This window comes from Pseudomonas sp. S3_B11, assembly GCF_054667715.1.
Genome location: NZ_CP162749.1, coordinates 3,950,410 through 4,180,217, shown reverse-complemented (window position 1 = coordinate 4,180,217; position 229,808 = coordinate 3,950,410). Strand labels below are relative to the sequence as shown.

The 229,808-nt window shown below is 59.8% G+C and carries 210 protein-coding genes and 3 pseudogenes (2 of these 213 only partly in view); 144 read left to right on the top strand and 69 right to left on the bottom strand.

Annotated features, from left to right (window positions below; genetic code table 11):
- From AB4O22_RS18745 to AB4O22_RS18535, 43 genes are all read left to right on the top strand, one after another.
- A protein-coding gene (locus tag AB4O22_RS18745) for a glycosyltransferase (RefSeq protein WP_223472836.1) crosses the window boundary here: on the top strand, positions 1–3,271 show its 3' portion. The gene continues 311 nt to the left of window position 1, outside the view; the window shows 3,271 of its 3,582 coding nt (coding positions 312–3,582); the start codon falls outside the window, past its left edge; its stop codon occupies positions 3,269–3,271.
- Positions 3,272–3,336: 65 nt separating this feature from the next.
- Positions 3,337–6,231 (top strand): TIGR00180 family glycosyltransferase, encoded by a 2,895-nt coding sequence (locus AB4O22_RS18740; protein WP_032833237.1) that lies wholly within the window; start codon positions 3,337–3,339, stop codon positions 6,229–6,231.
- A gap of 342 nt (positions 6,232–6,573) precedes the next feature.
- Complete coding sequence (locus tag AB4O22_RS18735; RefSeq protein ID WP_027912745.1) at positions 6,574–7,500, top strand: ketoacyl-ACP synthase III; 927 nt, start codon at positions 6,574–6,576, stop codon at positions 7,498–7,500.
- Between the two features lie 279 nt (positions 7,501–7,779).
- Positions 7,780–8,628 (top strand): flagellin domain-containing protein, encoded by an 849-nt coding sequence (locus AB4O22_RS18730; protein WP_027912744.1) that lies wholly within the window; start codon positions 7,780–7,782, stop codon positions 8,626–8,628.
- Between the two features lie 72 nt (positions 8,629–8,700).
- Positions 8,701–9,066, top strand: a complete 366-nt coding sequence (locus tag AB4O22_RS18725; protein ID WP_027912743.1) for a flagellar protein FlaG — start codon at positions 8,701–8,703, stop codon at positions 9,064–9,066.
- 82 nt (positions 9,067–9,148) lie between these two features.
- Entirely contained in the window at positions 9,149–10,579 is a 1,431-nt protein-coding gene (fliD, locus tag AB4O22_RS18720; RefSeq protein WP_027912742.1) for a flagellar filament capping protein FliD, read from the top strand.
- Positions 10,580–10,710: 131 nt separating this feature from the next.
- The gene (gene fliS, locus AB4O22_RS18715; RefSeq protein WP_003199073.1) at positions 10,711–11,106 is read left to right on the top strand and encodes a flagellar export chaperone FliS; all 396 of its coding nucleotides are present in this window, start codon (positions 10,711–10,713) and stop codon (positions 11,104–11,106) included.
- An 11-nt stretch (positions 11,107–11,117) separates the two neighbouring features.
- Positions 11,118–11,414: a hypothetical protein gene (locus AB4O22_RS18710; RefSeq protein ID WP_027912741.1), complete on the top strand. Its 297-nt coding sequence runs from the start codon at positions 11,118–11,120 to the stop codon at positions 11,412–11,414.
- 169 nt (positions 11,415–11,583) lie between these two features.
- Positions 11,584–13,059, top strand: a complete 1,476-nt coding sequence (locus AB4O22_RS18705) for a sigma-54 dependent transcriptional regulator (RefSeq protein ID WP_027912740.1) — start codon at positions 11,584–11,586, stop codon at positions 13,057–13,059.
- A 110-nt stretch (positions 13,060–13,169) separates the two neighbouring features.
- The gene (locus AB4O22_RS18700; RefSeq protein ID WP_411740622.1) at positions 13,170–14,378 is read left to right on the top strand and encodes a sensor histidine kinase; all 1,209 of its coding nucleotides are present in this window, start codon (positions 13,170–13,172) and stop codon (positions 14,376–14,378) included.
- 5 nt (positions 14,379–14,383) lie between these two features.
- On the top strand, positions 14,384–15,778 hold the full coding sequence (locus AB4O22_RS18695; RefSeq protein WP_027912738.1) for a sigma-54-dependent transcriptional regulator: 1,395 nt from the start codon (positions 14,384–14,386) through the stop codon (positions 15,776–15,778).
- Positions 15,779–16,001: 223 nt separating this feature from the next.
- A complete protein-coding gene (fliE, locus tag AB4O22_RS18690; RefSeq protein ID WP_003184044.1) occupies positions 16,002–16,328 on the top strand; it encodes a flagellar hook-basal body complex protein FliE in 327 nt (108 codons plus the stop codon).
- Positions 16,329–16,343: 15 nt separating this feature from the next.
- The gene (gene fliF, locus AB4O22_RS18685) at positions 16,344–18,128 is read left to right on the top strand and encodes a flagellar basal-body MS-ring/collar protein FliF (RefSeq protein WP_003199084.1); all 1,785 of its coding nucleotides are present in this window, start codon (positions 16,344–16,346) and stop codon (positions 18,126–18,128) included.
- Positions 18,121–19,140, top strand: a complete 1,020-nt coding sequence (fliG, locus tag AB4O22_RS18680; RefSeq protein WP_003199086.1) for a flagellar motor switch protein FliG — start codon at positions 18,121–18,123, stop codon at positions 19,138–19,140. The genes fliF and fliG overlap by 8 nt, the downstream gene beginning before the upstream one ends.
- Positions 19,141–19,147: 7 nt before the next feature.
- Positions 19,148–19,993: a flagellar assembly protein FliH gene (gene fliH / locus AB4O22_RS18675; RefSeq protein ID WP_223472838.1), complete on the top strand. Its 846-nt coding sequence runs from the start codon at positions 19,148–19,150 to the stop codon at positions 19,991–19,993.
- The gene (gene fliI / locus AB4O22_RS18670; RefSeq protein ID WP_003199089.1) at positions 19,983–21,341 is read left to right on the top strand and encodes a flagellar protein export ATPase FliI; all 1,359 of its coding nucleotides are present in this window, start codon (positions 19,983–19,985) and stop codon (positions 21,339–21,341) included. Before fliH ends, fliI begins: the two co-directional genes overlap by 11 nt.
- Before the next feature lie 6 nt (positions 21,342–21,347).
- Entirely contained in the window at positions 21,348–21,797 is a 450-nt protein-coding gene (gene fliJ, locus AB4O22_RS18665) for a flagellar export protein FliJ (protein ID WP_003199091.1), read from the top strand.
- 102 nt (positions 21,798–21,899) lie between these two features.
- Positions 21,900–22,205: an STAS domain-containing protein gene (locus AB4O22_RS18660; RefSeq protein WP_003199093.1), complete on the top strand. Its 306-nt coding sequence runs from the start codon at positions 21,900–21,902 to the stop codon at positions 22,203–22,205.
- Between the two features lie 5 nt (positions 22,206–22,210).
- Positions 22,211–23,917, top strand: coding sequence for an ATP-binding SpoIIE family protein phosphatase (locus tag AB4O22_RS18655; protein ID WP_223472839.1), 1,707 nt, complete (start codon positions 22,211–22,213; stop codon positions 23,915–23,917).
- 31 nt (positions 23,918–23,948) lie between these two features.
- Complete coding sequence (locus tag AB4O22_RS18650; protein WP_460096929.1) at positions 23,949–24,293, top strand: Hpt domain-containing protein; 345 nt, start codon at positions 23,949–23,951, stop codon at positions 24,291–24,293.
- Positions 24,294–24,381: 88 nt separating this feature from the next.
- Positions 24,382–25,755: a flagellar hook-length control protein FliK gene (locus AB4O22_RS18645; RefSeq protein ID WP_460096928.1), complete on the top strand. Its 1,374-nt coding sequence runs from the start codon at positions 24,382–24,384 to the stop codon at positions 25,753–25,755.
- A gap of 231 nt (positions 25,756–25,986) precedes the next feature.
- A complete protein-coding gene (gene fliL, locus AB4O22_RS18640) occupies positions 25,987–26,490 on the top strand; it encodes a flagellar basal body-associated protein FliL (RefSeq protein WP_013692537.1) in 504 nt (167 codons plus the stop codon).
- A 9-nt stretch (positions 26,491–26,499) separates the two neighbouring features.
- The gene (gene fliM / locus AB4O22_RS18635; RefSeq protein WP_003199105.1) at positions 26,500–27,468 is read left to right on the top strand and encodes a flagellar motor switch protein FliM; all 969 of its coding nucleotides are present in this window, start codon (positions 26,500–26,502) and stop codon (positions 27,466–27,468) included.
- 71 nt (positions 27,469–27,539) lie between these two features.
- Entirely contained in the window at positions 27,540–27,998 is a 459-nt protein-coding gene (gene fliN, locus AB4O22_RS18630; protein WP_003199107.1) for a flagellar motor switch protein FliN, read from the top strand.
- Positions 27,999–28,436: a flagellar biosynthetic protein FliO gene (gene fliO / locus AB4O22_RS18625; RefSeq protein WP_223472841.1), complete on the top strand. Its 438-nt coding sequence runs from the start codon at positions 27,999–28,001 to the stop codon at positions 28,434–28,436. It abuts the gene before it with no gap.
- Positions 28,436–29,185, top strand: a complete 750-nt coding sequence (fliP, locus tag AB4O22_RS18620; RefSeq protein ID WP_003199111.1) for a flagellar type III secretion system pore protein FliP — start codon at positions 28,436–28,438, stop codon at positions 29,183–29,185. The genes fliO and fliP overlap by 1 nt, the downstream gene beginning before the upstream one ends.
- Before the next feature lie 23 nt (positions 29,186–29,208).
- Positions 29,209–29,478: a flagellar biosynthesis protein FliQ gene (gene fliQ, locus AB4O22_RS18615; RefSeq protein WP_003199113.1), complete on the top strand. Its 270-nt coding sequence runs from the start codon at positions 29,209–29,211 to the stop codon at positions 29,476–29,478.
- A 4-nt stretch (positions 29,479–29,482) separates the two neighbouring features.
- Positions 29,483–30,265 carry a flagellar biosynthetic protein FliR gene (gene fliR / locus AB4O22_RS18610; RefSeq protein WP_003199115.1) on the top strand — a complete coding sequence of 261 codons (783 nt, stop codon included), beginning with the start codon at positions 29,483–29,485 and terminating at the stop codon, positions 30,263–30,265.
- A gap of 3 nt (positions 30,266–30,268) precedes the next feature.
- Complete coding sequence (gene flhB / locus AB4O22_RS18605) at positions 30,269–31,405, top strand: flagellar biosynthesis protein FlhB (RefSeq protein WP_223472842.1); 1,137 nt, start codon at positions 30,269–30,271, stop codon at positions 31,403–31,405.
- Between the two features lie 231 nt (positions 31,406–31,636).
- Positions 31,637–33,766 carry a flagellar biosynthesis protein FlhA gene (gene flhA, locus AB4O22_RS18600; RefSeq protein WP_223472843.1) on the top strand — a complete coding sequence of 710 codons (2,130 nt, stop codon included), beginning with the start codon at positions 31,637–31,639 and terminating at the stop codon, positions 33,764–33,766.
- 11 nt (positions 33,767–33,777) lie between these two features.
- Positions 33,778–35,127: a flagellar biosynthesis protein FlhF gene (gene flhF / locus AB4O22_RS18595; RefSeq protein WP_223472844.1), complete on the top strand. Its 1,350-nt coding sequence runs from the start codon at positions 33,778–33,780 to the stop codon at positions 35,125–35,127.
- Positions 35,128–35,243: 116 nt separating this feature from the next.
- Positions 35,244–36,074: a flagellar synthesis regulator FleN gene (fleN, locus tag AB4O22_RS18590; protein ID WP_003184001.1), complete on the top strand. Its 831-nt coding sequence runs from the start codon at positions 35,244–35,246 to the stop codon at positions 36,072–36,074.
- The gene (gene fliA, locus AB4O22_RS18585; RefSeq protein ID WP_003199123.1) at positions 36,071–36,814 is read left to right on the top strand and encodes an RNA polymerase sigma factor FliA; all 744 of its coding nucleotides are present in this window, start codon (positions 36,071–36,073) and stop codon (positions 36,812–36,814) included. Before fleN ends, fliA begins: the two co-directional genes overlap by 4 nt.
- Before the next feature lie 167 nt (positions 36,815–36,981).
- A complete protein-coding gene (locus AB4O22_RS18580; protein ID WP_003199125.1) occupies positions 36,982–37,353 on the top strand; it encodes a chemotaxis response regulator CheY in 372 nt (123 codons plus the stop codon).
- Between the two features lie 18 nt (positions 37,354–37,371).
- Entirely contained in the window at positions 37,372–38,157 is a 786-nt protein-coding gene (locus tag AB4O22_RS18575) for a protein phosphatase CheZ (protein WP_003199127.1), read from the top strand.
- A 30-nt stretch (positions 38,158–38,187) separates the two neighbouring features.
- Positions 38,188–40,449, top strand: a complete 2,262-nt coding sequence (locus AB4O22_RS18570) for a chemotaxis protein CheA (RefSeq protein WP_223472845.1) — start codon at positions 38,188–38,190, stop codon at positions 40,447–40,449.
- Between the two features lie 48 nt (positions 40,450–40,497).
- Entirely contained in the window at positions 40,498–41,631 is a 1,134-nt protein-coding gene (locus tag AB4O22_RS18565) for a protein-glutamate methylesterase/protein-glutamine glutaminase (RefSeq protein WP_223472846.1), read from the top strand.
- Positions 41,631–42,371: a flagellar motor protein gene (locus tag AB4O22_RS18560; protein WP_003199135.1), complete on the top strand. Its 741-nt coding sequence runs from the start codon at positions 41,631–41,633 to the stop codon at positions 42,369–42,371. The genes AB4O22_RS18565 and AB4O22_RS18560 overlap by 1 nt, the downstream gene beginning before the upstream one ends.
- 15 nt (positions 42,372–42,386) lie before the next feature.
- Entirely contained in the window at positions 42,387–43,271 is an 885-nt protein-coding gene (gene motD / locus AB4O22_RS18555; protein ID WP_003199137.1) for a flagellar motor protein MotD, read from the top strand.
- A 49-nt stretch (positions 43,272–43,320) separates the two neighbouring features.
- Positions 43,321–44,112 carry a ParA family protein gene (locus AB4O22_RS18550; protein ID WP_003199140.1) on the top strand — a complete coding sequence of 264 codons (792 nt, stop codon included), beginning with the start codon at positions 43,321–43,323 and terminating at the stop codon, positions 44,110–44,112.
- Between the two features lie 96 nt (positions 44,113–44,208).
- Positions 44,209–45,084 carry a CheW domain-containing protein gene (locus tag AB4O22_RS18545; RefSeq protein WP_003199142.1) on the top strand — a complete coding sequence of 292 codons (876 nt, stop codon included), beginning with the start codon at positions 44,209–44,211 and terminating at the stop codon, positions 45,082–45,084.
- Between the two features lie 72 nt (positions 45,085–45,156).
- Entirely contained in the window at positions 45,157–45,642 is a 486-nt protein-coding gene (locus AB4O22_RS18540) for a chemotaxis protein CheW (RefSeq protein WP_003199144.1), read from the top strand.
- Position 45,643: 1 nt separating this feature from the next.
- A complete protein-coding gene (locus AB4O22_RS18535; protein WP_003183966.1) occupies positions 45,644–46,039 on the top strand; it encodes a DUF2802 domain-containing protein in 396 nt (131 codons plus the stop codon).
- 165 nt (positions 46,040–46,204) lie between these two features.
- Here AB4O22_RS18535 and AB4O22_RS18530 read toward each other — a convergent pair whose 3' ends face one another.
- Together AB4O22_RS18530 and fliK are read right to left on the bottom strand one after the other, a co-directional pair.
- Positions 46,205–46,534 carry an EscU/YscU/HrcU family type III secretion system export apparatus switch protein gene (locus AB4O22_RS18530; protein WP_003199146.1) on the bottom strand — a complete coding sequence of 110 codons (330 nt, stop codon included), beginning with the start codon at positions 46,532–46,534 and terminating at the stop codon, positions 46,205–46,207.
- Positions 46,531–48,102, bottom strand: a complete 1,572-nt coding sequence (fliK, locus tag AB4O22_RS18525) for a flagellar hook-length control protein FliK (RefSeq protein WP_460096924.1) — start codon at positions 48,100–48,102, stop codon at positions 46,531–46,533. Before fliK ends, AB4O22_RS18530 begins: the two co-directional genes overlap by 4 nt.
- Before the next feature lie 198 nt (positions 48,103–48,300).
- On the opposite strand from fliK, the gene ccmA reads away from it, so the two are divergent.
- From ccmA to AB4O22_RS18470, 11 genes are all read left to right on the top strand, one after another.
- Entirely contained in the window at positions 48,301–48,936 is a 636-nt protein-coding gene (ccmA, locus tag AB4O22_RS18520; protein WP_223472848.1) for a cytochrome c biogenesis heme-transporting ATPase CcmA, read from the top strand.
- Positions 48,933–49,601: a heme exporter protein CcmB gene (gene ccmB / locus AB4O22_RS18515; RefSeq protein ID WP_003199151.1), complete on the top strand. Its 669-nt coding sequence runs from the start codon at positions 48,933–48,935 to the stop codon at positions 49,599–49,601. The genes ccmA and ccmB overlap by 4 nt, the downstream gene beginning before the upstream one ends.
- A gap of 94 nt (positions 49,602–49,695) precedes the next feature.
- Positions 49,696–50,451 (top strand): heme ABC transporter permease, encoded by a 756-nt coding sequence (locus AB4O22_RS18510; RefSeq protein WP_003199153.1) that lies wholly within the window; start codon positions 49,696–49,698, stop codon positions 50,449–50,451.
- The gene (ccmD, locus tag AB4O22_RS18505; protein ID WP_003199159.1) at positions 50,448–50,624 is read left to right on the top strand and encodes a heme exporter protein CcmD; all 177 of its coding nucleotides are present in this window, start codon (positions 50,448–50,450) and stop codon (positions 50,622–50,624) included. Before AB4O22_RS18510 ends, ccmD begins: the two co-directional genes overlap by 4 nt.
- Positions 50,621–51,076: a cytochrome c maturation protein CcmE gene (ccmE, locus tag AB4O22_RS18500; RefSeq protein WP_460096921.1), complete on the top strand. Its 456-nt coding sequence runs from the start codon at positions 50,621–50,623 to the stop codon at positions 51,074–51,076. Before ccmD ends, ccmE begins: the two co-directional genes overlap by 4 nt.
- A gap of 3 nt (positions 51,077–51,079) precedes the next feature.
- Positions 51,080–53,068, top strand: a complete 1,989-nt coding sequence (locus AB4O22_RS18495) for a heme lyase CcmF/NrfE family subunit (protein ID WP_223472849.1) — start codon at positions 51,080–51,082, stop codon at positions 53,066–53,068.
- A complete protein-coding gene (locus AB4O22_RS18490) occupies positions 53,065–53,601 on the top strand; it encodes a DsbE family thiol:disulfide interchange protein (protein ID WP_223472850.1) in 537 nt (178 codons plus the stop codon). Before AB4O22_RS18495 ends, AB4O22_RS18490 begins: the two co-directional genes overlap by 4 nt.
- Positions 53,598–54,071, top strand: coding sequence for a cytochrome c-type biogenesis protein (locus AB4O22_RS18485; RefSeq protein ID WP_223472851.1), 474 nt, complete (start codon positions 53,598–53,600; stop codon positions 54,069–54,071). The genes AB4O22_RS18490 and AB4O22_RS18485 overlap by 4 nt, the downstream gene beginning before the upstream one ends.
- A complete protein-coding gene (ccmI, locus tag AB4O22_RS18480; protein WP_223472852.1) occupies positions 54,064–55,266 on the top strand; it encodes a c-type cytochrome biogenesis protein CcmI in 1,203 nt (400 codons plus the stop codon). Before AB4O22_RS18485 ends, ccmI begins: the two co-directional genes overlap by 8 nt.
- Positions 55,267–55,280: 14 nt before the next feature.
- The gene (locus AB4O22_RS18475; RefSeq protein WP_003199169.1) at positions 55,281–55,688 is read left to right on the top strand and encodes a hypothetical protein; all 408 of its coding nucleotides are present in this window, start codon (positions 55,281–55,283) and stop codon (positions 55,686–55,688) included.
- A gap of 304 nt (positions 55,689–55,992) precedes the next feature.
- Positions 55,993–58,086, top strand: coding sequence for an LTA synthase family protein (locus AB4O22_RS18470; protein WP_223472853.1), 2,094 nt, complete (start codon positions 55,993–55,995; stop codon positions 58,084–58,086).
- A gap of 65 nt (positions 58,087–58,151) precedes the next feature.
- Here the strand turns inward: AB4O22_RS18470 and AB4O22_RS18465 are convergent, their stop codons facing one another.
- Positions 58,152–58,304 (bottom strand): DUF3309 family protein, encoded by a 153-nt coding sequence (locus AB4O22_RS18465; RefSeq protein ID WP_003183939.1) that lies wholly within the window; start codon positions 58,302–58,304, stop codon positions 58,152–58,154.
- A gap of 232 nt (positions 58,305–58,536) precedes the next feature.
- Between AB4O22_RS18465 and AB4O22_RS18460 the strand changes: the two genes are divergently transcribed.
- The 3 genes from AB4O22_RS18460 (at position 58,537) to csrA (ending at position 60,093) form a co-directional block, all read left to right on the top strand.
- Positions 58,537–59,352: an SDR family oxidoreductase gene (locus AB4O22_RS18460; protein WP_003199173.1), complete on the top strand. Its 816-nt coding sequence runs from the start codon at positions 58,537–58,539 to the stop codon at positions 59,350–59,352.
- A 57-nt stretch (positions 59,353–59,409) separates the two neighbouring features.
- Positions 59,410–59,742 (top strand): YnfA family protein, encoded by a 333-nt coding sequence (locus tag AB4O22_RS18455; protein ID WP_003199175.1) that lies wholly within the window; start codon positions 59,410–59,412, stop codon positions 59,740–59,742.
- Between the two features lie 150 nt (positions 59,743–59,892).
- Positions 59,893–60,093: a carbon storage regulator CsrA gene (gene csrA / locus AB4O22_RS18450; protein WP_460096919.1), complete on the top strand. Its 201-nt coding sequence runs from the start codon at positions 59,893–59,895 to the stop codon at positions 60,091–60,093.
- Here the strand turns inward: csrA and AB4O22_RS18445 are convergent.
- The 5 genes from AB4O22_RS18445 to mnmC all read right to left on the bottom strand — a co-directional run bounded on the left by AB4O22_RS18445 (position 60,082) and on the right by mnmC (position 67,573).
- Entirely contained in the window at positions 60,082–60,309 is a 228-nt protein-coding gene (locus AB4O22_RS18445) for a YheU family protein (protein WP_003199186.1), read from the bottom strand. The genes csrA and AB4O22_RS18445 overlap by 12 nt on opposite strands.
- A gap of 176 nt (positions 60,310–60,485) precedes the next feature.
- Positions 60,486–61,676 carry an osmoprotectant NAGGN system M42 family peptidase gene (locus AB4O22_RS18440; protein ID WP_003199188.1) on the bottom strand — a complete coding sequence of 397 codons (1,191 nt, stop codon included), beginning with the start codon at positions 61,674–61,676 and terminating at the stop codon, positions 60,486–60,488.
- A gap of 201 nt (positions 61,677–61,877) precedes the next feature.
- Positions 61,878–63,623 (bottom strand): N-acetylglutaminylglutamine synthetase, encoded by a 1,746-nt coding sequence (ngg, locus tag AB4O22_RS18435; RefSeq protein WP_460096917.1) that lies wholly within the window; start codon positions 63,621–63,623, stop codon positions 61,878–61,880.
- Positions 63,624–63,626: 3 nt separating this feature from the next.
- A complete protein-coding gene (locus tag AB4O22_RS18430; RefSeq protein WP_460096915.1) occupies positions 63,627–65,399 on the bottom strand; it encodes an N-acetylglutaminylglutamine amidotransferase in 1,773 nt (590 codons plus the stop codon).
- Between the two features lie 191 nt (positions 65,400–65,590).
- Positions 65,591–67,573 (bottom strand): bifunctional tRNA (5-methylaminomethyl-2-thiouridine)(34)-methyltransferase MnmC2/FAD-dependent 5-carboxymethylaminomethyl-2-thiouridine(34) oxidoreductase MnmC1, encoded by a 1,983-nt coding sequence (mnmC, locus tag AB4O22_RS18425; protein ID WP_223472911.1) that lies wholly within the window; start codon positions 67,571–67,573, stop codon positions 65,591–65,593.
- Positions 67,574–67,723: 150 nt separating this feature from the next.
- On the opposite strand from mnmC, the gene pap reads away from it, so the two are divergent.
- Complete coding sequence (pap, locus tag AB4O22_RS18420; protein WP_003199196.1) at positions 67,724–69,241, top strand: polyphosphate:AMP phosphotransferase; 1,518 nt, start codon at positions 67,724–67,726, stop codon at positions 69,239–69,241.
- A gap of 103 nt (positions 69,242–69,344) precedes the next feature.
- The gene (locus AB4O22_RS18415) at positions 69,345–70,529 is read left to right on the top strand and encodes a thiolase family protein (protein WP_460096913.1); all 1,185 of its coding nucleotides are present in this window, start codon (positions 69,345–69,347) and stop codon (positions 70,527–70,529) included.
- Between the two features lie 175 nt (positions 70,530–70,704).
- Here AB4O22_RS18415 and AB4O22_RS18410 read toward each other — a convergent pair whose 3' ends face one another.
- Positions 70,705–70,902, bottom strand: coding sequence for a DUF6316 family protein (locus AB4O22_RS18410; protein WP_460096911.1), 198 nt, complete (start codon positions 70,900–70,902; stop codon positions 70,705–70,707).
- 190 nt (positions 70,903–71,092) lie between these two features.
- Between AB4O22_RS18410 and AB4O22_RS18405 the strand changes: the two genes are divergently transcribed.
- Positions 71,093–72,055 carry a DMT family transporter gene (locus AB4O22_RS18405; RefSeq protein ID WP_223472913.1) on the top strand — a complete coding sequence of 321 codons (963 nt, stop codon included), beginning with the start codon at positions 71,093–71,095 and terminating at the stop codon, positions 72,053–72,055.
- Positions 72,056–72,242: 187 nt separating this feature from the next.
- Here the strand turns inward: AB4O22_RS18405 and AB4O22_RS18400 are convergent, their stop codons facing one another.
- The gene (locus tag AB4O22_RS18400) at positions 72,243–73,637 is read right to left on the bottom strand and encodes a class II fumarate hydratase (RefSeq protein WP_223472914.1); all 1,395 of its coding nucleotides are present in this window, start codon (positions 73,635–73,637) and stop codon (positions 72,243–72,245) included.
- 202 nt (positions 73,638–73,839) lie between these two features.
- On the opposite strand from AB4O22_RS18400, the gene AB4O22_RS18395 reads away from it, so the two are divergent.
- The 7 genes from AB4O22_RS18395 (at position 73,840) to AB4O22_RS18365 (ending at position 81,894) form a co-directional block, all read left to right on the top strand.
- A complete protein-coding gene (locus AB4O22_RS18395; RefSeq protein ID WP_003199204.1) occupies positions 73,840–74,367 on the top strand; it encodes a DUF2059 domain-containing protein in 528 nt (175 codons plus the stop codon).
- A 12-nt stretch (positions 74,368–74,379) separates the two neighbouring features.
- A complete protein-coding gene (locus AB4O22_RS18390) occupies positions 74,380–74,679 on the top strand; it encodes a BolA family protein (protein ID WP_003199206.1) in 300 nt (99 codons plus the stop codon).
- Positions 74,680–74,996: 317 nt separating this feature from the next.
- Positions 74,997–75,938 carry an oxygen-dependent tRNA uridine(34) hydroxylase TrhO gene (gene trhO, locus AB4O22_RS18385; protein WP_003199207.1) on the top strand — a complete coding sequence of 314 codons (942 nt, stop codon included), beginning with the start codon at positions 74,997–74,999 and terminating at the stop codon, positions 75,936–75,938.
- A 36-nt stretch (positions 75,939–75,974) separates the two neighbouring features.
- Complete coding sequence (locus AB4O22_RS18380; RefSeq protein WP_172436066.1) at positions 75,975–76,577, top strand: DsbA family protein; 603 nt, start codon at positions 75,975–75,977, stop codon at positions 76,575–76,577.
- Complete coding sequence (locus AB4O22_RS18375; RefSeq protein ID WP_223472915.1) at positions 76,570–78,396, top strand: ABC transporter ATP-binding protein; 1,827 nt, start codon at positions 76,570–76,572, stop codon at positions 78,394–78,396. Before AB4O22_RS18380 ends, AB4O22_RS18375 begins: the two co-directional genes overlap by 8 nt.
- Positions 78,397–78,586: 190 nt before the next feature.
- Positions 78,587–81,046 carry an EAL domain-containing protein gene (locus AB4O22_RS18370; protein WP_460096910.1) on the top strand — a complete coding sequence of 820 codons (2,460 nt, stop codon included), beginning with the start codon at positions 78,587–78,589 and terminating at the stop codon, positions 81,044–81,046.
- 77 nt (positions 81,047–81,123) lie between these two features.
- Positions 81,124–81,894 (top strand): TenA family transcriptional regulator, encoded by a 771-nt coding sequence (locus AB4O22_RS18365; protein ID WP_250886181.1) that lies wholly within the window; start codon positions 81,124–81,126, stop codon positions 81,892–81,894.
- Between the two features lie 125 nt (positions 81,895–82,019).
- Here the strand turns inward: AB4O22_RS18365 and AB4O22_RS18360 are convergent, their stop codons facing one another.
- The 5 genes from AB4O22_RS18360 to AB4O22_RS18340 form a co-directional block, all read right to left on the bottom strand.
- Positions 82,020–82,946, bottom strand: a complete 927-nt coding sequence (locus AB4O22_RS18360) for a GGDEF domain-containing protein (RefSeq protein ID WP_223472918.1) — start codon at positions 82,944–82,946, stop codon at positions 82,020–82,022.
- 356 nt (positions 82,947–83,302) lie between these two features.
- A complete protein-coding gene (locus AB4O22_RS18355; RefSeq protein WP_003199218.1) occupies positions 83,303–84,043 on the bottom strand; it encodes a YciK family oxidoreductase in 741 nt (246 codons plus the stop codon).
- Between the two features lie 191 nt (positions 84,044–84,234).
- Entirely contained in the window at positions 84,235–84,906 is a 672-nt protein-coding gene (mupP, locus tag AB4O22_RS18350) for an N-acetylmuramic acid 6-phosphate phosphatase MupP (RefSeq protein ID WP_003199221.1), read from the bottom strand.
- 4 nt (positions 84,907–84,910) lie between these two features.
- Complete coding sequence (gene ubiG / locus AB4O22_RS18345) at positions 84,911–85,609, bottom strand: bifunctional 2-polyprenyl-6-hydroxyphenol methylase/3-demethylubiquinol 3-O-methyltransferase UbiG (protein WP_003199224.1); 699 nt, start codon at positions 85,607–85,609, stop codon at positions 84,911–84,913.
- A 61-nt stretch (positions 85,610–85,670) separates the two neighbouring features.
- The gene (locus AB4O22_RS18340) at positions 85,671–87,002 is read right to left on the bottom strand and encodes a TRZ/ATZ family hydrolase (RefSeq protein ID WP_223472919.1); all 1,332 of its coding nucleotides are present in this window, start codon (positions 87,000–87,002) and stop codon (positions 85,671–85,673) included.
- A 106-nt stretch (positions 87,003–87,108) separates the two neighbouring features.
- On the opposite strand from AB4O22_RS18340, the gene mtnA reads away from it, so the two are divergent.
- The 17 genes from mtnA to AB4O22_RS18255 all read left to right on the top strand — a co-directional run bounded on the left by mtnA (position 87,109) and on the right by AB4O22_RS18255 (position 111,344).
- Positions 87,109–88,185: an S-methyl-5-thioribose-1-phosphate isomerase gene (gene mtnA, locus AB4O22_RS18335; protein WP_460096908.1), complete on the top strand. Its 1,077-nt coding sequence runs from the start codon at positions 87,109–87,111 to the stop codon at positions 88,183–88,185.
- A gap of 446 nt (positions 88,186–88,631) precedes the next feature.
- Positions 88,632–91,295 (top strand): DNA gyrase subunit A, encoded by a 2,664-nt coding sequence (gene gyrA / locus AB4O22_RS18330; protein WP_223472921.1) that lies wholly within the window; start codon positions 88,632–88,634, stop codon positions 91,293–91,295.
- A 230-nt stretch (positions 91,296–91,525) separates the two neighbouring features.
- A complete protein-coding gene (serC, locus tag AB4O22_RS18325; RefSeq protein ID WP_003199231.1) occupies positions 91,526–92,611 on the top strand; it encodes a 3-phosphoserine/phosphohydroxythreonine transaminase in 1,086 nt (361 codons plus the stop codon).
- The gene (pheA, locus tag AB4O22_RS18320) at positions 92,611–93,705 is read left to right on the top strand and encodes a prephenate dehydratase (RefSeq protein WP_003199233.1); all 1,095 of its coding nucleotides are present in this window, start codon (positions 92,611–92,613) and stop codon (positions 93,703–93,705) included. Before serC ends, pheA begins: the two co-directional genes overlap by 1 nt.
- Positions 93,706–93,718: 13 nt before the next feature.
- Complete coding sequence (gene hisC, locus AB4O22_RS18315) at positions 93,719–94,831, top strand: histidinol-phosphate transaminase (RefSeq protein WP_069971057.1); 1,113 nt, start codon at positions 93,719–93,721, stop codon at positions 94,829–94,831.
- Between the two features lie 28 nt (positions 94,832–94,859).
- A complete protein-coding gene (locus tag AB4O22_RS18310; RefSeq protein WP_460097726.1) occupies positions 94,860–97,067 on the top strand; it encodes a bifunctional prephenate dehydrogenase/3-phosphoshikimate 1-carboxyvinyltransferase in 2,208 nt (735 codons plus the stop codon).
- Positions 97,064–97,753: a (d)CMP kinase gene (cmk, locus tag AB4O22_RS18305; RefSeq protein WP_014337227.1), complete on the top strand. Its 690-nt coding sequence runs from the start codon at positions 97,064–97,066 to the stop codon at positions 97,751–97,753. The genes AB4O22_RS18310 and cmk overlap by 4 nt, the downstream gene beginning before the upstream one ends.
- Before the next feature lie 120 nt (positions 97,754–97,873).
- Positions 97,874–99,565, top strand: coding sequence for a 30S ribosomal protein S1 (rpsA, locus tag AB4O22_RS18300; RefSeq protein WP_058543229.1), 1,692 nt, complete (start codon positions 97,874–97,876; stop codon positions 99,563–99,565).
- Positions 99,566–99,791: 226 nt separating this feature from the next.
- On the top strand, positions 99,792–100,070 hold the full coding sequence (locus tag AB4O22_RS18295; RefSeq protein ID WP_460096906.1) for a hypothetical protein: 279 nt from the start codon (positions 99,792–99,794) through the stop codon (positions 100,068–100,070).
- A gap of 137 nt (positions 100,071–100,207) precedes the next feature.
- Positions 100,208–100,504: an integration host factor subunit beta gene (gene ihfB, locus AB4O22_RS18290; protein ID WP_003218804.1), complete on the top strand. Its 297-nt coding sequence runs from the start codon at positions 100,208–100,210 to the stop codon at positions 100,502–100,504.
- A gap of 24 nt (positions 100,505–100,528) precedes the next feature.
- Complete coding sequence (locus tag AB4O22_RS18285; protein ID WP_223472923.1) at positions 100,529–100,768, top strand: lipopolysaccharide assembly protein LapA domain-containing protein; 240 nt, start codon at positions 100,529–100,531, stop codon at positions 100,766–100,768.
- Positions 100,769–101,489: 721 nt separating this feature from the next.
- The gene (locus AB4O22_RS18280) at positions 101,490–102,932 is read left to right on the top strand and encodes a mannose-1-phosphate guanylyltransferase/mannose-6-phosphate isomerase (protein WP_223472924.1); all 1,443 of its coding nucleotides are present in this window, start codon (positions 101,490–101,492) and stop codon (positions 102,930–102,932) included.
- A 126-nt stretch (positions 102,933–103,058) separates the two neighbouring features.
- Complete coding sequence (locus AB4O22_RS18275) at positions 103,059–104,420, top strand: phosphohexomutase domain-containing protein (RefSeq protein WP_431482031.1); 1,362 nt, start codon at positions 103,059–103,061, stop codon at positions 104,418–104,420.
- A gap of 147 nt (positions 104,421–104,567) precedes the next feature.
- Positions 104,568–105,362, top strand: a complete 795-nt coding sequence (locus AB4O22_RS18270) for an ABC transporter permease (protein ID WP_223472925.1) — start codon at positions 104,568–104,570, stop codon at positions 105,360–105,362.
- Positions 105,359–106,576: an ABC transporter ATP-binding protein gene (locus AB4O22_RS18265; RefSeq protein ID WP_431482033.1), complete on the top strand. Its 1,218-nt coding sequence runs from the start codon at positions 105,359–105,361 to the stop codon at positions 106,574–106,576. Before AB4O22_RS18270 ends, AB4O22_RS18265 begins: the two co-directional genes overlap by 4 nt.
- Complete coding sequence (locus AB4O22_RS18260) at positions 106,573–108,141, top strand: class I SAM-dependent methyltransferase (protein ID WP_223472927.1); 1,569 nt, start codon at positions 106,573–106,575, stop codon at positions 108,139–108,141. Before AB4O22_RS18265 ends, AB4O22_RS18260 begins: the two co-directional genes overlap by 4 nt.
- Positions 108,141–111,344 carry a glycosyltransferase gene (locus AB4O22_RS18255; protein ID WP_460096904.1) on the top strand — a complete coding sequence of 1,068 codons (3,204 nt, stop codon included), beginning with the start codon at positions 108,141–108,143 and terminating at the stop codon, positions 111,342–111,344. The genes AB4O22_RS18260 and AB4O22_RS18255 overlap by 1 nt, the downstream gene beginning before the upstream one ends.
- Positions 111,345–111,369: 25 nt before the next feature.
- Here AB4O22_RS18255 and AB4O22_RS18250 read toward each other — a convergent pair.
- A pseudogene (locus tag AB4O22_RS18250) lies at positions 111,370–111,630 on the bottom strand (transposase domain-containing protein); the annotation flags it as partial.
- Positions 111,631–111,909: 279 nt separating this feature from the next.
- On the bottom strand, positions 111,910–113,397 hold the full coding sequence (locus AB4O22_RS18245) for a hypothetical protein (RefSeq protein WP_460096903.1): 1,488 nt from the start codon (positions 113,395–113,397) through the stop codon (positions 111,910–111,912).
- A gap of 695 nt (positions 113,398–114,092) precedes the next feature.
- Between AB4O22_RS18245 and AB4O22_RS18240 the strand changes: the two genes are divergently transcribed.
- Together AB4O22_RS18240 and cysC are read left to right on the top strand one after the other, a co-directional pair.
- Positions 114,093–115,295, top strand: a complete 1,203-nt coding sequence (locus AB4O22_RS18240) for a sulfotransferase family 2 domain-containing protein (protein ID WP_223472930.1) — start codon at positions 114,093–114,095, stop codon at positions 115,293–115,295.
- A complete protein-coding gene (gene cysC, locus AB4O22_RS18235; protein ID WP_223472931.1) occupies positions 115,292–115,882 on the top strand; it encodes an adenylyl-sulfate kinase in 591 nt (196 codons plus the stop codon). Before AB4O22_RS18240 ends, cysC begins: the two co-directional genes overlap by 4 nt.
- Positions 115,883–116,065: 183 nt before the next feature.
- Here the strand turns inward: cysC and AB4O22_RS18230 are convergent, their stop codons facing one another.
- The 9 genes from AB4O22_RS18230 to AB4O22_RS18190 are packed head-to-tail and all read right to left on the bottom strand — an operon-like array spanning position 116,066 to position 126,553.
- Complete coding sequence (locus AB4O22_RS18230; protein WP_460096899.1) at positions 116,066–118,363, bottom strand: DUF7024 domain-containing protein; 2,298 nt, start codon at positions 118,361–118,363, stop codon at positions 116,066–116,068.
- Between the two features lie 20 nt (positions 118,364–118,383).
- Positions 118,384–119,316, bottom strand: coding sequence for a glycosyltransferase family 2 protein (locus AB4O22_RS18225; RefSeq protein ID WP_223472933.1), 933 nt, complete (start codon positions 119,314–119,316; stop codon positions 118,384–118,386).
- Complete coding sequence (locus AB4O22_RS18220) at positions 119,309–119,713, bottom strand: GtrA family protein (RefSeq protein ID WP_223472934.1); 405 nt, start codon at positions 119,711–119,713, stop codon at positions 119,309–119,311. The genes AB4O22_RS18225 and AB4O22_RS18220 overlap by 8 nt, the downstream gene beginning before the upstream one ends.
- Positions 119,700–120,635, bottom strand: coding sequence for an NAD-dependent epimerase/dehydratase family protein (locus AB4O22_RS18215; RefSeq protein ID WP_223472935.1), 936 nt, complete (start codon positions 120,633–120,635; stop codon positions 119,700–119,702). The genes AB4O22_RS18220 and AB4O22_RS18215 overlap by 14 nt, the downstream gene beginning before the upstream one ends.
- Positions 120,632–122,347: a thiamine pyrophosphate-binding protein gene (locus tag AB4O22_RS18210; protein ID WP_460096898.1), complete on the bottom strand. Its 1,716-nt coding sequence runs from the start codon at positions 122,345–122,347 to the stop codon at positions 120,632–120,634. The genes AB4O22_RS18215 and AB4O22_RS18210 overlap by 4 nt, the downstream gene beginning before the upstream one ends.
- 3 nt (positions 122,348–122,350) lie before the next feature.
- Positions 122,351–123,664: a lipopolysaccharide biosynthesis protein RfbH gene (gene rfbH, locus AB4O22_RS18205; protein WP_223472937.1), complete on the bottom strand. Its 1,314-nt coding sequence runs from the start codon at positions 123,662–123,664 to the stop codon at positions 122,351–122,353.
- Positions 123,665–123,693: 29 nt separating this feature from the next.
- Positions 123,694–124,776, bottom strand: a complete 1,083-nt coding sequence (gene rfbG, locus AB4O22_RS18200; protein WP_223472938.1) for a CDP-glucose 4,6-dehydratase — start codon at positions 124,774–124,776, stop codon at positions 123,694–123,696.
- 1 nt (position 124,777) lies between these two features.
- Positions 124,778–125,551: a glucose-1-phosphate cytidylyltransferase gene (gene rfbF, locus AB4O22_RS18195; RefSeq protein WP_223472939.1), complete on the bottom strand. Its 774-nt coding sequence runs from the start codon at positions 125,549–125,551 to the stop codon at positions 124,778–124,780.
- Positions 125,552–125,563: 12 nt separating this feature from the next.
- A complete protein-coding gene (locus tag AB4O22_RS18190; protein WP_223472940.1) occupies positions 125,564–126,553 on the bottom strand; it encodes an FAD-binding oxidoreductase in 990 nt (329 codons plus the stop codon).
- Between the two features lie 484 nt (positions 126,554–127,037).
- Here AB4O22_RS18190 and AB4O22_RS18185 point away from each other — a divergent pair, with 484 nt between their 5' ends.
- The 11 genes and pseudogenes from AB4O22_RS18185 to AB4O22_RS18135 all read left to right on the top strand — a co-directional run bounded on the left by AB4O22_RS18185 (position 127,038) and on the right by AB4O22_RS18135 (position 137,996).
- A complete protein-coding gene (locus AB4O22_RS18185) occupies positions 127,038–127,202 on the top strand; it encodes a GDP-mannose 4,6-dehydratase (RefSeq protein ID WP_411740623.1) in 165 nt (54 codons plus the stop codon).
- 355 nt (positions 127,203–127,557) lie between these two features.
- Complete coding sequence (gmd, locus tag AB4O22_RS18180; protein WP_223472941.1) at positions 127,558–128,589, top strand: GDP-mannose 4,6-dehydratase; 1,032 nt, start codon at positions 127,558–127,560, stop codon at positions 128,587–128,589.
- On the top strand, positions 128,589–129,485 hold the full coding sequence (locus AB4O22_RS18175) for a GDP-mannose 4,6-dehydratase (protein WP_223472942.1): 897 nt from the start codon (positions 128,589–128,591) through the stop codon (positions 129,483–129,485). The genes gmd and AB4O22_RS18175 overlap by 1 nt, the downstream gene beginning before the upstream one ends.
- Positions 129,486–130,631, top strand: coding sequence for a glycosyltransferase family 4 protein (locus tag AB4O22_RS18170; RefSeq protein WP_460096894.1), 1,146 nt, complete (start codon positions 129,486–129,488; stop codon positions 130,629–130,631).
- Positions 130,628–131,737, top strand: a complete 1,110-nt coding sequence (locus AB4O22_RS18165) for a glycosyltransferase family 4 protein (protein ID WP_263292863.1) — start codon at positions 130,628–130,630, stop codon at positions 131,735–131,737. Before AB4O22_RS18170 ends, AB4O22_RS18165 begins: the two co-directional genes overlap by 4 nt.
- 54 nt (positions 131,738–131,791) lie before the next feature.
- Positions 131,792–132,762 (top strand): annotated as a pseudogene (locus tag AB4O22_RS18160) (UDP-glucose 4-epimerase family protein).
- Positions 132,759–133,787 carry an MraY family glycosyltransferase gene (locus AB4O22_RS18155; protein ID WP_223472945.1) on the top strand — a complete coding sequence of 343 codons (1,029 nt, stop codon included), beginning with the start codon at positions 132,759–132,761 and terminating at the stop codon, positions 133,785–133,787. Before AB4O22_RS18160 ends, AB4O22_RS18155 begins: the two are co-directional and overlap by 4 nt.
- Positions 133,788–133,876: 89 nt before the next feature.
- Positions 133,877–135,871, top strand: coding sequence for a polysaccharide biosynthesis protein (locus tag AB4O22_RS18150; protein ID WP_223472957.1), 1,995 nt, complete (start codon positions 133,877–133,879; stop codon positions 135,869–135,871).
- Positions 135,872–135,985: 114 nt separating this feature from the next.
- On the top strand, positions 135,986–136,321 hold the full coding sequence (locus AB4O22_RS18145; protein ID WP_223472946.1) for a ComEA family DNA-binding protein: 336 nt from the start codon (positions 135,986–135,988) through the stop codon (positions 136,319–136,321).
- 154 nt (positions 136,322–136,475) lie between these two features.
- Positions 136,476–137,129: a GntR family transcriptional regulator gene (locus tag AB4O22_RS18140; protein ID WP_223472947.1), complete on the top strand. Its 654-nt coding sequence runs from the start codon at positions 136,476–136,478 to the stop codon at positions 137,127–137,129.
- 15 nt (positions 137,130–137,144) lie between these two features.
- Complete coding sequence (locus AB4O22_RS18135; protein ID WP_460096892.1) at positions 137,145–137,996, top strand: urea carboxylase-associated family protein; 852 nt, start codon at positions 137,145–137,147, stop codon at positions 137,994–137,996.
- A gap of 66 nt (positions 137,997–138,062) precedes the next feature.
- On the opposite strand, the gene AB4O22_RS18130 is transcribed toward AB4O22_RS18135, so the two are convergent.
- Together AB4O22_RS18130 and eat are read right to left on the bottom strand one after the other, a co-directional pair.
- Positions 138,063–138,230, bottom strand: a complete 168-nt coding sequence (locus AB4O22_RS18130; RefSeq protein WP_003183831.1) for a DUF2897 family protein — start codon at positions 138,228–138,230, stop codon at positions 138,063–138,065.
- Positions 138,231–138,350: 120 nt separating this feature from the next.
- Positions 138,351–139,715 carry an ethanolamine permease gene (eat, locus tag AB4O22_RS18125; RefSeq protein ID WP_013692567.1) on the bottom strand — a complete coding sequence of 455 codons (1,365 nt, stop codon included), beginning with the start codon at positions 139,713–139,715 and terminating at the stop codon, positions 138,351–138,353.
- 395 nt (positions 139,716–140,110) lie between these two features.
- Between eat and kdpF the strand changes: the two genes are divergently transcribed.
- The 6 genes from kdpF (at position 140,111) to AB4O22_RS18095 (ending at position 148,259) form a co-directional block, all read left to right on the top strand.
- Entirely contained in the window at positions 140,111–140,200 is a 90-nt protein-coding gene (kdpF, locus tag AB4O22_RS18120; protein ID WP_032833236.1) for a K(+)-transporting ATPase subunit F, read from the top strand.
- A gap of 8 nt (positions 140,201–140,208) precedes the next feature.
- On the top strand, positions 140,209–141,903 hold the full coding sequence (gene kdpA, locus AB4O22_RS18115) for a potassium-transporting ATPase subunit KdpA (RefSeq protein WP_460096891.1): 1,695 nt from the start codon (positions 140,209–140,211) through the stop codon (positions 141,901–141,903).
- Positions 141,904–141,914: 11 nt separating this feature from the next.
- The gene (kdpB, locus tag AB4O22_RS18110; RefSeq protein WP_460096889.1) at positions 141,915–143,969 is read left to right on the top strand and encodes a potassium-transporting ATPase subunit KdpB; all 2,055 of its coding nucleotides are present in this window, start codon (positions 141,915–141,917) and stop codon (positions 143,967–143,969) included.
- A gap of 93 nt (positions 143,970–144,062) precedes the next feature.
- Positions 144,063–144,608, top strand: a complete 546-nt coding sequence (gene kdpC / locus AB4O22_RS18105) for a potassium-transporting ATPase subunit KdpC (RefSeq protein WP_003199308.1) — start codon at positions 144,063–144,065, stop codon at positions 144,606–144,608.
- 236 nt (positions 144,609–144,844) lie between these two features.
- Positions 144,845–147,496, top strand: coding sequence for a DUF4118 domain-containing protein (locus AB4O22_RS18100; RefSeq protein ID WP_460096888.1), 2,652 nt, complete (start codon positions 144,845–144,847; stop codon positions 147,494–147,496).
- A gap of 64 nt (positions 147,497–147,560) precedes the next feature.
- On the top strand, positions 147,561–148,259 hold the full coding sequence (locus AB4O22_RS18095; RefSeq protein ID WP_013692569.1) for a response regulator: 699 nt from the start codon (positions 147,561–147,563) through the stop codon (positions 148,257–148,259).
- A gap of 117 nt (positions 148,260–148,376) precedes the next feature.
- On the opposite strand, the gene AB4O22_RS18090 is transcribed toward AB4O22_RS18095, so the two are convergent.
- On the bottom strand, positions 148,377–149,414 hold the full coding sequence (locus AB4O22_RS18090) for a patatin-like phospholipase family protein (protein WP_003199314.1): 1,038 nt from the start codon (positions 149,412–149,414) through the stop codon (positions 148,377–148,379).
- A gap of 207 nt (positions 149,415–149,621) precedes the next feature.
- On the opposite strand from AB4O22_RS18090, the gene AB4O22_RS18085 reads away from it, so the two are divergent.
- The 3 genes from AB4O22_RS18085 to AB4O22_RS18075 all read left to right on the top strand — a co-directional run bounded on the left by AB4O22_RS18085 (position 149,622) and on the right by AB4O22_RS18075 (position 151,823).
- Entirely contained in the window at positions 149,622–149,912 is a 291-nt protein-coding gene (locus AB4O22_RS18085; RefSeq protein ID WP_003199317.1) for a hypothetical protein, read from the top strand.
- Between the two features lie 106 nt (positions 149,913–150,018).
- Complete coding sequence (locus AB4O22_RS18080; RefSeq protein WP_003199320.1) at positions 150,019–150,780, top strand: CHAD domain-containing protein; 762 nt, start codon at positions 150,019–150,021, stop codon at positions 150,778–150,780.
- A gap of 245 nt (positions 150,781–151,025) precedes the next feature.
- Positions 151,026–151,823 carry an acyl-CoA thioesterase gene (locus AB4O22_RS18075; protein WP_027912702.1) on the top strand — a complete coding sequence of 266 codons (798 nt, stop codon included), beginning with the start codon at positions 151,026–151,028 and terminating at the stop codon, positions 151,821–151,823.
- Positions 151,824–151,834: 11 nt separating this feature from the next.
- Here AB4O22_RS18075 and AB4O22_RS18070 read toward each other — a convergent pair whose 3' ends face one another.
- The 3 genes from AB4O22_RS18070 to AB4O22_RS18060 all read right to left on the bottom strand — a co-directional run bounded on the left by AB4O22_RS18070 (position 151,835) and on the right by AB4O22_RS18060 (position 154,780).
- Positions 151,835–152,209, bottom strand: coding sequence for a terminase (locus AB4O22_RS18070; protein WP_223473102.1), 375 nt, complete (start codon positions 152,207–152,209; stop codon positions 151,835–151,837).
- Between the two features lie 141 nt (positions 152,210–152,350).
- Positions 152,351–153,832 (bottom strand): methyl-accepting chemotaxis protein, encoded by a 1,482-nt coding sequence (locus AB4O22_RS18065; protein ID WP_460096887.1) that lies wholly within the window; start codon positions 153,830–153,832, stop codon positions 152,351–152,353.
- Between the two features lie 141 nt (positions 153,833–153,973).
- Positions 153,974–154,780 (bottom strand): TatD family hydrolase, encoded by an 807-nt coding sequence (locus AB4O22_RS18060; protein WP_003199328.1) that lies wholly within the window; start codon positions 154,778–154,780, stop codon positions 153,974–153,976.
- Between the two features lie 237 nt (positions 154,781–155,017).
- Here AB4O22_RS18060 and AB4O22_RS18055 point away from each other — a divergent pair, with 237 nt between their 5' ends.
- From AB4O22_RS18055 to AB4O22_RS18045, 3 genes are all read left to right on the top strand, one after another.
- Positions 155,018–156,439 carry an MltF family protein gene (locus AB4O22_RS18055; protein ID WP_223473105.1) on the top strand — a complete coding sequence of 474 codons (1,422 nt, stop codon included), beginning with the start codon at positions 155,018–155,020 and terminating at the stop codon, positions 156,437–156,439.
- A gap of 100 nt (positions 156,440–156,539) precedes the next feature.
- A complete protein-coding gene (locus AB4O22_RS18050; protein ID WP_003199333.1) occupies positions 156,540–156,974 on the top strand; it encodes a DoxX family protein in 435 nt (144 codons plus the stop codon).
- Positions 156,975–157,665: 691 nt separating this feature from the next.
- The gene (locus AB4O22_RS18045; protein WP_024618163.1) at positions 157,666–157,974 is read left to right on the top strand and encodes a hypothetical protein; all 309 of its coding nucleotides are present in this window, start codon (positions 157,666–157,668) and stop codon (positions 157,972–157,974) included.
- Between the two features lie 8 nt (positions 157,975–157,982).
- On the opposite strand, the gene greB is transcribed toward AB4O22_RS18045, so the two are convergent.
- From greB to AB4O22_RS18030, 3 genes are read right to left on the bottom strand one after another with little or no spacing between them, the layout of a single operon-like run.
- Positions 157,983–158,480, bottom strand: coding sequence for a transcription elongation factor GreB (gene greB / locus AB4O22_RS18040; protein WP_003199337.1), 498 nt, complete (start codon positions 158,478–158,480; stop codon positions 157,983–157,985).
- Between the two features lie 34 nt (positions 158,481–158,514).
- Positions 158,515–161,019, bottom strand: a complete 2,505-nt coding sequence (locus AB4O22_RS18035) for an ABC transporter permease (protein ID WP_460096886.1) — start codon at positions 161,017–161,019, stop codon at positions 158,515–158,517.
- Positions 161,019–161,702 carry an ABC transporter ATP-binding protein gene (locus AB4O22_RS18030; RefSeq protein ID WP_003199342.1) on the bottom strand — a complete coding sequence of 228 codons (684 nt, stop codon included), beginning with the start codon at positions 161,700–161,702 and terminating at the stop codon, positions 161,019–161,021. Before AB4O22_RS18030 ends, AB4O22_RS18035 begins: the two co-directional genes overlap by 1 nt.
- Positions 161,703–161,712: 10 nt before the next feature.
- Between AB4O22_RS18030 and AB4O22_RS18025 the strand changes: the two genes are divergently transcribed.
- The 3 genes from AB4O22_RS18025 to AB4O22_RS18015 all read left to right on the top strand — a co-directional run bounded on the left by AB4O22_RS18025 (position 161,713) and on the right by AB4O22_RS18015 (position 163,884).
- On the top strand, positions 161,713–162,318 hold the full coding sequence (locus AB4O22_RS18025) for an arylesterase (protein WP_003199345.1): 606 nt from the start codon (positions 161,713–161,715) through the stop codon (positions 162,316–162,318).
- Positions 162,319–162,374: 56 nt separating this feature from the next.
- Complete coding sequence (locus tag AB4O22_RS18020) at positions 162,375–162,668, top strand: hypothetical protein (RefSeq protein WP_003199347.1); 294 nt, start codon at positions 162,375–162,377, stop codon at positions 162,666–162,668.
- A 244-nt stretch (positions 162,669–162,912) separates the two neighbouring features.
- Positions 162,913–163,884, top strand: coding sequence for a L,D-transpeptidase family protein (locus AB4O22_RS18015; protein ID WP_003199349.1), 972 nt, complete (start codon positions 162,913–162,915; stop codon positions 163,882–163,884).
- A 141-nt stretch (positions 163,885–164,025) separates the two neighbouring features.
- Here the strand turns inward: AB4O22_RS18015 and oprI are convergent, their stop codons facing one another.
- Positions 164,026–164,277 (bottom strand): outer membrane lipoprotei OprI, encoded by a 252-nt coding sequence (gene oprI, locus AB4O22_RS18010; protein ID WP_003199355.1) that lies wholly within the window; start codon positions 164,275–164,277, stop codon positions 164,026–164,028.
- Between the two features lie 635 nt (positions 164,278–164,912).
- Here oprI and AB4O22_RS18005 point away from each other — a divergent pair.
- Entirely contained in the window at positions 164,913–165,194 is a 282-nt protein-coding gene (locus AB4O22_RS18005) for a GNAT family N-acetyltransferase (RefSeq protein ID WP_003199362.1), read from the top strand.
- Between the two features lie 184 nt (positions 165,195–165,378).
- On the opposite strand, the gene AB4O22_RS18000 is transcribed toward AB4O22_RS18005, so the two are convergent.
- Entirely contained in the window at positions 165,379–166,455 is a 1,077-nt protein-coding gene (locus tag AB4O22_RS18000; protein ID WP_003199364.1) for a 3-deoxy-7-phosphoheptulonate synthase, read from the bottom strand.
- 267 nt (positions 166,456–166,722) lie between these two features.
- Between AB4O22_RS18000 and AB4O22_RS17995 the strand changes: the two genes are divergently transcribed.
- The 4 genes from AB4O22_RS17995 (at position 166,723) to cysB (ending at position 170,284) form a co-directional block, all read left to right on the top strand.
- Positions 166,723–167,676, top strand: a complete 954-nt coding sequence (locus AB4O22_RS17995; RefSeq protein ID WP_460096884.1) for a putative 2-dehydropantoate 2-reductase — start codon at positions 166,723–166,725, stop codon at positions 167,674–167,676.
- Between the two features lie 20 nt (positions 167,677–167,696).
- On the top strand, positions 167,697–168,602 hold the full coding sequence (locus tag AB4O22_RS17990; protein ID WP_003199368.1) for a 5'-nucleotidase: 906 nt from the start codon (positions 167,697–167,699) through the stop codon (positions 168,600–168,602).
- A gap of 96 nt (positions 168,603–168,698) precedes the next feature.
- Positions 168,699–169,199, top strand: a complete 501-nt coding sequence (locus tag AB4O22_RS17985; RefSeq protein WP_003199370.1) for a universal stress protein — start codon at positions 168,699–168,701, stop codon at positions 169,197–169,199.
- Positions 169,200–169,309: 110 nt separating this feature from the next.
- Positions 169,310–170,284, top strand: coding sequence for an HTH-type transcriptional regulator CysB (gene cysB, locus AB4O22_RS17980; RefSeq protein WP_003199376.1), 975 nt, complete (start codon positions 169,310–169,312; stop codon positions 170,282–170,284).
- Positions 170,285–170,291: 7 nt separating this feature from the next.
- Here cysB and AB4O22_RS17975 read toward each other — a convergent pair whose 3' ends face one another.
- Both AB4O22_RS17975 and AB4O22_RS17970 read right to left on the bottom strand, forming a co-directional pair.
- Entirely contained in the window at positions 170,292–170,774 is a 483-nt protein-coding gene (locus AB4O22_RS17975) for a GreA/GreB family elongation factor (protein ID WP_003199378.1), read from the bottom strand.
- A 2-nt stretch (positions 170,775–170,776) separates the two neighbouring features.
- The gene (locus AB4O22_RS17970; protein WP_460096883.1) at positions 170,777–171,163 is read right to left on the bottom strand and encodes a hypothetical protein; all 387 of its coding nucleotides are present in this window, start codon (positions 171,161–171,163) and stop codon (positions 170,777–170,779) included.
- 121 nt (positions 171,164–171,284) lie between these two features.
- On the opposite strand from AB4O22_RS17970, the gene earP reads away from it, so the two are divergent.
- Positions 171,285–172,418: an elongation factor P maturation arginine rhamnosyltransferase EarP gene (earP, locus tag AB4O22_RS17965; protein ID WP_460096881.1), complete on the top strand. Its 1,134-nt coding sequence runs from the start codon at positions 171,285–171,287 to the stop codon at positions 172,416–172,418.
- A 48-nt stretch (positions 172,419–172,466) separates the two neighbouring features.
- Positions 172,467–173,036: an elongation factor P gene (locus AB4O22_RS17960; protein WP_003199385.1), complete on the top strand. Its 570-nt coding sequence runs from the start codon at positions 172,467–172,469 to the stop codon at positions 173,034–173,036.
- 136 nt (positions 173,037–173,172) lie between these two features.
- On the opposite strand, the gene AB4O22_RS17955 is transcribed toward AB4O22_RS17960, so the two are convergent.
- The 3 genes from AB4O22_RS17955 to AB4O22_RS17945 all read right to left on the bottom strand — a co-directional run bounded on the left by AB4O22_RS17955 (position 173,173) and on the right by AB4O22_RS17945 (position 175,427).
- Positions 173,173–174,186, bottom strand: a complete 1,014-nt coding sequence (locus tag AB4O22_RS17955) for an alpha/beta hydrolase (RefSeq protein WP_460096879.1) — start codon at positions 174,184–174,186, stop codon at positions 173,173–173,175.
- A gap of 35 nt (positions 174,187–174,221) precedes the next feature.
- Positions 174,222–174,641 carry an organic hydroperoxide resistance protein gene (locus tag AB4O22_RS17950; RefSeq protein WP_223473086.1) on the bottom strand — a complete coding sequence of 140 codons (420 nt, stop codon included), beginning with the start codon at positions 174,639–174,641 and terminating at the stop codon, positions 174,222–174,224.
- A gap of 324 nt (positions 174,642–174,965) precedes the next feature.
- Entirely contained in the window at positions 174,966–175,427 is a 462-nt protein-coding gene (locus AB4O22_RS17945; protein ID WP_460096878.1) for a MarR family winged helix-turn-helix transcriptional regulator, read from the bottom strand.
- 145 nt (positions 175,428–175,572) lie between these two features.
- On the opposite strand from AB4O22_RS17945, the gene AB4O22_RS17940 reads away from it, so the two are divergent.
- Entirely contained in the window at positions 175,573–176,322 is a 750-nt protein-coding gene (locus AB4O22_RS17940) for a sulfite exporter TauE/SafE family protein (RefSeq protein WP_013692579.1), read from the top strand.
- On the opposite strand, the gene AB4O22_RS17935 is transcribed toward AB4O22_RS17940, so the two are convergent.
- Positions 176,312–177,166 (bottom strand): LysR substrate-binding domain-containing protein, encoded by an 855-nt coding sequence (locus tag AB4O22_RS17935; protein ID WP_027912697.1) that lies wholly within the window; start codon positions 177,164–177,166, stop codon positions 176,312–176,314. The two genes, AB4O22_RS17940 and AB4O22_RS17935, sit on opposite strands and share 11 nt — an antisense overlap.
- Before the next feature lie 97 nt (positions 177,167–177,263).
- Between AB4O22_RS17935 and AB4O22_RS17930 the strand changes: the two genes are divergently transcribed.
- Positions 177,264–177,482 (top strand): DUF1127 domain-containing protein, encoded by a 219-nt coding sequence (locus AB4O22_RS17930; protein WP_003199394.1) that lies wholly within the window; start codon positions 177,264–177,266, stop codon positions 177,480–177,482.
- Positions 177,483–177,546: 64 nt separating this feature from the next.
- Positions 177,547–178,776, top strand: a complete 1,230-nt coding sequence (locus tag AB4O22_RS17925; RefSeq protein ID WP_460096876.1) for a winged helix-turn-helix domain-containing protein — start codon at positions 177,547–177,549, stop codon at positions 178,774–178,776.
- Positions 178,777–178,910: 134 nt separating this feature from the next.
- Here AB4O22_RS17925 and AB4O22_RS17920 read toward each other — a convergent pair whose 3' ends face one another.
- Complete coding sequence (locus AB4O22_RS17920; protein ID WP_003199400.1) at positions 178,911–180,257, bottom strand: class II 3-deoxy-7-phosphoheptulonate synthase; 1,347 nt, start codon at positions 180,255–180,257, stop codon at positions 178,911–178,913.
- A gap of 142 nt (positions 180,258–180,399) precedes the next feature.
- On the opposite strand from AB4O22_RS17920, the gene AB4O22_RS17915 reads away from it, so the two are divergent.
- Positions 180,400–181,155, top strand: coding sequence for a spermidine synthase (locus tag AB4O22_RS17915; protein WP_003199402.1), 756 nt, complete (start codon positions 180,400–180,402; stop codon positions 181,153–181,155).
- Between the two features lie 489 nt (positions 181,156–181,644).
- Positions 181,645–183,318 carry a DEAD/DEAH box helicase gene (locus AB4O22_RS17910; protein WP_003199404.1) on the top strand — a complete coding sequence of 558 codons (1,674 nt, stop codon included), beginning with the start codon at positions 181,645–181,647 and terminating at the stop codon, positions 183,316–183,318.
- 191 nt (positions 183,319–183,509) lie between these two features.
- Here the strand turns inward: AB4O22_RS17910 and AB4O22_RS17905 are convergent, their stop codons facing one another.
- On the bottom strand, positions 183,510–184,277 hold the full coding sequence (locus tag AB4O22_RS17905; RefSeq protein WP_460096874.1) for a DODA-type extradiol aromatic ring-opening family dioxygenase: 768 nt from the start codon (positions 184,275–184,277) through the stop codon (positions 183,510–183,512).
- A 104-nt stretch (positions 184,278–184,381) separates the two neighbouring features.
- Here AB4O22_RS17905 and AB4O22_RS17900 point away from each other — a divergent pair, with 104 nt between their 5' ends.
- Entirely contained in the window at positions 184,382–185,035 is a 654-nt protein-coding gene (locus AB4O22_RS17900) for a thiopurine S-methyltransferase (protein WP_223473082.1), read from the top strand.
- Between the two features lie 323 nt (positions 185,036–185,358).
- Here AB4O22_RS17900 and htpX read toward each other — a convergent pair whose 3' ends face one another.
- The gene (gene htpX, locus AB4O22_RS17895) at positions 185,359–186,246 is read right to left on the bottom strand and encodes a protease HtpX (protein WP_003199411.1); all 888 of its coding nucleotides are present in this window, start codon (positions 186,244–186,246) and stop codon (positions 185,359–185,361) included.
- Between the two features lie 301 nt (positions 186,247–186,547).
- Positions 186,548–187,758: pseudogene (locus AB4O22_RS17890) on the bottom strand (pyridoxal phosphate-dependent aminotransferase).
- Between the two features lie 220 nt (positions 187,759–187,978).
- Here AB4O22_RS17890 and msrB point away from each other — a divergent pair.
- From msrB to AB4O22_RS17875, 3 genes are all read left to right on the top strand, one after another.
- Complete coding sequence (gene msrB, locus AB4O22_RS17885; RefSeq protein WP_003199414.1) at positions 187,979–188,374, top strand: peptide-methionine (R)-S-oxide reductase MsrB; 396 nt, start codon at positions 187,979–187,981, stop codon at positions 188,372–188,374.
- A 185-nt stretch (positions 188,375–188,559) separates the two neighbouring features.
- The gene (locus tag AB4O22_RS17880) at positions 188,560–189,045 is read left to right on the top strand and encodes a glutathione peroxidase (protein WP_003199416.1); all 486 of its coding nucleotides are present in this window, start codon (positions 188,560–188,562) and stop codon (positions 189,043–189,045) included.
- Entirely contained in the window at positions 189,042–189,503 is a 462-nt protein-coding gene (locus AB4O22_RS17875; protein WP_460096873.1) for a MarR family winged helix-turn-helix transcriptional regulator, read from the top strand. Before AB4O22_RS17880 ends, AB4O22_RS17875 begins: the two co-directional genes overlap by 4 nt.
- On the opposite strand, the gene AB4O22_RS17870 is transcribed toward AB4O22_RS17875, so the two are convergent.
- Positions 189,487–191,808, bottom strand: coding sequence for a hybrid sensor histidine kinase/response regulator (locus AB4O22_RS17870; protein WP_460096871.1), 2,322 nt, complete (start codon positions 191,806–191,808; stop codon positions 189,487–189,489). The genes AB4O22_RS17875 and AB4O22_RS17870 overlap by 17 nt on opposite strands.
- Positions 191,809–191,971: 163 nt before the next feature.
- On the opposite strand from AB4O22_RS17870, the gene AB4O22_RS17865 reads away from it, so the two are divergent.
- Positions 191,972–192,862, top strand: a complete 891-nt coding sequence (locus AB4O22_RS17865; RefSeq protein WP_003199422.1) for an ATP-binding protein — start codon at positions 191,972–191,974, stop codon at positions 192,860–192,862.
- Positions 192,859–193,341, top strand: a complete 483-nt coding sequence (locus tag AB4O22_RS17860; protein WP_460096869.1) for a GAF domain-containing protein — start codon at positions 192,859–192,861, stop codon at positions 193,339–193,341. Before AB4O22_RS17865 ends, AB4O22_RS17860 begins: the two co-directional genes overlap by 4 nt.
- Here the strand turns inward: AB4O22_RS17860 and AB4O22_RS17855 are convergent, their stop codons facing one another.
- The 3 genes from AB4O22_RS17855 to AB4O22_RS17845 all read right to left on the bottom strand — a co-directional run bounded on the left by AB4O22_RS17855 (position 193,342) and on the right by AB4O22_RS17845 (position 200,663).
- The gene (locus AB4O22_RS17855) at positions 193,342–196,290 is read right to left on the bottom strand and encodes an HD domain-containing phosphohydrolase (RefSeq protein ID WP_460096868.1); all 2,949 of its coding nucleotides are present in this window, start codon (positions 196,288–196,290) and stop codon (positions 193,342–193,344) included.
- Between the two features lie 115 nt (positions 196,291–196,405).
- On the bottom strand, positions 196,406–200,026 hold the full coding sequence (locus tag AB4O22_RS17850; protein WP_460106023.1) for a transporter substrate-binding domain-containing protein: 3,621 nt from the start codon (positions 200,024–200,026) through the stop codon (positions 196,406–196,408).
- A 10-nt stretch (positions 200,027–200,036) separates the two neighbouring features.
- Entirely contained in the window at positions 200,037–200,663 is a 627-nt protein-coding gene (locus tag AB4O22_RS17845) for a response regulator transcription factor (RefSeq protein ID WP_003199430.1), read from the bottom strand.
- 77 nt (positions 200,664–200,740) lie between these two features.
- Here AB4O22_RS17845 and AB4O22_RS17840 point away from each other — a divergent pair, with 77 nt between their 5' ends.
- Positions 200,741–200,869, top strand: a complete 129-nt coding sequence (locus AB4O22_RS17840) for a hypothetical protein (RefSeq protein ID WP_460096866.1) — start codon at positions 200,741–200,743, stop codon at positions 200,867–200,869.
- Positions 200,870–201,123: 254 nt separating this feature from the next.
- Here the strand turns inward: AB4O22_RS17840 and AB4O22_RS17835 are convergent, their stop codons facing one another.
- From AB4O22_RS17835 to AB4O22_RS17820, 4 genes are all read right to left on the bottom strand, one after another.
- On the bottom strand, positions 201,124–202,452 hold the full coding sequence (locus AB4O22_RS17835) for a deoxyguanosinetriphosphate triphosphohydrolase (RefSeq protein WP_223473077.1): 1,329 nt from the start codon (positions 202,450–202,452) through the stop codon (positions 201,124–201,126).
- A 197-nt stretch (positions 202,453–202,649) separates the two neighbouring features.
- Positions 202,650–202,985 (bottom strand): hypothetical protein, encoded by a 336-nt coding sequence (locus AB4O22_RS17830; RefSeq protein ID WP_460096864.1) that lies wholly within the window; start codon positions 202,983–202,985, stop codon positions 202,650–202,652.
- Positions 202,982–203,371 (bottom strand): phage holin family protein, encoded by a 390-nt coding sequence (locus AB4O22_RS17825; RefSeq protein WP_223473076.1) that lies wholly within the window; start codon positions 203,369–203,371, stop codon positions 202,982–202,984. Before AB4O22_RS17825 ends, AB4O22_RS17830 begins: the two co-directional genes overlap by 4 nt.
- A 2-nt stretch (positions 203,372–203,373) precedes the next feature.
- Positions 203,374–203,688, bottom strand: a complete 315-nt coding sequence (locus tag AB4O22_RS17820) for an ElaB/YgaM/YqjD family protein (RefSeq protein WP_003199441.1) — start codon at positions 203,686–203,688, stop codon at positions 203,374–203,376.
- Between the two features lie 338 nt (positions 203,689–204,026).
- Between AB4O22_RS17820 and AB4O22_RS17815 the strand changes: the two genes are divergently transcribed.
- Complete coding sequence (locus AB4O22_RS17815; protein WP_460096862.1) at positions 204,027–205,235, top strand: ammonium transporter; 1,209 nt, start codon at positions 204,027–204,029, stop codon at positions 205,233–205,235.
- 8 nt (positions 205,236–205,243) lie between these two features.
- Here the strand turns inward: AB4O22_RS17815 and AB4O22_RS17810 are convergent, their stop codons facing one another.
- On the bottom strand, positions 205,244–206,956 hold the full coding sequence (locus AB4O22_RS17810; RefSeq protein WP_460096861.1) for a cation:proton antiporter: 1,713 nt from the start codon (positions 206,954–206,956) through the stop codon (positions 205,244–205,246).
- Between the two features lie 188 nt (positions 206,957–207,144).
- On the opposite strand from AB4O22_RS17810, the gene AB4O22_RS17805 reads away from it, so the two are divergent.
- The 3 genes from AB4O22_RS17805 to AB4O22_RS17795 all read left to right on the top strand — a co-directional run bounded on the left by AB4O22_RS17805 (position 207,145) and on the right by AB4O22_RS17795 (position 208,760).
- A complete protein-coding gene (locus tag AB4O22_RS17805; RefSeq protein ID WP_003199449.1) occupies positions 207,145–207,384 on the top strand; it encodes a glutaredoxin family protein in 240 nt (79 codons plus the stop codon).
- Positions 207,385–207,477: 93 nt separating this feature from the next.
- Complete coding sequence (locus tag AB4O22_RS17800; protein WP_003199451.1) at positions 207,478–207,798, top strand: hypothetical protein; 321 nt, start codon at positions 207,478–207,480, stop codon at positions 207,796–207,798.
- A 71-nt stretch (positions 207,799–207,869) separates the two neighbouring features.
- The gene (locus tag AB4O22_RS17795) at positions 207,870–208,760 is read left to right on the top strand and encodes a pseudouridine synthase (RefSeq protein WP_460096860.1); all 891 of its coding nucleotides are present in this window, start codon (positions 207,870–207,872) and stop codon (positions 208,758–208,760) included.
- 138 nt (positions 208,761–208,898) lie between these two features.
- On the opposite strand, the gene AB4O22_RS17790 is transcribed toward AB4O22_RS17795, so the two are convergent.
- Both AB4O22_RS17790 and mobA read right to left on the bottom strand, forming a co-directional pair.
- Entirely contained in the window at positions 208,899–209,120 is a 222-nt protein-coding gene (locus AB4O22_RS17790; RefSeq protein WP_003199454.1) for a YgdI/YgdR family lipoprotein, read from the bottom strand.
- 75 nt (positions 209,121–209,195) lie between these two features.
- Positions 209,196–209,798, bottom strand: a complete 603-nt coding sequence (mobA, locus tag AB4O22_RS17785; RefSeq protein WP_223473075.1) for a molybdenum cofactor guanylyltransferase MobA — start codon at positions 209,796–209,798, stop codon at positions 209,196–209,198.
- A gap of 78 nt (positions 209,799–209,876) precedes the next feature.
- Between mobA and moaB the strand changes: the two genes are divergently transcribed.
- Positions 209,877–210,416 (top strand): molybdenum cofactor biosynthesis protein B, encoded by a 540-nt coding sequence (gene moaB / locus AB4O22_RS17780; protein ID WP_003199458.1) that lies wholly within the window; start codon positions 209,877–209,879, stop codon positions 210,414–210,416.
- 22 nt (positions 210,417–210,438) lie between these two features.
- On the top strand, positions 210,439–211,626 hold the full coding sequence (locus AB4O22_RS17775; protein WP_161796646.1) for a molybdopterin molybdotransferase MoeA: 1,188 nt from the start codon (positions 210,439–210,441) through the stop codon (positions 211,624–211,626).
- Between the two features lie 59 nt (positions 211,627–211,685).
- Here the strand turns inward: AB4O22_RS17775 and AB4O22_RS17770 are convergent, their stop codons facing one another.
- Entirely contained in the window at positions 211,686–211,994 is a 309-nt protein-coding gene (locus tag AB4O22_RS17770) for a hypothetical protein (RefSeq protein WP_223524573.1), read from the bottom strand.
- Positions 211,995–212,341: 347 nt separating this feature from the next.
- Between AB4O22_RS17770 and yegS the strand changes: the two genes are divergently transcribed.
- Positions 212,342–213,259, top strand: coding sequence for a lipid kinase YegS (gene yegS, locus AB4O22_RS17765; protein WP_223473072.1), 918 nt, complete (start codon positions 212,342–212,344; stop codon positions 213,257–213,259).
- Here the strand turns inward: yegS and AB4O22_RS17760 are convergent.
- From AB4O22_RS17760 to AB4O22_RS17750, 3 genes are all read right to left on the bottom strand, one after another.
- Positions 213,243–213,902, bottom strand: a complete 660-nt coding sequence (locus tag AB4O22_RS17760; protein WP_223473071.1) for a response regulator — start codon at positions 213,900–213,902, stop codon at positions 213,243–213,245. The two genes, yegS and AB4O22_RS17760, sit on opposite strands and share 17 nt — an antisense overlap.
- Positions 213,899–214,792, bottom strand: coding sequence for a sensor histidine kinase (locus AB4O22_RS17755; protein WP_223473092.1), 894 nt, complete (start codon positions 214,790–214,792; stop codon positions 213,899–213,901). Before AB4O22_RS17755 ends, AB4O22_RS17760 begins: the two co-directional genes overlap by 4 nt.
- Positions 214,793–215,025: 233 nt before the next feature.
- Positions 215,026–215,496: a hypothetical protein gene (locus tag AB4O22_RS17750; RefSeq protein ID WP_223473070.1), complete on the bottom strand. Its 471-nt coding sequence runs from the start codon at positions 215,494–215,496 to the stop codon at positions 215,026–215,028.
- A 482-nt stretch (positions 215,497–215,978) separates the two neighbouring features.
- Here AB4O22_RS17750 and AB4O22_RS17745 point away from each other — a divergent pair, with 482 nt between their 5' ends.
- Together AB4O22_RS17745 and AB4O22_RS17740 are read left to right on the top strand one after the other, a co-directional pair.
- Positions 215,979–216,902: a chemotaxis protein CheV gene (locus AB4O22_RS17745; RefSeq protein WP_003183670.1), complete on the top strand. Its 924-nt coding sequence runs from the start codon at positions 215,979–215,981 to the stop codon at positions 216,900–216,902.
- Between the two features lie 71 nt (positions 216,903–216,973).
- On the top strand, positions 216,974–217,783 hold the full coding sequence (locus AB4O22_RS17740; protein WP_003199473.1) for an MOSC domain-containing protein: 810 nt from the start codon (positions 216,974–216,976) through the stop codon (positions 217,781–217,783).
- Positions 217,784–217,867: 84 nt separating this feature from the next.
- Here the strand turns inward: AB4O22_RS17740 and ppnP are convergent, their stop codons facing one another.
- From ppnP to AB4O22_RS17710, 6 genes are all read right to left on the bottom strand, one after another.
- Positions 217,868–218,152: a pyrimidine/purine nucleoside phosphorylase gene (gene ppnP, locus AB4O22_RS17735; RefSeq protein ID WP_014337306.1), complete on the bottom strand. Its 285-nt coding sequence runs from the start codon at positions 218,150–218,152 to the stop codon at positions 217,868–217,870.
- Between the two features lie 93 nt (positions 218,153–218,245).
- The gene (locus AB4O22_RS17730) at positions 218,246–218,788 is read right to left on the bottom strand and encodes a 3'-5' exonuclease (RefSeq protein ID WP_057451016.1); all 543 of its coding nucleotides are present in this window, start codon (positions 218,786–218,788) and stop codon (positions 218,246–218,248) included.
- A gap of 62 nt (positions 218,789–218,850) precedes the next feature.
- The gene (locus AB4O22_RS17725; RefSeq protein WP_460096856.1) at positions 218,851–220,821 is read right to left on the bottom strand and encodes an acetyl/propionyl/methylcrotonyl-CoA carboxylase subunit alpha; all 1,971 of its coding nucleotides are present in this window, start codon (positions 220,819–220,821) and stop codon (positions 218,851–218,853) included.
- 134 nt (positions 220,822–220,955) lie between these two features.
- Positions 220,956–222,113, bottom strand: coding sequence for a citronellyl-CoA dehydrogenase (gene atuD, locus AB4O22_RS17720; RefSeq protein WP_460096853.1), 1,158 nt, complete (start codon positions 222,111–222,113; stop codon positions 220,956–220,958).
- Between the two features lie 33 nt (positions 222,114–222,146).
- Positions 222,147–223,763, bottom strand: coding sequence for a geranyl-CoA carboxylase subunit beta (gene atuC, locus AB4O22_RS17715; RefSeq protein WP_223473068.1), 1,617 nt, complete (start codon positions 223,761–223,763; stop codon positions 222,147–222,149).
- 13 nt (positions 223,764–223,776) lie between these two features.
- A complete protein-coding gene (locus AB4O22_RS17710) occupies positions 223,777–225,567 on the bottom strand; it encodes an acyclic terpene utilization AtuA family protein (RefSeq protein ID WP_223473067.1) in 1,791 nt (596 codons plus the stop codon).
- A gap of 180 nt (positions 225,568–225,747) precedes the next feature.
- Here AB4O22_RS17710 and AB4O22_RS17705 point away from each other — a divergent pair, with 180 nt between their 5' ends.
- The 3 genes from AB4O22_RS17705 to AB4O22_RS17695 all read left to right on the top strand — a co-directional run bounded on the left by AB4O22_RS17705 (position 225,748) and on the right by AB4O22_RS17695 (position 228,349).
- Positions 225,748–226,389 (top strand): TetR/AcrR family transcriptional regulator, encoded by a 642-nt coding sequence (locus AB4O22_RS17705; RefSeq protein ID WP_223473066.1) that lies wholly within the window; start codon positions 225,748–225,750, stop codon positions 226,387–226,389.
- A gap of 99 nt (positions 226,390–226,488) precedes the next feature.
- On the top strand, positions 226,489–227,265 hold the full coding sequence (locus AB4O22_RS17700) for a substrate-binding periplasmic protein (RefSeq protein WP_223473091.1): 777 nt from the start codon (positions 226,489–226,491) through the stop codon (positions 227,263–227,265).
- 70 nt (positions 227,266–227,335) lie between these two features.
- A complete protein-coding gene (locus AB4O22_RS17695; protein ID WP_223473065.1) occupies positions 227,336–228,349 on the top strand; it encodes a GNAT family N-acetyltransferase in 1,014 nt (337 codons plus the stop codon).
- Between the two features lie 65 nt (positions 228,350–228,414).
- Here AB4O22_RS17695 and AB4O22_RS17690 read toward each other — a convergent pair whose 3' ends face one another.
- Positions 228,415–228,963, bottom strand: coding sequence for an RNA polymerase factor sigma-70 (locus tag AB4O22_RS17690; RefSeq protein ID WP_003199492.1), 549 nt, complete (start codon positions 228,961–228,963; stop codon positions 228,415–228,417).
- A gap of 283 nt (positions 228,964–229,246) precedes the next feature.
- Between AB4O22_RS17690 and AB4O22_RS17685 the strand changes: the two genes are divergently transcribed.
- On the top strand, positions 229,247–229,808 hold the beginning of the coding sequence (locus AB4O22_RS17685; protein ID WP_460106026.1) for a non-ribosomal peptide synthetase. Its footprint extends 12,425 nt past the window's final position; 562 of the gene's 12,987 nt are visible here — the first part of the coding sequence; its start codon is at positions 229,247–229,249; its stop codon lies beyond the right edge, outside the window.

Genomic DNA, 229,808 nt, shown 5'->3' with positions numbered 1-229,808 from the left:
TCAACAGGCAGCCATCTTGCAGGAGCATGCGCAAGTATCGCTGGTGATCAACAAGCATCATTTGATCGATGCAGACAACTATGCCTTGCCGATCCGCGTTGAAAACACCGGCATCACGCAGTTCGATGCGTTGCTCAACGGCAACGACATGCTGGCGTATTTTGAAAAAACCACCCGTAATATTCTCGGCGGTTTGAGTGGCGCATTGATGCGCCGCACCGATGTCGAGGCCTTGCTGCCAGCGTTGGCCCGGCCCGGTGAAGGCTTCGAGGCTGTCCTCGATTTTGCCTTGTTCATCTGCCTGTTGCGCCGGGGTAATCTGGTCCAGCTTTACGCCGAGGGAAGTGGCCAGCGCTTGCATCCTGAGCGCCTGGCGCGTCAGGCCAAGATGCTTGAAGCGGCCACGGTGGAGCTGACATGGCTCAAGGAAATGCTGGCCCAACGCAGTGGCGAGCCGGCGCCCGCCAGTGGCTGGGTGCGTTACCAGCCACTGGGGCTGCTCAGGGAGCCAGGGGCGCCCGAATGGGAAGAACTCAACGTCTACTCGGTCATTGCGACTCGCCAGGGTGTCATCGGCGCGCAAGTCGGCACGGACATCGAAAGCTACGCAGACCTCTATGCGCAGTGGTTGGCATGCCGACGTTTCAGTCCATCGCGCAAGCAAGTCTTGTCCCGGCAGATCGCCCGCTGGGCTTATCGACCGATGATCGTTCCCGTCATCATCGATGAGCAGGACGATCCTTATGCGTTGGGTATTACCCTGCAGAGTATCGCGTCCCAGGCCTATGCCTGCGAATCGGTGCTGTTGCTGTCCAATGGGCGCCAGGCTGTGGACAACCATGTCCTGCGTCTTGGCCTGCAAGCGGACTGGGCGCAGCAGCTCAACGAACTGTTGCCTCAACTGGATGGCGCCGACTGGTTCTACCTGCTGCGTGCCGGCGATCGCTTGACCGAGTCAGCGCTGCTGATCATGGCCGATCGGATTGTCAGCTCGCCGGGTGCTGCCTGCCTCTACAGCGATGAAGGTGCGCTGGTGGATGACAAGTCGGTGGAGCCGATCTTCAAGCCCGACTTCAATCTCGATCTGATGCGCGGTTATCCCTATGTCGGGCGGACACTGGCTTTCGAGCGTGCCCGATTCCTGGCCTCGGGTGGATTCGATTCGACCCTGGGCGAATTGGCGCCCCATGATCTGGTCTGGCGCCTGGTGGAAACGGATGGTCCGCAAGTCATTGGGCACATTCCGGAAGTCCAGGTCGAGTCGACGTTTTCGTTTGCCCAATGGCTGTCGTTGCCTGAGGTCATCGAGCAAAACGTCCGGCTGATCAGTGCTCATCTGCAGCGTATCGGCGTACAGCATCGACTTCATCCCGGGCCGCTCCTGGCGTTGATCCCACGCATCGAATATCTGTTCGTCGAGCGCCCCCTGGTGTCGATCATCATCAGCGTCAAGGATGATCTGAGCGCGCTGGAACGTTGCGTAAACAGCCTGATCAGTACTACCACGTATCCGCATTACGAAATCATCATTGTCGATAACGCCAGTGAAAATACCGAGTTGCAACATTGGCTGCGGGCGATGGCCGAGCTGGGCAGTGAAAAGTTGCGAATATTCGCGCATCCCGAAAGTGCCAGCGAAGCGGTGATCCGCAACTTCGCCGCGCAACAGGCCCGCGGCGAATACCTGTTGTTGCTCAACCCCAATTGCATCGTGCTTGAAGCCGCCTGGCTGGACGAACTGCTCAATCATGCTCAACGTCCTGAGGTCGGCATCGTCGGCCCTCGTACGCTCAACCTGCAAGGCCGGATCATCGACTCCGGCGTAATCATGGGGTTGGGTGGGTTGGCGGGCAGGGCCTTTGTCAACGAATCGGTGACATTCGGCGGCTACATGCAACGTTTGCAGGTGGTGCAGAACTGGAGCGCCGTCGGTGATCACTGTCTGTTGATATGCAAGCAGGTTCTGGAGGAAGTGGGCGGGTTCGATGAGACCATTACGACACAGGGGATCAACTCGCTGGAGCTATGCCAGCAGGTCGGTAAGAACGGCTACCTGATCGTCACCACGCCTTACAGTGATGTCGTGCTGGCGGCCGGCGTGGAAGCCAGTCGTGATCCTTCGTGGAAGCAGCGGCTGGAGCGCGAACAGGAGGCGTTCTATCAGCGCTGGTTGCCCAGGATCGCCAACGATCCTGCCTACAACCGTAACCTGACCCTGACCGGGAAAAGCTTCAGTCTCGAGCCCGGACCACGCACCGGCTGGAATCCGTTGATCACCCGCAACGTCCCCTCGATCCTGGGGATGGCGGTCAATACCTCGGCGGTGGGGCATTACCGGGTCAGCCAACCGTTGTTCGAACTGGAAGCGGCGGGTCGAGTCGTGGGGCGTGTTGCCTACGATACGCCCTCGATCATCGACATCGAGCGCCAGTCACCGGATGTGATCATCCTTCAGGGTCGCTATAACGTGACTAAGTTCAAGGACATCACTCAAGTCAAGACTTACTCCAACGCCATGCGCATCTACGAATTGGATGACTACATCGCCAGGGTCCCGGAAAAAAACGAACACAGCCGCAACATGCCGGACAACCTCGAGGACTTGCTGCGCCGAGGGATCGGCCTGTGCGATCGGGTCGTGGTGTCCACCCATCCGCTGGCGGACGTCTTGTCGAGCATGCACCATGACATCCGCGTGGTACCGAACATGCTGGCTGCCGGCCTATGGAACCACCTCAGAAGCCAGCGTGCAACTTCCAGCAAACCGCGTATCGGTTGGGGCGGCGGCACCAGCCATCGTGGCGATCTGGAGCTCATCGCCGATGTCGTGCGTGAGCTGGCCGACGAAGTCGAATGGGTTTTCTTCGGCATGTGCCCCGATTTGCTCAAGCCCTATATCCATGAATTTCACCCAGGCGTGAGCCTGGCGGATTATCCGGCGAAGCTGGCCAGCCTGAATCTGGACCTAGCCTTGGCGCCGCTGGAATTTCATATTTTCAACGACTGTAAAAGCAACCTTCGCCTGCTGGAATACGGTGCGTGTGGCTATCCGGTCATTTGTTCGGATACCGAGGCTTACCGGGGGCACCTGCCTTGTACCCGGGTCCTCACCAACAGCACCGAAGAATGGCTGGAGGCCATCCGTATGCACCTGGCGGATCCGATTGCCAGTTACCGGATGGGCGACGAATTACGTGAAGTGGTGCTGCGCGACTTTATCTTGCGCGGCGATAACCTGCAGTACTGGGCCAATGGTTGGCTACCGGATTGATGAGTTTCAACCGCGAAACTCCCGGTGTTGCTGATACGGCGCCACCCACTCGTTAAGGAATGAATATGCAAAGCAATGTCCCAACAGGATCGGCTGCGCCGTTGAGTGAACGGTTTACCCTGGTGCTGCTCGCTCACGACCAGTCGACAGCCCTGCGGCGGGCCTTGCGCCATTACCGCGACAGTTCGTTCGCCGTACTTGTGATCGACTCATCAAGCTTGCTCGACGCTGATATCACGGCAGCATTTCCCGGCGTGCAATACCTGCATGCGCCCACGGCGGGAGGTTTCGGTGACAAGGTTCGCCAGGCCGTCGAGCGAGTTGCCACGCCTTACATGGCGATTGCCGATGCCGAGAGTTTCCTGCTGCCCCTAGCGCTCGAACAAGCGTTGAGTTTCCTCGAGGCACACGCCGAATACGGTGCCTGCCAAGGCTACAGCCTGGCGTTCGAGGCCCATGCCGACCATGTCGACTATTACTTGCTCGATCGCAAGGGCAGTGAAGATTACTCCGGCCCATCGGCCGAGGCCCGGTTGGCCGTGTTTGCCGAGGATTGCCCGTCATTGGTCAGCGCACTCACGCGCACTGAAACCCTGCGGCGCAGTTACGCGTCGTTGCCCGTCGGTTTTGATTCACGGTTGCAGGAGGCCGGCCATTGCTTTGGCTTGGTGTCGGATGCAAAGGTTCGCTTGCTGGACATTGCTTATGGTGTGCACGAGCGCAGTCGCGTAGCGAAGCCACGGAGCCCGGTTGGCATGGCGCCTGGTGCCGAGGACTTGCGAGCAGTCGCTGAACAGGAACGCATGGGCACGATGCTGGCCGACGCCTTTGGCACGGATGCTTCGGCGCGCGAACATGCCCTGGCCATACTCAAGAAGCTGGTCGAGCGCTCGGTGCCGCAGGCAGGGAAACTGTTCGAGTCGACCTGGGATTCGCGGCGTGGCGAACCGGTTCGGCGTTTCGAGCCGACGCAATACGTTGAGTTGCCGTTTTATAACCAGGCTTTTTTCGACGTGCTCACCTCGCTGGAATTCCTGCTTCACGCGGCGCCAAGCGGGCAGGTGCAGTTGAAGGAGCTGGAAGCCGTCATGCTCAAGCAGAAGGAGCTGTCTCGCCCCCAGCGCAACACCAGCGCCGAGCCGCTTGACGTACAGCTGGCGAGGGCTTTCCTGAGCTATGCCTTCAACCAGGATCTGGTGAAGCAATTGCTCGAGGTCATGCAGGCCAAGGGTGACACGCGCTACGTGCAAATGATCCAGGCCTGGGAACAACGGCTCAAGGCAGCGGCGTTTGAAAATACCGCGAGGCTGTTCGACACCACGCGCTCCGGTCAATTGCTGCGCTGGCTCGAGGCGCGTGAACCCAGCGCCAGTGAAGCCCAGAAAGTGTCCAAATACCTGGCTGCTCGCAACGGGGGCCCGACATTTGGCATTTTGCTCCTGGATCTGGACGCTGACGTCTTCAAGATGCAGGCAACCTTCGACAGCGTGATCAATGGCTATTGCCGGGCGTTCAAGATTGTCGTGTTTACTACTGGCGACCTGCCGGCCGAGACCACACCGCAGCATGTCCTGCATTTCGTCAAAGTCAACGAAAGCAATTACGTCGACAAAATCAATCAGGTTGTCAGCCAAAGCGATTGCGATTGGATGGTCATGGCCGAGGCCGGCGATGAATTGACACCGGGCGGCCTGTTCCGCGCGGGGGTGGAATTGCTGGCTGCGCCACAGTGCCAGGCCGTGGCTATGGATGAGTTCCAGCGCCAGCCTGACGGGACGCTGGCCGACGTCTTCCGGCCAGGGTTCAACCTTGACTTGCTGCAAAACGCCCCGGCCTTGATGGCCCGTCATTGGCTGGTACGCCGCGAGACGTTGGTAAGACTCGGCGGTTATTCGCGCGAGTTCAAGAATGCGCTGGAGTTCGACCTGCTGTTACGTTTGATCGAGCAGGGCGGCCTGGAGGGGCTTGCCCACCTGGATGAGCCTCTGTTGACTTGCCAGGCGCTGCCGGTGGAAGACAATGCCGACGAGCGCAAGACATTGCTGCGTCACTTGGCGGTTCGTGGTTATCAGGCTGACGTGAGCGCGGTCGTGCCGGGCACGCACAAAATCGATTACCGCTTTGCCGAGCGCCCTCTGGTGTCGATCATCGTCCATGGCATTGGCGATCTGACGGCGCTACAACGTTGCCTGCTCAGCGTACTGCAGCGCACCCGATATCAGCGTTACGAAGTATTGGTCCCCACCGGGACAGCGAACCATTCCGTGCTGCGCACCTGGCTTGATGGCCAGGGGCACCAGGCCAGTCGCGTTCGGCTGTTGGATATCGAACCGAATGTCGCGACGGGCACCTGGATCAACGCTGCCAGCCAGGAGGCCAAGGGCGAGTATCTGGTTACCCTGGCGGCCGACAGTGAAGTGGTCAACGTCAACTGGATCGAATCGCTGCTCAACCAGGCCTTGCGTCCGGAAGTCGGTGTGGTAGGCGCCAAGCTGGTCGAGCGCGATGGACGTATCACCCAGGCCGGCCTGGTCCTGGGCTTGAATGACGAAGTGGGCTCGGCCTTCGTCGGCGAGCCGAAGACCGCCAGAGGCTACATGAACCGGTTGGTCGTCGAGCAGAATTGTTCGGCGGTGTCTTTTGCCTGCTTGATGATTTCCAAACAGCTGTTCAACGCTGCTGACGGCATAGACAGCGATTTGTTCGACGATGCCTTGGGTGACGTGGACCTGTGCCTCAGAGTCGGCCAGGCCGGGTACCTGACGGTATGGACGCCACACGTGCAGGTAATCCAGTCCGGCGTGCTGGCGAGTACGCCAGAGGCGCGTGCGGCGCTGCGTGAGAAGTGGTCCGAAGCACTCGCCCAGGATCGGTTCTACAACGGCAATCTGTCGCTGGAAGGCGCGGGTTTCGCTCTCGGCCCGGTGCGCAACGTACCCTGGGCCGACTTGCTCAACTGATCTGCCGGATAGCCTCCCTTGCGGGGCTTTCCATCAATGCCGGCAGGTAAAAACCTGCCGGCATCTTCCGCGAATTACGCTGCCATCCCCGAGTTTTCTTTCCGGTGTCCTATGCCATCACGGGAGACGTCGCGGCTTTGTTTGTCATGAAAAAATGCCTTTGCAGAACAAAACGGCGTGACGCATAGGTCATAAAGTGCATCTTCACTGTATTGTATTCCCCGGAGTGGAGGCCTGTTCGTTCGCCGGACAAGGCGTCAGCCCTCGGGAATCAACCATTTTTGAAGCGCCCCTGAGCTTTTGGGGGTGAACCTAGTCGCAGTACATGATCGGGAAGCCATGATGATTGGCATAAAAAGCATAGCGAGTTATGTGCCGACCGCTGGTGTGGATAACTACGCTCAGGGTGCCAAATTCGAGAAGGATGAAGAATTCATCCTTGGCAAGATTGGTTCGGCGTTCCTGCCGCGCAAAGACGCTGACCAGGAAACCTCGGACCTGTGTGTCGAAGCAGTGAATGCATTGTTCGCCAACAACCCGCAGCTTTCGCGTGAATCCATCGACGCATTGATCGTTGTCACCCAGAACGGTGATGAAGAGGGGCTGCCACACACGGCCGCCATCGTGCAGGACAAGCTCGGCCTGCCGACCCATGTGGCGGCGTTCGATATATCGCTGGGTTGCTCGGGCTACGTATACGGAATTTATGCCCTGAAAGGCTTCATGGAGGCCGCAGGGCTGAAGAACGGGTTGCTGGTCACCGCCGATCCGTATTCGAAGATCGTCGACCCTGAAGACCGCAACACCACCATGTTGTTTGGCGATGCCGCCACCGCCACGTGGATGGCCGAGGGCGCCAGCTGGCAGTTGGGCAAGGCGAAGTTCGGCACCGATGGTTCCGGCGCGCCACACCTGAAGGTCAGCGATGGGGTGTTTTTCATGAACGGCCGCCAGGTCTTCAACTTCGCCCTGTTGAAAGTACCCGCTCATTTGCACGAACTGCTGGACGAATCGTCGCTGCAAGCCAGTGACATCGACGCGTTCTGCATCCACCAAGGCAGTGCGGCGATTGTCGATGCCGTGGCGCGGCGTTTCGAGGGTGAACCTGAGAAGTTCATCAAGGACATGGTCGAGACTGGTAATACCGTGTCGTCGAGCATTCCGCTGCTGCTGGAAAAGCACGTCCTGGATGCTGACTGGAAGCGCGTGGCGATAAGCGGTTTCGGTGTCGGCCTGTCGTGGGGATCGGCGATTCTTTATCGCGATTGATCTAATCGCCTTTCTTCCAATAGCGCTTCAGGTTGACCTGTAGCGCTATTTTTTTGCCCGCGACGTCGTTCTGCGGTTTCTTGACGCCATTTTTCGGGCCTTCACCCTCGGCTAAACCCTTGTTTCTCAAGGGGTGGCAGTCTGCTAGCAAATTTTTTGAAAAAAGCCCTCAAGCAAGTTCCTAATCCGACGATAACTATTACGAAGGTTCTCTAGGCCACACCCCCGGCGGTTGCCAAGGGCCGGAAGCCGCAGTACCCAACCAACGAGGAATTCGTCATGGCTTTAACAGTAAACACTAACGTCACATCGCAGAACGTTCAGAAGAACCTCAACCGGGCTTCCGACGCTCTGTCCACTTCGATGACCCGCCTGTCTTCCGGCCTGAAAATCAACAGCGCCAAAGACGACGCCGCCGGCCTGCAGATCGCTACCCGTATGACCTCGCAAATCCGCGGTCAGAACATGGCGATCAAAAACGCCAACGACGGTATCTCCATGGCGCAGACCGCTGAAGGCGCGATGCAAGAGCAAACCAACATTCTGCAACGTATGCGTGAACTGGCCATCCAGTCCCGTAACGACAGCAACAGCGCAGATGACCGTATCGCTCTGAACAAAGAGTTCTCGCAGATGAGCGACGAACTGACCCGTATCGCCAACAGCACCAACCTGAACGGCAAGAACCTGCTTGACGGTACCGCCAGCACCATGACCTTCCAGGTCGGTTCGAACACCGGTACGGACAACCAGATCACCCTGACCCTGAGCGCCAGCTTCGACGCTACAACCCTGGGTGTAGGTTCTGCGACCACCATCGTTGGTTCCGACAGCGCTACTGCTGAAAGCAACTTCTCGGCCGCCATGGACGCGATCACCAGCGCCATCGATACCATCAACGCCGCCCGTGCTGACCTCGGTGCTGCCCAGAACCGTCTGAACAGCACCATCTCCAACCTGCAGAACATCAACGAAAACGCCAGTGCTGCACTGGGTCGCGTACAAGATACCGACTTCGCTGCTGAAACTGCACAACTGACCAAGCAGCAGACTCTGCAGCAAGCGTCTACTTCGGTTCTGGCCCAGGCCAACCAACTGCCATCCGCTGTACTGAAGCTGCTTCAGTAATAGCCGGATGAGTTTTAGCGGGGGAGTGCGCTTGCGTGCTCTCTCGCTTTTTCCGTTCAAGAGGTGATGGACATGGATATGAGCGTGAAGCTGAACTTGTCTTATCCAGCGGCGAAGCCGGCACCTACCGTGGCCGACAAGCCGGTGGAGAAGCCTCAAGCCGAGGTTGCTACCGTGACCCCGGTCAAGGAAGCTCCTAAAGACGCTGCCGCCGAGCAGGACAAACTCAAGAAGGCCGTTCAGGAAATCGAGAAGTTCGTTCAGTCGGTCAAGCGCAACCTGGAGTTCTCTATTGATGAGCCTTCAGGCAAAGTAGTGGTCAAAGTGATTGCCAGTGGTTCCGGTGAAGTGATTCGCCAGATCCCGAACGAAGAGGTTCTGAAACTGGCCAACAGTTTGAATGATGCAAACAGCTTGTTGTTCAGCGCCGAAGCCTGACAACTGGCACGAATTTTGTTGCTATGTTCTTTTGGGCGTTGTAAGGGTCAAAAGGCCGGCGACACACTGAAGGGAGTCCCACATGGCAAGTCCAATTCTACCTGGCTTGGGTCTAGGCTCTGGCCTTGATACCACCGCAATCGTCAAGGCGCTGGTCGATTCCGACAAGGCCGCCAAGCAAGGTCAGATCACCCGAGCGACGACGACGACTACCAACAGTATCTCCGGGGTGGGAACCCTGAAGTCGTTGTTGGCGGCTTTCAATACCGCGATGAAGGACTTGTCCAGCACAACGACCCCGCAATTCTCGGGTTTTGCTGCAACGTCTTCCTCTCCCGGTGTCCTCACCGCTACCGCCAGCAACTCGGCGGTGAATGGCACTTACGCAATCAAAGTCACCAACTTGGCCACTGCGTCCAAAGTCACTTCGGCGGCTTTCGCTGGTGGTACGACCAGTGCCATCCCATCGGGTACGATGACCATCTCGCAGAAGGGGGTCAACTACAACCTCAATGTGCCGGATGGTTCGACCCTGCAATCGGTCCGTGACGCGATCAACGCCGACTCTTCGCTCAAGGCTGCCGGTGTCAGTGCGAACATCATCACCGATTCTTTCGGTTCGCGCCTGGTGTTGGGTTCAACCACTACCGGCGCAGGTTCCGATATCTCGGTGAGCGGCATCGCGGGGCTGGAGATCGATGGCACGAACGTTGTGGGTGCCGGCACTGATCCGCTGACGGCCACTTCGGCGGGTGCCATCGGGGCCCTGGCCATGGACGCTAATTTCACTGTCGATGGCATGAAACTGACGAGCCAGAGCAATACGGTAAGCACGGCGATTTCCGGATTGACGTTGAACTTGCTCGGAGTAGCAGACGGCGGCACTTCAACCGTTACCGTGGCGCCGAACAACGATGGCCTGAAAGCCTCGATCCAGAAATTCGTCGATGCCTATAACGCGATCGCCAATAGCGTCACCGCACTGACCAAGCCGTCGCTCGACGATGATGGGAAGCTGACGGTGTCGGCAAAATTGACCGGTGACGCGTTGCCTCGCTCGCTGCTGGCGGCGATTCGAACGCCCTTGTCTGAAACCGGCGCCGGCGACAAGCTGACGTCGCTGGCTCAGTTGGGTATTACCACCGATCAGAAGACGGGTGCGTTGAACTTCGATAGCGTCAAATTCACCACAGCGATGAACGATAAAAAGCTCAGCGGTGAAGTCCAGACGTTGTTCACGGGCACCAATGGCTTGCTGGAGCGCATGGGCAAGGCTATCGAACCCTATACCCAGACTGGCGGTATCCTCGATCAGCGGACCACAACGCTGAACAGGACCCAGGCCCGGCTGAAGAACGATCAGGAAGCCCTGGATCGCCGGGTTGTGACCCTGACCGCCACGCTGACCAAAAAATACAACGACATGGATACCCTGGTCGGCAAGCTGAAAGCCACCGCCAGTAACATCACCTCCATGTTCGAAGCGATGGCGGCCCAGCAGAAAAACAGCTGATTTTCGAGCGATGCAAAAAGCCCGGCAACGTTTTGACAACGTTCCGGGCTTTCGGCTTTTCGGTCTAAAGTTTTTTGACGCAGCGTCGATACGCTGTTTATACGAACTGAAGTTTTTAGATGAGGTAGAACATGAATCCGATGTTGGCCCTTCGCCAATACCAGAAGATTGGCGCCCAAGCGCAAACCTCCGAAGCGAGTCCCCATCGTCTTGTTCAGATGCTCATGGAAGGCGGGCTGGATCGTATCGCCCAAGCCAAGGGCGCGCTGGAGCGCAAGGATATTGCAAACAGAGGCATTCTGATCAGCAAGGCCATCGGCATCGTCGGTGGTTTGCGTGAAGGCCTGGACCTGGAAAATCGGGCCGAGTCGGTCGCTGAATTGGACGCTCTTTACGCTTACATGATGAAACGTCTGGCCGAAGCCAACGTCAAGGCCGATGCGAAGATCCTCGACGAAGTCGCCGATCTGCTTCACACGGTCAAGGAAGGCTGGGATGCCATTGCCGCGCCTGGTCCGCAATTCTAAGGAGTGCTCTCATGAGTCTTGTCCTGCAGCGAATCGAACAAACCCGTGATGCCTTGGTTGATGCCCTGGCCGAGCGAAACTGGGAGGCCATCGGTCAGTTGGACCTGGCTTGCCGTTCCTGCATGGAAGACGTCCTGGGCGAGTCCCAGGTGGATGAGGCGGCGTTGCGGATCAATCTTGAGGAGTTGCTAGGGGTGTATCGGCAATTGCTGGAGGCGGCGACAGGAGAGCGTCAGGCGATCGTCGACGAGATGCAACAGATCCATCAAGCACAGAGCGCGGCAAAGGTTTACCATCTGTTCGGTTAATGCTCAGTTAATCCGAGCTCGTTGCGCCATAAATTTGACTGTGCGCGGTTTTTTGACTTAACTAGTAACTGTTTACAGATTTAAGGCGTCTACAGGCATGACAAGTCTGCAAGCGTCTAGCTTGCCCCCTAATTTCGGGCATTGGGTTGACTAGGGAAGTTGCTATTGCATGTGGCGTGAAACCAAAATTCTCCTGATCGATGACGACAGCGTCCGCCGCCGCGACTTGGCGGTGATCCTGAATTTTCTTGGAGAAGAAAATTTACCCTGCGGAAGCCATGACTGGCAGCAGGCTGTCGGCTCATTGTCGTCCAGTCGTGAAGTCATCTGTGTCCTTATCGGGACCGTAAATGCTCCCGCAACGCTTTTGGGCTTGCTAAAGACACTCTCAACCTGGGATGAGTTCCTTCCGGTTTTGTTAATGGGCGAAAATTCTTCCCTTGACTTGCCTGAGGACCAGCGCCGCCGAGTACTTTCCACGCTCGAAATGCCGCCCAGCTACAGCAAGCTGCTTGATTCGCTGCATCGCGCGCAGGTTTATCGCGAGATGTACGACCAGGCCCGTGAGCGCGGCAGGCATCGCGAACCCAACCTGTTCCGCAGCCTTGTCGGCACCAGCCGGGCGATCCAGCACGTGCGCCAGATGATGCAGCAGGTCGCCGATACCGACGCCAGCGTGCTGATCCTGGGCGAATCGGGCACCGGCAAGGAAGTGGTTGCGCGCAATCTGCATTACCACTCCAAGCGCCGCGAAGCGCCGTTCGTGCCAGTCAACTGTGGCGCGATCCCGGCCGAGTTGCTGGAGAGCGAGCTGTTTGGTCATGAGAAGGGCGCCTTTACCGGCGCGATCACTAGCCGCGCCGGGCGTTTCGAACTGGCCAATGGCGGTACGCTGTTTCTCGACGAAATCGGCGACATGCCGCTGCCGATGCAGGTCAAGCTGTTGCGGGTCCTGCAGGAGCGCACCTTCGAACGCGTGGGCAGCAACAAGACCCAGAGCGTCGATGTGCGAATCATTGCCGCCACGCACAAGAACCTCGAGAGCATGATCGAGGTTGGCAGTTTCCGCGAAGACCTCTACTACCGCCTCAACGTTTTCCCGATCGAAATGGCGCCACTGCGCGAGCGGGTCGAAGACATTCCGTTGTTGATGAACGAACTGATCTCGCGCATGGAGCACGAAAAGCGCGGTTCGATTCGTTTCAACTCGGCGGCGATCATGTCCCTGTGCCGTCATGGCTGGCCGGGCAACGTCCGTGAACTGGCCAACCTGGTGGAGCGCATGGCGATCATGCACCCGTATGGGGTGATCGGCGTGAACGAGCTGCCGAAGAAATTCCGCTACGTCGACGATGAAGACGAGCAAATGGTCGACAGCCTGCGAAGCGACCTGGAGGAGCGGGTGGCAATCAATGGTCATACGCCGGATTTCACCGCCAATGCCTTGTTGCCGCCCGAAGGCCTGGATCTCAAGGATTACCTGGGAGGCTTGGAACAAGGGCTGATCCAGCAGGCGCTGGACGATGCCAATGGTATCGTGGCCCGCGCCGCAGAACGCCTGCGCATCCGCCGTACCACCCTGGTGGAGAAGATGCGCAAGTACGGCATGAGCCGTCGCGACGGAGATGAACAGGCGGATGATTGACGCCTGTTTTCCAACCGCCTGATTTTCAGGCGGTTTTTTTTCGGCACGGGTATTGCTATAGCCCTCGCAACGTTCCGTTTAACTGACGGTCAGCCAAGCGAGAGAGCACGATGACCCAAGTCGCCCAGATGTCTCCTGTCCCTGAGCCGGGACACATGCCGTCCGCCGAGCAGGCAAGCCGGCTAGGACTTGAGCAGGCATTTTCGCTGTTCAACCAGATGTCCAGCCAACTGACTGATTCCTACAGCCTGCTCGAAGCCCGGGTCACCGAGCTCAAGGGTGAGCTGGCCGTGGTCAGCGCCCAGCGCATGCAGGAGCTGGCGGAAAAGGAACGCCTGGCTAATCGTCTGCAAAATCTCCTCGATCTGTTGCCCGGTGGCGTTATCGTCATCGACGCCCACGGCCGTGTGCGCGAAGCCAACCCCGCGGCCTGCGAGTTGCTCGGCCTGCCGTTGGAAGGCGAGCTGTGGCGGCATGTCATCGCCCGCTGCTTTGCGCCCCGTGAAGACGATGGTCATGAGGTCTCCCTCAAGGACGGTCGGCGCCTGTCCATCTCGACGCGCTCGCTGGATGCCGAGCCGGGGCAGTTGGTGCTGCTCAATGACTTGACTGAAACCCGTCACTTGCAAGACCAGCTGGCTCGCCATGAGCGCCTGTCTTCCCTGGGGCGGATGGTAGCGTCGCTGGCCCATCAGATTCGTACGCCGCTTTCTGCCGCGCTGCTCTATGCCAGTCATCTGACTGAACAGCAATTGCCGATGGAAACTCAGCAACGGTTCGCCGGACGCTTGAAAGAGCGCCTGCACGAACTGGAGCACCAGGTGCGCGACATGCTGGTATTTGCTCGCGGCGAGCTGCCGTTGACCGACCGTGTCACCCCCAAGGCCTTGCTGCAATCCCTGCAGGCCGCGGCGTTGACCCATGTACAGGAGTTGCCGATACGCTGGCAGTGCGACAGCCACGTCGGCGAAGTGTTATGTAACCGCGACACGTTGGTGGGCGCGGTGTTGAACCTTATCGAAAACGCGATCCAGGCCAGCGGCGGCGACGTCCGGCTGAAAGTGCACTTATATACACGTGATCACACCTTGCGCCTGTGTGTCAGCGACAACGGCAGTGGTATCGCGCCGGCCGTGCTGGCGCGCTTGGGCGAGCCATTTTTCACCACCAAGACCACTGGCACCGGCCTGGGCCTGACCGTGGTCAAGGCTGTGGCGCGTGCCCATCAGGGAGAATTGCAACTGCGCTCGCGGCTGGGTCGTGGCACCTGTGCGACGGTGTGCTTACCGCTGTTTTCCAATGCGCCAGGGGTGGAGTGAAAGCAATGGCGATCAAGGTGTTACTGGTTGAGGATGACCGGGCCCTGCGCGAGGCGCTGGCCGATACGCTGGTGCTGGCCGGGCATGACTACGCCGCCGTCGGTTCGGCGGAAGAAGCGCTGCAGGCAGTGGGCCGCGAAGCATTCAGCCTGGTGGTCAGTGACGTCAATATGCCGGGCATGGACGGCCATCAATTGCTCGGCCTGTTGCGCGCCCGTCAGCCGCAACTGCCGGTCTTGCTGATGACTGCCCACGGCGCCGTCGAGCGAGCGGTGGATGCCATGCGCCAGGGCGCCGCGGATTACCTGGTCAAGCCGTTCGAGCCAAAAGCGCTGCTGGACCTGGTCGCGCGTCATGCCTTGGGCAGCCTCGCGGTCGAGGGCGAAGGCCCGGTGGCCATTGAACCAGCCAGTGCGCAACTGCTGGAATTGGCCGCGCGGGTGGCGCGCAGCGACTCAACCGTTTTGATTTCCGGCGAGTCCGGTACGGGCAAGGAAGTGCTGGCGCGCTATATCCATCAACAGTCCCGACGCGCCAGCGAACCGTTCATCGCCATCAATTGCGCGGCGATTCCCGACAACATGCTCGAGGCGACATTGTTCGGCCACGAAAAGGGCTCGTTCACGGGGGCTATCGCGGCCCAGGCCGGTAAATTCGAACAGGCCGACGGCGGCACGATCCTGCTCGATGAAATTTCCGAAATGCCGATGGGCTTGCAGGCCAAGTTGCTGCGGGTATTGCAGGAGCGAGAAGTGGAGCGGGTCGGTGCGCGCAAGCCTATCAGCCTGGATATCCGCGTGGTGGCGACCACCAACCGCGACCTGGCCGGCGAAGTGGCGGCGGGGCGGTTTCGTGAGGACCTCTACTACCGTCTGTCGGTATTCCCGCTGGCCTGGCGTCCGTTGCGCGAGCGCACCGCCGATATCCTGCCGCTGGCTGAGCGTCTTCTGAACAAGCACGTCAATAAAATGAAGCATGCGGCGGCGCGGTTATCAGCGCAGGCTCAGGCCTGCCTGATTGCCTACCCATGGCCGGGAAATGTCCGAGAGCTCGATAACGCCATTCAGCGGGCCTTGATCCTGCAGCAGGGCGGCTTGATCCAGCCGGAGGATTTCTGCCTGGCCGGGCCGGTGGCCTGCGCGCCGTTGCCTGCTCTGTCTCCAGTACCAGCGGCGGCCTTTGCCTCTGCGGTGGAAGTGGAGGGCGAGTCGGCCGGCGCCTTGGGAGACGATCTGCGTCGTCGCGAGTTCCAGATGATCATCGACACCCTGCGCGCCGAACGCGGTCGTCGCAAGGAAGCGGCCGAACGCCTGGGTATCAGCCCGCGTACCCTGCGCTACAAACTGGCGCAAATGCGCGACGCCGGCATGGACGTCGAGGCTTATCTGTTCGCCAGTTGAATAAGCGCCAAAAATCCCTGTGGGAGCGAGCTTGCTCGCGATAGCGGTGGGTCAGTCAAGTCGAGGTCGGATGTGATGGGTTATCGCGAGCAAGCTCGCTCCCACAATGGAGTTGTGCGCGCATTTGTTTTTTGCGGCCATGGAGCTGGCACCCTTGTTGCTAATACCTGAATACCCGCTGAGTAAGTGTCAAAAAAATGCGGGCCGCCAGAGAGAGTAGACCATGAGCCAAGGTATTGAATTTAATCGGTTGATGTTGGACATGCGGTCCATGCAAATGGACGCCATGGCCCAGCCTAAATCGGTCGCGGTCCCCCAGGTGGGTGGCAGCAGCTTTTCCGACATGCTCGGTCAGGCCGTCAATAAAGTGAACGATACCCAGCAGGCATCGAACCAGTTGGCCAGTGCTTTCGAGATTGGCAAAAGTGGCGTCGACCTGACGGACGTAATGATCTCCTCGCAGAAAGCCAGTGTCTCGTTTCAGGCGTTGACCCAGGTTCGTAACAAACTGGTTCAAGCCTACCAAGACATCATGCAGATGCCGGTTTAAGGAAATTATTGAGTCATGGCAGAAGCAGCCGTTGATAACGTTCCGGCCAAGGCCACTCCGGTAGACGGCAAACCGCCGCTATTCGGTCTGTCCTTCCTGGAAAATCTCTCCGAGATGACCATGCTGCGTCAGGTGGGCCTGTTGGTCGGCCTGGCTGCCAGCGTGGCGATTGGTTTTGCCGTGGTGCTGTGGTCCCAGCAGCCGGACTACCGTCCGCTGTATGGCAGCCTGGCGGGCATGGACGCCAAGCAAGTCATGGAAACCCTGGCTTCCGCCGACATTCCTTACACCGTCGAACCCAACTCCGGCGCGTTGCTGGTCAAGGCCGATGACGTTGCCCGGGCGCGCCTCAAGCTCGCTGCGGCTGGCGTGACGCCTACCGATGGCAACATCGGTTTCGAGATCCTCGACAAGGACCAGGGCCTGGGCACCAGCCAATTCATGGAAGCGACCCGTTATCGTCGCGGCCTGGAAGGTGAGCTGGCGCGGACCATTTCCAGCCTGAACAACGTCAAGGGCGCCCGTGTGCACCTGGCGATCCCGAAAAGCTCGGTGTTCGTGCGCGATGAGCGCAAGCCCAGCGCTTCGGTATTGGTCGAGCTGTATTCGGGCCGCTCCCTGGAGCCAGGCCAAGTGCTTGCCATCATCAACCTGGTGGCAACCAGCGTACCTGAGCTGAGCAAATCGCAGATCACTGTGGTCGACCAGAAAGGCAACCTGCTGTCCGATCAGGCGGAAAACTCCGAACTGACCATGGCCGGCAAGCAATTCGATTACAGCCGCCGCATGGAAGGCATGCTGACCCAGCGGGTGCACAACATCCTGCAACCGATCCTGGGTAACGATCGCTACAAAGCCGAAGTGTCGGCTGATGTCGACTTCAGCGCCGTCGAGTCCACTTCCGAGCAGTTCAACCCGGATCAACCGGCGTTGCGCAGCGAACAGTCGGTGAATGAGCAGCGTACCGCCAGCAATGGCCCGCAAGGCGTACCGGGTGCCCTGAGCAACCAGCCGCCGTCGCCGGCCAGCGCGCCGCAGACCACCGGTGGCGCCACGGCGGCCGCCGGCATGGTGCAGCCAGGCCAACCGCTGATCGATGCCAATGGCCAGCAGATCATGGACCCGGCCACCGGCCAGCCGATGCTGGCGCCGTATCCGGCCGACAAGCGTCAGCAGTCGACCAAGAACTTCGAACTCGACCGCTCCATCAGCCACACCAAGCAGCAGCAGGGCCGTTTGACCCGCTTGTCGGTCGCCGTGGTGGTGGACGATCAGGTCAAGGTCAATGCGGCCAACGGCGAAACCAGTCGTGCACCATGGAGTGCCGACGAATTGGCGCGCTTTACTCGCCTGGTGCAGGACGCCGTCGGTTTCGACGCCAGCCGCGGCGACAGCGTCAGCGTGATCAACGTACCGTTCTCCCTGGAACGCGGTGAAGTGGTCGCCGATATTCCGTTTTATTCGCAACCCTGGTTCTGGGATGTGGTCAAGCAAGTACTGGGTGTGCTGTTTATCCTGGTGCTGGTGTTTGGCGTGCTGCGTCCGGTGCTCAACAACATCACCGGTGGCGGCAAGAGCAAGCAGTTGGCAGGTTTTGGTGATGTCGAGCTGGGAGGCATGGGCGGCCTGGATGGCGAATTGGCCAACGATCGCGTCAGCCTCGGCGGGCCGCAGAGCATTCTGCTGCCAAGCCCGAGTGAAGGCTATGACGCTCAGTTGAACGCCATCAAGAGTCTGGTGGCAGAAGATCCGGGTCGTGTGGCCCAGGTCGTGAAAGAGTGGATTAACGCAGATGAGTGATAATCGAGCCGCTGTTGCCAAATTGTCCCGGGTCGACAAAGCCGCGATCCTGCTGCTGTCCCTGGGTTCGACCGACGCTGCCCAGGTGCTGCGCCACATGGGGCCCAAGGAGGTCCAGCGTGTGGGCGTGGCCATGGCACAAATGGGCAACGTGCACCGTGAACAGGTCGAGCAGGTGATGAGTGAGTTCGTCGACATCGTCGGCGATCAGACCAGCCTGGGCGTCGGTTCCGACGACTATGTGCGCAAGATGCTCACCCAGGCACTGGGCGAGGACAAGGCCAACGGCCTGATCGACCGGATCCTGTTGGGCGGCAACACCAGCGGCCTGGACAGCCTCAAGTGGATGGAGCCGCGGGCGGTTGCCGACGTGATCCGGTACGAGCACCCGCAGATCCAGGCGATCGTGGTGGCTTACCTCGATCCGGACCAGGCCGGTGAAGTGCTGGGCAACTTCGACCACAAGGTGCGCCTGGACATCATCCTGCGGGTGTCTTCGCTCAACACCGTGCAGCCGGCGGCCCTGAAAGAATTGAACCAGATTCTCGAGAAGCAGTTCTCGGGCAACTCCAATGCCTCGCGCACCACCCTGGGTGGCATCAAGCGCGCGGCGGACATCATGAACTTCCTCGACAGTTCGATCGAAGGTCAGTTGATGGACTCGATCCGCGAGTTCGACGAAGACCTGTCCGGTCAGATCGAGGACCTCATGTTCGTGTTCAACAACCTGTCCGATGTCGACGATCGTGGCATCCAGGCGCTGTTGCGCGAAGTGTCGTCCGACGTGCTGGTACTGGCCCTCAAGGGGTCGGACGAAGGCGTCAAGGAAAAGATCTTCAAGAACATGTCCAAACGGGCGGCCGAACTGTTGCGCGACGATCTCGAGGCCAAGGGCCCGGTACGCGTCAGCGACGTGGAAACCGCACAGAAGGAAATCCTCACCATCGCCCGCCGCATGGCCGAAGCCGGGGAGATCGTTCTCGGTGGCAAGGGCGGCGAAGAGATGATCTAAGGTCGTTATGTCTGCCAAGAGTGATGAAGCACCCAGCGACCTGATCCGCGCCCGTGACGTCGGTGGTTTCGACGTCTGGTCGCTGCCCAGCTTCGACCCCCATGTTCCCGAGCCTGAGCCGGAACCGGTGGAAGAGCTGCCGGAACCGGAGGAAGTGCCGCTGGAGGAAGTCCAGCCACTGACCCTCGAGGAAGTCGAGAGCATTCGCCAGGAAGCCTACAACGAAGGCTTTGCCGTGGGTGAAAAGGAAGGTTTCCACAGCACGACGCTCAAGGTCCGCCAGGAAGCCGATGTGGCGCTGACGGCCAAGCTCCGTGCCTTGGAATCGCTGATGCTCAACCTGTTCGACCCTATCGCCGAGCAGGACAGCCAGATCGAGAAGTCCCTGGTGGGGCTGGTGCAGCACATCGCCCGGCAAGTGATCCAGCGCGAACTGGCCATCGATTCGACCCAGATCGAACATGTCATGCGCGAAGCGCTCAAGTTGTTGCCATTGGGCGTGGGCAACGTGCGGCTGTACATCAATCCCCAGGACTTCGAGCTGGTCAAGGCCCTGCGTGAACGCCATGAAGAAACCTGGCGCATCGTCGAGGACGCTTCGCTGCTGCCCGGCGGCTGCCGTGTGGAAACCGAACACAGCCGCATCGACGCCACCGTTGAAACGCGCATCAGTCAGATCATGGCCAAATTGTTCGACCAGTTGCACGAACAGGCCCTGCATCCGGCCGCTCCCGATCTGAGCCTGGAGTTGCCGGACGAACCCCTGATCAGCGCTGATGCCGCACCGGCCGATGCCGGGTTGGATGTGCCTGAATTGGACGCTTCTGCACTGGACAGCCGCGATGCGTCTTGAGCGAACCAGTTTCGGCAAGCGCCTGGGCAGCTACGCCGAGGCCAGCGAGCTGGCCGGCCAACCGATCCTGGAAGGCCGCCTGCTGCGCATGGTTGGCCTGACCCTTGAAGCCGAAGGTCTTCGTGCCGCCATGGGCAGCCGTTGCATGGTGATCAACGACGACAGCTATCACCCGGTGCAGGTCGAAGCCGAAGTCATGGGTTTCTCCGGCAGCAAGGTCTTCTTGATGCCGGTAGGCAGCGTTGCTGGCATCGCCCCGGGTGCGCGCGTGGTGCCCCTGGCCGACAACGGCCGCCTGCCCATGGGCATGAGCATGCTCGGGCGCGTGCTGGACGGGGCCGGGCGGGCCTTGGACGGCAAGGGCGGCATGAAGGCTGAAGACTGGGTGCCGATGGATGGCCCGACGATCAACCCCCTCAAGCGTGATCCCATCAGCGTACCGCTGGACGTGGGTATCCGCTGCATCAACGGTTTATTGACGGTCGGTCGCGGCCAGCGCCTGGGCCTGTTCGCCGGTACCGGGGTGGGCAAGAGTGTGCTGCTGGGCATGATGACCCGCTTTACCGAAGCAGACATCATCGTGGTGGGGCTGATCGGCGAGCGGGGTCGTGAGGTCAAGGAATTCATTGAGCACATTCTCGGCGAGGAAGGGCTCAAGCGTTCGGTGGTGGTGGCTTCGCCGGCGGACGATGCGCCATTGATGCGCCTGCGGGCAGCCATGTACTGTACGCGCATTGCCGAGTACTTCCGCGACAAGGGCAAGAATGTCCTGTTGCTGATGGATTCGCTGACCCGTTTCGCCCAGGCCCAGCGGGAAATCGCCCTGGCCATCGGCGAGCCGCCGGCCACCAAGGGTTATCCGCCTTCGGTATTCGCCAAGCTGCCGAAACTGGTGGAGCGCGCCGGTAATGCGGAAAAGGGCGGCGGTTCGATCACCGCGTTCTATACCGTGCTGTCCGAAGGCGACGACCAGCAGGACCCCATCGCCGACTCGGCCCGGGGCGTACTCGACGGGCACATCGTGCTGTCCAGGCGCCTGGCCGAAGAAGGGCATTACCCGGCCATCGACATCGAGGCGTCCATCAGCCGGGTCATGCCGTCGGTGATCAGCGCCGAACACATGAAGCGCGCCCAGCAGTTCAAGCAGTACTGGTCGCGCTACCAGCAAAGCCGCGACCTGATCAGCGTCGGCGCCTATGTCCCCGGTGGTGACCGCGAGACCGACACCGCCATCAGTCTTTACCCGGCCATGGCCGTTTACCTGCGCCAGAGCCTGAACGACAACATCGGCATGGGCGCCAGCGAAGCGCATTTGCAGACTATTTTCGCCCCGGTCTCAGGCACGTAACCGGCCATGGCCACGAGTCGTGCGGCACGCCTGGCGCCAGTGGTGGACATGGCGGAAAAGGCCGAGAAGACTGCCGTCCAGCGACTGGCGTATTTTCAGGGCCAGGTCAAAGTCGCCGAAAGCAAACTGGCAGACCTCGAAAACTTTCGACTCGAGTATCAGGAGCAGTGGATCGCCCGGGGCGCCCACGGGGTTTCCGGGCAGTGGTTGTTGGGTTATCAAGGATTCCTTGCGCAGTTGGGTACCGCTATCGACCAGCAGCGCCAGAGCCTGGTCTGGCACCAGAACAACCTGGAGAAGGCCCGTCAGAGCTGGCAAGAGGCGTTTGCCCGGGTCGAAGGGCTGCGCAAACTGGTGCAGCGCTATATTGATGAGGCACGGCAACTGGAAGACAAGCGCGAACAGAAACTCCTCGATGAGTTGTCCCAGCGCCTGCCACGCCAGAATCCCTATTGATGCGAAACCGCGATTTTGTCGGCTGAATGAGGCAAAACCTTGCTCAGACCTTTACCAGATGCTACACCTTGTACACGTATGTCCATGACAAGGAAGCCGATCATGTCAGTTGTTACCGAAGTATCCCCCGATGGGCATAAGCTGACGATCTCGATCAAAGGTCGATTCGATTTCGGGCGGCATCAGGAATTTCGTGAGTCCTATGAACGGCTCAACAAAAAACCTGACTCCATCGTGGTGGATTTGAAAGACGCCACTTATCTCGACAGTTCCGCCTTGGGCATGCTCCTGCTGTTGCGTGATCATGCCGGTGGCGATGCGTCGGATATCCGCGTTGTCAACAGCAGCAATGACGTCAAGAAAATCCTCGCGATCTCCAATTTCGACAAGCTGTTCGACATCAGTTGATCGCCATGCAATCGTCATCGGAGTCGCTGACGGTCCTGATTGCCGAAGACAGTGCCGCTGATCGACTGCTGTTGTCGACCATCGTCCGCCGCCAGGGGCATCATGTGCTCACTGCGGCCGATGGCGCCGAAGCGGTTAACGTCTATCTGGAGCAGCGTCCTCACCTGGTGTTGATGGACGCGATGATGCCGGTGATGGACGGCTTTGAAGCCGCGCAGAAGATCAAGCAGTTGGCCGGGGACCAGTTGGTCCCGATCATTTTCCTCACCTCGTTGACTGAGGGCGAAGCCCTGGCCCGTTGCGTGGAAGCGGGCGGCGACGATTTCCTGGCCAAACCCTACAACCAAGTGATCCTGGCGGCCAAGATCAAGGCCATGGATCGCTTGCGTCGGTTGCAGGCCACGGTGGTGGAGCAGCGCGACCAGATTGCCCGGCACCATGACTACTTGCTCAACGAGCAACGGGTCGCCAAGGCCGTGTTCGACAAGATCGCCCACTCCGGCTGCCTGAGCGCGCCGAACATCCGTTACTTGCAATCGCCTTATGCCTTGTTCAACGGTGACCTGCTGTTGGCAGCGTTCAATCCGGCCGGCGACATGCACGTCCTGCTGGGGGATTTCACCGGCCACGGTTTGCCCGCGGCGGTCGGCGCGATGCCGCTGGCGGAAGTGTTCTACGGGATGACCGCCAAGGGCTACGGCCTGGCGCAGATCCTGCGTGAGATGAATGCCAAGCTCAAGCGCATCCTGCCCGTCGACATGTTCTGTTGCGCGACGTTGTTATGCCTGAGCTTCCAGCGTTGCACGGTAGAGATCTGGAACGGCGGCATGCCCGATGGATACCTGCATGACAGCCTCAGTGGCGTGCGTACGCCATTGCCGGCGCGGCACCTGCCGTTGGGCGTGCTCACACCTCAGTTATTCGATGACCGCACCGAAGTGCATACCATGTCGCTGGGGGATCGGGTGTTCCTGTTGTCCGACGGCGTAATCGAGACCAGTGATCGCGACGACCAGCCTTTTGGCGTGGAACGGTTGCAGCAGGTGTTTTCAGCCAACCGTGAACCTGACCGTCTTTTTGAGGATATCCAGCAGGCCCTGCAGGATTTTCGTGGTGAGGCCCGTGACGATTTCAGCATGGTCGAGGTGCGACTGGTCGCACCAACGCAACTCAATCCGCCGCCGCCTGTCTATTCCGATAGCGGCCAGTCCAGCCCGCTGGATTGGTCGGTGAGCTTCGAGTTCCGGGCGCAGACGCTAAAACGCTTCAACCCGATGCCCTACTTGCTGCAATTGCTGCTTGAGGTCCATGGGCTCAGGGTGCAGAGTGGCGCCCTTTACAGCGTCATGTCGGAGCTGTATTCCAATGCCCTGGATCATGGGGTGCTGGGGCTCGACTCCAGTCTCAAGCGTGACGCGGCGGGTTTTGCCCGCTATTACAGGGAGCGCAATACGCGCCTGGATGAACTGAGCGACGGCTATGTTCGGGTGCACTTGCATGTCTCGCCAAACGGTGAGGGTGGGTGCCTGGCCATAGAGGTCGAGGACAGTGGCGAGGGCTTTGATGTCTCCAGGGTGCTGGCGCGTCCTGTGGACACTGATCGGTTGTCGGGGCGCGGTGTGAGCCTGGTACGCCAGTTGAGCCACCAAGCCAGTTGGTCAGACGATGGTCGTAGTGCGCGCGTGGAGTTTTTCTGGGAGGCTCCGGCATAATCGGCGCCATTCTTGATCAGGGAGCGAACAAGTGAACGAGATTCATCTGGACCGCGACGTGCTCAGCACGCTGAAGGAAGTCATGGAGGAGGGGTATCTGGAGTTGCTGGATACGTTTCTCAACGACTCGGAGGCTCGCCTGCGCGTGCTGCACGAGGCACGGGACGCTGAAAAACTGAGCGCCACGGCCCACAGCTTCAAGGGCAGCAGCAGCAACATGGGCGCTATCCGCCTGGCCGAGCTGTGTGGCGAACTGGAACAGCGTGCCAAACAGCCGTCATTGAGTGGTATCGAGAAACTGGTCAACGAAATCGACAGTGAATTCGCTCATGTTCGCAAGCTTTGCCGGGAAGAGCGCGAAGGCTTTCACTGCTGAGATTCGACGGCCGGACAGACGTTGGCCCGTGCCTTGCATTGCCTAGTCTCGACTGTACCTATGATTCCAGTGCAGCGGAGACCTTTTTATGCCCGTTACCCCCAATACATTGCTTCAGGCCTCTGTCCAGGCCAAGCCCCAGGTCGCCGTCAATTCACCGGCAGCGGCCCCGGATCTCGGGGATAGAGCCTCCAGCTTCGCTCAAGTCTTCGCCAAGCAGGCGCCTGCCAAGGCAGCGGCGGCCCCTGAGCCACCGGTGAAATCGGCGCGCGACAACACCTCCAGCAACACCGTCAAAAAAGACACCGGCAACCAAACCCCTGCCGCCTCGGAGCCGACGGTTGCCGATAGCGGCAAACCCTTGCCCGCCGACAAACCGGCCAGCGCTGACGACAAGGCCGCCCGCGACGACAACGCTGACTCGGCTGAAACGCCGGTGGTGGATGCTGCACCCGTCGATCCGAGCCTTGATCCAGGATTGCTGCCCGACATGACGGTGCCGGTGGCGACAATCGCACCGGAACCTGCGCCTGTGGTCACGACCGAGGTTCAGGTCACCACGGCCGTCGCGGCACCGCTTGTCCCGCTGGTCACGCCGGCCCAGGCTGCGGTGGTCCCGGAGGTCGATCCAGCCTTTGACCCTGAAGCCGATCCGCTCGATGCGTTGCCAGCGTTGCGCTTGGCGATGGAGCAGGGCGGTCATGTTTCCGCCGCTAGCCAGGCGCAATCCAAGACTACTGCCCCGGCGTCGCTCGACGGTGAGCCGACTTCGGCGCAGACCTTCGCCGCAGGCATGGCGGGCATGCTCACCGTGCAGGCCGATCAGAACAGTACCGAGTCCGGCAGTCAGGGCGGCGACAAGGCATTCGGCGGCTTGATCAGCGAGGGCCTCAAGGACCTCGGCGCCGCTTCCAGTGATACTCGCGTGGACGATTTCGCCAACCGCCTGGCCGCACTGACCCAGGCTGCTACGCCCAAGACTGCCAACGCGGTGCCGGTCAATCAACCTATCGCGATGAATCAGAGCGGTTGGACCGAAGAGGTGGTCAACCGGGTGATGTACCTGTCCAGCGTCAATCTCAAGGCGGCCGACATCCAGCTGCAACCGGCCGAACTCGGGCGCCTGGATATCCGGGTGAACATGGTTCCGGACCAGCAGACCCAGATCACGTTCATGAGCGCCCACTCCGGCGTTCGCGAAGCCCTCGAAGGCCAGTTGCATCGCCTGCGGGACAGTTTTGCCCAGCAGGGCATGGGCCAGGTCGACGTCAGCGTGTCCGATCAATCCCGTGGGTCGCAGAACCAGGGGCAGCAGGCCCAGCAACAAGCCCAGGCCGGGCGCACGACGTCGTCCGGTGGGCGAGTGGACTCGGTGGATGAGCACCTGCCGGCCAGCGTTGCTGAAGTAGCGGCCAGTACCACCAGCGTCATCGGCAGCAGCGCGGTCGACTACTACGCCTGACGCCTCAACACCCTCTGTGGGAGCGAGCTTGCTCGCGATAGCGGACTGTCAGTCACCCTTGTAGTGACAGATCCACTGCTATCGCGAGCAAGCTTCGCTCCCCACATTGCTTTTTGGGCGATCAAAGATTGCACCCGGCCCGCCATCTTCTCTCTTGCCACTTCTGGCATAACACTTGCTCCAGCCTTGCCGTGCAACAGTGAAAACCCCGATTAGTGACGGATTATTGGCATGGCGAAGAGTGAAGCAGCAGCTGTAAAAGACCCTGCAACCAAAGGCAAACTCAAGCTGATCATCATGATCGTGGTGGGTTTGCTCCTGGCGATCGGTGTGTCTGTGGGTGCGACCTGGTATTTCATGCACAGCGCTCAAAGCAAGCCGGCAGTCGCGGTCGAAGCTGCGCCAGTGGGCAAGCAGCCGGCGATTTTCGAACCGATGGCGCCAGCCTTCGTGGCCAACTACACCCAGAACGGTCGTCAACGCTACATGCAGGTGAGCATTACCCTGCTGGGTCGCAACCAGGCTGACCTGGAGGCGCTGCGGGTGCATATGCCACTGATTCGCAATAACCTGGTGATGCTGTTTTCCGGACAGAATTTCGACACCCTGGCCACTCCGGTCGGCCAGGAAATGTTGCGTCAGAAAGCCACGGCCAGCGTGCAGGAAGTCGCTCAGAAAGAGCTTGGCAAAGTGGTGATCGAACAGTTGCTCTTCACTAACTTCGTATTGCAGTAGGAACACGACATGGCCGTGCAAGACCTGCTGTCCCAGGACGAAATCGATGCGCTGTTGCATGGTGTCGACGACGGTCTGGTACAGACCGAAAACGCTGCTGAACCGGGCAGCGTCAAAAGCTACGACCTGACCAGCCAGGATCGCATCGTTCGCGGACGCATGCCGACCCTGGAAATGATCAACGAACGTTTCGCCCGTTACACCCGCATCAGCATGTTCAACATGCTGCGCCGCTCGGCCGACGTGGCCGTCGGTGGTGTGCAGGTGATGAAGTTCGGTGAGTACGTGCACTCGCTGTACGTACCCACCAGCCTCAACCTGGTGAAGATCAAGCCGTTGCGCGGCACCGCGTTGTTCATCCTGGACGCCAAATTGGTGTTCAAGCTGGTGGACAACTTCTTCGGTGGTGACGGCCGTCACGCCAAGATCGAAGGTCGGGAATTCACCCCGACCGAGCTGCGGGTGGTGCGCATGGTGCTGGAGCAGGCCTTCGTCGACTTGAAGGAAGCCTGGCAGGCGATCATGGAAGTGAACTTCGAGTACATCAACTCGGAAGTGAACCCGGCGATGGCCAACATCGTCGGCCCAAGCGAGGCCATTGTGGTCTCGACTTTCCACATCGAGCTCGATGGCGGTGGTGGCGACCTGCACGTGACCATGCCGTACTCGATGATCGAGCCGGTGCGTGAAATGCTCGACGCCGGCTTCCAGTCGGACCTCGACGACCAGGACGAACGCTGGATCAACGCTTTGCGCCAGGACGTGCTGGATGTCGACGTGCCGATCGGCGCTACAGTCGCTCGGCGCCAACTGCGTCTGCGTGACATCCTGCACATGCAGCCGGGGGACATCATCCCCGTCGAGATGCCGGAAGACATGGTCATGCGCGCCAATGGCGTGCCGGCCTTCAAGGTCAAGATGGGCTCTCACAAAGGCAACCTGGCGTTGCAGGTGATCGAGCCGATCGAACGCCGCTGAGCGGTGTCGAACACCTTAAGTTTGTAACGGATTTTTGCTTCTAACTGAATTTTGCCCGCCGAGGACACATGATGGCTGACGATATGAATACCCAGGATGACCAGGCGCTGGCCGATGAATGGGCTGCGGCCCTGGAAGAAACCGGCGATGCCGGGCAAGCCGACATCGACGCCTTGCTGGCGGCCGACACTGGCGCCCATGCGTCCAGCCGCCTGCAGATGGAAGAATTTGGCAGCGTGCCGAAGAGTCATGAGCCGGTGACGCTCGATGGCCCGAACCTGGATGTGATTCTCGATATCCCGGTGTCGATTTCCATGGAAGTGGGCAGCACCGACATCAACATCCGCAACCTGCTGCAGCTCAACCAGGGGTCGGTGATCGAACTGGACCGCCTGGCCGGCGAGCCGCTCGATGTACTGGTCAACGGCACCTTGATCGCCCACGGCGAAGTGGTGGTGGTCAACGAGAAGTTCGGCATTCGCCTGACGGACGTGATCAGCCCGAGCGAACGCATCAAGAAGTTGCGCTAAGTGAAAGGTTTCTTTGCAGCTGCCGCGATGCTGCCATTGAGTGTACTGGCGGCCGAACCGGTTGCCACGGCCGCCGCCGCGCCGGCAGCAGGCAGTGGTGTCGCCGGGCAATTGGCGCAATTGGTGCTCGGCTTGCTGCTGGTGCTGGGCTTGATCTTCTTTCTCGCCTGGCTGTTGCGGCGTGTGCAGCAGGCGGGGCCGGCTGGCAAGGGGCAGGTCATCGACATCGTCGGTTCCCGCGCGCTCGGGCCGCGCGACCGGCTGGTGCTGGTGCAGGTCGGCAATGAGCAGATCCTGCTGGGCCTGAGCCCGGGCACCATCACCGCCTTGCACGTCCTCAAGGAGCCGGTGCAGGTGCCCTCCGCCGAGCAGGCCAGCCCCGAATTTGCCCAGCGCCTCATGGAACTGTTGGGTAAAGACCAGAAGGATAGAAAGTAATGCCGTTGCGCATTCTGTTGGCATTGGCCCTGATGCTGGCCGCACCGTTGGCGTTCGCCGCCGATCCGCTGTCGATCCCGGCGATTACTCTCGGAACCAACGCCGAAGGGGCTCAGGAATACTCGGTCAGCCTGCAGATCCTGCTGATCATGACGGCGCTGAGTTTCATACCGGCGTTCGTCATGCTGATGACCAGCTTCACCCGGATCATCATTGTCTTTTCGATCCTGCGCCAGGCCCTGGGCCTGCAACAGACGCCCTCGAACCAGATCCTCACCGGCATGGCGCTGTTCCTGACCATGTTCATCATGGCGCCGGTGTTCGACCGGGTGAACCAGGATGCGTTGCAACCTTACCTGGCAGAAAAAATCACCGCCCAGGATGCCGTGGCCAAGGCTGAAGTGCCGATCAAGGATTTCATGCTGGCGCAGACTCGCAGCAGCGACCTGGAGCTGTTCATGCGCCTGTCCAAGCGCACCGATATCCCCAGTGCCGATCAGGCGCCGCTGACCATCCTGGTGCCGGCGTTCGTGACGTCCGAGCTCAAGACCGCTTTCCAGATCGGCTTCATGATTTTCATCCCTTTCCTGATCATTGACCTGGTGGTCGCCAGTATCCTGATGGCCATGGGCATGATGATGCTCTCGCCGTTGATCATTTCCCTGCCGTTCAAGATCATGCTGTTTGTGCTGGTGGATGGCTGGGCGCTGATCATCGGTACCCTGGCGGGCAGTTTCGGCGGTGTTTAGGCCTTTTGTGCGGATAGGACGATATGACGCCTGAAGTAGCGGTAGACCTGTTTCGTGAAGCGCTCTGGCTGACGACCACGATGGTCGCCATCCTGGTGATCCCCAGTCTGCTGGTGGGGTTGCTGGTGGCGATGTTCCAGGCCGCGACCCAGATCAACGAGCAGACCTTGAGCTTCCTGCCGCGCCTGCTGGTGATGTTGGTGACGCTGATCGTCGCCGGGCCCTGGCTGGTGCAAACCTTCATGGAATACATCCTGCAGTTGTACGGCAGTATTCCGCAGTTGATCGGCTGACCTCATGTCGATGCTCGCGCTGACGGACACCCAGATCAGTTCCTGGGTGGCATCGTTCGTCCTGCCACTGTTTCGCGTCACCGCGGTGCTCATGAGTATGCCGGTCTTCGGCACGACCCTGGTGCCCCGGCGCGTGCGCTTGTATTTCGCCCTGGCGATCACGGTGGTCATCGCGCCCGGGCTGCCACCGATGCCTTCGGTTCATGCGCTGGACCTCAGCGCACTGATGCTGGTGGCCGAGCAGATCCTCATCGGCACCTTGATGGGGTTCTCGCTGCAGCTGTTCTTCCAGGCGTTCGTGGTGGCCGGGCAAATCATTTCGATCCAGATGGGCATGGCCTTCGCGTCCATGGTCGACCCCACCAATGGCGTGACGACGGCAGTGATCGGTCAGTTCCTGACGATGCTGGTGACCCTGTTGTTCCTCGCCATGAACGGGCATCTGGTGGTGTTCGAAGTCTTGACCGAGAGTTTTACCACCATGCCGGTGGGCAGTGCGTTGCTGGTCAATCATTTCTGGGAAATCGCCGGCAAGCTCGGTTGGGTCCTGGGTGCGGCGATGGTGCTGGTATTGCCCGCGATCACCGCGTTGCTGGTGGTCAACATCGCCTTTGGCGTGATGACCCGGGCGGCGCCGCAGTTGAACATTTTCTCCATCGGTTTCCCGCTGATTCTCACGCTGGGCATGGTGATTTTCTGGATCAGCCTGGGGGATATCCTCAACCAGTATCAGCCGCTGGCCATCCAGGCCTTGCAACTGCTACGCGACATGGCACAGGCACGCTGAACCATGGCCGAGAGCGAGAGTGGCCAGGACAAGACAGAAGACCCCACGGACAAGCGCCGGCGCGAATCCCGGGAAAAGGGTGAGACCGCCCGCTCCAAGGAGCTCAATACCCTGGCGGTGATGCTCGCCGGAGCAGGTGGGTTGCTGATTTATGGTGGCGGGTTGGCCCTGGACCTGCTGGAAATCATGCGGCTGAATTTCTCGCTGCCCCGTGAGGTACTGCTCACGCCGGGCTCCATGGCCCAGTATCTGCTGCACTCAGGCAAAATCGCGATTCTGGCGATACAACCGGTTCTGATCTTCTTGTTGCTGGCCGCTGTTATCGGCCCGATTTCCCTGGGTGGTTGGTTGTTCGCCGCCGGTAGCCTGGCCCCCAAATTCAGTCGGATGAACCCCGCCGCTGGTCTTAAGCGCATGTTTTCCACCACGGCGCTGATGGAGCTGCTCAAGGCTTTCGGGAAATTCCTGCTGGTTCTGTTTGTCGCGCTGACGGTGTTGCAGGCCGACATCGACGATCTGCTGCGCATCGCTCACGAGCCGCTGGAGCAGGCCATCATCCACAGTGTGCAGTTGGTGGGTTGGAGTACGTTGTGGATAGCCTGCGGCCTGATCCTGATCGCTGCCATCGACGTGCCAATCCAGCTGTATCAGAGCAAGCAGAAGCTGATGATGACCAAGCAGGAAGTGCGCGACGAGCACAAGGATTCGGAGGGCAAGCCGGAGGTCAAGCAGCGGATTCGCCAGTTGCAGCGCGAGGTGTCCCAGCGGCGGATGATGGCCGCGATCCCTGACGCCGACGTGGTCATCACCAACCCGACCCATTATGCCGTGGCGCTCAAGTACGATCCCGAGAAAGGCAACGCTCCCGTGTTGCTGGCCAAGGGCAGTGACTTCCTGGCGCTGAAGATCCGTGAGATCGCCGTGGCCAATGAGGTGATGCTGCTCGAGTCCCCGGCGCTGGCACGGTCGATTTACTACTCCACTGAGCTCGACCAGGAAATCCCTGGCGGCCTGTACCTTGCCGTGGCCCAGGTGCTGGCCTACGTCTACCAGATCCGCCAGCACCGCGCCGGCAAGGGCAAGCGCCCCGAACCGCTCAAGGACCTGCCGATCCCGCCGGATTTGCGCCGCGATTCCTGAGTCGGGCTGGCACAAAAGCTGTGGGAGAGAGCTTGCTCGCGATTGCGCGGGTTCAGTCGACTAAGGATGTGACTGACAAATCGCTATCGCGAGCAAGCTCGCTCCCACAGGTCAGCGTCCCTTCAACCCTTCTATTTCAGCCTCCGGCAAAAGTTGGAAGGCTTCTTGCAATACCCCGTCTGCGCCCCCTCCGGGCGTCAAAAGTTTGCTTCACAGGAACGGGGATTATTGGTGGATCGCTCTCAGTTACTCAGCACCGCGCGCAGCAATGTAGCCGACCTCAGCCGGGGCAATCTGGGCGTGCCATTGTTGCTGATGATCATGCTCGCCATGATGATGCTGCCGGTGCCGCCGTTTCTGCTGGACGTGTTCTTCACGTTCAACATCGCCCTGTCGATCGTGGTGCTGCTGGTGTGCGTCTACGCCCTGCGGCCGTTGGACTTTGCGGTGTTCCCGACCATTCTGCTGGTGGCGACGCTCATGCGTCTGGCGCTCAACGTGGCATCCACCCGGGTGGTCATGCTCCATGGCCAGGACGGGCACGCCGCCGCCGGTAAAGTGATCCAGGCCTTTGGTGAGGTGGTGATCGGCGGTAACTACGTGGTCGGTATCGTGGTCTTCGCCATCTTGATGATCATCAACTTCGTTGTGGTGACCAAGGGCGCCGGGCGGATTTCCGAGGTGAGCGCGCGTTTTACCCTCGATGCGATGCCCGGTAAGCAAATGGCGATCGACGCCGACCTCAATGCTGGTCTGATCGATCAGAGCCAGGCCAAGCTGCGTCGCCTGGAAGTGGCCCAGGAAGCCGAGTTCTACGGTTCCATGGACGGTGCCAGCAAATTCGTGCGCGGTGACGCCATCGCCGGCCTGCTGATCCTGTTCATCAACCTGATCGGCGGCATGGCTGTCGGTATCTTCCAGCACAACATGAGTTTTGGCGACGCTGGCAGGGTTTACGCCTTGTTGACCATCGGTGACGGTTTGGTGGCGCAATTGCCATCACTGTTGTTATCCACAGCTGCCGCGATCATGGTGACCCGCGCTTCGGGCTCCGAAGACATGGGCAAGCAGATCGGCCGGCAAATGTTCGCCTCGCCCAAGGCCCTGGCGGTTGCCGCCGGCTTGATGGCAGTCATGGGCCTGGTGCCGGGCATGCCGCACTTTTCCTTCCTGAGCATGGCTGCCCTGGCTGGCGGCGGTGCCTACCTGTTCTGGAAGAAGCAGAACGTGCAGAAAGTCCAGGCCCTGCAAGAGGTCAAGCGCCAGCAGGAGCTGCTGCCGTCGCCGGCCCGTGCCATGGAAACCAAGGAACTGGGCTGGGATGACGTGACGCCAATCGACATGATCGGCCTGGAAGTCGGTTATCGCCTGATTCCATTGGTCGACCGCAACCAGGGTGGTCAGTTGCTGGCGCGGATCAAGGGGGTGCGCAAGAAGCTGTCCCAGGACCTGGGCTTCCTGATGCCGACCGTGCATATCCGCGATAACCTCGACCTGGCGCCGAGCGCCTACCGCCTGACGCTGATGGGGGTGATCCTGGCCGAAGCCGAGATCTACCCCGACCGCGAGCTGGCGATCAACCCCGGGCAGGTCTACGGCTCCCTCAACGGCATCACCGCCAAGGATCCGGCTTTCGGCCTGGAAGCGGTGTGGATCGAAATCAGCCAGCGGGCCCAGGCCCAGTCCCTCGGCTATACCGTGGTGGACGCCAGTACGGTGGTGGCGACCCACTTGAACCAGATCCTGTATAAGCACTCCAGCGAGCTGATTGGCCACGAAGAAGTCCAGCAACTCCTGCAAGTACTGGCCAAAGGCTCGCCGAAGCTGGCCGAAGAGCTGGTGCCGGGTGTGATTTCGTTGTCGCAGTTGCTCAAGGTGCTGCAGGCGCTGTTGGCCGAACAGGTGCCCGTGCGCGACATACGCAGTATTGCCGAGGCTATCGCCAACAACGCCTCCAAGAGTCAAGATACCGCCGCCCTGGTGGCTGCGGTTCGGGTCGGCGTGTCCCGCGCAATCGTCCAAAGCATTGTAGGCACTGAGTCTGAGCTGCCTGTGATCACCTTGGAGCCAAGGTTGGAACAGATATTGCTCAATAGTCTGCAGAAGGCAGGACAAGGCTCGGAAGAGGGTGTTCTGCTGGAGCCAAGCATGGCCGAGAAGCTGCAGCGTTCGCTGATCGAAGCAGCCCAGCGGCAAGAGATGCAAGGCCAACCGGTGATCCTGCTGGTGGCCGGTCCGATTCGCGCGATGCTCTCGCGATTCGGGCGCCTCGCGGTCCCGGGGTTGCATGTGCTGGCGTACCAGGAAATACCGGACAACAAGCAAGTGACCATCGTTGCGACAGTAGGGCCCAACGGCTGAGGTAGTGGTTTATGCAAGTGAAGCGTTTTTTCGCCGCCGACATGCGTCAGGCCATGAAACTGGTTCGTGACGAGCTGGGCGCTGAAGCAGCCATCATTGGCAACCGTCGTATCGCCGGCGGTGTCGAGCTGACGGCGGCCCTGGATTACAAACTGTCTGCGCTGGCCCCGCGGGTTCCGAACATGGAACTCGAAGATGAGCTGCGCAAGACTCAATCGCGCATCGCCAGCGCCCAGGCCGAGCTGAGCCTGCGCAGCAGCGAAGGCGAGGCCGCGGCAGGCACCAATCGTCAATTGTTCGCCGGTCAGCCGCTGACGGCTGGCCTGCCGTTGACCGCTGCCGAACCGCTGATCGAGCAGGCCCAAGCCGAACCGCGTCGTCCTGAGCCGGCGCCCGCAGCGCCTGCCCGGGGTGTCGATCCGCGCGCCCTGGACTCGATGCGCTTTGAACTCAACAGCCTGCGCGAGCTGATGGAAGTCCAGCTCGGCTCCCTGGCCTGGAACCAGCTGCAAGGCAGCCGTCCAGCCCAGGCCAACCTGTGGCGTCGCCTGCAACGCATCGGCCTGTCCGGCCCGTTGTCCCGGGACCTGCTGGCGCTGATCAATGGTATTGAAGAACCTCGCCAGGCCTGGCGCATGTTGCTGGCGCACCTGGCGCGGATGATCGCGACCCCGGAAGTCGAGCCGCTGGAGGAAGGCGGGGTAATTGCCATGGTCGGCCCTGCCGGCATGGGCAAGACCACCACCCTGGCCAAGCTCGCCGCCCGTTATGTACTCAAGTACGGCGCCCAGAGCATTGCCCTGGTGAGCATGGACAGTTTCCGCATCGGTGCCCAGGAGCAACTCAAGACCCTCGGCCGGATCCTCAATGTGTCGGTGACCCATGTGGATCCGGGCCAGTCCCTGGCCCAGGCGCTGGAGCCGCTGCTGCGCAAACGCGTCGTGCTGATCGATACCGCAGGCTTGCAAGCCAGCGATCCAGCCCTGCGCATGCAGCTCGAAAGCCTGGCCGGACGCGGTATCAAGTCAAAAAATTATCTCGTGTTGGCAACCACCAGCCAGAAACAGGTTCTAACCGCCGCATACCACAGCTACAAACGCTGCGGGCTGGCCGGCTGCATCCTGACTAAGCTGGACGAAACGGCAAGCCTGGGCGAGGTGTTGAGCCTGGCGATCGGTCATGAATTACCGGTGGCCTACCTGACCGACGGGCCGCGGATCCCGGATGATTTGCATCTGCCGCGCCGTCATCAACTGGTCAGTCGTGCCGTGAGTGTGCAAATGCAGGAAGAACCCAGCGAAGAAGCCATGGCTGATATGTTCGCTGATATCTACCACAGCCCGACCAAGCAGGTCGGCTGAGGTAATCATGAATATTTTTTGTACCTACATCGATGGTCTGCCATGCATTGTTCCGTATGCGAACGCGCAGCCAGTAATGTGGCCTCCGTCTAAGTAAGACAAGGTAAAGAACGAACATGGGCAGCATGCATCCCGTACAGGTGATCGCGGTGACCGGCGGCAAAGGTGGCGTCGGGAAGACTAACGTGTCAGTGAACTTGTCCCTGGCTCTGGCAGAGCTTGGCCGACGGGTCATGCTGCTGGACGCCGACCTGGGCCTGGCGAACGTCGACGTGTTGTTGGGGCTTACACCCAAACGCACGCTGGCGGACGTGATTGAAGGGCGCTGTGAGCTGCGTGACGTGTTGTTGCAGGGGCCGGGCGGGATTCGCATCGTGCCGGCAGCCTCAGGCACCCAGAGCATGGTTCACCTGACCCCGGCCCAGCACGCGGGCCTGATCCAGGCTTTCAGCGACATCGGCGACAATCTCGATGTGCTGGTGATCGACACCGCAGCCGGTATCGGTGACTCGGTCGTCAGTTTCGTCCGCGCGGCCCAGGAAGTGCTGCTGGTGGTCTGCGACGAACCGACGTCCATCACCGACGCCTATGCCCTGATCAAATTGCTTAACCGCGACTATGGCATGAACCGCTTCCGTGTCCTGGCCAACATGGCCCAGAGCCCGCAGGAAGGGCGCAACCTGTTCGCCAAGTTGACAAAGGTCACGGATCGCTTCCTGGACGTCGCCCTACAATACGTCGGCGCAGTGCCTTACGACGAAAGCGTACGCAAGGCCGTCCAGAAGCAACGTGCCGTTTATGAAGCCTTTCCACGCTCCAAATGCGCGCTGGCGTTCAAGGCCATCGCCCAGAAGGTCGATACCTGGCCACTGCCGGCCAACCCTCGCGGGCATCTGGAATTTTTCGTCGAGCGTCTTGTGCAACAAACAGCAGGGCCCGTGCTATGACAGCCAGCGGTTACAACCATCTCTATAAAAAATCGGCACGGGACGCCCAATACGAATTGATCGAGCGTTACGCGCCACTGGTCAAGCGTATCGCCTATCACTTGCTGGCGCGGTTGCCGGCCAGTGTCCAGGTTGAAGACTTGATCCAGGCGGGCATGATCGGCCTGCTCGAAGTGTCGAACAAATACGACGCGAGCAAGGGCGCGAGTTTCGAGACGTATGCCGGTATTCGCATTCGCGGCGCCATGCTCGATGAAGTCCGCAAGGGCGATTGGGCGCCGCGTTCGGTACACCGCAATACCCGCATGGTCAGTGATGCAATTCGGGCAATTGAAGCTAAAACCGGGCGTGACGCTAAAGATCACGAGGTTGCGGCCGAACTCCAGTTGAGTCTCGACGATTATTACGGGATTTTGAACGATACCTTGGGCAGCCGCCTGTTCAGTTTCGACGACCTGTTGCAGGACGGCGAACATGAAGGGCTGCACGAGGATAACGCGAGTGCTCACATGGAGCCGTCGCGTGACCTGGAAGATGAACGTTTCCAGAGCGCGCTGGCGGAAGCGATTGCCAATTTGCCGGAGCGTGAGCGGCTGGTCTTGGCGCTGTACTACGACGAAGAGCTGAACCTCAAGGAAATCGGTGAGGTCCTGGGGGTCAGCGAATCGCGGGTCAGCCAGTTACACAGCCAGTGCGCGGCCCGTTTGCGGGGGCGTTTGGGGGAGTGGCGAGCGCGTTGACAGGCAGTGTGGGGACACTGCGAACGAGGCTGGCCTGGCAGGTGCTGTGCCAGTCTCCATCCGTGGTGCTCCAGACCGTTGTCGAGTGTTGTGCCGGATTGATTGAAATGGCGCGTCCAGGTGCTGGGCGCGTTTAAGACTGCTTGGAGGTCGAATTGGACAAGAACATGAAAATCCTCATCGTTGATGACTTCTCAACGATGCGGCGGATCATAAAAAACCTGTTGCGTGACCTTGGGTTCACCAACACGGCCGAAGCAGATGACGGGACCACTGCGCTCCCGATGTTGCACAGTGGCAACTTCGATTTTCTGGTCACCGACTGGAACATGCCGGGCATGACCGGTATCGACCTGTTGCGCCAGGTGCGTGCCGACGAAAAACTCAAGCATCTTCCGGTGCTGATGGTCACTGCCGAAGCCAAGCGCGAGCAGATCATCGAAGCGGCCCAGGCCGGTGTAAACGGCTATGTGGTCAAACCCTTCACGGCCCAGGCGTTGAAAGAGAAGATTGAAAAAATCTTCGAACGCATCGGTTAACGGCGCCACGGGGGAGCTATGGATAACGAATCTTCAATGGGTGATTTCGAATCGACCCTGAAAAAACATGCCCGCGAACTGGTCGACAGCCTTGAAAAAGGTCGTTTTGGCGATGCGGTTCAAATGATCCATGAGCTCAACCAGACCCGTGACCGCGGTCTGTATCAGGAGGTGGGCAAGCTCACGCGTGAATTGCACAGCGCGATTGTCAATTTCCAGATCGACCCGAATATGCCGCAGGCCGAGGAAGTCTCGCAGATCACCGACGCCACCGAGCGTCTGGGTTATGTGGTCAAGCTGACCGAGGCCGCGGCCAACCGCACCATGGACCTGGTGGAAAGCGCAACGCCCCTGGTCAACGGCCTGAGCGAAGAAGCCCAGGCCTTGAGCACCGACTGGGGTCGGTTCATGCGGCGCGAAGTCGGCGCCGAAGAGTTTCGGGAGTTGGCCCGTCGGGTCGACGGTTTCCTGGCGCGCAGCAGCACCGAGAACCGCGCGGTGGCAAGCAACCTCAACGATATTCTGCTGGCTCAGGACTATCAGGACCTGACCGGCCAGGTGATCAAGCGTGTGACCCAACTGGTCACCGAAGTGGAAAGTAACCTGCTCAAACTGGTGTTGATGGCCAGCCAGGTAGACCGCTTTGCAGGCATCGAACACGACCGTGAAGCGATGCTTGCTGAAAAAGATCCACAAAAACATCTCTCTCAGGGTGAAGGTCCGCAGATTCATGCCGATAAAAGAGAAGACGTTATGTCCGGTCAGGACGATGTGGACGATTTGCTGTCCAGCCTTGGATTCTGAGTTTTAGCCCTGTTTTAGGAGCAGCCATTAATGAGCTTCGGCGCCGATGAAGAGATCCTTCAGGATTTCCTGGTTGAGGCCGGCGAGATTCTAGAGCAACTGTCCGAACAGCTGGTCGAGCTGGAAAGCCGACCAGATGATGCGGATCTGCTCAATGCAATTTTTCGCGGTTTCCACACTGTAAAAGGAGGCGCCGGCTTCCTCCAGCTCAACGAGCTGGTGGAGTGCTGTCACATTGCCGAAAACGTGTTCGACATCCTGCGCAAGGGTGAGCGTCGCGTTGATTCGGAACTGATGGACGTGGTGCTTGAAGCGCTGGATGCGGTCAACAGCATGTTCAGCGAAGTGCGTGAGCGCTCGCCGATCACCGCTGCCACGCCTGAGTTGCTCGCCGCGCTGGCACGCCTGGCGGAGCCGCAATCGGCTGATGAAGCGGCTCCGGTTGCCGAGGCAGTGGCTGAAGAGCCGGTCGCCGAAGAGTCGGGCGACATCACCGATAACGAATTTGAACAACTGCTGGATTCGCTGAACGCCGTCAAGGCCCAAGCCGAAGCGCCGGCGGCACCTGCTGCGCCGCCCGCCAATGCAACAGCTGACGCCAGTGATGAAATCACCGACGACGAGTTCGAGTCATTGCTCGACCAGCTCCATGGCAAAGGCCAGTTCGCTCCCGATGCGGTCACGCCAGCGGCGACTCCGGCTGCCCCGAAAGCGGCGGGCGACAACTCCGACATCACCGACGACGAATTCGAAGCCTTGCTCGATCAGTTGCACGGCAAGGGCACGTTTGCCGTTGACGCGCTGGATTCGGCCATCGCTTCCGCGCCGGCGCCAGCCAAGCCGGCTGCCGCCGCGGCTGGCAGCGACCTGATCAGCGATCACGAATTCGAATCGCTGCTCGACGAGCTGCACGGCAAAGGCAAGTTTACAGAAGTCGGGAAGGCCGCGGCCGCTCCTGCTGCCGGCACTACCGCCACTGCTGTTCCAGCAGCCAAGGCTGCGCCCAAACCCGCTGCCAAGGCACCGGAACCGAAGGCCGAACCCGCCAAGCCTGCTGCCACTGCGGCCCCGGCACCTGCCCGTGCTGCGGCGGCTGCGCCAGCGGAAAAACCGGCCAGCGAAGCCGAGACTACCGTTCGGGTCGATACCGCACGCCTGGACGAGATCATGAACATGGTCGGCGAACTGGTGCTGGTGCGTAACCGTCTGGTGCGCCTGGGCCTCAATAGCCAGGACGAAGCCATGTCCAAGGCCGTGTCGAACCTCGACGTGGTCACGGCGGACCTGCAGACCGCGGTCATGAAGACCCGGATGCAGCCGATCAAGAAAGTCTTCGGGCGCTTCCCGCGCCTGGTTCGCGACCTGGCTCGCCAGCTCAAGAAAGAAATCAACCTGGAACTGGTGGGTGAAGAGACCGACCTCGACAAGAACCTTGTCGAGGCCCTGGCCGACCCGCTGGTCCACTTGGTGCGCAACGCGGTCGACCACGGCATCGAGTCGCCGGAAGAGCGCGAAGCCTCGGGCAAGGTCCGCAGCGGCAAGGTGATCCTGGCCGCCGAGCAGGAAGGCGACCACATCCTGCTGTCGATCTCCGACGACGGCAAAGGCATGGATCCGAACGTGTTGCGATCCATCGCGGTGAAACGCGGTGTGATGGACAAGGATGCCGCCGACCGCCTGAGCGACACCGAGTGCTACAACCTGATCTTCGCCCCGGGTTTCTCGACCAAGACCGAGATTTCCGACGTGTCGGGCCGTGGCGTGGGCATGGACGTGGTGAAAACCAAGATTTCCCAGCTCAACGGTTCGATCAATATCTACTCGACCAAGGGCCAGGGCTCGAAGATCGTCATCAAGGTCCCGCTGACCCTGGCGATCATGCCGACCCTGATGGTGATGCTGGGCAACCAGGCCTTCGCCTTCCCGCTGGTCAACGTCAACGAGATCTTCCACCTCGACCTGTCGCGCACCAACGTGGTGGACGGCCAGGAAGTGGTGATCGTACGGGACAAGGCACTGCCACTGTTCTACCTCAAGCGCTGGTTGGTCAGCTCCGCCGCTCATGTGGAGCAGGGCGAGGGCCATGTGGTGATCCTTTCGGTGGGCACCCAGCGGATTGGCTTCGTCGTCGACCAGTTGGTGGGCCAGGAAGAAGTGGTCATCAAGCCGTTGGGCAAGATGCTCCAGGGCACCCCGGGCATGTCCGGCGCCACCATCACCGGCGACGGCCGCATCGCGTTGATTCTCGATGTGCCAAGCATGCTCAAGCGTTACGCCGCCCGGCGTATTTGATTCTGGAGGGGCGTGGCCCAGGGCCGCGCCTCGTCTAACGGAGTGTTTATGGTAGTTAAAGTCCTGGTGGTGGACGATTCGGGGTTTTTCCGCCGCCGCGTCTCGGAAATTCTTTCGGCGGACACGAGTATTCAGGTTGTCGGTACCGCGACCAACGGCAAAGAGGCGATCGATCAGGCCCTGGCACTCAAGCCGGACGTGATCACCATGGACTACGAGATGCCAATGATGGACGGCATCACGGCCGTGCGGCATATCATGCAGCGCTGCCCGACCCCGGTATTGATGTTCTCGTCCCTGACCCATGAAGGCGCTCGGGTGACCCTCGATGCGCTGGACGCCGGGGCGGTGGATTTCCTGCCGAAGAATTTCGAAGACATTTCGCGCAACCCCGACAAAGTCCGGCAGTTGCTGTGCGAAAAGGTCCACAGCATTTCCCGCAGCAATCGTCGTGTCGGTGCCTACAGCGCACCGGCGCCAGCCCCTGTTGCGGCGCCGAGCCCGGCGCCGACTGCATCGAGCAGCTTCAACCCGGCACCGGTACGCAGTGCACCGGCACCAGCCCCTGCGCCGGCTCGCCCGGCGCCCGCCAGTGCGTCGTCGCCGGCGCCCAAGCGCAAAGCCTACAAGCTGGTCGCTATCGGTACGTCCACGGGTGGCCCGGTGGCGCTGCAACGGGTCCTGACCCAGTTGCCGGCCAACTTCCCGGCCCCCATCGTGCTGATCCAGCACATGCCGGCGGCGTTCACCAAGGCTTTCGCGGAGCGCCTGGACAAGCTGTGCAACATCAGCGTCAAGGAAGCCGAGGATGGCGACATCCTGCGTCCAGGCCTGGCGTTGTTGGCACCCGGTGGCAAGCAGATGATGATCGATGGCCGCGGCGCGGTGAAAATCCTGCCGGGCGACGAGCGTCTGAACTACAAGCCTTGCGTGGATATTACCTTCGGTTCTGCGGCCAAGTCCTACGGTGACAAAGTTCTGGCGGTGGTGCTCACCGGCATGGGCGCCGACGGTCGCGAAGGCGCGCGCCTGCTCAAGCAGGGCGGTAGCGCAATCTGGGCACAGGACGAAGCCAGCTGCGTGATCTACGGCATGCCGATGGCCATCGTAAAAGCCGATCTCGCCGACGCGGTGTACGGATTGGACGACATCGGTAGACACCTGGTCGAGGCCTGCCTGTAATGGATGTACTCAGTCTGATCGGCATCATCATGGCGTTCGTCGCCATCATTGGCGGCAATTATCTGGAAGGCGGTCATCTGGGCGCGCTGGCCAACGGCCCGGCGGCGTTGATCGTGCTCGGTGGCACCATTGGCGCGGCGCTGTTGCAGTCGCCCATGAGCGCTTTCAAGCGCGCCATGCAAGTGCTGATCTGGATTCTGTTCCCGCCCCGTGTCGACCTGGCCGGTGGTATCGATCGTGTGGTGAACTGGAGTCTGACCGCTCGCAAGGAGGGCCTGCTGGGGCTGGAAGGGGTGGCCGATGCCGAGCCCGACAGCTACTCACGCAAAGGCCTGCAATTGCTGGTGGACGGCGCCGAGCCGGAAGCCATCCGCAGCATCCTGGAGGTGGATTTCTACACCCAGGAAAGCCGCGACATCGAGGCGGCCAAAGTATTCGAAAGCATGGGCGGCTACGCGCCGACCATCGGCATCATCGGTGCGGTGATGGGCCTGATCCATGTGATGGGCAACCTGGCCGATCCATCGCAACTGGGCAGCGGCATCGCCGTGGCGTTCGTCGCCACGATCTATGGCGTGGCGAGTGCCAACCTAGTGTTGCTGCCGATTGCGGCCAAGCTCAAGTCCATCGCGTTGCGCCAGTCGCGCTATCGCGAAATGCTGCTGGAAGGGATCCTGTCGATCGCCGAAGGTGAAAACCCGCGCTCCATTGAGTTGAAGCTCCAGGGCTTCATGGACTGATGGGAGACAAGGAACATGGCACGTCGCAGGCATACAGAAGAACACGTCAACCATGAACGCTGGCTCGTTTCCTATGCCGACTTCATCACCCTGCTGTTCGCCTTTTTCGTGGTCATGTATTCGATCTCGTCGGTCAACGAAGGCAAGTACAAAGTCATTTCCGAGGCGTTGATCGGCGTCTTCACGGATTCCGACCGCGCGCTCAAACCGATTCCCATCGGCGATGAGCGCCCCAAGACCACCACGCCGGCCAAGCCCTTGGTCAAGGACAGCGAACAGGTCGATGCCGGTATCGCCGGTGGTAGCGATCCATTGAAAAGCATCGCCGACGATATCAGTGCGGCGTTCGGTGACCTGATCAGTTCCAACCAGATGACCGTGCGCGGCAACGAGTTGTGGGTCGAGATCGAGCTCAATTCCAGCCTGTTGTTCGGCAGCGGCGACGCCATGCCCAGCGACATGGCGTTCAACATCATCGATAAGGTCGCGGCGATCCTCAAGCCCTTCGACAACCCGATCCATGTCGAAGGCTTCACGGACGACCAACCGATCCGTACTTCGCAATACCCGACCAACTGGGAGCTGTCCTCGGCCCGTTCGGCGAGCATCGTGCGCATGCTGGCGATGCAGGGCGTGAACCCCGGCCGCCTGGCCTCGGTGGGCTACGGCGAGTTCCAGCCGGTCGCCAACAACGCCACGGCCGAGGGGCGTGCGCGCAACCGGCGGGTGGTGCTGGTGGTGTCGCGCAACCTCGATGTGCGTCGCAGCCTGACCGGTACCGGTACGGCCAAAGCAACTCCGGATGCGGCATTGAAGCGGGCTGGCACACAAACTGCACCGGCTCCGGTCAAGTCGCCGGGAAGACAGAGTGCCGTCAATTCTCCGTCACCCGCTTTATAACCGAGCTATTTCTCGGTCGAGCCTGTTTCGGCCGGGAGGAACGATCCAAATGAGAGTCTGGGCAGTCGCCAATCAAAAAGGTGGTGTGGGCAAGACCACATCTTCCATCGCTTTAGCCGGGTTGCTGGCCGAGGCGGGCAAGCGCGTGGTCATTGTCGACCTGGACCCCCATGGCTCGATGACCAGCTATTTCGGCTACGATCCCGACAGCCTGGAGCACAGCAACTACGACCTGTTCCTGCACAAGGGCGTTGTGCCCGAGGGCCTGCCGGGGCAGTTGTTGTTGTCCACCAGCGACGAGCGGATTTCCCTGCTGCCATCGAGCACCGCCCTGGCCACCCTGGAGCGACAGTCGCCGGGGCAGGGCGGGTTGGGCCTGGTGATCGCCAAGAGTCTGGCGCAGCTGTGGCAGGATTTCGATTACGCGATCATCGACAGCCCGCCGTTGCTGGGTTTGCTGATGGTCAATGCCTTGGCAGCCAGCCAACAATTGGTCATTCCGGTGCAGACCGAGCACCTGGCGGTCAAGGGCCTGGAGCGCATGGTCAATACACTGGCGATGGTCAACCGCTCGCGCAAGCAGACGCTGGCCTTCAACATCGTGCCAACCCTGTTCGATCGTCGTACCCAGGCCTCCCTGGGCACCTTGCGGGTGTTGCGGGACAAGTACCCGGAAGACATCTGGCAAGGCTATATCCCCGTTGATACCCGCTTGCGGGACGCCAGCCGTGCCGGTGTGACCCCGTCGCAATTCGATGGCAAGAGCCGCGGAGTGCTGGCCTATCGGGCGTTGCTCAAGCACCTGTTGACCCAACAACTTGTTCCGCAGCAGGTGGCTTAAGGTGACGAGGCTTTCCACTGGCATTGTGTTCGCCTGCGAACGCTCAAGTCCTGCCGCATTCATGCCGATAACCTCTTCAAGTGGCGCACTGTTCCTATGAGCCGCCCGATAAAGACAACCTCGCGTCCGCAAATGGCCCTGCAGTCCTATCTGGATGGGCTGCTGCAGGAAGCGACCGAAGAATTGCCACCACAGCCAAGCGTGATCGAGGCGTTGCCCGAGAACGTCGAAGCCAAGGGTGTGCTGGATGAGTTTCAGGCGGCCGTGCTCGAAGAGCAGGCCCGTGACGCACAGAAATCAGTGATAGCTGCAGCGGTCGAGGCACCGTTTATCAAGCCCCAGGTGGCGGTCATGGACGCGCCTGCGCCGATCCTGGCGCCGGTCTCGACCGTTGCCCCGCTGCTACAAGGCCTGGTGACGCCGGTGGTGGAAATCCACCTGCCGCCGAGCAATCCGCCGCCACCGGTGCCGGGCGACGACCGTCCGGCCTGGGCCGCCGAGCCGTTCGAGTGTCTGTTGTTTGATGTGGCCGGGTTGACCCTGGCGGTGCCGCTGGTATGCCTGGGGTCGATTTATTCCCTGGCCGGGCAGGAATTGACGCCGTTGTTTGGCCAGCCGGAATGGTTCCTCGGAATCCTGCCGAGTCAGGCCGGCAACCTGAAGGTACTGGATACGGCACGCTGGGTCATGCCGGACCGTTATCGCGATGATTTTCGCCAAGGCTTGCAGTACGTGATTTCAGTGCAGGGTTACGAGTGGGGTTTGGCGGTGCATCAGGTCAGCCGTTCGCTGCGCCTGGACCCGAACGAGATCAAGTGGCGCAGCCATCGAGGGCAACGGCCATGGCTGGCCGGTACGGTGATCGAGCATATGTGCGCCTTGCTGGACGTTTCCGAGCTGGCGGAGCTGATCGCCAGCGGCGGGGCAAAACACCTGGGCGGCAGTAAGAAGCCGGTCCAGAAACCGAAATAAGATAACCGGCGGCGCCCAGCGTCGTCGGACAGAATACACGCCGCCACAGGCGGTTTTTCGAGGGGTCAGGGTATGAATGATAAGGCGTCGTCTCAAAAGGGTTCTGAAGATCCGATTCTGCAATGGGTGACCTTCAAGCTCGATAACGAAACCTACGGCATCAACGTGATGCGCGTTCAGGAAGTGCTGCGCTATACCGAGATCGCCCCGGTACCGGGTGCACCGAGCTACGTGCTGGGCATCATCAACCTGCGTGGCAACGTGGTCACGGTGATCGATACCCGCCAGCGCTTCGGCCTGATGAATGCCGAGATCAGCGACAACACCCGGATCGTCATCATCGAAGCCGACAAGCAAGTGGTTGGCATCATGGTCGACAGCGTCGCCGAAGTGGTTTACCTGCGCCAGTCGGAAATCGAGACTGCGCCGAACGTGGGTAATGAAGAATCCGCCAAGTTCATTCAGGGCGTGTGCAACAAGAACAACGAGTTGTTGATTCTGGTTGAACTGGACAAGATGATGAGCGAAGAAGAGTGGTCGGAACTGGAGAGTATCTGATTTGATTCTTGAGGTAGCAGTCATTGTCCTGTTCCTTTTCTGGGCAGGCACGCTGGCGATGTTCTTGGCGTACATACGTGGCCAGCGGCAGATCGCCGCTCAGCAGGCCCAGGGAGATGCGCTGCGCGACCAGCGCATCAAGGACCTGGCCAAGCGCGTCGATGATTACCAGAACGGCACCGTGCGCATGGGCGAAGCGCTCCATGAGCTGCGTGCCGTGGTCGCGCCGTTGCCGGATAAACTTGCCCAGCTGGAACAGCGCGACCCCTCCAGCCTGTCCTTTGCCCAGGCCGCCCGCCTGGTGGGCATGGGCGCCAGTGTCGACGAACTGACCCAAGCCTGCGGCCTGACCCAGGCCGAAGCGGAGTTGATGAGTAAGCTGCACAAAGGCGGCTGATCGCTTTCGCCCGGGTCCAATGTGGGAGCGAGCCTGCTCGCGATAGCGGTGTGACAGTCAACAGAGATGTTGAATGTGAGTCCGCCATCGCGAGCAAGCTCGCTCCCACAGGTTTTTTTTGTCGCTCACACACTGATCATTCCAGCCCAAGCACCGCCGCTGTGATCAGTAGTCGTCGCCGCGGTCGGTCACATCTTTCTCGACACTCGGCGCATTCGGGTCGTAGCCCTGGGGGAACTTGCCCTTGAGGTTCCAGGCAAACGCAATGATCTCGGCAATCGTGCGGTACAGCTCTTCCGGGATGCTGTCCCCCAGCTCCATCCGCGCCAACAGCTTCACCAACTCGGCATTTTCATAGATCGGCACTTCGCTTTCGCGGGCGATGCGCAGGATTTCCTCGGCCAGGGCTTCGTCGCCCTTGGCGGTGAGGGTCGGGGCGTGGTGGCCGTCGTACTTGAGGGCGATGGCCTGGCGGGGTTCGGTGTGGGTTGTCATGCGGTTTCGTCCACCCAGCGTTGTTCCAGGCGAGTCTTGGGGCCTTGGGGCGGGGTGCCGAGGTGGCAGTCCAGCTCGCCGACGTTCAGGCCACAAGTCACCAGGCGCTCACGCAAGGCTGTCAGGTTGCTTTCGATCAGGCTTGCGGTGTACGGCCGTTCTGCCCACAGCTGGCTGGAGAGGCTGCCGCTGAGCAACTGCGCCTGAACCTGCAGTGGGCCGAGCGGTTCCATGTCGAACGCCAATTCCACTCGCCAGAGCTGCTGTTTTGGCTCGCGTTCTTCCCGGCGCTCGTTGGGTTGCTCCCGGGGCGGGGTTTCCTCGCGCTGGAACTTGACCTGCAACGGCACGATGTCCTGCAAGTTGCGCATCGGGATCTCCAATTGCCAGGTGCTCATCAGCCGACCGTCGTCGGTCAGGCCGGTCTGTTCCAGGCTCGACAATTGATGGCTTTGCAGGCGTGACACGGCGGCAGCGGCCAGGCGCAGCAGGTGTTCGAGGTCGCCTTCTTCGTCCTGGCCTTTCATCTGGCGCGAGGGTAGGGGGAAGCTGGTGGGTTGCGGCTTGGCGCTGACCTGGCCGAGCATCCCCAGGGCGCTGCGCACGAAGCTCGGCAGGACTTGGGCCAACGTATTGGCGGCAATGATGGCGCTGAGGTTGGTGGAGGCGGGCAGGGCCGGTGTCAGTTGGGCGATCAGTTTCAGCAGGTCGCCTTTCATGTCCGGCGCCAGGCTCGGCGGCTGCCCGGCGAGCAACTTGCTTTCCAGGAACACACCGCTGGCGACCATGGCCTGGGCCAGCCCCTTGGGCGTGCTCAGTTGCTGGATATCCGGCAGGTTGGCCAACAGGCGTGTCACCGCGGCGCGCAGTTCGGCACCGGTGTCGTCGGTGGCCGGAAGGTTTTGCAGGACGGTGATCAGGCTGTCCAGCGAGCCCTGCTGGCTCATTTGCGTGACCAACTGCTGACTCACCGCCAATTGCTCCTGACGGTTGCTCAGCGGAACGAACTTCAGCGTCTGAGTATCTTGCACCTGGGCACTCAACAGCGTGCCGATGCGCAGCGGCCGCGGGCTGTCGATGTCCAGGGTGCTACCCGCCTGGGCGGTATTGAGCAAGCCGACCAACGACCGATACACCGCCGGTTGTCCCGGCAGCTGCGGCAACGCCTGACTGGTCAGCACTTTGCCTTGCAGCAGGGTGCCGACCGGCAACTGCGCCGTGTCGATTCGGGTGAGGGTGGCGACGCTGGAGGCCACGGCCTGTTGCACGGCAATCGCCAGGTTGCTGGCGGACGGCTGCGTCACGGCCAGGCTGGTGCCTTGGGGCAACGGCTGGGTGCTGGTGGCCTGCACGGTGGTCTGGCGACCGCTCTCCAGGGTGACCTTGAGCAACAGCTGGAAAGTCTGGTCGGCCTGCTTGAGCGACAGCACTTCGGCCTGGGCGGTCTGGCCCGAGCTGATCAGACCTTCGGTCGGCACCAGCAGTTTGAGCAGCTCGCCATTGACCGCTGGCATACGCGTGGTTGCCGTGGCCTGGGGCAGCGGCAGGATGTTCATGTCGCCTGTCATTTGCGGCCTTACCTTGGGGAAATAAGCTCTCTTGAGAGTAGGTTAGGGCATGTATAATGCCGCCCGTCTTTCAGGGAGTGGCGAAAACCTTGCAATTGTTTGACGCAGCTCTGTGGAACAGCTCGTCAATGCATCTATGCTGCATCTCTTTAACGGCCGCTGCACCGCCGACTTGAACCGTATAAGGCCCGCGATCCCTTGACCAGTCCTCTCCTGCAAACCGTCGGCCTCGCCTGTGAGCGAGACTTGCGACTGCTTTTCGAAAATCTCGAATTGAGACTCTCGCGTGGCGATATGGTGCAAATCAGTGGTCCCAACGGCAGCGGCAAGACCAGCCTGCTGCGCCTGCTGGCCGGGTTGATGCAACCCACCGCCGGCCAAGTGTTGCTCAATGGCCAGCCCTTGCACAGCCAGCGCAGCGAACTGGCCCGCAACCTGCTCTGGATCGGCCATGCCGCCGGTATCAAGGATTTGCTGACCCCTGAAGAGAACCTCAGTTGGCTCTGCGCGTTGCATACGCCGGCCGGCCGCGAAGCGATCTGGCAGGCGTTGGCGGCGGTAGGGCTGCGCGGCTTCGAAGACGTGCCGAGTCACACCTTGTCCGCCGGCCAGCAACGCCGCGTGGCCCTGGCCCGGCTGTACCTGGACAGCCCGCCGCTGTGGATTCTCGACGAGCCATTCACCGCCCTGGACAAGCAGGGTGTCGCGCAGCTCGAGGAACACTTGGCCCAGCACTGTGAAAACGGTGGCATGGTGCTCTTGACCACTCACCACACGCTGGCGCGGATGCCGGCCGGTTATCGCAACATTGATCTGGGGAGCTGGGCCGTATGAGTGTGTTTGGCCTGTTGCTTGCCCGCGAGGCGCGCCTGCTGTTCCGTCGTCCGGCCGAATTGGCCAATCCGCTGGTGTTCTTCGCGATTGTCATTGCATTGTTCCCGTTGGCGGTCGGGCCGGAGACTCAATTGTTGCAAACCTTGTCTCCGGGACTGGTCTGGGTCGCCGCGCTTTTATCGGTCCTGCTCTCGCTGGACGGGCTTTTCCGCAGTGATTTCGAAGACGGTTCACTGGAACAGTGGGTCCTTTCGTCGCACCCCCTGGCCCTTCTGGTTTTAGCCAAGGTACTGGCACACTGGGTTTTTTCCGGGCTGGCACTGGTATTGCTCTCGCCACTGCTGGCAATGATGCTGGGGCTGCCCGGCGCGTGCATGCCGGTGCTGCTGGTGTCGCTGCTGCTGGGCACGCCGGTGCTGAGCCTGCTCGGTGCGGTGGGCGCGGCGTTGACGGTGGGGTTGAAGCGCGGCGGCCTGTTGCTGGCGCTGCTGATCCTGCCGTTGTATATCCCGGTCCTGATCCTGGGCAGTGGTGCCTTGCAAGCGGCGTTGCAAGGAATGCCCGCGACCGGTTATCTGCTGTGGCTTGGTAGCCTGACCGCCCTGGCGATAACCCTGACACCCTTTGCAATAGCCGCTGGCCTGAAGATCAGCGTCGGCGAATAATAACGAGGCCTGGTCAAAAATCGACCACTTCTTTGGAAGTAAAGGCTGCCCTGGCGGTTCGTGACGGCGAGCCGCAACCGTGATGGAAACAGCAATGAACTGGACCTGGTTTCACAAGCTCGGCTCACCCAAGTGGTTCTACGGCATCAGCGGCAAACTGCTCCCATGGTTGAGCATCGCTGCACTGTTGTTGATTGGTTCTGGCGTAGTCTGGGGCCTGGCCTTCGCACCGCCGGACTACCAGCAGGGCAACAGCTTCCGCATCATCTACATCCACGTACCCACGGCGATGCTGGCCCAGTCCGTCTACGTGATGCTGGCGGTGTGCGGTGTGGTCGGGCTGGTGTGGAAGATGAAGCTGGCCGACGTGGCCCTGCAATGCGCTGCGCCCATCGGTGCCTGGATGACCGCCGTGGCGCTGGTCACCGGGGCCATCTGGGGCAAGCCGACCTGGGGTTCGTGGTGGGTCTGGGATGCGCGACTGACGTCGATGCTGATCCTGCTGTTCCTGTACTTCGGTCTTATTGCGCTGGGCAACGCCATCAGCAATCGTGACAGTGCCGCCAAGGCCTGCGCGGTACTGGCGATTGTCGGTGTGATCAACATCCCGATCATCAAGTACTCGGTGGAGTGGTGGAACACCCTGCACCAGGGTGCGACTTTCACGCTTACCGAAAAACCGGCGATGCCCGTCGAAATGTGGCTGCCGCTGTTGCTGACCGTGTTGGGTTTCTACTGTTTCTTCGGCGCGGTGCTGCTGCTGCGCATGCGCCTGGAAGTGCTCAAGCGCGAGTCCCGGGCCAGTTGGGTGAAGGCCGAAGTACAGAACAGCCTGGAGGCCGCTCGATGAGTTTCGCTTCATTCGGCGATTTCCTCGCCATGGGCCATCATGGCCTGTATGTCTGGTCAGCCTATGGCATTTGCCTGGTGGTGCTGGCCCTCAACGTGGCGGTGCCGATCCTGGCCCGCAAGCGGTATCTGCAACAAGAGGCGCGTCGTCTGCGCCGGGAGAACGGTCAGTGAATCCGCTGCGCAAAAAACGTCTTGTCATTATTCTTGCGATCCTGATGGGTGTCGGTGCCGCGGTCGCGCTGGCCCTGAGTGCCCTGCAGCAGAACATCAACCTGTTCTACACCCCGACCCAGATCGCCAACGGCGAAGCGCCCAAGGACACCCGCATCCGCGCTGGCGGTATGGTGGAAGAAGGCTCGCTGGAGCGCTCCGGAGATTCCCTGGACGTGAAATTCAATGTCACCGACTTCAACAAGACCGTGACCATTACCTATCGCGGCATCCTCCCGGATCTGTTCCGCGAAGGGCAGGGCATCGTCGCCCTGGGCAAGCTCAACGCCGACGGCGTAGTGGTGGCCGACGAAGTGCTGGCCAAGCACGACGAAAAATACATGCCGCCGGAAGTGACCAAGGCGCTGAAAGACAGCGGCCAGTCGGCGCCCGCTCCCGTGAAGGAGGGCTGATCGATGACTACTGGCATCTTTATTCCCGAGTTGGGCCACCTGGCGATGATCCTGGCCCTGTGTTTCTCCCTGGTACAGGCCGTGGTGCCCTTGCTCGGTGCCTGGCGCGGCGACCGCTTGTGGATGAGCCTGGCCCAGCCGGCGGCGTGGGGGCAGTTCGCCTTCATGCTGTTCGCCTTCGGATGCCTGACCTATGCGTTCATGACCGACGATTTTTCCGTGGAATACGTCGCCAGCAACTCCAACAGTGCCTTGCCCTGGTACTACAAGTTCAGCGCGGTGTGGGGCGCCCATGAGGGTTCGCTGCTGCTCTGGGCGTTGATCCTTGCCGGCTGGACCTTCGCCGTCTCGGTGTTCTCCCGGCAGTTGCCCCAGGTGATGCTGGCCCGGGTGCTGGCGGTGATGGGCATGATCAGCACCGGTTTCCTGCTGTTTTTGATCGTCACCTCCAACCCGTTCGAGCGCATCCTGCCGCAGATGCCGACGGATGGCCGCGACCTCAACCCGTTGTTGCAAGACATCGGCCTGATCGTTCACCCGCCGATGCTCTACATGGGCTACGTCGGCTTCTCCGTGGCCTTCGCCTTCGCCATCGCCGCATTGCTCGGTGGTCGTCTTGATGCGGCGTGGGCACGCTGGTCGCGTCCTTGGACCATCGTCGCCTGGGCCTTCCTCGGCATCGGCATCACCCTCGGCTCGTGGTGGGCCTACTACGAGCTCGGCTGGGGCGGCTGGTGGTTTTGGGACCCGGTGGAAAACGCCTCGTTCATGCCCTGGCTGGTGGGTACGGCGCTGATCCATTCCCTGGCGGTCACGGAAAAACGCGGTGTGTTCAAGAGCTGGACCGTGCTGCTGGCCATCGCGGCGTTCTCGCTGAGCCTGCTGGGAACGTTCCTGGTGCGCTCGGGCGTGCTGACGTCGGTGCATGCCTTCGCGTCGGACCCTGAGCGTGGCGTGTTCATCCTGATGTTCCTGCTATTTGTGGTCGGCGGTTCGCTGACGCTGTTCGCCCTGCGTGCGCCGGTGGTCAAGAGCCAGGTTGGCTTCAACCTCTGGTCGCGGGAAACGCTGTTGCTGGGCAATAACCTGGTGCTGGTGGTGGCCGCGTCGATGATCCTGCTGGGAACGTTGTACCCGCTGGTGCTCGATGCGTTGTCCGGCGCCAAGCTGTCGGTGGGGCCGCCGTACTTCAATGCCCTGTTCATTCCGCTGATGGCGATCCTGATGGTGGTAATGGCCATCGGTATGCTGGTGCGCTGGAAAGACACCCCGGTCAAGTGGCTGCTGGGCATGTTGACCCCGGTGCTGCTGGGCACCGCCGCCCTGGCTGTAGTGGCCGGCGTGGCGTATGGCGACTTTAACTGGGCGGTGCTGGCGACGTTCGTGCTGGCTGCCTGGGTGTTGCTGGCGGGGGTACGGGACATCTTCGACAAGACCCGCCACAAAGGCCTGATCAAGGGCCTGCCGACCCTGACCCGCAGTTACTGGGGCATGCAGGTCGCACACCTGGGCATCGCCGTCTGCGCCCTGGGCGTGGTGCTGTCCAGCCAGAACAGCGCCGAGCGCGACCTGCGTCTGGCGCCAGGCGAGTCTATGGACCTGGCCGGCTATCAGTTCGTTTTCGAGGGCGCCAAACATTTCGAGGGTCCGAACTTCACGTCCGACAAAGGCACCGTGCGAGTCCTTCGCGACGGCCAGGAAATCACCGTGCTGCACCCGGAAAAACGTCTCTACACCGTGCAGAACTCGGTGATGACCGAAGCCGGCATCGATGCCGGTTTCACCCGCGATCTCTACGTGGCGCTGGGCGAGTCCCTGGGCGACGGCGCGTGGGCGGTGCGGGTCCACGTCAAGCCATTCGTGCGCTGGATCTGGTTCGGTGGCTTGCTCACCGGCCTGGGCGGGGTGCTGGCGGCGCTGGATCGGCGTTATCGAGTCAAGGTGAAAACCCGGGTGCGTGAAGCCCTGGGCGTGACGGGAGCCACTGCATGAAACGTTGGTTGATGTTGCTGCCGCTGGCGCTGTTCCTGTTGATGGCGGTGTTTTTGTACCGCGGGCTGTACCTGAATCCGACCGAGTTGCCCTCGGCGATGATCGGCAAGCCGTTCCCGGATTTCTCCCTGCCCTCGGTGCAGGGTGATAAAACCTTGACCCGAGCCGACCTGCTGGGCAAGCCGGCGCTGGTCAACGTGTGGGGCACCTGGTGCATCTCCTGCCGGGTCGAGCACCCGGTGTTGAACAAACTGGCCCAGAACGGCGTGGTCATCTACGGCGTCAATTACAAGGACGTCAACGCCGACGCCTTGAAGTGGCTGGCCGAGTTCCACAATCCGTACCAACTGGACATTCGCGATGAAGACGGTTCCCTGGGCCTGAACCTGGGTGTCTATGGCGCGCCGGAAACGTTCTTCATCGACGCCAAGGGCGTTATCCGCGACAAGTTCGTCGGCGTGATCGACGAACAGGTCTGGCGCGAGAAACTGGCCGCCAAGTATCAGGCACTGGTGGACGAGGCCAAGCCATGAAGCGCTGGTTAGCCGCCGCCTTCCTCGGCCTGAGCCTTGCCGGCGTGGCCCACGCCGCCATTGATACCTACGAATTCGCCAACGACGGCGAGCGCGAGCGGTTTCGCGAACTGACCAAGGAACTGCGCTGCCCCAAGTGCCAGAACCAGGACATCGCCGACTCCAACGCACCGATTGCCGCCGACCTGCGCAAGGAGATCTTCCGCATGCTCGGCGAGGGCAAGGACAACCAGCAGATCATCGATTTCATGGTCGATCGCTACGGTGAGTTCGTGCGCTACAACCCCGCCCTGTCCTCCAAGACGGCGCTGCTCTGGTTTGGCCCCGCCGGGCTGTTGTTCGGTGGTTTCGTCGTCATTGCAGTGATCGTACGCCGCCGCCGGGTCCAGCGCACGGCCGCCCCGGACACGCTTTCTGTCGAAGAGCGCCAGCGCCTCGACCAACTGTTGGATAAAACCAAGCATGATTGATTTCTGGCTCGCCGCAGGTCTGCTTCTTCTGGTTGCCCTGAGTTTTCTGTTGATCCCTGTCCTGCGTGGTCGCCGCGCCCAGTTGGAGGAGGACCGTACCGCGCTCAACGTGGCGCTGTACCAGGAACGCGTCGCCGAATTGCAGGTTGAGCGGGAGGAGGGCGTGCTCAACGCGGCGCAACTGGACACCGGTCGCGCCGAAGCCGCCCGTGAACTGCTCGCCGACACCGAGGGCGCCGATGCGCCGCGCGAATCCCGGTTGGGCAAGCCGTTGCCGTTGCTCGCCGCTGTGCTGGTGCCGGTGTTGGGCCTGGCGCTGTACCTGCATTTCGGTGCCAGCGACAAGGTCGAGCTGACCCGCGAATTCGCCCAGGCGCCGCAGTCGATGGAAGAGATGACCCTGCGCCTGGAACGTGCGGTGGCGGCGCAACCGGATAACGCCGAGGGCCTGTATTTTCTCGGGCGTACCTACATGGCGCAGGATCGGCCCGCAGACGCGGCAAAGATCTTCGAGCGCACCGTGGCGGTGGCCGGTCGCCAACCCGAACTGCTGGGCCAATGGGCCCAGGCGCAGTATTTTGCCGATGGCAAGAAATGGTCGGACAAGCTCCAGGCGCTGACCGACGAAGCGCTGAAGCTTGATCCGAAGGAAGTCACCAGCCTCGGCCTGCTGGGTATCGCCGCTTTTGAGGGTGAGCGCTATCAGGACGCGATCGATTACTGGGGACGCCTGCTGGTGGAACTGCCGGAGGGCGACAAGTCCCGTGAAGCGTTGCAGGGCGGCATTACCCGTGCCACCGAGAAGCTGCAAGCCAGTGGTGGCAAGGTCGCCCAGGCGCCGGTGGCCAAGGCTGCGGCACTGCTCAAGGTGCGCGTCGACCTGGCGCCGGCACTCAAGGCCAAGGTGCAGCCGGGCGACAGCGTGTTCATCTTCGCCCGGGCCGTTTCCGGCCCACCCGCGCCGCTGGCCGCCAAGCGCCTGACGGTCGCCGATCTGCCGGTCACGGTAGAGCTGGGTGATGCGGACGCAATGATGCCGCAGTTGAAACTGTCGAACTTCCCCGAAGTCCAACTGGTGGCGCGCATCTCCCGGGCCGGCCAGCCGACCGCGGGTGAGTGGGTCGGCCGCAGCCAGCCCCTGGCGAGCAGCACCACGGCGCAGCAACAATTGACCATCGACAGTCCGGACAAATAACAGGAATTCGCACCATGACCGCCATCGCTCGTATCACCCTGCTCACGCTCGTCATGGGCCTGAGCGCTTGTGCGGTCCAGCGTCCGTCGGAGCCCTCGGCACCGCTGCCTCCGATCCCGCCGTCGACCCCGACCAGCAAACCGGTCCCGTCCACAGCGCCGGGCAAACCTGTCATCCCGAACAAGCCGGCCAAACCGCTGCCGCGCACCTCCGCCAGCTTCGCCCCACCGCCAGGTGGCAACAGCCATTGGGACGCCAAGCTTGGGGTCTATGTGCTGGACAACCAGACGAACACGTTCTATCGCCAGCGAACCTATTACCGCTGGAACAACGGTTGGAGCCGTTCCGTCAGCCCGAATGGTCCATGGGAAGACACCAGCATCGAAGGCGTGCCAGCGGGCTTGGGGCGTCAGTTCCATTAAGCCCCGGGAACCCTTGGAGCCAGGGGACAGATAAGATAAATCCCCTTGCTACCATAGCGTTCGGTTGAGCCGCATCGCCAGGCTGGGCTTTTTGTGTTTCTGAATATTCTTTGAACGAAATTTTCACAAAATCTTGCGGACAATCCCCCGCGCTGATATCGCCGCCGGTTATTTAATGGCAATGCCATAGCCGTTCGTGCAACATTTGCGCACTCGCGCAAGCCCCGAGGCCAGGCTTTGGTCAACAGAGGGCGCGCCGTTGTTTCTTTTTGTCACTCCAATTCCGATAGGGTCCTTAAACGACATGGCAATCCCGGACGCCCTGAGTCAGCAGCGTACTACGCATCGCCTGCTGCAACCGACCGTCAAATCACACCTGGCCTACACGTTGCTCTGTGCCCTGGTGATGATGGTCATGTTCAGCCTGCTGCGCGTGGCGCTGCTGGTCTATAACCGCGAGATGATCCTCGACACCCCGGCCTCGACCTTCGTTGAAGCCTTCGTCAATGGCCTGCGTTTCGACTTGCGCCTGGTGGTCTATCTCTGCATCCCGTTGTTGCTGGCGTTGTTCAGCGCCAGGGCCATGGCCGCCCGTGGTTTTTTTCGTTTATGGCTGACCGTCACTTCCAGCATCGCGCTGTTCCTGGGTTTGATGGAGATGGATTTCTACCGTGAATTCCACCAGCGCCTCAACGGCCTGGTCTTCCAGTACGTAAAGGAAGACCCGAAAACCGTGATGAGCATGCTCTGGTACGGTTTTCCAGTGGTGCGCTACCTGCTGGCGTGGGCCGGCGGCACTATCATCCTAAGCCTGGCGTTCAAGGGCGCCGACCGCGCCACGCGTCCCCGTGGGCCGTTCAGTGGCGGCACCATTGGCACCCGGCAGATCGCTCCGTGGTATGGGCGTGTCGTGGTGTTCATCGTTTGCCTGCTGGTCGCCGTGACCGCCGCGCGTGGCACCTTGCGCCAAGGGCCGCCCCTGCGCTGGGGCGACGTCTACACTACCGATTCGAACTTCGCCAACCAGTTGGGCCTCAACGGTACCTTGTCGCTGGTGGCCGCGGCGAAAAGCCGGATGTCCGAAGACCGCGACAACATCTGGAAAGCCACCCTCGAGCAACCGTTGGCACAGCAGACTGTGCGCGACATGCTGGTGATGCCTGACGATAAACTGGTGGACACCGCGACCGCCGCCGTGCGCCGCGACTACACACCGCCGGCCGACAAGACCCTGCCGATCAAGAACGTGGTCGTGATCCTCATGGAAAGCATGGCCGGTCACTCGGTGGGCGCCCTGGGGGCGCCGGGCAACATCACGCCTTACCTGGATAAACTGTCCAAGGAAGGCCTGTTGTTCGACCGTTTCTTCTCCAACGGTACCCACACCCACCAAGGCATGTTCGCCACCATGGCGTGCTTCCCGAACCTGCCGGGTTTCGAATACCTGATGCAGACGCCGGAGGGCAGCCACAAGCTGTCGGGCCTGCCGCAACTGCTCAGCGCCCGTGACTACGACGACGTGTACGTCTACAACGGCGATTTTGCCTGGGACAACCAGTCGGGTTTCTTCAGCAGCCAGGGCATGACCACATTCATCGGGCGTAACGACTTCGTGAACCCGGTGTTCTCCGATCCGACCTGGGGCGTGTCCGACCAGGACATGTTCGACCGTGGCCTGATCGAGCTCAAGGCGCGGGAAAACGGCAAGCCGTTCTATGCCTTGCTGCAAACCCTGTCCAATCACACCCCTTATGCGTTGCCGACGCCGTTGCCGGTCGAGCGGGTCACCGACCGTGGCAGCCTGAACGAACACCTGACCGCCATGCGCTACGCCGACTGGGCGCTGGGCCAGTTCTTCGAAAAGGCCCGCAAGGAGCCTTACTTCAAGGAAACCCTGTTCGTCGTGGTCGGCGACCATGGCTTTGGCAACGAACGCCAGATCACCGAGATGGACCTGGGCCGTTTCAACGTGCCGATGCTGTTGATCGGCCCGGGCATCCAGGAAAAATTCGGCCAGCGTAACCACACCGTAGGTACCCAGGTCGACATCGTGCCGACCATCATGGGCCGGATCGGTGGGCAAGTACGAAACCAGTGCTGGGGCCGTGACCTGTTGAACCTGCCGCAAGGCGATCCCGGTTTTGGTGTGATCAAGCCGTCGGGCAGCGAGCAGACCACGGCGATCATCCGCGATGACCACATCCTGGTCCTGCCGAAGGAAAAGGAAATGGAGCCGAAGATGTATCGCTATGAACTGGGCGCCAACCCAAGTGCGGAAATCATCCCGAATGCACCGGACACCGCGCCGATGAAACTCAAGCTCGAATCTTTCCTGCAAACCGCGACCAAGAGCCTGTTGGATAACACCGCCGGCGTCATTGACGGTAAGCCGGACTGATAAACGGCGCACAATAAAAAAGAGGCCTGCAAAGGCCTCTTTTTTTTTTGCGCTTACTTAGTGGTTTATATCTTGCCCAGTAGTAGCAGGACCAACAGCACCACCAACACCACACCGATGATACCGGACGGGCCGTAACCCCAACTTCTGGAGTGCGGGAAGACTGGGAGACCACCGATCAGCAGGAGGATCAGGATAATGATAAGTATTGTGCCCATTGTAGATTTCCTTATTGGTCAGTTCTGGAGTGATGCAACTTCCAACTACCAGCGCGCATGCGTTAAATCCGGGCGGCTTAATAAGTCCGACCGTCGCGCCTTGTAGAAAATTCAAAGTTTTTGTAGCGCCTACGGTTTGCCCTCGCCATTCAGCAATCTGATGGAGCGTGGGTCCGCTGAATGCCTTCGCTACACTCGGCCTATCTCTCCCGGAACAACAAGGCTGTCTGCTATGCAAAATCGCATGATGATCACTGGTGCCGGCTCCGGCCTGGGTCGCGAAATCGCGCTGCGCTGGGCCCGCGAAGGATGGCGCCTGGCCTTATCGGATGTCAGCGAGCCGGGCCTCGTGGAAACCCTCAAGCTAGTGCGTGGTGCCGGTGGCGACGGCTTTATCCAGCGCTGCGACGTGCGCGACTACAGCCAATTGACTGCGTTCGCCCAGGCCTGCGAAGAGAAGTTCGGCGGTATCGATATCATCGTCAACAATGCCGGCGTGGCCTCGGGCGGCTTCTTCAGCGAGCTTTCCCTGGAGGATTGGGACTGGCAGATCGCGATCAACCTCATGGGCGTGGTCAAGGGCTGCAAGGCGTTCCTGCCGCTGCTGGAAAAAAGCCGTGGCAAGATCATCAACATCGCCTCCATGGCAGCCCTGATGCAGGGCCCGGCCATGAGCAACTACAACGTGGCCAAGGCAGGTGTCGTGGCGCTGTCGGAAAGCCTGCTGGTGGAACTGGCGCAGCAGGAAGTTGGCGTACACGTGGTGTGCCCGTCGTTCTTCCAGACCAATCTGTTGGACTCCTTCCGCGGCCCGACCCCGGCCATGAAAGCCCAGGTTGGCAAGTTGTTGGAAAGCTCACCGATCAGCGCCACGGATATTGCCGACTACATCTACCAGCAGGTCGCCCAGGGCCAGTTCATGATCCTGCCCCACGAACAGGGACGCATGGCTTGGGCGCTCAAGCAGAAGAACCCACAGTTGCTGTACGACGAAATGACCGTCATGGCCGACAAGATGCGCGCCAAGGCCCGGCAAAACCTCAATTGACCTGGATGCCCGATGTCCTCAGGATGGCGCCATTCGGCCCTCCTGATGGACATTTGCATGCTCAATTACCTGTGGTTTTTTCTCGCCGCGCTGTTTGAGATCGCTGGCTGCTACGCCTTCTGGATGTGGTTGCGCCAGGGCAAGAGCGCCTGGTGGATCGCCCCGGCGGTGCTCAGCCTCACCTTGTTCGCGCTGTTGCTGACCCGCATCGAAGCGACGTACGCCGGGCGCGCCTACGCCGCTTATGGCGGCCTCTATATCATTGCCTCGATCGGCTGGTTGGCGGTGGTTGAGCGAGTGCGGCCACTGGGGTCCGACTGGATTGGCGTGGCGCTCTGCGTGTTGGGGGCGAGTGTGATTCTATTCGGCCCGCGGTTCTCGGCGCCCTGAAATACCGGCGGTCCGACAGGGTTTTGCAGGAAGTTTCCGTCAGTCACAAGAACTTTGCTTGTAGGGCCTTACTGAATTCTCGTGGGTGACTTGAGAACAGGAAACAGGCCGGGCATGGTCAGGGTCCAGACATTCTTAAGGACAAGAACCATGCTTGTATTAAGCCGCGCTGTAGGTGAGTTGATTTCCATTGGTGACGATATTTCCGTCCGTGTGCTGTCGGTCAGCGGCGGCACGGTGCGTTTTGGCGTGGAAGCGCCACGGCACGTCGATGTCCATCGTTCCGAAATCTACGACAAGATCCAGAAGAAAAAGGCCCATGTCACTCGCAAGGCCTGTTCAGTCGAATAGGTGTTTGGGCACGTCGTGCTTGAGCATCAGTTGACACTGTTCACTTTCGGGGTCGAAAACGATCAACGCCTGGCCTTTGGTCAGGGCTTGCCTGACCCGCAGAACCCGCGTTTCCAGGGGCGTGTCGTCACCATTGTCGGTGCCGTCGCGGGTCACGAAATCCTCGATCAGGCGGGTGAGCGTGTCGACTTCGAGTTGGTCGTGGGGGATGAGCATGGGGTACCTCGGCTAGACAATAGGGCGATGCTACGGCCAATGGGCTTTTGCGGCTAGCCTTGGGTTTTGTGGAGCCTGTCCTGGCCTCATCGCGAGCAAGCTCGCTCCCACAATGGAGCACCTTGTGGGAGCGAGCTTGCTCGCGATGGCAATAGCCCAGACAGTGAAATGTTGGGTCAGTTATCGGAGCGCTGCCCAATCAGGCTGTCCACCGACGGTACCCGGGTATCACTTTCCATCTGTGTATCGTGTTCGATCTGATGACTGAAACGGTCCAGTGAACCCTGGGCTGGTTGCGCGTCGCTGGCGAACACCGGCGGGCTGAGGATGTAGGCGCCGAGCAGGCGACTGAGGGCGGCCAGGCTGTCGATGTGGGTGCGTTCGTAGCCATGGGTGGCGTCGCAGCCGAAGGCCAGCAGGGCGGTGCGGATATCGTGGCCGGCGGTGATGGCCGAATGAGCGTCGCTGAAGTAGTAGCGGAACAGGTCGCGGCGTGCCGGTACCTCGTTCTCCTTGGCCAGTTTCAGCAGGTGCCGCGACAGATGATAGTCGTAGGGGCCTCCGGAGTCCTGCATCGCCACGCTGACTGTGTGTTCGCTGGAATGCTGGCCTGGCGCGACAGGCGCGATGTCGATACCGACGAATTCGCTGACATCCCAGGGCAACGCGGCCGCCGCACCGCTGCCGGTTTCCTCGGTGATGGTGAACAGTGGGTGACAGTCGATCAGCAGTTCTTCGCCGCTGTCGACAATCGCCTTGAGCGCCGCCAGCAGCGCCGCGACCCCGGCCTTGTCGTCCAGGTGACGAGCGCTGATGTGGCCGCTTTCGGTGAATTCCGGCAGGGGGTCGAAGGCGACGTAATCGCCGATGCCCACCCCCAGGGTTTCGCAATCGGCGCGGGTGGTGCAATAAGCGTCCAGGCGCAGCTCGATGTGGTCCCAACTGATGGGCAGTTCATCCACGGCGGTATTGAACGCGTGCCCGGATGCCATCAACGGCAGCACGCTGCCACGGATCACGCCGGTGTCGGTAAACAGGCTGACCCGGCTGCCTTCGGCAAATCGGCTGGACCAGCAACCCACGGGGGCCAGGGTCAGGCGGCCGTTGTCCTTGATGGCCCGCACCGAGGCACCGATGGTATCCAAGTGCGCCGACACGGCCCGGTCGGGGCTGCTCTTGCGCCCCTTGAGCGTGGCGCGGATCGTGCCACGGCGGGTCATTTCAAAAGCGATACCCAGCTCTTCGAGCCGCTCGGCGACATAACGCACGATGGTGTCGGTAAAGCCGGTAGGGCTGGGAATGGCGAGCATTTCCAGCAGGACCTTTTGCAGGTATTCGAGATCCGGTTCGGGAATTTTACTGATCATGGAAACTCCTGATGGGTTGAGCGCATCGATGGTTTCGATGAGTGTGTCCGACTGTTGGATGGCGGTGCCTGAACTGGCCTCATCGCGAGCAAGCTCGCGCCCACAGAGGTCCTACGATGAACACAGAATGTGTAAACACCAGAAATCCCATGTGGGAGCGAGCTTGCTCGCGATGGCATCTATTCAGGCACTACGCCTCTGCTAGGCCACCGTCTGGCTATGGGGAAACAACAAATCCACAAAGCGCTCGGCGGTGGGTTGTGGTTCGTGGTTGGCCAGGCCTGCGCGTTCGTTGGCTTCGATGAACACGTACTCGGGTTGATCGGCCGCCGGCACCAGCAGGTCGAGGCCGACCATGGGGATGTCGAGCGCCCGCGCGGCGCGCACCGCCGCATCGACAAGGGTCGGATGCAGGATGCCGGTGACATCCTCCAGCACGCCGCCGGTATGGAGGTTCGCCGTACGCCGTACGAACAGGTGCTCCCCAGCGGGCAGCACGCTGTCGTAGTCGAACCCCGCCGCGCTGAGCGTGCGCAGGGTCTCGGCGTCCATCGGGATTTTACTTTCGCCGCCCGTGGCCGCTTGGCGTCGGCGGCTCTGGGCTTCGATCAACGCGCCGATGGTGTGCCGGCCATCGCCGATCACCTCCGCCGGGCGCCGGATCGCCGCCGCCACCACTTCGAAACCGATCACCAGAATGCGCAGGTCCAGTCCCTCGTGGAAGCTTTCCAGCAAGACCTGGCTATCGAACTGCCGGGCCGCTTCGATGGCGCTCTGCACCTCCTCGATGGTGCGCAGGTCTACCGCCACGCCTTGGCCCTGTTCACCGTCCAGCGGCTTGACGACCACCCGTTCGTGCTCGTCGAGAAACGCCAGGTTGTCATCGGCATTGCCCGCCAACTGTTGGGCCGGCAGGTTCAGGCCGGCGTTTTTCAGCACTTTGTGGGTCAGGCTTTTGTTCTGGCACAGCGTCATGCTGATGGCGCTGGTCAGGTCGCTCAAGGATTCGCGGCATCGGACCCGACGGCTGCCGTGGACCAGGGTGAACAAGCCGGCCTCGGCATCGTCCACCTGCACGTCGATGCCTCGGCGGTGAGCTTCTTCGACAATGATTCGCGCATAAGGATTGAACTGCGCTTCGGGGCCTGGCCCCAGGAACAACGGCTGGTTGATGCCGTTCTTGCGTTTGATGGCGAAGGTCGAGAGATTGCGAAAGCCGAGTTTGGCGTAGAGGTTTTTCGCCAGGCGATTGTCGTGCAACACCGACAGGTCGAGGTAACTCAAGCCACGGCTCATGAAATGCTCGATGAGGTGACGCACCAGCACTTCGCCAACACCGGGCCGCGGACATTGCGGGTCGACTGCCAGGCACCAGAGGCTGCTGCCGTTTTCCGGGTCGTTGAAGGCTTTCTGGTGATTCAGACCCATGACGCTGCCGATCACCGCACTGGTGTCGTCATCTTCGGCCAGCCAGTAGACCGGGCCACCCTCATGGCGCGGGGTCAGGCGCAGCGGGTCGATGGGCAACATGCCTCGGGCTTGGTAGAGCTGGTTGATGGCCTGCCAGTCGGTCTCGGCTTGGGCCCGGCGAATCCGGAAACCGCGAAACACCCGCGTGGCCTGGCGATAGTCGCTGAACCACAAGCGCAAGGTGTCGGATGGATCGAGGAACAGTTGTGCCGGTTCCAGCCCCAGCACTTGCTGGGGCGCGGCCACGTACAAGGCAATGTCGCGTTCGCCGGGTTGTTCGTTGAGCAGTTCCTGGGCCAGGCTTGCCGGGTCCGGGAAGGTGTGGCCGATCAAAAGTCGGCCCCAGCCGCAATGCACCGCGATCGGGTCGGCACCCAACTCGCTGCCGTCTTCGGCCAGGCGTGCCTGCAGGCGTTCGTAGGAGGGCGCCTGGCCACGCAAGAGGCGTTGGTTGTGAACTGTCGCATGAGGTTTCATCGATCAGATTCCTTGCTCGCTGAGCCACAGGTTCAGCGCCGCCAGTTGCCACAGTCGCGAGCCGCGCAATGGCGTGAGCTGGCCGTTGGGGTCGGTCAGCAGGCGGTCGAGCATGGCCGGGTTGAACAGGCCGCGGTCCTGGCTCGGGTCCAGCAGCAACTCGCGAACCCAGGCCAGCGTATTGCCTTCCAGGTGCTTGAGGCCTGGCACCGGGAAATAGCCTTTCTTGCGGTCGATCACCTCGCCTGGGATCACCCGCCGGGCGGCTTCCTTGAGTACCTGCTTGCCGCCATCGGGCAGCTTGAACTTCGCTGGGACCCGGGCCGAGAGTTCCACCAGGCGGTAGTCCAGGAAGGGCGTGCGCGCTTCCAGGCCCCAGGCCATGGTCATGTTGTCGACACGCTTGACCGGGTCGTCCACCAGCATCACGGTGCTATCCAGGCGCAAGGCCTTGTCTACCGCCGCATCGGCCCCGGGCTGGGCGAAATGTTCTTTGACGAAGTCACCGGCCGCGTCGTTGGCCGTCAGCCATTTGGGCTGCACGGTGGCGGCATATTCTTCGTAGCTGCGGTCGAAGAACGCAGCGCGATAGGCCGCGTACGGATCGCTGGCGCCATCGACCTGCGGGTACCAGTGGTAACCGGCGAACAGCTCGTCGGCGCCCTGGCCGCTTTGCACCACTTTGCAGTGCTTGGCCACTTCCCGCGATAGCAGGTAGAAGGCGATGCAGTCGTGGCTGACCATCGGCTCGCTCATGGCGCGGAACGCTGCCGGCAGTTGCTCGATGATCTCCTTTTCGTCGATACGCAGTTGGTGGTGGCGGGTGCCGTAGTGCTTGGCGATCAGGTCTGAATACTGGAACTCGTCACCACGCTCGCCGCCGGCATCCTGGAAACCGATGGAGAAGGTCGACAGGTCTTCTACGCCGACCTCGCGCAGCAGTCCCACAAGCATGCTCGAATCCACGCCACCGGAAAGCAGCACGCCGACATCCACGGCGGCGCGTTGGCGAATGGCAACCGCTTCACGGGTGCTGTCGAGCACGCGGTCGATCCAGTCTTCCAGGTTCAGGTGCTGTTCGTCGGCCCGTGGTCCGTAGGGCAGGGTCCACCAGGTTTTCTGCTCGGTGCTGCCGTCGGCTTCGATGCGCATCCAGGTGGCGGGCGGCAGTTTTTCAACACCCGCCAGCAAGGTGCGGGGCGCCGGGACCACCGCGTGGAAATTCAGGTAATGGTTGAGGGCCACCGGGTCGAGCATCGGGTTGATATCGCCACCCTTGAGCAGCGCCGGCAATGCCGAGGCGAAACGTAGCCGTTGGCCGGTGCGCGACAGGTACAGCGGCTTGACGCCGAGGCGGTCGCGGGCGATGAACAGCCGCTTGGCATCGCGTTCCCAGATGGCGAAGGCGAACATGCCGTCGAGCTTGGGCAGCAGCGCTTCGCCCCAGGCGTGATAGCCCTTGAGCAGCACTTCGGTGTCGCCACCTGAATAGAAGCTGTAGCCCAGGCCTTCGAGCTCGCTGCGCAGTTCCGGGTAGTTGTAGATCGCGCCGTTGAAGGCCAGGGACAGGCCCAACTGATTGTCGATCATCGGCTGGGCCGAGCCGTCCGACAGGTCCATGATTTTCAGGCGCCGATGGCCCAGGGCAATTGGCCCTTGGCTATGAAAGCCCCAGGCGTCGGGGCCGCGAGGGGCCAGGTGATGGGTGATTCGCTCTACGGCCGCAAGGTCCGCAGGTTGTTGATCGAAACGTAACTCTCCAGCTAATCCGCACATAAGTCCTTACCGGTTTTTCCGTTGGGGAGGGGTCAAGCCGCACCCGCCAAAAGGGCGGGTACCCTGAAACTGACCGGAGGGATTGCTGTGAGTTTTAGATCGATGCGTTATAAGCCGGCCCGTGGGGGGCTGGTCTGCCACGGGATTTCAAAGATGGGCGAACAGGATTTGTGGTGAGCCATCCATCTGTGTCAGGCCTTGCCCCGAATCAATGCCCGCAACGCAAACCGGTTCGGATGGCAGGCCTCGGCCACGCTGCGGGGCAGTGGCAGGGGTTCGTTGTCCAGCCAGGCAGCGATCAGTTCGCCCGACAGCGGGGCGGTGATCAGGCCTCGGGAACCGTGGCCGCTGTTGATGTACAGGCCATCGAGCCACGGGCAGGGGGCGTCCGGTACTTGGCGGGCATCTTTGCCCAGGGCCGCATAGGTCTCGGTAAAGGCTTGACGGTCGGCCAATGGTCCGACAATCGGCAGGTAATCCGGGCTGGTGCAACGGAACGCCGCGCGGCCTTCGAGGCGTTCCGGGTCCAGGCTGCCGGCGTTCAGGCGGTCCACCAGGTCCAGGGAAATTTCTTCAAGCATCTGCAGGTTGCCGGCATGCTCGGCGGCCGTGGGCGTCAGGTCGTCGCTGTTGAAATCGAAACTGGCGCCCAGGGTGTGCTCGCCCAGCCGCGGCGGGGCCACATAACCTTCGGCACAAACCACGGTCGCCAGGCTCTGGCTGCGGGTGGTTTGCGGCAACCGGGTGATTTGCCCGCGAATACGCTTGAGCGGCAAGTCGGCGGCCGCTTCGAAACGTTTGATCTCGGCGGCGCTGGCGAGGATCGCCACCGGCGCGCTGGCCAGGCAACGTTCGCCGTCCCACGCCTGCCACTGGCCGTCCACGCGGCGCAGTTGCAGCACTTCATGATGGGGCTGCACGTCAATCGCCGGCCCTGAGGCTTGCCAGCGACACAACGCCGGTGGATGCACCCAGCCGCCCTCGGGATAAAACAGACCACCACAGGCCAGGTCGATACCGGACCGCACCTGCGCCTCGGACTGATCGAGGGTATGCAGCAAATCCCTTGGGAACGCCTCGGCCAGTTGCGCCTGACGCTCGGCTTCCTTGCTGTTGAAGGCCAGTTGCAAGACGCCGCAGGCGTCCCAGTCAGTGCCGCGTTGCAGTTGCTCCAGCACGCGCCGGGTGTAGCCGAAGCCGCTGAGGATCATCTGTGACAACGCCGTGCCGTGAGCCGACAGCTTGAGATACAGCACGCCCTGGGGGTTGCCGGAAGCTTCCTCGGCCAACCCGGCATGACGCTCCAGCAACGTCACCTGCCAGCCACGTGCGGCGAGGCTGGCAGCGCTGGCACAGCCGGCCAGGCCGCCGCCGATCACCAGTGCCCGGCGCTCGCCGGTCAGCGCGGCGGGGCGGGCGTACCAGGGTTTTGCCGGGGCCGGGGCCGGTGTCTGCTCCGGCCAGCCGAGAAACACACCGCGCAGGATTTCCCACTTGTGGCCGATGCCCGGCGTGCGCTTCATCTTGAAGCCCGCCGCGTTCAGCAATCGCCGAACCCAACCGGTGCTGGTGAAGGTGCTGAGGGTGGCGTCGGGTGCGGCCAGCCGGGCCAGTTCGGCGAACAGCTCGGCGGTCCACATCTCGGGGTTCCTGGCCGGCGCGAAGCCGTCGAGGAACCAGGCGTCGATCTGACCGTCCAGCTGCGGCAACTGCTCCAGGGCATCGCCGATCAACAGGGTCAGCGTCACCCGTCCGTCCGCCAGGACCAGGCGCTGGAAGCCCTGGTGGATCGCCACGTACTGCTCAAGCAATTGCTCCGCCTGAAGACTCAGTTGCGGCCACAAGGCCAGGGCCCGGCCCAGGTCCTGGGGGTTCAAGGGGTACTTCTCGACACTGACGAAATGCAGCCGGGCGCCTGCCGGTGCGCACTGTTCGAACAGTTGCCAGGCACAGAGGAAATTCAAGCCGGTGCCAAATCCGGTTTCGCCGATCACCAGCCGCCCGTCATCGGCCAGGGCCGCGAAACGCTCGGCCAGGTTGTTCTGCTCAAGGAACACATAACGGGTTTCTTCCAGCCCCGACTGGTCGGAAAAATACACATCGTCGAACACCCGCGAACGCGGGCGACCCTGATCATCCCAGTCGAGTTGGGCGTGTTGCTGGATGGGCGTCATGGCTGGCTCGGTCAAAACTGAGCGGCCATTCTAGCCGATCGGTATCGGCTTGCTTGACCCATCGCAACAGAGCGCGCATCTGGATGGAATCTGCTGCACAGGGCCGCATCCAATCCGCTAGTCTTGGCCCATCCCCGGAAGGAGCTGCCCATGTTTGAATCCGCTGAAATCGGTCACGCCATCGATAAAGAAACCTTTGAGGCCGAAGTGCCGGCCCTGCGTGAAGCGTTGTTGGAGGCGCAGTTCGAGTTGCAGCAGCAGGGCCGGTTTCCGGTCATCGTGCTGATCAATGGCATCGAAGGTGCGGGCAAGGGCGAGACGGTGAAGTTGCTCAACGAGTGGATGGACCCGCGGCTGATCGAAGTGCGCACCTTCGACCAGCAGACCGACGAGGAACTGGCGCGGCCTCCAGCGTGGCGCTACTGGCGGATGCTGCCGGCCAAGGGGCGCATGGGGATTTTCTTCGGCAACTGGTACAGCCAGATGCTGCAAGGCCGAGTCCATGGCGAGTTCAAGGACCCACGGCTCGACCAGGCGATTGCCGGTGCCGAGCGCCTGGAAAAAATGCTCTGCGACGAAGGCGCGCTGATCTTCAAGTTCTGGTTCCACCTGTCCAAGAAACAGATGAAGGCCCGGCTCAAGGGGCTCAAGGATGACCCACTGCACAGCTGGCGCATCAGCCCGCTGGACTGGCAGCAGTCCCAGACCTACGACAAGTTCGTCAAATACGGTGAGCGCGTGCTGCGCCGCACCAGTCGCGATTACGCGCCGTGGCATGTGATCGAAGGGATGGACAGCTGTTATCGCAGCCTCACCGTCGGACGGATCCTGCTCGACGGCTTGCGCCAGGCCCTGGACCGTCCGAAGGTCAAACCGCAAAAGGTCGGCGTGGCGCCGCTGCCCGCGCTGGACGGCCAGGTCACGCTGCTCGACAGCCTGGACATGACCTTGCGCCTGGACAAGGCCGATTACGAAGAACAGCTGATCACCGAGCAGGCGCGGTTCGCCGGCCTGCTGCGGGACAAGCGCATGCGCCAGCATGCCTTGGTGGCGGTGTTCGAGGGCAATGATGCGGCAGGCAAGGGCGGGGCGATCCGGCGGGTCGCGGCAGCCCTGGACCCGCGTCAATACAGCATCGTGCCGATTGCCGCGCCCACTGAAGAAGAGCGCGCCCACCCCTACATGTGGCGGTTCTGGCGGCATATTCCCGCGCGGGGCAAGTTCACCATGTTCGACCGCTCCTGGTACGGCCGGGTGCTGGTGGAGCGGGTCGAAGGCTTTTGCAGCCAGGCCGACTGGCTGCGGGCCTATGGAGAAATCAACGATTTCGAGGAGCAGGTCGCCGATGCCGGCTTGGTGGTGGTCAAGTTCTGGCTGGCCATCGACAAGGAAACCCAGCTGGAGCGTTTCCAGGAGCGCGAGGACATTCCATTCAAGCGCTTCAAGATCACCGAGGACGACTGGCGCAACCGCGACAAGTGGGACGCTTACCGCGCAGCGGTGTGCGACATGGTCGACCGCACGAGCACCGAGATTTCCCCTTGGACATTGGTGGAAGCCAACGACAAGCGCTGGGCGCGGGTCAAGGTGTTGCGTACTCTCAACCAGGCGCTGGAGGCGGCTTTCGAGCGGAGTGCAAAGCAGGCTCGCAAGAAAAAGAAGGGCTAGGGCGATGGGTGCGCATACGCGAGGTGAATGATTGTCGCGGTCGGTTATGCAGTGGATTTATGCTCGATTCACTCTCAACCGACTACAACAATGAGGTACAGCCATGCGTGAAGTGGTGATCGTCGACAGCGTACGGACCGGCCTGGCCAAGTCCTTTCGCGGCAAGTTCAACATGACCCGTCCAGACGATATGGCGACCCATTGTGTCGATGCCTTGCTGGCGCGCAACGACATCAATCCGGCCAGTGTCGAGGACTGCATCGTCGGGGCCGGGTCCAATGAAGGCGCCCAGGGCTACAACATCGGGCGCAACGTGGCGGTGCTCTCGAGATTGGGCACCGGCACCGCCGGCATGACCCTCAATCGCTTCTGTTCCTCGGGCCTGCAAGCCATTGCCATCGCCGCCAACCAGATCGCTTCCGGTTGCAGCGACATCATCGTGGCGGGCGGCGTGGAATCCATCAGCCTGACGATGAAAAGCGTCAACACCGACAATCTGATCAACCCGCTGCTCAAGGAGCAGGTGCCAGGGATCTATTTCCCCATGGGCCAGACGGCCGAGATCGTCGCCCGCCGTTACCAGGTCAGTCGCGAGGAGCAGGACCGCTACGCCTTGCAGAGCCAGCAACGCACCGCCAAGGCTCAGGCGGCCGGGTTGTTCGATGACGAAATCATCCCGATGGCGGTCAAGTACCGGGTCGAGGACAAGAACACTGGCGCTGTGCAGATCCTCGACGGTGTGGTCGATCGCGACGATTGCAATCGCCCGGACACCACCTACGAAAGCCTGGCCGGCCTGAAACCGGTGTTCGCCGAGGACGGTTCGGTGACGGCGGGCAACTCGTCGCAGTTGTCCGACGGGGCCTCGATGACCTTGGTGATGAGCCTGGAAAAAGCCCTGGCGCTGGGGCTCAAGCCCAAGGCGTTTTTCCGCGGCTTCACCGTGGCCGGTTGCGAGCCGGACGAGATGGGCATCGGCCCGGTGTTTTCAGTGCCCAAGCTGCTCAAGGCCAAGGGCTTGCAGATCGCCGATATCGACCTGTGGGAGCTCAACGAGGCGTTTGCTTCCCAGTGCCTATACAGCCGCAACCGGCTGGAAATCGATCCCGAGAAATACAACGTCAACGGCGGCTCGATCTCCATCGGTCATCCGTTCGGCATGACCGGCTCTCGGCAAGTGGGGCACCTGGTGCGCGAGCTGCAACGACGCAACCTGCGCTATGGCATCGTGACCATGTGCGTGGGCGGCGGGATGGGGGCTACGGGGTTGTTTGAGGCGGTGAGATAACCGGGCGCTGACGAGGGGATTATTTATGGCAAGGGGATTTGTCTCTGTGGGAGCAAGGCTTGCCCGCGATGAAGTTGATGCGGTCTCTCAAACCGAGGTGTCTGCATTGCGAGCAAGCTTTGCTCCCACAGGTAAATTCCCTTGCCACAAGGAGCTGCGCCAGCCGTGAGAGTGTTTAGCTGGCAACCTGAGTCAACTGCTGCATCCGCTGGATATACGCTTTTATCTCCACTTCTGCCGCTTCGCGGGTGGCGAACGGACCCTCTTGGGTGCCCTCACGTGTATTGAAATAAAACTCGCCGTTAACCCGGCAGATCCGGTCACTGCGAAAAATAGTCGTAGGGGCGGGATCCAAGGCGCGTTTTCCAAGCATGTCGGGTCTCCAGAGTGCAGCGAAGTCTGTTTCAAATGAGCATATGTGTTGTCCCAGATTCCCGCCTGTCCAACCGATCGACGGCTACGACCCCTACAATCCCATGGGCGGCCTCTGCCCAACTGTCCCTGTGTCGTGGCGCAATAGACGCCTAGAATGGACGTCCTTTGTCTTGGGCTTCGAGGGTTGCATGCACATATCGTCCGGTCGCTGGGTCTACGGCCTGTTCCTCGCCCTGTTGACTGCCCTGCTATGGGGAATCCTGCCGATCAAGCTCAAGCAAGTGCTGCAAGTGATGGATCCGGTCACCGTGACCTGGTTTCGCTTGCTGGTGTCCGGCGGTTTGCTGTTCATCTATTTGGCCGCCACCCGGCGCCTGCCCAGTCACAAGGTCCTGGGCCCACGCGGCGGCTGGCTGGTGGCGATGGCGGTGCTCGGGCTGGTGGGCAACTACGTGTTGTACCTGATGGGGCTGAACCGCTTGAGCCCCGGCACCGCACAACTGGTGGTGCAGATGGGGCCGATCATGTTGCTGGTCGCCAGCCTGTTCGTGTTCAAGGAGCGTTTCAGCGTGGGGCAGGGCATCGGCCTGCTGGTGTTGCTGATGGGTTTTACGCTGTTTTTCAACCAGCGCCTGGGCGAGTTGCTGACGTCCCTGAGCGACTACACCGCCGGGGTCCTGATGGTGTTGCTGGCGTCGACGGTCTGGACGTTTTATGCCCTGGGCCAGAAGCAATTGTTGACGGTGTGGAATTCGTTGCAGGTGATGATGGTGATCTACCTGTTCTGCGCGTTGCTGCTCACGCCCTGGGTGCATCCGTTGGAGGCGCTGCAATTGAGCCCGTTGCAAGGCTGGCTGTTGCTCGCATGCTGCCTCAACACCCTGATTGCCTATGGCGCGTTTGCCGAAGCCTTGGCCCATTGGGAGGCGTCGCGGGTCAGCGCGACACTGGCGATCACGCCGCTGGTGACGTTCGCCGCAGTGGCGACGGCGGCTTGGTGGTGGCCTGATTATGTCCATGCCGAGCAGATCAATCTGCTGGGGTATGGCGGGGCGGTGCTGGTGGTGCTGGGGTCGGCGCTGGTTGCCTTGGGCCCGTCGCTGATCGCCGGGCTCAGGGCCCGACGCGAGCGTTTGGCTGTCGGGCGTTAGCCCGCTGTGGGAGCGAGCCTGCTCGCGATGGCGGCCTGACAGGCAATAGAAATGTCGAGCCTGCCGGCCTCATCGCGAGCAAGCTCGCTCCCACAGTGATCTTCAGTGGACGCAATATTGCGCTCCACACAGACCCCTTGTGGGAGCGAGCTTGCTCGCGATAGCGGCCTATCGATCAACGCAAAACTCAGCCCTGGCTACCGGCCTCCAGCATATTTTCCGGCCTTACCCAGGCATCGAACTCTTCATCGGTCAGGTACCCCAGTTGCAGCGCCGCCTCACGCAGGGTCAAGCCTTCGCCGTAGGCTTTCTTGGCGATTTCCGCAGACTTGTCGTAGCCGATGTGCGGGTTAAGCGCAGTCACCAGCATCAACCCACGCTCCAGGTGCGCGGCCATCTGCTCGGCATCCGGCTCGAGCCCTGCGATGCAGTGCTGCTGGAAGTTGCTGCAGCCATCGGCCAGCAGGCGAATCGATTGCAGCAGGTTGTGGATGATCACCGGTTTGAACACGTTCAACTGCAAATGCCCCTGGCTGGCGGCAAAACCGATGGTCACGTCGTTGCCCATGACCTGGCAGGCTAGCATCGACAAGGCTTCGCACTGGGTCGGGTTGACCTTGCCGGGCATGATGGAACTGCCCGGTTCGTTGGCCGGCAGTTTCACCTCGGCGAACCCGGCCCGTGGTCCGGAGCCCAGCAGGCGCAGGTCGTTGGCAATCTTCATCAAAGTCACGGCGAGGGTTTTCAGCGCGCCGGACAGGGACGTCAGGGGTTCATGGCCGGCCAGTGCGGCAAACTTGTTCGGCGCGGTGACGAACGGCAGGCCCGACAGCGCCGCCAGTTCAGCGGCAATCGCTTCGCCGAAACCATGGGGTGAATTGAGCCCGGTGCCGACCGCGGTGCCGCCCTGGGCCAGTTCGCAGACCGCCGGTAGCGTGGCGCGGATCGCCCGTTCGGCGTAATCGAGTTGAGCAATGAACGCCGACAGTTCCTGGCCAAAAGTGATTGGCGTGGCATCCATCATGTGGGTTCGGCCGGTCTTGACCAGTTTCATGTGGCGCGCCGCCAGTTCCGCCAGGCCACCGGAAAGCTCGCTGATGGCCGGAAGCAATTGCTGGTGGACGGCCTGGGCGGCGGCAATGTGCATCGCAGTGGGGAAGCAGTCGTTGGAACTCTGCGAGCGGTTGACGTGGTCGTTGGGGTGTACCGGGCTCTTGCCACCACGGGGGTTGCCGGCCAGTTCGTTGGCGCGCCCGGCGATCACCTCGTTGACGTTCATGTTGCTCTGGGTTCCGCTGCCGGTCTGCCAGACCACCAGTGGAAACTGGTCGTCATGCTGGCCGGCCAGCACTTCGTCGGCGGCCTGTTCGATCAGGCGGGCGATGTCGGCGGGGAGGTCGCCATTGCGATCATTGACCCGCGCGGCGGCTTTCTTGACCAGTGCCAATGCGTGCAACACCGACAGGGGCATGCGTTCGTTGCCAATGGCGAAGTTGATCATGGAACGCTGCGTCTGGGCGCCCCAGTAGGCGTCGTCCGGGACTTCAACCTGGCCAAGGCTGTCGGTTTCGATACGGCTCATCGGGTCAAACTCCTTAAGGGCTGAATGCGCAGTTTAGGCCCAGATGGGCGGCACCGGTTCCCTCAATCATCCCTCAATCTAGGGGCGGTGGGTTCGGCCCGTCAATCGGACCCGAAGAGCATCGGGGTTGAGGCCCAGCGTTTTTTAGGCGCAGAATGGTCGCCCTTGGGGTTTTACCTCGCCTGTAATGAAAGGAAACTCGATGACCCGTCTTCGTGCCATCTGTACCGCAGTTGCTCTGGTGTGTGCCAGCGGCCCTGTTTTCGCCGATACCGCCAGCCACAACGCCAGCGCCGAAGCGTTCCTGACCCTGGCGCACGCTGACAAACTGGGCACTCCGGTATACATGCAAGTGCAGCAGATGTTTGCCCAGCGCTTTGAACAGACCAAGGCCCCTGAGTCGAAAAAAGCCACCCTGGAAACCTACCAGGCCAAGGCCAATGCCGCGTTGGACCAAGCCATCGGCTGGAACAAGCTCAAGCCGGACATGGTCAAGCTCTACACCAGCAACTTCAGCGAATCTGAGCTCAAGGACCTGGTCGCTTTCTATCAATCGCCACTGGGCAAGAAAGTCCTGGAAAAAATGCCGCAGCTGACCCAGCAATCGGCCCAACTGACCCAGGCCAAGCTTGAAAGCGCGGTACCGGTGGTCAACAAGCTGCTGGCGGACATGACGGCCGAGCTCGAGCCAAAAGGCGCCGCCCCTGCCCCTGCCAAGAAAAAGCCGTAAGCGGAGCCTGGTATGAGCATGCAACAACGCATCGAATCGACACTCGGGCTCTTGCAGCCCGAGTATTTGCAAGTGCTGGATGAAAGCCACATGCACAGCCGTGGCCTGCAGACCCACTTCAAGGCCGTGGTGGTCAGCCAGCAGTTCGAAGGGCTCAATCGCGTCAAGCGCCACCAGAAGGTCTACGGCACGCTGGGCGAGCTGATGGGTGAGTTCCATGCGTTGGCGCTGCACACCTACACCCCCGAAGAATGGGCGCAGATCGACGCGGCCCCGGCTTCGCCGACGTGTGCCGGTGGCAGCAAGCACTGATTGGGCTGCGGTGGATGGCAAAGCCTTGAGTTTGTGGGAGCAAAGCCCTATGGGAGTGAGCACCTGTGGGAGCAAAGCTTGCTCGCGATGAAGTTGATGCGGTCTCTCAAAAACCGAGGTGTCCGCATCGCGAGCAAAGCTTTTCTCCCACAGGGCCTTGCTCCCACAGAGTGATCCTCACGGCACTGTTGCGCACAGCAATCGCTGTCTGCACCCCTCCTGTTTTTTGTTAGAATCCGCAACGCGCCGCTCACTCGGCGCGTTTTTTTTCGCATCCGGTTCACCCTTTACGAGGGTAGCCACCTGGAGAAACACCCATGGCACAACCCATTGTCGTGGCGGCACTGTATAAGTTCGTCACCCTGGAAGATTATGTCGAGCTGCGTGAGCCCTTGCTCAAGGCCATGCTCGACAACGGCATCAAAGGCACGTTGCTGATCGCCGAAGAAGGCATCAACGGCACGGTCTCCGGCACTCGCGAAGGCATCGACGGCCTGCTGGCCTGGCTCAAGAACGATCCGCGCATGATCGACATCGACCATAAAGAGTCGTACTGCGATGAGCAGCCGTTCTACCGCACCAAGGTCAAGCTCAAGAAAGAAATCGTCACCCTCGGCGTCGAAGGCGTAGACCCTAACAAGCAGGTCGGCACTTATGTCGAACCTCAGGACTGGAACGCGCTGATCAGCGATCCGGAAGTGTTGTTGATCGACACCCGTAACGATTACGAAGTGTCCATCGGCACCTTCGAGGGCGCCATCGACCCCAAGACCACCAGCTTTCGTGAATTCCCTGAGTACATCAAGGCCAACTTCGACCCGGCCAGGCACAAGAAAGTCGCGATGTTCTGCACCGGCGGCATTCGTTGTGAAAAAGCCTCCAGCTACATGCTCGGCCAGGGTTTCGACGAGGTCTATCACCTCAAGGGCGGCATCCTGAAATACCTCGAAGAGGTCCCCCAGGAAGAAACCAAGTGGCGCGGCGACTGCTTCGTGTTCGACAACCGCGTGACTGTTCGCCACGACCTCAGCGAAGGGGACTACGATCAATGTCACGCTTGTCGTACCCCGGTAAGCGTAGAAGACCGCGCCTCGGAGCACTATGTGCCTGGCATCAGTTGCCCGCATTGCTGGGATAAACTGAGCGAGAAGACCCGTCGCAGCGCCATCGACCGGCAGAAGCAGATCGAGTTGGCCAAGGCTCGCAACATGCCGCACCCGATCGGCTACAACTACAAGCAAACATCTTCCGAGGCTTGAACCATGGCGTCACGCCTGCTCTATGTGATGGACCCGATGTGCTCCTGGTGCTGGGGCTTTGCGCCGGTGGCCGAGGCGTTGGTAGAGCAGGCGCATGCCGCGGGGGTGGAGTTGCACCTGGTGGTGGGCGGTTTGCGCACCGGCAGCGGGTCGGCGCTGGAGCCGACCACCCGGCGCTACATTCTTGAACACTGGCAGGCCGTTACCCAGGCCACCGGCCAGCCCTTCAAGCTTGAAGGCGCATTGCCGGACGGTTTTGTCTACGACACCGAGCCTGCCTGCCGGGCACTGGTGACGGCCCGCAGCCTGGCCCCGGACCTGGCCTGGAAGTTGGTGAAGCTGATCCAGCAGGCTTTTTATGTGCAAGGCCGCGACGTGACCCACGCCAGCGTGCTGGTGGAGTTGGCCGAACAGGCCGGGCTGCCCCGCATCGAATTCGCCGCGGCCTTCGACCGCGCCGACCAACATGCGGCCACCGCTGCGGATTTCACCTGGGTACAGGACCTGGGCATTGCCGGATTCCCCACACTGTTGGCCGAGCGTGATGGGCAGTTGGCCTTGCTGACCAACGGTTACCAGCCCCTGAGCCAACTGTCGCCTTTGCTGGGCCGCTGGCTGGAGCGCGCGACCTGTGCCTGACCGGCCGCCAGATACATCGGCCTCGCAGCGCATCGACCGGTTGAGTTGGGCGGAAATCCGTCGCCTGGCCCTCAAGCATAAAAAAGCCCTGTGGATCGCCAACGGCGTGGCCGTGCTGGCGACGCTGTGCAGCGTGCCGATCCCGTTGCTATTGCCGTTGCTGGTGGATGAAGTCCTGCTGGGGCATGGCGATGCGGCCCTGAAAGTCATGAACCAGGCGTTGCCCATGGGCTGGCAGCGCGCGGCCGGCTACATCGGGCTGATGTTGCTGGTAACCCTGGCCCTGCGCTGTGGCGCATTGCTGTTCAACGTGGTGCAGGCGCGCTTGTTCGCCCGGTTGGCCAAGGACATCGTCTATCGCATTCGCATCCGTTTGATCGAACGTCTCAAACGAATTTCCCTGGGCGAATACGAAAGCCTGGGCAGCGGCACCGTGGCGGCCCACCTGGTCACCGACCTCGACACCCTGGACAAATTCATCGGCGAAACCCTCAGTCGTTTCCTGGTGGCGATGCTGACCCTGGTGGGCACCGCCGGGATCCTGGTGTGGATGCACTGGGAGCTGGCGCTGCTGATCCTGCTGTTCAATCCGCTGGTGATCTACGCCACGGTGCAGTTGGGCAAGCGGGTCAAGCACCTCAAGAAACTGGAGAACGACAGTACCTCGCGGTTCACCCAGGCCTTGACCGAAACCCTGGATGCCATCCAGGAAGTGCGCGCCGGTAACCGCCAGGGTTACTTCCTTGGTCGCTTGGGAGTGCGTGCCAAGGAGGTCCGTGATTACGCCGTGAGTTCGCAGTGGAAGACCGACGCCTCGAACCGCGCCAGTGGTTTGCTGTTCCAGTTCGGCATCGATATTTTTCGCGCGGCGGCCATGCTCACCGTGGTGTTTTCCGACCTGTCCATCGGCCAGATGCTGGCGGTCTTCAGCTACCTCTGGTTCATGATCGGGCCGGTCGAGCAACTGTTGAACCTGCAGTACGCCTATTACGCTGCCGGCGGTGCCTTGAGTCGAATCAATGAACTGCTGGCCCGGGCCGATGAGCCCCAGTACACGGGCGTTGTCGATCCGTTCAAGGGTCGTGACACCGTGGGCATCGAGATTCAGGGGTTGAGTTTCGGCTACGGCGAGGAGCTGGTGCTCAACCAGTTGAACCTGTCCATCTCGCCGGGCGAGAAAGTCGCTATCGTCGGGGCCAGCGGCGGCGGCAAGAGCACCCTGGTACAGCTGTTACTGGGGCTGTACACGCCACAATCGGGCAGCATTCGTTTCGGTGGCGCCACGCAACAGGAGATCGGCTTGGAGACCATCCGGGAGAATGTTGCGGTGGTGTTGCAACATCCGGCGCTGTTCAACGACACGGTGCGGGCCAACCTCGCCATGGGCCGTGAGTGCAGTGACGACGACTGCTGGCGGGCTCTGGAAATCGCCCAGCTCGATGCCACCGTACGGGCGCTGCCCCAGGGCCTGGAGAGCGTCGTTGGACGTTCCGGGGTGCGGCTTTCGGGCGGACAGCGTCAACGGCTGGCTATCGCTCGCATGGTATTGGCCGATCCGCGGGTGGTGATTCTCGACGAAGCCACCTCGGCACTGGACGCTGCCACCGAGTACAACCTTCACCAGGCATTGGCGCGTTTTTTGAGCGCACGCACCACGCTGATCATCGCCCACCGGCTCTCGGCGGTGAAGCAGGCCGATCGGGTATTGGTGTTCGACGGTGGGCAAATCGCCGAAGACGGCGACCATTTGCAGCTGATTGCCGAAGGTGGCCTGTACGCCCGACTCTATGGTCATTTGCAACAGATTCAGCAGCCTTGAGTTTCTAGCGCTTTTCTGCGCTTAGTATCGGAAAAAAAGCAGGCAAACACGCCGATTTTTCTGAATTCCACGCAAAGTCTGTCGATCTGTTCATCCATTCATTCGAAGGGTCGAAAACTAGCCTAGGCTATTGAGTCAGGAGCGGAATTCTGGCGGGTGTTCATCCGGCAATACCTGTGCAAGGGACCTCATGAAGCAAAAGCAGACTCTCGGAACACCACGGCTGCTGGGCATCGTCTGGCCCTTTATCGCCGTCGTGCTATTTCAGGCATTGCTTGGCGGCGTCAGCCTTTACGTGCTGTCCGCCGTTCGCGGCTATGTGGCGGGGGAGAGTCTCTGGTCCAAGGGCCAGAAAGACGCCATCTATTACCTCAATCTCTACGCCGACAGCCGCGACGAGGCGATTTTCCGCAAATACCAGCAAGCCATCGCCGTCCCCGAGGGCGGCCATGAGCTGCGGGTGGCGCTGGACCGCAAACCGCCGGATCTCGAAGCCGCACGGGCCGGGATTCTCCAAGGTGGCAACCATCCTGATGACGTGTCCAGCGTGATCTGGTTGTACCTCAATTTTCGCCACTTCAGTTATCTGGAAGAAGCCATCGATCTCTGGACGGTGGGCGACGGCTACCTGATCGAGCTGGATAACGTCGCCCGGCAGATGCACAGCAGCATTACCGCAGGCCAGGCGTCGGAGGTGGATATCCGCGGCTGGAAGGCCCAGATATTTGCGATCAACGATTCCGTTACCCCGGCTGCCAAGGCATTCAGCGACGCACTGGGCGAGGGCTCGCGTTTTATCCTGCGGCTCTTGCTGGTGACCAATTTCGCCACGGCCCTGGGATTGATCGTCCTGGCGTTGTTGCGCACCCATAAACTGCTCGCCCAGCGGCAGGTGTTCGCCAACGCGCTGCAGATGGAGAAAGAGCGGGCGCAGATCACCCTGCAATCCATTGGCGACGGGGTCATTACCACCGACGTCGAGGGCGCCATCGCCTACATGAACCCCGCTGCCGAAGCGATGACCCATTGGAAAGCCGAGCACGCCACGGGCTTGCCCCTGGCGGCGCTGTTCAATTTGCTCGATGACAATGCCCAGACCGAGGGGCTGACCCTGATCGAGCACATCCTCAGCGGCCGGCTCAGCGGTGCCAGCGAACATTCCAAACTGATCCAGCGCCTGGATGGCAGCACCGTGTCGGTCACCCTGGTGGGTGCGCCAATCCGTCATGCGGGCAAGGTCAGTGGCGCCGTGCTGGTGTTGCATGACATGACCCAGGAACGCCAATACATCGCCAACCTGTCGTGGCAGGCCACCCATGATGCCTTGACTGGCCTGGCCAACCGCCGGGAATTCGAATATCGCCTCGAGCAGGCCTTGCACAACCTCACTCGCCAGGTCGGGCGCCATGCCTTGATGTTTCTCGACCTGGACCAGTTCAAGCTGGTCAACGACACCTGCGGCCATGCAGCGGGTGACGAATTGTTGCGCCATATCTGCGCCTTGCTGCAATCAGGGCTGCGGGAAAACGACACCCTGGCCCGGCTGGGCGGGGATGAGTTCGGGATCTTGCTGGAGAACTGTTCGCCGGAAGCGGCGGAAAAGATCGCCGAAGGGCTGCGCCAGACCGTGCAGAACCTGCACTTTGTCTGGAAGGGCCGGCCGTTCGTGACCACCGTGAGCATCGGCCTGGTGCATATCGCCCAGACGCCGACGACCCTCGAGGCGTCCCTGCGGGCTGCCGACATGGCCTGCTACATGGCCAAGGAAAAGGGCCGCAACCGGGTCCAGGTCTATCATGCCGACGACTCGGAGCTGTCCCTGCGTTTTGGCGAAATGGCCTGGGTCCAGCGCTTGCACATGGCCCTGGAGGAAAATCGCTTCTGCCTCTACGCCCAGGAAATCGCCGCGTTGGGCCCGGGCGAGCATGGTGGCGGGCACATTGAGATCCTGCTACGCCTGCATGACGAAGCCGGGCGGATGATCCTGCCGGACAGCTTCATTCCCGCGGCGGAACGCTACGGCCTGATGACCTCCCTGGACCGTTGGGTGGTGGAGAATGTCTTCAAGATCATCCGCCAGTGCCTGAATGATTCGCGACAGGGGCCCATGGCGATGTGTGCGATCAATCTGTCAGGCACAACGATCGGAGATCAGGCGTTCCTCGATTTCCTGCGTAAACAGTTCGCGGCCTACTCGATTCCGCCGGAAATGATTTGTTTTGAAATTACAGAAACCAGCGCTATTTCGAATTTGGGCAGTGCGATCCGCTTTATCAATGAACTCAAGAGCTTGGGATGTTACTTCTCGCTGGATGACTTTTGCGCCGGAATGTCTTCATTCGCTTACCTGAAACATTTACCTGTAGACTTCCTGAAGATCGACGGGAGTTTCGTAAAGGATATGCTGGACGACCCGATTAACCGTGCAATGGTCGAAGTGATCAATCACATCGGCCACGTCATGGGTAAGCGCACGATTGCCGAGTTTGTTGAAACCGCCCAGATCGAGCAGGCATTGCTGGAAATAGGGGTGGATTACGCTCAGGGGTATGTGATCGAACGCCCGCAATTGTTTACCTGCGACACGTTGCAATGTCGGCCGGCCCGGTCCCAGCCGTTGTTATTCAAGGCCCCCGGCACGTTCCGCTGAACCTCTTGTTGATCCGGAAAATCACAATCAAAAGGAGCCCGACAGTGATCGACATATTCAACCGAACAGGCCCGCTCATGGACGCCACGAGCTATCCGAAATGGGCACAGCAGCTCATTACCGATTGCAGCGAGAGCAAGCGCCGGGTTGTCGAACACGAACTGTATCAGCGCATGCGCGACAACAAGCTCAGCGCCAGGACCATGCGCCACTACCTCATTGGTGGTTGGCCGGTCGTCGAACAGTTCGCTTTATACATGGCACAGAACCTCACCAAGACCCGCTTTGCCCGCCACCCCGGCGAGGACATGGCGCGTCGCTGGCTGATGCGCAACATTCGTGTCGAACTCAACCATGCCGACTACTGGGTCAACTGGAGCGCCGCCCATGGCGTGACCCTGGAAGACCTGCAAGCCCAGCATGTGCCGCCTGAGCTGCATGCCTTGAGCCACTGGTGCTGGCACACCAGTTCCTCGGATTCGTTGATCGTGGCCATCGCCGCGACCAACTATGCGATTGAGGGGGCCACGGGAGAGTGGTCGGCGCTGGTGTGTTCCAGCGGTGTCTACGCGGCCGCTTTCGCCGAGGAAGACCGCAAGCGGGCCATGAAGTGGCTGAAGATGCATGCCCAGTACGACGATGCCCATCCTTGGGAAGCCCTGGAAATCATCTGTACGCTGGCGGGGATGAACCCAAGCAAAGCCCTGCAAACGGAGCTGCGCCAGGCTGTGTGCAAGAGCTATGACTACATGTACCTGTTCCTGGAGCGTTGCATGCAACTGGAGCAGTCGGAGACGGTGAGCAAGTCTTCATCCACCCGCGAGCGCCTGGCACTGGCGGAAAGCTGATTTCTACCGCTACAGGTAGCCACAACCCATGTGGGAGCGAGCCTGCTCGCGAAGGGGGCTGACAGTCGACGGGGAGGTTGACTGCCAGGCCGCTATCGCGAGCAAGCTCGCTCCCACCTTTGTTTTCAGCCTGCCATTGCCAGTCGATTACGTCCTTCGCGCTTGGCCACGTACAGTGCGCTGTCAGCCCTGCGCAGCAGGCTTTCCGATGATTCCCCTGGTAGCAGGGTGGCGCAACCCAGGCTGACCGTCAGCTCGATCCTTGTGCTCGTGGCGAAATAATCCTGGGCCTGGGCGGCGTAACGCAGCCGTTCACCGACCATGGCCGCAGCATCCCGGCTGGTATTGGCCAGCAGGATCAGAAATTCTTCACCGCCGAACCTGAACACCATGTCCACGTTGCGCAGCTGGCTCTTGATCGACTCGGCCACGGCCTTGAGCACTTCGTCGCCAACGCCGTGACCATGGCTATCGTTGATGCGCTTGAAATGGTCGATGTCGAGCATCAGCACCGACAAGGGCTGCGAATGACGCTTGGCCATGTCGATCTCACGCATCAGCGTCTGGTCCATGGCAATGCGGTTGCCGGTACCGGTCAGCGGATCGCGCAGGGCGCTCTGGGTGGCGGCGCGATAGAGCAGTGCGTTGCGCAGTGGATACAGCAGCGTCGACATGATGGATTCAAGGTCGCTCTGTTCCGCTTCAGTGAAGCGCTGGTTGCGACGGAATACCAGTTCACCCAGGTGTTCGCCTTCATGGCTGAGGTTATAGCTGAGGGTGTGATGCCCGCGTTGCCCGAACTCCAGGCGCAGATCACTGGCTTTGTGCTGGTAGGCCAACGCATCCAGGGGCACCAGCCGCTGGATTTCCCGGAAAAACAAACCGAGGATTCGCTGTGGCTCCAGGCTGGTCTGCAGCTGCTGGCTCAGTTGCTGGCGCAATTGCGAAAGACTGACGGAGCGTGCCGCGAGCGGCGATGGCTGGCCAAGACCCAGACGCTGCAATTTGGCGCTGTCGAAGTCAATCGCGTTGATCTGGGTGGGCGTTTTCATATTGGCGTTAGCCCCTAAGCTAAATCTGTCCTGGCAGGTTGGGTGTGGCGGCTTTGGGCTGCGCGTCGTACTGGTCCTTCAGTCCCGTAGGACAATTGATCTAAGTTTAGTCCGCTTTCCCTTTCAGGCATCAATCTCGTCTCAACGTCCGTTCCCCGCCGAACATGGCGTGTTTGAGGATATTTAGAGCGAAAGTCGTGCCATTCGGTTCACTTCAATAAAAACCGTTTAGGAATCAATGCATTGTTGGCAAGTCGCGGATATTTCCAGCGACGTGGGTTTGGCGGTTCGCCTGGTTGCGCATCGAATAGGGCCTGCGTCGCGACGGTAAGTCGCCGCGACGCTGGTCCAGGTCATTATTGCGCGTTGAACGCCTGGCCGTTGACGCCGGAGCTGTCCGGGCCCATGAGATACAGGTAGACCGGCATGATCTCCTCGGGCGTCGGATTGTTGAGCGGGTTTTCCCCCGGGTAGGCCTGGGCGCGCATGCTGGTGCGGGTGGCGCCGGGGTTGATGCTGTTGGCGCGCACGGCGGCGACGGTGTCGACTTCGTCGGCCAGGGTCTGCATCAGCCCCTCGGTGGCGAACTTGGACACGCCATAGGCGCCCCAATACGCTCGGCCCTTGCGCCCGACGCTGCTGGAGGTGAATACCACGGACGCATCCTTGGACAGCTTGAGCAGGGGCAGCAAGGTGCTGGTGAGCATGAACATCGCGTTGACGTTGACGTGCATCACCCGCATGAAATTCTCACCGGACAACTGTTCCAGGGGGGTACGCGGGCCGATGATCGAGGCGTTGTGCAGCAGACCGTCCAGATGACCGAACTCGGTTTCGATCATGGCCGCCAGTTCATCGTACTGATGAGGCAGCGCGGTTTCGAGGTTGAACGGGATCACCGCTGGCTGCGGATGACCGGCCGCTTCGATTTCATCGTAGACCTGGGTCAGGTTAGCTTCGGTCTTGCCCAGCAGCAGCACGGTGGCGCCATGGGCGGCGTAGGCTTTCGCGGCTGCGGCACCGATTCCGCGGCCGGCGCCGGTGACCAGAATCACCCGGCCATTGAGCAGATCGGGGCGGGCGGAATAATCAAACATAAAAAAACCTCAACAAATCAATCTGTTGGCAGAAGCTGTAGTGTCAGGGGATTGAGCCCCGCCATTGGAAGCAGGCTGTGGGAGCAAAGCTTGCTCGCGAAACAGGCGCCTCGATTTCTGGACGACCGCATCGCCGTCATCGCAGGCAAGCCTTGCTCCCACATAAATTCCTTCATCACAAGACAGTCACATCAGCAACCGCACAGGGCGTTATCCAGCACCTCGCGCAGTGCCGATGGGTGATCGATCACCACATCCGCGCCCCAGTGCCTGGGGTTGTCGTCCGGGTGGATGTAGCCATAGGTCACCGCACACGTCTTGGTGCCGGCGCTGCGACCGGACTCGATGTCCCGCAGGTCATCACCCACGAACAGCACGCTGGCCGGGTCCAGGTCGAGCAGCTTGCACGCCAGGGTCAGTGGTTCCGGGTCCGGCTTGCTGTTTTTCACATGGTCAGGGCAGATCAGCACTTTCGAGCGTTCGGCCAGGCCCAGTTGCTGCATGATCGGTTCGGCGAAGCGCACCGGCTTGTTGGTGACCACGCCCCAGATCAGGTTGGCCGCTTCGATATCGGCCAGCACCTCGGCCATGCCGTCGAACAAATGGCTGTGGACCGCGCAACCCTTGAGGTAGCGGTCGAGGAACTCCTGGCGCAGTTCCTCGAACCCCGGTGATTCCGGGTCCATGGAAAAGGTCACAGCGACCATCGCCCGGGCACCGCCGGAAATCTCGTCACGAATGTGCTGCGTGTTCATCGGTGGCAAGCCACGGTCGGCGCGCATGGCCTGGCAGATGGCGATGAAATCCGGCGCGGTGTCGAGCAGCGTGCCGTCCATGTCGAAGAGAACCGCTTTGAGACGCATCGACTTACTCCTCGCGCAGGGTCTGGATCATGTAGTTGACGTCAACGTCGGCGGCCAGCTTGTAGTGCTTGGTCAGCGGATTGTAGGTCAGGCCAATGATGTCCTTGACGGTCAGCCCGGCCGCACGGCTCCAGGCGCCCAGTTCGGAAGGGCGGATGAATTTCTTGAAGTCGTGAGTGCCGCGAGGCAGCAGTTTCATGATGTATTCGGCGCCGACGATGGCGAACAGGTAGGCCTTCGGGTTGCGGTTGATGGTGGAGAAAAACACCTGGCCGCCCGGCTTGACCATGCGGAAGCAGGCGCGGATGACCGACGACGGATCCGGCACGTGCTCGAGCATTTCCAGGCAGGTGACCACGTCGAATTGGCCGGGCATTTCTTCGGCCAGGGCTTCGGCGGTGATCTGCCGGTATTCCACGCTGACGCCCGACTCCAACTGATGCAGTTGTGCAACCGCCAGTGGCGCTTCGCCCATGTCGATGCCCATCACCGTCGCCCCGCGCTGGGCCATGGCTTCGCTGAGGATGCCGCCGCCACAACCGACGTCGAGCACCTTCTTGCCAGCCAGGTTGACCCGTTCGTCAATCCAGTTGACCCGCAGCGGGTTGATGTCGTGCAGTGGCTTGAATTCACTTTCACGGTCCCACCAGCGATGGGCCAGGGCTTCGAACTTGGCGATTTCGGCGTGGTCGACGTTGCTCATGTGCAGATCCTCGAAAAGCTTGAAAAATCAGGTGCCCCGAGCCGCGGCTCAAGGGGCGTGGTTATTCGTTGTGGCCGCTGATGCGGCGACCCCAGGCCTGGGCCGTGGCGATCAGTCTTGATTCGTCCATGCGGGTCAGTCGGCCATCCTCCAATAGCGGCTTGCCGCCCACCCACAGGTGTTTTACGCAATCGCGCCCGGTGGCATAAATCAGTTGCGACACCGGGTCGTAGATCGGTTGCTGGGCCAGGCCCGACAGATCGAAGGCCACCAGGTCGGCGGCCTTGCCCACTTCCAGCGAGCCGACTGTCGCTTCGATGCCCAGCGCCCGGGCACCATTGAGCGTAGCCATGCGCAGTGCCCGATGAGCATCCAGGGCCGTGGCGGAACCGGCGACGGCCTTGGCCAGCAGGGCGGCGGTGCGGGTTTCGCCGAGCAGATCCAGGTCGTTGTTGCTCGCCGCGCCGTCGGTGCCGAGGGCGACATTGACGCCGGCCTGCCACAGGCGCTCCACCGGGCAGAAACCGCTGGCCAGCTTCAGGTTCGATTCCGGGCAGTGGATCACGCTGCAATTGCTTTCTACCAGCAAGGCCTGGTCTTCGTCGCTGATTTGAGTCATGTGCACGGCCTGAAAGCGTGGCCCCAGCAGGCCAAGTCGTCCCAGGCGCGCCAGCGGTCGCTCCGCAGTGTTATCCACAGCCTGCTGCACTTCGAAGGCGGTTTCGTGAACGTGCATATGAATGGCCGCGTCCAGCTCCTCGGCGATCACGCGGATTTTCTCCAGGTTCTCGTCGCCTACGGTGTAGGGCGCGTGCGGACCGAATGCGACTTTGATTCGTGGGTGGTGCTTGAGGTCGCCAAACAATTCGATGCCCTGACGAATGGCTTCGTCGGCGCTGGCGGCGCCGGGGATCGGGAAATCGAGGATTGGAATCGCGATTTGCGCACGAATACCGCTGTCGTGGACACACTCGCTGGCGATCTTGGGGTAGAAATACATGTCGGAGAAGCAGGTGATGCCGCCCTTGATCTGCTCGGCGATTGCCAGGTCGGTGCCATCGCGCACGAAATCTTCATCGACCCATTTGGCTTCCGCCGGCCAGATATGCTGTTCGAGCCAGGTCATCAAGGACAGGTCGTCGGCCAGGCCGCGGAACAGCGTCATGGCTGCGTGGCCATGGGCATTGATCAGGCCGGGGCTGAGCAGCATGCCGGGCAGCTCACGGACCTGGGCGGCGTCACACTTGAGGGCTTCTGCCCGTGGACCGATGAACACGATGCAGCCGTCGCGAATGCCCAGGCCATGGTCCTTGAGCACTACACCGGCGGGTTCGACAGGCACCAACCAGGTCGGCAGCAATAATAAGTCGAGCGCAACGGCAGGCTTGGGCATCGTGGAACGGTTCCATGGGGTATAAAGGATGGCGAAGTATACCCGAGCGTCTTCGCGGAGGGATCGCTATAATCGGCGGCTTTTGTTCATGAGTACGGGGTGAAGGATGCGCGATCGACTATTGGCTGCGGAGAAGGTGAAGGCCATCGATTGGCGTGATGGCGTCCTGTACCTGTTGGACCTGCGTGTCTTGCCGTTCGAGGAAAACTGGATCGCCTGCACCCGTGCCGCCGATGTGGCCGAGGCCATTGGCTCGTTGGTGGTGCGCGGCGCGCCGGCCATCGGCATCAGCGCGGCTTATGGTGTGGTGCTGGCGGCGCGGGCCAGGATGGCCGAGGGCGGTGACTGGCAAGCGGCGCTGGAGGCTGATTTTGCCTTGCTGGCCCAGGCACGGCCGACAGCGGCGAACCTCTTCTGGGCGCTGGATCGGATGCGCGACCGGTTGGGACGCTTGAAAGAGCACGCCGAGCCGCTGGCGGTGCTTGAGGCCGAAGCCATCGCGATCCACGAAAGTGACCGCGAAGCCAACCTGACCATGGCCCAGCTCGGTGTCGACCTGATCCGCAAGCACCAGGGCAACGCCCAGGCCATCCTCACCCACGGCAACACCGGCACCTTGTCGACCGGCGGCTTCGGCACGGCCTTGGGGGTCATCCGTGGCGCCTACATCGAAGGCATGGTGGAGCGCGTCTATGCCGACGAAACCCGTCCATCGCTGCAAGGCTCGCGCCTGACGGCGTGGGAGCTGGCCCGTGAGGGCATCCCGGTGACCCTCAACGCCGATTCCGCCGCTGCCCACATCATGAAGACGAAAGGTGTGACCTGGGTAATCGTCGGTGCTGACTGCATCACCGCCAATGGCGACGTGGCGAACAAGATCGGCACCTATCAACTGGCGGTCTGTGCCATGCACCATGGCGTGCGTTTCATGGTCGTGGCACCGAGTTCGACCATCGACATGAGCCTGGCCAGCGGTGATGACATTCCGGTCGAGGAGCGCGATGGGCGTGAACTGCTGGAAGTCGGCGGCAAGAGGCTTGGCGCGGAGGTGGACGCCTTCAACCCGGCGTTCGATGTCACCCCGGCGGATTTGATCGACGTCATCGTCACGGAGAAGGGCATCATCGAGCGCCCGGACACCGCCAAGCTGGCGCAGTTGATGTGTCGCAAGCGGTTGCATTGAAGGCCTTTTGGTGTCTGAACCACCGCCATCGCGAGCAGGCTCGCTCCCACAGTGGATAGGAGGTGTGTCTGAAATTTCAGACACAAAAGATCCTTGTGGGGGCGAGCCTGCTCGCGATGAGGTCGTCAAAGGCAACAAATGCCTTGCATTTTCGCCCTGATTCTCCATTCGTAGCGCTTCTAAGCCCCTCTGGTCCCATATCAGCCTGTCATCGGTCAACTAACTACGCACCATGCGCATCTGGGGGATAGGTGCGTGGCGGCTCTTGTGATAACATCCGGCGGTTTCCAAGGCTGCCTCGCGAGGTGGCCTTTACTGCGCAGATCCATGGCATAACTCGTTGATTTGTCGTAAGTCGCTGCACGGCATTTGTTCTGCAGCGGCGAGCTTCGTTCGTCCCATCTGGATGTAACGAGGTTTCACCAGAAAAAGGAATCAGGCTTCTCATGGGCGAACTGGCCAAAGAAATCCTCCCGGTCAATATCGAAGACGAGCTGAAACAGTCCTACCTCGACTACGCAATGAGCGTAATCGTCGGGCGGGCATTGCCGGATGCGCGCGATGGCTTGAAGCCCGTGCACCGGCGCGTGCTGTTCGCGATGAGCGAGCTGGGCAACGACTTCAACAAGCCGTACAAGAAATCTGCCCGTGTCGTCGGTGACGTGATCGGTAAGTATCACCCCCACGGCGACACAGCCGTGTACGACACCATCGTTCGTATGGCGCAGCCATTCTCCTTGCGCTACCTGCTGGTAGACGGTCAGGGCAACTTCGGTTCCGTGGACGGCGACAACGCCGCGGCCATGCGATACACCGAAGTGCGCATGACCAAGCTGGCCCACGAACTGCTGGCCGACCTGCACAAGGAAACCGTGGACTGGGTGCCGAACTACGACGGCACCGAAATGATCCCGGCGGTCATGCCGACCCGTATCCCGAACCTGCTCGTCAACGGCTCCAGCGGTATTGCCGTGGGCATGGCGACCAACATCCCGCCGCACAACCTTGGTGAAGTCATCGACGGTTGCCTGGCCCTCATCGACAATCCCGAGCTGACCGTCGATGAGCTGATGCAATACATCCCGGGTCCGGACTTCCCGACCGCCGCGATCATCAACGGTCGTGCCGGCATCATCGAAGCCTACCGCACCGGCCGTGGCCGCATTTACATGCGCGCCCGCTCCACCGTCGAAGACATCGACAAGGTTGGCGGCCGCCAGCAGATCGTCATCACCGAGCTGCCGTACCAGCTGAACAAGGCTCGCTTGATCGAGAAGATCGCCGAGCTGGTGAAAGAGAAGAAGCTCGAAGGCATCACCGAGCTGCGTGACGAGTCCGACAAGGACGGCATGCGCGTCGTGATCGAGTTGCGTCGTGGCGAAGTGCCTGAGGTGATCCTCAACAACCTCTACGCCCAGACCCAACTGCAAAGCGTGTTCGGCATCAACATCGTTGCGCTGATCGACGGCCGTCCGCGGATCCTGAACCTCAAGGACCTGCTGGAAGCCTTCGTGCGTCACCGTCGCGAAGTGGTCACCCGTCGTACCGTATTCGAGCTGCGCAAGGCTCGCGAGCGTGGTCACATTCTCGAAGGCCAGGCCGTTGCCCTGTCGAACATCGACCCGGTGATCGCCTTGATCAAGGCCTCGCCAACGCCGTCGGAAGCCAAGGAAGCGCTGATCAGCACCCCTTGGGAGTCCTCCGCGGTGGTGGCAATGGTCGAGCGCGCTGGCGCCGACTCGTGCCGCCCGGAGAACCTCGACCCGCAGTACGGCCTGCGCGAAGGCAAGTACTTCCTGTCCCCGGAACAGGCGCAAGCCATCCTGGAACTGCGCCTGCACCGCCTGACCGGCCTGGAGCACGAGAAGCTGCTGGCCGAGTACCAGGAAATCCTCAACCAGATCGGCGAGCTGATCCGCATCCTCAACAGCTCCACGCGCCTGATGGAAGTGATCCGCGAAGAGCTGGAAGTGATTCGCGCCGAGTACGGCGACGTGCGCCGCACCGAGATTCTCGATGCGCGCCTGGACCTGACCCTGGGTGACATGATCCCGGAAGAAGAGCGCGTGGTGACCATTTCCCACGGTGGCTACGCCAAGACCCAGCCGCTGGCTGCCTACCAGGCCCAGCGTCGCGGCGGCAAAGGCAAGTCGGCGACCGGCGTCAAGGACGAGGACTACATCGCCCACCTGCTGGTCGCCAACAGCCACACCACGTTGCTGCTGTTCTCCAGCAAAGGCAAGGTGTACTGGCTCAAGACCTACGAGATCCCGGAAGCGTCCCGTGCCGCGCGTGGCCGTCCGCTGGTCAACCTGTTGCCGCTGGACGATGGTGAATACATCACCACCATGCTGCCGGTGGAGGAGTACACCGAAGGTCACTACATCTTCATGGCTACCGCCAATGGCACCGTGAAGAAGACCCCGCTGGAATCCTTCAGCCGCCAGCGCAGCGTCGGCCTGATTGCCCTGGAACTGGACGAAGGCGACGTACTGATTTCCGCCGCTATCACCGACGGCGAGCGTGAGGTCATGCTGTTCTCCGACGGTGGCAAGGTCACTCGCTTCAAGGAATCCGACGTGCGTGCCATGGGCCGTACCGCCCGCGGTGTGCGCGGCATGCGCCTGCCGGAAGGCCAGAAGCTGATTTCCATGCTGATTCCTGAAGAAGGCAGCCAGATCCTCACCGCTTCGGCGCGTGGTTATGGCAAACGCACGGCCATCAGCGAGTTTCCTGAGTACAAGCGTGGCGGCCAGGGCGTGATCGCCATGGTCAGCAACGATCGTAACGGTCGTCTGGTTGGCGCTGTCCAGGTGCTCGATGGCGAGGAGATCATGCTGATCTCCGACCAGGGTACCCTGGTGCGTACACGAGTTGCCGAAGTCTCGAGCCTGGGTCGTAACACCCAGGGCGTGACGCTGATCAAGCTGGCCAGCGACGAAACGCTGGTAGGGCTTGAGCGGGTGCAGGAGCCATCGGAAGTCGAAGGCGAGGAGCTGGAGGGCGAGGAGGGCGTGGCGTTCGAGGGCACCCTGGGTGCCGATGTCGACGACGTGACCGGCGACCAACCGCTCGACGCTGCCGCAGACGAAGAAGAACCGCAGGACTAAGCGGACACGTGGGGGGCGGATGAAGATTCGCCCCCTTGTTGTTTGTCTCGTTTGAAAATTTGCGACACTGCACATAATGCGCAACTGTGGGAGCGAGCTTGCTCGCGATTTCGGTGGGTCAGCGGCGTTGATATTGACTGGCACACCGTAATCGCGAGCAAGCTCGCTCCCACATTGGGTAATGTGTTGAACAAGATTTATGTGACCACCAGATCAGAGCGAGATTGGATGTGAGCAAGAGAGCCTATAACTTCTGTGCCGGCCCGGCGGCGCTTCCTGAGGCGGTCCTGAAGCGTGCCCAGGGTGAACTTCTCGACTGGCACGGCAAGGGCCTGTCGGTCATGGAAATGAGTCATCGCAGCGATGAGTTCGTATCCATTGCCACCAAGGCCGAGCAGGACCTGCGTGATCTGCTGAACATCCCGTCCAATTACAAGGTGCTGTTCCTGCAGGGCGGCGCGAGCCAGCAGTTCGCCCAGATCCCGTTGAACCTGCTGCCGGAAAGTGGCAAGGCCGACTACATCGATACCGGTATCTGGTCGCAGAAAGCCATCGAAGAAGCTTCGCGCTACGGTCACGTCAACGTGGCTGCCACCGCCAAGCCCTACGATTATTTCGCGATTCCCGGCCAGAACGAATGGAACCTGTCCAAGGACGCGGCCTACGTTCACTACGCGCCGAACGAAACCATCGGTGGCCTGGAGTTCAACTGGATCCCGGAAACCGGCGACGTGCCATTGGTGGCCGACATGTCCTCGGACATTCTCTCGCGCCCTGTGGATATCTCCCGTTTCGGCATGATCTACGCCGGCGCCCAGAAAAACATCGGCCCTAGCGGCATCCTGGTCAGCATCATTCGTGAAGACCTGCTGGGGCGTGCCCGTTCCCTGTGCCCGACCATGCTCAACTACAAGGTCGCGGCCGACAACGGCTCGATGTATAACACTCCGCCGACCCTGGCCTGGTACCTCTCCGGCCTGGTGTTCGAATGGCTGAAGGAGCAGGGCGGTGTCGAAGCCATCGGCAAGCTCAACGAAGTCAAGCAGCGCACGCTGTATGACTTCATCGACGCCAGCGGTCTCTACAGCAACCCGATCAACAAGACCGATCGTTCGTGGATGAACGTGCCGTTCCGCCTGGCCGACGACCGTCTGGACAAGCCGTTCCTGGCCGGCGCCGACGAGCGTGGCCTGCTGAACCTCAAGGGCCACCGTTCGGTCGGTGGCATGCGTGCCTCCATCTACAACGCCGTCGACATCAACGCCGTCAATGCGTTGATCGCCTACATGGCAGAGTTCGAGAAGGAACATGGCTGATGTCTGAGCAAGAACTCAAGGCGCTGCGCCTGCGCATCGATGCCCTGGACGAAAAGGTCCTGGAGCTGATCAGCGAGCGTGCGCGCTGTGCCCAGGAAGTCGCCAGGGTGAAGATGGCCTCCCTGGCCGAAGGCGAAGTGCCGGTGTTCTATCGTCCTGAGCGTGAAGCTCAGGTGCTCAAGCGTGTCATGGAGCGCAACAAGGGGCCGCTGGGCAACGAAGAGATGGCGCGGTTGTTCCGCGAAATCATGTCGTCGTGCCTGGCGCTCGAACAGCCGCTGAAAGTTGCCTACCTGGGCCCGGAGGGGACCTTTACCCAGGCCGCCGCCATGAAGCACTTTGGTCACGCCGTGATCAGCAAGCCAATGGCGGCCATCGACGAAGTCTTCCGTGAAGTGGCGGCCGGCGCGGTGAATTTCGGCGTGGTGCCGGTGGAAAACTCCACTGAAGGCGCGGTCAACCACACGCTGGACAGCTTCCTCGAACATGACATGGTGATCTGCGGCGAAGTCGAGCTGCGTATCCACCATCACCTGCTGGTCGGCGAGAACACCAAGACCGACAGCATCAGCCGGATCTATTCCCATGCCCAGTCGTTGGCCCAGTGCCGCAAGTGGCTGGACGCCCATTACCCGAATGTCGAGCGCGTGGCGGTATCGAGCAACGCCGAAGCGGCCAAGCGGGTCAAGGGTGAGTGGAACTCGGCGGCGATTGCTGGCGATATGGCGGCCGGCCTCTACGGGCTGACTCGCCTGGCCGAGAAAATCGAGGATCGCCCGGACAACTCCACGCGGTTCCTGATGATCGGTAGCCAGGAAGTACCACCGACCGGCGACGACAAGACTTCGATCATCGTCTCCATGAGCAACAAGCCCGGTGCGCTCCATGAACTGCTGGTGCCGTTCCACGACAACGGTATCGATCTGACGCGGATCGAGACCCGTCCGTCGCGCAGCGGTAAATGGACCTACGTGTTCTTCATCGATTTTGTCGGCCACCACCGCGATCCGCTGGTAAAAGGTGTGCTGGAAAAAATCAGTCAGGAAGCAGTGGCACTCAAGGTGCTGGGTTCCTACCCCAAGGCAGTTCTTTAAGGGCGGATAGCAAATGAGTGGCAACTTCCTCGCTCTGGCTCAGCCAGGCGTGCAACAACTCTCGCCTTACGTTCCGGGCAAGCCCGTGGACGAACTGGCTCGCGAGCTGGACCTGGATCCGGCCAGCATCGTCAAGTTGGCGAGCAACGAAAACCCGTTGGGCGCGAGCCCCAAGGCGCTGGCGGCGATCCGCGACGAACTGGCCGAGCTGACCCGTTACCCCGATGGTAATGGGTTTGCGCTGAAAAGCCTGCTGGCCGAGCGCTGTGGCGTCGAGCTGAACCAGGTGACGCTGGGCAACGGCTCCAACGACATTCTTGAGTTGGTCGCCCGTGCGTACCTGGCACCAGGTCTCAACGCCGTGTTCAGCGAGCACGCGTTTGCGGTCTACCCGATCGCGACCCAGGCCGTGGGCGCGGATGCCCATGTGGTCCCGGCCAAAAACTGGGGGCACGATCTGCTGGCCATGCTGGCTGCCATCGACGCCAACACGCGTGTGGTCTTCATTGCCAACCCGAACAACCCGACCGGCACCTGGTTCGACGCCCAGGCCCTGGACGACTTTCTGCAAGACGTGCCTGCGCATGTGCTCGTGGTGTTGGACGAGGCCTACATCGAATACGCCGAAGGCAGCGATTTGCCCGACGGCCTGGATTTTCTTGCGGCCTACCCGAATCTGCTGGTTTCGCGCACGTTCTCGAAAGCCTACGGCCTGGCCTCGCTACGGGTTGGATACGGCTTGTCCACCGCCGTGGTGGCCGATGTGCTGAATCGCGTACGCCAGCCATTCAACGTCAACAGCTTCGCCCTGGCAGCCGCCTGCGCCGCTTTGCAGGATGAGGCCTACCTGGCCGAAAGCCGTCGCCTGAATGCGGCCGGCATGCAGCAGTTGGAAGCGGGGTTCCGTGAGCTGGGCTTGAGCTGGATTCCATCCAAAGGCAACTTCATCTGCGTCGACCTGGGGCGTGTCGCCGCGCCGGTGTACCAGGGGCTGCTGCGCGAAGGCGTGATCGTGCGTCCGGTGGCCAACTACGGCATGCCGAACCACCTGCGCATCACCATCGGCCTGCCAGCGGAAAACAACCGTTTCCTTGAGGCGTTGAGCAAGGTTCTGGCTCGTGGTTGATGTCACTTCGCTGCAATCTGCTGCCCCTATGATCGGTCGCCTGGTGGTGGTCGGCCTGGGGTTGATTGGCGGTTCGTTTGCCAAGGGCTTGCGTGAAAGCGGCCTGTGCCGCGAGGTGGTCGGTGTCGACCTGGATCCGCAGTCGCGCAAGCTGGCCGTGGAGCTGGGGGTGGTCGATCGCTGCGAGGATGACCTGGCGATCGCTTGCCAGGGCGCGGACGTGATCCAGTTGGCGGTGCCGATCCTGGCCATGGAAAAACTGCTGGCGCGTCTGGCGAGCATGAACCTGGGGCAAGCGATCCTGACTGACGTCGGCAGCGCCAAGGGCAACGTCGTGCGTGCGGCCACCGAGGCTTTCGGTGGGATGCCGGCGCGCTTCGTGCCCGGCCATCCGATTGCCGGTTCCGAGCAGAGCGGGGTGGAAGCCTCCAACGCCGAGTTGTTTCGTCGCCACAAAGTGATCCTCACGCCGCTGGACCAGACGGATCCAGCCGCGCTGGCGGTGGTGGACCGTTTGTGGCGCGAACTGGGCGCCGATGTCGAGCACATGCAGGTCGAGCGTCACGATGAAGTGTTGGCTGCCACCAGTCACTTGCCGCACCTGTTGGCGTTCGGCCTGGTGGATTCGTTGGCCAAACGCAATGAAAATCTTGAGATCTTCCGTTACGCTGCCGGCGGTTTCCGCGATTTCACGAGAATCGCTGGAAGCGACCCGGTCATGTGGCACGACATCTTCCTCGCCAACCGCGAAGCTGTCCTGCGCACACTCGATACATTTCGCAGCGACCTCGACGCCTTGCGCGACGCGGTCGATGCAGGGGACGGGCACCAATTGCTGGGCGTTTTCACACGCGCCAGGGTCGCCCGCGAGCATTTCAGTAAAATCCTGGCCCGTCGGGCCTATGTGGACGCTATGAACTCCAACGATCTGATTTTCCTGGCACAACCTGGTGGCTCCCTGAGTGGGCGTATTCGTGTACCGGGCGATAAATCGATTTCCCACCGTTCGATCATGCTCGGCTCCCTGGCCGAAGGCGTGACCGAGGTGGAAGGCTTCCTTGAGGGCGAAGACGCCCTGGCGACGCTGCAAGCGTTTCGCGACATGGGCGTGGTCATCGAAGGTCCGCACCACGGTCGCGTGACCATCCATGGTGTCGGCCTGCACGGCCTCAAGCCTGCCCCGGGTCCAATCTACCTGGGTAACTCCGGGACCTCGATGCGCCTGTTGTCCGGCCTGCTGGCCGCGCAGGACTTCGACAGCACCCTGACCGGTGATGCCTCGCTGTCCAAGCGCCCGATGAATCGCGTCGCCAACCCATTGCGGGAAATGGGCGCGGTCATCGAGACGGCCGCCGACGGTCGTCCGCCGATGATCATCCGCGGTGGCAACAAGCTCAAGGGCCTGACCTACTCCATGCCAATGGCCAGCGCCCAGGTGAAATCCTGCCTGCTGCTGGCCGGTCTCTACGCCGAAGGCAAGACCACCGTCACCGAACCGGCCCCGACCCGCGATCATACCGAGCGCATGCTGCGCGGCTTCGGCTACCCGGTCACGGTCGATGGCGCCACGGCGTCCGTCGAGTCTGGCAGCAAGCTGACCGCGACCCACATCGAAGTGCCGGGCGACATCTCGTCGTCGGCGTTCTTCCTGGTGGCCGCCTCGATCGCCGAAGGCTCCGACCTGGTGCTCGAGCACGTCGGCATCAATCCGACCCGTACCGGCGTGATCGACATCCTGCGCTTGATGGGCGCTGACATCACCCTGGAAAACCAGCGTGAAGTCGGCGGCGAACCCGTGGCGGACCTGCGCGTACGAGCAGCTAAACTCAAGGGAATCGAGATTCCGGAGGCGCTGGTTCCGCTGGCCATCGACGAGTTCCCGGTGCTGTTCGTGGCGGCCGCCTGTGCAGAAGGGCGCACCGTATTGACGGGCGCTGAGGAGCTGCGGGTCAAGGAATCGGATCGCATCCAGGTGATGGCTGATGGCTTGCTCGCCCTTGGCGTCAAGTGCCAGCCGACGCCGGACGGCATCATCATCGACGGCGGCCAGATCGGCGGCGGCGAAGTCCATGGTCACGGCGACCACCGTATCGCCATGGCCTTCAGTGTTGCGTCTTTGCGCGCCAGCGCGCCGATTCGCATCCATGATTGCGCCAACGTCGCGACGTCGTTCCCGAACTTCCTGGCGCTGTGCGCACAGGTCGGTATCCGAGTGGCACAAGAGGCACAGTCGTGAATATCAAGGCACCGGTCATCACCATCGATGGTCCGAGCGGTTCGGGCAAGGGGACCGTCGCCGGGATCCTGGCCAGGCAGTTGGGCTGGAACCTGCTCGATTCGGGTGCCTTGTATCGTCTATTGGCGTTCGCTGCCGCGAACCATGGCGTCGACCTGACCAACGAAGAGTTGCTCAAGGCGCTGGCCGCTCATCTGGACGTGCAATTCATTGCCGCGACCGACGGTCAGCTCCAGCGCATCATTCTGGAAGGTGACGAAGTCAGCGACGTCATTCGTACCGAAAGCGTGGGTGCCGGGGCTTCCCAGGTCGCCGCGCTGCCGGCGGTGCGCGAAGCCTTGTTGCAACGCCAGCGTGCATTCCAGGAGCCGCCGGGACTGGTGGCGGACGGTCGCGACATGGGCACGGTGGTTTTTCCCGATGCGCCGCTGAAGATTTTCCTCACCGCCAGTGCGGAGGAGAGGGCGCGTCGCCGATATTTGCAGTTGAAGGGCAAAGGCGAGGATGTTAGTCTGTCGAGTCTGCTAGATGAGATCCGTGCACGCGATGAGCGTGACACCCAGCGCGCAGTAGCCCCGCTCAAGCCGGCGGCTGACGCGATACAGCTGGATTCCACGGAGTTGTCCATCGACCAGGTGTTGCAACGCATCATGAGCGAGATCGCCATTCGCGATATCGCCGGGTGACCCGGAAGCCCTGCAGGGGACCAGTCATAGTCCTGTGGTGCTTCCTTTATATGAAACTAACCCACACCGTCTGGGGTGTGGAGGCGGGCGTATTCTTCGCCCTAATCAACAGGAATTAAAATGAGCGAAAGCTTTGCGGAACTCTTTGAAGAAAGCCTGAAAACCCTGAACCTTCAGGCAGGCTCCATCATCACCGGTGTTATCGTTGATATCGATTACCAAGCTCGCTGGGTAACCGTTCACGCTGGTCTGAAGTCTGAAGCACTCATCCCGCTTGAGCAGTTCTACAACGACGCTGGCGAACTGAACATCAACGTCGGTGACGAAGTTCACGTTGCGCTGGACTCGGTTGAAGATGGCTTTGGTGAAACCAAGCTGTCCCGTGAAAAAGCCAAGCGCGCTGAATGCTGGATCGTTCTGGAAGCGGCTTTCGCAGCTGAGGAAGTGGTCAAGGGCGTTATCAACGGTAAGGTTAAAGGCGGCTTCACTGTCGACGTTAACGGCATCCGTGCGTTCCTGCCAGGTTCCCTGGTTGACGTCCGTCCAGTGCGCGATACCACGCACCTGGAAGGCAAAGAGCTGGAATTCAAGGTCATCAAGCTGGACCAGAAGCGCAACAACGTTGTCGTTTCCCGTCGCAGTGTCCTGGAAGCCGAGAACTCCGCCGAGCGTGAAGCTCTGCTGGAATCGCTGCAGGAAGGCCAGCAGGTCAAGGGCATCGTCAAGAACCTCACCGATTACGGCGCATTCGTCGATCTGGGTGGCGTCGATGGCCTGCTGCACATCACCGACATGGCCTGGAAGCGTATCAAGCATCCTTCGGAAATCGTCAACGTTGGCGACGAGATCGATGTCAAGGTTCTGAAGTACGATCGCGAGCGCAATCGTGTTTCCCTGGGCCTCAAGCAACTGGGTGAAGATCCATGGGTCGCTATCAAAGCCCGTTACCCAGAAAGCACTCGCGTCACCGCTCGTGTTACCAACCTCACCGACTACGGCTGCTTCGCTGAGCTGGAAGAGGGCGTTGAAGGCCTGGTACACGTTTCCGAAATGGACTGGACCAACAAGAACATCCACCCTTCGAAAGTCGTACAAGTCGGCGACGAAGTGGAAGTCATGGTTCTGGACATCGACGAAGAGCGTCGTCGTATCTCCCTCGGCATCAAGCAGTGCAAGTCCAACCCATGGGAAGACTTCTCTGGCCAGTTCAACAAGGGCGATAAAATCTCCGGCACCATCAAGTCGATCACCGATTTCGGTATCTTCATTGGTCTGGACGGCGGCATCGACGGCCTGGTTCACCTGTCCGACATCTCCTGGAACGAAGTGGGCGAAGAAGCCGTACGTCGTTTCAAGAAGGGCGACGAGCTGGACACCGTTATCCTGTCGGTTGACCCAGAGCGCGAGCGCATCTCCCTGGGTATCAAGCAACTGGAAAGCGATCCGTTCTCCGAGTACGTTCAAGAGAACGACAAAGGCGCAATCGTTAAGGGCATCGTGAAAGAAGTTGACGCCAAAGGCGCCATCATCACTCTGGCCGACGATATCGAAGCGACTCTGAAAGCCTCCGAAATCAGCCGTGACCGCGTTGAAGACGCGCGCAACGTTCTGAAAGAAGGCGAAGAAGTAGAAGCCAAGATCATCAGCGTTGACCGCAAGAGCCGCGTAATCCAGCTCTCCATCAAGTCGAAAGACGATGCTGAAGAGAAAGAAGCAATCCAGAGCCTGCGCGACAAGCCAGCCGCTGACATTGCTGCTGGTCCTACCACTCTGGGCGACCTGCTGCGTGCACAAATGGAAAAACAGAACTGAGTTCTGTCAGACCATAGAAAAAGGGCGACTTCGGTCGCCCTTTTTTGTGCCTGCGAAATTTCAAAGTTCTCTGCGAGTCGCTGCCGATGACCGTATTCATTCGGGGCGCCGCGAAACCAACCCATCAACCCAGCTGTCTCTTTTATGAAGCGGATCAATAATCTATTCAGGGCGTGGCTCCGACTTGTATAAGTGATCGATCCGGACCTCCGTCTAAAGGAACTGAATGAACAAGCTCTTTCTGGTGTTGAGTGTCTTGGTGCTGGCAGCTTGCTCTACGAACGCCAAGACCCACGCAGTGCGTGGTGTCAGTGGTATCGAGGTCGACTGCTCGGGGTTGGGGTCCGGCTGGGAGAAGTGCCACAAGAGAGCTGCAAGAGAGTGCAAGGGGGCTGGCTACAAGGTGATTACCCGATCCGACGACGCGAAGGATGAAGATCAGTACCCCTTTGGTTTCAATCCGGCTGGCTATCTGACTCGTACGATGCTGGTCATCTGTCGGTAGTACCTCCCTGCTTGCGCGGAAAGAGGCTATTGGGGGAGTCAAGAAGAATGTCAATACTTGGGCTGTTCAAATCCCTCCGGTCATGCTAAAACCTTTTCAAGCGATTTTCCTAGCTGCTTGAAAAAGAAGGGAAAAATATGACGAAGTCGGAGTTGATCGAACGAATTGTCACCCATCAAGGGCTACTCTCATCCAAGGATGTGGAGCTGGCCATCAAGACCATGCTTGAACAAATGTCCCAGTGTTTGGCTACGGGTGATCGTATTGAAATCCGTGGTTTCGGCAGCTTTTCCCTGCATTACCGCGCCCCGCGGGTTGGGCGCAATCCCAAAACGGGTCAGTCCGTCAGCCTCGACGGGAAATTCGTCCCGCATTTCAAGCCGGGGAAAGAACTTCGCGATCGCGTGAATGAAGATGAGGAGGAGGGGGTTTGACGGGCACCACACAAGGAATGATTCATGCGTAATCTCAAGCGCGTCCTGCTCGCGGTGTTTGTACTGCTGGTGATTTTGATTGTTCTAGCCTTTGTCCTGGAAAACCAGCAGCCGGTTGCCTTGTTGTTCCTGGGGTTGACGGGACCACAGTTGCCTGTATCGGTCATCACTGTTGCGGCGCTGCTGATAGGAATGTTGATCGGTCCGTTACTGGGTTGGCTGTTGGGGCGTATGTCGCGGGCATCGCGAAAGCGTCTTCTCTGATCTCTGTTGCGAGTACCTGCTCCAGTCAGTGCTGTATCAAGCTGAGCTGCGCCGAACTTCCTGGCTTGGACGGGGCGGCACACGCCTCATTACGTGGCAAAGACTCTTGCTACCAATATTTCCTATGGTCAGTGTAGGGAGCGCCTGTGTTCTGCCAGCAATAGGCTTGCGGTGCGACTCTTTTTAGCTATCACGTGTCTGATCTTGAGTTTTTTTGCGTTTTAGATGACCTTTTCATACATGCCATCGAGAAGCGCGAAGGTTCGATGATGGGCGTGCCTCGACCAGATTGCCTATTGACAGCGGATGGATTTGCTCCTCAAAACGCTCAGCTCAAGCCTGGTCTCCGAAGGTAGGTGTTGTAGAGGGGTGATGCTATTTTGATGGCATATCTTTATGTTTTCCCAGCGATTTTCTATATCTATTTGGCGCATGAGTATTAATTTCCGGCACTGCATGTAAAATGACCGATAGAAAATTTAGCCCGTTTAGAACCATTGAAGCTGGTTTTCCCATCATTGTTCTTTTCCGCGCTACCTCCTTGCTGAGGTCCTCCGATGACCGGATAGGCCGAAATACGATGACGCGATAGGGCGGATCGGTTGGGGCGTGAAGCTAATCACGCAACATGTGCATCGATGGTGATGCAGAAAATGATTGGAAACATAACTGCGCCCGCTTTCTGAATGCATCTACCAGAAAGGGTATTAAGGATTAGAGTATGGAACTGATTCCCGTAATTTTGTCTGGTGGAGTGGGCAGCCGGTTGTGGCCTGTCTCTCGTGAAGCCCATCCAAAGCCATTCATGGATCTGCCGGATGGTCAGAATCTGATCCAAAAAACCTTTCTCCGTGCGTCGCGACTCAAAGGTGTTGTTGAAGTTCTAACGGTGACCAACCGTGAGCTCCTGTTCAAAACTGAAGATGAATACGGCGCAGTCAATACCCTCAAGCATGCCCAAGGTTTCATCCTGGAACCATTCGGCCGAAATACCGCCGCAGCCGTCGCTGCGGCTGCGCTCCACCTGGAAGCCACCCATGGCCCTGATGCCCAGATGCTGGTGCTGGCTGCAGATCATTTAATTAAAGATGAAAAAGCCTTTGGTGCGGTCGTAGACCACGCAATGGCTCTGGCCGCCGAGGGCTGGCTGGTGACCTTTGGTATCCAGCCGACCTATCCTGAAACAGGTTTTGGTTATATCGAAGCACAAAAAAATGCGCCGTTGACGGGGGGCTTGAAGGTTGCACGCTTCGTAGAAAAGCCCGATCTGGAAACCGCACAAAGCTATGTCAGCGCAGGCAATTACTACTGGAACTCCGGAATGTTTTGCTTCCGCGTGGGTTCCGTGCTCGAAGAACTCCGTCAGCATGCTCCGGACGTCATGGCGGCCGTCAGCAAGACGATCGAGGCGTCACGCCTCACCTCGTCTAAAAATTACCGCTGCCTGGCGCTGGACGCTGAAACCTTTGCCGATGTTCCTGACATTTCCATTGACTATGCACTGATGGAGCGGTCCTCGAACGTAGCGACCATTCCTTGCGATATCGGTTGGAGTGACATCGGTTCTTGGAATGCCGTGAGTGAGTTGACCGAGCCTGATGAAAACGGCAACCGTTTTGAAGGCGAAGTGTTGTCCCACGGTTCTCGAAACAATTACGTCAACAGCGAAGATCGGCTGACTGCGTTGGTTGGTGTTGAAAACCTGCTGGTAATTGACACGCCGGACGCGGTAATGATTGCCCATAAAGACCACGCCCAAGACGTAAAGCATATCGTCAATCAACTGAAGGCGTGCCACCACACTGTCCATCTGTTGCACCGCACAGTCCATCGCCCATGGGGGACTTATACCACGCTGGAAAATGGCGAACGCTTCAAGATCAAGCGCATCGTTGTGAAGCCCAAGGCTTCTCTATCCCTGCAAATGCATCACCACAGAAGTGAACATTGGATCGTCGTCAGCGGGATGGCTCTGGTCATCAATGACCAAGAAGAATTGATGCTGAACACCAATGAGTCCACCTTCATTCGTGCTGGCCATCAGCACCGCTTGATGAACCCGGGTGTCATAGACCTAGTGCTCATTGAGGTGCAAAGCGGTGATTATCTTGGTGAGGACGATATTGTTCGTTTCGAGGATAATTACGGTCGCGTCGATAAGTAACGACATTGAGCCCGATGCGAGCCCTGCGCCTTGTGAGGGCCGCGCGCCAGCGGCATTAGGCCCTGGCGGTCCATTCTTGCCGGTGCCGCCTCTGGGCGGCATCGGACATTTCAGCTAGCGAGTAGTATGTATCCTCCTATCGTGACGCAATGCTTCAAAGCCTATGACATTCGTGGTCAGGTTCCAGCTCAACTCAACGAAGACATCGCCTATCGCATAGGTCGTGCACTTGTGGCTGAGTTGCAGGGAAAAACCTTTGTGGTCGGCCAGGACATGAGACTCGAAAGCCCGCCCCTGGCGACAGCCCTGATGCGCGGTATTACCGAGGCGGGCGCCGATGTGATCGACATCGGGCTGTGTGGCACCGAGGAAGTTTATTTTGCCACCAGCCATTACAAGGTCGACGGCGGTGTAATGATAACCGCCAGTCACAATCCCAAAGGCTACAACGGCATGAAACTCGTCAAGGCCGAGTCTCGCCCTATCAGTGGCGACACTGGTCTCGACGCCATTCGCCTACGCGTCGATCAGGGAGACCTGGGCACCGTTGCGGCACAAAAAGGCGCGGTTCGTCAGGCCTTCGACAAGACTGCCTACATCGACCATTTGCTCACTTACGTCGACGTCAGCGCCCTAAAGCCTCTCAGGATTCTCGCCGATCCGGGTAATGGCGCTGCAGGCCCTGTGCTACAGGCGCTGGCTGCACGACTTCCGTTGCAGTGGGTGTTTATCAACGAGGTGCCTGATGGCCACTTTCCGAATGGTGTTCCGAACCCGCTGCTACCTGAAAACCGTGAGCTGACTCGTCACGCACTGCTGGCAAATCAGTGTGACATGGGCCTGGCCTGGGACGGTGACTTCGATCGATGCTTCTTCTTTGATGCGGATGGTCGGTTCATCGAGGGTTACTACCTTGTCGGCTTGCTGGCCGAAATGCTGCTCAAGCAACACCCCGGCAGCAAAATCATCCACGACCCGCGCCTGACCTGGAATACTATCGAGCAGGTTGAGCAGGCGGGTGGTATCGCCGTTCAGAGCAAAACCGGACATGCGTTCATCAAGGAACGCATGCGCGAGGAAGACGCGGTATATGGCGGGGAGATGAGTGCCCACCACTACTTCCGCGATTTTGCGTATTGCGATAGCGGGATGATTCCATGGTTGTTGGTGGCAGCATTGATTTCCGAAACGGGCGAAACGCTTGCGCAGCTAGTCGCGAAGCGAATCGAAGCGTTTCCGTGTAGTGGGGAGATTAACTATCGCGTGACGGATGTGAATGAGACCTTAAGAAAGGTGCTCGAACACTTCCGGCCGAGCAATCCGCTTGTTGATGAAACCGACGGGATCAGCCTTGAGTTTGGCGATTGGCGCTTCAGCCTGCGAGGATCCAACACGGAGCCATTGCTACGGTTGAATGTGGAGAGTCGTGCGGATGAAAAACTTGTTGTGCGCTATGTGGCGGAAATTGCTGGTTTGATCCAGGGATAAGTAGTTTAAGTAGATTTGATCTGGATTCTCATCTCTGGGAGCGCAACCGTATCGTTTGCCGGAGGCCTTGAGCCTTAGCTGTAAATCCCGTGATTCAGGATCGCCACGAGTGAAGCAACTTGGCTTTACTTTTACCAGGAGTCAGGAATGTTGGAGTTGTTCAAAAGCCTTTGGGATTACCGTGGGTTCGTTTTTTCATCCATTCATAATGAATTTTCTGCCCGTTTTGCTCGTAGCCGTTTAGGCGGTCTGTGGATGATTATCAACCCTCTGGCCCAAGTCGCCATTTATGCTCTGGTGCTCTCCAACGTGCTGGCAGCAAAGCTTCCCGGGATCGACAACAAGTATGCGTACGCCCTCTACTTGATGGCGGGCATGCTGGCATGGAGCCTATTTTCGGAGATCATCGGTCGCTGTTTGACCTTGTTTATCGACCAAGGCAACCTCATGAAAAAGATGCGCTTTCCGCGTATTACCTTGCCGGTAATTGTCGTGGGATCGAGCCTGCTCAATTATGTGTTGCTGTTTGTTGCGCTGTTGGCGGTTTTTGCTCTGTTGGGTCAATGGCCGCACCTTGAAATGCTATGGCTCATCCCGTTGACGCTTGCAGTCACTGCTCTGGCAGTTGGCATAGGCTTGATTCTCGGCGTTCTGAACGTTTTCATTCGGGACGTAGGTCAAGTGGTGCCCATCCTGCTGCAAGTCTGGTTCTGGTTCACCCCGGTGGTTTACCCGGTCAATATTATTCCTGAAAACTTCAGAAGCTACATGGACATGAACCCCATGTTCCCGATCGTCAGCGCTTATCATGACATTTTGGTATACGCCAAAACCCCCGATATCCAGCAAATTGCAGTGACCACTGTTATTGCCTTGGGCTTGATGCTGTTGGGGCTTTTTATGTTCCGCCGGGCCGCGCCGGAAATGGTGGACGTGTTATGAGCCTGCTGACCGTAAACAACCTGGGCAAGGCTTATCGCGTCTACGCCTCTGAACTTCAGCGCATTGGCCGTTGGTTTGGGCTGCCCACCAAACCCAGTGAAGAGCATTGGGTGCTCAAGCACATCAACTTTTCCATCAGGCCGGGAGAAGCCATCGGTATCGTTGGCCAAAACGGTGCGGGAAAATCTACGCTGTTGAAGATGATTACCGGAACCCTGCAACCCACGGAGGGCAGCGTTCAGGTTAATGGCCGCATCGCTGCCATTCTCGAGTTAGGCATGGGTTTTACCCCTGATTTGACCGGTCGCCAGAATGTGTACCACGCCGCCGGTTTGATGGGCTTTGGCGCTGAGCAGATCCACCAGGCCATGCCAGAGATCGAGGCTTTTGCCGAGATTGGCGAATACTTCGACCAAGCCGTGCGTACTTATTCAAGCGGTATGCAGATGCGCGTGGCGTTTGCCGTGGCGACAGCGTTTCGTCCAGACATCCTGATCGTCGATGAAGCCTTGTCGGTGGGTGACAGTTATTTCCAGCACAAGAGCTTTGAGCGTATTCGCGAGTTTCAGCGTCTGGGCACGACGTTGTTGATCGTGTCCCACGACCGAGGCTCGATCCAGGCGTTATGTGACCGGGCGATCCTGCTCGAACACGGTACCGTGATCAAGGATGGCGCGCCGGAAGAGGTGATGGATTACTACAACGCTATTATCGCGGCCAAGGAAAACGCCACGGTTACAGTCATCCAGCGCGAAGATGGCAGTGTGCAAACTCGCTCTGGCTCGGGCGAGGCAAGCATACGTTCGGTTAGCCTGCACAATAGCGTGGGAGAGCCGATCGAATACGTACAAGTTGGCGAAAGTGTCAGCTTGAAAATTGATGTGCAGATCAACAGCGATATCCCCGAGTTGGTTACCGGTTACGCGCTCAAGGACCGTTTGGGCCAGACGGTCTTTGGCACCAATACGCATCACTTGGGCTGCAAACTGGAGAGTCTGGCGGCGGGGCAGACAATGCAGTACCGCTTCGACTTTGAGGCTAACTTGGGAGTGGGCTCGTATTCAGTGGCGGTTGCGCTGCACACCACCCAGAATCATATTGCCTGTAACTTCGAGTGGCAGGATCTGGCACTGGTGTTCAATGTGGTGAATGTCTCCAAAACGGAATTTGTTGGGCTTGCCTGGTTGCCGCCAACAGTGGAAAACAGCAAATGAGTAAGAATTTTTACCGGGCGTTTGAAGATATCCATCGCGGTAGTCGCGACTTGATCAGGAAACGTCAAGAGGTCTATCTGCCTTTTATCAACCCGCTCAAAGCATTGTACCCGCAGTGCCTGGCGCTTGATTTGGGTTGTGGCCGTGGCGAATGGCTGGAGTTGATCCAGTCGCAAGGCTTTTTACCTCGTGGTGTTGACGTCGACGAGGGCATGCTGCAGGCATGTCAGGCGCTCGGCTTGCCTGCCGAGTACGGCGACGCGCTGGAGGCGCTGGCCGCGCTGGGCGATGAGAGTCAAGTGGTGGTGTCGGCGTTCCATTTGGTTGAGCACATACCGTTCACCAGTTTGCAGCAGTTGGTCAGTGAGGCGCTACGGGTGCTCAAACCGGCGGGTCTGTTGATTATGGAGACGCCGAACCCGGAAAACCTATTGGTTGGCACTAATTCTTTCTACCTCGACCCGACCCACGAAAAACCCATACCACATTTGTTACTCAGCTTTTTGACCGAGTACACGGGATTTTCGCGCTCCAAGTTGGTCCGTCTGCAAGAGTCGGCTGCGTTGCATGACGTGCCGCAACTTACCTTGATGGAAGTGTTGGACGGGGTCAGCCCGGATTACGCGATCATTGCGCAGAAGACGGCGGGAGTCGAACAGTTGGCGGTTTTCGATCCTTACTTTGACCGTACTTACGGTTTGAGTCTGGAAACCTTGGCAGAGCGTTATGAACAACACCTGGAGCGGCGCTTCCGGGCAGCGCTTGAAGACAGCTCTTTGCAGCAAATACAGCACCTAAAGGAAATACAGCATGAGGTTGCCGGCATGTCAACCGAGTTGCAGCGACAGAGGGTCGAGCTGTCAGCCGAGTTGCAGCGCCAGAGTGTCGAACTGTCAGCCGAGTTGCAGCGCCAGAGTGTCGAGCTGTCAGCCGAGTTGCAGCGCCAGGGTGTCGAACTGGAAGCCGTGTCGCAGCACCAGAATGTCGAGCAGGTAGCCGAGTTGCAGCGTCAGAGTGTCGAACTTGAAGCCAAGTTGCCGCGCCGGAGCGCTGAGCTGGAAGCCAAGTTACAGCGCCAGATTGTCCAATTGGAAGCGGAGTTGCAGCAGACCCGTCAGCAGCGTGATGAGGCGTTGGCCCGGACTCACGAATTTTGGCTACAAAGTTGCGCCGATAACAGCCGCGTGCAAGCGTTGATGAGGAGCACTTCCTGGCGCCTTACTGCGCCTTTGCGCCGGTGCACAAGGTCCGTGCGCTGGTTGGGCAGTAGCTTTGCCCGTTTGCTGAAAAGCGGGGCGCGTCGAATCGTGGTCGCAGGGCTGCGCCATACCCTCGGGCGCCCGGCTTTGCGTCGGCGACTCAATGCCAGCCTGAATCGTTATCCCCGTTTGCATGAAGCCCTCAAGCGCTTCGCCCTCAAGCGTGGGCTAATGGTCAGCGCATCCGTTTCTCGCCATGAAACGACGAACAGTGAAGTACCGCAGCACCTGGAGGGCCTGTCGGCGGGTGCTCGCCAAGTGTATTACGATCTGAAAAAAACTACCGAACAGAAGGATCTGCGCTGATGCGTATTGTTATTGATATGCAGGGCGCTCAAGCCCGTCTCACCCGGCTCGACTCCTCGTGCTACATCACCAGATTGGCACGCGCGTTAGCCCTACAGTCAGGCGAACATGAGGTCATCCTGGCCCTAAGTGGGCTGTTTGATGGGACCATCGAAGCGATTCGCGCGCAGTTTCATGGAGTTTTGCCGTCCGAAAATATCCATGTGTGGTCGGCACCTGGCCCGGTGAATCGGCTTGATCCGGATAACGAAGGACGGGCGAAAGCCGCTGAGTTGATCCGTGAGGCGTTTCTGGCCAATCTCAAGCCCGATTTGGTGTTGCTATCCGATGTGTTTGATAGCGCTGACAATGAGTTGATTTTGACTATCGGCGTATTGGAGCAGTCCATGCGCAGTGTCGTCGTGTTGGAGTCTTTGGGTAAGTCCCATGCTGGCGAGGTGACGCCACGGGGCTTGTATCGGGCGCAGCAGATCCAGCAAATCCGTCGTGCAGAGCTGGTGATGGTCATACCGCCGCTGGATCCTCAATATGTCAGCCAGGCGCTGGGGGTGCCTGCTGTTCAGGTTAATGCTCTATCGGCGAACCCCGCGACCGGTTTCGAAGAAGAGTCATTGCAGGAGGACGTTGGGGCTGTCTTAGCGTTGTTGGCGCGAGGGACCATGCGACAGGGGAATGTCAGCACCAGTGGTTTGCGACGGAAGTTGGCTTATGTGTCGCCACTGCCACCCCAAAAAAGCGGCATCGCCGGGTACAGCGCAGAGTTGTTGCCCGAGTTAAGCCGCTATTACGACATCGATGTGGTGACCGATCACCCCCAGGTCAATGATCCTTGGATCCTGGCTAACTGTCAGGTGCGCTCGGTGGAGTGGTTCCGCCAAAACGCCTCGCGCTACCAGCGGGTTATTTACCACTTCGGTAATAGTCCGATGCATGCCTTTATGTTTGAGTTACTTGACGAGATTGCTGGAGTCGTCGTCTTGCACGACTTCTATCTGAGCGATGTTCAGTGGTATTGCCAGGTCCATGGGATAAAACCCGATGCCTGGATTAAAGAGCTGTATCAGGGACATGGCTACAAGGCGGTGGATGACTTTCATCGGGACGGGGTGCATAGCACGTTGTCCAAGTACCCGGGCAGCCTGGGGGTGATTAATCAGGCACTAGGAGTGATCGTGCATTCGAATTACTCCGAGTCGTTGGCGCGTCAATGGTATGGTGAAAGGGCTCGCTGTTCGGCGATCCCACTTCTGCGTGTGCCTGCGATGAACCAGGACCGCGAGCGCGCCCGTGCAGCCCTGGGCTTGAGCAGTGACGATTTCGTTGTGTGTAGCTTTGGCTTTATGGGCAAGACCAAGCTTAATCATCGATTGTTGGCCGCGTGGGAAAACTCCCCGTTGCTCCGCCAGGACTCCAACTGCAAGTTGTTCTTCGTCGGTCAGAACGAGGCGTCAAACTATGGCGAAGACATCGAGCGGCTAATCAAGGAACGCCAACAGCCTTCTAGCGTCAGCATTGTTGGTTGGACCGACGCGTTGACCTATGAGCAGTATCTAGCCGCTGCAGACGTGGGTGTGCAGTTGCGTGAACTGTCGCGCGGCGAGACCTCAGCGGCAGTGCTCGATTGTCTCAATTACGGTCTGGCCACGATCATCAATGCCAATGGTGCCATGGCTGATCTGCCGGATGACGTGTTGATCAAGCTGGAAGATGATTTCAGCGACGTGCAACTGACTCAAGCCTTGGAATGGCTCCGCAGCGAGCCTGCGGCTCGTGCTGGTCTGGGCGATCTAGCCGCCACATATGTGCGAAGCGCCCATGCGCCCGCATTTTGTGCCCAGCGCTATTTCGAAAGTATTGAAGCCCATTATCTTGATTACAGCCGTTATCAGACGTTCACGTCGGCGGTGGGGCATGTGGTCACTGATTATAGCGAGAGCGTGGATATCGTTGCGATGTCCAAAGCCATTGCACTCAACCAGCCGCCGGCCGTTGGCTTGCGCCGCATATATGTTGACGTCTCTGCCATGATACGGGTTGATTTACGCACCGGTATTCAGCGTGTGGTCAGGGCATTGCTGCTGGCGCTGATTGAATCGCCGCCCGCTGATTATCTGTTTGAACCGGTTTTTCTGAGCGATAGCGGGGGCGATTGGCATTGGCGTTATGCGCGCAATTTCATGCTTTCGTTGATGGGCTGCCCGACCGGATGGTTACTTGATGAGCCAGTAGATATGCAACCTGGCGAGCAATTCCTGGGCTTGGACTTCTCTGGCTCCTTTATTGTCGAGGCAGGCAAGCGCGGGGTATTCTCCCGTTTGCGCGAGCGTGGGGTGAAGACTTCTTTCGTAGTCTATGACCTGATCCCGATCCAGTTCGAGGAGCACTTTCCTGCGGGCACCAAGGAAGGTCATGCCGATTGGCTATACGAGGTTTCCAAGGCCGATGCAGCGCTATGTATCTCTGCCTCGGTGGCTGCTGACCTGCAGCGCTGGGTTGCCGTCCATGGCGCACCCCGTTTGTCTCCCTCTCCCTTGCAGACGAGTTGGTTCCATCTAGGTGCTGATTTGGCCGCATCGATGCCGTCCAACGGTTTGGTACAAGGCGCCAATGAGGTGCTTGAATGCCTGCGTAGCGTACCGAGTTTCTTGTCGGTGGGCACGATTGAGCCGCGCAAAGGGCATACCCAAACTCTTGCAGCCTTCGATCTGCTATGGGCCCAAGGTGAGCAGGTCAATTTGGTTATTGTGGGCAAACAAGGCTGGATGGTTGATGCGTTGTGCGCGCGCTTGCGCAACCATCCGCAATTAAACAAGCGTCTGTTTTGGCTTGAAGGTGTCAGCGATGAGTACCTGGAAAAAGTCTATGCGGCGGCGTCCTGCTTGCTGGCCGCTTCGCAAGGTGAAGGCTTCGGATTGCCGCTGATTGAAGCTGCGCAGCATAAGCTGCCGATCCTGGCGCGTGCCCTGCCGGTGTTTCGAGAGGTCGCCGGCGAGTATGCGGCGTTCTTCGAGGGTGACAGTGCGAAGAGCTTGGCCGACGCAATTACTCAGTGGTTGGAGGATTATCGTGAAGGCTCAACCATTGAGTCAGTTAACATGCCATGGCTAACCTGGAAACAGAGTGCTGAGCAATTCAAACGCGCTTTACTCGCCCCCCAATCTCCTCAGCCAGTAATAAACAAGACGACTGCGCAATACGCGTGATAATTTTTTAAGCTCGACGAGCTAATCAAGTGTATGCGATCCATGAACTCCACCTTTTAAAGGTGGGGCGTGAAGCCATCTTGGTATTTTGCGGCGTACAGTGCGACGGCAGCCAGGCTTCGAAGTCTTCTACTGCTACAGCTTGCGGCAACCGTTCAAGTGCGTGGCGCGGCCACGCATAGGACTCTTGGTGTTTGGCTTTAGCCGTCTCGACCAAACTGTAAAGTTGAGCGCTGGCCGGCGCGCCTTCGGGGGCGCTGAACAGCCAGTTCTTGCGCCCGCTCACGGTCACGCATCAAAAAGAGCCAATTGAGGGGGGGCTCTGGATCGACTGCCGCGCATGGAAATCATGCCGTGAACTATAGAATCAGACGACAAATCGAGGTGTCGAAACCTGATATGGGCTGTTGCGCCACAGATCAAAGTCTTGAAAGCACAGTAGCAATATACAACTCGGTCCTGCGTGTCGGAATTGAGCGAGGCTGAATAATGAATGGGACTGTTTTCTTATTTCATAATTAGAGACCCGCGCAGTGCGGGCTGAACAGTATTCAAACTCCCGGCGCTATTGTGGAACTACTTTCCACTGATTGTTGACCGCCGGGTCCCGTACTAAACGATAAGCCTTGGCATCAGCCCTGGGCGGTGACTCGAACCAACCTGAAATTGCAGCCTCGTTGGGAATAGAAAAATTCTTTTCGATTGTTTGGTATATCAGGTTGCCGTTTATATGAATCGGCTGACCATCTATCCGTACTACATCGCCGTCGCGGACCCCATCGAAGATACCGCTCTGCATGGCGGATACCAAGGAGTCACGTGGTTCCCTTAACACAGAGTCCCACGCTGCTGACTGGTGCATGTTCATCGTCCAGTTCAGTGCAATTCCAAGACCAACCAATGGAACACAGGCTATCGCCCATTTTGCAATTGCGCCCCGCGAGAACTGATCTACAGCGGCTGCAAGAAGAAACGCAAGTCCGAAGCATTGGTAGTAGACCGGAATGTGTGCATAGCCCCAAGTCAAGCCTAATTGATACTTGGCTGAGATAGAGATCAGCACTGGAGGCACAAGTAGAAGCATGCCTGCTGCGAAAATAGGCAGGAGCATCACGGGCTGTTTTGTAGGTTCACGCCTAAGTACAATGATTGCTATAGCTGACCACAGGATCATAACTGCCCATGCGAGTTGACTTGTGGAAGCTGCACTGAAAAGTTCGCTCGGAGGGAATTCGTTTTTTCCTGCGGATAAGTAAAAACTCCCTGGAAGCGTCGCGAATAGCTGTTTAAGGAATGTCGCCGGTACAGCACTTAAATTTCCAACTTCAGCGCCTGCATAAGGGGTCAGTGCTATTTGCTTTACATAGAGATTTGCGGTGATGAATATGATAAATGGCACGACAATTATGGCGGTATCGCGAATTTTTCTTGAATGGTTAGAGGTAAGTATCGTCACGATTGCAATCGGAACGTAGACGGAATTAATTTCATAGAACGTCATTGATAGAGCGGCTATTAACGAAGATGCGACTAGCCATGCTGCGGATTTGGTTTTGTGCCACTTGTGAAGCGTCAAGAGGGATGACGTGAGGAGGATTCCAACGCCTTGGCTAAAACCGGCGAATGCGGCCAATGGATCCGCCGAGTCACGTATTTGCAGTAAAGCCAATAAAGACAAAATAAAAAAACCGATTGTTCGCCAAGATATACCAATTCTACGTAGTAATAGGATGGTGAGGCTTACATGCGCAATGAACATCGCCATGTCCGCCAATCTGACAGCAAGCTCGCTCTTAAATATGTAGAAGAAGCTGTAGATCACAGGCCAAGGTAAAAGAATTCTTCCGTATTCAACAAGCCACGATCGGATAACGCTGCTTGAAAATTCAATGACGCTGGAATCGAAGCGATTGATCAATCCCCATGTCTGACTGTTCAAGGCATCGTCAGCCCAGAAGCCGTTTTTTGAATACGGCAAAAGAATGATGGCTATCAGAACAGCAAAGAGTGATCCGAAAGCTATTTTTTTTAAACTTCCATGCGTTGTGCGCATTGCTTATTTGGCTCGCTGGTATGGGGTGGTGAGACATACTAGACTAGCTAGGTACTTCAAACTAGCTGCGCCTGGCAATCGGAATTCGTCGAAGTGTCGTACGTACGAGTCGAGGTTTCCATTAACGTGCCCTGCCGCCATCGTGCAATCCGATTTGCTCGCACGGGCCGATGCTCGATCGGGGGACTGAGGAGCGGGAACTGAGGAAAGTGTAGACCGCGCCAGGATAGCCGGTCTGGTCTTCGAGTCGTCCTATACTGCCTTGGTCAAATAGAGGGGGGAGCTGGTGATTGAAGGATTTGGCCGAGAGGACACTGGTTTACCCGTAGCATATGAGTCTCCCCTTGCTGGCAATGGGCTGCCAGTTGCTTTTTGTCTCTATATCAATGGCGCGACGGGTGGACTCAGTCAGATCGGCCTTCGTCTTCTGCGATGTAGTCTGCAGTATCCCGCATTTCCGATGAACCCAGCGTGCATCTCCATCAACTTGAAAATGTTTTGCCGTGCCAAGCGCAGTTTCCTCTACCGGTAGTACACCAAGGAAGGCTAATACAATATTAAGGGTAAAAAACATAAAATTCGAAATTTACAAGAGTTTGACAGTGTCTGTGATGCGTGCTAGGTTATTTCATTTTTTTACAGGGTTTTGATTGGTCGAGCGTTTGATTTTAATTCAATTTTAGATTTGGTAAACAATGAACAAACCACTTTATTATCTTCATATTCCAAAGACAGCCGGCACATCGTTGACTTCATTTTTGGATGCGCAATTTGATCGTTCTCGGATATGTCCTGCCCAATTGCTTCCCGAACTTTTTAAGTTGGATGGTGATTCCATTTCAAAATATGATTTTTTTCGGGGGCATCTATGGTTTGGCTTAAATAGTTATGTGGGGCGGGATTTAAACTATATAACGATGTTGCGAGATCCTGTGCAGCGTACGATTTCATGGTACTCACATGTCAAGCGTGACGTAAATGCTTATCGTCATGATCGTGTTGTGAAAGAAAATTGGTCATTATTTGACTTTGTTGCGGATAAAGAAACTCAGTGGGATATGGTGAATGCCCAAACTATATTTCTTGCTGCAGATTTAGATTTTGAAAAACTGTCTAAAGATCCTGTTGGTTATGGTCAGGCTGTTATCAAGAGTTATGCTGCGCGTAACAAAGATCGAGAGTTGCTGGATTTGGCTAAATCCCGGCTTGAACGGTTCATGTTCTTTGGTATCACGGAACGAATGAATCACTCATTGCATTTATTGTCACATGTTTTAGATGTTTATCCTCAATTTTCCCGTGAAAAATTGAATGTGTCGGAAAATCGACCGATGGATGATGAGATATCAAGTGATACAATTCATGCCATAAGAGAAATAACCTCATTGGATCAGGAGCTTTACGATTGGGCGGTGAAGACCTTTGATTCAAGGTATGACGAATTGGTTAATTCACTACTCATAAATGAGTATGTCACTAGCCCGAAGCACGCGGACCAGGCTTGTATTACTCAACTGTCTCCGGAGGAAAGGAAAACCCTGAAAATCAATACAATATCCTTACCAGATGCTATTGAGCAGGGAGCTACCTTTGAGGTTCAAGTCGAGGTAACCAATAATTCGAAATATCGCATTCAGAGTAATGGTCGCTATCCAATCAATATTTGCTACCACTGGATAAATCCGGTCACAGATGAGCTCGTTATCTTTGATGGGGTTAGAACCAAAATCGAGCCGACTTTGCTTTCAGAGGGAAACCTGAAACTTAATGTAGAAGTCATCGCTCCTGAAGTGTCAGGGTTATTGATTTTGCGAATGACTTTTGTACAGGAAGGTGTGGCATGGTTTGATGAGCCGCAGAGTGCGATTTTTTCTGATAGTGAGGTTCTTGTAAAATGAAAACAAGCGGGGATGACCTCACTTGGCATTACGGAGCCTTGACCCGTGAAGACCGGGAACTCCAGTTAGGGCAGCAGGCCATTACCATTTGGCTCACCGGGCTTAGTGGCTCCGGAAAATCATCCTTAGCTTGTGCATTAGAAAAAAAACTAGCAGCCCAAGGTAAAAATTGTTTTGTCCTTGATGGTGATAACGTTAGGCACCGTCTTAATAAAGACTTAGGATTTAGTCTGCTCGGAAGATCGGAGAATATAAGAAGAATAGCTGAGGTTGCAAGACTCATGAATGACGCTGGTCTGATAGTCATCGTGGCGATAATTTCTCCGATGATTGAGGATCGTACTTTAGCGGCCGAGATAATTGGCTCCGGTTGCTTTCATGAGGTTTATGTAAGTACTCCTCTCAGTGTCTGTGAAGAAAGAGACCCCAAAGGACTTTATCGGAAAGCGCGCTGTGACTCTTTAGAAAACTTCACAGGGATATCCTCTCCCTATGAGCCACCGTTGACGCCGGCTTTAATTGTCGACAACTCTAGGCTTTCTGTTGAAGACAACGCGAACACAGTCATACGATACCTGGAGGGCTAGTGCGTTCGCTAGCTTGCCAAGCACCCTCTGATCTATTTTCAGGAGGGCGTAATGGACGCGGGAAAAAGGCGGCAAGATTTAAATAGAAATGCCCTGGTATTGGCCAGGGCATTTTTTTACTACAAGTTTCAACTATTCAGCTAGTTGATACGAATTTCTTGATTTGAGCATTGTGGTGAGTTTTTATAGCTCAAATCGAAGCGAAACGAAACCAATCCCAAGTTTACGCTTGTCGCTATTGATGCCTAAAGCCCTAGGGGAGATTGGCTTTGATGGCAAGAATGAAATTGTATCAGTTGTCTGCCCCATTAGATCCACCTGTATGCGAACCTCTGATGCTGCACCCTCAAGTTTTACCTCGTACTCTCGAGTACCAATTAATACTTTTGCAGGCTTTTCGACGTTAGGTCCGAAGGCTTGTGCTGTCATTATCAGCGTGAACGTTTGGGGGAGTGGAGAGGTAAAAACCAAGCGGGGGTTCCCTTCAGACCAGCGCCCCCACGGCTCTGGTGATGAAAAACCAGAAACAGTTTGAATAAACGCTGGCCAACCTGGGCGAGTAAAAACTATCCCTTCTTGCAAGTTGGCGGAGTACCGCGGACCCAGATGGTCTGCATAATAACCCGACTTCTCCATTATTTGCTTAGGGCTTAGGCCTGCTAAGTTGGTAGTTTCAGTCGAGGTTAATTTAAAGAACGCGAGCTCACCATTCGAACTGTTTAAAAGCGGGGGAGAGCCAAGCAGCGTAGTTAAGTTTGTGATCAACTCATTCGCATTGTCCGCGTAACCACGACGATCTATGTAGATGCCATTGAAGCCCAAACGCTTAATGACCTCCAATTGCTTTTCTATAGGTTCATTTGCAAGCGAGCGATAATACATGTCGCCATCCCGGCCCTTCATTCCACCAAAGCTCCAATGAAGGTTTTTTGAATGAATAAAGCCTGCGGCCAATTGATAAGCAGATAACCGATTTAAGGGCGGGGTTTCCGGGAACGCAATATAAGGTAATTGGTAAATGGCAGCGCCTTCAGGTAATGAGCGCTCAATGTCGTTTACAAAGTTCTTGTCGTTCTCATATGCCAGCTTTTGCGGTGTCCTGCATTCTTTGCATGGAGGCACTGTTTGGTCATACATGCCCACGGTAAGTGCAATTGCCGCTGCGAGTAATGAGTGGACGTGAATCTTCGAAGAGAATTTTTCTAAAAATAACTGGAGCGACAAAAAGAAGGCAAGAACACAGCCGAAGGCAATAAAGATGCTAGCCCTGTTCCATCCTCTTATTGAAGGTGAGATGGCATAGGAGAAGAGCGCGCCCAAACCCCCAGTAGTAGCAAACAAAAACAATACAAGTGTAGAGGCAGCCAAAAAGGTTAATCTGTGATCTGTTCTAGTTCCGGAAAGAGAAGCCAGGATATACAAAAAGCACGCCAGTAACCCAAAGGACCCAATAATGCCTAAAGTCGACGTAGTGTTTTCGTTTATCAGCGGAGATGCGGCGTTATAAGATTGAGTGAATTGTCCCAGGTAAGATACTCGATGGTCAGCTCTGGGGAGTATGAGTTGCATTAATTTGAGGGCGTAAATTTCTGACTCTATGGGGGAACGGATTGCTACTTCCGAGTTTTTGCCTTGTTCATGCTTTCCAATTAGATTTGGGGCTATATTGAGTAATACGCCACCAGAAAGGATGGCTGTTATAAGTAGCGCGCGCTTGAGTCCAAGGGGCTTTCTGGTTTTGATAAGGTTTAGGGCGCCTGCCAAGAAAATTAGAATCACGCCAAAGAGTGTGTAGTACACACCAAAAGAAGAAATTGCAAGCAATGCAAGAGTAGAAAGTGCGTACTTGACCCAGGGTTTTCTTTTTGGTGTGTTTAAAGTTTGATTGCTTGAGGAGCGAAAAACAGAAAATGCCAGATAGAAAAATATCGGAGCTACGAAATACCATGTATAGAAGAGGTGGGAAATACGTTGAAAGTGGAATGGCATGAATGTGAAAAGTAAAGCGCCCACGAATGAAAGGGCACGCGAGACGCCAAAGGCCCTGACGACGCAGAAAGAGGATATGAAGGCAGTTGGGAAGCTAAACAAGAAAAATAGGTTTGTTGCAGTGAAGCTGCTGCCGGACAGTAGAGAAAGTGCTTTGATGATTAAATGGCTACCGAAGTCGGAGCCTGGAAAATCAATAAAATTTGAACCAAAAGGGTATCCAGTTCTGGGGTTGTTAAAGAGCCATCCTTCTGAAACGCTTTTGGCCATCCAGGCATGGAAAAGACTATCACCTTGATAAGAGTATGGGTAAGAAACGTCGGGCCATAGCCCTCCCGGCCAGCCACTAAGCCAAATACTTGCGAGAAAGAAGGATATGACAGCGCCTGAAAGTACCAACTTCCAGTTTTCCACGAGTACTGCTTGCAACGATTTTAGTGGCAATTCCGAATTTAATATGGCTTTTTCAAGTGGTGCATTATTTGATGTCACGATTGTCAGTCATCCATAAGTCAATCAAAATTTACACGTTCAGACTCAACCACTAACGGCATGTTGCGTATCTGCGTATGCACCGAACCCAGGTATTCCCCCAGCATGCCCAAAAACAATATCTGTACCGAACTGAAGAAGAATAGAGAAATTAGCAAGGGGGCGATGCCCACTTGGAACGAGTTCCAGAAGAGCAGTTTGGCCACAAGAAACCCGAATGCGATCAACAGGCTGAGTCCCGCCAGCAGCCCGCCCCCCATGACCATGAGGCGCAACGGCACCTTGGAGTGGTTGGTGATGCCCAGCATCGCGATGTCATAAAGCGTGTAGAAGTTGTTCTTGGTGATGCCGCGCTGACGCCGTGGTTGCTTGAACGGCACCGTGGCAATCGGGAAGCCGATTTCACACAGCAGGCCGCGGAAATACGGATAGGGGTCGTCGATCTTCTTCAGGATATCCAGCACAACCCGGTCAAATAGTCCGGCACCCGTGGCATTCTGCACCAGCGGCACTTCGGAAATACGCGTAACAAAGCGATAATAAGTGCGACGCATCAGGAACATCAGACGCGATTCCTCGCTCTCCGGTTTGACCGCCATCACCGTCTTGAAGCCTTCTTCCCACTTCTTGACGAACTCTTCGATCATCTCGGGTGGGTCTTGCAGGTCGGAGGCGATCAGCACGGCGGCGTCGCCACGGGCCTGCAGTAGGGCATGATAGGGCGAACGGATGTGGCCAAAGTTACGGGCATTGAATATCAGCTTTACCCGCTTGTCTTGCGCGGCCAGGGCGCGCAATTTGGCGTGGCTGTTATCCGTGGAACAGTTGTCGATGAAAATGTGTTCGTAGTCATAGTCAAGGCGTGACATCACCTCGACGATGCGTTGGTACAGCTCATCAATGTTGGCTTCTTCGTTGTAGCAGGGTGTCACTATGCTGATAAGCTTACGCATAATTGAAAACGAACCTGTTATTAATGACGAATGAAAGTAAGGCCATGGGCACGATCAAGGCCATGCCAGCCAAGTAGGGGTCGACACCCAGTAATTTGAGCGCCGCAATGCCTGCCACATTGGCGCCATAAACGACGCCATAGCCGGCAATGAACCTGAAAATCAGCTTGTTGTTCTGAGAACCGAATACAAGGGCACCGGTGCTTTTGAAATTGAAGGCTATGCCTAATACCGTGGCGAGCAGCAACGCCGCACTGTAGTGCAGCCCGAGGTAGAGAAAACCGGCAAAACAGCCATAGCCGAACGCCGCATTCATCACCCCCACACACAGGAACCTGAACAGTTTTACTTGTAGAAGCCTGCCTAGCATGGAGGGCGCTTTTTTAGTCTCTTGCATTCAGATGCTGCCTGATTTCACGCACGACACCACTTAGTGAAGAGTCGCTGGGCACATAGTCAAACAGTTGCCCGGCCTTGCGATTGTGCGAGTAGTAATGGGCCTTGGGGCCTGTGGCATTGATCCTCGCCTGGTCACCCACAATTGTGTATTGCAGGCCGAACTGCTCGCTCAAGGCCGTCAGCAGTTCGAACTTGCCGATGGGGGCCTGGCTGTAGCAGTCAACCACGTCGTTGCACGCTGGCGACTGCAGGATCCGGTCAATCAGTTGCAGGAAATCGGCGGGGGTGAGGTAGTCCCGGAGCATATCATCGGGTGCCACTTCCAGCACCGTGCCCGCCTGCAGTGCACGCAGAATGTCGCTTAGGAAGAAGCGAGCCTCTACAGCCTGGCGATGGCTGAAGTAACTGAATACCCTCGCATCGACAATGGCGGCCTCAGGCAGCGCTCGATGGCGGCACTCGGCCTGGAATTTTGCCGCGCCGTACCAGTCCTGCGGCTTTAGCCCGTTGATCGCGAATATCGCCTTCGAGGCCTCGGTTACAGGTGTTTCGAAGTTGGTACCGTATGCAGCGCCGCTGCTCAGGTAGATGTATCTGCACTGAGGATGGTTTTGCAGGTACTCCAAGGCAAGGTTGTCATACAGTTCGGTGACGGTGAATATGTCCTTGCCCATCTGTACGGCCCGAGCGGGATCTCCAACGCCAACAAAGTTGATGATCGCATCGAACTGGCAACTGGCATCGAAACCGGAGTAGTCGAGCACGGCAAATCCCTTGCGCTCGGCAATGGCCCGCAGTTCGGCATCGAGCGAGCCCGGTGCGCGCACGAACAGGTTGCATTCATAGGCAGTATGTTCAGCGATGCTGGCTACCAGGTCTTTGGCGATATGACTGCTTGCCCCTAGGATGGCAAGCTTCATTTACCCGGATCCAGCGGTGGCGACTGCTCATCGATCGGGCGGCCAAACTCCAGGCGTGGCCGGCATTCCCGCGCATCTGGCATCATGACTTCGATGAGCATGGGTTTGCCGTTGGCAAGAAACTCGGCTACAGCGGCCTTGAATGCCGCCAGATTGACAACGCTTAGCGAATGTATGCCATACGCAGCACCAAGGGCCTGGAACTGCGAGGTATAGCCGTCCCAGTAAGTCGAAGAGTTACGGCCTTCGAAGTACATTTCCTGGAAGCCGCGGACCATTCCCAGCGAGTGATTGTTCAGTACGATAGTCAGGATCGGCAACTGGTCGCGGGCAATGATGTCGAGTTCCTGGATATTGAGCTGCGCACCGCCATCGCCGGTGATGACGACAACCGGTTTGTCACCTGCGATGCTGGCGCCCACGGCGGCAGGAATGGCAAAACCCATGGTGCCCAGGCCGCCTGAGTGGTGCATGGCTTGGCCGGGGCTCAGGCGCAAGGTATGCGCAGCCCACATCTGGTTGTTACCAACGTCGGCAACATAGTCCAGGGCCCGGTCGGCGGTCAGGTCGTTGAGATTGTTCAGCAGCTCGAACGGGCTGATGTTCCACGCAGTGTACTCATCGACGAACGATTGCTCGAAGACCTGTGTCAGGTGAGCGCGCCAGGCCGCCGGAGCGGGTTGCAGCTTGGCTGCATGGGCGATGAAGTCGGCAAACACCGCGTCCAGGTCGGCATGGATAGACTCTTGGGCCTTGACCCTATTGTCCAGCTGGGCCGCATCCAGATCGAACTGGATGATATGAGCATTCGCAGCGAACGTTTCGGGTTTGGCCCCGGTCTGGCGCACGTCCATGCGGCTACCGAACACCACCAGCAGATCGCAGTGCTGGACTGCATGGTTGGCTGCGCGGGTGCCATAGGCACCGAGCATGCCGAGGTAGTGTTCGCTCGCCGTGAGTTTTTCCGCGCCTTTCAGACTGGCAACATGGGGGATGCCCAATTTGCCGACCAGGCTCAGCCATTGGCTGAACGCCGGGCTGTTTACAGCGCCACCGCCGATCAGGAATACCGGTTTTTGAGCCTTGGCCAGTGCCGCCCAGACGTCGCTGAACGAGGCGTGCAGCTCGGCAGCAGGCATCGTTTCATTGGTTCGTGCGTTCAATAATTGGTCCAGCACCGCCTCATCGATCTCGGCGCGCTGGATGTCCATGGGAATGTCCAGCAGGACAGGACCCGGACGGCCTTCCCGAGCGATGCGGATCGCTTTGAGAAGGCAAGGGATCAGTTCATCGACATGGGTGATCTGGTGAGCATATTTGGTGATGCTACTCACTAAGGCAACACTGTCGAGCTCCTGGAAGCCCTGCTGACGTATGGGCCTGTCGCCCTTGAGTTCGTGGGTGTTGACCTGACCGGTCAGGAACAGACATGGGTGACTGTCCAGCCAGCAGTCTGCAATTCCGGTGATCAGGTTGGTGGCACCGGGTCCACTTGTACCCAGTGCCACGCCCATGATCTTGTGATGGGTCGCACGTGCGACGGCAGATGCAGCAAAGGCGGCGCCTTGCTCATGGTGCATTGATACCAACTTGGTCTTTCCGAGCAAGTTAATACTGTCAACCAGATGGGTAATCATTCCACCGATGAGCTCAAAACCATACAGGACGTTATTGTCTGCAAGTACTTTTGCTACTGCATCTGAAGCTTTCATATTTTAGAAACCGATCCCGAAGAACTCTTCCAGTTTTTCACCGACGTAATCGAAATGCTCTTGGCCAAGGGAGGGTTGGACGCCCAGCCAGAAGGTCTGGTTCATGGTCCGATCAGTATTGGTCAGTTCGCCCACGACGCGGTACTCGACGTTATGGAAGTACGGCTGGCGGGTCAGGTTACCGGCAAACAGCAGGCGGGTACCGATCTTGTTCTGATCCAGGAACTTGAGCAGGTCGACACGCTTGACCCCAGCGCTTTCCTTCAGAGTGACTGGGAAACCAAACCAAGACGGGTCGCTATTGGGGGTTGGTTCGGCGATTTCAAGGAAATCGCTCAGGCTCGCCAGGCGTTCCTTGAGTAGCTTGAAATTGCGCTTGCGAGTTTCGATGAACTCGGGTGCGCGGTCGAGCTGCGCCAGTCCGCAGGCCGCTTGCATGTCGGTGATCTTCAGGTTGTAGCCTAAGTGGGCATACACGTACTTGTGATCGTAACCTTGTGGCAAGCTGCCGAATTGCTGGCCGAAACGGTTGCCGCAGGTATCATCGCAACCGGGCGCGCAATAGCAGTCGCGTCCCCAATCACGGAACGATTCGGCAATCAATTTGAGCTGGGCGTTATTGGTGAACACCGCGCCACCTTCCCCCATGGTGATGTGGTGGGCCGGGTAGAAACTCAAAGTAGCGATGTCGCCAAAGGTGCCAACCAGCTTGCCATCATAGGTCGCACCGAGTGCATCGCAGCAATCTTCGACCAACCAGAGATTGTACTTTTCGCACAGGGCTTTGACTTTGCCCAGGTTAAACGGGTTACCAAGGGTGTGGGCGAGCATGATCGCTTTGGTCTTGGGGGTGATGGCTGCTTCGATCAACTCAGGATCAATGTTATGAGTCGCCATGTCGACATCGACGAAGACCGGTATCGCACCGAACTGGACGATAGGGTTGACAGTGGTGGGGAAGCCTGCAGCCACGCCAATGACTTCGTCACCTTTCTTGATGGCACGGTCACCTAGCTTGGGTGAGGTCAGTGTGCTGAAAGCAACAAGGTTGGCCGACGAGCCCGAGTTGACGGTAATGAGATAATTGACACCGAGAAATTCGGCCAATTTCTTTTCGAATTCAGCATTGAAGCGACCGGTAGTCAGCCAACCATCAAGGGATGCTTCGACCATCAGTTGTAGTTCGCGCGCGCCAATCACCTTGCCGGAGGGTGGGATGACGGTCTCGCCCCCAACAAAAGGTTTGGCAGCCAAGGCAATCTGGGCGTAACGCTCAACGAGCTGGCTGATTTCCTGACGGAGCATATCGGGGGTCATAGTATTTCCTGCTTAAAGCTTTTAATTGGTTAGTCGCCAGCGGCCATGGCTGCCATGTAGCTGTTGATTTCGTTCACACAATGGGCATGCATATCCTCGCCTCGCAACCAGGCGCGATGCCAGGTGACGATGCGGGTTAGTGTGGTTTCCAGGCTCCAGGTAGGCTCCCATTTCAAATGGGTTTTGGCTTTGGAAATATCCAACTTCAAATAGCGCGCCTCATGGGGTTGAGATTCGCTATCAAGTTGCCAGCTCGCACCGGCGCCCCATGCTCCGACCATGTGATCGAGTATCCATTCGACGGGACGAGCATCTTCATCCCGGGGGCCGAAATTCCAGCCTTGTGCGAATGCATGACCATGCTCCCACAGGTGTTGGGCCAGGACAAGGTAACCGCTGAGCGGCTCAAGGGTATGTTGCCACGGGCGCGTCGCTTTCGGGTTGCGAACGATCACCGGCTGGCCTTTTTCGACGGCATGCAGAATGTCGGGAATGAGGCGATCTTCTGCCCAGTCACCCCCACCGATCACGTTGCCGGCACGTGCCGAGGCTAGGGCGGGCGCGTCATCAGCTTTAAAGAATGAATTGCGGTAGGCGGAGGTGACCAGCTCTACACAGCCTTTGCTGTTGCTGTAAGGGTCGTGGCCGCCCATCGGTTCGTTTTCACGATAGCCCCACTCCCACTCCTGGTTTTCGTAGCACTTGTCAGTCGTGACATTGACGATTGCGCGAAGGCTTGGGCATTTGCGTGCAGCCTCCAGCACATGAATAGTACCCATGACATTGGTGGCATAGGTCTCGACAGGCTCTCGGTATGACAACCTGACCAAGGGTTGGGCAGCCATATGGATCAGAATATCTGGATCAAAAGCCGTCATGCTTTCAGTAATGGTCTGCAGGTCGCGAATATCGCCAATCTGCGATGCCATGCCTTGCTCAACGCGCGCTTGTTCAAAGAGCGAGGGCGTTGTAGGCGGTGCCAGCGCGAAACCTTTGACGTGCGCGCCCATGTCTTGTAGCCACAGGGACAACCAGCTGCCCTTGAATCCGGTATGACCTGTGAGGAATACCTTCTTTCCCTTCCAGAAGGCAGCTGTGACGGTAGCTTTCATATTATTCCCAGGATTTCCAAGGTGCCTTGCCATTTTGCCAAAGTTTTTCCAGCAGGTTTTTATCGTGCAGAGTATCCATTGGCTGCCAGAAGCCCTGGTGCTCATGTGCCATCAACTGGCCGTCTGCTGCCAGCCCCATCAAGGGCTCTTGCTCCCAGACAGTGCTGTCGTCGACCAAGTATTCGAGGACTTGAGGAGACAATACAAAAAAACCGCCATTGATCATGGCGCCGTCGCCTTTTGGCTTTTCCTTGAAGTTAAGAACTTGGTGTTGCTTGATGTCCAGCGCGCCAAAGCGACCAGGGGGATAGGTGGCGGTGAGCGTCGCTGCCTTGCCATGCTGTTTGTGGAAGGCAATGGTGGCGCTGATGTCTATATCGCCGACGCCATCACCATAGGTGAAGCAGAACAGTTCTTCATTTTTAACGTAATCTGCTACGCGGCGCAAGCGACCGCCGGTCATCGAAGTATCACCGGTGTCAACCAATGTGACATTCCAGTCCTCGGCGCGTTTGTCGTGTACTTCCATGGTGTTTTCACGCATGTTGAAAGTTACATCCGACGAGTGCAGGAAGTAATTGGCGAAGTACTCTTTGATTAGATAGCCTTTGTATCCACAGCAGATAATGAAATCATTGATGCCGTGCGCGGAATACATTTTCATGATGTGCCAGAGGATTGGCTTACCACCAATTTCGACCATGGGTTTCGGACGTACACTAGTTTCTTCGCTCAGGCGTGTGCCCAACCCGCCTGCCAATATGACCGCTTTCATCATTGCTCCTTTTCAGTTTGAGCTTACAAATGCATCTGAATAAAAGTGTTTAGCGAGCAGTCCCGAAGTTGTCAGTACATCCCGTGCGGAATGAATCATGTCTTCCGAGCCGCAGGCATAGACGACCGATTGCGTGAGATCGATTGCATCCTTGATCAGCGCCGATTGTACATAGCCCGTCCGTCCTGCCCACTGAGCGTCCGCCCGCGACAGGACCGGTATGAAGGTGGCGTCCAGTCCTTGAAGTTGCGGCTCCCAATAGATGTCGCTGAGCGTACGGCCCCCCCAATAGATGAAAACCTTCTTCCCGGCGGCCATCGAGGGATTGGCAAGCAATTGCTCAAGCATGGCCTTAACGGGAGCGATACCCGTGCCCGTAGCCAGGAAAACGATGTTCTTAACGTCCTTTTCACGCAGGCTGAAGGTGCCTAAAGGGCCTTCCAGTCGCAAGAGGTCGTTGGTCTTCGCGCTGGTGAACCAGTACTGCGACATCACGCCCTGTTCGACCTCCCGGATCTGTAATTCCAGTTTTCCGTCAGCGCGCTGGGCATTGGCAATGGAATAGCTACGGCGCAGGCCCGCTTCACCGATGATGTCGAGGTACTGTCCTGGCAAATAAGTGAATTTGCTATTGGGCGGTAGTCTAAGGATGACTTCCACAACGTTGTCGGCGAGCTTGCTGATCGTGTCGATTCTGCAGGGGAGTGTCTTTACGACAACGTTTCCGAGTGCTCCAAGATCTTCGGCATCAATCTCCACATCGGTGAGGGCGTGGCGGCAGCACGTCAATATCAATCCTGCTGCGCTCTCATCGGGTGTCAAAGACGTCTCGTCCTTGAACGCTTCAGTTTCACCGGAGAGAACTTTGGTTTTGCAAACACCACAGCGTCCAGTCCTGCAGCTGTATTCGAGGGTGATGCCTTCAGTCCTGGCACTGTCGAGCATTGATGTGCCTGCCTCGGAGCTGAAGGCTTTCCCGTTATGAAGTTTTACTGAAGCCATATCGGTTACCGGATAAGAAAATTCTGTACGGGGCGGCCATGCTGCCGTCAGCTTGCCTTGGAATCGAAGATTCGACGGCCATGAAAAAATAGAAATCTTAAGTTGACGGGCGTTGAATGAAGGTGAGTTGCCGCGCGTGAACGGACAGCGGGCACGGAGAAACCAACGGCACTCAGAAAGCACTTCTGGTGATCACTGAGGTTCTGTGCGCAGGGCTGGTGTTGGTAAGCCCTTGTAGCAGGGAAGTTCAATACTGCCGCCACATCAACAGTCACCAAATTATTCTCATGATATCCATCATCATGTCGCAAAGCTCACATCCGTGTCAGGTTATGAAGTAGCGCCGCCAGAGGGTTGAGCCTCATGTCTTCAAGGGGCTGGATGATAACCTAGGTGCGAGTTGTGTGCATCAATTGCTGCAGGGGCGCGTGTGTTGGTTGCGCGACCGGCCTGCCACACTACCTTGGTGCGACAGGCCTGAACAATTCGCTACTATCAGCTATCGAGCGTCGCAGAGGTATTCGTTACCAATGTCATCCTCTTCCACCACGAGTCTCTGCTGCGTGGTCGTGAGTTCGTAACCTCTAGAATCGCTGACTCTCTGGCCAGGATCAGGCAGGGCCTGATGCGAAAAAATGGCGCTAGGTAATTTCGACGCTAAGCGTGACACGATGCTGATTTTTGCTGGTTGGTGGCAAAACGATGGCTATTAAAAATTGCAAAGCCTGACCTCTGCTGAGTCAAAACCTCGCCACTTTTGTGTCGGGGTTTTTATGGGGCTCATGGTTTTTATACGGCTATGGCTATAAAGGAGGCTGGTTTTATGGGGAGGCGAAGGGGCTTGAGACGATAGGAGGTCAGGGGGGCTTGCCCTTTTTAAAGTTCCTTCAGAGCAGGCAATTTGGGTATCATTGCGGACCAGAATGGTCGCTGCGGCTCTAGCCGTGCATCTTATTTTTGTGAGCAAGCCAACCAAAGCTCAAAATGGAGTTTAGAGGATTCGCATGAAAGCAATTGTTACCGGCATCACTGGTCAAGACGGCGCCTACCTGGCGGAACTGCTGCTGGAGAAGGGGTACACCGTATACGGTACCTACCGTCGTACCAGTTCTGTCAATTTCTGGCGTATCGAAGAGTTGGGCATCCAGTCCAACCCTAATCTGCATTTGGTCGAATACGATCTGACCGATCTGTCTGCCAGCATTCGTTTGCTGCAGACCACCGAAGCCACCGAGGTCTACAACCTTGCAGCGCAGAGCTTTGTGGGTGTTTCGTTCGAGCAGCCGATCACCACTGCAGAGATCACCGGTCTCGGTGCGGTAAACCTCCTAGAAGCGATTCGGATCGTTAATCCGAAGGTTCGTTTCTACCAGGCATCCACCTCCGAGATGTTCGGCAAGGTGCAGGCTATCCCGCAGATCGAAAGCACGCCTTTCTATCCGCGCAGCCCTTACGGCGTTGCCAAGCTCTACGCTCACTGGATGACCATCAACTATCGCGAGTCGTACGGCATTTTTGCCACTAGCGGTATCTTGTTCAACCACGAATCCCCACTGCGTGGCCGTGAGTTTGTGACCCGCAAAATCACCGACTCCGTCGCCAAGATCAAGCTGGGCCTGCTGGACAAGATGGAGCTGGGCAACCTCGACGCCAAGCGCGACTGGGGTTTTGCCAAGGAATACGTGGAAGGAATGTGGCGCATGCTGCAGGCCGATGAGCCGGACACTTTCGTGTTGGCGACTAACCGCACCGAGACTGTTCGCGACTTCGTTTCCATGGCGTTCAAGGCTGTGGGTATCACTATTTCCTGGGCGGGTACTGCGGAGGCCGAGCAAGGCACTGATGCGGCTACTGGTAAGGTACTGATCACGATCAACCCGAAATTCTACCGCCCGACTGAGGTTGAGTTGCTGATTGGCAACCCGGCCAAAGCCAAGGAAGTTCTGGGCTGGGAGCCGAAAACCTCCCTGGAAGAATTGTGCCGCATGATGGTTGAAGCCGACTTGCGTCGTAATGAACAAGGATTTTCATTCTGATGACCATTGCTGGCAAACGTGCGCTGATTACAGGTATTCAAGGCTTCACTGGTCGTTACATGGCGGATGAACTTCGGGCTCATGGCTACGAGGTTGTCGGGTTGGGTAGTCAGCCTTCCGATGAGCGCAATTATTACCAGGTGGATCTAGGCGATGGCCCGGGGTTGCGCACGTTGCTGGCAAAGATTCAACCTGATGTTGTGGTTCATCTCGCGGCATTGGCGTTTGTCGGGCATGGCGCAGCGGACGCGTTCTATCAAGTGAACTTGATCGGCACGCGTAACTTGCTGGAAGCTGTCGCGGCCAGTGGAAAACCCCTGGATTGTGTGCTGATCGCCAGCAGTGCCAATGTCTATGGCAACGCTTCGGGTGGCCTGTTGTCGGAAACCACAACTCCGGCGCCAGCCAACGATTATGCCGTTAGCAAGTTGGCCATGGAGTACATGGCCAACCTTTGGCACGAACGCTTGCCCATCGTTATTACTCGTCCTTTCAATTACACCGGTGTTGGCCAGGCCGAGAATTTCTTGCTGCCGAAAATTATTTCCCATTTCCGGCGCAAGGCGAAAAAAATCGAATTGGGCAACCTCGATGTATGGCGTGATTTCAGCGATGTTCGCGCGTTGGTGAAGGCCTATCGAGGACTTATCGAGGCCAAGCCGCTGGGGCAGACTATTAATGTCAGCTCTGGCAATGCCCATTCGCTTCGTGAAGTCATCGAAATGTGCAGAGGGTTGACCGGGCACGATATTGAGGTCGAAGTGAATCCGGCCTTTGTGCGGGCCAATGAGGTGAAAACGTTGTGCGGAGATAACTCACGGTTACGTGCACTGGTTCCCGGCTGGTCAACACCTTCTCTGGACGAAACCCTGAGCTGGATGCTGACGGCCGAGTAGATGAAGTTAATTCTTTCTGTTGAGCCGGTCCGGTTTCCGCTGACTGGTATTGGTCGTTACACCTACGAATTGGCGCTGCGACTGCAGCAGAATCCTGAAATCACCGACCTGCAATTTTTTGCCGGTCGGCGATTTTTGCCGGCGTTGCCTACGGCTGCCAACGAGTCGGGTAGTGGTTACGGCTTGAAGCGAGCGGTGCAGAAAAACTTCCTGGCGGTTGAAGCGTATCGGCTCCTTATGCCGTTGCTCAGGAAGCACGCGTTAAAAAATCATGGTGAGTTTCTTTACCATAGCCCGAATTACTTTCTGCCGCCCTTTGCTGGCCGCAGTGTTGCTACATTCCACGATCTGTCTCCATTCACCTGGTCTCACTGCCATGCGCCGCAACTTGTGCGTTACTTGCAGAAAGAGCTGAAGGCCACGATGGTACGAGCAGACGCGTTGATCACGGACTCCGAGTACACGCGTAAAGAGTTGGCGGAGTACTTTTCCTGGCCTATTGAGCGTATTCATACGGTGCCGCTGGCCAGTTCCGCCGAGTTTCATCCTCGTAGTGCGGAAGACCTCAAAAGTGCGCTTTCGCGCCATGGTCTCGAGATGGGTGGTTACAGCCTGTTTGTCGGGACGATCGAGCCTCGCAAGAATATCGAAACGTTGCTTGATGCGTATTCACGTCTGCCGTTGGCAGTGCGCAAGCGCTGGCCTTTGGTGCTCACCGGCTATCACGGCTGGCGCAACGAAAGTATTCACCAACGGCTCGAAAGCGCCCGCCGTGAGGGCTGGGCCTTTTACCTGGGGTTTGTACCCAGTGAAGAACTTCCCCTGCTGTTTGCCGGCGCTCGTCTTTTTACCTTTCCTTCATTGTATGAAGGGTTTGGTTTGCCGGTTCTGGAAGCCATGAGTTCTGGTGTCCCTGTCGTTTGCTCTAACAGTTCGTCGCTTCCGGAGGTCGCTGGCAATGCGGCCCTGATGTGCGACGCCATGGACGTCGGAACGTTAACAGGGCTCATCCAGCGTGGTCTGGAAGATGAGTCGTGGCGTTCCAGCGCGGTCGAGCAAGGCTTGTGGCATGCGGCGAGGTTTTCGTGGGAACGCTGCGCAATGGAAACGCTTCACGTTTATCGGAAGGTGGTCGAGGGACAATGATCAAGGTTCTGCACTTCTTCAAGACATACTACCCGGAGACCATGGGTGGCATTGAACAGGTCATCTTTCAGATTGCTGAAGGTGGAATAAGGCACGGCTTTGAGTCCGAAGTGCTTTACCTCAGTGAGCGAGGTGCGGCGCGCAATGAGCCGGTGGGACATCACCTGACTCATCGCTCCAAGCTCGACCTGCATGTAGCGTCCACCGGTTTCTCTCTGTCGGCGTTCAAGGATTTTGCCGAGTTGGCGCAGAAAGCAGACATTGTCCATTACCATTTTCCGTGGCCTTACATGGATCTTGTGCATTTCGTCAGTCGAATTCGCAAGCCCGCCGTTGTCAGTTATCACTCCGATATCGTCAAGCAAAAGACACTCCTCAAGCTTTATCAGCCCTTGATGAACCGTTTCTTGTCGAGTGTTGACTGCATTGTTGCTTCATCGCCCAACTACGCTGAAAGCAGTCCAGTATTGACGCGATTCAAAGACAAGGTTCACGTTGTTCCCTATGGGCTGGATCGGCAAACCTACCCCACGCCCTCTGCTGAAAAGCTGGGCGTCTGGCGCTCGCGTCTGGGGGAGCGCTTTTTCCTGTTTGTGGGAGCTCTGCGCTACTATAAAGGGCTGGACTATCTGCTTGAAGCTGCAAAAAACACTCAACTGCCCGTCGTCATTCTGGGGGGCGGACACCTTGAAATGGAGTTGAAAGCTCAGGCGAATCAGTTGGGGCTGTCGAATGTGCATTTTCTCGGAGGCTTGCCTGATGAAGATAAAGCGGCTCTGCTGACGCTCTGCTATGCATTCGTTTTCCCGTCACACCTCAGGTCCGAATCTTTCGGTATTTCGTTGCTTGAAGGGGCCATGTACGGGAAACCAATGATTTCTTGCGAGATTGGTTCTGGCACGACTTACATCAATATCGCAGGAGAAACTGGATTGGTTGTACCTCCTCGCGACTCTGTTGCGCTGGCGCAGGCAATGAACTACCTCTGGAATCAACCAGCGGTTGCGGCTTCGATGGGAGAGGCGGCTGCACAGCGTTTTGAAGGAATGTTTTCAGCTGATTCAATGGCAAAATCCTATGCGGAGATTTATCGGTCGCTGCTTTGAATCTATGCACACTGGCAGAGCATAGGTGTTCTTATATATTCTCAAGGGGCACCGATGAGAGCTAAACGCTTTCTAATTACTGGTGGTAATGGTTTTGTAGGACGTGCATTAATAAATCGATTAGTGCAGTTGCCTGGGTGTTCTATCGTGGCACCGATGCGAGCCGTGCCTGCCAAGTTTCCGGCAGGCGTGCTTTCTCTACCGTTGACCGGTCTCAACGGTGCAAATGACTGGAGTGAGGCGCTGGCTGGCGTCGATGTTGTTATCCATACTGCTGCTCGCGTTCACATCATGAATGAAGTCTCTCTCGATCCGCTCGCTGCGTTTCGTGAAGTCAATGTCGAGGCTACGTTGAACCTCGCTCGCCAGGCAGTGGTGTCCGGTGTGAAACGTTTTATTTTCATCAGTTCAATCAAGGTGAATGGAGAGGGGGGGCGCCAGGTATCGTATATAGCGCCGATGACTTACCTGCTCCGACTGACCCCTATGGGATCTCTAAGCTTGAGGCTGAGCAAGGGTTGACGATACTTGCTGCCGATACAGACATGGAGGTTGTCATTATTCGCCCGGTGTTGATATACGGCCCAGGTGTCAAAGCCAATTTTCTTAGCTTGATGCGCTGGCTGTATCGTGGTGTTCCTCTGCCGTTCGGCGCCGTTCACAACCAGCGCAGTCTTGTTGCTATCGAGAATCTGGTGGATTTCATCGTGACCTGTTCCGATCATCCTGCGGCTGCCAATCAAATATTCCTGGCCAGTGATGGCGAAGATGTATCTACCACACAATTATTGCGCAAGTTGGGGAATGCGCTGGGGAGGCCTGCCAGATTATTGCCAATACCTGTCACGCTGATGCAGAGGGTGGCAGCGTTATTGGGCCAGCGTGCATTGTCGGAACGCATCCTTGGCTCCTTACAGGTAGATATAAGTAAAAACCGACAACTATTGGGCTGGATACCTCCGGTCCCCCTCGATAAAGCTTTGGGCCTGACGGCGCAACATTTTCTGGACTCCTGCAAATCATGAGTTATGGCTGGTTTATCCCTGTCATTGTCGCTGTGTCTTTTTCCCTCACGTGGGCTTTGCGCCAGTACGCTTTATCTCGAAGCCTGATCGATATCCCCAACGCTCGAAGCTCTCATTCAGTTCCCACACCTCGAGGCGGCGGGGTCGCAATTGTTCTGGGATTCATGTTGGCGTTGGCGATGCTGTTGTCGGCAGGCTTGATCGTTTCCTCGACTTTTTGGGCGATTTTCGGGGCGGGAACCATGATTGCCGTGATTGGATTTGTGGATGATCACGGGCACATCGCCGCTCGTTGGCGCCTGGTGGGGCATTTCGCTGCTTCAATGTGGTTGTTGTTCTGGCTTGGCGGGCTACCCGTGATTCAGTTTGGCGGATGGGCGCTGGACTTGGGGTGGTGGGGGCATGGGTTGGCGTTGTTTTATCTGGTGTGGCTGCTCAACCTTTACAATTTCATGGATGGAATCGATGGTATAGCCAGTGTTGAGGCTATTTGCGTCTGTCTAGGGGCGTGTCTTCTGTATTGGGTTAGCGGTGCAACGCAACTGATCTGGGGACCACTGTTATTAGCTGCATCCGTAGCCGGTTTTCTCTATTGGAATTTCCCCCCCGCCAGGATTTTCATGGGGGATGCTGGGAGCGGATTTCTGGGCATTGTGCTCGGAGGGCTCTCGCTTCAAGCCGCCTGGTTCTCGGCGGAACTATTGTGGGGTTGGCTGATCCTACTTGGCATATTTATCGTTGATGCTACTTTGACATTGTTTCGCCGTTTGCTCAGAGGCGACAAGGTTTACGAGGCGCACCGCAGCCATGCCTATCAGTTTGCTTCCCGCCGGTATGGCAACCATTTACCGGTTACGGTGGCTGTAGGGCTGATCAATGTTTTCTGGTTGTTACCTATAGCTTTAGGCGTTATTCATTATGGCATGGATGGTAGTTTGGGTATGATTCTGGCTTATGCTCCATTACTGATGCTGGCAATAAAGTTTCGTGCGGGCCACCTCGAAGAAGCCTTGATGAAAAGCTGAGTAACAGTTCTGTCATTTGGCTTAACGTGGATGACATGCGCTTATAAGGGGTCACTACGTAAGGAGAGGCTGAGGTGTTTGACGAATCCATGGATAAAGCGAGGGCGTACCTGGTAGGGCTTCCTCGGCGCCGGAAAAGGTTGATACAGGTTTCCACAGACATCCTGCTTGTATGGGTGGCGCTTTGGCTTGCCTTCATCGTCCGCCTCGGCATCGATGACATGTACAACCCCTTGAAGGTCCACCTCTGGCTCTTCGCTTTCGCCCCCACAATCGCCATCCCGCTCTTCATCCGTTTCGGAATGTACCGCGCCGTCATGCGCTATTTCGGCAACGACGCTCTCGTTGCCATCATCAAAGCCGTCAGCCTGTCTTCCCTGATCCTCGCCGTCGTCGTCTACTGGTACAGCAACCACCAAACCGTTGTCCCCCGCTCCATCATCTTCAACTACTGGTGGCTCAGCATGGTCATCATTGGCGGCCTGCGTCTATGCATGCGCCAGTACTTCATGGGGGACTGGTTCACCGGGGCACAGCATATTCCGTTCACCAATCGCGATGATGGCTTGACTAAAGTCGCGGTTTACGGCGCGGGGGTCGCAGGCAATCAGCTTGTCGCGGCGCTGCGCATGGGGAAGGTGATGCGGCCGGTAGCATTCATCGACGATGATCCGAGTATCGCGGATCGATCGATTTCCGGGTTGCAGGTCTACAAACCCAAGCACATCCAACAAATGATCGATGTAACGGGCGCGCAGGAAATCCTCCTCGCGCTGCCGTCTTCTACCCGCGCGCGTCGTAGGGAAATTCTCAATTTCCTGGAAGGTTTTCCGCTTCACGTGCGCAGTGTCCCGAATTTTACCGATCTGGCCAGTGGTCGGGTCAAGGTTGAAGACATCCAAGAGGTGGATATCGCTGACTTGCTCGGTCGCGATGCGGTACCAGCCCAGGCCGATCTGCTCGAGCGTTGTATCAAGGGCAAGACAGTGATGGTGACGGGGGCTGGAGGGTCGATCGGTTCGGAGTTGTGCCGGCAGATCTTTTCCCTGGGGCCGACCGCGCTTTTGCTGTTCGATCACGGTGAGTTCAACCTTTACACCATTCTTTCTGAGTTGGAACAGCGAGTCACCCGAGAGTCGGTACCGGTTAAATTACTGCCTATTCTTGGTTCTATCCGTCGTCAGGATAAGCTGCTGGATGTGATGAAAACCTGGAAAGTGGACACGGTCTATCACGCTGCCGCTTACAAACATGTACCAATGGTTGAGCACAACATCGCCGAAGGTGTTTTGAACAATGTCATCGGCACGTTGAACACCGCTCAGGCTGCCTTGCAGTCGGGGGTTTCCAATTTTGTGCTGATTTCTACCGACAAGGCGGTACGCCCGACTAATGTCATGGGTAGCACAAAGCGTTTGGCCGAATTGACGCTCCAGGCCCTCAGCCGGGAAGTTGCGCCCGTGCTGTTTGGTGACAAAGCCAATGTGTCGCGGGTGAACAAAACCCGTTTCACAATGGTTCGTTTTGGCAATGTGCTGGGCTCGTCGGGTTCTGTCATTCCCTTGTTCCATAGTCAGATCAAATCCGGGGGGCCTTTGACGGTCACGCACCCGAAAATCACCCGCTACTTCATGACGATTCCCGAGGCTGCACAGCTAGTGATTCAGGCCGGTTCCATGGGGCAGGGCGGCGATGTGTTTGTGCTGGATATGGGGGAGCCAGTGAGGATTGTCGAATTGGCGGAAAAGATGATTCATCTGTCGGGTTTGAGCATCCGTTCCGAGCGCAACCCACAAGGCGATATTTCCATCGAGTTCACTGGCCTGCGGCCCGGCGAAAAGCTGTATGAAGAGCTGTTGATCGGCGATAACGTCGTCGCGACCGAGCATCCCATGATCATGGCAGCCAATGAGGATCATCTGCCTTGGGATGTGTTGAAGTTGAAATTGCATGATCTGTTCTGCGCCATTGAGCACGATGATTACGCTCGTGTGCGCCAGCTTCTGCGCGATACCGTCAGTGGTTACGTGCCGGACGGCGAGATCGTCGACTGGATCTACCAGCAACGTCGCCTAGAACCCTGATTATTACACAAGCTGTAACGTACATATTTTTGACAGCGATACATCATCGCCTAAGTTTGAGAGGCGGCTTCGGAAAAGCTGCTTCTCTCTTAACGATGTCATGGAGCGTCATTTATGCGTACAGGCTATTTCTACTCTCTGATCTTTGCCCTTCTTACCAGCGCCTCGATTGCTGCTATCGCCGCCCCAGCGGTCAAGCCCGAATCGGTCTCTACGGCGCAGGCCGTGGAGCAGCGAGCCAAAACGCAGGGCGCCCGGGTGGATTTAAACGGGGCGGATGCGGCAACACTGCAGCGCGAGCTATCAGGAGTCGGCAAGGGCAAGGCCGAAGCGATTGTTGCGTATCGGGAGAGTAATGGGCCGTTTTCTTCGGTGGAGGAGTTGCTGGAGGTCAAGGGGATCGGCAAGGCGATTCTAGACAGGAACCGTGACAAGCTGGAAGTGAATTGAGTTTGTGATTGAAGGAGGCCGGTCAAATTGACTGGCCTTTTTGCCGTCCGGCGGATGCAAATTTTGGACGAGTTCTGGAAGCGTTCCAGGCGTTGGCATAAATAATGATTATCTATAGCCAACCGATTGTTCAACAATCCAAGGCCTCCCTCCCATGACCAATACACTATCCCTCGCGGATCAGATCACCCTGGAGCTACGCGCCGACATCATCGGCGGTCACTTGCTGCCAGGTATGGCGCTGGTAGAGAACAACTTGGTCTCAGCCTACAACGCCTCGCGCAACACCATCCGCGAAGCGTTACATCGCCTCGGCCAGGAAGGGTTGACCCGTTACGTGCGTAACAAAGGGGTGATGGTCCGCAGGTTAGGTGCCGATGATGTGCGAGATCTGTTCAAGGTCCGTCGCACCCTGGAGCTTCAAGCCATCTTGGGCAGCCAGTCATTGCGTGAGTATCAATCCGACCGGATGCTCGAAGCCCTCGAGGCGGCGGATTTGGCTCGGGAGCTTGAAGACTGGCGTTCGGTCGGTACCCATGGACTGGCGTTCCATCAGCACATCGTCGGATTGATGCGCAGTCCATTACTTGATGAGTTTTTCACCAATGTGGTTGCGCAACTGCGCCTGGTATTTAGCTCCGCGCCCGATGAGGCGCGTTTCCAGGCGCCGTGGCTGGCCCGTGACCGCTACGTCCACGATTGCCTGGCCAAGGGCGACAAGCTTGCGGCCCACGAAGCCATGAGTCTTTACCTGGACGATTCCGAGCAACTGCTTTTGCAACTGCTGACTCCCACCCATCACCACTGATCAAGGATTCGTGCCATGTACAAAGACTACCCAGCCGCCTACCAGGTCAGCAAAGGTTCAGCCCTGCAGGTGGACAAATCCTTCTACGACCGTATCCGCACCCAGCAGGACAAGCGCATGCTGATCGAGCAGTTCGAAGTGCCGATCCGTACTGGCCGCGCCTGGCATGTGCCGGCTGGGCACGTGTTTCGTGTCACTACACCCGTGGGCCCGCAGGTAGGGGACTTCAACGTCTGGAACGCCCACGATCCGCGGGAGCGCCTGTGGGCGGCGCGCACGCGCCAGCTTCAAGGCGCCCACGTCAGCATCCATGACCGGTTGTGGTCGAACCTGCCATTCCTGCGGCCCTTGGTGACCATCACCGATGACAGTCTGACCGGTTATGGTATCGATGAGCATGGTGGACGACTGCATGATCTGTTGGGTACGCGCTGTGATCCGTATGTGAACAAAATGCTGACCGGGGAGGATTTTCATCATCACTGCCACTCGAACCTGACCTGTGCGGTGTTGCCCCACGGCCTGACGGAGTTCGATGTGCATGACGTTCTGAATATTTTCCAGTGCACCGGACTCAATCATGACGACATGTACTTCATGAAGGCCTGTCCGGCGCAGAAGGGCGATTACCTGGAGTTTTTTGCCGAGATTGATCTGTTGTGCGCCCTGTCCACCTGCCCGGGTGGTGACTTGTCGCTGGCGATGTGGGGGCCGGATGCGCAGGATCCCCTTAGCGTCTGTCGCCCGCTGGGGGTTGAGATCTATCGCTTGGAGGATTCATTGCTGGAGGGCTGGAGCCAGCCTGAGCGGGCAGCATACAAGGGGTTGCATGGCTTGCACATCGCCAAGGCGGATTGGGAGAAATAGCACGCTGTGTGGCGAGGGAGGATGCTTCCTCGCCACACAGCGTCATGCAGCCAGGACTGTTGCGATTCAACGATCCTTGGCCTCCTTCGCATCCATTTCCGCATTGCGCTCGGCAACGCGCTTGCGTTGCTCATCGGTCAACTCGACCTTGTTGGCGGTGTCGCGCAGCATCATCAGACCACCAACGATCGAGCCGATTGCAACAATCAGAATCAACCAGGCATACCAGGGCATAGGGCTCTCCTTGAGGGGGCGATGGACGGACGAACATTTCGCCGATCCATCGCACCTACCACTTATGAGCGAAGGTTGCTCGCAGTGGTTCAATACTACGCCCGTTCGGCAGGCTTCACCTTAAAGCCCGGTCAGCATCGCATCGGCGGGAGCGTCCGCACGCAGCTGTGCGGTGAGGATGAAGTAGACGAAACCCACCGCCATGAAGCCGAGGAAGATCAGCCCGATCAGCGCGTTGAACCAGGCCATCGCCACCAGGCACACCACTGCCAGCACCAGGGCGATGCCCGGCACGATCGGATAGCCCGGGGCGCGGAAAGTACGTTCCAGGTTGGGTTCGGTTTTACGCAATTTGAACAGGCTGAGCATGCTCATGATGTACATGACGATGGCACCGAACACGGCCATGGTGATCATCGCTGCAGTCAGGGTCATGCCGCCGAGGTTGATCAGGCCGTCGCTGTAGATCGCCGCGATGCCGATCAGCCCACCGGCGATGATCGCCCGGTGCGGCGTCTGGAAGCGTGACAGTTTGGCCAGGGATGCGGGCAGGTAACCGGCGCGGGCCAGGGCGAAGAACTGGCGCGAGTAGCCAAGGATGATGCCGTGGAAACTCGCCACCAGGCCGAACAGGCCGATCCACACCAGCATGTGCAGCCAGCCGGAGCTTTCGCCAACCACGGTTTTCATGGCTTGGGGCAGGGGATCGTTGATGTTCGACAGGGTGCGCCAGTCGCCGACGCCGCCGGCGAAGAACATCACGCCCATTGCCAGGACCACCAGGGTCAGGATGCCGCTGATGTAAGCCTTGGGAATCGTGCGTTTCGGGTCCTTGGCTTCTTCGGCGGCCATGGCCGCGCCTTCGATGGCCAGGAAGAACCAGATGGCGAAGGGAATCGCGGCAAACATGCCGGCGATGGCCGGTGCGCCGAACACATCGGAACCAGCCCAGCCGTTCAGGGCAAAATTGCTGAAACTGAACGCCGGGGCCACGACGCCCATGAACACCAGCAGTTCGGCCACCGCCAAGACGCAGACAATCAGCTCGAACGTCGCGGCCAGCTTGACCCCGAGGATGTTCAGACCCATGAACACGATATAGGCACCGACCGCTGCGTGTTTAGGGTCCAGGGCCGGGAACTGCACGTTCAGGTAGGCGCCGATGGCCAGGGCAATGGCCGGCGGGGCGAAGACAAATTCGATCAGCGTCGCCAGGCCGGCAATCAACCCGCCTTTCTCGCCGAAGGCGCGACGGCTGTAGGCAAACGGTCCGCCGGCATGGGGAATGGCGGTGGTCAGTTCGGTGAAGCTGAAAATGAAGCAGGTGTACATGGCCGCCACCATGAAGGACGTCACCAAAAAGCCCATTGTCCCGGCCACGCCCCAGCCGTAGCTCCAGCCGAAATACTCGCCGGAAATCACCAGGCCGACGGCAATACCCCATAAATGCAGGGTGCCCAGGGTGGGTTTGAGTTGTGTGTTCATCGGTGGCTCCCCTCGATCCATAGCAAAAGCGCTGGGGAGGGGCAGTGCAGTGGACGTGCCAGTGTGGCGAGGGCGGTCGTAATGGGTGAAATCGTGTCGTATCGGGGATGTTCGCTATCGGATGGCTTGGTTTTGTGCCCCAGTTCAGAGCATTGGTGCCAGGGCAGGCCTCATCGCGAGCAAGCTCGCTCCCACATGGGATCTGTGGTGAATAAAGAATTCGCGTCCACTGAAGACTCCCTGTGGGAGCCTGCTTGCTCGCGATGAGGCCTGCCCAGCCAACACTTTTTACGGATTCTTTACCCCCCAGCCCGGCTCTCGATCTCGTTCCTTTACAGCCTTCCTACCGACAATCACTCCACACACGGCACGACGCCGTACCACGGAGAAATCCCATGAGTGTTCTGGACGGGGTGTCGCTGCTGCTGGCAGGGGCGCTGTTCATTTATCTGCTGGTTGCGCTATTGCGCGCAGATCGGAACTAGGAGCGGCTATGCACGGTTATGACTATGGGCTGGTCCTCGCCTTTTTCGCCCTGGTGCTGATTCCGGCACCGTTTCTGGGGCGTTTTTACTACCGGGTGATGGAAGGCCAGCGCACTTGGCTTTCGCCGATCCTCGGCCCGGTGGAGCGCGGTTGCTATCGCCTGGCCGGTGTCGATTCCACCGCTGAGCAGAGCTGGCAGAAATACACCCTGGCCTTGCTCGCGTTCAACCTGGCGGGTTTTGTGTTGCTGTTCTCCATTCTCCTGCTGCAGGGATATCTGCCGCTCAATACCGAACAATTGCCCGGCATGGAGTGGACCCAGGCTTTCAACACGGCCGTGAGTTTCATGACCAACACCAACTGGCAGTCCTACAGCGGTGAAGCGTCCCTAAGCTACCTGAGCCAGATGGTCGGCCTGACCGTGCAGAACTTCGTCAGCGCCGCCACCGGCCTGGCCGTGCTCGTGGCACTGTGTCGCGGCATCGGGCGCAAGTCCGCCGCAACGTTGGGTAACTTCTGGGTCGACATGACCCGGGCCACTCTCTACGGGCTGTTGCCGTTGTGCCTGCTGCTGGCATTGTTCCTGGTCTGGCAGGGCGTGCCGCAGACCTTTGCGCACTATGTGCACGGGGTCACGCTGCAGGGCGCTGACCAGGTCATCCCGTTGGGTCCGGCCGCCAGCCAGATCGCGATCAAGCAGCTGGGCACCAACGGTGGCGGTTTCTTCGGCGTCAACTCGGCGCATCCGTTCGAAAACCCGACTGCCTGGAGCAACCTGTTCGAAGTCGCTTCGATCATCCTGATTCCCGTCGCGCTGGTGTTCACCTTCGGCCATTACGTCAAGGACCTGCGCCAGAGCCGGGCAATCATCGCCTGCATGCTTGCCCTGTTCCTGATCGGCGGTGCCACGTCGCTGTGGGCCGAATACCAGCCCAACCCTGCCTTGGACAATCCAGCCGTCGAGCAAACCGCGCCGCTGGAAGGCAAGGAAGCACGCTTTGGCACCACCGCCACGGTGCTGTGGTCGGTGACCACCACGGCAGCGTCCAACGGCTCGGTCAACGGCATGCATGACAGCCTCAATCCGCTCAGCGGTATGGTTGCGCTGGTGAACATGATGGTCGGTGAAGTGATCTTCGGCGGCGTCGGGGCCGGGCTCTACGGGATGCTGTTGAACGTGCTGATCGCAGTGTTCCTGGCCGGCTTGATGATCGGTCGCACCCCGGAATACCTGGGCAAGAAGCTGGGCGCTCGGGAAGTGCAACTGTTGGTGGCAACCCTGCTGGTGATGCCTGTCAGCGTGCTGGTGCTGGGTGCCGTCGCCGCAAGTCTGCCCGGCCCGGCCGCAGCGGTGAGCAACCCGGGTGCCCACGGTTTCAGCCAGTTGTTGTACGCCTACACCTCGGCGGGAGCGAACAACGGTTCGGCATTTGCCGGGTTCGGCGCCAACACAGCTTTCCACAACCTGATGCTGGGCCTGGGCATGTTGATCGGCCGATTCGGCTACATCCTGCCAGTGCTGGCGTTGGCCGGCAGCCTGGCCTTGAAGAAGACCGCGCCGATTGGCCAGAACAGCTTCCCCACCCACGGCCCGTTGTTCGTGACCTTGTTGACCGTGACCATCCTGCTGGTGGGCGGCTTGACCTTCCTGCCGACCCTGGCCCTGGGGCCGATTGCTGAACACTTGAGCCTGGGCTTCTGAGGGATATGAAAATGAATATGCCGATGAGCAAAACCGTCGTCGCCAAGGCGCCGGAGCAACCGAAAACCGCAATCTCGGCCCTGTGGCGGCCAGCGCTGGTGCAAGCTTTCGTCAAGCTCGACCCGCGTCAATTGCACCGCGCCCCGGTGATGCTGGTGGTAGAGCTGACCGCGATCCTCACCACCGTGTTGTGCTTCATTCCCGACAACGCCGTGCCGACCTTTGTCGCTGCGCAAATTGCGCTGTGGCTGTGGTTTACCGTGCTGTTCGCCAACTTCGCCGAAGCGTTGGCCGAAGGTCGTGGCAAGGCCCGCGCTGACAGCCTCAAGGCCGGCAGCGAGGGCCTCAACGCACGTCGCCAGACCGACAGCGGTTTTGAAATCATCCCTGCCACCCGTCTGCGCAAAGGTGATGTGGTGCGCGTCGAGGCCGGCGACATGATCCCCGGCGACGGTGAAGTGATCGAAGGCATCGCCGCGGTCAACGAGGCGGCGATCACCGGCGAATCGGCACCGGTCATCCGCGAGTCCGGCGGCGATCGCTCGGCCGTCACCGGCAATACGCGGCTGGTCTCCGACTGGCTGCTGGTGCGCATTACCAGCAATCCCGGTGAGTCCACACTGGACCGCATGATCGCCCTGGTCGAAGGCGCCAAGCGCCAGAAAACGCCGAACGAGGTGGCGCTGGATATCCTGTTGATCGGCCTGACGCTGATCTTCCTGTTGGTGGTGGTGACGCTGCAACCGTTCGCCCATTTCGCCAACGCCAACCTGCCGCTGGTGTTTCTGGTAGCGCTGCTGGTCACCTTGATTCCCACCACCATCGGCGGGCTGCTGTCGGCCATCGGCATCGCCGGGATGGACCGGTTGGTGCGCCTGAACGTGATCGCCAAATCCGGCCGTGCGGTCGAGGCGGCGGGGGACGTGCATGTGCTGATGCTGGACAAGACCGGCACCATCACCTTTGGCAATCGTCGTTGTACAGCGGTCTATACCGCCCCTGGTGTGAGTGCCAAGGAACTGGCCGAAGGCGCGCTGTTCGCCTCGTTGGCTGACGACACCGCCGAGGGTAAGTCCATCGTCGAGTACCTGCGAGGTTTGCATCCACAGTCTGAGCCTGGCGTCGAAGCGCTGGCGGCCGTGCCGTTCAGTGCTGAAACCCGTTTGTCCGGGGTCGACTATCAGGGCCGCATCTACCGCAAGGGCGCCGTGGACTCGTTGCTGGATTTCATCGGCCTTGCACGCAATGAGTTGCCGCAGGCATTGGCGCGGGAGGTCGACAAGATCGCCCAGAGTGGCGGCACACCGCTGCTGGTTTGCATGGACGGCCGGTTGCTGGGGGCCATCCATCTCAAGGACGTGGTCAAGCCGGGCATTCGCGAGCGCTTTGCCGAGCTGCGCAAGCTGGGGATCCGCACGGTGATGGTCACCGGCGACAACCCGTTGACCGCCGCGGCGATTGCCGCCGAGGCCGGTGTCGATGACGTGCTGGCAGAGGCCACGCCGGAGAAAAAACTGGCGCGTATCCGTCATGAGCAAAATGACGGTCGGCTGGTGGCCATGTGCGGCGACGGTGCCAACGACGCCCCGGCCCTGGCCCAGGCCGATGTCGGCATGGCGATGAACGACGGCACCCAGGCCGCGCGGGAGGCGGCCAACATGGTCGACCTCGACAGCGACCCGACCAAATTGCTCGATGTGGTGCAGATCGGCAAGGAACTGCTGGTGACCCGTGGTGCACTGACCACCTTTTCCATCGCCAACGACATCGCCAAGTACTTCGCGATCCTGCCGGCGCTGTTCGCTTCGATTTATCCACAGCTCGGAGTGTTGAACATCATGCACCTGAGTAGTCCGCAGAGCGCGATCCTGTCGGCCATCGTATTCAACGCCTTGATCATCGTCGTACTGATCCCCCTGGCCCTGCGCGGTGTACGAGTGCAAGCGGCAAGTGCTGCGGCGCTGTTGCGACGCAATCTGTTGATCTATGGCCTGGGTGGGATCGCGGTGCCGTTCGTGGGGATCAAGGCGATCGATATGTTGCTGACGGCGTTGAAGCTGGTTTGAGTTCGCCGTTTCTTGTGGGAGCAAGCTTTGCTCCCACAAGGTGACTCCCACAGGCTTTGAACACTGGATTTACTTCAATTCGAGGATTTTGAAATGTCCACTCTGATTCGCCCGGCCTTGAGCCTGTTACTACTGATGACCCTGATCACCGGTGTCGCGTACCCACTGGTGGTCACTGGCGTGGCGCAAGTCGCCTTTCCCGCCCAGGCCAATGGCAGCCTGATCGTCGATGCGGCCGGCAAGGTTCGTGGCTCGACGCTGATCGCCCAGGATTTCACCGGCGATGCCTGGTTTCATCCACGGCCATCGGCTGGTGCCTTCGCCACGGTCGCCAGCGGCGCCAGCAACTTTTCCCCGAGCAATCCGGCCCTGGCCTCGCGGGTAATCGAAGACGCCCAAAAACTCCAGGTGCCCGGCCAGGGCCCGGTGCCGCTGGCATTGCTGACCACCTCCGCCAGTGGGCTGGATCCGCACTTGCCTCCGGCGGCGATTGCCTATCAACTGGCGCGTGTCGCCGCCGCGCGCAACCTGCCGGCCTCGACCTTGCAGCAACTGCTCGACGACAACACTGAGCAATCCTTGGTGGGCCCGCCAGTGGTGAATGTGCTGGCGCTGAACCTGGCCCTGGAAAAACTGTGAAACCCGTGGGAGTGGCGCCTGTGGGAGCAAAGCTTGCTGCAGTAAAAGCCCGCTGTAGCAAAGCCTGTGGGAGCAAAGCTTGCTCGCGATGAACGATAGCGGTCCATCCGTTGAACAGTGTCGCCTTGATCGCGAGCTAGCTTTGCTCCCACAGGTCCACTTCCCATAAGCTTTGCTCCCACAGGTCCGACTCCCCACAGGGTGTTTGATCAATATTTGAAAGAGATTTCCACGCCATGAGCGACTCCGGCCGCGCCGACGCACTGTTAGCCAATCTGCCCCGCAACGACCGTGGCCGGCTCAAGGTCTTCCTGGGTGCGGCGCCCGGTGTCGGCAAGACCTACGCCATGCTGCAAGCGGCCCACACCCAACTGCGTCAAGGCGTGAAAGTCGTCGCCGGAGTGGTGGAAACCCACGGTCGTGCCGAAACCGAAGCACTGCTCGGCGGCCTGGTACAGCAATCGTTGGTGCGTTCGGAATATCGCGGCGTCATGCTCGAAGAAATGGACCTCGACGGCCTGCTCGCGGCCCGCCCGGCCTTGGTGCTGGTGGACGAACTGGCCCACAGCAACGCCCCCGGCAGTCGTCATGCCAAACGCTGGCAAGACATTCAGGAACTGCTCGCCGCAGGTATCGATGTCTACACGACCGTCAATGTCCAGCACCTGGAAAGCCTCAACGACCAGGTGCGCGGCATCACCGGTGTGCAGGTGCGCGAGACGCTGCCGGACTGGGTCTTGCAGGAAGCCGATGAACTGCTGTTGATCGACCTGCCATCACGCGAGCTGCTGGAGCGCCTGCGTGATGGCAAGGTCTATGTGCCGGAGCAGGCGCGAGCGGCGATCGATGCGTTTTTCACCCAGACCAACCTGACCGCGCTGCGTGAACTGGCCATGCAGACCGCCGCCGCCCAGGTGGACAACGACCTGGCCCAGGGTTATCGGCAACTGGGCCAGGCCGCGCCGGCGGTGCGCGGACGATTGCTGGTGGGGGTGGGCGCCGACGTGCAGGCCGAACGTCTGGTGCGTCACGCCAGCCGCGTCGCCCAGCGCCGGCATCTGCCGTGGAGCCTGGTCCACGTAGACAGCGGCGTCGCGCACGACGAGTCATCGCGACAGTACCTGCAAAATGCCCAGCAGCTGGCTGAACGTCTCGGCGGCGAAGTGGTGCTGTTGCGGGCCGGCGAAGTCGCCAAGACCTTGATCCAGCACGCCACCGAACGTCGCGCCACGCTACTGCTGGTGGGCCAGTCCCGGCCGCGTTTGCGGCGACGGTTGTTCGGCGGTGGCTTGGCTTCACGCTTGTTGCGCGATGCCCGGGGACTGGAAATCAACGTGCTGGACAGCGATGAACAGCCCCGTCCCGCCCAAATGCGTTCGAGCGCGGTCCAGACCGGGTTCGACTACGTGCTGGCGCTGACGGCGACCGTGGCGGCCAGCGCATTGGCCTGGGGGATCTCGGGATGGCTGGCGCTGCCCAATATCTCCCTGGTGTTCCTGATGGCGGTGTTGCTGGTGGCGGTACGCAGCAGCCTTGGCCCGGCGCTGGCCTGCGCGGCGCTGTCGTTCCTGGCCTATGACTTCCTGTTCATCCCGCCGAATTTTTCCTTCACCATCCAGCGCGAAGAAGACGTGCTGACCCTGGTGTTTTTCCTGCTCATGGCCGCCCTGACCGGCAACCTTGCCGCTCGCCAGCGTCGCCAGTTGCAGGCCCTGCGCGACACCCAGCAGGAAACCGGCGAACTGCTCGACCTGTCGCGCAAACTCACTGCCGCCACCGACCGCCAGGCGGTGATCAGCGCCGCCGCGCAGCACCTCAACGGCCTGCACGACTTGCAGCTTTGCCTGCTCAATCGCGACGGCCAGAGCGATTGGAAGGTCGAGACCGGCGAGCCGTTGACATTCACCGAGGCCGAACGTGCGGCGGCCGACTGGGCCTGGCAGCACGACCAGCCCGCCGGTGCCGGCACCGGGACGTTGCCATCCGGACGCTGGTGGTGGTGGCCGCTGTCGGCGGAAGGCGGGCCACTGGGATTGCTGGGTGTGTGCCCGAACGAAGGCAAGCCGTTGAGCGGCCAGCGTCGGCGTTTACTGGCGGCCCTCAGCCAACCATTGGCCCAGGCGTTGGCGCGGGCGCAACTGGCCCAGGACCTGGAAGCGGCGCGCCTGCACGGTGAAACCGAGCAACTGCGCAGCGCCTTGCTGGCTTCGGTGTCCCATGACTTGCGCACGCCGCTGACGTCCATGCGCGGCAGCATCGACAGCCTGCTGGCGCTGGGGGAGGCGATCCCACTGGCCGATCGTCGCGAACTGCTCGAAGGCACTCGCGATGAGGCCGAGCGGCTGGATCGCTACATCCAGAACCTGCTGGACATGACCCGTCTTGGCCACGGCGCCCTGAAGCTGGCGCGGGACTGGGTGTCGCCGGCCGATATCGTCGGCAGCGCACTGAACCGCTTGCGGGCGGTGTTGGCGCCGCTGGCGGTCGGCGTCGAGGTGCCTGCTGACCTGCCTTTGCTGTATGTCCATGCGGCGCTGATCGAGCAGGCCTTGGTGAACGTGCTGGAAAACGCCGCACGTTTTTCTCCGCTCCGCGGGCGGCTGCTGCTGAGCGCAGGTACGACGGACGGCGAAGTGTTTTTTGCCGTCGCCGATGAAGGCCCAGGAATCCCTCAAGAAGAACGGGAGAAAATCTTCGACATGTTCTACACCGCCGCGCGCGGCGATCGGGGCGGGCAGGGCACGGGGTTGGGATTGGCCATCTGCCAGGGCATGGTCGGTGCCCATGGCGGGCGAATCAGCGTGGCCGATGGTCTCGACGGACGCGGCACCTGCATCACGTTGCACCTGCCCTTGCAGGCACAACCGGGCATGGACGATGAAGCTTGAGCGGCGCTGGGTTACTCTCGTCCCACCTGCTTGCCTTTCCACCTGAGTGCAACGAACGAACCCCATGAGCCAGACCGCGACCCTTTTGGTCATCGATGACGAGCCGCAGATCCGCAAATTCCTGCGCATCAGCCTGAGTTCCCAAGGCTACAAGGTGCTGGAAGCCGGCACTGGCGCTGAAGGGCTTGCCCAAGCGGCGCTGAACAAACCCGATCTGCTGGTGCTCGACCTGGGCTTGCCGGACATGGACGGCCAGCAGGTGTTGCGCGAGTTTCGCCAATGGTCGACGGTGCCGGTGCTGGTGCTCTCGGTGAGGGCCAGCGAAGCGCAGAAGGTCGAGGCGCTGGACAACGGTGCCAACGATTATGTGACCAAGCCGTTCGGCATCCAGGAATTTCTCGCCCGCGTTCGCGCCTTGTTGCGCCAGGCCCCGGCAGGCGAGCCTCAGGAAGCCGCGCTGAAGTTCGGCCCGCTGACGGTGGACCTGGCGTATCGACGGGTGCTGCTGGACGACACCGAAGTGGCCCTGACTCGCAAGGAGTACGCCGTGCTGGCGCAGCTGGCGCGGCACCCGGGTCGGGTCATTACCCAGCAGCAACTGCTCAAGGACATCTGGGGCCCGACCCACACCGAAGACAGTCACTACCTGCGGATCGTGGTCGGCCACCTGCGCCAGAAACTGGCCGACGACCCGACCCGACCGCGGTTCATTGTGACCGAGGCGGGGGTGGGGTATCGGTTGTTGGGGGAGGGTGGGCTTTAGTCTGGTGTTGTCAGGGCTGCCGCCATCGCGAGCAAGCTCGCTCCCACAGGGTTCACTGCAGATCAATGTGGGAGCGAGCTTGCTCGCGAAGAGGCCCGAACAGCCACTCGATATCTCTCAGTTCTGGTCGCTCTCGTACCGATCCAAAGTATCGCTGGCAATCTCCCGCCCCAACGCGATCAGCTCCGGCGCCTTGTAGAACTCGAAGAACCGGCACACCCGTTTTGGCACGTTGATCAGCACATCCGGCGGGTAACCGGCGATCTTGTACTGGGCCAGCGAGGTCTGCATCACTTCGAAACTCTGGTTGATCAAATCCAGCAACGACGCCGGGCCGACGTTATCGATGATGAACGAGCCGGTGGCGGATTTCGGTGCGCCTTCGTTCTCTGGCGCGGCGGCCGGTTGTTGGCCTTCGGGCTCGGCCGAGTCGATCCACGGGTTGATGTCAGCGGCTTCGGCCTTCAAGGCTTCCTGCTCCAGCAGCAACAGCTGCTCGGCCTGCTTGCGGCGAAACGGCAGGCGCGACCCCAGGGAACTGACCAGGGTGTCGAAGCGCCGCCGGAACGCGGCGGGGCGCGGGATCACCGGTAACCGATATTGTTTCTGATTGGTGGCGTTGAGGTTGACCGCGATGATCAGGTCGCAGTGGCTCGACACCACCGGCACGATCGGCAATGGGTTGAGCAGGCCGCCATCCACCAACATGCGGTTGCCTTGCATCACGGGCGTGAACAGGCTGGGAATCGCCGCCGAGGCGCGCATTGCCTGATGCAGGCAACCTTCCTGGAACCAGATTTCCTGCTGGTTGGTCAGGTCGGTCGCGACGGCGGTGTAGGGGATGCGCAATTGTTCAATGTTGATTTCGCCGACGATCTTGCGGATCTGCCCGAAGACCTTTTCGCCACGGATCGCCCCCAGGCGAAAACTGACGTCGACCAGGCGCAGGACGTCCAGATAATCCAGGCTTTCGATCCAGTTGCGGTACTCCTCAAGCTTGCCCGCCGCATAAATCCCCCCCACGACCGCGCCCATGGAACAACCGGCGATGCAAGCAATGTCGTAGCCACGTCGTTCGATTTCTTCGATCACCCCGATATGGGCATAGCCCCGGGCGCCACCCGAACCCAATACCAATGCGACACGTTTTGTCATGACCCGGCCTCTTGTCGAACAGATTTCAACAATGCACCCATCGACGACTTGGCTCAATCGTTGTGGCGCACGCGTCGTTTTTTGACACGCCGTGGCGGCATTTGCGTATGCTCGGCCACACTTGAATTTACGCGGTCAAGCAAGGCACTTTTCGCCGTTGCCACCGTCTTAATAGCACGACTGTTGACCTGACTTGAGGTGTTATTGATGAAAGCCCGGATCCGCCTGCCCTTGGTGGCTTCTTTGATGGTTTTGGCCCTGGCCGGTTGCGCAGGCAAAACCGCTTACCGCGACAGTTGTGGCAGCCAGCTCGACAGTGCCTGGCATGAACTGGACCTGGCCAAGGCCGAAGGTTTTGCCGGCACCGTCAGCTACTCCAAGGCCCTGTCCCTGCTGACGGGCGCCAAGACCCAGCAGCAATTCGAAGCGTTCGAAGGCTGCGCCAAGAAAGCCGAGAAGGCGCGTTTCTACATTCGCGAGTCCCGCGCCGGACGATAAAAGGCAGCGACAAGCAATCAACTGCAAGCTACAAGGGAAGGACGCAGAATCGTTTTTCACTGGTAGCTTGCGGCTTGACGCTCAACGCTGTGTACGGAGTACGTCCATGATCGATCGGCTGGTGGCCCGGATACTGGGCCTGGAAGTCCGCCTGTTGGCCTGTCAGGCCCGCTTGAATGCCCATACCGACAGCGAAGCGCTGCATGACCTGCGGACCACGGTTCGCCGTTTGCGCAGCCTGCTTCGACCATTGCGTGGGTTGCCCGGCGTCGAACAGCTGGAAACGGCTGCTTCGGCGGTCGGCACCCTGACCACGCCCTTGCGCGACCGGGAAGTGTTGGCCGCTTACCTGGAGCAGCATGGCCAGGCCGAGGCGGCGCGGCGACGCCAGGTGCAAATGGCCGAGGCTTATCCCGCCGTGGCCGCGAGTGTTGAACTGGCGCAGTTGCTGATGATCCTCGATGCCTTCCCGCGCTTCATTCGCGCCGCCCAGCGTGAGGGGTTGCTGAAGGGCTTGCGCAAGCGCATCGAAAAGCGCCTGGACAAACAGTGGAAGACGCTCGGCGAAGCCCTGCGTGATCCGGCCCATGACCGCCATCGATTGCGCCTGCTGATCAAGCGCGTGCGCTACGCCATCGAAGCCTACCCTGAACTCGACCGCCTGCCCGAAGCGGCCATGCCCCGGCTCAAGTCCGCCCAGGCCGCGCTGGGTGACTGGCACGATTGCTGGCAATGGCTGGCCAGGGCCAAGGAAGAAACCGATCTGCACGCTTGTGTGCCAACCTGGCACGCCGCGATGGAAAAGGCCGAGGCCAAGTCCGACAAGGTGCTCGACAAGCTGATTGCCAGTTGCTTCGAAAAATCCTGAACCCAGCACATCCCCTGTGGGACTTCCCCTCTGTGGGAGCGAGCTTGCTCGCGATAGCGGTGGATCAGTTCGCGTACAGATTGACTGATACACCGCTATCGCGAGCAAGCTCGCTCCCACATTGGTTTGGGGGGAATTCAAAGACTGCGGCTTTTCTGTCAGTCTCTTTGGCCGGAATGAGCCCTGTGCCGCCAGCCCGGGCTGGTTAAGATCCCTTCATCCTTTTCCCTGTTTTCGAGGTCGTCATGCGCTTTTCCGATTTGATCGATGCCGTGCGCCGGCAGCCAGGTGCGGTGAGCATCGCGCCTGAATGGGGCCAGGGGCGGGCCAGTTTTGGCGGGTTGGTGGCGGCACTGCAATATGAGGCGATGCGTGCCCAAGTGCCGGCGGATCGCCCGGTGCGCTCGCTGGCGATCACCTTTGTCGGCCCGGTCGAACCCGACGTGCCTGTCAGTTTCGAAGTCGACGTATTGCGTGAAGGCAAGGCAGTCAGCCAGGTGTTGGGGCGCGCGGTGCAGAACGGCCAGGTGGTGACCGTGGTGCAAGGCAGCTTCGGTGCATCGCGCTCATCCGTGGTGGCGGTGCAGGCCGATCCCGCGCCAGAATTCAAAAGCGTGGAGCAATGCCAGGAGCTGCCTTATGTCAAAGGCATGACCCCGGAATTCATGCGGCACCTGGCGATGCGCTGGAGCGTTGGCGGCTTGCCATTCAGCGGCAACAAGTCCCGGAGCATGGGCGGTTGGGTGCGTTTGCGCGGGGACGTGAAAGAGGAACCGCTGAACGAAAGCCACATCCTGGCCTTGGTCGATGCCTGGCCTCCAGCCTTATTGCCTCACCTCACGCAAATGGCCCCGGGCAGTACGCTCACTTGGACCATCGAGTTCGTCCAGCCGCTGCTGGAGCTCACGACACTGGACTGGTGCAAGTACCTGGCCGAGATTGAGCACGCCCAGGACGGCTACGGCCATGTCGCCGCGAAGTTCTGGAGCGCCGATGGTCGCTTGATCGCCCTGAGCCGGCAGACGGTCACGATCTTTGGGTAAGGCTGCTCCGGTCAAGGCTTGCGGTTGTGACGGTGGCGCTCCCGCCAGGCGCGCCACCAGCCACCGCTGAGAAAGAACCGTGGGAAAGTCAGGAACTGTTCCACCAGCAGGCGTGACACGGCATCCTTGCGATCGCTGAACGGCTCGGAGGCCTGGGCCTCCAGGCTGTGTCCGTGACGTTGCAAGCCGAGTGCCGCGAGCAGGCCGATGATGCCGATGGCGATATCGCCCAGGCTCAAGCTGAACACCCCCGACGCAATCAGCAGAAACGCGATGATGAACAGCGGCACGGCAATCAGGTGCAACACCAGGTTGGTGGGGTGCCGATGATTGTCTGGGTAGGCGCGCCATTGCCAGGCGGGAAGGTTGGGGTGACGTTTGCCCATGATGCTGTTCCTTGAATGAAGCTGAATAATCCAAGGATAGGTCCGGTCGGGTGGGGCGGCGAATGGCGGTTGGCTATCGAAGCGATAGGTGGCCATACAGTTTGCTGTTGTGGCAAGGGGAAACTCGGGCAAGCCAGTGTTCTACAGTTTCAACTGCCCAATCGCCTTGCTCAACTCGCCCGCCAACGTCGCCAGTTCATGGCTGGTGGTGGCTGAGTCGACGGTTTGGCGCACGGTGTTTTCGGTCACGTCGCGAATACTCACCACCGCCCGGTTCATTTCCTCGGCGACATGGCTTTGCTGTTCGGCCGCGACAGCGATCTGGGTGTTGCTTTCGCGCATTTGCGCCACCGCTGCGGTGATCTGTGCCAACGCGTCACCGGCCTCGCGGGCCTGTTGCACGCAATCGTCGGCCTTGAGCGAACTCTCCTGCATGAAGTCCACCGCGTCCCGGGTCCCGGCTTGCAGGGCCGAAACCATGGTGGTGATTTCGTCCGTGGAGGTCTGGACTCGCTTGGCCAGGTTACGCACTTCGTCGGCCACCACGGCAAAGCCTCGGCCCATTTCCCCGGCCCGTGCGGCTTCAATGGCCGCGTTCAGGGCCAGCAGATTGGTCTGTTCGGCGATGCTGTGGATCACACTGACCACGCCATTGATCTTCTGGCTGTCTTCGGCCAGGCGCTGGATCATTTCGGCCGTCTGTTGCACACCCGAAGACAACCCGGTGATCGACTGTTGCACCCGGGCGACCACTTCGTGACCGTTGCCGGCCAGGGTGTCGGCGGTTTTCGACAGGTCGCGGGTGGCGCCGGCATGCTGGGCGATGTGATAAACCGTGGCGGACATTTCGTTGATCGCCGTGGCCGCCTGATCGGTTTCGCTTTGCTGGCCGAGCATGCCGTGGCGAACATCGTTCATGCTCGACGCCAGGCGCGCCGCACCACTGTCCAGCTGCCGGGCGGTGCTGGCTACGGTGTCGACCACCCGTTGATAACCGGCCTGCATGGCGTTGAACGCCGCCGCCATCTGGCCCACTTCGTCCTCGCAGGCCAGGGGCACGCGCGCGGACAGGTCACCGGTTTTTTCCACATGCAGCATCACGTCTTTGAGCGTGTTGAGCTGGCTGAGCAAAAAACGGATCAACAGCTGCGAGGCGCCCAGCATCGCCAGCATCAACACGAACACGGCCACGGCGTAATGGCTGAAGCGTTCACCGAACACTTGGCTCAGGCTCACACCTTGGGCCAACACGGCGAGTTGTCGGCCGTCACCTCGACGGACCACTTGGGCGCCCAGCAGCGGGTCGTCGCCAAACAGCAGCCCGGTGTCGAGTTCGACCCAGCCGTTGGCCTGGGCCAGCGAAGGCAGCGGTTGTTCGTTGAGAACAGGAATCTGGTCGCGCTGGAATGCCAGGAGATAGTCGACCTTGGGCAAAGGCGTTCCGGCAGGCCAGGCATCAAGCAGGTGCGCCTGGGCCTGGGCGTTCGCCTGGGCCGCGTGGTTGCGCGCCTGCTGTTCGAGGTGCACCGCGTAGAGCACCAGCAGCAAGGTGGTGACAAAGGCGACCGCATTGACCGCCCAGAATTTGTATTTCAGCGAGATATTGCTAAGCCAGGCACCCATGGAAGGTCTTCTCTGATAGCGGAAACAGCATTGGCAAGGTGCCATTATTCTGCCGCTACTCAGGTGACGGGATTTTGATATGGGTCAACAGACAACATCGACCCCAGGGTTTTGATGTGGGCCCACAGGGATCTGCAGGGTTCAGGATATTGTGGGTAAACCAAAAAACGCCCGGGCGCAGGCGGTGCTGTGGGCTGCCAGGTCTTCCTGGGTTTCGCCCCGGTGCAAGGCCACTTCGCGCAGGACCTCCGTCAGGTAGGCCGGTTCGTTGCGGCCATTCTTGGGTTTTGGCCGCAGCGTGCGAGGCAGCAGGTACGGCGCGTCGCTTTCGAGCATCAGCCGACCGCGGGGAATTTCGCGCACCAACGGGTGCAGGTGCGTGCCCCGGCGTTCGTCACAGATCCAGCCAGTGATGCCGATGTGCAGGTCCAGGTCGAGATAACTGAACAACGCCTTCTTTTCACCGGTAAAGCAATGCACCACGGCTGCTGGCAACTGATCGCGAAAATCCCGGAGGATGTCCAGCAAGCGCTGATCGGCATCGCGTTCATGCAGGAACACCGGCAATTGCAACTGGACCGCCAAGGCGAGGTGTTCTTCCAGGACCTTTTCCTGTTGCGGTCGGGGAGAGAAGTCCCGGTTGAAATCCAGCCCGCATTCGCCCACCGCGCGCACGCGGCTGTGCATCAGCAGATCCTTGAGGTGCCGGGCGCTGTCGGCGGTCCACTCGCTGGCACTGTGAGGGTGAATGCCGGCGGTGGAAAACAGTCGCTCGCCAGTGTCGTCGAGGTGTTGACACAGTTCCAGAGCCTGTTCGCTGCCCTCGATACTGGTGCCGGTCAAGACCAGTTGGCAGACTCCGGATTCATAGGCGCGCTCGAGCACCGCCTGATGTTTGTCGGCGAAACTGGGGTTGGTCAGGTTGACGCCGATATCGATGAGTTGCATGGTGCTACCTCGGCCCAAAGGCTGGAAAGCATATCAGAGCTGTAGATTTATAAGAAAAGCCAAGAACTACAACGAGTTGAGGCTGTCTGTTAAGGCCGCGAGACACATCGGGTTGGTATAAAAGCCATCACTGTGCCAGTCTTCCGCACTTTTTCAGCGCCCCAGGCGCTCTGTTTCTGTCGACTCAGCCTCGTTTTTTCAAGGGAGGCGGTCCGCAGTATTCCTTCCGGAGAGTGGATGACACGTCCCCAGGTATTGCTACTGTTGTGTTGTTCGCTGTTGTTGCCAATGCCGGCCGAAGCGCGGCTGCCTGGGCCGGTGCAGGCAGTGGCGCCGGGCACGGTGCGCGACCTGGCGCAAATTCGCAGTAGCCGGGTGTTGAAGGTTTTGGTCAACCAGAGCCGCAACAGCTCCGGTGAAGTCCAGGGCCAGCCCATTGGTGTCGAATACCATCGGCTGCGAGCCTTCGAGCAATACCTCAACGGCCACGCCCGGGATGGCCAGGAAATCACCCTCAAGATCATCCCCATGGCCAAGGACCAGTTGCTTGGCGCCTTGCAGCGCGGGGAGGGCGACCTGGTAGCGCCGGGTGAGTTGCTCGAGCTGCAGGCCGGCCATGCGGTCAGCGCCAGCGATCCGATCCGTACCGGCGTGCCGTTGCTGCTGGTGGGTATCAAGGGCGAGAAGCGCTACACCCGTGTGGAGCAACTTTCCGGCAAGACCCTGGCCCTGCCCAACGGCAGCGCGGCGGGGGACGCCGTGAGCCAGATCAACCAGAAACTGGCGCTGCTCAAGCTGCCGTCGGTGAAGGTCGAATGGGTTGATCCCACCCTGGCTGTGGAGGATGTCCTGGAAATGGTCCAGGGTGGGATTTTCCATTTGACCATCGTCGAGCAGCCCATCGCCGAGCGCTGGAGCAAGATCCTGCCCAAGTTGCGCTTCGACCGTCAGGTGCTGATCGGCGAGCCGAGTGACGAGTATTGGTTCGTTCGCCGTGACGCTGCCATGCTGCGGGCGAGCATCGATCGATTCCTGGCGACCTACAAGGTGCCCGCCAACGAGGACGCGGCATTCCTGCGCATTTACCGTCGTTTGTACCAGGTCCACTATCCGCTGGCCCGGGCTGATCGCCAACGCCTGGAAAAACTGCGCCCGGTGCTGCAAAAACATGCCGATGCCCAAGGCATGGACTGGCTCAACCTGGCAGCCCTGGCGTTCAAGGAATCAGCCCTGCAACCCAACGCCCGCAGCGGCACAGGCCCCACCGGCCTGATGCAGATCACCCCATCGGCGGCTCAGCGCGTCGGAGTCGATAACATCCAGAACCTGGATGCCAATGTGCAGGCTGGCGCCAAGTACCTGGCCCTCATCCGCCGCAAGTTCTTTGCCAGCCCCAAGCTCAACGAGCGCGAGCGCATGGCCTTCGTCCTGGCCGCCTACAACATGGGCCCCGAGCGCGTCCAAGGTATGCGAGCCGAGGCCCGGCGGCGGGGACTGAACCCCAACCAGTGGTTTTTCCAGGTCGAGCGCATTGCCATGGAGCAGGTAGGAATGGGCGCCGTCAGCTACGTTAATAGTGTCAATAAGTACTACTTGGCGTTTGATCGTGAGCGAGAGTCGCTGGAGCCTGGAGATCAAAAGGTCGCCCAGCGAAAATAATCGATAAATTCGATTTGTATCTCGCATTTTTTGCGCTTTTGGTACAGGTTTTTTTGATTAATATAGCGACCAACAACCACATACCTAGGGATGAACCCGCATGAGCTCGTTGATCAATAAAGTCTTGTTTACCCGCGCTGGCTACGGCCTGACTGTCCTGCGCATCGCTGTCGGCATCATTTTCGCCGCCCATGGCTCGCAGAAACTCTTCGGCCTGTTCGGTGGCTACGGCTTGGCAGGTACCGCGCAGTGGATGGAAAGCATCGGCCTGACCCCGGGCTACGTGATGGCGACACTGGCGGGCGGCACCGAGTTTTTCGCCGGCCTGGCGCTGATCATCGGTTTGCTGGCGCGTCCTGCGGCACTGGGCCTGGCCTTTCTGTCGCTGGTGGCGATTTTCTCCGTGCACATCGGTAACGGCTTGTTCATGGCCAACAACGGTTATGAGTTTGCCCTGGCGTTGCTGGCGGGCAGTATTGCCGTGCTGATCGAAGGGGCGGGCAAGCTGTCGGTCGATCGCGCCATCGCGGGTTGATTGCACGATTGGAACCCGTCTTGTACGTGATGCTGTTCACTTCGAAAAAGCGGCGCTTCTTCCAGAAATGGGAAAGCGCCGTTTTTTTGGTTTTGTTGTTTTGGCTGTGGGAGCAAAGCTTGCTCGCGAAGGCGGTGTGTCAGTTTGCGGTGATGTTGGATGTGCCGGCCTCATCGCGAGCAAGCTCGCTCCCACAGTGGTTTTGTGTCGGACATAATTTTGTGTCCACTGGAGATTCTGTGTGGGAGCGAGCTTGCTCGCGATAGCGGTGGCTCAGCCCCAAAGATGCCGGAGTGCGGGCACACCGAGCCTAGGCGAGGTGCCGAGTGGTGGGGCAAAGTGCTTTTGGGCGCTTTTCCAAAAGTGACCCGCCGTAAGGGCGGAACCCTAAGTCGCCGTTACCGCAGCAACGGATATACACACCAACCCACACCTCTCGGAACAGATAATCAGAAAACAGCATTACTGTCTTCTACGGGCCTTTTTATGGAGAGTGATTCTTGACACTGGCCAGTCAGCTTCTCTAGGATGCCGCTCATGCGCCGATTTAAACAGCTACTTGCGGGGCGCCAGGTGACTCAATCCAGTCGCCGATAGAAGCCGAAGACAAGGCTTCGAAATACCGCTAAAGCGCTGGTTCGGTGTTGCCTCTCACCTGCCATGCAGACTTTTGAGGCAGAGACACGACACGATGAACGCACCCAGCCCCCTAGTACGTCTTGCGCCGATCACGGCGAACCTTGTGCAACGCAATCCGAAAATTCTCCTGGGCGGCACTCACCAGCCAACGCTCTTGCGCTATCTCGACGGCTGGCCACGTCGTAACCATGGGCCCGCAGCTTTCCTGATCCAGTTTGTCGAAGACGGCGAGTCACTGGCCCGGTTCGCCAATGACAGTTTCGATCTGGCCGTCATCCAGTCCCCCAGTGCGGCGGACGCTCCTGAAATGATCCGGCAGTTGACCCGTGTGGCCCGGCAGGGATTGATCACGCGCCGCTGAGGCGAGGATTACGGGTACGCGATGTCCACGATGTAGACCCGTTTCTCGCCGGTAGGCGTCTGGACGCTGACCTCGGCGTCCAGGGCCTTGCCGATCAGGGCCCGTGCCAACGGTGAGTCGATACTGATCAGGTTCTGCTTCAGGTCCAGCTCGTCCGGGCCGACGATGCGATAGCGTGATTCCTTGCCATCCTCATCTTCGACCGTCACCCAGGCACCGAAGTACACCTTGTTCGGATCGCTGGGTTTTTCACTGACCACTTTAAGCGCTTCAAGGCGCTTGGTGAGGAAGCGCACGCGACTGTCGATTTCCCGCAGCATTTTCTTGCCGTAGGTGTATTCGGCGTTTTCCGAACGATCACCCTGGGCCGCCGCCTCGCTGACCGCCTGGGTCACCTGGGGACGGCGCACATGCCACAGCTCATGGAATTCAGCGCGCATCCGCGCTTCACCCTCGGGGGTGATCAGCGCGGTGCCGGCGGTGCGGGGTGGGCGATAACGGCTCATGGCAACTTCTTGTAATAGCGAAGCCGGGAGTCTATCAACCCTCGCGCAATACTGTCAGCGGGCTGGCATTGAGCGCTCGACGGGTGCCAAACACACCGGCCGCGCCGATCAACAAGGCCCCCAGCAGCGGCAATGCCAACAGCCATGGATGCGGATGCCAGGGCAGGTCGAAGGCGTACCGGTAAAGCACCAGGCTCACCAGCTCCGAACCCAGGGCCGCGAGCAGGCCACTGACCGCGCCCAGCAGGCCGAACTCGATGCGCCGGGCCTTGACCAGCAAGGGCCGTTCGGCGCCCAGTGCGCGCAATAGAGCGCCTTGGCGAATGCGCTCGTCGAGGGTCGCCTGCAGGCCGGAAAACAACACCGCCATCCCCGCTGCCAGTACAAACAACAACACATACTCCACAGCGAGGGTCACCTGGGCCAGGATGCTGCGCAGTTGTTCGAGCAGGGCCTCGACTTGCAGGATCGTCACCGCCGGAAAGGCCCGGGACAGGTCGACGATCTGTTGGTCGTGGCCCGACGCCAGGTAGAAACTGGTGAGATAGGTCGCTGGCAGATCCTTCAATGTGCCTGGCTGGAAGATCATGAAGAAGTTGGGCTGGAAATTGTCCCAGTTGATCTCCCGCAGGCTGGTGACCTTCGCTTCACGGTTGACGCCGCCCACGCTGAACACCAGGCGGTCGCCCAGCTTGATCTTGAGGTTCTCGGCCACTTTGCCTTCCACCGAAACCCCCGGGATATCGTCCGGTGGTTGCTGCGGCCACCAGGTCCCTGCGGTGACGATGTTGCCCGTCGGCAGGTCCGCGGCCCAAGTCAGGCTCAAGTCACGTTGCAGCGCCCGGTCACCCGCAGAGTCCTTGGTGACGAACTCTGTGGCCGGTTCGCCATTGATGCTGACGAGGCGCCCGGGTACCACGGGGTAGAGCGGGGCCGATTGCGCCGACAATGCCAGCAGCTTGTCGGTGAAGGCCTGCTTGTCGTTGGGCAGGATGTTCAGCGCGAAATAGTTCGGGGCGTTTTTTGGCAACTGGTTTTGCCAGGTGTCCAGCAGCTCGCCGCGCAACAACGCGATCAACGCCATGGACAACAGGATCAGGCCAAACGCCAGGGCCTGGCCGGCGGCGGCCAAGGGATGGCGCAGCAATTGGCCGAGGCCCAGCCGCCAGGGCAGGGAAGCGCGGGCCAACAGGCGACGCAGGCTCTGGAGCAGCAGCAACAACAAGCCGCCGAGCACCAGCGCGGCGACGACGCCACCACCCAGCAGGGCGAAGGTGAGGACCAGGTCCAGGCTCAGGCGCCACATGATCAGGCCCAGGGCGCCCAGCGCGGCACCGTAGATCACCCAGGAGCTGGAGGGGATCGGCAGCATGTCCCGGCGCAGCACGCGCAACGGCGGTACCCGGCCCAGCGCAGCCAATGGCGGCAGGGCGAACCCCGCCAGGGCCACCAGCCCGGTGCCGATCCCGGCGATCGCCGGCAGCAGGCCACCCGGCGGAACGGTGGTGGGCAGCAGGTCATGCAGCAGGGCGAACAGGCCCAGTTGGGCGATCCAGCCGAGCAGGGCGCCGCTGATGCTGGCGAGCAGGCCCAACACCGTCAATTGCAGGCTGAACAGCACCATGGTTTCCCGGCGTGACAGGCCCAGGCAGCGCAGCAGCGCGCTGGCGTCGAACCGTCGGGTGGCAAAGCGGTTGGCCGAGAGCGCGACGGCGACACCGGACAGCAACACCGCCACCAGGCTGGCCATGTTCAGGTAGCGTTCGGCCTTGCCCAGGGCGCCACCGATCTGCCGGTTGCCGTCGCGGGCATCCTGCAGGCGCTGGTTGGCTTCAAGGCCTGGCTTGACCAGGTCGCGGTAGGTTTGCAGCGCCGATGTCGGGCCGCGCCACAGGTCGCGATAGCTGACACGGCTGCCCGGCTGGACCACGCCGGTGGCCTCCAGGTCCTTGAGGTTGATCAGTACCCGCGGGGTGAGGCTGTAGAAGTTGCCGGCGCGATCGGGCTCATAAGTCAGCACGCGGCTCAGGCGCAAGGTCTGGTTGCCGACGTCGATGCTGTCGCCGATCTTCAGCTCCAGTGCCGTCAGCAGTCGTGCTTCGACCCAGGCCTCGCCAGGGTTCGGGCGTCCGCCGATTTCTTCCGGGGCGAACGGGGTGGGGGTGCTTTTCAGCTCGCCGCGCAATGGGTAGCTGTCATCGGCCGCCTTGACGCTGGACAGCTGGATGCCATTGTCGGTGGCCACAACACTGGAAAACTCCACCACCCGGGCGTGTTCCAACCCCAGTTCGATGCCGCTGCGAATCTGCTCCGGGCGGGCGGGGGAGCTGCCTTCGAGCAGTAGGTCGGCACCGAGGAACTCGGTGGCGCGCATCATCATCGCGCCGTTGAGGCGGGCACCGAAGTAACCGATGGCGGTACTGGCCGCCACCGCCACCAGCAGGGCGAAGAACAACACCCGCAACTCACCGGCGCGGGCATCGCGAAGCAATTGACGGACAGCGAGACTGAACAGGCGCAACAGCGGCAAGCGTGCCATCAAGGCTCCAGAGGGGCGACCATCTCGCCGGCTTCAAGTCGGATCAGGCGCCGGCAACGATGGGCCAGGCGTTCATCATGGGTCACCAGCACCAGGGTCGTGCCGCGTTCCTTGTTCAATTCGAACAGCAGGTCGCTGATGCGCTCGCCGGTATGGCTGTCGAGGTTGCCGGTGGGTTCGTCGGCAAACAGCACGTCGGGCTCGGCGGCAAAGGCGCGGGCAATCGCCACGCGTTGCTGTTCGCCGCCGGAGAGCTGGCGTGGCGAGTGGGTCAGGCGCTGGCCCAGGCCGACGCGCTGCAACAGTTGCGTGGCCCGTTCGCGGGCATCCTTGCGCCCGTCAAGTTCCAGCGGCAGCATGACGTTTTCCAGTGCATTGAGGCTGTCGAGCAACTGGAACGACTGGAAGACGAAGCCGACATGCTCGGCGCGGATCCGCGCACGCTGGTCTTCATCCAGAGCGCTGAGCGCTTGGCCGGCGAGTGTCACCTCGCCGCTGCTGGGCAGGTCGAGGCCGGCCAGCAGGCCCAGGAGAGTGGATTTGCCGGAACCGGACGCCCCGACGATGGCCAGGCTATCGCCTTTGTTCAGTTCCAGGCTGAGTTCGTGCAGGATGGTCAGTTCACCTTCCGCGCTGGAGACCACTTTGCTAAGGTCCGTCGCGGTGAGAATGCTTGAGCCCATGGAGAATCCGATGCGTGTGTGGTTTTTGAGTGCCGGCCTGGCCTTGATGTGCATGGCCCAGAACGCAGCGGCGGGTACAGTCCTGATCGTTGGCGATAGTATCAGCGCGGCTTTCGGCCTGGATACCCGGCAAGGGTGGGTGTCGTTGCTCGAACAACGGCTCAAGGCCGAGGGTTTTGACGATAAAGTGGTCAATGCTTCCATCAGTGGCGACACCAGTGCCGGAGGCCAGGCGCGGCTGCCGGCGCTGCTTGCAGCCCATAAGCCGGACCTGGTGATCCTGGAACTGGGCGGCAACGATGGCCTGCGCGGACAGCCGCCAACACAATTGCAACAAAACCTTGCAGCGATGATCGACAGCGCTCGTGCCAGCGGTGCCCAGGTACTTTTGCTGGGCATGCAACTGCCACCCAATTACGGACGGCGCTACACCGATGCCTTTGCCCGGGTCTACAGCACCCTGGCGGAGGAGAAAAAAGTCCCGCTGGTGCCGTTTTTTCTCAAGGACGTCGGTGGCATCCCGACCATGATGCAAGGCGACGGATTGCACCCGTCCGTCGCGGCCCAGGGCAAGTTGCTGGAAAATGTCTGGCCGACACTGAAACCGCTGCTTTGACGCTTTTCTACCGGCGGGCTTTCGGCTAATGTGGCGCCCCCGATTTGGAGCCCCCGATGCCGCGTCCCGCCTGGTCCCTGTTTGCCTACCAACTGATCGAGCCTGACGAGCAGCTGGATCTGTTCGCCTGCCAGGAAGTACGGGTGCACCTGGTGACCCGGCAGTTGGAGCTGGGTGGCTCGGCCGACCGAACTCTCTGCGGCAGCCTGCTGCCGGCCCAGCCACGCTGGTCGAGCGTCGATCGCAAGATTTTCCAGGATCATCGGCTGTGCTCGTTGTGCCGGGCGATCCTGGAGTCCCAGAAACGCGGCACCTCGCCAATCTGGCCGGAGCTGCGGTTCGAGTTGTAATCCCTCAGATTTCCGACATGTCCCTTGTGGGAGCGAGCCTGCTCGCGATGGCGGCGGCACATTCAACATTAATGCAAGCAGGCCCACCGCTATCGCGAGCAAGCTCGCTCCCACTGGGTTTCATTTCAGCTTCCAGGCATGCTGCGCATCGGACGCCTCTGTACCGCTCTCCCCGAAATAACAGGTGGCAGTGTACAATCGCCGTTTTCATAACCCCTTGTTCGATCTGCGAAGGATTTCCCGGATGTTGCCGCGCTTGCCTGCCGTCGCCCGCTGCCTGTCTCTTGCCGCCCTGTGTATGGCGGGCCCCGTTGCCGCCCTGGAGCTGCCTCTGCCACCGCCGGGTGAAGACATCGTTGGCCAGGTGCAGGTTATCAAGGCCAAATACGAAGACACCTTCGCCGACCTGGGTACCACCTATGACCTGGGCTACAGCGAGATGGTCGCCGCCAACCCCGGGGTCGATCCCTGGTTGCCGGGCGCAGGCACCGAGATCGTGCTGCCGACTCGCTTCATCCTGCCGCCGGGTCCGCGCGAGGGCATCGTGATCAACCTTGCCGAGTACCGTCTCTACTATTTCCCCAAGGGGCGGAACGTGGTCTACACCTTCCCGCTGGGGATTGGGCGTGAGGGCTGGGGATCGCCGATCGCCCACACCAGCATCATCGCCAAGACGCCGAACCCGACCTGGACCCCGCCGGCATCGATCAAGGCCGAACACGCCGCTGACGGCGACCCGCTGCCGAATGTCGTGCCCGCCGGCCCGGATAACCCGCTGGGTCCGTTCAAGTTCACCCTGGGCACCCCGGGCTACCTGATCCATGGTTCGAACAAGAAGTTCGGCATCGGCATGCGGACCAGCCACGGTTGCTTCCGGATGTTCAACAACAACGTGCTGGAAATGGCCGGCATGGTGCCGGTGGGGACATCGGTGCGGATCATCAACGACCCCTACAAGCTGGGCTTGAGCGGTGGCAAGGTGTACCTGGAAGCTCACACACCGCTGGACGACAAGGGCAACCCGTCGGTGGTGGACAAGCACACCTCAGTGATCAACGCGATGCTCAAGCGTGAAGACATCACCAGCAACTTGCGCATGAACTGGGACGTGGTGCGGGACGTGGTGGCGGCCGAAGATGGCATGCCGGTGGAAATCGCTGTTCCGAATACCTCGGCACCGATGGTCACGAGCGCGCCGATCGACTTGCAGCAGTAAAAGACTCGACAACAACCCGCCGACGTTTCGCGATGTCGGCGGGTTTTTTATTGCTTGGGAAAACACCGGGCAATAGCTCTCGAACCCAAAAAAAAAGCCGACCCAAAAATGGGTCGGCTCGATAACAATCCCGAAGGACTATTACTTGCGGCTAGCTTTGTCCAGCATGCGCAGAGCACGCTCGTTAGCTTCGTCAGCAGTCTGTTGTGCTTTTTGAGCAGCAGCCAGAGCTTCATCAGCTTTACGGTAAGCTTCGTCTGCACGAGCCTGGGAGCGAGCTGCTGCGTCTTCGGTAGCAGTCAGACGTGCTTCGGTTTCTTTCGATGCGCTGCTGCAACCGGTAGCCAGAACTGCGGCCAGGGCCAGAGCAGAGAATTTCAGAACGTTGTTCATCGTGTTCCCCTTCAAGGACATTCTATTAGTGACTGTCTCCCCAGACTGAGGAGTTAGCCGGCGTACATACTACCCATTACTTGTAGTAAGTAAACTGACGTAGCGCAAGAAGCAAAAAAATTGTAGGCGGTGATTCTTTTTCGAGCAACTTTTCTAAGGGGTGTTTAAAAAATATACAGCCCGAAGCCCTTTGCTGGAGCGCGTCAACGAAAAAAAGTTCCGTAGCGACGGAGAACTCCAGCAGCCCTCGCTAACACCGTTGTTTATTGATTCACCTACACTTTTGTACATTTTTTGTGCAATGCTCCAGGCATCTTTATTGGTATTGGCGGTGACTTTAACTACGCGCGCTCGTCTCAAGACTCAACAACTGGCGATGTTCAGCTATTGCACCGTGACCGACTACAGCGCGACGATGGCGCTCAATCGATAAACCCGACGAGGTTTACCCCTTCGATGACAGGCGTGCCTTGAGCATTTGCGTCATTGGTGCCTACTATTCACGACGTGCTCGGGTTTGAGCGGATCGGTTTTGGCGCTCGGTGACCAGGAAGGCACGGGGTGGCGTAGATGTTCCTTCGCCGGAAAAACATCGGTAAGGTAGGGGTCGGCATTCAGACCCGCGAGGAGTAGTGATGAGCGAGGCGGTTACCATCCACCATGACCAGGCTGGTCATCAGTTCGAGACCAATGTGGACGGTCATCGTGCCTATCTGACCTATATGGACCTGGGCAAGCAGACCCTGGATATCTATCGCACCTTCGTGCCCAATGCCTTGCGCGGCCGGGGCATCGCGGCGGCGTTGACCGAAAGTGCGCTGCAGTACGCTGAAGAAATGGGCTATACGGTGATCCCATCCTGTTCCTACGTGGAGCGCTACATGGAGCGTCACCAGCGGCACGCGGCGAAACTCTGAGAAAACGGATTCCCAATAAAAAACGCCGGGCTGAAGAGCCCGGCGTTTTTTATGTCTTGAGGAAAGCAAAAGATCGCAGGCTTCGCCAGCTCCTACATCCCCGCTCCAAATATGTGTAGAAGCTGCGTAGGAGCGTATTGGAGCTGTGTAGGAGCTGTCGAGTGCAACGAGGCTGCGATCTTTTTTAGCCGCGCTGCCGCTTCGGCAGAACATCCTTGAGCTTGGCATGCATGCTGCGCAGGGTGTTCTCGGTGGCGCTCCAGTCGATGCAGGCATCGGTGATGGAGACGCCGTACTGCAAGTCGGCGAGGTCTTTCGGGATGGCCTGGCAGCCCCAATTCAAGTGGCTTTCGACCATCAGGCCGATAATCGACTGGTTGCCTTCCAGGATCTGGTTGGCCACGTTCTCCATCACCAGCGGTTGCAGTGCCGGGTCCTTGTTGGAGTTGGCGTGGCTGCAGTCGACCATGATGTTCGGCTTGATCTTGGCTTTGTTCAGCGCCTGTTCACACAGCGCGACGCTGACCGAATCGTAGTTCGGCTTGCCATTGCCACCGCGCAATACCACGTGACCGTAGGCGTTGCCCTTGGTGGTGACGATCGACACGCCACCTTCCTGGTTGATGCCCAGGAAACGGTGTGGGCTGGAGACCGACTGCAAGGCGTTGATCGCCACGGTGAGGCCACCGTCGGTGCCGTTCTTGAAGCCCACTGCCGACGACAGGCCAGAGGCCATTTCGCGGTGGGTCTGGGATTCGGTGGTGCGCGCGCCGATGGCCGACCAGCTGATCAGGTCCTGCAGGTATTGCGGCGAGATCGGGTCCAGCGCTTCGGTGGCCGTGGGCAGGCCCATTTCCGCCAGGTCCAGCAGCAATTGACGACCGATGTGCAGGCCGTCCTGGATCTTGAAGGAGTCATCCAGGTACGGGTCGTTGATCAGGCCTTTCCAGCCGACGGTGGTCCGAGGCTTCTCGAAATACACCCGCATGACCAGGTACAAGGTGTCGGAGACTTCCGCAGCCAGCACTTTCAGGCGCTCGGCGTATTCGTGGGCGGCCTTGATGTCATGGATCGAGCAGGGCCCGATGACCACGAACAGGCGATGATCGGTGCCGTCCAGGATGTTGCGGATGACTTCCCGGCCCTTGGTCACGGTGCGCAGGGCAGCGTCGCTCAGGGGAATATCGCGCTTGAGCTGGTCAGGCGTGATGAGGGTCTCGTTGGAGGCGACGTTAAGGTCGTTGATCGGTAAATCAGCCATCGTGTTACTCGTCAGGTCACGGGTGCCGGCCGCCAGCGATCCCCGCGCGGCGGTGCACAGCGGATTTTAAGCGCGTCGGGGAGCCGAACCTTATCGCGTTACGAGGTGGCTCGACAATGGGCTGGGTCGGGTTTAATGCCCTAAAGGCTGGGGAGCAGGCCTTGGGGATGGCTCTGAAGCAGATTCGTGAGCAGATGTAATGATGATTGCATGCCATGCCGCTCGCGCTGATAGTGTGCAGGGACTTTTACCAGGAGAGTTGCAAAGATGCAGGCAGGCGTGAAACCGCGGATCGGGATGATCGGCACCGGGGCGATCGGTGGGTTCTACGGCGTGATGCTGGCGCGTGCCGGTTTTGACGTGCACTTTTTACTGCGCAGCGAATTTGCTGCCGTGGCCGAAGCCGGCTTGCGGATCGACAGCGCGGTTCACGGTACGCTGGCCCTCAACCCCGTCCAGGCGTATCGCTCGGCAGCCGACATGCCGCCCTGCGACTGGCTGCTGGTCGGCGCCAAGACCACCAGCAATGCCGATCTGGCCCCGGCCATTACCCGGGCTGCCGCTGACGGGGCAAAAGTCCTGTTGCTGCAGAACGGCCTGGATGTCGAAGACGATCTTCGACCCTTGCTGCCCGATTCGTTGCACCTGCTGGGTGGCCTGTGCCTGATCTGCGTGCATCGCGTCGGCCCTGGTGTCGTCACCCACCAGGCCCTCGGCGCGGTCAACGTCGGTTATCACAGTGGGCCTTGCGCCGACCAGGCACAACGCATGGTGATCGTCGAAGAGGCGGCGACGTTGTTCCGCAACGCCGGTATCGATGCCCAGGCCATGCCGGGCCTGCAACAGGCGCGCTGGCAGAAGCTGGTGTGGAATGTGCCGTACAACGGTCTTTCGGTTCTGTTGGGCGCCAGTACCACGCCGTTGATGGCCAACGACCATAGCCGCGAATTGATCCAGGCACTGATGGGGGAGGTGGTTCGCGGTGCGCAAGCCTGCGGGCATCACATCGCGCCGGGTTATGCCGAGTATCTGTTCACGATGACCGAGAAGATGCCCGACTACTGGCCGAGCATGTACCACGATTATTCCCACAAGCGTGCGCTGGAACTGGACGCGATCTACGGCCGGCCATTGGCGGCTGCGAAAGCGGCAGGGTGTGAGCTGCCGAAAATCGAAGCTTTGTATCAGGCGTTGGCGTTCGTGGACCGATATAACCGCTGAGCGGGCGAAAGGGGAGCGGTATGGCAAACAACATCGACGACAAACTGGTGCTGGCGATTTCGTCGCGGGCGTTGTTCGACCTGCGGGAAAGCCACAAGGTGTATTTGTCCAGTGGCGTCGAAGCCTATCGGCAGTACCAGATCGAGCATGAAGACGAAGTCCTGGCACCCGGTGATGCCTTCGCCCTGGTGCAAAAGCTGCTGAACCTCAACGAGCACCTGGGGCGCGCCCGAGTCGAGGTGATCCTGGTTTCGCGCAACAGCGCCGACACAGGCCTTCGAGTGTTCAACTCGATTCATCATTATGGGCTGGCAATCTCGCGCGCGGCTTTCGTTGGCGGCCGCAGTCCTTACCCGTACCTCAAGGCGTTCGGTTGCGATCTCTTTTTGTCGACCCACGCTGAAGACGTGCGCAGCGCCCTGGACGCCGGGTTTGCCGCCGCGACCATCCTGTCTGGTGGTGCCAGTCGCGCGGCCAGCGAGGAGCTGCGCATTGCCTTCGACGGCGATGCCGTGCTGTTTTCCGACGAATCGGAGCGCGTCTATCAGGCCGATGGGTTGGAAGCCTTCCAGGCCAGCGAGCGACAGGCCGCCCGCGAGCCACTGCGAGGCGGGCCGTTCAAGGGGTTCCTGGCGGCGCTCAATGCACTGCAGCGCGAGTTTCCCGAGGACGCCTGTCCCATTCGTACGGCGCTGGTGACGGCCCGTTCGGCACCGGCCCACGAGCGGGTCATCCGGACCTTGCGTGAGTGGGATATTCGCCTGGATGAGTCGTTGTTCCTGGGCGGCCTGACCAAATCGGCCTTCCTCGAAGCGTTCGCCGCCGATGTTTTTTTCGATGACCAGACCGGCCATTGCGAACTGGCCCGAGAGGTGGTCGCCACCGGTCACGTGCCCCACGGTATCAGTAACGAAATGAAGCCCTGACTGCCCTTGGTCCGGGACGTCAAGCCGCACGTCGCAGTCCCCGAGGCGCTGCTAAGCTGAATCAATCTCCGCCATTTTGGCACGCGAGGAGGTCACATGATTCGTTCGATGCTGTACGCCACAGACCTGGGCCTGTACGCCCCTTATGTGATGCAGCATGCCTTGGCGTTAGCACGGACGTTTGAAGCCGAGTTGTATGTAGTGCATGCGGTAGAACCGATGGGGCTGTTCGCCGAGTCGGTGTTGCAGAGCTATCTCGATGAGCAGGCGCTGAACGAATTTCATCGCCAAGGTCTGAATACGGTGATGGCCAATATCGAACAGCGAGTGCTCGACAGTTTCCGCGAGGAGTTGGGAGACGGGCAGCAGGATTTGCAACTGATCAAGTCGGTCAGGGTGTACCAGGGCGATCCTTCCCAGGTCATCCTGGAGCAGGCTGCGAAACTCTCTGTCGACTTGCTGATCGTAGGCAGTCATTGCCAAGGGGCAAGCGGTGAGACCCCCTTGGGCAGAACCGCTGCACGGGTGTTGCAGTTATCCCGGGTACCGGTCTACCTGGTACCGCTGGTACAGCGCCGACGCCAGGGAGAGGCTTGAGGCTAAATGATGGCTTTTTATAAAAAGTTCTAGATTTATTGTCGTAACCTTTCATATAGTTATATACCGTCGCTGATGCCCGTGGCGTCCAACTGCTTTGAGGGACACATATGAAGCTTCAACAACTGCGCTACATCTGGGAAGTGGCGCACCACGACCTCAACGTTTCCGCTACTGCCCAAAGCCTCTACACGTCGCAACCTGGCATCAGCAAGCAGATCCGCCTGTTGGAAGATGAATTGGGCGTCGAAGTTTTCGCCCGCAGCGGTAAACACCTGACCCGCGTGACTCCGGCCGGCGAGCGCATCATCACCACCGCTGGCGAGATCCTGCGCAAGGTCGAAAGCATCAAGCAGATCGCCCAGGAGTTCTCCAACGAGAAAAAAGGCACCCTGTCGATCGCCACTACCCACACCCAGGCCCGCTATGCGCTGCCGCCGGTGATCAGCAACTTCATCAAGCAATACCCCGACGTGGCGCTGCACATGCACCAAGGCTCGCCAATGCAGATCGCCGAGATGGCGGCCGACGGCACGGTGGATTTCGCCATTGCCACCGAGGCCCTGGAACTGTTCGGGGATTTGGTGATGATGCCGTGCTATCGCTGGAACCGCTGTGTGGTCGTGCCCCAGGGCCATCCGTTGACGAAGCTGCCGAAGCTGACCCTCGAAGCCCTGGCCGAATACCCGATCGTGACCTACGTATTCGGTTTCACTGGTCGTTCCAAGCTTGACGAAGCCTTCAGCCATCGTGGCCTGACGCCGAAAGTAGTGTTCACCGCCGCCGATGCCGACGTGATCAAGACCTACGTTCGCCTGGGCCTGGGCGTGGGCATCGTCGCGAAGATGGCCGTCGATACCAAGCTCGACAGCGACCTGGTGGTGCTGGATGCCAGCGAGTTGTTCGAATCCAGCGTGACCAAGATCGGCTTCCGTCGTGGCACTTTCCTGCGGGGTTTCATGTGCGATTTCATCGAGAAATTTGCACCGCACCTGACCCGGGAAGTCATGGCCAAGGCCATCCAGTGCCACAACAAGCAAGAACTCGAAGAGTTGTTCGACGGCGTCGAACTACCGGTGCACTAAGACCCTTCTAGATCGCCTCGGTGACAGCGAACTGTTGCCGGGCGCCCGCTACCACGATCTCTACTTCATCCCCTTCGAACTTGCCCAGAAGGCCGCGGCCCAGCGGTGAGCGAGGGGTGATGACAGTGATCGGCTGGCCCACCAGCGAGACCTTCAAGCCCGCCGCATCCGGCCCCAGGAAGAGCCATTGCTGACGGCCGTCCTCATCTTCCAGGCCGATCAAGGTGCCGACCTGAATACCGCGCTGCTCGTCGTAAGGCCTTAGCGTCAGGTTCTGGCAGAGGGTGAGGGCCTGGCGGATTTCTTCCACGCGCCTGGCTTGTCCCGCGGCGAGGTAGGACGCCTCGAGACCCAGGGTGTCGTACTTGTTCTCGGCGATGTTTTCTTCGTGGGTCGCGGTTTCGTAGGCGGTCTGCGCGGCGCGTTCGGCGATGTCGAGATCAATCTTGAGCTTGTCGAGAATCAACTGGTGGACGGTCTGTTTGTTCATGGTCATTCGCAGAATTGCAGAACGTTGGCGCGGCTTTTTTCACTGGGCGCAGTCTGGTCCTGTTGCAGCCAGAACTGGCACTTGGGGTTGGACAGGTTGCGCGGATTGTTGCGGGCCTGATCGAGCGCGTGGCGCTGCTCGTTCCGTTGCAGGTTCTGTTGGTACTGCTCGAACATCGGTGTGGGCGGCTCTGGGGGTGGTTGCACCGCCGGTGGTTGCGCCAGTTGATGGACGGCGGCGGCCACGGGTGCCAGTTGTTCATCGAACAGAAATCTGGACAGCAGCCAGCTCGTCAACACGATGGCGAGGAACCCCAGCCAGAGGCCCAGGGCGATGCTGAAGGTCAATTGCAAAGCCGTGAGGCGCGAGGGTGTCGAGTGATCGGGCATGGCTGCTTCCTGGCAGAGTCATGGGCAGGCGATGATTGTCGCATGAAGATTAATCGCCGTCGGCTCTTCTGCGTGATCGGTTTATTCGGGACAATCAGGCCTTTGCCACAGGGAGTCGGGAATGACCGTGCGTTGGGATATTTTTTGCACCGTCGTCGATAACTTTGGCGACATTGGTGTCACGTGGCGCCTGGCTCGGCAGTTGGTGGCCGAGCATCGATGCGCGGTGCGGCTATGGGTCGATGACCTGCGTGCCTTCGAACGGTTGTGTCCGGAAATCGACGTCACCCTGTCCGAGCAATGGCAGCAGGGTGTGCAAGTGTGTCACTGGCCTGGGGAGTGGGCGCCCACCGACGCCGCCGACGTGGTGATCGCTGCGTTTGCCTGCCAACTGCCGAGCGCCTACATGGATGCGATGGCGGCGCGCCAGACGACGCCCCTGTGGATGAACCTTGATTATTTGAGCGCCGAGGACTGGGTGATCGGTTGCCACGGCCTACCGTCGGTCAAGTACAAACACGTGCAGAAATATTTCTTTTTCCCGGGCTTCCAGGAAGGAACAGGTGGCCTGCTGCGTGAGGCGGGGCTTCTGGAACGCCGCCGGCAATTCCAGCAGGATGCCGCGGCGCAACGAATGTTCCTGCAAGGTCTGGGCGTCGAGCGGGCGCCGAATACCTGCCTTATCTCGCTGTTTGCCTATGAGAACGCCGGGCTGGCGAGCTGGTTTGACGCAATGGCCGCTGATGCCCAGGCGTTTCATGTGCTGGTTCCCGAAGGGCGGGTACTGGGTGATGTCGAGCGTTGGCTTGGCGTCGACGGCCTGGCGGTCGGTGCGGTACATCGACGCGGCGCACTGACGGTGCAGGTATTGCCGTTCATCCGCCAGGACCAGTACGATCAATTGTTATGGTGTTGCGATTTCAACGCCGTGCGTGGCGAAGATTCCTTCGTGCGCGCCCAATGGGCCGGCCGGCCGTTGCTCTGGCACATCTACCAGCAGGAAGAAGACGTCCACCTGGAAAAACTCGAGGCGTTTCTCAGGCTCTACACCCAGGGGCTTTCCCAGGCGGCGCAAAAAGCGATCAGCGGTCTTTGGCGGGCCTGGAATGCCGGCCAGGAGATGACTGAACATTGGAAAGACGCCCGTGAACAGCAGCAGGAACTGGCCGAACATGCCCAGGCGTGGTGTCTGGAACAGGCCTCGCGAGCCGATCTTGCCGCAGCGCTGGTGAAGTTTTATGTAAATTGGATATGATACGCGGCCTAGATTTTTGTAAATCCCATCCAAATTCGGATATTCGCAATGAAAACTGGTAAAGAACTGAAACCCGGGACCGTGATCCGTCTCGAAAACGATCCTTGGCTGGTTCAGAAAGCTGAGTTCACCAAGTCGGGTCGTAACAGCGCGATCATGAAGACCAAGCTGAAGAACCTGCTGACCGGTTACAAGACCGAGATCGTCTACAGCGCCGACGACAAACTGGACGACGTGATCCTCGACCGCAAAGAAGCGACCCTGTCCTTCATCAGCGGCGACACCTACACGTTCATGGACACCACTGACTACACCATGTACGAGCTGAACGCCGAAGACATCGAAAGCGTTCTGCCGTTCATCGAAGAAGGCATGACCGACGTCTGCGAAGCCGTGTTCTTCGAAGAGCGCCTGGTTTCCGTAGAACTGCCGACCACCATCGTGCGTCAGGTTGACTACACCGAAGGCTCCGCTCGCGGTGATACTTCCGGCAAGGTGATGAAGCCTGCCAAACTAAAGAACGGTACCGAGCTGTCGGTAGCTGACTTCATCGAAATCGGCGACATGATCGAGATCGATACCCGCGAAGGCGGTTCCTACAAAGGCCGCGCTAAATAAGCGAAGCCTTGTGTATGAAAAAGCCCGACCATTGAGTCGGGCTTTTTTATGCCTGCGGATCATGTTCAGGCCAAGGGACAGGATGGGGTCTGTGGTGAGGGGATTGATCCTTGCTCCCACAGTGTTTCATCACAAGTCACTTCAGGTGTTGCTCGAGCTCTTGCGACACCTGCAGCATCGCCGAACGTACCGCCGGCACCTGGCTGACCACGTTGAGCAAGCCATAGTCGTGGATCATGCCGTTGTAGCGCACGGCCGTGACGGGTACACCGGCCGCGTCCAGCTTGCGGGCATAGGCTTCACCCTCATCGCGCAGGACGTCGGCCTCGGCGGTTTGTACCAGCGCGGGCGGCAGGCCCTTGAGTTGTGCGGTGCTGGCGCGTAACGGCGAGGCATAGATCTGGCTGCGTTGCCCGGCGTCGGTGGTGTAGTTGTCCCAGAACCACTTCATCATGTTTTTACTGAGGAAGTGCCCTTCGGCGAACTGGTTGTAGGACGCCGTCTCGAAGCTGGCATCGGTCACCGGCCACAGCAATGCCTGGAAGCGGATCGCCGGCGTGCCTTTGTCCTTCGCCATCAAGGCCACGACCGCCGCCATGTTGCCGCCGACGCTGTTGCCCACCACGGCCAGGCGCTTGCCGTCGACGTTGATCTGCTTGCCGTGTTCGGCCACCCATTTCGTGGCGGCGTAGGCCTGGTTGATCGCCACCGGGTAATGCGCCTCGGGTGAGGGCGTGTAGTTGACGAACACCGCGACAGCGCCCGAGCCCGCCACCAGATCCCGAACCAGGCGTTCGTGGGTCGGGAAGTCACCCAATACCCAGCCACCCCCGTGGAAGAACATGAACACGGGCAACTCACCCTTGACCCCGGCCGGGCGAACGATGGTCAGGCTGATCGGTTGGCCATCGACCTGGATGGTTTTCTCGCTGACGTCGGCCTTGGGCAAGGTCAGTTTCACCCCCGCCTGGGCACCCACCAATACGGCGCGGGCGTCCTTGGGCGACAGTTGCTCCAGGGGCTTGCCGGTGCCGGCATTCAGCGCGTCGAGAAACGCCTGGGTGTTGTGCTCGACGATGCTGTCGGCGAAGGCACTGCTGACGCCGAGGGCGAGAAGGGTGGCGGTCAAGGCTTTGCTGAGCGTGTTCATGTGGATCTCCTTAGGTTCGCGTCCAGGGTCGGTGGTTAGACGGTGACGTGCAGGCGCACATCAACGTTGCCGCGGGTGGCGTTGGAGTACGGGCAGACCTGGTGAGCCGCATCCACCAGGCTTTGCGCGTCGGCCTGGTCCAGCCCTGGCAGGTTGATGTGCAGGTCGATGTCGAGGCCGAAACCGCCGGGGATCTGGCCGATGCCGACATGGGCGGTAATCGAGGCGTCGTCCGGGATCTTGCGTTTGCTCTGGCTGGCCACGAATTTCAGTGCGCCGATGAAGCAGGCCGAGTAGCCGGCGGCGAACAGTTGCTCAGGGTTGGTCGCCGCACCGCCTGCACCACCGAGTTCCTTGGGCGTGGCGAGTTTGACGTCGAGGATGTTGTCGCTGGAGATCGCACGACCATCACGGCCGCCGGTGGAGGTTGCGATTGCGGTGTAGAGAGTTTGCATGATGAGAGCCTCGTTTCTGGATTGGTGTTGTTGCGCTAAATGTTTGCGCGCTAAGTAGGTGTGAAGAGAATGTATAGCGCTAATATTTTGCGCGCAATATAAATTTTCGAGACGGATTGGATTTTCGAAGCTGAAAGGGTGTGTAACCCTTGAGCTAGAGCGTTTTAGCGCAGCAAAAAAAAATTTAGATGGGCGAGTTACAGATCAGGGAGCGGCAGGACTGCCGTCATCGCGAGCAAGCTCGCTCCCACATTGGATTTGCGTCTGAGCATCAAGTGTGGGAGCAAGCATGCTCGCGATAGCAGTGGGTCAGTTGGAGGTAAGTCAGAGGCTGTCTTGCAAATGCCCGCGCAGTGCCTGCAGGTCAAGTTGCAGCTTCTTCAACTGCTCCAGGGTCAGGCCGCTGGCGGCGAGGATGCACTGGGGGATGTCGAGGGCTTTTTCGCGCAGGGCGCGACCCTGTTCGGTGAGTTCGATAATCACTACGCGTTCGTCTTCACGGCTGCGGGTGCGGCTCAGCAGGCCTTCGGCCTCCAGGCGCTTGAGCAGTGGCGTCAGCGAGCCGGGGTCTGTCAGCAGACGCGTGCTGATTTCACCGACGGTCAATCCGTCCTTTTCCCACAACACCATCATCGCCAGGTATTGCGGATACGTCAGGCCCAGGGCCTGTAGCAGCGGCTTGTAGACTTTGGTCATCAGCAGCGAGGTGGAGTGCAGGGCGAAACAGACCTGGTTGTCGAGCAGCAGGGCTTCGCAGGCTTCGGGGGTGTCGCGCAGGGTGTTCATGGCAAAACCTTCAATCAATGATCGTTACGAATCTAGCGGGCGAATCTTTAATGCGCCAGATAATTCTGACGTTCTGAACCGATGTTACGTTTCCCCGCCGACGCCGACTGCGTAGGATATGGCCCCTAAGGAAAGGGGAATCGTCTTGTTCGAATTTGTGCTGTTTTTGGTGTTTGGTGCCGTGTTGGGCACCTTGGGGGGATTGTTCGGGATCGGTGGCGGCCTGATTGCCATTCCGGTGCTGGGCGTCTGGTTCGGCCTCGACCAGCAACTGGCCCAAGGTACGGCGCTGGTCATGGTGGTGCCCAACGTGATGCTCGCGTTGTGGCGCTATCACCAGCGCAATCGCATTGAATTGCGCCATGTCCTGCCGTTGGCTTCCATGGGTTTCTGCTTTGCCTGGCTTGGTTCGATCTGGGCCGTGGGGATCGACGCGAACAGCATGCGGATCGGCTTCGTCGCGTTCCTGATCGCGCTGACCCTCTACAACCTGGCCCGCATGTTTGCCGCCAATGCACCGGCTTCGGCGCAGATGCGTTATGGCTGGCCATGGCTCGCCGTACTGGGGGCAGCATCCGGCACCATGGGCGGTCTGTTCGGGGTTGGCGGGGCCGTGGTCGCGACGCCGATCCTGACCAGCATCTTTGGCACCAGCCAGGTGGTCGCCCAAGGGTTATCCCTGGCACTGGCCTTGCCCAGTACCGGCGTGACCCTCGCCACTTATGCGTTTCACCATGAGGTGGACTGGAGCATCGGCCTGCCGCTGGCCGTCGGTGGCCTGCTGAGCATCAGTTGGGGGGTGAAAGTCGCCCACGCCTTGCCGGAGCGGCTGTTGCGCGGGCTGTTCTGCGGTTTCCTGGTGCTGTGCGCGGTGCTGCTCGCCTTTAAAGTTTGAAGCCTTCGACGATGTGCTCGGCCAGGCACTCGGTGATCGGCGAGGGGTTATGCAGGTTGCGGATCAGCATGATGCTGGCCTCGGGCAGTTCCGGCAGGTCTTCAGCTTCGCCCAGTACGCGCATATCCGGGGTCAGCAGGCTTTCCAGTTGCGCCGTGATTGCCAGGCCGGCGCCCACCACTGCCATGAGCGCCGACAGGCTCGAGCTGTTGTATGCCACGCGATAATCGCGACCCATGGCATCCAGCGCATTGCAGGCCCATTGCCGGCAGAAACAGTCACTGTTGAACATCGCCAGCGGCAGCGGTGTTTGTTCATGGACGTTGAAGCAGGCGGCTTCGGCCCAGACAAAACGCTCCTTGCGCAGCAACTGGCCGATTTCGTCCCCTGGCTTGCGGGTGACGATGGACAGGTCCAGGTCCTGGCGCAGCAGCAACTGCTTGGACGATTCGCAGTGCACTTCAATTTCGATCAGCGGGTAGAACTGGGCGAAGCGTTGCAGGATGCCAGGCAGAAAGCGCATCACGTAATCGTCCGGCGTGCCGATGCGCACCGTGCCGACCATGTGCGGTTCGCGCAGGGTATTGAACACCTCGCTGTGCAGCTTGAGGATCCGCCGAGCGTAGCCCAGCAGCACCTGGCCTTCGGCGGTGAGCTTGACCTGGCGTCCGTCACGCTCGAACAGGCGGCGTTGCAATACGTCTTCTTCCAACCGCTTCATCTGCATGCTGACGGCGGACTGGGTGCGATTGACCAATTCCCCGGCCCGGGTAAAACCGCCCTGGTCGGCGATGGCGACAAAGGTACGCAGCACTTCCGTATCGATGCTCGGGTAACTCGACAATTGATCAATCTCCGAGATGTATTGCATAAGAAACATTCGTTGGATTGATCTTATCGTTAGCGCGAGACTTGATCCATCCCCAACGGAGGACATCACGATGAAAGGTCAAAAAGGTTATCTACTGATAGACAAACTCTCCCACGGCTTTTCCGTCAGCGCCCTGCTGCACAAGTTTAGTCGCTGGTACGAATTGCACCACGAACGCGAACTGCTGGCCGGAATGAGCGACGAGGCGCTCAAGGACATTGGCGTGAGTCGTGCCGACGTGGAACAGGAAGTGGTCCGGCCATTCTGGGACGACCCAATGCACAAATGAGCCATCCTTTCCTACACAAACCCCTTATTGGTGAGGTAGGTTGCGAGCAGAGAAGGAGATCTCCATGCCCGCGACTCTGTCCTTTACCCTCAAACAGGCCCGGCGTCTGGCGTTGGCCGCCCAAGGATTCGATGGGCGGTCGCCGCCAGCTTCGGTGCAACCCTCACGCCTCAACCGCCTGATCGAACGCCTCGGCGTCCTGCAGATCGACTCAGTCAATGCGTTGGTGCGCTCGCATTACCTCCCGCTGTTCTCCCGCCTCGGTCACTACAATCGCGATTTGCTCGATCAAGCAGCCTGGAGCCAGGGCCGACGTCGTACGCTGTTCGAATACTGGGGGCATGAAGCGTCGCTGCTGCCGATGTCGATGTATCCGTTGATGCGCTGGCGCATGAATCGGGCGTCGGGTGGCGAAGGGATTTATCAGCAGTTGGCGCGTTTCGGCCAAGAACGCCAGGATGTCATCCGCCGTGTCCTGGCGTCGGTCCAGGAGCAGGGCGCCCTGGGTGCTGGCAGCTTGTCCACGCGCCAGGAGAAGGCCGGGCCTTGGTGGGACTGGAGTGCGGAGAAACATGCGCTGGAGTGGCTGTTTGCCGCGGGTGAAGTCACGGTGGCGGGGCGGCGCGGGTTCGAGCGGCTCTACGACTTGCCCGAACGGGTCCTGCCGGCCTCGATCCTGCAGCAACCGTTGCCGGACGAGGCCCAGGCCCAACGCGCCTTGCTGCTACATGCAGCCGACGCCTTGGGCATTGCCACAGAGAAAGATCTGCGCGACTACTTTCGCCTCGCTCCGGCCGACAGCCGTGGGCGCCTGGCTGAGTTGGAGGAGGCCGGAGAGCTGCTGCGCTGCCAGGTGCAGGGCTGGAAACAACCGGCCTGGTGCCGACCTGAGGCGAAAGTTCCTCGCAAAGTCGCCGCCAGTGCCTTGCTGTCGCCGTTCGACTCGCTGGTCTGGGAGCGCGGCCGTACCGAGCGGTTGTTCGACTTTCGCTACCGGTTGGAGATCTACACGCCTGTCCACAAGCGGGTGTATGGCTATTACGTGTTGCCGTTCCTGCACCACGAACGCATTGCAGCTCGGGTGGACCTGCGGGCGGAGCGGGCCCTGGGGCAGTTGGCCGTGCATGCCGTGCACGAGGACGCGTCGGGGCTGGACGAGGAGGGGATGCAGGCCCTGGCGCTGAACTTGAGGCGCATGGCCCGGTGGCTGGGGTTGGAGCGGGTCCAGCTCAATTGCCAGCGAGTGAGTGGGGTGCGGTTGGCGGTGGCATTGACCCAGATTGATGGTGACTGAGCCGACGCCTTCGCGAGCAAGCTCGCTCCCACAAGGGATTTCTGGTGACCACAGGTTTTGTGTTCACAGCCGATCCAATGTGGGAGCGAGCCTGCTCGCGAAGCGATTGAACAGGCGAAGAAGGACCTACTGACTCACCGCCGAACCTGCTTCAACGTCTCGGCAATCAAAAACGCCAGCTCCAGCGACTGATCGGCATTCATCCGCGGGTCGCAGTGGGTGTGGTAGCGGTCCGACAGCCCGTCCTCGGTAATCGGGCGTGCGCCGCCGATGCATTCGGTGACGTTTTGCCCGGTCATCTCGATGTGAATCCCACCGGCATAGGTGCCTTCGGCTTCGTGGACCTGGAAGAACTGCTTCACTTCACCGAGGATCTGCGCAAAGTCCCGGGTCTTGTAGCCGCTGCTGGCCTTGATGGTGTTGCCATGCATCGGGTCTGAGCTCCACAGCACTTGCTTGCCTTCACGCTGCACGGCGCGCAACAGCGGCGGCAAGTGTTCGCCGACCTTGTTGGCGCCCATCCGGGCGATCAGGTTCAGCCGGCCGGGGTCGTTCTGCGGGTTGAGCACGTCGATCAGGCGGATCAGGTCGTCGGGGTCCATACTCGGGCCGACCTTGACCCCGATCGGGTTGTTCACCCCGCGCAGGAATTCGACATGGGCGCCGTCCAACTGACGGGTGCGGTCGCCGATCCACAGCATGTGGGCCGAGCAGTCGTAATAATCGTTGGTCAGGCTGTCACGGCGCACGAAGGCTTCTTCGTAATTGAGCAGCAACGCTTCGTGGGCAGTGAAGAAACTGGTTTCGCGCAGTTGCGGCGAGCTGTCCATGCCGCAGGCGCGCATGAATGCCAGGGTTTCGTCGATGCGGTCGGCCAGGTGACTGTACTTTTCCGCCAGGGCCGAATTGGCGATGAAGTCCAGGTTCCACTTGTGCACCTGGTGCAGGTCGGCGAACCCGCCCTGGGCGAAGGCGCGCAGCAGGTTCAAGGTGGCGGTGGACTGGTGGTAGGACTGCAGCAACCGCTCCGGGTCCGGTACGCGGCTTTTCTCGTCGAAACCGATGCCGTTGACGATATCGCCCCGGTAGGCCGGCAAGGTCACACCGTCGATGGTTTCATCATTGGCTGAGCGCGGCTTGGCGAACTGCCCGGCCATGCGCCCGACCTTGACCACCGGGCAGCCGGCGGCAAAGGTCATGACGATCGCCATCTGCAAGAGCACCTTGAAGGTGTCGCGGATCTTGGCCGCCGAGAACTCGGCAAAGCTTTCGGCGCAGTCGCCGCCTTGCAGCAGGAACGCCCGGCCCTGGGTCACCTCGGCGAACTGACGGCGCAACTCCCGGGCCTCACCGGCAAACACCAGAGGCGGATAGCTGGCCAGGGTCTGCTCTACCTGCAACAGGTGCGCGGCGTCGGGGTAGCGGGGTTGTTGCTGGATCGGCAGGGCGCGCCAGCTGTCAGGGCTCCAGGGTTGGCTCATCATGATCTCTAGGTGATTTACGCTTGGACGGCCATGTTATCAGCAAATTAGTGCGTGACCTGCTCCGGTTGCTTCGCGGACAATCGCGCCTTTGTCCCGTATACGCAGGCTCAAGCCGGCACGGTCACCATCAGGAGATGAAATGACAGAGGAGCGCGTCGAGCATTTGCTCGCCGAGGTGCACGACGAGTTCGGCATGATTCGCGTATTCGAAGTGGCCGATTACCGGTTTCTCGAGTTTGGCGATGCCATCGAGCAGAGTTGCGTGTTCACAGCCGATCCGAGCTGGCTCGAATATGACTATACCCGCGCCATGCTCATCGGCGCGTTGTGTCACGAGCAGCCGGAAAGTGCGCTGTTTCTGGGGCTGGGCGCCGGTACGTTGACCCAGGCCTGCCTCAAGTTCCTGCCGTTGGAAGATGTCGAGGCCATTGAACTGCGCCCCGACGTGCCACGCCTGGCCATCGAATACCTGGGGTTGGATGACGATCCGCGGCTGTACATCCGCGTCGGCGATGCACTGGAGCTGCTTGAAAGCGCCGAGCCGGCGGACTTGATTTTCGTCGACCTCTATACCGATGTCGGTCCCGGCGTCGGGCACCTGGCCTGGGGCTTCCTGGAAAACTGCCAGAAACGCCTCAACCCGGGCGGCTGGCTGGTGATCAACCAGTGGGCCACCGATGACGGCAAGCCATTGGGGGCGGCGCTGTTGCGCGGCTTGTACCACCGGCATTATTGGGAGCTGCCGGTGAAGGAGGGCAATGTGATCCTCATCGTGCCGGCGGACCTGGATCAGGAGCTGGACATGCAAGGACTGGTCGCCAGGGCCGAAGGGCTGGCGCCGCGACTGGGCTATTCGTTGCAGTCGTTGATCAAGGCCATTCGCCCGGCAACGTGACACCCGTCCAGGGTGTGACAACCCCCCTGTGGGAGCAAAGCTTGCTCGCGATGAACGCAACTCAGTACCTGCGCAAATCGCGGTGTCCGCATCGCGAGCAAGCTTTGCTCCCACAGGTAAAGATGAACCGTTTTAGCACCTCATCCCCGCAACGCTGGGCCTCTGCAAAACAAACGGTTGTACCGTTAACCCCTGGGCCTGTGACAGCGAGCCCCATAACGGTGTCTGGCAATAAAAAAAGCTCCCTTTTTGGGCGAATTCCGGTATAGTGCGCGCCGGCCTTTAGCCGGGCCGCGTCAAGGTAGCGCAATTCCCCGAAGTCAGCTTCGGTTGCATGTCCGCACAATGGATGCTTCCACGACGTTCTTTTTCATTCATTCGTTTTCGCAAATCCCCGCCGACAAAGCAGCCAGGGCGACTCTTGAGTCTCAACACGGCATGCGCAGCTTTGGAGCATGGGTCTTTGCGGATGCACTTAGAGGCAGACCCATGACCCAGGAAACCGGCGGCTTCGCCGCTTTTAATCTCAACCCGAACATTCTCGCTGCCGTCACTGCGACCGGCTACGAAGAACCTTCGGCGATTCAGCAGCAATCGATCCCGATCATCATGGCCGGCCACGACATGATTGGCCAGGCGCAAACCGGTACGGGTAAAACCGCTGCGTTCGCCCTGCCGATCCTGCATCGCATCGATCCTGCCAAGCGCGAACCGCAAGCCCTGATCCTGGCGCCAACTCGTGAGTTGGCGCTGCAAGTAGCAACCGCTTTCGAAACCTATTCCAAGCAGATGCCTGGCGTTACTGTTGTGGCCGTTTACGGCGGTGCCCCGATGGGCCCACAACTCAAAGCCATCCGTAATGGCGCGCAGATCGTTGTCGCCACTCCGGGTCGTCTGTGCGACCACCTGCGTCGTGACGAAAAAGTCCTGGCCACCGTGAACCACCTGGTTCTCGACGAAGCCGACGAAATGCTCAAGCTGGGTTTCATGGATGACCTGGAAGTCATCTTCAAGGCCCTGCCAGCAACCCGCCAGACTGTATTGTTCTCGGCCACCCTGCCGCAATCGATCCGTGCCATTGCCGAGCGCCACCTGCGCGATCCGCAACACGTGAAGATCCAGACCAAGACCCAGACCGTCACCGCGATCGAACAGGCTCACCTGCTGGTTCACGCTGACCAGAAGACGTCTGCCGTTCTCAGCTTGCTGGAAGTGGAAGACTTCGACGCCCTGATCATGTTCGTGCGCACCAAGCAAGCGACCCTGGACCTGGCCAGCGCCCTGGAAGCCAAAGGCTACAAAGCCGCTGCGCTGAACGGTGACATTGCCCAGAACCAGCGTGAGCGCGTGATCGACTCCCTCAAGGATGGTCGCCTGGACATCGTTGTGGCGACCGACGTTGCTGCCCGTGGCCTGGACGTTCCGCGCATCACCCACGTATTCAACGTGGACATGCCGTACGATCCGGAATCCTACGTTCACCGTATCGGCCGTACTGGCCGTGCCGGTCGCGAAGGCCGTGCGCTGCTGCTGGTCACCCCGCGTGAACGTCGCATGCTGCAAGTGATCGAGCGTGTAACTGGCCAGAAGGTAGCTGAAGTTCGCCTGCCGGACGCCCAGGCCGTTCTCGATGCCCGCATCAAGAAACTGACCAACAGCCTGTCGCCACTGGTGGCTGACGCCGAATCGACCCACGGTGATCTGCTCGATCGCCTGACCGCCGACATCGGTTGCAGCCCACGCGCCCTGGCCGCCGCACTGCTGCGCAAGGCCACCAATGGCCAAGCGCTGAACCTGGCTGCAATCGAGAAGGAACGTCCCCTGGTGCCGAACAACGCACCGCGTGGCGATCGTCCTGAGCGCACCGGTGATCGTCCGGATCGTGGTGATCGCGAGCGTCGTGCGCCGATCCCGCTGGCCGAAGGTCGTGCTCGCTGCCGTACCGCGCTGGGTGCCCGTGACGGCATCGCTGCCAAGAACCTGCTGGGTGCCATCCTCAACGAAGGCGGCCTGGCCCGCGAAGCTATCGGCCGCATCCAGGTGCGTGACAGCTTCAGCCTGGTAGAGCTGCCGGAAGATGGTCTGGAGAAGTTGCTGACCAAGTTGAAAGACACTCGTGTGGCTGGCAAGCAGCTCAAGCTGCGTCGCTATCGCGAAGATTGATCGGCTCTTGGGCTGATTGATCGAACATGAAAAATCCCCGACTGGTTCGGGGATTTTTTTTGCCTGTCGTTTGGTGTTCCTTCAGGTTGATTGGCGTTGTCCCATTCGCGAGCAAGCCCGCTCCCACAAGGTTTTGGGAGCGCCGAAAATCCAATGTGGGAGCGAGCTTGCTCGCGATTGAAGCGACCCGGTCAATCGAACCGATAGATGTCCATTCCCAGCGTCCCCATCGTGAACCCCGCATGGGCAACACTGAACTTGCCCCCTGCACCCCGGGCGAAATACAGCGGCAGCAAGTGCTCATCGCTGGGGTGGCTGCGCACGGCGTTCGGTGCCTGGCGACGGTAATCATGCAACGCGGCCTCGTCGTCGGCCGCCAGCTTCTCAACCATCCAATCGCGAAAGTCCTTGGCCCAGGGCTCGATGCTGTCGGGACCGGCGTTCCAGTCCAGGTCGCGCAGGTTATGGGTGATGCTGCCAGAGCCGATCAGCAAGATGCCCTGCTGGCGCAGGTTCGCCAGGGCCTGGCCGACCTGTGTCTGCAACACCGGTCCCTGGCGGCTAGGCAGGGAAACCTGCACCACCGGGATGTCGGCCTCGGGGTACATCAAGGACAATGGCACCCAGACACCATGGTCAAACGGCCGTTGAGGGTCGAGGCGTGCCGGCAGGTCCGCGGCGTTGAGCATGTCCGCGACTTGCGTCGCCAGTTGAGGATCGCCAGGCGCGGGGTACTGCACCTCATACAGCGCCGGTGGAAAGCCGCCGAAGTCGTGCCAGGTGCGCGGCTGCGGATTGGCGCTGACCAGCAGTTCGTTACTTTCCCAGTGAGCGGACACGATGACGATGGCCTTGGGCTTGGGCAATTGAGTGGCCAGGCGAGCCAATGCCGGACCGCTGTCGCCGGGTTCCAGGGCGAGCATCGGTGAGCCATGGGAGATAAACAGGCTGGGCAGCATGAAGGGACTCCTGAGCGTTAAGATGGGGTCATCTTCCATCAGGTCAATGATCTAAATCTAATATAAGTTTTAACCCATTTTGATCGAATTTTCTGGAGTGAATCATGGAGCCCGAGTTTTGGCACAAGCGCTGGTCATCGAACCAGATTGGTTTTCACTTACCGGAGGTGAACCCCTACCTGCAACGTTTCTGGCCACAATTGGGATTGGCCCAAGGCAGTCGGGTGCTGGTGCCGTTGTGTGGGAAAAGCCTGGATCTGCTGTGGCTTGCCCATCAGGGCTACTCAGTGCTTGGCGTGGAGTTGTCGGAAAAAGCCGCCACGGATTTTTTCCTTGAGCATCAGCTTGAGCCGGTTGTGAGTGAAGAGGGCGCTTTCAGGGTGTTCCGTGCCGGTGATATCGAGATTCGCTGCGGTGATTTCTTTGCCCTGGGCCCGAAGGATGTGGTCGATTGCGTGGGACTGTACGACCGCGCCGCGCTGATCGCTTTGCCCCTGCCGATGCGCGAGCGGTATGCGGCCCATCTGCAGAAGATCTTGCCCAATGGCGTCGGATTGTTGATTACCCTGGATTACAACCAGGATGAAATGCCTGGCCCACCGTTCTCTGTCGGGGATGATGAGGTGCAGCGGCTGCTGGGAGGTGTCTGGCAGTTGGAGGTGTTGCAGGAGCAGGATGTGTTGGGGGAGAGCTGGAAGTTTTTGCAGGCAGGTGTGAAGCGGCTGGATGAGCGTGTTTATCGGCTGTCCAAAGGTTGAAGCGTTGTTTGTGCTGACGCCATCGCTAGCAAGCTTTCACATTTGATCTACTGTGAACGCAAAACCTGTGGTCACCCAAGTTCCCTTGTGGGAGCGAGCTTGCTCGCGAAGGCGGCCTGACAGGTGGCCTGGATTTTGTTGATCGAGTACATATCCGTTACCGCAGTAATGGATATACACACGACCCATCAGGAAAAGGGCGAGTAGATTTTTCCAAAAAAACTCCCCAAAAAAAGACGCTTCCCATTTCTGAAAGAAGCGCCGTTTTCTCTAAGCTGAACCAGCATTACGCATTTCTGCGGGTTTTCTCTTGAGGCTAACGATCAGCCCCGACGACGCAGTGCGTCAATACGCTCTTCCAGCGGCGGATGGCTCATGAACATGCGAGCCAGGCCCTGCTTGATGCCACCGTTGATGCCAAAGGCATTCAGGGTGTCGGGCATGTGCACTGGCAAGCCTTGTTCGGCGCGCAGGCGTTGCAGGGCGCCGATCATGGCGCTGGTGCCGGCCAGGCGTGCACCGGCGTCGTCGGCGCGGAATTCACGCTTGCGCGAGAACCACATGACGATGGCGCTGGCGAGGATGCCCAGTACCAGCTCGGCGAAGATGGTCGCCACGTAGTAGGCGATGCCTTGGCCTTCTTCGTTCTTGAAGATCACCTTGTCGACGAAATTGCCGATGATGCGGGCAAAGAACATCACGAAGGTGTTCACCACGCCCTGGATCAGCGCCAGGGTCACCATGTCGCCGTTGGCGACGTGGCCGATCTCGTGGGCCAGCACGGCCTTGACTTCATCGGGCGAGAAACGCTCGAGCAAGCCCTGGCTGACGGCGACCAGTGCGTCGTTCTTGTTCCAGCCGGTGGCAAAGGCGTTGGCCTCATAGGCCGGGAAGATACCGACTTCCGGCATCTTGATACCGGCTTCGCGGGACAACTGCTCGACGGTTTGCAGCAGCCATTGTTCGTGGCGAGTGCGCGGCTGGCTGATGATCTGGGTGCTGGTGCTCATCTTCGCCATCCACTTGGAGATGAACAGCGAGAACAGGGAACCGGCGAAACCGAACACCGCACAGAAAATCAGCAGCTGATTGAGGTTGAGATCAACCCCGTTGGCCGCCATGAACCCGTTGAAGCCGAAGAGGCTCAGGGTGATGCTGGCAATCAGCACGACCGCCAGGTTAGTGGCCAAGAACAGCAGGATGCGCATCATGGTTGTGAAAATCTCCTCGTGCTAAAGATGTAGCGTTATGCGGGGTATATAAGGTGCCGCCGCAGGCTATTCAACTCGCCGACTATTTCAAACTGTGTCCTACAGCCGTCCTAAATGTTTGAAAGACTTTTCTGAAAGTGACTGGGGAAAAAAATATGGCGCCTGCCCCCCGTGAACGTTGAGCCAGAGTGCCCGTTGGCTGTTCAACCCCTAGTGTAGAAGGCGTTGCGGAGTCGGCAGAACGGATGTGTTGCTGAATCAAACAGCGTGCGAGGCGAGGACTCCCCGCACGCTGTCTGGCTTATTGGCGGTAGGACTTGAGGAAGTTGCCGATCCGGCCAATGGCCTGGTCGAGGTCATCGACCCGCGGCAGGGTCACGACGCGGAAGTGATCCGGCCACGGCCAGTTGAACGCCGTGCCCTGGACCACCAGTAGCTTCTCGGACAGCAGCAGGTCGAGGACGAATTTTTCATCGTTGTGGATCGGGCAGACCTTCGGGTCGATCCGCGGGAAGGCATACAGCGCGCCCATCGGCTTGACACAACTGACGCCGGGAATGTCGTTGAGCAGCTCCCAGGTTCGATTGCGCTGTTCCAGCAGCCGGCCCTGGGGCAGGACCAGGTCGTTGATGCTCTGGTAGCCGCCCAGCGCCGTCTGGATCGCATGCTGGCTCGGCACGTTGGCACACAGGCGCATGTTGGCCAGCATGTCGATGCCTTCGATGTAGCTCTGGGCGTGATGCTTGGGACCGGAAATGACGACCCAGCCTGAGCGGAAACCCGCTACCCGATAGGATTTGGACAGGCCGTTGAAGGTCAGGCACAGCAGGTCCGGTGCCAGGGATGCAGTGCAGATGTGCACGGCGTCGTCGTAGAGGATCTTGTCGTAGATCTCGTCGGAAAACACCACCAGGTTGTGCTGGCGGGCCAGTTCCAGCATGCCCAGCAGCACTTCCTGGAATACACGGCGCCGGTCGGGTTGTTCGGGTTGATGATCACCAGTGCCTTGGTATTGGGCGTGATCTTGGCCTTGATGTCCGCCAGGTCGGGAAACCAGTTGGCCTGTTCGTCGCACAGGTAATGCACCGGGTTGCCACCGGACAGGCTCACGGCAGCGGTCCACAGCGGATAGTCCGGCGCCGGCACCAGCACTTCGTCGCCGTTGTTGAGCAGGGCTTGCATGGACATCACGATCAGCTCGGACACACCGTTACCCAGGTAGATGTCCTCGATGCCGACGCCTTCGACCTGCTTCTGCTGGTAGTACTGCATCACGGCCTTGCGGGCGCTGAACAGGCCCTTGGAGTCGCTGTAGCCCTGGGCGGTCGGCAGGTTGCGGATGACGTCCTGGAGGATTTCATCGGGCGCTTCGAAACCAAAGGGGGCCGGATTACCGATGTTCAGCTTGAGGATGCGATGGCCTTCCTCTTCCAGGCGTTTGGCGTGCTTGAGCACCGGGCCGCGAATGTCGTAGCAGACGTTGGCGAGCTTGTTCGATTTGCTGACCTGCATGGCGATGTGTTCCCGAAAATGAACGATCCAGGCGGCGTATGAACTACCGTACTGGGAATCCTGCGTCTGTGCCCAGGCCTGACGCGGTATAGGCGCCACAATCCGTTTGAATGCGCATGACGTGACTGCCAGACTGGCGTCTGACGAGGCGCAATCATACGTGCCGCCCGATCTGCGGAAAAGCGTCGGATCGGGCTTTTTCAATTGCCGAGGTAGGACGATGGAAAAGTTGGAAAAAACCCTTGAAGAATGGCGCTCCATGCTCGACCCGGAGCAGTACAACGTCTGTCGGCTGAAGGGCACCGAGCGGCCATTCTCCGGTAAATACAACGCCACCAAGACCGACGGCGTGTACCACTGCATCTGCTGCAACGAGCCGTTGTTCGATTCGCAGACCAAATTCGATTCCGGTTGTGGCTGGCCGAGTTTCTACGCGCCGATCGAGGGCAGCGCGGTGGTGGAGGTTCGGGACGTCAGCCACGGCATGATTCGCACCGAGGTGGTCTGCGCCAAATGCGACGCTCACCTGGGCCACGTCTTCCCCGACGGCCCGCCGCCCACGGGTTTGCGGTACTGCATCAACTCGGTGTGCCTGGATCTGGTCCCCCGGGAGTAATTCGGTGGGAGCAAAGCTTGCTCGCGAAACAGGGCCTCTCGATTTCTGAACGACCGTATCGCCTTCATCGCGGGCAAGCCTTGCTCCCACAGTTTGTGGTGTGGGTATTTTTGATAATTAAATTGCATGCAATTTAATTGCTCGCTATCTTCGCCGCCTGTCCTATACGTTTTCGGAGCCTTGCCATGAGCGATAACCTGTTGAGCATCCCGTGCACCACCATCAAGGGTGAGCAAAAGACCCTCGCCGATTTCGCCGGCAAGGCTGTGCTGGTGGTCAACACGGCCAGCCAGTGCGGGTTCACCCCGCAGTACAAGGGGCTTGAGGCGCTGTGGCAGACCTACAAGGACCAGGGCCTGGTGGTGTTGGGCTTTCCCTGCAATCAGTTCGGCAAGCAGGAGCCGGGCAACGAGGGGGCGATTACCGAGTTCTGCGAGCTGAACTTTGGCGTGAGTTTTCCGCTGTTCAAGAAAATCGAGGTCAATGGTGCCAACGCCCATCCCCTGTTCGTCCAGCTTAAGCAGCGGGCGCCCGGCGTGCTGGGGTCCAAAGGCATCAAGTGGAATTTCACCAAGTTCCTGATCGGCAAGGACGGCCAAGTGGTCAAGCGTTTTGCCCCGACCACCAAGCCCCAGGACCTGACCGGTGAGATCGAAGCGCTGCTCAAATGAATGACCTGTCAGTCGATTCGCTGAAGCTCGACAGCCAGTTGTGCTTCAAGCTGTACGCTGCTTCGCGCGCAGTGATCCGTGGCTACAAACCGATGCTCGATCAGCTCGGTCTGACTTATCCGCAGTACCTGGCGATGCTGGTGCTGTGGGAATGGCAGGACGCGGCCCCACCACAGCCGACGGTCAAGGCCCTGGGTGAGCGTTTGCTGCTGGATTCCGGCACGCTGACGCCGCTGCTCAAGCGCCTGGAACAGCTGGACCTGGTCCAGCGCCAGCGTTCGGCCCGGGACGAGCGAGAGGTGCACTTGAGCCTGACGACTGCAGGGCGAGCCTTGCGTGAACAGGTCGCTCCGCTCAAGGCCCGCCTGTTGTGCGACAGCGGTATCGACCTGGACCGCCTCGGAACGTTGCGAGACGGTCTCGATCACCTGTTGGGCCAGATCAAAGCGCTGACGTAGTCGGCACCCACTGGTCCAGCACTGCCGCCAGTTCTTCGCGGCGGAATGGCTTGGACAGGTAATCGTTCATGCCGGCCGCGCGGCAACGCTCGCGTTCCTCGGGCATCGCGTTGGCCGTCAGGGCGACAATCGGCAGATCCGACCAGCGCCCGCTTTGGCGGATCTGCCGGCTGGCTTCGTAACCATCCATCACCGGCATGTTGCAGTCCATCAACACCAGGTCGAACACCCGCTGTTCCAGTTGATCCAGGGCTTCGCCGCCATGGGCCGCGACGGTGACTTCGCAGCCCAGCTTTACCAACATCCCCTTGGCCACCAGTTGGTTGACCGGGTTGTCCTCCACCAGCAGCACCCGTCCACGCCTGGACGGCGCCAGGGCTTCGATCTGTGCGTCATCGATGACGGTCGCCTCGCTTTGCATGGCGCGCCGCAGAATCTGGTATAGCGCATGGCGCGCCAGCGGTCGGGCCTGTTGTATCAGCGGGGCGAGGGCGGCGGCTTCTTCGCTGGGCATGAAGCTGCCATAGGCGGTCACCAGCAGGATCGGTGCGTCAAAGGTTGGCCGCAGGTTGAACAGGCATTCCGGGCAGTCGGTAATCAGTACGTCGGGTGTGAGCCCCAACAACCCGTCATCGATGGAGCGCTGCACATAATCCAGGCCCCATCCCGGCAACAGCATGCCCAGCAATTCGGCCAGGCCGCTGCTGCTGCCGGTGATGGCGACGACGTTGCCGCGCAACGGTTCGACCGGCGTTGCCGGGAGATGGCAGGGCAGGGGCAGGTCGGCACGGAACTGACTGCCAAAGCCGGCTTCGGAACTGATCGTCAACCGGCCCTGCATGGCTTCGCAGAGGTTGTAGGTCAGTGCCAGGCCCAGCCCGGTGCCACCGAACTGACGGGTAATCCCGGCGCCGGCCTGGGTGAACGGTTGCAGGATTCTTGCCTGGGCTTCCTGGGGAATGCCGATACCCGTGTCGCAGACCTCGATGCGCACGCCGCCCTCGTAATGACTCAACTTCACGTCGACCCGGCCGAAGCGCGTGAATTTCAGTGCGTTGGACAGCAGGTTGCTGACGATCTGGCGCACCCGGGTCGGGTCGCCGAGTACTTGCGCCGGGAACTGCGGGTCGATCAGGCAGGCCAGTTCGACACTGGGGGCCGCGTTCTGGGAAAGCAGGTTGGCGGTATCCTCCACCAGGGAGCCGAGGTCGAACGGGATGTGTTCGAGCTCCAGTTGACCGGCGTCGAATTTCGACAGGTCGAGGATGTCGTTGAGCAGTTCGACCAATACCTTGCCCGAGTCATGGGCAATCGATAGCTGTTGCTGTTGTTCGGCCGTCAGGGGGCCGTCCAGGGACAGGGCGATCATTCCCAGCAGGCCGTTCAGCGGTGTGCGTATCTCGTGGCTCATGTTGGCGAGGAACGCAGAGCGGGCCTCGGCCATGTCCAGGGCCGTGCGCCGGGCCACTTCCAGTTCCTCGTTGGACTGGCTGAGGCGGGCGTTGCTGGCCTTGAGTTCGGCGGTGCGTGCCGAGACGATGTTTTCCAGTTGCGCGAGGTATTCGGTGAGGCGATTTTCGGCCGTGCGCCGCTGCTGGATTTCGGTGGAGATATTTTCGAACTGCTGGTTGGCGACGGATACCAGCACGCCAATTTCATCGGACTGGTGGCCGGTGGGGCATTCCAGGCGGCTCTGCTCGTTGCTGCTCGGGTCGCGGCTGCTCAGTTCGCGGATGACCCGCACCAGGGGCTTGGTCAGCATCACGTAGAACAGTGCCAGCAGCAGGCCCGTCAGGATCAGGCTGCGGGCGAAGCCGTTGAGCAAGGTGACCTCGGCACGGCGCAGGAAACGACTGCCGAACGCAAAAGTGTCGACGTCCAGTCGCAGCATGCCCAGGGATTCGCTGGGCAAGTGATCCAGGTAGAGCCGGTCCTCGAACTGACGCTGGGCGCCGAACAGAAAGTCGCTGATGAACCGGTAGCTGCTTTGCAGCTCGGGCCGCTTGACGCTGGCGAGCACCGTATTGTTGTTGTCGATCAGCTCGGCCCCGATGATGGCCGGTGAGCGCAGCAGGCCCATGGACAGCTCTTGGGCGAGCTCGGCGTCGATGTTGTAGGCGATGCGCGAGGCCGGGTTATGGCTGATTTCCAGCAGCGAGAGGATTTCACGGTTGATCGACGCGTCTTCGCTGGCATAATCGATGCCGATCTGCATCAGGCTGAGCAAGGTGCCCAGCACGAAGCCCACCAGGACGGTCAGGCGGGCCTGCTTATAGGAAAGCCGTTGGGTGAATCTGATGTCCATTGAGTGATGAACCACTTACGTTTCCCTTCGCCGGTCAAGCATAGCTGATCATCTCTGAAATCCGGTGCAGCCGGTGTGTATTGTGTGAAGTAGACCCGCCATTGGATACGGCGTTTCGTAGCTCGAGCGCCATCATTACTGTGAACCTGTCCGAGGAGAAGACGTGGACTCGCGATTGAATGCTTTTCTTGAGCGTGCCGATGCCGTGCTGGCCCGGATCGAACCTTTGCTGCCGGCGCCCCGGCCCACCATCGATTGGACCCAGACCCTGGCTGCCCGCTGGCAGCGTGACGGCCGTAGCGGCTACCTGCTGCCGCTGCAGGTCAGCCTCGACATGCGCCTGTCGGACCTGATCGGCGTGGACCGCCAGGTCGAACAACTGGGCCGTAACACCCGGCAGTTCATCGATGGCATGCCCGCCAACCATGCCTTGCTCTGGGGCTCGCGTGGCACCGGCAAATCGTCCCTGGTACGCGCCTTGTTGGCTGAACATGCCCCGCATGGCTTGCGCTTGATCGAGATCGAACGCGATCACCTGGCCGATTTGCCTCGGGTGGTCGAGCAGGTTGCGAAACTGCCCCAGCGCTTCGTGCTGTTCTGCGATGACTTGTCGTTCGAATCCGGTGAAGGCGATTACCGCGTGCTCAAGAGCGTGTTGGATGGATCCCTGGAGCAGGCGCCGGACAACGTGCTGCTGTATGCCACCTCCAACCGTCGTCACCTGGTGCCGGAAAAGGAAAGCGACAACGAGAATTGGAAACGGGTCGACGGCGAACTTCACCCCAGTGAAGCGGTAGAGGACAAGATCGCCTTGTCCGACCGCTTTGGCCTGTGGCTGTCGTTTTATCCGTTTACCCAGGAGCATTTCCTCAACGTAGTGGAGCACTGGATCGGCGAACTGGCGGCCAAGGCCGGGCTGGCCTGGCAGCGCGACGAAGCGCTGGATGTGCTGGCGGTGCGCTGGGCAACCGGTCGCGGCAACCGCAACGGACGTTGCGCCTATCAGTTTGCCCGTTATTGGGTAGGCCTGAAATTGTTGGAGCACAAGGCATGATCGATTTGAAGGACACCGGAGTCGGCCTTGACGGCTACGCGTTGTTATCGGCACAGCTGGAATCCTTGCTGACCGATGAGCGTGACTTCATTGCCAACGCCGCGCAGTTCTCGGCTTTCCTGTCCAGTCAGCTGGATGATCTGAACTGGGCCGGTTTCTACCTCAATCGCAACGAAGAGTTGGTCCTGGGACCGTTCCAGGGCCAGATCGCCTGCGTGCGGATTCCCTTTGGCCGCGGCGTGTGCGGTACGGCGGCCGCGACCCGGCAGACCCAGCGCGTCGAAGACGTCCATGCCTTCGCCGGGCACATCGCCTGCGACAGCGCGTCGAACAGCGAGCTGGTAGTGCCGCTGGTCAAGGGCGGGCGCCTGATCGGGGTGCTCGACCTGGACAGTCCGAAACTGGCGCGTTTTACCGAACATGATCAAGCCGGCATCGAGCAGTTGGCCGCGATATTCCTGCGCCTGACGGATTGCTGATCATACCTTCAACCCTGCCTTGACCAGCAGGCCGTGGGGATCGACTTCATCGATCTGGTGCGGGGCGAGGAACTGGTTGGCGTAGCTCTCGTAGATTTTTTCTTCGATGAACAGCTCGAACAGCTCGGGATCGATATGGGCGTCACGGCACATGGTAGCCATGATGCCCAGGGCCTCGCTCAGTTTCTTCGCTTTCTTGTAGGGGCGGTCGGCTGCCGTCAGCGCTTCGAAAATGTCGGCAATGGCCATCATGCGTGCCGGCAGGCTCATCTCTTCACGTTTGAGGCGCTTGGGATAACCGCTGCCATCCATTTTCTCGTGATGACCGCCAGCGATCTCCGCGACATTGTCCAGGTGACTGGGGAAGGGCAGCTGACTGAGCATCATGATCGTCTGCACCATGTGATGGTTGATGACGTAGCGTTCCTCGCGGGTCAGCGTGCCTCGCGTGATGCTCAGGTTGTAGAGCTCGCCGCGGTTGTATTTCCAGGCCGGTACGTCGAGCTGGAAACCCCACGGGTTGTCCGCCGGGATCAGTTCGGCTTCGTGGTGTTCGAGCAGGTGCTCGGGCTTGTCTGCCAACAGCGGCTCAGTGACCGGTAGCGTCGGCTTGGGGGTGCGATTCTGGCGTCGGTGCTCTTCCCAGGAAACCCCAAGGCGATCGTCGAGGGTCCGGGTCCATGGGCGTTGGGCAATCTGTTGCAAGCGTTGCAGATCGGCCTCGGCCATGGCTTCGCAGCCCAGGTTGCAGCGGGCGACGAAGGTAAAGTCGTCATCCAGGGCCGTCAATGTCGCGTCGCGCTGCTGTGCCAGGGATGACGGCTCGCCGCCGCTTGCCACGGCCTGCCAGTAATCGACCCAGGCGTCGCGCTTGAGCACTTCGAAGCGAGTGCGTATCTCGTGGATCCGGTCGTTCAGGGTTTCCAGCTTGGTGGCCTTGTTGACCACGTATTCGGGGGTGGTGACCTTGCCGCAATCGTGCAGCCAGGCGGCGACGTGCAGGGCTTCCCATTCATCCTCCGTTGGCCGATAGGCGTCGAATGCCGGTGCCTGGCTGGCAGCGGCCGCCTGGGCGAGCATCAGGGTCAGGACCGGCACCCGCTGGCAATGGCCGCCGGTGTAGGGGCTCTTGGCATCAATCGCGCCGGCCAGCAATTGGATGAAGGCATCCAGCAACTGCTTTTGCCTGTCTTGCAGGCGCTGGCCCTCGATGCTCACGGCGGCGGCACCGGACACGGCCTGCAGGAAGGCGATGCGGTCGGGCTGCAGTTTTTCCAGGTCGGCTTCGGTGCCGCTGTCGGTGATCAACAGTACCAGTACGCCGACGGTTTCCTGGTGTCGATTGCGCAGGCGAATACCGATCAGATGGACCCGCGGCGAGTCCAGTGCCTGCAGGACGCTCTGCAGATCGGCCGCCTGTTCGAAGCCCAGGGAGGCCACGAGGTTGTCCGAGGTGGCCAGTTGCTGGAGCCATTGCGGACTGTCGCCAGCCTGTAGCTCATGACTGCGCAGCTTGAAGGCATCGAGGTCCCTGGGTGTTCCATTGATTATCAGCCCATACGGCTTGACCCGATTTTCGTCGTTCTCGCGCAAATAGATCAGGCCGGCCTGGGCCTGGCCGATTTTCACGGTTTCAAATAACACCCGTTCCAGCAACGGGGCGAAGCGGGTTTCGGCGCGCAGGCTGGCGGTGATTTCAAAGAAACTCGCCAGGGTCTCTTTCATGCGCGCCATCGATACGCCCAACTGATCGACTTCCAGCACCGGGGAGCGACGGGACACCGGGTAGTTGAAGTCAAAGCTGCGAATGGCATCGGCCTCCTGCACCAGTTCGCCCAAGGGTTTGACCAGGATCCGGGACGTCAGCCAACCCAGGGGCAGGCACAGCAGCAGGGTGGCGAGGGTGATGAGCGCGCCTTGCCAGCGCATGCGATAGGCATTGTCCAGCAGCTCATCTTCAGGGACCAGCAGCGCCAGTTCCAGGCCCTGGGGCCCACCTTCCTGCATGTGGCTGCGAGAAACGATCCACTGGCGCCCGGCCGCTTCCAGGCGCGTGGTGTCGGTGTTGTCGTCGAGCGCGGCGGCGATAGCCGGACTGAGGTCGCGGGCCTTGGTCAGGCGTGCCGACTGGGCGTCGGCGAGCAGCCGGCTGCTGTCGGGATAACCCACTGCGTTGCCCGTGGGATCGAGCAGGACGACTTCGGTGCCGGTGGTCACCTTATGCTTGGCCAGGGTCTGGGACAGGGCTGCCAGGGTCAGGTCGGCGCCGATGACCGCCTGCTCGCCACTGCGCCGGGCGAGGGTGGTGCCGACGTTATGGGTGGAGAAAAAAACGTAGGGCTCGGTGGTGATCTGTTCGGTGCTGCCGGCGGCGCTGCGAAACCAGCTGCGGCTGCGGGGGTCGTAGGTTTCGTCGGCAATGTCCCGGCGCCCGATGAGCGTCAGCGTCTCGTCGTAGAACAGCGACTGGGAATGAACCGGGCCTTGCTCGGTTGTCCGCTCCACCGTCCAGACCTGGTAGGCCGCGTCGGTCGGTGCCTGCAGGGCGGCTTTCAGGGCCGCGGTACGCAATGGCCGGACCATCAGGAAGTTGCCCTGATGATCGCCCAGGTACAACGACGCCAGGTTCGGGTTGTCCCGCAGTGCCTGACTGAAGGGCACGAGCAGGTCCAGGCGCTGCGCCATCCGGGGCGTGCGCGTCGCTGGATAGTCGGCCAGCAGGCTCAACAGGTGACGGATGGGTTCGTAGGTGTCGTACAGATCCAGGCGCACATCCTGTTCAATACGGTTGAACAGCTTTTCACTGCTGGACAGGATGATTTGCGTGGTTTGCCGGTAATTGAAAATCCCCAGCACCACCCCGGTCAGCAACAGAAGCAGGGTAAACATCACGCTGATATGAACGTGCAGGGGGAACCGGCGTTTTTCCGGACGCGGTGCGCTGGGCATTGCAGTCACTCCAAGTGTCAGGGGGCGTTCTCGATGGGTATTCCCGCGTGCAGGGGAAACCGCTCGAGAACCCCCAGGTACGCACTGCTGAGCGAATAGCATAGTAAACGCTGGATTATTTTGCCTTGGCGATCTCCGTTTCGAGGGCCTGCTCCAGTTCGCTCATGGCGCGGTCGAGGGCGTCGATGCAGTCGCTGATTCGCCCAGGTGCTTGCGGCTGATGACAAGCGCGCTCCAACGCCTCGCACCGCTGGATCAGCGAGGTCGCCTGGACGATGCGGGCGACGCCTTTTATCTTGTGCGCCATTTCGCTCAGCGCTTGCCGGTTTGCGCCGCGGGCGACGTCGAGCAACTCCTGGCGGTCCGAGCGGCTGCTGCTGAGCAATTCAGCCAACAGGCGCCGGTTGGACGAAGGGTCGCCGCCAGTCAACGCCTGCAGGCTTTGTACGCTGAAAACCGCTGGGCGGCCGACGGGTTTGACCGCGTTGATCCATTGGCTCAGGGCGCTCAGGCTGATCGGCTTGAACAGGCAGTCGTCCATCCCAGCGTCCTGGCAGCGCTGTTTTTCCTCCGGTTGGGCATTGGCAGTGAACCCCAGGAGGGTGCAGGGGGGGCGTTGCTGCTCGGATTCAGCGCGACGAACCGACCGGGCCAGTTCATAGCCGCTCATGATGGGCATGTTGCAATCGGCGATGACCAGATCGAAATGGTTCTTTTGCCAGACCTCGAATCCGTGGGCACCATCATGGGCCACCTGATAGTGATGGCCCAGGTATTCCAGTTGCTGCGACATCAGCAGGCGGTTGGCGGGATGATCGTCCACGATCAGGACGTTCAGGGTGGCCAGGGCCGTTTCGACGACTGGCTCAGGTGGGGGGCGAATCGGCGCTGTCGACAGGACGGTCAGTTGCAGGCGTACCTGGACCTGGGTGCCGGTGCCGGGTTGGCTGTTCATGTGCAGGCTGCCACCCATCATCTGGCACAAGTTGCGACTGATCACCAGCCCCAACCCCGCGCCGTTGCGGGCCATCCGGCTGGTGTTATCGACCTGGGCAAAAGGTTCGAACAAACGTTGCAGGTCCGCCGGGCCAATACCGATGCCGCTGTCGTTGACCTCCAGGTGCATCTGCAGAGCGTCGTCCCGGTCGGTTGGCGACAGCCGGACCTTGATCACTACCTGGCCCTGCTCGGTAAATTTGAGGGCATTGCTGATCAGGTTCGACAGCACCTGTTTGAACCGCAACGGGTCCATCAACACGTCAGGGCTGCCCTCGGCAGCGTCGAACTGCAGGGACAGCGCCAGGTTTTTCTGCCGGGCCACGCCCTCGAATACTCGTATGACCGATTGCAGCAGGGCCCTGAGATTGACGCGTTCGGGGGTCAGGCTCAGATGGCCGGATTCGATACGGGCGATGTCCAGGATGTCGCCTATCAGCTCGAGCATGCCGGAGGCCGATTCGTACGCGACTTCGATGGTCGAGCGATCCACGTGGCCTTTGTCGGCGTGTTTCAGGGCCAGTTCAAGCATGCCGATCACCGCGTTCATGGGGGTGCGGATTTCATGGCTCATGGTTGCCAGGAACGTGCTTTTGGCGCGGTTCGCGTCGTCGGCCCGTTGCTTGGACGCGCGCAATTCCTCGAACAACTGGCGCCGCTCACTGATGTCGATCCAGCCGCCGATGATGCCTTGCACTTCGGCGGCGGAGTTTCGGTAGGGGAGGATCCAGTGATAGATCGTCAGTTGCCTGTCCCCGATGTGCAGGGGCCGATCCACGATCAGGGCGGTGCCTTCGGCCATGACGCGTTGGTAGTCCGCCTGGTACTCCTGCGCTTCGAAGGCGTTGCTCATGGAACCTGGCATCAGGTTCTTGCCGATGACGTCTTCGCGTTTGACGTCGAACGTTTGCAGGTAGCTGTCGTTGCAGCTTTGCAGGATGCCGTTGCGATCTCTCACGTAGATGGGGTGAGGGGTGCCGTTGAGCAGCGAATGCATGAATTCGAGCTGATCATTGAGGGCCAGTTCCGCCCGTTGACGCTGCCTGATCTGGCGCTGCATGTAGGCGTTCCACGCCAGGGAAAACAGCAGCAACAGGCCAATGCCCGCGCCGACCTGGAGGAACAGGCGGTTGTAGGTGCGCCAGGTGTGTTCCGAGGGCGAGACGTAACCGCGCCAGCGGTTGTTGATGACGCCAAGTTCGTCGGGGTCGATGCTGGTCAGGGCCTTGTCGAGGATGGCGTTCAACTCTGTGGCGTTTTTTACCGTGGCCAGCGCGAACATGGCCTGTTGGGTGCCCACCGTGCTGCTGATTTGCAACCTGTCGCGCCACGCATAGGAGGAGATGAAGTAGTTGGCCATCACTTGCGAGTTCACGCTGCCGTCGACCTGGCCATGGGCGAGCATTTCCACGGCGCGCAAGGGGCCGTCCGTTTCGATGATTTGAATGTTCGGGTACTGGCTGCGTAGCCATTCAATGACCGGATTGCCTTTGGCGATTGCCAGGCTGGCGTGGCCGAACTGATCGAGTGTCGTGGGCGTGTCGGACTGTTTGCGGGTCAGCAGGACGAACGAACTGTCGACGTAGGGGCGGCTGAACTTCAACTGGAGTTGTCGTTCGCTGCTGGGCAAAAGTGCGGCGATCATGTCGGCTTGATCGTCGAGGACCGCAGCGATCATTTCGCTGTCGTTCTGGCGGCGCTGGATGTCCAGGCGCAGGCCGGTGCGCAGCCGGATCAGTTCCAGCAGGTCGGCACTGATGCCGCGAAAGTCCCCATCCGCATCGAAGAAGGTGAAGGGCGCGGAGGTTTCGTTCACCACCACCCGTACCACCGGATGCCTCGCCAGCCAGCGTTGCTCGCGGTCGGTCAGTTGTATCCTGTGGTCCGTGAGGTACAGGTCGCTGCCTGCACTCCAGCGCTTGGAGATGGCGGCTTGCTCGGCAATGGAGACCTGGTTCAGCGTAGCGTTGATGACTTCCAACAAGCGGGTGTCGTTACGCCGTATGGCGAAACCGAACCCGTGGGATTCATGTTTGCCGAAGCTGGCCATGCGGATATTGCTCAAATAGCCCTTGTTGATCATGTAGTGGGTGGAGAGGGTATCGCCGAGAAATACATCGGCCTGACCGAAGGCGACGGCATTGATGGCGTTCTGGTAGGACGGGTAGGTGGTGATGAGTGCCTTGGGATAGAGTTTTTCAATTTCCCGTAGCGGCAGGTAGTGATAGACCATGCTCAGCCGCAACCCCTCGAGATCGTCAGTCAGGGATCGGCTTTCATTCGTTCGGGTGACGAGAACGGGTTGGTCCACTGCATACGGTGTCGACAGTACAATGTCGGGGTTGCGCGCCTCGAAACCGTTGGCGGTGCCAAGCATATCGATTTGCCCATCCTTGAGTGCGGCCATGGCCGCCTCGCGGGAGTCGAAGCGCAGGACGCTCATGGGCAGGCCAGTGGCCTTGGCGATGATGTCGGCGTAATCGGCCGTCAGGCCTTCGTAGTCGCGTCCGCTGGTGGAGAGATCGAAGGGCGGGTAGTCCGGGGCTGAAGTTCCCAGGACCAGCGCTTGCCGATCCTGTAGCCAGGCGCGGTGAACATCATCCAGCTTGACCTCGGTATGGGCCATGGACGAGTGGCCCAGCAGGGTATATTGCTCGGGCGCATTCGCCGCCGCCGCGAGCATTCCTGTATATAACGCCGCACTGATCAGCAGGAGACATTCGGTTATGCGTCTGAGCATCCTGTTTTTCTCACACCAGCGCGTTGCGCTTCGCCATTTCAATCAGATCGACCAAGGACTTGACCTTGAGCTTCTGCATCAGCCGCTTCTTATAAGTACTGACGGTCTTATTGCTTAGAAACATTCCCTTGGCTATTTCCTTGTTGGTACGGCCCTGGGCAAAAAGTTGCAGCACCATCAGTTCTCGATCATTGACACTTTTGAAAAGGTCCAGCTCGATACTGCGTGGATCATCCGGGCGTACCGGATTCAGCGCCTGGCTGGGAAAATAGTTATAGCCGGACAATACTGCTTTGATTGCGCTGACAAGTTCGCTGAGGTCTTCCTGTTTACAAACGTAACCAGAGGCACCCGACTGCATGCATCGAATGCCGAAAAGTGTCGGCGACTGGGCCGTGAGCACCAGCGTCTTGAGTGGAGTGGTCATGGCGTTGAAGCGCGAGAGGATTTCCAGCCCGTCGAGTTTGGGGATGCTGATGTCCAGGATAACCAGGTCTGGCATGCATTCGCGCACCATTTGCATCGCATCGACGCCGTTGTCAGTTTCACCTACGACCTTATAGCCTTCATGCTCCAGAAGCATGCGAACAGCGAGGCGGATGACCGGATGATCGTCGACAATGAAAACGGAGTTCATGAATAAATTACCCTGCGAACTTGAATAAAGCGCGCACCTTAGCCCACTTGCAACCAGGGTCGTACGAAGAGACGGGCATGCAACTTCAATTTCAGAAGTTTCCTACAAAAAAAGAGGCAACGTATTACGATGTAATCGGTTTTTTAGTAGGCGGGTGGCAACAGGAGGGGGAAGAGTTGGCTGTGTGTGAAGGGGTATTTCTTTGATAGTGTTGTTTGTGCAAACAAAAGAAGCGTTTTAATCGAGATTTTTTGTAAACCATATAGTTATTTATCTACTTCAAACTCCTTGTGGCGCAGCGCTACAAAATTCACATTCACCGCCAATCCCTGTGGGAGCGAGCTTGCTCGCGATGACGGTGGCACATCCTGCATTGATGTGCACAGATCCACTTCCATCGCGAGCAAGCTCGCTCCCACAGGTTTTGTACCAGGTGCAGCACACCGTCGATCCACGCCTTTTATTGGCGCGTGCGGCCGGTCATCTCCTGGGCCATTTCGCTGGCGTAGCTGTCAGTCATCCCGGCGATGAAATCGATCATTCGCAGGAAAGCGCTATGCAAAGGGCCATTGGGGTCCGGCGCGTTGTTCCCCAGCAGGTCGAGAATGCGGCGATTCTTGAACGAAGGCGTGCGGCCCCCGTGCTGTTCAAGGGCCGCTCCGCAAAATCCGTTGAGCAGGATTTCCAGCGTGGTGTAGGCGCCGATTTCGTGCAGGGTCTTGCGCTTGTCCTGGAAAATTTTCCGGCGCGCCATGTCCTTGGCATTCAACACGCAGCGTTTTGCCGGGCCGTGCATATGCTCCACCAGATCCCCCGGCAACGTGCCGGCAAGCAATGCTTGCTGCTGTTCGACAAAAGCCCGGGCGGCGGCGTTGGTCAGGTGTTCGATGGCCTTGCCCCGCAGGATCGCCAGTTTGCGTCGCCGCGAGTCCAACGGCCCCAGCTGCCGGTAGGTGTCCGGAAGATCGTCGCCCACCAGGTCCAGGAGCAGCGATTCCACCTGGGGGTATTCCAGGAGATCCATCTCCACGCCGTCTTCCAGGTCGATCAGCGCGTAGCAGATGTCATCGGCGGCTTCCATCAGGTACACCAAGGGATGCCGTGCCCAGCGTTGATCCTCGATCTGTGGCAAGCCGAGCTTGTGGGCAATCTGCTCCAACAGCGGTAATTCGCTCTGGTAGCAACCGAACTTGTGCTTCTTGTAGCCCAGCGAGTCCGCGTGGCGGGCAGTCCAGGGGTATTTCAAATAGGTGCCGAGGGTGGCATAGGTCAGCCGCGTTCCGCCGTCGAACTGATGGTATTCAAGTTGAGTGAGGACGCGGAATCCTTGGGCGTTGCCTTCGAAGTTGAGGAAGTCGTTGCGCTCGGCTTCGCTCATTGCATCGAGCCACCCACGGCCGGCGGCCTGCTGGAACCAATAGCGGATAGCATCCTCGCCGGAGTGACCGAACGGCGGGTTGCCAATGTCGTGGGCCAGGCAGGCCGATTGCACCACCATGCCCAGGTCGCTTGGCTCGCACCAGTCAGGCAGGGCATTGCGGATGGTTTCTCCCACGCGCATGCCCAGGGAACGCCCGACGCAGCTGACTTCGAGGGAATGGGTCAGGCGCGTATGGATGTGGTCGTTGCTGGAGACCGGATGCACTTGTGTCTTGCGTCCGAGGCGGCGGAAGGCGCCGGAAAAGATGATGCGATCGTGGTCCTTGTGGAAAGGACTGCGGCCCAGCTCTTGCGGACTGTGCAGCGGTTTTCCGAGGCGTTCGCGAGTCAGCAGGGTGTGCCAATCCAAGGCCGGTTGCTCCGTTTGATGATGTCGGTGTCCTAGCTTCCCGGTTCGTGGGCTGCCCTGCAAGGCCTATGGGCGTGCACAGACCGGATACATAACCCTGTGGCGAGGGAGCTTGCTCCCGCTTGAGTGCGAAGCACTCACGGAAATAGGCCTGCTTCAGTCCAGCGGGAGCAAGCTCCTCGCCACGGATGTCGTCCTCAGGGCTTGCGCAAGTCCTTGGCCAGCTTGACCAACGGCAGCAATGTCGTTGCCAGGCGGATCAGGCCAGTCAAGCCACCGCCACCGCCATTGCGGGTCCGTTTGCCGGTGATGAAACCGAGCAGGGACACCGCCGCCACGCCCCACAGTGGCGCGTGCTTGATGCCGAAGCCTTCGTGCCAGCTTTGCGTCAAGCCGCGTGCCCGTTGCAAGGGCAGCAGCAACTGGCGCGTTTCCTGGCGGATTTCCTGGCGATGCATTTCCATGCGCAAACGCACCAGCGCCTTGCGCATTTCCTGTCGTGTCCGGGCTTGAGGAATATCAGGCAGGCTCATGGCAACAGGCGCTCCCGGTCATTGGCCAGTTCTTCGAGGGTGGCATGGAAAGGAGAGGACTCGTCATAGATCGCTGCCTTGAGCCGAAGCCCGCAGAACAGCGCCGCCAGCAGATAAAACAGGCACAGGCCGATAATGCCGGCCAGACGATAGGTGTCCCATACCAGGATCAGTACCAGCGCCGAAAGCCCGACCAACAGCAGCAGGCCGAACACCAGCGCAAGGCCGGCGAACAGCAGGAGGCTGACGGTGCGTGCCTTCTGTTCCTGCAACTCCATGCCGAACAATTCGACGTGGCTATGCAGCAAGCCAAGGAACGCCGCACCCAGGCGGCGTGCTGTAGGTTTTGTGCCCGCTTCGGACGAGCCGGATTCGTCGATACCCATCATCAGCGCCGTGTCGCCAGCAGACCAATCAGAAAGCCAACGCCTGCCGCAATGCCCACGGATTGCCAAGGGTTGGCCTGTACGTATTCCTCGGTGGCGACCACCGCAGCCTGGCCGCGTTCGCGCATGGAGTCTTCCGTGAGCTTGAGCGTTTCGCGGGCGCGCAGGAGGGTTTCGTGAATCTGGCTGCGCAGTGCATCGGCTTGATCGCCTGCCAGCGTCGCGGTGTGATCGAGCAACCGTTCCGTGTCGCTGACCAGCGTCTGGAAATCTTCCATCAGGGTTTCTTGAGCAGTCTTTGCCTGGGTTCTGGCCATCAGTGAATCTCCGTAAGTGACGTCTGAAACGTTCGAGTATGAGCCTTGCTGGAAGGTTCAGTACAAGTGACTGGTACAACTTTTGCTCAGGCTTTTGCCATGTACTGGTGCATCAGCCTGCGCCAGTGCGCTGAAGCTGGGCGAAAGCCCGAAAACCTTAACCCAAATAATCAAAACCCGCGAAGCACCTCCAAGCGGGATTTCGTTTTGACCATTCTTGCGCACCAAAGCGGTTCACCGGCCTGCGTCTGGCCAATGGGTCGTTTCAACTTGGTGCGTTCGCAAGGCAAGCGAACCGGTTTGGTGCTTTTTTCAACTTTTTCAGGTCTGCCAATACCATGGAAAATATGCAAAGTGCCGTGGACGGTCTGGTCCACAGCTCCAACACGCTGTTCATCATGCTTGGCGCAGTCATGGTCCTGGCCATGCATGCCGGCTTTGCGTTTCTTGAAGTGGGAACGGTCCGGCAAAAGAACCAGGTCAATGCGCTGTCGAAAATCCTCAGCGATTTCGCGGTCTCGACCCTGGCCTATTTCTTTATAGGCTATTGGATTGCCTACGGTGTGACCTTCCTGCAACCGGCGGCGGTGCTCAGCACCGATCATGGCTATAGCCTGGTGAAGTTCTTCTTCCTGCTGACCTTTGCCGCCGCGATCCCGGCCATCATTTCCGGCGGTATTGCCGAGCGTGCCCGGTTCGTACCGCAGTTGTGCGCCACGGTGCTGATCGTGGCGTTTGTCTATCCGTTTTTCGAAGGCATGGTCTGGAACGGCAATTTTGGCTTGCAGGCCTGGCTGCAAGCCCGGTTCGGCGCCAGCTTCCATGACTTCGCCGGCTCCGTGGTGGTGCATGCCATGGGCGGCTGGCTGGCCTTGGCTGCCGTGCTCTTGCTCGGCCCGCGTAACGGCCGCTACCGGGATGGCCGCCTGGTGGCGTTTGCGCCTTCGAGCATTCCATTCCTGGCCCTGGGTTCGTGGATCCTGATTGTCGGCTGGTTCGGTTTCAACGTGATGAGTGCCCAGACCTTGCCCGGGGTGAGCGGGCTGGTGGCAGTCAATTCGTTGATGGCCATGGTGGGCGGTACCGTGGCGGCATTGATTGTCGGACGCAATGACCCGGGCTTCCTGCACAACGGCCCGCTGGCCGGTTTGGTGGCGGTCTGCGCCGGTTCCGACCTGATGCACCCGGTCGGTGCGCTGGTCACGGGGGCCATTGCCGGTGCCTTGTTTGTCTGGTGCTTCACCGCGGCCCAGGGCAAGTGGAAGATCGACGATGTGCTCGGCGTCTGGCCGCTGCATGGGCTGTGCGGGGTCTGGGGCGGCATCGCTTGTGGCGTCTTTGGCCAGAGCGCCCTGGGCGGCCTGGGTGGGGTCAGCCTGGTCAGCCAATTGATCGGCACGGCGCTGGGAATTGTCGTCGCTCTGGCCGGCGGGTTTGCGGTCTATGGCGTGATCAAGGCCGTGCTGGGGCTGCGCCTGACCCAGGAAGAAGAGTATTACGGCGCCGACCTGTCGATTCACAAGATCGGCGCGGTCAGCCAGGACTGAGCGTCGCACTATGGCTCCTTGTCCTGGTTGCCGGGATAAAAGCCGTGGAGCAGGCGATAGCGGTCATGACGAACCTGATCCACATGATGCCGGACCTGCTGCTCCGGCAGGCCGAGCATGATCAGGGCGTGGGAGGCCAGCATCAGGCTCGACTCCAGCAACTCCGGGACCACTTCGCTGGCCCCGGCAGCCTGCAGCTCGGCCAGTTGGCTGTCGTCACGGGTGCGCACCAGGATCGGTACCTGGTGGTTGACCTGTCGGGCCGCCTTGAGCACGGCGATGGCGATGTCGGTCTTGTCCACTGCGATCACCAGCAACCTGGCGCGGCTCAAGCCAACGGCCGCCAGCAGGTCTCCTCGTCGCGAATCCCCATAATGCACGCAGTTTTCCCCGACGGTGGCTTCCTGGATGATCACAGGGTCGTCATCCAGGGCGACGAACGCCTGGCCTTCGCGACGCAGGAACCGTCCGATGGATTGACCGACGCGCCCATAGCCGCAAATGACCACATGGCCGGACAAGCCGGCATTGAGTGCGCTGATCTGGTCCAGTTGCGCCTCTTCGTTGGGTTTGCGATGCAGGCGCGCGGCGATGTGTGGCGCGGCGCGCAGCAACAGCGGGGTCAGTAGCATCGAGCAGAATGTCGCGGCCAGCAGCAGGCCGCTGATGTCAGCGGGCATGAGGCGGTTCTGCTGCATCAGGGCCATCAGGGCAAAGCAGAATTCACCGCCCTGGGCCAGCGCCAGGCCACTGCGCCAAGCGGTTTCAACGTCGCTGCCGCGCCATTTCACCAGGACGGCGACCACAAGGCCCTTGATGAGCATCAAGCCGAGGGTCAACCCCAGGATCAACAAGCCGTCATCTAGGAACAGCTGCAGGTCGATCAGCATGCCGATGCTGACGAAGAACAGCCCCAGCAGGATGTCGCGGAACGGACGAATGTCGGCTTCGATCTGGTGCCGGTAGTGGCTTTCCCCCAGCAGCATGCCCGCCAGGAAAGCGCCCAGGGCCGGCGACAAGCCGAGCAGGTGGGTCAGCCATGCCGTCAGCAACACGATCACCAGGGCCAGTAGCACGAACAGTTCTGCGGACCGGGACGCCGCTACCTCATGGAACAGCCGGGGCAACAGCAGCCGGCTGGCCAGCAGCAGGCCGCCGAACAGAACCAGGGTCTTGCCCAGGGTCAAGGGCAGCGCCCAGTACCACGGGTGGTCGCTGCTGCCGGCGAATACCGGCACCAGGGTCAACAACAGCACCGCGACAACGTCCTGGAACAACAACACGCCGATGGCGTTCTGGCCGTGGCTGCTGAAGATCTCTCCCAGGCTGGTCAATTCCTTGCTGACGATGGCAGTGGAGGACAAGGCCAGTCCTGCGCCGAGCAACAACGCGACGATCACAGGCGCGCCGGCCAACGCCAGCAATCCCGCCAGGACCGCCCCCGAGCACAGCACCTGCAGGCTGCCGAGACCGAACACGACCCGACGCAGTTCGAGCATTTTCGACAGGGAAAACTCCAGCCCCAACGAGAACAGCAGGAACACCACCCCGAGCTCGGCCAGGTCAGGCAGTTCTTCGCTGTCGTTGACCCAGTCCAGCGCGGTAGGCCCGACCGCCAGCCCGACGCAGAGATAACCCAGCACGGGTGGCAGGCGCAGCCGCCTGAACAAGGCGATGACCACCAGGGACGAGGCAAGGATGATCAGCAGGTTGGCAAACAAGGGGAACTCCGTTTCAAGGCTACAACGCACAGCGTAGAGGGGGAAATGCGACAAGCGTCGCTGGAAAAGCATTGGCGCTCAGTGATTTGCATCAGCGTTTTACCGAAACACCTTGAAGCGAGCCAGCGACTCGACGGTTTCCCGGGTCGGGCCTAGAATGACCGTCTATCTTTTTTGGGTCTACCGCCATGCTTCCTGAATGCCAGTTGTTCGGCACCCTGGGGTGTCATCTATGCGAAGTTGCCGAAGGGGTGTTGATGCCTTTCGTCGAACATGGATTGTTGGTGGAACTGGTGGACATCGCCGAGAACGAGGCCTGGTTCGAAGCCTATGAGTTACGCATCCCGGTCCTGCGCAGGATCGATACCGGGGCGGAGCTGGAGTGGCCTTTCGATGACTCCGGCCGGGTGGCTGAATTTCTGCGTTGACCCATTTCCTGGCTTGCCTTCACGCGAGGCCATTGGCGAAAGTCGCATTCTTCGGTTACTGTATGCTTATACAGTTATCTGGAGTGCATCCCCTTGGTCAATGTCGAACAACTGAAAAGCAGCGTGAACAGGATGTCCGCGGACGTTGTGCGCGAGGCAGTCCTGGAGCTGCGCCTGGATGGCTTGGTCACCGAAGGCAAGACCCCCTTCAACAAACTGCATTTCAACACCTGTTTCGCCGAGATCGAAGCGTTGTTCCAGCGTGCCGGCTATCACAAACAATTGGATGTGGTGGGTTACCAGGGCCTGTTGTACGCGCTGTACGATCCAGGTCGCTGGGAGGCGGTGGAAGTGCTGCGCTGGTTGAAAGAGTTCACCGAAGCGGCGGCAAAATCGACGTCAGTCACCGCGTGAGCAATCATTGCTGGGCTGGCCTGTGCGACTGTCGGATAATACCGCCTCGCAACAATGCCTAAGAGTTTTCAATGTCCGGTTCATCGTTTTCCGCCGCTCATCATCAGGCCAGTACGCTGTACCTGCCGCCCGGTTCCTGGCAGACGGTGCTGGAGTGCCTGTGCGAGCATTTCAGCACCATCAGTCGCGAGCAGTGGCTGGACCGGATCGCTCGGGGCCGGGTATTGGACGGGGAGGGCAAGGCCATCCAGGTCGACTTGCCGTACCGTGAAGGCCTGCGCATCCACTATTTCCGTGAAGTGCCCGATGAGAAGCCGATCCCGGTGGTGGAGTCGATCCTGTATGCCGACGAGCACCTGGTGGTGGCAGACAAACCGCATTTTCTGCCTGTCACCCCGGCGGGCGAATACGTCGAGCAAACCTTGTTGCGACGGCTGATCCGGCGGCTGGACAATCCTCATCTGGTGCCCCTGCACCGCATCGACCGGCACACGGCGGGGCTGGTGTTGTTTTCGGCCAACCCGAACACCCGCTCGGCGTATCAGTCGTTATTCCCGACGCGGCAGATCGAAAAACGCTACCAGGCCATTGCCCGCGCATTGCCTGGGCTGACCTTTCCGCGGGTGCATAAAAGCCGGATGATCGATGGCGAACCGTTCTTCCGAATGCAGGAAGGGCCCGGCGAGCCCAATACCGAAACGGCCATCGAAGTGCTGGAAAGGAACGGCGAGTTGTGGCGCTATGGCTTGTATCCGGTTACGGGTAAGAAGCATCAGTTGCGGGTTCACATGAATGCCCTTGGGGCGGGGATCTGCAATGATCCGTTTTATCCTGATGTGCTTCGGGATGTTGAGGATGATTACTCGAATCCTTTGAAGCTGCTGGCTCAAGGGTTGCGTTTTGTTGATCCGGTTACTGGTCAGGACCGGGTGTTCGAGAGTGATATTGTGTTGCGATGGTAGTTTTTTGTTCGGGGTATGGTGTGTATATCCGTTACCAAAAAAACGGATATACACCCAAAACCAAGCCCAAAAAAAACGGCGCTCCCCTCTTCAGGAAGCGCCGTTTTTTCTAGCGACTTAGGGCAGCAGCGTTACAGATTACAAATCCTTAACGGTACGAACCTGATCCTTGTTCACGCGAGTCTGCTTGCCATCCAGTTGCTCGAATTCGTAGAAGCCGCTTTCTTCATCGTAATGTGGGGTATCGACGGCCTGGATTTCGCGACCGTCATTCAAGGTGATCACTGTTGGCGAAGCGCACCCGGCAAGGGTGGCGAGGCCCAGAGCGAGCATGAACGTGGCGAGGGTCCGTTGTGTCATGGTGTTTCTCCGAAATGGATTCTTCAAGTTACTGACCTTCAGACGTATACATTGCGCGCAAGTTCCTGGCTAGTGTCAATCTGACACGCCTTTGTGTTGGGCCAGCAGTTCCGGGGTGTTCAGATTTGCCAGCCGCGGATCGTCGGCAGGGCATTGCAATGCAACCGCGTGCAGTGCGCGCATGATACGACCGGGGCTGCGTTCGCCTTCGCGCCAGGCTTGTTCGAAGCTTGATGCCAGGGACAACGGGATGACACACAACAGCGGCTCCCAATGCTCGCCGTGCCGCACCATCAGCGGCTTGTCGGGGTGCTGGCTGGCCGTCTTGCGCATATTGTCGAGCAGGCTCGAGTCGATTTGCGGTACGTCGCACGGCAGCACCAGCAAATACGGATGCTTCGCAGCCTTGAGGCCTGCCCGGATACCTGCCAGTGGCCCGGGAAAGTCGTCTTCCTCGTCATGCACCAACTGATCGGCATACATCGCATAATGTTGCGGGTTGCGGTTGCAGGAGATGATCAGGTCATCGCTCATGGCCCGGGTCTGGCGATGCAGATGGGCAATCAGCGGTTCGCCCTGCCACGGCACCAGGCCTTTGTCCTGGCCGCCCATGCGTTGTCCGCGCCCGCCCGCCAAGAGCAGGATGGAGCAGGGTGGCAGTGACGTATTCGAGGTCATGGCGTGTCTCCGCACGGGCGAAAAAATGAAGCGCTGTGATATAACACCGGGCTGTTTCCTTCACAACTGGACGAGCCTATGAAAGCCAAGGCTGATGTACCTTTCGTGCCGCTCAATATCGCGGTACTGACTGTCAGTGATACCCGTACCCTGGAAACCGATACGTCCGGGCAGCTCTTCGTCGATCGGCTCACAGCGGCCGGCCACAACCTGGCGGAGCGGGTCCTGCTCAAAGATGATTTGTACAAGATCCGGGCGCAAGTCGCGACCTGGATTGCCGAGGACGTGGTGCAGGTGGTGCTGATCACCGGCGGCACCGGTTTCACGGGGCGTGACAGTACGCCGGAAGCCGTCACGTGCCTGCTGGACAAGCAGGTCGATGGCTTTGGCGAGTTGTTCCGACAGATATCCGTGGCCGACATCGGCACTTCCACCGTGCAGTCCCGCGCGCTGGCAGGCCTGGCCAATGGCACGCTGGTGTGTTGCCTGCCGGGTTCGACCAACGCGGTGCGTACCGGATGGGATGGCATCCTGGGCGAACAACTGGATGTGCGGCATCGGCCGTGCAACTTCGTGGCTCATTTGAAACAGGCAGCGCCTTGTGAATCTCGCGGGTAAACCGGGCAAGGCCGGCGCCTTGATGGCCGTTGAGGTCGCGTTGGAGCGACTGCTCGAGATGGCTGCGGCCACGCCGATCGTCCAGCGCGAGCATTTGCCTTTGGCCGCGGCGCTAGGGCGAGTGCTCGCCGAGGATCTGGTGTCGACCCTTGATTTGCCGCCATGGCCCAACAGCGCCATGGACGGTTATGCCTTGCGGCTGGCTGACTGGAACGGCGAGCCGTTGAAGGTCAGCCAGCGGATTTTTGCCGGGCAGGCCCCGGAGCCGCTGGCCGTTGGCACGTGCGCGCGGATCTTCACCGGGGCGCCAGTCCCTGCTGGCGCCGATTGCGTCGAGATGCAGGAAAATGCCGTGGTTGAAGACGACCAGCGGGTGCGGTTTACCGAGTCCATGGTCGGCGGACAGAACATTCGCCCCCAGGGGCAGGAAACCACCGTCGGCGAGCAGGTTCTCTCTGCCGGTACTCGCCTGGGGCCGATCGAGCTGGGGCTTGCGGCCTCCTTGGGCTGTGCATCGCTGGACGTGGTGCGCAAAGTCCGCGTCGCAGTCCTGTCCACGGGGGATGAGTTGGTCGAACCCGGTCAGGCGTTGGGCCCAGGCCAGATCTATAACAGCAACCGCGTGCTGCTGTGTGGCTGGCTGCAACGCATGGGTTGTGAAGTGATTGACGCGGGTATCCTGCCCGACGATTTATCGGCCACCCGCGAGCGTCTGGCACAGTTGTCTGATGTCGATCTGATCCTGTCCACCGGTGGAGTATCGGTAGGGGAGGCGGACTTCCTGGGCATCGCCTTGCGCGAGGACGGCGAGCTGGCGTTATGGAAACTCGCCATCAAGCCGGGTAAGCCGCTGACGTTCGGGCATTACCGTGGCGTGCCGGTCATAGGCCTGCCTGGAAACCCTGCCTCGACCCTCGTGACTTTCGCACTGCTGGCGCGGCCCTACCTGTTAAGACGCCAGGGCGTTCTGTCGGTGGCGCCGCTCAAGTTCAAGGTGCCGGCCGGTTTCGCCTGGCCGAAGGCAGGCAGTCGACGAGAATACTTGCGAGGCCGCATGGAGAATGGTCGAGCGATCATCTACCGCAATCAAAGCTCGGGTGTCCTGCGCAGCGCCGCCTGGGCCGAAGGGTTGGTCGAAGTGCTTGAGGGACGGACGCTGGTGGAGGGCGATGAAGTGGGCTTCATTCCCTTGAGCGAAGTCCTGGGCTAACACTGTGGCAGGTGTTCTGCGGCCCGAGCCGGATCCTCGGGCCTTCACGCGCCTCACCTTCATCGTGTGAGCAGCATCACCACCTGATCGAATCGATTGTTCGCAATCCAGCCCAGCAGGCCGAGCACCACCGCTGCAGCGCCAGCCGAATAGGCCAGCCTGTGGCGGATCACCTTTACGTCGGTGCGAATTTCATCCATGTCTTTGCGGATGTATTTGAGGTGGGTTTCCAGTTCAACGACGCGCGGTTCCAAATCAATTCCTCCAACGGGATTACTGCAACTTTTGCATTCGTTCTGAGTATCGGCCCGCCCGCTTCCAAGGGGCGCGCGCTGCTGGGGCAACAGCTTGTATTCACGGTTATGCATGGGACGGATCATCCCCTTGGCCATAACTGTTCGAACGACTGATCCGGCCCCAGCGGGCCGTGACGTATCCATCCATGGGTAATTGCTTCCTTGTCTGATGAGGGTTTTAGCGTTCCAGCAAAACAGAAGACCAAGGTGTCTCAATACCGCTAGAGGGTCAATTGAGCTGATTCGCCAGATCTTGTAAGAAAACTCTTCGAATCAAGACGTCCCGGTCGAACGAGCTGCCCTGCGGGTTTTCTCCCGGGGGCAAGCCTTCCTGCTTTTTTAATAAATTGAGATGTTTCGGGCTTTTTCGCTCGAATGAGCGGTCCCATTTCCTGAACCTTCCAATGACGGAGACAACGATGAGCAAAGGCAAGGCGCTGTTGATTTTGCATGGCAAGCAAGCGCTCAACGAAGAGGTTCGCGCGGCAGTGATGCTCAAGCGCGAGCAGGGCTGGGACCTGGCGGTACGGTTGACCTGGGAGGCGGGTGATGCCCAACGATGCGTCGATGAGGCGCTGGAGGCCGGTTATACGCGACTGATCGCCGGCGGCGGTGATGGGACCTTGCGTGATATCGCTGAAGCGATCGTCCTCCATTCGAGTGATGCCAGCCTGGTATTGCTACCGCTGGGCACGGCCAACGATTTCGCCCGGGCGGCCGGTGTTCCGTTGGAGCCCGCGCAGGCCCTGGATTTGCTCGACGTTGCGCCGCAGGTCGTAGATGTGGGTGAAGTCTGCGGTCGGATTTTCCTGAACATGGCCACCGGCGGTTTCGGCAGTCAGGTGACCGCGAACACTTCCGAGGACCTGAAGAAAGTCCTGGGAGGCGCCGCCTACCTGTTCACCGGCCTATCGCGATTCAGTGAGCTGAGTGCCGCCTACGGTGAGTTGCAAGGCCCCGATTTCCACTGGCAGGGCGATTTGCTCGCGCTGGGTATCGGCAATGGCCGGCAGGCAGGGGGGGGCCACGTGCTGTGCCCGGAGGCGTTGGCCAATGATGGGTTGCTGGACATCAGCATCTTGCCGGCGCCTCAGGAAGTGGTCAGTACGTTGAAGGACTTGCTGGCGGGTGGCCTGGGCATCGACAACATGTTTGTCCGCGCGCGCTTGCCATGGGTGGAGATCAAGGTCGCGCAAGGCCTGGATATCAATCTCGATGGCGAGCCGCTGCAGGTAGACACCCTGCGCTTCACTGTCCACCCAAAAGCGCTGCGCGTGCACCTGCCGTCCGATTCGCCGCTGTTGGGCGGCGCGACGGCGCTCAATCGTCCAGGCTGATGATCTGTTCGCGCACCGCGAACAGCACAAGGCCGGCCACGTCATGGATCTGCAGGCGCTTCATGATTTGCGCCCGGTGGGTTTCCACGGTCTTGATGCTCAGGTTCAGGCCATTGGCTATTTCCCGGGTGGACTTGCCGCGCACGATCAGCCGCAGTATTTCCAGCTGGCGTGCCGTCAGGTTATGGGCCCGGGCAGGGTCCGCCTGATGCTTCTGGACGCGGGTCAGCGCCTGGTTGATCACGGTATGGGCGATGGCCGGGCTCAGGTAGCGTTCGTTGTTGCGCAGCGCCTCCAAGGCGTGTTTCAGCTCATTGGCGGTGGTGTCCTTGAGCAGGTAGCCATGGGCGCCGGATTCCAGCGCCTGCATGATCAACGACGGATCCGTATGCATGGACAGGATCAGTACCTTGCTGTGGGGGCGTGCCCGCTTGAGCTGTTGCAAGGCGTCCAGGCCGCAGGTGTCCTTCATGGAAATGTCCAGCAGCACGATATCGGGGTTCAGCCGTTCGACCAGTTCGAGCAATTGCGTGCCATCACTGGCTTCGCCAATGACGGCATAGCCCGGGATATCCATGACCAGCGCGCGTACGCCGGCCCTGATCAGGGAGTGGTCATCTACCAGAAGCAAATTACAAATCAAAGGAAAACCTTATTCTTACTGGCTCGTTCCAGGGCTCGCGGTGCCCAGGGGAAGCGTGCTTCGATGTGCGTGCCCTTGCCGGCCTCGCTGATGACCTTGAGGGTGCCGCCCAACTGTTCGACCCGCTCCGACATGCCGGCCATGCCCCGTTGACCTTCGCGAGCGGGGTGGGTGGCCGGGACAAACCCTTGGCCATCGTCGCTGATCAGCAGGGTCAGGCCGTCAGGCAGGCGTTGCAAGCGTACCAGCAGATTCGTCGCTCGGGCATGACGCAAGATGTTGGTGACCGCTTCCTGGGTGATCCGGAACACCGCGACCGACATTTCCTCCGGGATGCCTGCCATGCGCTGTTGGCAATCGAGGCTCCACTTCACCGGGGCATTGGCCAGCGTCTTGAGCAGGTGCGCCCGCAGGCTGGCCTCCAGTCCGAGGCTGGTCAGTTGCCGGGGGTTGAGGATCGCCGATACGTCGCGGACCTTGTTGAGGGTTTCGTCCAGGGTCTCGCAGAGTAGCGCGCATTGGCCTTGCAGTTCTTCCGGTGTCCGCCGCTTGAGCCATTCGCCTTGCAGTTTCGCCGCGGTCAGCAACTGGCCAATGTCGTCGTGCAGTTCGCGGCTGAGGCGATGACGCTCGTTTTCCTGGACCTCAAGCAACCGGTCGGCCAGTTCCTGGGGCTGGAACTTGATGGATTTGCGTGACAACCGATGGTGGATCCAGACACAGGTCATGGCCGCCACATTCAGTGCCAGCAGGCTCAACGGCACCGTAGGGGCGAACAGGTAGGCCAGCAGGCAGCCGACGGCCGAGCAAATGCACAGTAATAATGTGAAGCGACGGGCGTTTTCTCGGGAGGGAGGCCAGGTGATGAGTGACTTGAGGCTGGCGTACATAGCGGATGGAGCCAATGAATGTTCGCTGCGGGCTGGCCGGTCAGCGCATCTGACAGGCCCGGTCGGGTAAACGTTTCAGGTCGAGGGCAGCTTCGGTCGGCGGCTTTTACGGCGCTGTCTTGAAGTGGCTGACGCGCGAGATAGTACCACTTCACCTATCGTTGGTCGCGTTCGGCATGGCGCGGTGTAAGCGCTACGTACCAGGCACGCAGCACTGAGCCGGCATCATCGTCTCAGGCTTGTTTCTGGGAGTAGGGTACCAACGCCAGCGGACGTGACGCTGCCGATGCCTGGTCGGGGCTCTGGCCTACCTGGAAAGCGAATGCCTCGATCAACAAGGTCTGTTCGCTGCTGTCCAGGCCCAACTGGCCGGTGGTGTGATCGACCAGTTCCAATTGCCAGGCCATCAGGGTCAAGCAATCCTTCAGGGCGTCCAAGGCCTGGTCATGCAACTCCATGTGGTTTTGCGCGTGACTGAGCAAGCCATGAATATGCAGTGAAAACTCCGAAACGGCTTCCAGCGCCAGGGCATTGGCCTTGTTCGACAGTTTCAGCAAGGTGCTGAGCATGCAATCGATGGCGTCCTTGTCGTTGTTGATCAATTGCAGATGACTCAGGCATTCCTCCGACTTGGCCAGCAGCGTCTCGGCCTCGATCAGAAGCTCGGGAAGACGCTGGCTCCAGTTCCTACGATCGTTCGGCATGCTTATCTCCACAACATCATGTCAGGCGAAAGAAACCCGCTTATGGCGAACGGCTGGATCTCAAGGTCGACCGCGGTCGGACGCACAGCGACACGTCCCTGCCGTTTAGCGAAAGTGAATTCGCAAACAATTGCACGGGTGGGATCGGCCGAAAGGCTGGAGGTCCGATGTCCTGTGGTCGCGCACAAAAGCCTGACTCCGTTCAGCAATGAGAATGGCGTCACATTAATGGCTATTGGATAACGGGAATATCAGGTTGGACCTGATTGTGCCTAGGGGAATCCCTTAGACAGGGGAACTTTGCACGCAAACCCGGGTCGCGCGGCAGAGAAAAGTTGCAGATGAAGTCATGAAGCCAGTAAAGCATGATGTTAATGTGACATCAATGCCCCGCGCTTGTATTTTATCCGGGGGTCAAGATTCGGCTCGTGCAGCCGATATCTCATTCATTGGATTCATCCGAACAAGCCCAGGAGTCATCGATGGCCGGCATTCTCGACACAGTAGATCAACGAACCCAACTGGTGGGTGAGAATCGCCTGGAAATTCTCATGTTCCGCCTGGCGGGTCGACAGTTGTTCGCCATTAACGTGTTCAAGGTCCAGGAAGTCCTGCAACTGCCGAAACTGACCCTGATGCCGCAGCGCCACCCGTTCGTGTGTGGCGTGGTCAATCTGCGGGGCCAGACGTTGCCGGTGATCGACCTGTCCCAGGCCATTGGCATGCGTCCGCTGGTGCCGGGCCCCAACAGCACCATTATCGTGACTGAATACAACCGCTCGGTTCAGGCATTTTTGGTGGGCGGCGTCGACCGCATCGTCAACATGAACTGGGAAGCCATCCTGCCACCGCCGACCAGCGCTGGCCGTGAGCACTATCTGACGGCCATCAGCAAGGTGGACGATCAGTTGGTGGAAATCATCGACGTGGAAAAAGTCCTGGCCGAAATCGTGCCGTACAACGCCAAGGTCTCCCGGGACAAGCTCGAAGACCCGGTGCTGGAGCGCGCCCGTGGTCGCGAAGTGTTGCTGGTGGACGACTCCAACGTCGCGCTCTCGCAACTGCGCGATACCCTGGGGCAACTGGGCGTGAAAATGCACATTGCCAGCGACGGCCTCAAAGCCCTGAACATGCTCAAGGCCTGGGCCGATACCGGCGAGGTGATGACCGATAAATTGCTGATGATCTTCACCGACGCGGAAATGCCGGAAATGGACGGCTACCGCCTGACCACCGAAATCCGCAACGACCCGCGCTTGCGTGGGCTCTATGTCGTACTGCACACCTCGCTGTCCGGCAGCTTCAACGATTCGATGGTCAAGAAGGTCGGTTGCGACAACTTCCTCTCCAAATTCCAGCCGGACAAGCTGGTCGATGTGGTGCGCCAGCGGCTGATGCTCGACTGAAGCCGATGGTGGTTTGCTTCAATGGCCGGCTCGTATAAGGTGGCATTTTTTCGCCACCAGGGAAGTTGACCATGTTGCGGCTGAGCGCGCTGTATCGGTATCCGTTGAAGTCCGGCAAGGGCCAGCCCTTGCAAGGGATCGGCCTGGACAAGCTCGGGCTGGACGGTGACCGGCGCTGGATGCTGGTGGATGAGGGCACGGGGCGTTTCCTGACCCAGCGCGCCGTGGCGAAGATGAGCCAGCTCTCAGCCTCGTGGAACGAAGCGGGCGGCCTGACGCTCAGCGCGCCGGGCCATGGCGCCATCGACGTGCCGCTACCACCAGTGGTGGAGGAACAGCGGCGCGGGGTGATCATCTGGCGTGACACCTTGCGTGTGCCGGATGCCGGTGACGAGGCCGCGGCCTGGGTCAGCGAGTTCATCGGCAATCCTACCCGCCTGGTGCATGTGCCGGTGGATCTGGCGCGTACCACTGCCGCCGGTTATGGCAAGGATGACGACAAGGTTGCCTTTGCCGATGGTTTCCCCCTGCTGCTGATTGGCCAGGCGTCCTTGCAGGACCTGTCGAACCGGGTCGGTCGTTCGCTGGAAATGTTGCGCTTTCGCCCCAACCTGGTGGTCGAGGGCAGCGAGGCGTTTGCCGAGGACGGCTGGAAGCGCATTCGTATCGGCGAGGTTGAGTTCCGGCTGGTCAAGCCATGCTCACGTTGCATCATGACCACGGTCGATCCGCAAACCGGCGAACGCGATCCGAATCGCGAACCCTTTGCCACGTTGCAGCAATACCGTTCGACACCGGACGGTGCGATGTTCGGCCAGAACCTGGTCAACGACAGCAACGGCCGGCTTGAAGTCGGCATGCCGGTTGAAGTGCTCGAATAAAAAGATCCGTAAACAAAAATGCCCGTGTCACTGGACACGGGCATTTTTGTTTATAACTCAACCGCTTTTGTGATGAGGGCAGGCTTAGCCGCGGTACTCACACAGGTAAGCGGTATCGACGGCCACTTTGAGCTGGAACTTGCTGTTGGCCGGAACATTGAACTGGCTGCCGGCCTCGAAGGTTTCCCAGTCGGTGCTGTCAGGCAGCTTCACGGTCAGCGCGCCGGAGACCACGTGCATGATTTCCCGTTGGGCCGTGCCGAACTCATATTCGCCCGGTGCCATGACGCCGATGGTCGCAGGGCCTTCGGCTGTGCCAAAAGCGATCGACTTGACGGTGCCGTCGAAGTACTCGTTGACTTTAAACATGGGCGATTCCTCGAAAAAGGGGCTGAAAAAGGCCGGCCAGTATGCACAAGGCTGCAACATTCGTCATCTGCCGCACTGGGAGGTGGCTGCCGCTCAACCCGGAAGCACCAAGGGCAACAACCGCGCGGTATTGCGCGCGTCTTCCAGCGCACGGTGCTGTTGACCGCAGAATTGCAGGCCAGCCAGTTGCAGCGCGCCATTGAGCCCCAACGGTCGCTCCAGCCGACGGGCCTTGGCGAAGCGTTGCTTGAGGTTCATGTGCGGTACCTGGCCGAGGACACTGTGCAACTGCTGGTGCTGCCATTCCTGAAGCAGTTGCTTGCGGTCGTAATCGCCCCAACTGACCCAGCTTTCCAGCTTCGACTGATACGGCGCCAGCCAGCGCTCGAACGCCGGCCAGACCTCGGTCAAGGGCGCGGCACTGTCGATATTGGCCTGGGTGATGTGGGTCAGTTCGCGACAGAAGGGCGTGAGCAGCGGTCGCCTCAGGGGCCGCACGAAGCGCTGGAAATGATCCACTTCGCGGCCGTCACGATTCACCAGCGTGGCGCCGATTTCGATAATTTCCATTTCGGTTACCGGCCAGCCACCTTCATCGGTGGTGGCCTCCAGATCAATCACCAGCCAGTGAGGCATTGCAGGGTTCCCGGTATCGGCGTGCTGATGGGTTTGAGCGTAGTCAAACCCTCGGCATCCGACTAGTGGGCTGTTTCAACGCGCAACAAAACCTGGCGGTTTTTCACCTGGTCCCCCTGCGTGACCTGCAATTGCCTGACCACGCCGTCGACGCCTGCCTTGAGTGGGTGCTCCATTTTCATGGCTTCAAGCACCATGAGCAGTTGGCCTTGGCGCACCGTGCTGCCTTCGCGGACCAGCAGCTCGACAATGGCGCCGTCCATGGGCGCCTTGAGCGTGCCGTCGCCGGGGCTGGTCTTGGCGGCGATGGGGGCCAGGGTTCGATCTTGCAGGTGCAGGCCGCCAGGGCGGGTGAACAGCCAGAGATCGTTGCCATCGAGTCGCCAGGAATGCCGCCGGCGAATCCCATCGATCATCAGTGTCGCGCCATGGGGATCAGCGTCGAGCAGCCTCAGTTCGATCAAGCACCCGGCACTGCGTATGTTGAGTGTGCCGTCGGCTTCGGCCACCAGGCTCAGCGTCCAGTCGTGCTCCCCGACGCCGATCCGGTAGTGCAGCGCCGCGCCGATGCTGTTGCGCCATCCGCCCAGGCCCGGTGCGCGTTGTGCTTGCGAGGCCAGATAAAACGCCGCCGTGGCGATGGCGAGTTGTTCGGCAGAGGGATCGAGGGGCTGGAGCGCCCCATGATTGGCAAAGTGCTGCCCGATGAATCCGTTGCCGAAGTCGCCGTCGATGAACCGCGGGTGTGCCAGCAACCCGACGAGCAGTCGCTGGTTGCTCTGCACGCCAAGCAGTACGCAATCCTCCACCGCTCGCAACAATTTGCGTCGGGCCTCCTCGCGAGTGGCGCCGTGGACGATGAGCTTGCCCAGCATCGAATCGTAGAACGGCGTGATGGCCTGGCCCTCCAGCAGGCCGTGGTCAATTCGCACGCCGTCCCGTATGGGCGGCTCCCAACCGATCAACTGCCCGGTCTGAGGCAGGAAATCGGCCGCCGGGTCCTCGGCGTACAGCCGCACTTGCATGGCATGGCCGCTGAGCGTCACCTGCTCCTGGCGCAGGGGCAGCGGCCTGCCGGCGGCGACGTCCAATTGCCAGGCCACCAGATCCAGGCCGGTGATCAACTCGGTGACCGGGTGTTCGACCTGCAGGCGCGTGTTCATCTCCAGGAAGTAAAACCGACCGTCCGCAGCGAGCAGGAACTCCACGGTCCCGGCCCCGACATATTTCACTGCGCGCCCCACCTTGAGTGCCGCATCGCCCATGGCCTGGCGCAGGTCGGCGGTCATGACCGGGCAGGGCGCTTCCTCGATGACTTTCTGGTGGCGCCGCTGGATCGAGCAGTCCCGTTCGCCCAGATGGATCAACTGACCGTGGTGGTCGCCGAAAATCTGCACTTCCACATGCCGCGGATCGATCAGGGCCTGTTCGAGGATCAACTCGTCGCTGCCAAAACCGTGCAGGGCTTCCGAGCGCGCGCTGCGCAACTGCTCCAGCAGGTCCTCGGCCCTCTGGACCAGGCGCATGCCTCGGCCCCCGCCACCGGCGCTGGCCTTGATCATCAACGGGTAGCCGATGCGCCCGGCTTCGCGCTGCAGCGTGTCGTCGTCCTGGGCGGCGCCCTGGTAACCGGCGATGCAGGGAACGCCGGCTTCAATCATGGCGATTTTTGCCCGGCGCTTGCTGCCCATCAGGTCGATGGCCTCGGGGCTGGGGCCGATGAACACGATGCCGGCCGCTTCGCAGGCCCTGGCGAACCCGGCATTTTCCGAAAGAAAGCCGTAGCCGGGATGGATCGCATCGGCCCCGCAGCGCCGGGCTGCATCGAGAATCGCCGAGGGGTTGAGGTAGGACTGCTGCACCGCGGCCGCGCCGATCAGCACGGCTTCATCGGCCATGCGCACGTGCAGCGCATCGGCGTCAGCCTCGCTGAACACCGCCACGGTGCGATAGCCCAGCGCCTGGGCGGTGCGCTGGATCCGGCAGGCGATTTCGCCACGGTTGGCGATGAGGATTTTGCTGAAGGCGGGCATGGGGTCATTCCTGGGTTTTTGCGGTGTCTGTCTGGGCCTCATCGCGAGCAAGCTTTGCTCCCACAATGCCCGGTGAGTGCATTCAGCTGTGGGAGCAAAGCTTGCTCGCGATGGCGGTCTGGCAGGCGATGTACTCAGTTTTTCTTCCCCGGCAAAATCCCCATGAGCTTGCAGATGATGCCCAGCATGATCTCGTCCGCACCGGCACCTATGGACACCAGCCGCACGTCGCGATACGCCCGGGCGACCGGGTTGTCCCACATGAAGCCCATGCCGCCCCAGTATTGCAGGCAACTGTCGGTGGTTTCCCGGGCCAGGCGTCCGGCCTTGAGCTTGGCCATCGACGCCAGCCGCGTGACGTCCTGGCCGTTGATGTACTGCTCGGTGGCCTGGTAGACCAGCGCCCGCAGGCATTCGATCTCGCTGGCCAGTTCCGCCAGGCGAAAGTGGATCACCTGTTTGTCGATCAGGGCCGCGCCGAAGGTCTTGCGTTCCTTGCAGTACGCGATGGTGCTGTCGATGCAATGCTCCAGGCCCTTGAGCATGTTGGCCGCGCCGAACAGGCGTTCTTCCTGGAACTGCAGCATCTGCATCATGAACCCGGCGCCTTCCTGGCCGATGCGATTGCGTTGTGGCACCCGCACGTCGTCGAAAAACACCTGGGCGGTTTCCGAGCTGCGCATGCCGAGTTTGTCCAAGTGCTGGCCGAGGCTGATGCCGGGGCTGTGCATCGGCACCATGATCAGCGATTTGTTGACGTGGGGCTTGTCGTCCGAGGTGTTGGCCAGCAGGCAAATGAAATCGGCGCTGGGTGCATTGGTGATCCACATCTTGCTGCCGTTGATGACGTAGTCGTCGCCGTCCTTGCGCGCCGTGGTCTTGAGGCCGGCGACGTCGGAGCCGGCGCCGACCTCCGAGACGCCGATGCAGCCGACCTGTTCGCCGCGGATGGCCGGGCGCAGGAACGCTTCACGCAACTCATCGGAGCCGAAGCGGGCCAGGGCCGGGGTGCACATGTCGGTCTGGACGCCGATGGACATGGGCACGCCGCCGCAATGAATGGTGCCGAATTCCTCGGCCGCGACGATCGAATAGCTGTAGTCCAGGCCCATGCCGCCGAAGGCAGCTGGTTTGGAAATGCCCAGCAGGCCCAGCTCGCCGGCCTTGCGGAAAACCTCGTGGATGGGGAAACGCCCGGCCTTCTCCCATTCGTCGACGTAGGGGTTGATGTCATGCTCGACAAACTGGCGGACGGTGCGCCGCAGTGCTTCGTGTTCCTGGGTGAAGATCATTTCTAGTGTTCTCCTGTGAGCCGTGGAGCGTCCTCAGAAACGGGCCACGCCGAAGCTGTTGGCTTGCAGTGGCCGCTGCTCGGCCTCGTGACAGATGTCTAGCAGGTAGCCCAGCAGTGTGCGGGTGTCGCGCGGGTCGACGAGCCCGTCGTCCCACAGGCTGGCGCTGCCGTAGAGAGCGGTGGACTGGCTGTCGAGTTTCTGCGCGGTGGTTTGCTCGAGCAGGTCCAGCATCTTCGGGTCGGGGGTCAGGCCGTTCTTGATCTGCGTGGCCTCGGTGACCATGCGCAGGACCTTGCCGGCCTGGGCGCCGCCCATCACTGCCGTATGGCTGTTGGGCCAGGCGAAGATGAAGCGTGGGTCCAGCCCACGCCCGCACATGGCGTAATTGCCGGCGCCGTAGGAGCCGCCCACCACGACGGTCAGCTTGGGCACTCGGGCATTGGCCACGGCCTGGATCATCTTGGCGCCGTGCTTGATCACCCCTTGTCGCTCCGACTCGGTGCCGACCATGAACCCGGTGGTGTTGTGCAAAAACAGCAACGGCGTGCGGCTCTGGTCGCACAACTGGATGAACTGCGCGGCCTTGCTGGCGCCTTGCGGCGTGATCGGTCCGTTGTTTCCGATCAGGCCGCAGGCGTGGCCGCGAATGTGCACGTGGCCGCAAATCGTCTGGGCGTCGAACTCGCTTTTGAAGGCCAGGAAATTCGAGCCGTCGGCGATGCGGGCGATGATTTCCTGCACGTCATAGGGTTTCTTCGGGTCGTCGGGGACCAGTCCCAATAATTCGTCGGCGGGGTAGAGCGGTTCCGTCCACGTCCGTTCGAGCTGTGGCGGCAGTTGCGCATTCCAGGGCAGCAGGCTGAGGATCTCCCGGGCCAGGCGCACGCCGTCGGCGTCGTTCTCGGCCAGGTATTCGGCGGTGCCGGCCACCTGCGCATGCATCTGTGCACCGCCCAGTTCCTCCTCGCTGGCCACTTCGCCGGTCGCGGCCTTGAGCAGCGGCGGCCCGGCCAGGAACAGCCGCGCCTTGTCGCGCACCACCACCACGTAATCCGACAACCCTGGCTGATAAGCCCCGCCTGCGGTGGCCGAGCCATGCACCACGGTGATCTGTGGCAGGCCCATGGCCGACATGCGTGCCTGGTTGGCGAAGCAGCGCGCGCCTTCGACGAAAATCTGCGCCGCGTAATTGAGATTGGCGCCGCCGCTTTCGGCGAGGGTGATGACCGGCAGTTTGTTCTCCATGGCGATCTGTTGCAGGCGCAGGGTCTTGTACAAGCCGCTGGGGGAAATCGTGCCGCCCTTGATTGCGCTGTTGTTGGCCACCACCAGCAGCCGCACCCCGGACACGTAGCCGATCCCGGCGATCAGGCCGCCGCCGGCCTGGCTGCCGTCCTTGTCGTCATGGAGTTTGTAGCCGGCCAGGCTCGCCAGTTCGAGGAACGGCGCGCCAGGGTCCAGCAGCAGGTTCAGGCGCTGGCGCGGCAACAACTGGCCGCGCTGGTCGAACTTGCCCTGGGCCTGGGCGGCTTTCTCCAGCACGGCCTGTTCGAGCTGGCGCAGCTGTTCGACACCAGCCAGCATCGCCGCGTGGTTGCGTGTGAAGTCAGCACTGTGGGGATCAAGGTGCGATTCGATGACTGGCATTGGCGACCGTCCCTTAGTTGACCTGGTCGGCGATGCCTTGCGGCACCGGAATCTGAATCTCCAGCAACTGCTGGGCGAACGCCTTGCCCTGGGGATCGATGCGCAGGCTGGCGACACCGCCGCCGCCGAGGGCGTTTTCCAGCAGGAAATTCAAACTGTGGGTGCCCGGCAGGTACCAGCGTTCGACCCGGCCCAAGCGCGGGTCGAGCACGTGGCTCATCCAATCGACCATCACCTCCGGCGTCAGTGCTTCGGCGATCCAGGGCAGGTATTCGGGTTCCCGGGCGATCACGCCAATGTTGCTGTGGTTGCCCTTGTCGCCGGAGCGCGCCACCGCCAGTTTGACCAACGGCACGCTGGCATCGGCCCGGCCCTGGGGTTTGGGCAGGTCCGGGGCAACGGGCAGATCGACGGTGTGCAGCGGTTCGAACGCGGGCAGGGGGCAAGGGTGACGCTGGCCGTCGAGTTCGATGTCGAGCCGGCAAGTGGTTTTGTCGGTCAGGAACGAGAACAGGCGAATCAACGGCGACACCGTCGGCCGGCCACCGACCAGCCCCGTCAGCCCTGGCGCCATGCCGGTGGCGGCCTGGGCGATTTCCCTGGAAAACAGCACCAGCGGCTGTTTGTCCGAGTGCCGTACCGCCAGCTTGATCACCACCTCACGGCTGTCCTGGCGTTGGCCGTGCTGGCCGTAAGTGGCTTCGCTGCCCAGCAGTTCGATGTCCACTTCGCTGTAGGGCGCCCAGCCATGCTGGCTGAACACCTGTGAGGTCTTGGCGACGATTGCCTGGCTGACCCGTTCAGCCTTGGCCACCGCATCAATGCCGGCGATCAGGCAGGTGGCGGTGCAGCGCCAGCCGTCCAGCCAGGTGGCGCTGACCTTGTATTGATCGGTGGGTGGCAAGCCCTTGGCGCCGTGGACGCGCACGGCGTGCTTGCCTTGCTGGATCAACCTGACCTGGCTGAAGTCACAGACCACGTCCGGCAACAGATAGCCTTGCGGGTCGCCGATTTCGTAGAGCAACTGCTCGCCGACGGTCAATGGCGTGACCAACCCGCCGCTGCCTTCGGCTTTGGTGACCGTGAACTGGCCGTCGGCGCTGACCTCGACGATGGGAAAGCCGATGTGCTCGTAATCCGGCACTTGCTGCCAGTCGGTGAAGTTGCCGCCCGTGCACTGGGCGCCGCATTCGATCAGGTGCCCAGCCAGTGCGGCCTGGGCCAATCGGTCGTAATCGTCCCAGGCCCAGCCGAATTCATGCACCAAGGCGGCGCTGACCACGGCGCTGTCCACCACGCGTCCGGTGATCACGATATCGGCCCCCAGGCGCAACGCCTCGACGATGCCGGGCGCGCCAAGGTAGGCGTTGATGGACACGCACGCGCAGGGCAGGGGTTCGCCACTGAACATTTCGCGAATGTCTTGGGCGGCGAGTCGATCGAATTGCGGTTGCAGGTCATCGCCCAGCAGCACGGCGATCTTCAACGGCACGCCGGCCTGATCGCAGGCCGCTTGCAGGGCCTTCGCACAGGCCTGGGGGTTGACCCCGCCGGCGTTGCTGATGACACGGATGCCGTGGTCATGCAAACGCCGTAGCAGCGGTGTGAGGACCTCAATGAAGTCCGTGGCATAACCGCTCGAAGAATCCTTCAGGCGCGCCCCGGCCATGATCGATATCGTCACCTCGGCCAGGTAGTCGAATACCAGGTAATCCAGCGCCCCGCCCTCGACCAGTTGCGCTGCCGCTGTACAGGTATCGCCCCAGAAGGCGCTGGCGCAACCGATACGGATCGTTTTTGGCATGGCGTTCCCTCCGGCAAAGGTGGTTCGAGACTACCAAGCAAGCGCTTGGTTTGTAAACGACGACTGGTTCTTCTGGCCGAGCGCTTGCTTGGCTGCCTCGGTCAGCTTAAATTGCCCGCGCCACTGATGGTTTGGTGTGCAATGCTCGCGCGTGGGTTGATCGACTGTAGGAGAGAATGGGTGGACGAGCAAAAAGCCCTGGGCGTGATGCGGGAGCTGGTCGACAACGGGCAACTGACCGACCCGGACAGTGCTCGCGGCAAACTGCTCCAGACCGCCGCCCACCTGTTTCGCAACAAAGGCTTCGAGCGCACCACGGTGCGTGACCTGGCCAGTGCCGTGGGCATTCAGTCGGGCAGCATCTTTCACCATTTCAAGAGCAAGGACGAAATCCTGCGGGCGGTGATGGAAGAAACCATCCGCTACAACACCGCATTGATGCGCGCCGCCCTGGCCGAGGCCGACAGCGTGCGTGAGCGGGTATTGGCGCTGATCCGCTGCGAATTGCAGTCGATCATGGGCGGCACCGGCGAGGCCATGGCGGTGCTGGTCTATGAATGGCGTTCGCTATCGCAGGATGGGCAGCGGCATGTGCTGGCCCTGCGTGATATTTATGAGGACTTGTGGCTCGAGGTGCTGGGCCAGGCCAAGGAGGCCGGGTATATTCGTGGAGACGTGTTCATTACCCGGCGGTTCCTCACGGGAGCGCTGTCCTGGACCACCACCTGGTTTCGCGCCGAAGGCAGCCTGAGCCTCGATGAGCTGGCCGAGCAAGCCCTGATCCTGGTGCTTGAAGAAAACAATAATCGAGCAGTGCCTTGAATGACCGTGTGGCTGGCTAAGTGGCTGAAACCGCCTAGCTTGATTGTTATTGATGGGACTTTTGGGGAGTGGGTTATCTTGACGTTTTCGCCGATGGGGATGACCTCGCGTCTGGTGCTGGCTGCTCTGGCCGTTTTCCTGGCGTTGCCGACCGAGGCAGCGCAACTGGTACGGATCGGCGCGGCGCATTTTCCGCCTTATACCGTTCGTCCCGAGAACGGCGCCGACACCGGCCTGCTTCCGCAAATGGTGGAGGCCTTGAACCAGGCGCAAACGGACTATCAGTTCGTGCTGGTGCCAACATCGATCCCGCGCCGCTTCAATGATTTCAAGCAGGGCCGGGTCGACATGGCGATCTTCGAGAACCCGGCCTGGGGCTGGCAGGACGTGCCGCACACCTCGGTAGACATGGGCCTGGAGGATGCGGAAGTCTTCGTCGCCCAGAGCGAGCCGGATCGACAGCAAAGTTATTTCACCGACCTCAGGGGCAAGCGCCTGGCACTGTTCAGCGGTTATCACTATGCCTTTGCCGAATTCAACGCCGATCCCAAGTTCCTTACCGGCCAATACAACGCCACGCTGACGTACTCCCACGACAGCAACCTGCTGATGGTCTTGCGCGGGCGCGCGGATATCGCCCTGGTGACCCGTTCGTACCTCAACGATTACGTGTTGCGCAACCCCGAAGTCGGCCCGCAATTGCTGGTGTCTGAACGCATCGATCAGGTCTACCACCATTACGCGCTGATCCGCCCGCAGGCGCCCATTTCCAGTGAGGCGTTTGCGCAGTTGCTGCAAATGTTGCGGGATAACGGTCAGTTGCTGAAGATTTTCCAGCCCTACCAGATTCATCTGGTGCCCATGCATACCCATTGAATGCACCACTAAATTTCCCTTCCTGGTTCACGTCCCACGTTGACTACCGACGAATACGCGAGCCCCTCCCATGTCCAACCTCAACCCCCCGACGACGTTGCCCTTGCCCGGCGGCCGTCGCCTCGGCGCCGATGAAACCGAACGCCACCTGAGCCTGATGCTCGAAGGTGCGCCGCTGATCCGGCTGCGCCTTGCGCGCGGTCCCGAGTTGCACGTGCACTTGCAGGAACTCGACGACCGACCAGTGGGCCCGGCGCTGTGGGCGGCCTGCTATTGGCTGTTTGCTCGCGACCCCGACTGCCAGCGCCTGACCTGGCACCTCGACGAGCGCCCCGGCGAAGCCTTGCTCAGCGGTTTGTTGATGGCCACCGAACGTGCCGGTGAATACATTTGCGAGCGCACGATGTTCTGGCAATTGCCGCAGCCCTGGCTGGGAGTGTCGTTCAACGGCAGTTACCCGCAACACATGATCATCACCGATGGCCAGCGCCATCCACGCCGGCCCATCAAGCCTCGTGGCGAGGTGTACCGGCGTTTTGATGCGCGGCTGGGCGCCTGGGTGTCCTTGCGCACCTTGGAAATCGAGCAGGACCTTACGCGTTTCAACCGCTGGCAGAACAGCCCGCGAGTGGCGAGCTTCTGGCAGGAGGAGGGCAGCCTGGAACAGCATCGCGAGTACCTGGGCAAGCTGCAGGCCGATCCCCGGGTCTTGACCCTGATCGGCTGCTTCGATGACCAGCCGTTCGCTTATTTCGAAGCCTATTGGGCCAAGGAAGATCGGATCGCGCCGTTCTATGCCGCCGGCAACTACGATCGCGGCATCCACATGCTGGTGGGCGAAGAGCAACACCGGGGGCCGCACAAGGTGGCGAGCTGGTTGTCGGCGCTGGTGCATTACCTGTTCCTGGACGACCCGCGCACCCAGCGCGTGGTCGCCGAGCCCCGGGCCGACAATGCCCGGATGATCGGGCACCTGCACAACCAGTGCTTCCATTGTGAAAAGGAATTCGATTTCCCCCACAAGCGCGCGGCGCTGATGATCCTGGGGCGTGAGCGGTTTTTTGATCGGTGTGGGTTGATGTAAGGGAGTAGGGCCTTAGGGCCTCGTCGCGAGCTTGCCCGCGATGGGGCCGGAACTGACACCTCATATCACCGCCGGGCGAAGGTATCCCCCCGAACCCCCGACACCTTGCGGCAATGCACCAGGGCATCGCGGATCATGAAGTTCACCAGGGTCGGCGAGACGCCCAGCTCCTTGGCGATGTCCTTCTGCGGCACGCCATGCAGGCGATACATCTCGAAGGCATAGCGGGTGCGGCTGGGCAGTTCGGTCAGCGCGTCGGCGATGTGCTCCAGCGTGGAAAAGTTGATATGGGAGGTTTCTGGCGAAGCACCCTGGATCACCACGTTCAACCCTTCCTCTTCCGGCCCCGAGTATTTCAGTTCCAGCGCCTGCTTGCGGTAGTGATCGATCGCCAGGTTGCGCACGATCTGGAACAGATAGCTGAGCTGTGCCTTGAACGAGGAGGTGATCTGGGGCGCCGATTGCAGCCGGAAAAACGCGTCCTGCACCACATCTTCGGCACGGGATCGGCAGCCGGTAATGCGTGCCGCGATCTTGACCAGGATCAATCGGTTGTCCACGAATGCCTGGAGTAACGGTGAGTCGCACCTGCTTGTGGATACTTGTTCCGTCATGGAATTCACCTTGCTGCAAAAAGTTAGCAGGACGTCCGGATGCCGCACTCGCCCTACACATCGAGCGCCAAATTAGGCTTAATGATAATGATTGTCAATTGAGAAGAAGAATTATTGATGATGCAGCGTCCAGCCTTGATGCCGCGACTCATTGCCGCGGCGCGTGGCTGGCGGATGCTTCGGTTCGATGCCTCGGTGAGTAGGCTCCTCGACTAATTATTTGTCGGGACTATCCGTTCCCATGGGTGACAACTTGCAAGCCGAATCCAGGCAGGAAACCCCCATGACCGACGCGTTCGAACTCCCCATCACCCTGGCTCATGCCCTCCAGCGCCGCGCCGCGTTGACGCCGGACCGGGTGGCCCTGCGCTTCCTCGCCGACACCCCAGGGCAGGGTGTGGTATTGAGTTATCGCGACCTGGACCTGCGTGCCCGGACCATCGCCGCCACCTTGCAGGCCGAGGCCGCGCTGGGGGATCGCGCCGTGCTGCTGTTCCCCAGCGGCCCGGATTACGTCGCGGCGTTCTTTGGCTGCCTCTATGCCGGGGTGATTGCCGTGCCGGCCTATCCGCCGGAGTCCGCCCGTCGCCATCATCAAGAGCGCTTGCTGTCGATCCTCAAAGACGCCGAACCGCGCCTGCTGCTCACCAGCAGTGATCTGCGCGAGCCGTTGCAAGCCATCGAATCGGCGCCGCCAGTGTTGTGCGTTGATACCCTCGACCCAGCCCGCGCCGGACAATGGCGGATGCCGACGCTGCAGGACGATGACATTGCCTTCCTGCAATACACCTCCGGCTCCACCGCGTTGCCCAAGGGCGTGCAGGTCAGCCACGGCAACCTGGTCG

Coding starts and splice junctions, on each gene's coding strand:
- AB4O22_RS18740 (WP_032833237.1), top strand. CDS start 3,337: ATGCAAAGCAATGTCCCAACAGGATCGGCTGCGCCGTTGAGTGAACGG.
- AB4O22_RS18735 (WP_027912745.1), top strand. CDS start 6,574: ATGATTGGCATAAAAAGCATAGCGAGTTATGTGCCGACCGCTGGTGTG.
- AB4O22_RS18730 (WP_027912744.1), top strand. CDS start 7,780: ATGGCTTTAACAGTAAACACTAACGTCACATCGCAGAACGTTCAGAAG.
- AB4O22_RS18725 (WP_027912743.1), top strand. CDS start 8,701: ATGGATATGAGCGTGAAGCTGAACTTGTCTTATCCAGCGGCGAAGCCG.
- fliD (WP_027912742.1), top strand. CDS start 9,149: ATGGCAAGTCCAATTCTACCTGGCTTGGGTCTAGGCTCTGGCCTTGAT.
- fliS (WP_003199073.1), top strand. CDS start 10,711: ATGAATCCGATGTTGGCCCTTCGCCAATACCAGAAGATTGGCGCCCAA.
- AB4O22_RS18710 (WP_027912741.1), top strand. CDS start 11,118: ATGAGTCTTGTCCTGCAGCGAATCGAACAAACCCGTGATGCCTTGGTT.
- AB4O22_RS18705 (WP_027912740.1), top strand. CDS start 11,584: ATGTGGCGTGAAACCAAAATTCTCCTGATCGATGACGACAGCGTCCGC.
- AB4O22_RS18700 (WP_411740622.1), top strand. CDS start 13,170: ATGACCCAAGTCGCCCAGATGTCTCCTGTCCCTGAGCCGGGACACATG.
- AB4O22_RS18695 (WP_027912738.1), top strand. CDS start 14,384: ATGGCGATCAAGGTGTTACTGGTTGAGGATGACCGGGCCCTGCGCGAG.
- fliE (WP_003184044.1), top strand. CDS start 16,002: ATGAGCCAAGGTATTGAATTTAATCGGTTGATGTTGGACATGCGGTCC.
- fliF (WP_003199084.1), top strand. CDS start 16,344: ATGGCAGAAGCAGCCGTTGATAACGTTCCGGCCAAGGCCACTCCGGTA.
- fliG (WP_003199086.1), top strand. CDS start 18,121: ATGAGTGATAATCGAGCCGCTGTTGCCAAATTGTCCCGGGTCGACAAA.
- fliH (WP_223472838.1), top strand. CDS start 19,148: ATGTCTGCCAAGAGTGATGAAGCACCCAGCGACCTGATCCGCGCCCGT.
- fliI (WP_003199089.1), top strand. CDS start 19,983: ATGCGTCTTGAGCGAACCAGTTTCGGCAAGCGCCTGGGCAGCTACGCC.
- fliJ (WP_003199091.1), top strand. CDS start 21,348: ATGGCCACGAGTCGTGCGGCACGCCTGGCGCCAGTGGTGGACATGGCG.
- AB4O22_RS18660 (WP_003199093.1), top strand. CDS start 21,900: ATGTCAGTTGTTACCGAAGTATCCCCCGATGGGCATAAGCTGACGATC.
- AB4O22_RS18655 (WP_223472839.1), top strand. CDS start 22,211: ATGCAATCGTCATCGGAGTCGCTGACGGTCCTGATTGCCGAAGACAGT.
- AB4O22_RS18645 (WP_460096928.1), top strand. CDS start 24,382: ATGCCCGTTACCCCCAATACATTGCTTCAGGCCTCTGTCCAGGCCAAG.
- fliL (WP_013692537.1), top strand. CDS start 25,987: ATGGCGAAGAGTGAAGCAGCAGCTGTAAAAGACCCTGCAACCAAAGGC.
- fliM (WP_003199105.1), top strand. CDS start 26,500: ATGGCCGTGCAAGACCTGCTGTCCCAGGACGAAATCGATGCGCTGTTG.
- fliN (WP_003199107.1), top strand. CDS start 27,540: ATGGCTGACGATATGAATACCCAGGATGACCAGGCGCTGGCCGATGAA.
- fliP (WP_003199111.1), top strand. CDS start 28,436: ATGCCGTTGCGCATTCTGTTGGCATTGGCCCTGATGCTGGCCGCACCG.
- fliQ (WP_003199113.1), top strand. CDS start 29,209: ATGACGCCTGAAGTAGCGGTAGACCTGTTTCGTGAAGCGCTCTGGCTG.
- fliR (WP_003199115.1), top strand. CDS start 29,483: ATGTCGATGCTCGCGCTGACGGACACCCAGATCAGTTCCTGGGTGGCA.
- flhB (WP_223472842.1), top strand. CDS start 30,269: ATGGCCGAGAGCGAGAGTGGCCAGGACAAGACAGAAGACCCCACGGAC.
- flhF (WP_223472844.1), top strand. CDS start 33,778: ATGCAAGTGAAGCGTTTTTTCGCCGCCGACATGCGTCAGGCCATGAAA.
- fleN (WP_003184001.1), top strand. CDS start 35,244: ATGGGCAGCATGCATCCCGTACAGGTGATCGCGGTGACCGGCGGCAAA.
- fliA (WP_003199123.1), top strand. CDS start 36,071: ATGACAGCCAGCGGTTACAACCATCTCTATAAAAAATCGGCACGGGAC.
- AB4O22_RS18580 (WP_003199125.1), top strand. CDS start 36,982: ATGAAAATCCTCATCGTTGATGACTTCTCAACGATGCGGCGGATCATA.
- AB4O22_RS18575 (WP_003199127.1), top strand. CDS start 37,372: ATGGATAACGAATCTTCAATGGGTGATTTCGAATCGACCCTGAAAAAA.
- AB4O22_RS18570 (WP_223472845.1), top strand. CDS start 38,188: ATGAGCTTCGGCGCCGATGAAGAGATCCTTCAGGATTTCCTGGTTGAG.
- AB4O22_RS18565 (WP_223472846.1), top strand. CDS start 40,498: ATGGTAGTTAAAGTCCTGGTGGTGGACGATTCGGGGTTTTTCCGCCGC.
- AB4O22_RS18560 (WP_003199135.1), top strand. CDS start 41,631: ATGGATGTACTCAGTCTGATCGGCATCATCATGGCGTTCGTCGCCATC.
- motD (WP_003199137.1), top strand. CDS start 42,387: ATGGCACGTCGCAGGCATACAGAAGAACACGTCAACCATGAACGCTGG.
- AB4O22_RS18550 (WP_003199140.1), top strand. CDS start 43,321: ATGAGAGTCTGGGCAGTCGCCAATCAAAAAGGTGGTGTGGGCAAGACC.
- AB4O22_RS18545 (WP_003199142.1), top strand. CDS start 44,209: ATGAGCCGCCCGATAAAGACAACCTCGCGTCCGCAAATGGCCCTGCAG.
- AB4O22_RS18540 (WP_003199144.1), top strand. CDS start 45,157: ATGAATGATAAGGCGTCGTCTCAAAAGGGTTCTGAAGATCCGATTCTG.
- AB4O22_RS18530 (WP_003199146.1), bottom strand. CDS start 46,534: ATGACAACCCACACCGAACCCCGCCAGGCCATCGCCCTCAAGTACGAC.
- fliK (WP_460096924.1), bottom strand. CDS start 48,102: ATGACAGGCGACATGAACATCCTGCCGCTGCCCCAGGCCACGGCAACC.
- ccmB (WP_003199151.1), top strand. CDS start 48,933: ATGAGTGTGTTTGGCCTGTTGCTTGCCCGCGAGGCGCGCCTGCTGTTC.
- AB4O22_RS18510 (WP_003199153.1), top strand. CDS start 49,696: ATGAACTGGACCTGGTTTCACAAGCTCGGCTCACCCAAGTGGTTCTAC.
- ccmD (WP_003199159.1), top strand. CDS start 50,448: ATGAGTTTCGCTTCATTCGGCGATTTCCTCGCCATGGGCCATCATGGC.
- AB4O22_RS18495 (WP_223472849.1), top strand. CDS start 51,080: ATGACTACTGGCATCTTTATTCCCGAGTTGGGCCACCTGGCGATGATC.
- AB4O22_RS18490 (WP_223472850.1), top strand. CDS start 53,065: ATGAAACGTTGGTTGATGTTGCTGCCGCTGGCGCTGTTCCTGTTGATG.
- AB4O22_RS18485 (WP_223472851.1), top strand. CDS start 53,598: ATGAAGCGCTGGTTAGCCGCCGCCTTCCTCGGCCTGAGCCTTGCCGGC.
- ccmI (WP_223472852.1), top strand. CDS start 54,064: ATGATTGATTTCTGGCTCGCCGCAGGTCTGCTTCTTCTGGTTGCCCTG.
- AB4O22_RS18475 (WP_003199169.1), top strand. CDS start 55,281: ATGACCGCCATCGCTCGTATCACCCTGCTCACGCTCGTCATGGGCCTG.
- AB4O22_RS18470 (WP_223472853.1), top strand. CDS start 55,993: ATGGCAATCCCGGACGCCCTGAGTCAGCAGCGTACTACGCATCGCCTG.
- AB4O22_RS18465 (WP_003183939.1), bottom strand. CDS start 58,304: ATGGGCACAATACTTATCATTATCCTGATCCTCCTGCTGATCGGTGGT.
- AB4O22_RS18460 (WP_003199173.1), top strand. CDS start 58,537: ATGCAAAATCGCATGATGATCACTGGTGCCGGCTCCGGCCTGGGTCGC.
- AB4O22_RS18455 (WP_003199175.1), top strand. CDS start 59,410: ATGCTCAATTACCTGTGGTTTTTTCTCGCCGCGCTGTTTGAGATCGCT.
- csrA (WP_460096919.1), top strand. CDS start 59,893: ATGCTTGTATTAAGCCGCGCTGTAGGTGAGTTGATTTCCATTGGTGAC.
- AB4O22_RS18445 (WP_003199186.1), bottom strand. CDS start 60,309: ATGCTCATCCCCCACGACCAACTCGAAGTCGACACGCTCACCCGCCTG.
- AB4O22_RS18440 (WP_003199188.1), bottom strand. CDS start 61,676: ATGATCAGTAAAATTCCCGAACCGGATCTCGAATACCTGCAAAAGGTC.
- ngg (WP_460096917.1), bottom strand. CDS start 63,623: ATGAAACCTCATGCGACAGTTCACAACCAACGCCTCTTGCGTGGCCAG.
- AB4O22_RS18430 (WP_460096915.1), bottom strand. CDS start 65,399: ATGTGCGGATTAGCTGGAGAGTTACGTTTCGATCAACAACCTGCGGAC.
- mnmC (WP_223472911.1), bottom strand. CDS start 67,573: ATGACGCCCATCCAGCAACACGCCCAACTCGACTGGGATGATCAGGGT.
- pap (WP_003199196.1), top strand. CDS start 67,724: ATGTTTGAATCCGCTGAAATCGGTCACGCCATCGATAAAGAAACCTTT.
- AB4O22_RS18415 (WP_460096913.1), top strand. CDS start 69,345: ATGCGTGAAGTGGTGATCGTCGACAGCGTACGGACCGGCCTGGCCAAG.
- AB4O22_RS18410 (WP_460096911.1), bottom strand. CDS start 70,902: ATGCTTGGAAAACGCGCCTTGGATCCCGCCCCTACGACTATTTTTCGC.
- AB4O22_RS18405 (WP_223472913.1), top strand. CDS start 71,093: ATGCACATATCGTCCGGTCGCTGGGTCTACGGCCTGTTCCTCGCCCTG.
- AB4O22_RS18400 (WP_223472914.1), bottom strand. CDS start 73,637: ATGAGCCGTATCGAAACCGACAGCCTTGGCCAGGTTGAAGTCCCGGAC.
- AB4O22_RS18395 (WP_003199204.1), top strand. CDS start 73,840: ATGACCCGTCTTCGTGCCATCTGTACCGCAGTTGCTCTGGTGTGTGCC.
- AB4O22_RS18390 (WP_003199206.1), top strand. CDS start 74,380: ATGAGCATGCAACAACGCATCGAATCGACACTCGGGCTCTTGCAGCCC.
- trhO (WP_003199207.1), top strand. CDS start 74,997: ATGGCACAACCCATTGTCGTGGCGGCACTGTATAAGTTCGTCACCCTG.
- AB4O22_RS18380 (WP_172436066.1), top strand. CDS start 75,975: ATGTGCTCCTGGTGCTGGGGCTTTGCGCCGGTGGCCGAGGCGTTGGTA.
- AB4O22_RS18370 (WP_460096910.1), top strand. CDS start 78,587: ATGAAGCAAAAGCAGACTCTCGGAACACCACGGCTGCTGGGCATCGTC.
- AB4O22_RS18365 (WP_250886181.1), top strand. CDS start 81,124: ATGGACGCCACGAGCTATCCGAAATGGGCACAGCAGCTCATTACCGAT.
- AB4O22_RS18360 (WP_223472918.1), bottom strand. CDS start 82,946: ATGAAAACGCCCACCCAGATCAACGCGATTGACTTCGACAGCGCCAAA.
- AB4O22_RS18355 (WP_003199218.1), bottom strand. CDS start 84,043: ATGTTTGATTATTCCGCCCGCCCCGATCTGCTCAATGGCCGGGTGATT.
- mupP (WP_003199221.1), bottom strand. CDS start 84,906: ATGCGTCTCAAAGCGGTTCTCTTCGACATGGACGGCACGCTGCTCGAC.
- ubiG (WP_003199224.1), bottom strand. CDS start 85,609: ATGAGCAACGTCGACCACGCCGAAATCGCCAAGTTCGAAGCCCTGGCC.
- AB4O22_RS18340 (WP_223472919.1), bottom strand. CDS start 87,002: ATGCCCAAGCCTGCCGTTGCGCTCGACTTATTATTGCTGCCGACCTGG.
- mtnA (WP_460096908.1), top strand. CDS start 87,109: ATGCGCGATCGACTATTGGCTGCGGAGAAGGTGAAGGCCATCGATTGG.
- gyrA (WP_223472921.1), top strand. CDS start 88,632: ATGGGCGAACTGGCCAAAGAAATCCTCCCGGTCAATATCGAAGACGAG.
- pheA (WP_003199233.1), top strand. CDS start 92,611: ATGTCTGAGCAAGAACTCAAGGCGCTGCGCCTGCGCATCGATGCCCTG.
- hisC (WP_069971057.1), top strand. CDS start 93,719: ATGAGTGGCAACTTCCTCGCTCTGGCTCAGCCAGGCGTGCAACAACTC.
- AB4O22_RS18310 (WP_460097726.1), top strand. CDS start 94,860: ATGATCGGTCGCCTGGTGGTGGTCGGCCTGGGGTTGATTGGCGGTTCG.
- rpsA (WP_058543229.1), top strand. CDS start 97,874: ATGAGCGAAAGCTTTGCGGAACTCTTTGAAGAAAGCCTGAAAACCCTG.
- AB4O22_RS18295 (WP_460096906.1), top strand. CDS start 99,792: ATGAACAAGCTCTTTCTGGTGTTGAGTGTCTTGGTGCTGGCAGCTTGC.
- ihfB (WP_003218804.1), top strand. CDS start 100,208: ATGACGAAGTCGGAGTTGATCGAACGAATTGTCACCCATCAAGGGCTA.
- AB4O22_RS18285 (WP_223472923.1), top strand. CDS start 100,529: ATGCGTAATCTCAAGCGCGTCCTGCTCGCGGTGTTTGTACTGCTGGTG.
- AB4O22_RS18280 (WP_223472924.1), top strand. CDS start 101,490: ATGGAACTGATTCCCGTAATTTTGTCTGGTGGAGTGGGCAGCCGGTTG.
- AB4O22_RS18275 (WP_431482031.1), top strand. CDS start 103,059: ATGTATCCTCCTATCGTGACGCAATGCTTCAAAGCCTATGACATTCGT.
- AB4O22_RS18270 (WP_223472925.1), top strand. CDS start 104,568: ATGTTGGAGTTGTTCAAAAGCCTTTGGGATTACCGTGGGTTCGTTTTT.
- AB4O22_RS18265 (WP_431482033.1), top strand. CDS start 105,359: ATGAGCCTGCTGACCGTAAACAACCTGGGCAAGGCTTATCGCGTCTAC.
- AB4O22_RS18260 (WP_223472927.1), top strand. CDS start 106,573: ATGAGTAAGAATTTTTACCGGGCGTTTGAAGATATCCATCGCGGTAGT.
- AB4O22_RS18255 (WP_460096904.1), top strand. CDS start 108,141: ATGCGTATTGTTATTGATATGCAGGGCGCTCAAGCCCGTCTCACCCGG.
- AB4O22_RS18245 (WP_460096903.1), bottom strand. CDS start 113,397: ATGCGCACAACGCATGGAAGTTTAAAAAAAATAGCTTTCGGATCACTC.
- AB4O22_RS18240 (WP_223472930.1), top strand. CDS start 114,093: ATGAACAAACCACTTTATTATCTTCATATTCCAAAGACAGCCGGCACA.
- cysC (WP_223472931.1), top strand. CDS start 115,292: ATGAAAACAAGCGGGGATGACCTCACTTGGCATTACGGAGCCTTGACC.
- AB4O22_RS18225 (WP_223472933.1), bottom strand. CDS start 119,316: ATGCGTAAGCTTATCAGCATAGTGACACCCTGCTACAACGAAGAAGCC.
- AB4O22_RS18220 (WP_223472934.1), bottom strand. CDS start 119,713: ATGCAAGAGACTAAAAAAGCGCCCTCCATGCTAGGCAGGCTTCTACAA.
- AB4O22_RS18215 (WP_223472935.1), bottom strand. CDS start 120,635: ATGAAGCTTGCCATCCTAGGGGCAAGCAGTCATATCGCCAAAGACCTG.
- AB4O22_RS18210 (WP_460096898.1), bottom strand. CDS start 122,347: ATGAAAGCTTCAGATGCAGTAGCAAAAGTACTTGCAGACAATAACGTC.
- rfbH (WP_223472937.1), bottom strand. CDS start 123,664: ATGACCCCCGATATGCTCCGTCAGGAAATCAGCCAGCTCGTTGAGCGT.
- rfbG (WP_223472938.1), bottom strand. CDS start 124,776: ATGAAAGCTACCGTCACAGCTGCCTTCTGGAAGGGAAAGAAGGTATTC.
- rfbF (WP_223472939.1), bottom strand. CDS start 125,551: ATGAAAGCGGTCATATTGGCAGGCGGGTTGGGCACACGCCTGAGCGAA.
- AB4O22_RS18190 (WP_223472940.1), bottom strand. CDS start 126,553: ATGGCTTCAGTAAAACTTCATAACGGGAAAGCCTTCAGCTCCGAGGCA.
- gmd (WP_223472941.1), top strand. CDS start 127,558: ATGAAAGCAATTGTTACCGGCATCACTGGTCAAGACGGCGCCTACCTG.
- AB4O22_RS18175 (WP_223472942.1), top strand. CDS start 128,589: ATGACCATTGCTGGCAAACGTGCGCTGATTACAGGTATTCAAGGCTTC.
- AB4O22_RS18170 (WP_460096894.1), top strand. CDS start 129,486: ATGAAGTTAATTCTTTCTGTTGAGCCGGTCCGGTTTCCGCTGACTGGT.
- AB4O22_RS18165 (WP_263292863.1), top strand. CDS start 130,628: ATGATCAAGGTTCTGCACTTCTTCAAGACATACTACCCGGAGACCATG.
- AB4O22_RS18155 (WP_223472945.1), top strand. CDS start 132,759: ATGAGTTATGGCTGGTTTATCCCTGTCATTGTCGCTGTGTCTTTTTCC.
- AB4O22_RS18150 (WP_223472957.1), top strand. CDS start 133,877: ATGGATAAAGCGAGGGCGTACCTGGTAGGGCTTCCTCGGCGCCGGAAA.
- AB4O22_RS18145 (WP_223472946.1), top strand. CDS start 135,986: ATGCGTACAGGCTATTTCTACTCTCTGATCTTTGCCCTTCTTACCAGC.
- AB4O22_RS18140 (WP_223472947.1), top strand. CDS start 136,476: ATGACCAATACACTATCCCTCGCGGATCAGATCACCCTGGAGCTACGC.
- AB4O22_RS18135 (WP_460096892.1), top strand. CDS start 137,145: ATGTACAAAGACTACCCAGCCGCCTACCAGGTCAGCAAAGGTTCAGCC.
- AB4O22_RS18130 (WP_003183831.1), bottom strand. CDS start 138,230: ATGCCCTGGTATGCCTGGTTGATTCTGATTGTTGCAATCGGCTCGATC.
- eat (WP_013692567.1), bottom strand. CDS start 139,715: ATGAACACACAACTCAAACCCACCCTGGGCACCCTGCATTTATGGGGT.
- kdpF (WP_032833236.1), top strand. CDS start 140,111: ATGAGTGTTCTGGACGGGGTGTCGCTGCTGCTGGCAGGGGCGCTGTTC.
- kdpA (WP_460096891.1), top strand. CDS start 140,209: ATGCACGGTTATGACTATGGGCTGGTCCTCGCCTTTTTCGCCCTGGTG.
- kdpB (WP_460096889.1), top strand. CDS start 141,915: ATGAATATGCCGATGAGCAAAACCGTCGTCGCCAAGGCGCCGGAGCAA.
- kdpC (WP_003199308.1), top strand. CDS start 144,063: ATGTCCACTCTGATTCGCCCGGCCTTGAGCCTGTTACTACTGATGACC.
- AB4O22_RS18100 (WP_460096888.1), top strand. CDS start 144,845: ATGAGCGACTCCGGCCGCGCCGACGCACTGTTAGCCAATCTGCCCCGC.
- AB4O22_RS18095 (WP_013692569.1), top strand. CDS start 147,561: ATGAGCCAGACCGCGACCCTTTTGGTCATCGATGACGAGCCGCAGATC.
- AB4O22_RS18090 (WP_003199314.1), bottom strand. CDS start 149,414: ATGACAAAACGTGTCGCATTGGTATTGGGTTCGGGTGGCGCCCGGGGC.
- AB4O22_RS18085 (WP_003199317.1), top strand. CDS start 149,622: ATGAAAGCCCGGATCCGCCTGCCCTTGGTGGCTTCTTTGATGGTTTTG.
- AB4O22_RS18080 (WP_003199320.1), top strand. CDS start 150,019: ATGATCGATCGGCTGGTGGCCCGGATACTGGGCCTGGAAGTCCGCCTG.
- AB4O22_RS18075 (WP_027912702.1), top strand. CDS start 151,026: ATGCGCTTTTCCGATTTGATCGATGCCGTGCGCCGGCAGCCAGGTGCG.
- AB4O22_RS18070 (WP_223473102.1), bottom strand. CDS start 152,209: ATGGGCAAACGTCACCCCAACCTTCCCGCCTGGCAATGGCGCGCCTAC.
- AB4O22_RS18065 (WP_460096887.1), bottom strand. CDS start 153,832: ATGGGTGCCTGGCTTAGCAATATCTCGCTGAAATACAAATTCTGGGCG.
- AB4O22_RS18060 (WP_003199328.1), bottom strand. CDS start 154,780: ATGCAACTCATCGATATCGGCGTCAACCTGACCAACCCCAGTTTCGCC.
- AB4O22_RS18055 (WP_223473105.1), top strand. CDS start 155,018: ATGACACGTCCCCAGGTATTGCTACTGTTGTGTTGTTCGCTGTTGTTG.
- AB4O22_RS18050 (WP_003199333.1), top strand. CDS start 156,540: ATGAGCTCGTTGATCAATAAAGTCTTGTTTACCCGCGCTGGCTACGGC.
- AB4O22_RS18045 (WP_024618163.1), top strand. CDS start 157,666: ATGAACGCACCCAGCCCCCTAGTACGTCTTGCGCCGATCACGGCGAAC.
- greB (WP_003199337.1), bottom strand. CDS start 158,480: ATGAGCCGTTATCGCCCACCCCGCACCGCCGGCACCGCGCTGATCACC.
- AB4O22_RS18035 (WP_460096886.1), bottom strand. CDS start 161,019: ATGGCACGCTTGCCGCTGTTGCGCCTGTTCAGTCTCGCTGTCCGTCAA.
- AB4O22_RS18030 (WP_003199342.1), bottom strand. CDS start 161,702: ATGGGCTCAAGCATTCTCACCGCGACGGACCTTAGCAAAGTGGTCTCC.
- AB4O22_RS18025 (WP_003199345.1), top strand. CDS start 161,713: ATGCGTGTGTGGTTTTTGAGTGCCGGCCTGGCCTTGATGTGCATGGCC.
- AB4O22_RS18020 (WP_003199347.1), top strand. CDS start 162,375: ATGCCGCGTCCCGCCTGGTCCCTGTTTGCCTACCAACTGATCGAGCCT.
- AB4O22_RS18015 (WP_003199349.1), top strand. CDS start 162,913: ATGTTGCCGCGCTTGCCTGCCGTCGCCCGCTGCCTGTCTCTTGCCGCC.
- oprI (WP_003199355.1), bottom strand. CDS start 164,277: ATGAACAACGTTCTGAAATTCTCTGCTCTGGCCCTGGCCGCAGTTCTG.
- AB4O22_RS18005 (WP_003199362.1), top strand. CDS start 164,913: ATGAGCGAGGCGGTTACCATCCACCATGACCAGGCTGGTCATCAGTTC.
- AB4O22_RS18000 (WP_003199364.1), bottom strand. CDS start 166,455: ATGGCTGATTTACCGATCAACGACCTTAACGTCGCCTCCAACGAGACC.
- AB4O22_RS17995 (WP_460096884.1), top strand. CDS start 166,723: ATGCAGGCAGGCGTGAAACCGCGGATCGGGATGATCGGCACCGGGGCG.
- AB4O22_RS17990 (WP_003199368.1), top strand. CDS start 167,697: ATGGCAAACAACATCGACGACAAACTGGTGCTGGCGATTTCGTCGCGG.
- AB4O22_RS17985 (WP_003199370.1), top strand. CDS start 168,699: ATGATTCGTTCGATGCTGTACGCCACAGACCTGGGCCTGTACGCCCCT.
- cysB (WP_003199376.1), top strand. CDS start 169,310: ATGAAGCTTCAACAACTGCGCTACATCTGGGAAGTGGCGCACCACGAC.
- AB4O22_RS17975 (WP_003199378.1), bottom strand. CDS start 170,774: ATGAACAAACAGACCGTCCACCAGTTGATTCTCGACAAGCTCAAGATT.
- AB4O22_RS17970 (WP_460096883.1), bottom strand. CDS start 171,163: ATGCCCGATCACTCGACACCCTCGCGCCTCACGGCTTTGCAATTGACC.
- earP (WP_460096881.1), top strand. CDS start 171,285: ATGACCGTGCGTTGGGATATTTTTTGCACCGTCGTCGATAACTTTGGC.
- AB4O22_RS17960 (WP_003199385.1), top strand. CDS start 172,467: ATGAAAACTGGTAAAGAACTGAAACCCGGGACCGTGATCCGTCTCGAA.
- AB4O22_RS17955 (WP_460096879.1), bottom strand. CDS start 174,186: ATGAACACGCTCAGCAAAGCCTTGACCGCCACCCTTCTCGCCCTCGGC.
- AB4O22_RS17950 (WP_223473086.1), bottom strand. CDS start 174,641: ATGCAAACTCTCTACACCGCAATCGCAACCTCCACCGGCGGCCGTGAT.
- AB4O22_RS17945 (WP_460096878.1), bottom strand. CDS start 175,427: ATGAACACCCTGCGCGACACCCCCGAAGCCTGCGAAGCCCTGCTGCTC.
- AB4O22_RS17930 (WP_003199394.1), top strand. CDS start 177,264: ATGAAAGGTCAAAAAGGTTATCTACTGATAGACAAACTCTCCCACGGC.
- AB4O22_RS17925 (WP_460096876.1), top strand. CDS start 177,547: ATGCCCGCGACTCTGTCCTTTACCCTCAAACAGGCCCGGCGTCTGGCG.
- AB4O22_RS17920 (WP_003199400.1), bottom strand. CDS start 180,257: ATGAGCCAACCCTGGAGCCCTGACAGCTGGCGCGCCCTGCCGATCCAG.
- AB4O22_RS17915 (WP_003199402.1), top strand. CDS start 180,400: ATGACAGAGGAGCGCGTCGAGCATTTGCTCGCCGAGGTGCACGACGAG.
- AB4O22_RS17910 (WP_003199404.1), top strand. CDS start 181,645: ATGACCCAGGAAACCGGCGGCTTCGCCGCTTTTAATCTCAACCCGAAC.
- AB4O22_RS17905 (WP_460096874.1), bottom strand. CDS start 184,277: ATGCTGCCCAGCCTGTTTATCTCCCATGGCTCACCGATGCTCGCCCTG.
- AB4O22_RS17900 (WP_223473082.1), top strand. CDS start 184,382: ATGGAGCCCGAGTTTTGGCACAAGCGCTGGTCATCGAACCAGATTGGT.
- htpX (WP_003199411.1), bottom strand. CDS start 186,246: ATGATGCGCATCCTGCTGTTCTTGGCCACTAACCTGGCGGTCGTGCTG.
- msrB (WP_003199414.1), top strand. CDS start 187,979: ATGGAAAAGTTGGAAAAAACCCTTGAAGAATGGCGCTCCATGCTCGAC.
- AB4O22_RS17880 (WP_003199416.1), top strand. CDS start 188,560: ATGAGCGATAACCTGTTGAGCATCCCGTGCACCACCATCAAGGGTGAG.
- AB4O22_RS17875 (WP_460096873.1), top strand. CDS start 189,042: ATGAATGACCTGTCAGTCGATTCGCTGAAGCTCGACAGCCAGTTGTGC.
- AB4O22_RS17870 (WP_460096871.1), bottom strand. CDS start 191,808: ATGGACATCAGATTCACCCAACGGCTTTCCTATAAGCAGGCCCGCCTG.
- AB4O22_RS17860 (WP_460096869.1), top strand. CDS start 192,859: ATGATCGATTTGAAGGACACCGGAGTCGGCCTTGACGGCTACGCGTTG.
- AB4O22_RS17855 (WP_460096868.1), bottom strand. CDS start 196,290: ATGCCCAGCGCACCGCGTCCGGAAAAACGCCGGTTCCCCCTGCACGTT.
- AB4O22_RS17850 (WP_460106023.1), bottom strand. CDS start 200,026: ATGCTCAGACGCATAACCGAATGTCTCCTGCTGATCAGTGCGGCGTTA.
- AB4O22_RS17845 (WP_003199430.1), bottom strand. CDS start 200,663: ATGAACTCCGTTTTCATTGTCGACGATCATCCGGTCATCCGCCTCGCT.
- AB4O22_RS17840 (WP_460096866.1), top strand. CDS start 200,741: ATGCAACTTCAATTTCAGAAGTTTCCTACAAAAAAAGAGGCAACGTAT.
- AB4O22_RS17830 (WP_460096864.1), bottom strand. CDS start 202,985: ATGAGCCTGCCTGATATTCCTCAAGCCCGGACACGACAGGAAATGCGC.
- AB4O22_RS17825 (WP_223473076.1), bottom strand. CDS start 203,371: ATGGGTATCGACGAATCCGGCTCGTCCGAAGCGGGCACAAAACCTACA.
- AB4O22_RS17820 (WP_003199441.1), bottom strand. CDS start 203,688: ATGGCCAGAACCCAGGCAAAGACTGCTCAAGAAACCCTGATGGAAGAT.
- AB4O22_RS17815 (WP_460096862.1), top strand. CDS start 204,027: ATGGAAAATATGCAAAGTGCCGTGGACGGTCTGGTCCACAGCTCCAAC.
- AB4O22_RS17805 (WP_003199449.1), top strand. CDS start 207,145: ATGCTTCCTGAATGCCAGTTGTTCGGCACCCTGGGGTGTCATCTATGC.
- AB4O22_RS17795 (WP_460096860.1), top strand. CDS start 207,870: ATGTCCGGTTCATCGTTTTCCGCCGCTCATCATCAGGCCAGTACGCTG.
- AB4O22_RS17790 (WP_003199454.1), bottom strand. CDS start 209,120: ATGACACAACGGACCCTCGCCACGTTCATGCTCGCTCTGGGCCTCGCC.
- mobA (WP_223473075.1), bottom strand. CDS start 209,798: ATGACCTCGAATACGTCACTGCCACCCTGCTCCATCCTGCTCTTGGCG.
- moaB (WP_003199458.1), top strand. CDS start 209,877: ATGAAAGCCAAGGCTGATGTACCTTTCGTGCCGCTCAATATCGCGGTA.
- AB4O22_RS17775 (WP_161796646.1), top strand. CDS start 210,439: ATGGCCGTTGAGGTCGCGTTGGAGCGACTGCTCGAGATGGCTGCGGCC.
- AB4O22_RS17770 (WP_223524573.1), bottom strand. CDS start 211,994: ATGCATAACCGTGAATACAAGCTGTTGCCCCAGCAGCGCGCGCCCCTT.
- yegS (WP_223473072.1), top strand. CDS start 212,342: ATGAGCAAAGGCAAGGCGCTGTTGATTTTGCATGGCAAGCAAGCGCTC.
- AB4O22_RS17755 (WP_223473092.1), bottom strand. CDS start 214,792: ATGTACGCCAGCCTCAAGTCACTCATCACCTGGCCTCCCTCCCGAGAA.
- AB4O22_RS17750 (WP_223473070.1), bottom strand. CDS start 215,496: ATGCCGAACGATCGTAGGAACTGGAGCCAGCGTCTTCCCGAGCTTCTG.
- AB4O22_RS17745 (WP_003183670.1), top strand. CDS start 215,979: ATGGCCGGCATTCTCGACACAGTAGATCAACGAACCCAACTGGTGGGT.
- AB4O22_RS17740 (WP_003199473.1), top strand. CDS start 216,974: ATGTTGCGGCTGAGCGCGCTGTATCGGTATCCGTTGAAGTCCGGCAAG.
- ppnP (WP_014337306.1), bottom strand. CDS start 218,152: ATGTTTAAAGTCAACGAGTACTTCGACGGCACCGTCAAGTCGATCGCT.
- AB4O22_RS17730 (WP_057451016.1), bottom strand. CDS start 218,788: ATGCCTCACTGGCTGGTGATTGATCTGGAGGCCACCACCGATGAAGGT.
- AB4O22_RS17725 (WP_460096856.1), bottom strand. CDS start 220,821: ATGCCCGCCTTCAGCAAAATCCTCATCGCCAACCGTGGCGAAATCGCC.
- atuD (WP_460096853.1), bottom strand. CDS start 222,113: ATGATCTTCACCCAGGAACACGAAGCACTGCGGCGCACCGTCCGCCAG.
- atuC (WP_223473068.1), bottom strand. CDS start 223,763: ATGCCAGTCATCGAATCGCACCTTGATCCCCACAGTGCTGACTTCACA.
- AB4O22_RS17710 (WP_223473067.1), bottom strand. CDS start 225,567: ATGCCAAAAACGATCCGTATCGGTTGCGCCAGCGCCTTCTGGGGCGAT.
- AB4O22_RS17700 (WP_223473091.1), top strand. CDS start 226,489: ATGACCTCGCGTCTGGTGCTGGCTGCTCTGGCCGTTTTCCTGGCGTTG.
- AB4O22_RS17695 (WP_223473065.1), top strand. CDS start 227,336: ATGTCCAACCTCAACCCCCCGACGACGTTGCCCTTGCCCGGCGGCCGT.
- AB4O22_RS17690 (WP_003199492.1), bottom strand. CDS start 228,963: ATGACGGAACAAGTATCCACAAGCAGGTGCGACTCACCGTTACTCCAG.